Annotated in this window: 216 protein-coding genes, 2 tRNA genes and 1 pseudogene (1 of these 219 only partly in view); 128 read left to right on the plus strand and 91 right to left on the minus strand. The window is 66.8% G+C overall.

Annotated features, from left to right (window positions below; translation table 11 throughout):
• Nucleotides 1-322: 322 nt before the first annotated feature.
• Nucleotides 323-877: a DUF1629 domain-containing protein gene (locus ASD55_RS18415; protein WP_157598933.1), complete on the plus strand. Its 555-nt coding sequence runs from the start codon at nucleotides 323-325 to the stop codon at nucleotides 875-877.
• A gap of 18 nt (nucleotides 878-895) precedes the next feature.
• Here the strand turns inward: ASD55_RS18415 and ASD55_RS08770 are convergent, their stop codons facing one another.
• Complete coding sequence (locus ASD55_RS08770) at nucleotides 896-2731, minus strand: 3'-5' exonuclease (protein WP_056715210.1); 1836 nt, start codon at nucleotides 2729-2731, stop codon at nucleotides 896-898.
• 150 nt (nucleotides 2732-2881) lie between these two features.
• On the minus strand, nucleotides 2882-3811 hold the full coding sequence (locus ASD55_RS08775) for an oxygenase MpaB family protein (protein ID WP_056765411.1): 930 nt from the start codon (nucleotides 3809-3811) through the stop codon (nucleotides 2882-2884).
• Here ASD55_RS08775 and ASD55_RS18420 point away from each other — a divergent pair.
• A complete protein-coding gene (locus ASD55_RS18420) occupies nucleotides 3798-3962 on the plus strand; it encodes a hypothetical protein (protein WP_157581798.1) in 165 nt (54 codons plus the stop codon). The genes ASD55_RS08775 and ASD55_RS18420 overlap by 14 nt on opposite strands.
• Before the next feature lie 88 nt (nucleotides 3963-4050).
• Nucleotides 4051-5142 carry a 3-deoxy-7-phosphoheptulonate synthase gene (locus tag ASD55_RS08780; RefSeq protein WP_056765413.1) on the plus strand — a complete coding sequence of 364 codons (1092 nt, stop codon included), beginning with the start codon at nucleotides 4051-4053 and terminating at the stop codon, nucleotides 5140-5142.
• 8 nt (nucleotides 5143-5150) lie between these two features.
• On the opposite strand, the gene ASD55_RS08785 is transcribed toward ASD55_RS08780, so the two are convergent.
• Nucleotides 5151-5573 carry an OsmC family protein gene (locus tag ASD55_RS08785; protein ID WP_056765415.1) on the minus strand — a complete coding sequence of 141 codons (423 nt, stop codon included), beginning with the start codon at nucleotides 5571-5573 and terminating at the stop codon, nucleotides 5151-5153.
• A 144-nt stretch (nucleotides 5574-5717) separates the two neighbouring features.
• On the opposite strand from ASD55_RS08785, the gene ASD55_RS08790 reads away from it, so the two are divergent.
• The 8 genes from ASD55_RS08790 to ASD55_RS08825 all read left to right on the plus strand — a co-directional run bounded on the left by ASD55_RS08790 (nucleotide 5718) and on the right by ASD55_RS08825 (nucleotide 10358).
• Nucleotides 5718-5993, plus strand: coding sequence for a GNAT family N-acetyltransferase (locus ASD55_RS08790; RefSeq protein ID WP_056765418.1), 276 nt, complete (start codon nucleotides 5718-5720; stop codon nucleotides 5991-5993).
• Between the two features lie 22 nt (nucleotides 5994-6015).
• Nucleotides 6016-6717, plus strand: a complete 702-nt coding sequence (locus ASD55_RS08795; RefSeq protein ID WP_056766020.1) for a DUF1345 domain-containing protein — start codon at nucleotides 6016-6018, stop codon at nucleotides 6715-6717.
• An 85-nt stretch (nucleotides 6718-6802) separates the two neighbouring features.
• Complete coding sequence (locus ASD55_RS08800; protein WP_235577766.1) at nucleotides 6803-7108, plus strand: pentapeptide MXKDX repeat protein; 306 nt, start codon at nucleotides 6803-6805, stop codon at nucleotides 7106-7108.
• Nucleotides 7109-7212: 104 nt separating this feature from the next.
• On the plus strand, nucleotides 7213-8295 hold the full coding sequence (locus ASD55_RS08805; RefSeq protein ID WP_056765423.1) for a nitronate monooxygenase: 1083 nt from the start codon (nucleotides 7213-7215) through the stop codon (nucleotides 8293-8295).
• Nucleotides 8296-8403: 108 nt separating this feature from the next.
• Nucleotides 8404-8802: a ribosome silencing factor gene (gene rsfS, locus ASD55_RS08810; protein ID WP_082542717.1), complete on the plus strand. Its 399-nt coding sequence runs from the start codon at nucleotides 8404-8406 to the stop codon at nucleotides 8800-8802.
• A 12-nt stretch (nucleotides 8803-8814) separates the two neighbouring features.
• The gene (gene rlmH, locus ASD55_RS08815) at nucleotides 8815-9285 is read left to right on the plus strand and encodes a 23S rRNA (pseudouridine(1915)-N(3))-methyltransferase RlmH (protein WP_056765424.1); all 471 of its coding nucleotides are present in this window, start codon (nucleotides 8815-8817) and stop codon (nucleotides 9283-9285) included.
• A 21-nt stretch (nucleotides 9286-9306) separates the two neighbouring features.
• A complete protein-coding gene (locus ASD55_RS08820) occupies nucleotides 9307-9756 on the plus strand; it encodes a GNAT family N-acetyltransferase (RefSeq protein ID WP_056765427.1) in 450 nt (149 codons plus the stop codon).
• Nucleotides 9757-9782: 26 nt separating this feature from the next.
• Complete coding sequence (locus ASD55_RS08825) at nucleotides 9783-10358, plus strand: nucleoside triphosphate pyrophosphatase (RefSeq protein WP_056765432.1); 576 nt, start codon at nucleotides 9783-9785, stop codon at nucleotides 10356-10358.
• Here the strand turns inward: ASD55_RS08825 and ASD55_RS08830 are convergent.
• Complete coding sequence (locus tag ASD55_RS08830) at nucleotides 10342-11160, minus strand: type II CAAX endopeptidase family protein (protein WP_056715178.1); 819 nt, start codon at nucleotides 11158-11160, stop codon at nucleotides 10342-10344. The genes ASD55_RS08825 and ASD55_RS08830 overlap by 17 nt on opposite strands.
• Before the next feature lie 179 nt (nucleotides 11161-11339).
• Between ASD55_RS08830 and ASD55_RS08835 the strand changes: the two genes are divergently transcribed.
• Nucleotides 11340-12116: a class I SAM-dependent methyltransferase gene (locus ASD55_RS08835; protein WP_056765435.1), complete on the plus strand. Its 777-nt coding sequence runs from the start codon at nucleotides 11340-11342 to the stop codon at nucleotides 12114-12116.
• A gap of 2 nt (nucleotides 12117-12118) precedes the next feature.
• Here ASD55_RS08835 and ASD55_RS08840 read toward each other — a convergent pair whose 3' ends face one another.
• Nucleotides 12119-12511: an MAPEG family protein gene (locus ASD55_RS08840; protein ID WP_056765438.1), complete on the minus strand. Its 393-nt coding sequence runs from the start codon at nucleotides 12509-12511 to the stop codon at nucleotides 12119-12121.
• A 122-nt stretch (nucleotides 12512-12633) separates the two neighbouring features.
• Between ASD55_RS08840 and ASD55_RS08845 the strand changes: the two genes are divergently transcribed.
• Nucleotides 12634-13497, plus strand: coding sequence for a neutral zinc metallopeptidase (locus tag ASD55_RS08845; protein ID WP_056765449.1), 864 nt, complete (start codon nucleotides 12634-12636; stop codon nucleotides 13495-13497).
• Nucleotides 13498-13816: 319 nt separating this feature from the next.
• Nucleotides 13817-14203, plus strand: a complete 387-nt coding sequence (locus tag ASD55_RS08850; protein WP_056765452.1) for a YkgJ family cysteine cluster protein — start codon at nucleotides 13817-13819, stop codon at nucleotides 14201-14203.
• Between the two features lie 34 nt (nucleotides 14204-14237).
• Here the strand turns inward: ASD55_RS08850 and ASD55_RS08855 are convergent, their stop codons facing one another.
• Both ASD55_RS08855 and ASD55_RS08860 read right to left on the minus strand, forming a co-directional pair.
• Nucleotides 14238-15851 carry a sulfotransferase gene (locus ASD55_RS08855; RefSeq protein WP_056765455.1) on the minus strand — a complete coding sequence of 538 codons (1614 nt, stop codon included), beginning with the start codon at nucleotides 15849-15851 and terminating at the stop codon, nucleotides 14238-14240.
• An 80-nt stretch (nucleotides 15852-15931) separates the two neighbouring features.
• Entirely contained in the window at nucleotides 15932-17857 is a 1926-nt protein-coding gene (locus ASD55_RS08860; protein WP_056765458.1) for a DEAD/DEAH box helicase, read from the minus strand.
• A gap of 143 nt (nucleotides 17858-18000) precedes the next feature.
• On the opposite strand from ASD55_RS08860, the gene fghA reads away from it, so the two are divergent.
• Nucleotides 18001-18849 carry an S-formylglutathione hydrolase gene (fghA, locus tag ASD55_RS08865; RefSeq protein WP_056765467.1) on the plus strand — a complete coding sequence of 283 codons (849 nt, stop codon included), beginning with the start codon at nucleotides 18001-18003 and terminating at the stop codon, nucleotides 18847-18849.
• Nucleotides 18850-18875: 26 nt separating this feature from the next.
• Here fghA and ASD55_RS08870 read toward each other — a convergent pair whose 3' ends face one another.
• Both ASD55_RS08870 and ASD55_RS08875 read right to left on the minus strand, forming a co-directional pair.
• Nucleotides 18876-20207, minus strand: a complete 1332-nt coding sequence (locus ASD55_RS08870; RefSeq protein ID WP_056717234.1) for a DEAD/DEAH box helicase — start codon at nucleotides 20205-20207, stop codon at nucleotides 18876-18878.
• 162 nt (nucleotides 20208-20369) lie between these two features.
• Nucleotides 20370-21029, minus strand: a complete 660-nt coding sequence (locus ASD55_RS08875; protein WP_056765470.1) for a class I SAM-dependent methyltransferase — start codon at nucleotides 21027-21029, stop codon at nucleotides 20370-20372.
• Nucleotides 21030-21172: 143 nt separating this feature from the next.
• Here ASD55_RS08875 and ASD55_RS08880 point away from each other — a divergent pair, with 143 nt between their 5' ends.
• Together ASD55_RS08880 and ASD55_RS08885 are read left to right on the plus strand one after the other, a co-directional pair.
• The gene (locus ASD55_RS08880) at nucleotides 21173-22402 is read left to right on the plus strand and encodes an MFS transporter (RefSeq protein ID WP_056765473.1); all 1230 of its coding nucleotides are present in this window, start codon (nucleotides 21173-21175) and stop codon (nucleotides 22400-22402) included.
• Between the two features lie 69 nt (nucleotides 22403-22471).
• Entirely contained in the window at nucleotides 22472-22957 is a 486-nt protein-coding gene (locus ASD55_RS08885) for a peptidylprolyl isomerase (RefSeq protein WP_056765475.1), read from the plus strand.
• Between the two features lie 126 nt (nucleotides 22958-23083).
• Here the strand turns inward: ASD55_RS08885 and ASD55_RS08890 are convergent, their stop codons facing one another.
• From ASD55_RS08890 to ASD55_RS08905, 4 genes are all read right to left on the minus strand, one after another.
• The gene (locus tag ASD55_RS08890; protein WP_056765477.1) at nucleotides 23084-23584 is read right to left on the minus strand and encodes a C40 family peptidase; all 501 of its coding nucleotides are present in this window, start codon (nucleotides 23582-23584) and stop codon (nucleotides 23084-23086) included.
• Nucleotides 23585-23724: 140 nt separating this feature from the next.
• Entirely contained in the window at nucleotides 23725-25089 is a 1365-nt protein-coding gene (locus ASD55_RS08895; RefSeq protein WP_235577783.1) for a M56 family metallopeptidase, read from the minus strand.
• Nucleotides 24977-25363 carry a BlaI/MecI/CopY family transcriptional regulator gene (locus ASD55_RS08900; protein ID WP_056717228.1) on the minus strand — a complete coding sequence of 129 codons (387 nt, stop codon included), beginning with the start codon at nucleotides 25361-25363 and terminating at the stop codon, nucleotides 24977-24979. The genes ASD55_RS08895 and ASD55_RS08900 overlap by 113 nt, the downstream gene beginning before the upstream one ends.
• Nucleotides 25364-25470: 107 nt before the next feature.
• Entirely contained in the window at nucleotides 25471-26766 is a 1296-nt protein-coding gene (locus ASD55_RS08905; RefSeq protein ID WP_235577767.1) for a hypothetical protein, read from the minus strand.
• A gap of 209 nt (nucleotides 26767-26975) precedes the next feature.
• Here ASD55_RS08905 and hutG point away from each other — a divergent pair, with 209 nt between their 5' ends.
• Nucleotides 26976-27755, plus strand: coding sequence for an N-formylglutamate deformylase (hutG, locus tag ASD55_RS08910; protein ID WP_056765481.1), 780 nt, complete (start codon nucleotides 26976-26978; stop codon nucleotides 27753-27755).
• A gap of 36 nt (nucleotides 27756-27791) precedes the next feature.
• Here hutG and ASD55_RS08915 read toward each other — a convergent pair whose 3' ends face one another.
• From ASD55_RS08915 to asnS, 7 genes are all read right to left on the minus strand, one after another.
• Complete coding sequence (locus ASD55_RS08915; RefSeq protein ID WP_056765483.1) at nucleotides 27792-28223, minus strand: Rid family hydrolase; 432 nt, start codon at nucleotides 28221-28223, stop codon at nucleotides 27792-27794.
• Entirely contained in the window at nucleotides 28220-28885 is a 666-nt protein-coding gene (can, locus tag ASD55_RS08920) for a carbonate dehydratase (protein WP_056765486.1), read from the minus strand. Before can ends, ASD55_RS08915 begins: the two co-directional genes overlap by 4 nt.
• A complete protein-coding gene (locus ASD55_RS08925; RefSeq protein WP_200946133.1) occupies nucleotides 28882-30402 on the minus strand; it encodes an aldehyde dehydrogenase in 1521 nt (506 codons plus the stop codon). The genes can and ASD55_RS08925 overlap by 4 nt, the downstream gene beginning before the upstream one ends.
• A gap of 79 nt (nucleotides 30403-30481) precedes the next feature.
• The gene (locus ASD55_RS08930) at nucleotides 30482-31273 is read right to left on the minus strand and encodes an SDR family NAD(P)-dependent oxidoreductase (RefSeq protein ID WP_056766028.1); all 792 of its coding nucleotides are present in this window, start codon (nucleotides 31271-31273) and stop codon (nucleotides 30482-30484) included.
• 16 nt (nucleotides 31274-31289) lie between these two features.
• Nucleotides 31290-31604, minus strand: a complete 315-nt coding sequence (locus ASD55_RS08935) for a hypothetical protein (protein WP_056717224.1) — start codon at nucleotides 31602-31604, stop codon at nucleotides 31290-31292.
• Complete coding sequence (locus ASD55_RS08940) at nucleotides 31601-32425, minus strand: MalM family protein (protein ID WP_056717223.1); 825 nt, start codon at nucleotides 32423-32425, stop codon at nucleotides 31601-31603. The genes ASD55_RS08935 and ASD55_RS08940 overlap by 4 nt, the downstream gene beginning before the upstream one ends.
• A 14-nt stretch (nucleotides 32426-32439) precedes the next feature.
• Nucleotides 32440-33840, minus strand: coding sequence for an asparagine--tRNA ligase (gene asnS, locus ASD55_RS08945; RefSeq protein ID WP_056765493.1), 1401 nt, complete (start codon nucleotides 33838-33840; stop codon nucleotides 32440-32442).
• Nucleotides 33841-33990: 150 nt separating this feature from the next.
• Between asnS and ASD55_RS08950 the strand changes: the two genes are divergently transcribed.
• The 7 genes from ASD55_RS08950 (at nucleotide 33991) to radA (ending at nucleotide 40087) form a co-directional block, all read left to right on the plus strand.
• Entirely contained in the window at nucleotides 33991-34317 is a 327-nt protein-coding gene (locus ASD55_RS08950) for an iron-sulfur cluster assembly accessory protein (protein WP_056765495.1), read from the plus strand.
• Nucleotides 34318-34529: 212 nt separating this feature from the next.
• Nucleotides 34530-34958: a 30S ribosomal protein S6 gene (gene rpsF, locus ASD55_RS08955; RefSeq protein ID WP_007804738.1), complete on the plus strand. Its 429-nt coding sequence runs from the start codon at nucleotides 34530-34532 to the stop codon at nucleotides 34956-34958.
• A 14-nt stretch (nucleotides 34959-34972) separates the two neighbouring features.
• Nucleotides 34973-35203 carry a 30S ribosomal protein S18 gene (rpsR, locus tag ASD55_RS08960; RefSeq protein ID WP_007081973.1) on the plus strand — a complete coding sequence of 77 codons (231 nt, stop codon included), beginning with the start codon at nucleotides 34973-34975 and terminating at the stop codon, nucleotides 35201-35203.
• A gap of 144 nt (nucleotides 35204-35347) precedes the next feature.
• On the plus strand, nucleotides 35348-35797 hold the full coding sequence (gene rplI / locus ASD55_RS08965; protein ID WP_056717220.1) for a 50S ribosomal protein L9: 450 nt from the start codon (nucleotides 35348-35350) through the stop codon (nucleotides 35795-35797).
• A gap of 287 nt (nucleotides 35798-36084) precedes the next feature.
• The gene (locus tag ASD55_RS08970) at nucleotides 36085-37479 is read left to right on the plus strand and encodes a replicative DNA helicase (RefSeq protein ID WP_056717219.1); all 1395 of its coding nucleotides are present in this window, start codon (nucleotides 36085-36087) and stop codon (nucleotides 37477-37479) included.
• A gap of 19 nt (nucleotides 37480-37498) precedes the next feature.
• Nucleotides 37499-38587 carry an alanine racemase gene (alr, locus tag ASD55_RS08975; protein WP_056765497.1) on the plus strand — a complete coding sequence of 363 codons (1089 nt, stop codon included), beginning with the start codon at nucleotides 37499-37501 and terminating at the stop codon, nucleotides 38585-38587.
• Between the two features lie 114 nt (nucleotides 38588-38701).
• On the plus strand, nucleotides 38702-40087 hold the full coding sequence (gene radA / locus ASD55_RS08980) for a DNA repair protein RadA (protein WP_056765500.1): 1386 nt from the start codon (nucleotides 38702-38704) through the stop codon (nucleotides 40085-40087).
• 7 nt (nucleotides 40088-40094) lie between these two features.
• Here radA and ccsA read toward each other — a convergent pair whose 3' ends face one another.
• Complete coding sequence (gene ccsA, locus ASD55_RS08985) at nucleotides 40095-40892, minus strand: cytochrome c biogenesis protein CcsA (protein ID WP_056765502.1); 798 nt, start codon at nucleotides 40890-40892, stop codon at nucleotides 40095-40097.
• Nucleotides 40893-40987: 95 nt separating this feature from the next.
• Here ccsA and ffh point away from each other — a divergent pair, with 95 nt between their 5' ends.
• The 5 genes from ffh to rplS all read left to right on the plus strand — a co-directional run bounded on the left by ffh (nucleotide 40988) and on the right by rplS (nucleotide 44566).
• The gene (gene ffh / locus ASD55_RS08990; protein ID WP_056765511.1) at nucleotides 40988-42370 is read left to right on the plus strand and encodes a signal recognition particle protein; all 1383 of its coding nucleotides are present in this window, start codon (nucleotides 40988-40990) and stop codon (nucleotides 42368-42370) included.
• 163 nt (nucleotides 42371-42533) lie between these two features.
• On the plus strand, nucleotides 42534-42788 hold the full coding sequence (gene rpsP / locus ASD55_RS08995; RefSeq protein WP_056717214.1) for a 30S ribosomal protein S16: 255 nt from the start codon (nucleotides 42534-42536) through the stop codon (nucleotides 42786-42788).
• A 2-nt stretch (nucleotides 42789-42790) separates the two neighbouring features.
• Nucleotides 42791-43306: a ribosome maturation factor RimM gene (rimM, locus tag ASD55_RS09000; protein WP_007804751.1), complete on the plus strand. Its 516-nt coding sequence runs from the start codon at nucleotides 42791-42793 to the stop codon at nucleotides 43304-43306.
• 36 nt (nucleotides 43307-43342) lie between these two features.
• A complete protein-coding gene (trmD, locus tag ASD55_RS09005; protein WP_056717213.1) occupies nucleotides 43343-44116 on the plus strand; it encodes a tRNA (guanosine(37)-N1)-methyltransferase TrmD in 774 nt (257 codons plus the stop codon).
• A gap of 42 nt (nucleotides 44117-44158) precedes the next feature.
• The gene (gene rplS / locus ASD55_RS09010) at nucleotides 44159-44566 is read left to right on the plus strand and encodes a 50S ribosomal protein L19 (protein ID WP_056717212.1); all 408 of its coding nucleotides are present in this window, start codon (nucleotides 44159-44161) and stop codon (nucleotides 44564-44566) included.
• Between the two features lie 114 nt (nucleotides 44567-44680).
• Here the strand turns inward: rplS and ASD55_RS09015 are convergent, their stop codons facing one another.
• Both ASD55_RS09015 and epmB read right to left on the minus strand, forming a co-directional pair.
• Entirely contained in the window at nucleotides 44681-46723 is a 2043-nt protein-coding gene (locus ASD55_RS09015) for a GGDEF and EAL domain-containing protein (RefSeq protein WP_056765514.1), read from the minus strand.
• Between the two features lie 132 nt (nucleotides 46724-46855).
• A complete protein-coding gene (gene epmB / locus ASD55_RS09020; RefSeq protein WP_056765517.1) occupies nucleotides 46856-47866 on the minus strand; it encodes an EF-P beta-lysylation protein EpmB in 1011 nt (336 codons plus the stop codon).
• A gap of 88 nt (nucleotides 47867-47954) precedes the next feature.
• Between epmB and efp the strand changes: the two genes are divergently transcribed.
• The 7 genes from efp (at nucleotide 47955) to folE2 (ending at nucleotide 53650) form a co-directional block, all read left to right on the plus strand.
• Entirely contained in the window at nucleotides 47955-48533 is a 579-nt protein-coding gene (gene efp / locus ASD55_RS09025; RefSeq protein WP_007804756.1) for an elongation factor P, read from the plus strand.
• A gap of 139 nt (nucleotides 48534-48672) precedes the next feature.
• Nucleotides 48673-50004, plus strand: coding sequence for a TRZ/ATZ family hydrolase (locus tag ASD55_RS09030; protein ID WP_056765520.1), 1332 nt, complete (start codon nucleotides 48673-48675; stop codon nucleotides 50002-50004).
• A 12-nt stretch (nucleotides 50005-50016) separates the two neighbouring features.
• Nucleotides 50017-50268 (plus strand): YciI family protein, encoded by a 252-nt coding sequence (locus ASD55_RS09035; RefSeq protein WP_056765529.1) that lies wholly within the window; start codon nucleotides 50017-50019, stop codon nucleotides 50266-50268.
• Between the two features lie 90 nt (nucleotides 50269-50358).
• Nucleotides 50359-51063: a bifunctional 2-polyprenyl-6-hydroxyphenol methylase/3-demethylubiquinol 3-O-methyltransferase UbiG gene (gene ubiG / locus ASD55_RS09040; protein ID WP_056765531.1), complete on the plus strand. Its 705-nt coding sequence runs from the start codon at nucleotides 50359-50361 to the stop codon at nucleotides 51061-51063.
• Nucleotides 51060-51743, plus strand: coding sequence for a phosphoglycolate phosphatase (gene gph / locus ASD55_RS09045; RefSeq protein WP_056766030.1), 684 nt, complete (start codon nucleotides 51060-51062; stop codon nucleotides 51741-51743). Before ubiG ends, gph begins: the two co-directional genes overlap by 4 nt.
• Nucleotides 51740-52594 carry a hypothetical protein gene (locus ASD55_RS09050; RefSeq protein ID WP_056765534.1) on the plus strand — a complete coding sequence of 285 codons (855 nt, stop codon included), beginning with the start codon at nucleotides 51740-51742 and terminating at the stop codon, nucleotides 52592-52594. The genes gph and ASD55_RS09050 overlap by 4 nt, the downstream gene beginning before the upstream one ends.
• A 108-nt stretch (nucleotides 52595-52702) precedes the next feature.
• The gene (gene folE2 / locus ASD55_RS09055; protein WP_056717205.1) at nucleotides 52703-53650 is read left to right on the plus strand and encodes a GTP cyclohydrolase FolE2; all 948 of its coding nucleotides are present in this window, start codon (nucleotides 52703-52705) and stop codon (nucleotides 53648-53650) included.
• 37 nt (nucleotides 53651-53687) lie between these two features.
• Here the strand turns inward: folE2 and yidD are convergent, their stop codons facing one another.
• Nucleotides 53688-53960, minus strand: coding sequence for a membrane protein insertion efficiency factor YidD (gene yidD, locus ASD55_RS09060; protein WP_082542719.1), 273 nt, complete (start codon nucleotides 53958-53960; stop codon nucleotides 53688-53690).
• Nucleotides 53961-54075: 115 nt separating this feature from the next.
• On the opposite strand from yidD, the gene dksA reads away from it, so the two are divergent.
• Nucleotides 54076-55296, plus strand: coding sequence for an RNA polymerase-binding protein DksA (dksA, locus tag ASD55_RS18715; RefSeq protein WP_200946135.1), 1221 nt, complete (start codon nucleotides 54076-54078; stop codon nucleotides 55294-55296).
• A 174-nt stretch (nucleotides 55297-55470) separates the two neighbouring features.
• Here the strand turns inward: dksA and ASD55_RS09075 are convergent, their stop codons facing one another.
• Together ASD55_RS09075 and cysS are read right to left on the minus strand one after the other, a co-directional pair.
• Nucleotides 55471-55908, minus strand: a complete 438-nt coding sequence (locus tag ASD55_RS09075; RefSeq protein WP_056765540.1) for a SufE family protein — start codon at nucleotides 55906-55908, stop codon at nucleotides 55471-55473.
• A gap of 63 nt (nucleotides 55909-55971) precedes the next feature.
• Nucleotides 55972-57378, minus strand: coding sequence for a cysteine--tRNA ligase (cysS, locus tag ASD55_RS09080; protein WP_056765547.1), 1407 nt, complete (start codon nucleotides 57376-57378; stop codon nucleotides 55972-55974).
• A 190-nt stretch (nucleotides 57379-57568) separates the two neighbouring features.
• Here cysS and ASD55_RS09085 point away from each other — a divergent pair, with 190 nt between their 5' ends.
• The 11 genes from ASD55_RS09085 to ASD55_RS09135 all read left to right on the plus strand — a co-directional run bounded on the left by ASD55_RS09085 (nucleotide 57569) and on the right by ASD55_RS09135 (nucleotide 69218).
• Complete coding sequence (locus tag ASD55_RS09085; RefSeq protein ID WP_056765550.1) at nucleotides 57569-58108, plus strand: glycine zipper 2TM domain-containing protein; 540 nt, start codon at nucleotides 57569-57571, stop codon at nucleotides 58106-58108.
• 302 nt (nucleotides 58109-58410) lie between these two features.
• A complete protein-coding gene (locus tag ASD55_RS09090) occupies nucleotides 58411-59418 on the plus strand; it encodes an N-acetylornithine carbamoyltransferase (RefSeq protein ID WP_056717199.1) in 1008 nt (335 codons plus the stop codon).
• A 6-nt stretch (nucleotides 59419-59424) separates the two neighbouring features.
• The gene (locus tag ASD55_RS09095) at nucleotides 59425-60045 is read left to right on the plus strand and encodes an FMN-binding negative transcriptional regulator (protein WP_056717198.1); all 621 of its coding nucleotides are present in this window, start codon (nucleotides 59425-59427) and stop codon (nucleotides 60043-60045) included.
• Nucleotides 60042-60530, plus strand: a complete 489-nt coding sequence (locus ASD55_RS09100; RefSeq protein ID WP_056717197.1) for an OsmC family protein — start codon at nucleotides 60042-60044, stop codon at nucleotides 60528-60530. Before ASD55_RS09095 ends, ASD55_RS09100 begins: the two co-directional genes overlap by 4 nt.
• 68 nt (nucleotides 60531-60598) lie before the next feature.
• Nucleotides 60599-61846, plus strand: a complete 1248-nt coding sequence (locus ASD55_RS09105) for an argininosuccinate synthase (protein WP_056717196.1) — start codon at nucleotides 60599-60601, stop codon at nucleotides 61844-61846.
• Nucleotides 61843-62943 carry an acetylornithine deacetylase gene (locus ASD55_RS09110; RefSeq protein ID WP_056717195.1) on the plus strand — a complete coding sequence of 367 codons (1101 nt, stop codon included), beginning with the start codon at nucleotides 61843-61845 and terminating at the stop codon, nucleotides 62941-62943. The genes ASD55_RS09105 and ASD55_RS09110 overlap by 4 nt, the downstream gene beginning before the upstream one ends.
• The gene (locus tag ASD55_RS09115) at nucleotides 62940-64256 is read left to right on the plus strand and encodes an acetylglutamate kinase (RefSeq protein ID WP_056765554.1); all 1317 of its coding nucleotides are present in this window, start codon (nucleotides 62940-62942) and stop codon (nucleotides 64254-64256) included. Before ASD55_RS09110 ends, ASD55_RS09115 begins: the two co-directional genes overlap by 4 nt.
• A gap of 146 nt (nucleotides 64257-64402) precedes the next feature.
• Nucleotides 64403-65356, plus strand: coding sequence for an N-acetyl-gamma-glutamyl-phosphate reductase (gene argC / locus ASD55_RS09120; RefSeq protein ID WP_056765559.1), 954 nt, complete (start codon nucleotides 64403-64405; stop codon nucleotides 65354-65356).
• Between the two features lie 104 nt (nucleotides 65357-65460).
• Nucleotides 65461-66756, plus strand: a complete 1296-nt coding sequence (locus ASD55_RS09125; protein ID WP_056765561.1) for an argininosuccinate lyase — start codon at nucleotides 65461-65463, stop codon at nucleotides 66754-66756.
• A 15-nt stretch (nucleotides 66757-66771) separates the two neighbouring features.
• A complete protein-coding gene (proB, locus tag ASD55_RS09130; protein ID WP_056765567.1) occupies nucleotides 66772-67959 on the plus strand; it encodes a glutamate 5-kinase in 1188 nt (395 codons plus the stop codon).
• On the plus strand, nucleotides 67956-69218 hold the full coding sequence (locus ASD55_RS09135; RefSeq protein ID WP_056765569.1) for a glutamate-5-semialdehyde dehydrogenase: 1263 nt from the start codon (nucleotides 67956-67958) through the stop codon (nucleotides 69216-69218). The genes proB and ASD55_RS09135 overlap by 4 nt, the downstream gene beginning before the upstream one ends.
• 13 nt (nucleotides 69219-69231) lie before the next feature.
• On the opposite strand, the gene egtD is transcribed toward ASD55_RS09135, so the two are convergent.
• The 7 genes from egtD to ASD55_RS09170 form a co-directional block, all read right to left on the minus strand.
• Nucleotides 69232-70185, minus strand: coding sequence for an L-histidine N(alpha)-methyltransferase (gene egtD / locus ASD55_RS09140; RefSeq protein WP_200946137.1), 954 nt, complete (start codon nucleotides 70183-70185; stop codon nucleotides 69232-69234).
• 100 nt (nucleotides 70186-70285) lie between these two features.
• Nucleotides 70286-71251, minus strand: a complete 966-nt coding sequence (locus tag ASD55_RS09145) for a magnesium and cobalt transport protein CorA (RefSeq protein ID WP_082542721.1) — start codon at nucleotides 71249-71251, stop codon at nucleotides 70286-70288.
• A 63-nt stretch (nucleotides 71252-71314) separates the two neighbouring features.
• A complete protein-coding gene (gene msrA / locus ASD55_RS09150; protein WP_082542722.1) occupies nucleotides 71315-71827 on the minus strand; it encodes a peptide-methionine (S)-S-oxide reductase MsrA in 513 nt (170 codons plus the stop codon).
• On the minus strand, nucleotides 71824-72270 hold the full coding sequence (msrB, locus tag ASD55_RS09155) for a peptide-methionine (R)-S-oxide reductase MsrB (protein ID WP_056765573.1): 447 nt from the start codon (nucleotides 72268-72270) through the stop codon (nucleotides 71824-71826). Before msrB ends, msrA begins: the two co-directional genes overlap by 4 nt.
• A 112-nt stretch (nucleotides 72271-72382) precedes the next feature.
• Nucleotides 72383-73648, minus strand: coding sequence for a thiolase family protein (locus ASD55_RS09160; RefSeq protein WP_056765575.1), 1266 nt, complete (start codon nucleotides 73646-73648; stop codon nucleotides 72383-72385).
• Nucleotides 73649-73706: 58 nt separating this feature from the next.
• Complete coding sequence (locus tag ASD55_RS09165; protein ID WP_157598934.1) at nucleotides 73707-74156, minus strand: c-type cytochrome; 450 nt, start codon at nucleotides 74154-74156, stop codon at nucleotides 73707-73709.
• Nucleotides 74157-74166: 10 nt separating this feature from the next.
• Nucleotides 74167-74730 (minus strand): ferritin-like domain-containing protein, encoded by a 564-nt coding sequence (locus tag ASD55_RS09170; RefSeq protein WP_056765579.1) that lies wholly within the window; start codon nucleotides 74728-74730, stop codon nucleotides 74167-74169.
• 494 nt (nucleotides 74731-75224) lie between these two features.
• On the opposite strand from ASD55_RS09170, the gene ASD55_RS09175 reads away from it, so the two are divergent.
• The 8 genes from ASD55_RS09175 (at nucleotide 75225) to ASD55_RS18425 (ending at nucleotide 81061) form a co-directional block, all read left to right on the plus strand.
• Complete coding sequence (locus ASD55_RS09175) at nucleotides 75225-76142, plus strand: NADP-dependent oxidoreductase (RefSeq protein WP_056765581.1); 918 nt, start codon at nucleotides 75225-75227, stop codon at nucleotides 76140-76142.
• A 434-nt stretch (nucleotides 76143-76576) separates the two neighbouring features.
• Complete coding sequence (locus tag ASD55_RS09180; RefSeq protein WP_056765584.1) at nucleotides 76577-77518, plus strand: helix-turn-helix domain-containing protein; 942 nt, start codon at nucleotides 76577-76579, stop codon at nucleotides 77516-77518.
• A gap of 28 nt (nucleotides 77519-77546) precedes the next feature.
• Complete coding sequence (locus ASD55_RS09185) at nucleotides 77547-78068, plus strand: OsmC family protein (RefSeq protein WP_157598935.1); 522 nt, start codon at nucleotides 77547-77549, stop codon at nucleotides 78066-78068.
• Nucleotides 78069-78071: 3 nt separating this feature from the next.
• The gene (locus ASD55_RS09190) at nucleotides 78072-78701 is read left to right on the plus strand and encodes a glutathione S-transferase (protein ID WP_056765586.1); all 630 of its coding nucleotides are present in this window, start codon (nucleotides 78072-78074) and stop codon (nucleotides 78699-78701) included.
• 94 nt (nucleotides 78702-78795) lie between these two features.
• A complete protein-coding gene (locus tag ASD55_RS09195) occupies nucleotides 78796-79845 on the plus strand; it encodes a DUF1993 domain-containing protein (protein ID WP_056765587.1) in 1050 nt (349 codons plus the stop codon).
• A 208-nt stretch (nucleotides 79846-80053) separates the two neighbouring features.
• The gene (locus ASD55_RS09200; RefSeq protein WP_056765589.1) at nucleotides 80054-80437 is read left to right on the plus strand and encodes a hypothetical protein; all 384 of its coding nucleotides are present in this window, start codon (nucleotides 80054-80056) and stop codon (nucleotides 80435-80437) included.
• Between the two features lie 23 nt (nucleotides 80438-80460).
• Entirely contained in the window at nucleotides 80461-80805 is a 345-nt protein-coding gene (locus tag ASD55_RS09205) for a DNA-binding protein (RefSeq protein WP_056765591.1), read from the plus strand.
• A gap of 28 nt (nucleotides 80806-80833) precedes the next feature.
• Nucleotides 80834-81061, plus strand: coding sequence for a hypothetical protein (locus ASD55_RS18425; RefSeq protein ID WP_157598938.1), 228 nt, complete (start codon nucleotides 80834-80836; stop codon nucleotides 81059-81061).
• Between the two features lie 282 nt (nucleotides 81062-81343).
• Here the strand turns inward: ASD55_RS18425 and kynU are convergent, their stop codons facing one another.
• From kynU to ASD55_RS09240, 7 genes are all read right to left on the minus strand, one after another.
• Nucleotides 81344-82621, minus strand: a complete 1278-nt coding sequence (gene kynU, locus ASD55_RS09210) for a kynureninase (RefSeq protein ID WP_056765593.1) — start codon at nucleotides 82619-82621, stop codon at nucleotides 81344-81346.
• A 124-nt stretch (nucleotides 82622-82745) separates the two neighbouring features.
• A complete protein-coding gene (locus ASD55_RS09215; RefSeq protein ID WP_056765597.1) occupies nucleotides 82746-83264 on the minus strand; it encodes a hypothetical protein in 519 nt (172 codons plus the stop codon).
• Nucleotides 83261-84295: an amidohydrolase family protein gene (locus tag ASD55_RS09220; RefSeq protein ID WP_056765598.1), complete on the minus strand. Its 1035-nt coding sequence runs from the start codon at nucleotides 84293-84295 to the stop codon at nucleotides 83261-83263. Before ASD55_RS09220 ends, ASD55_RS09215 begins: the two co-directional genes overlap by 4 nt.
• 66 nt (nucleotides 84296-84361) lie before the next feature.
• Complete coding sequence (locus ASD55_RS09225; protein ID WP_056765599.1) at nucleotides 84362-86443, minus strand: FUSC family protein; 2082 nt, start codon at nucleotides 86441-86443, stop codon at nucleotides 84362-84364.
• Nucleotides 86444-86515: 72 nt separating this feature from the next.
• Nucleotides 86516-86869, minus strand: coding sequence for a hypothetical protein (locus tag ASD55_RS09230; protein WP_056765600.1), 354 nt, complete (start codon nucleotides 86867-86869; stop codon nucleotides 86516-86518).
• Between the two features lie 8 nt (nucleotides 86870-86877).
• Nucleotides 86878-87441, minus strand: coding sequence for an elongation factor P-like protein YeiP (yeiP, locus tag ASD55_RS09235; protein ID WP_056713934.1), 564 nt, complete (start codon nucleotides 87439-87441; stop codon nucleotides 86878-86880).
• 150 nt (nucleotides 87442-87591) lie between these two features.
• Nucleotides 87592-88359: an SDR family NAD(P)-dependent oxidoreductase gene (locus ASD55_RS09240; protein WP_056765601.1), complete on the minus strand. Its 768-nt coding sequence runs from the start codon at nucleotides 88357-88359 to the stop codon at nucleotides 87592-87594.
• A gap of 199 nt (nucleotides 88360-88558) precedes the next feature.
• Between ASD55_RS09240 and ASD55_RS09245 the strand changes: the two genes are divergently transcribed.
• Nucleotides 88559-89020, plus strand: coding sequence for an RcnB family protein (locus ASD55_RS09245; protein ID WP_056765602.1), 462 nt, complete (start codon nucleotides 88559-88561; stop codon nucleotides 89018-89020).
• 84 nt (nucleotides 89021-89104) lie between these two features.
• Here the strand turns inward: ASD55_RS09245 and ASD55_RS09250 are convergent, their stop codons facing one another.
• From ASD55_RS09250 to ASD55_RS18840, 6 genes and pseudogenes are all read right to left on the minus strand, one after another.
• Nucleotides 89105-89674 carry a GNAT family N-acetyltransferase gene (locus ASD55_RS09250; RefSeq protein ID WP_056765605.1) on the minus strand — a complete coding sequence of 190 codons (570 nt, stop codon included), beginning with the start codon at nucleotides 89672-89674 and terminating at the stop codon, nucleotides 89105-89107.
• A 13-nt stretch (nucleotides 89675-89687) separates the two neighbouring features.
• Entirely contained in the window at nucleotides 89688-90290 is a 603-nt protein-coding gene (locus tag ASD55_RS09255; RefSeq protein ID WP_056765607.1) for a YdeI/OmpD-associated family protein, read from the minus strand.
• A gap of 8 nt (nucleotides 90291-90298) precedes the next feature.
• Nucleotides 90299-90787, minus strand: coding sequence for a GNAT family N-acetyltransferase (locus tag ASD55_RS09260; protein WP_056765609.1), 489 nt, complete (start codon nucleotides 90785-90787; stop codon nucleotides 90299-90301).
• Nucleotides 90784-92097 carry an amidohydrolase family protein gene (locus ASD55_RS09265; RefSeq protein WP_056713921.1) on the minus strand — a complete coding sequence of 438 codons (1314 nt, stop codon included), beginning with the start codon at nucleotides 92095-92097 and terminating at the stop codon, nucleotides 90784-90786. The genes ASD55_RS09260 and ASD55_RS09265 overlap by 4 nt, the downstream gene beginning before the upstream one ends.
• A gap of 179 nt (nucleotides 92098-92276) precedes the next feature.
• Nucleotides 92277-93323 (minus strand): hypothetical protein, encoded by a 1047-nt coding sequence (locus ASD55_RS09270; protein ID WP_200946138.1) that lies wholly within the window; start codon nucleotides 93321-93323, stop codon nucleotides 92277-92279.
• Nucleotides 93323-93727 (minus strand): annotated as a pseudogene (locus ASD55_RS18840) (SDR family NAD(P)-dependent oxidoreductase); the annotation flags it as partial. The pseudogene ASD55_RS18840 and the gene ASD55_RS09270, both read right to left, overlap by 1 nt.
• A 19-nt stretch (nucleotides 93728-93746) precedes the next feature.
• Here ASD55_RS18840 and ASD55_RS18845 point away from each other — a divergent pair.
• Entirely contained in the window at nucleotides 93747-94154 is a 408-nt protein-coding gene (locus tag ASD55_RS18845) for a hypothetical protein (RefSeq protein WP_056765621.1), read from the plus strand.
• Between the two features lie 6 nt (nucleotides 94155-94160).
• Here the strand turns inward: ASD55_RS18845 and ASD55_RS09285 are convergent, their stop codons facing one another.
• The 3 genes from ASD55_RS09285 to ASD55_RS09295 form a co-directional block, all read right to left on the minus strand.
• The gene (locus ASD55_RS09285; RefSeq protein WP_056765623.1) at nucleotides 94161-95063 is read right to left on the minus strand and encodes a hydroxymethylglutaryl-CoA lyase; all 903 of its coding nucleotides are present in this window, start codon (nucleotides 95061-95063) and stop codon (nucleotides 94161-94163) included.
• 174 nt (nucleotides 95064-95237) lie between these two features.
• Nucleotides 95238-97226 carry an acetyl/propionyl/methylcrotonyl-CoA carboxylase subunit alpha gene (locus ASD55_RS09290; RefSeq protein WP_056765625.1) on the minus strand — a complete coding sequence of 663 codons (1989 nt, stop codon included), beginning with the start codon at nucleotides 97224-97226 and terminating at the stop codon, nucleotides 95238-95240.
• 62 nt (nucleotides 97227-97288) lie between these two features.
• On the minus strand, nucleotides 97289-98083 hold the full coding sequence (locus tag ASD55_RS09295; RefSeq protein WP_056765627.1) for an enoyl-CoA hydratase-related protein: 795 nt from the start codon (nucleotides 98081-98083) through the stop codon (nucleotides 97289-97291).
• A 118-nt stretch (nucleotides 98084-98201) separates the two neighbouring features.
• On the opposite strand from ASD55_RS09295, the gene ASD55_RS09300 reads away from it, so the two are divergent.
• The 3 genes from ASD55_RS09300 to ASD55_RS09310 are packed head-to-tail and all read left to right on the plus strand — an operon-like array spanning nucleotide 98202 to nucleotide 100595.
• On the plus strand, nucleotides 98202-98447 hold the full coding sequence (locus ASD55_RS09300) for a FeoA family protein (protein ID WP_007804835.1): 246 nt from the start codon (nucleotides 98202-98204) through the stop codon (nucleotides 98445-98447).
• Nucleotides 98444-100282: a ferrous iron transporter B gene (locus tag ASD55_RS09305; protein ID WP_056765629.1), complete on the plus strand. Its 1839-nt coding sequence runs from the start codon at nucleotides 98444-98446 to the stop codon at nucleotides 100280-100282. Before ASD55_RS09300 ends, ASD55_RS09305 begins: the two co-directional genes overlap by 4 nt.
• A gap of 10 nt (nucleotides 100283-100292) precedes the next feature.
• Nucleotides 100293-100595, plus strand: a complete 303-nt coding sequence (locus ASD55_RS09310) for a DUF6587 family protein (RefSeq protein WP_056765631.1) — start codon at nucleotides 100293-100295, stop codon at nucleotides 100593-100595.
• Between the two features lie 189 nt (nucleotides 100596-100784).
• Here the strand turns inward: ASD55_RS09310 and rpsT are convergent, their stop codons facing one another.
• Nucleotides 100785-101048 carry a 30S ribosomal protein S20 gene (rpsT, locus tag ASD55_RS09315; protein ID WP_007804840.1) on the minus strand — a complete coding sequence of 88 codons (264 nt, stop codon included), beginning with the start codon at nucleotides 101046-101048 and terminating at the stop codon, nucleotides 100785-100787.
• Nucleotides 101049-101117: 69 nt separating this feature from the next.
• The gene (locus ASD55_RS18650; RefSeq protein ID WP_162248784.1) at nucleotides 101118-101315 is read right to left on the minus strand and encodes a hypothetical protein; all 198 of its coding nucleotides are present in this window, start codon (nucleotides 101313-101315) and stop codon (nucleotides 101118-101120) included.
• Between ASD55_RS18650 and murJ the strand changes: the two genes are divergently transcribed.
• The 14 genes from murJ (at nucleotide 101269) to ASD55_RS09385 (ending at nucleotide 121624) form a co-directional block, all read left to right on the plus strand.
• Nucleotides 101269-102879: a murein biosynthesis integral membrane protein MurJ gene (gene murJ, locus ASD55_RS09320; protein WP_056765633.1), complete on the plus strand. Its 1611-nt coding sequence runs from the start codon at nucleotides 101269-101271 to the stop codon at nucleotides 102877-102879. The genes ASD55_RS18650 and murJ overlap by 47 nt on opposite strands.
• Nucleotides 102880-102928: 49 nt before the next feature.
• Nucleotides 102929-103882 (plus strand): bifunctional riboflavin kinase/FAD synthetase, encoded by a 954-nt coding sequence (locus ASD55_RS09325; RefSeq protein WP_056765635.1) that lies wholly within the window; start codon nucleotides 102929-102931, stop codon nucleotides 103880-103882.
• 90 nt (nucleotides 103883-103972) lie between these two features.
• Nucleotides 103973-106879 (plus strand): isoleucine--tRNA ligase, encoded by a 2907-nt coding sequence (gene ileS, locus ASD55_RS09330; protein WP_056765637.1) that lies wholly within the window; start codon nucleotides 103973-103975, stop codon nucleotides 106877-106879.
• 146 nt (nucleotides 106880-107025) lie between these two features.
• Entirely contained in the window at nucleotides 107026-107526 is a 501-nt protein-coding gene (lspA, locus tag ASD55_RS09335) for a signal peptidase II (RefSeq protein ID WP_056765639.1), read from the plus strand.
• 87 nt (nucleotides 107527-107613) lie between these two features.
• Nucleotides 107614-108573: a 4-hydroxy-3-methylbut-2-enyl diphosphate reductase gene (gene ispH, locus ASD55_RS09340; protein WP_056765640.1), complete on the plus strand. Its 960-nt coding sequence runs from the start codon at nucleotides 107614-107616 to the stop codon at nucleotides 108571-108573.
• An 84-nt stretch (nucleotides 108574-108657) separates the two neighbouring features.
• Nucleotides 108658-108733 (plus strand) — tRNA-Thr (locus tag ASD55_RS09345).
• Between the two features lie 184 nt (nucleotides 108734-108917).
• A complete protein-coding gene (locus tag ASD55_RS09350) occupies nucleotides 108918-109502 on the plus strand; it encodes a GspH/FimT family pseudopilin (protein ID WP_056765643.1) in 585 nt (194 codons plus the stop codon).
• Nucleotides 109433-110041, plus strand: coding sequence for a type IV pilus modification protein PilV (gene pilV, locus ASD55_RS09355; protein WP_235577769.1), 609 nt, complete (start codon nucleotides 109433-109435; stop codon nucleotides 110039-110041). Before ASD55_RS09350 ends, pilV begins: the two co-directional genes overlap by 70 nt.
• Nucleotides 110038-111087 (plus strand): prepilin-type N-terminal cleavage/methylation domain-containing protein, encoded by a 1050-nt coding sequence (locus tag ASD55_RS09360; RefSeq protein ID WP_082542726.1) that lies wholly within the window; start codon nucleotides 110038-110040, stop codon nucleotides 111085-111087. The genes pilV and ASD55_RS09360 overlap by 4 nt, the downstream gene beginning before the upstream one ends.
• A 1-nt stretch (nucleotide 111088) precedes the next feature.
• Nucleotides 111089-111703 (plus strand): PilX N-terminal domain-containing pilus assembly protein, encoded by a 615-nt coding sequence (locus tag ASD55_RS09365; RefSeq protein ID WP_235577770.1) that lies wholly within the window; start codon nucleotides 111089-111091, stop codon nucleotides 111701-111703.
• A gap of 77 nt (nucleotides 111704-111780) precedes the next feature.
• Complete coding sequence (locus ASD55_RS09370; protein WP_056765650.1) at nucleotides 111781-115695, plus strand: PilC/PilY family type IV pilus protein; 3915 nt, start codon at nucleotides 111781-111783, stop codon at nucleotides 115693-115695.
• An 11-nt stretch (nucleotides 115696-115706) separates the two neighbouring features.
• Nucleotides 115707-116213, plus strand: a complete 507-nt coding sequence (locus ASD55_RS09375; protein ID WP_082542743.1) for a type IV pilin protein — start codon at nucleotides 115707-115709, stop codon at nucleotides 116211-116213.
• Nucleotides 116214-116502: 289 nt separating this feature from the next.
• A complete protein-coding gene (locus ASD55_RS09380; protein ID WP_056765652.1) occupies nucleotides 116503-117780 on the plus strand; it encodes an RNA polymerase sigma factor in 1278 nt (425 codons plus the stop codon).
• 121 nt (nucleotides 117781-117901) lie between these two features.
• A complete protein-coding gene (locus tag ASD55_RS09385) occupies nucleotides 117902-121624 on the plus strand; it encodes a diguanylate cyclase (RefSeq protein ID WP_056765654.1) in 3723 nt (1240 codons plus the stop codon).
• 22 nt (nucleotides 121625-121646) lie between these two features.
• Here ASD55_RS09385 and ASD55_RS09390 read toward each other — a convergent pair whose 3' ends face one another.
• From ASD55_RS09390 to ASD55_RS09410, 5 genes are all read right to left on the minus strand, one after another.
• Nucleotides 121647-122291: a DUF2894 domain-containing protein gene (locus ASD55_RS09390; RefSeq protein ID WP_200946139.1), complete on the minus strand. Its 645-nt coding sequence runs from the start codon at nucleotides 122289-122291 to the stop codon at nucleotides 121647-121649.
• The gene (locus ASD55_RS09395; RefSeq protein ID WP_056718657.1) at nucleotides 122284-122922 is read right to left on the minus strand and encodes an OmpA family protein; all 639 of its coding nucleotides are present in this window, start codon (nucleotides 122920-122922) and stop codon (nucleotides 122284-122286) included. Before ASD55_RS09395 ends, ASD55_RS09390 begins: the two co-directional genes overlap by 8 nt.
• Complete coding sequence (locus tag ASD55_RS09400) at nucleotides 122919-125006, minus strand: DUF802 domain-containing protein (protein ID WP_056765658.1); 2088 nt, start codon at nucleotides 125004-125006, stop codon at nucleotides 122919-122921. The genes ASD55_RS09395 and ASD55_RS09400 overlap by 4 nt, the downstream gene beginning before the upstream one ends.
• Nucleotides 125007-125016: 10 nt before the next feature.
• On the minus strand, nucleotides 125017-125724 hold the full coding sequence (locus ASD55_RS09405; RefSeq protein ID WP_056765660.1) for a DUF3348 domain-containing protein: 708 nt from the start codon (nucleotides 125722-125724) through the stop codon (nucleotides 125017-125019).
• A 289-nt stretch (nucleotides 125725-126013) separates the two neighbouring features.
• Nucleotides 126014-126088 (minus strand) — tRNA-Val (locus ASD55_RS09410).
• A gap of 136 nt (nucleotides 126089-126224) precedes the next feature.
• Between ASD55_RS09410 and ASD55_RS09415 the strand changes: the two genes are divergently transcribed.
• On the plus strand, nucleotides 126225-126566 hold the full coding sequence (locus ASD55_RS09415) for a lipid-A-disaccharide synthase N-terminal domain-containing protein (RefSeq protein ID WP_056718660.1): 342 nt from the start codon (nucleotides 126225-126227) through the stop codon (nucleotides 126564-126566).
• A 1-nt stretch (nucleotide 126567) separates the two neighbouring features.
• Here the strand turns inward: ASD55_RS09415 and metH are convergent, their stop codons facing one another.
• The 3 genes from metH to ASD55_RS09430 all read right to left on the minus strand — a co-directional run bounded on the left by metH (nucleotide 126568) and on the right by ASD55_RS09430 (nucleotide 131508).
• Complete coding sequence (gene metH, locus ASD55_RS09420) at nucleotides 126568-129333, minus strand: methionine synthase (protein ID WP_056766038.1); 2766 nt, start codon at nucleotides 129331-129333, stop codon at nucleotides 126568-126570.
• Between the two features lie 151 nt (nucleotides 129334-129484).
• Nucleotides 129485-130561 carry a homocysteine S-methyltransferase family protein gene (locus ASD55_RS09425; RefSeq protein ID WP_056765662.1) on the minus strand — a complete coding sequence of 359 codons (1077 nt, stop codon included), beginning with the start codon at nucleotides 130559-130561 and terminating at the stop codon, nucleotides 129485-129487.
• 17 nt (nucleotides 130562-130578) lie between these two features.
• The gene (locus ASD55_RS09430; protein WP_056766040.1) at nucleotides 130579-131508 is read right to left on the minus strand and encodes a metalloregulator ArsR/SmtB family transcription factor; all 930 of its coding nucleotides are present in this window, start codon (nucleotides 131506-131508) and stop codon (nucleotides 130579-130581) included.
• A gap of 154 nt (nucleotides 131509-131662) precedes the next feature.
• Between ASD55_RS09430 and ASD55_RS09435 the strand changes: the two genes are divergently transcribed.
• On the plus strand, nucleotides 131663-132823 hold the full coding sequence (locus ASD55_RS09435) for an acyl-CoA dehydrogenase family protein (RefSeq protein WP_056718663.1): 1161 nt from the start codon (nucleotides 131663-131665) through the stop codon (nucleotides 132821-132823).
• Between the two features lie 202 nt (nucleotides 132824-133025).
• On the opposite strand, the gene ASD55_RS09440 is transcribed toward ASD55_RS09435, so the two are convergent.
• Together ASD55_RS09440 and ASD55_RS09445 are read right to left on the minus strand one after the other, a co-directional pair.
• Nucleotides 133026-136202 (minus strand): efflux RND transporter permease subunit, encoded by a 3177-nt coding sequence (locus ASD55_RS09440; RefSeq protein ID WP_056765664.1) that lies wholly within the window; start codon nucleotides 136200-136202, stop codon nucleotides 133026-133028.
• Between the two features lie 12 nt (nucleotides 136203-136214).
• Complete coding sequence (locus tag ASD55_RS09445; protein ID WP_056765666.1) at nucleotides 136215-137393, minus strand: efflux RND transporter periplasmic adaptor subunit; 1179 nt, start codon at nucleotides 137391-137393, stop codon at nucleotides 136215-136217.
• 527 nt (nucleotides 137394-137920) lie between these two features.
• Between ASD55_RS09445 and ASD55_RS09450 the strand changes: the two genes are divergently transcribed.
• The 3 genes from ASD55_RS09450 (at nucleotide 137921) to ASD55_RS09460 (ending at nucleotide 144885) form a co-directional block, all read left to right on the plus strand.
• Nucleotides 137921-142846 (plus strand): NAD-glutamate dehydrogenase domain-containing protein, encoded by a 4926-nt coding sequence (locus ASD55_RS09450; protein ID WP_056765668.1) that lies wholly within the window; start codon nucleotides 137921-137923, stop codon nucleotides 142844-142846.
• Between the two features lie 242 nt (nucleotides 142847-143088).
• Nucleotides 143089-143850 (plus strand): NAD kinase, encoded by a 762-nt coding sequence (locus tag ASD55_RS09455; RefSeq protein WP_007804890.1) that lies wholly within the window; start codon nucleotides 143089-143091, stop codon nucleotides 143848-143850.
• Nucleotides 143851-143961: 111 nt separating this feature from the next.
• Nucleotides 143962-144885: a 5'-nucleotidase gene (locus ASD55_RS09460; RefSeq protein WP_056718669.1), complete on the plus strand. Its 924-nt coding sequence runs from the start codon at nucleotides 143962-143964 to the stop codon at nucleotides 144883-144885.
• A 46-nt stretch (nucleotides 144886-144931) separates the two neighbouring features.
• Here ASD55_RS09460 and ASD55_RS09465 read toward each other — a convergent pair whose 3' ends face one another.
• The 3 genes from ASD55_RS09465 to ASD55_RS09475 all read right to left on the minus strand — a co-directional run bounded on the left by ASD55_RS09465 (nucleotide 144932) and on the right by ASD55_RS09475 (nucleotide 147500).
• Nucleotides 144932-145885 (minus strand): hypothetical protein, encoded by a 954-nt coding sequence (locus tag ASD55_RS09465; protein ID WP_056765670.1) that lies wholly within the window; start codon nucleotides 145883-145885, stop codon nucleotides 144932-144934.
• A gap of 128 nt (nucleotides 145886-146013) precedes the next feature.
• A complete protein-coding gene (locus tag ASD55_RS09470) occupies nucleotides 146014-146649 on the minus strand; it encodes a LysE family translocator (RefSeq protein ID WP_056765675.1) in 636 nt (211 codons plus the stop codon).
• Nucleotides 146646-147500: an NIPSNAP family protein gene (locus ASD55_RS09475; RefSeq protein WP_056765678.1), complete on the minus strand. Its 855-nt coding sequence runs from the start codon at nucleotides 147498-147500 to the stop codon at nucleotides 146646-146648. Before ASD55_RS09475 ends, ASD55_RS09470 begins: the two co-directional genes overlap by 4 nt.
• Before the next feature lie 93 nt (nucleotides 147501-147593).
• Between ASD55_RS09475 and ASD55_RS09480 the strand changes: the two genes are divergently transcribed.
• Entirely contained in the window at nucleotides 147594-148556 is a 963-nt protein-coding gene (locus tag ASD55_RS09480) for a YafY family protein (protein WP_056766042.1), read from the plus strand.
• Nucleotides 148557-148569: 13 nt separating this feature from the next.
• Here the strand turns inward: ASD55_RS09480 and ASD55_RS09485 are convergent, their stop codons facing one another.
• Nucleotides 148570-149445 carry a DMT family transporter gene (locus tag ASD55_RS09485; protein ID WP_056765679.1) on the minus strand — a complete coding sequence of 292 codons (876 nt, stop codon included), beginning with the start codon at nucleotides 149443-149445 and terminating at the stop codon, nucleotides 148570-148572.
• 121 nt (nucleotides 149446-149566) lie between these two features.
• On the opposite strand from ASD55_RS09485, the gene ASD55_RS09490 reads away from it, so the two are divergent.
• Genes ASD55_RS09490 through ASD55_RS09505 form a run of 4 tightly spaced genes read left to right on the plus strand, consistent with a single transcriptional unit; the run spans nucleotide 149567 to nucleotide 154115 of the window.
• On the plus strand, nucleotides 149567-150736 hold the full coding sequence (locus ASD55_RS09490) for an acyl-CoA dehydrogenase family protein (protein WP_056718674.1): 1170 nt from the start codon (nucleotides 149567-149569) through the stop codon (nucleotides 150734-150736).
• 16 nt (nucleotides 150737-150752) lie between these two features.
• Nucleotides 150753-151295 (plus strand): GNAT family N-acetyltransferase, encoded by a 543-nt coding sequence (locus tag ASD55_RS09495; protein WP_056765681.1) that lies wholly within the window; start codon nucleotides 150753-150755, stop codon nucleotides 151293-151295.
• Entirely contained in the window at nucleotides 151292-151798 is a 507-nt protein-coding gene (locus tag ASD55_RS09500; protein WP_056766043.1) for a hypothetical protein, read from the plus strand. Before ASD55_RS09495 ends, ASD55_RS09500 begins: the two co-directional genes overlap by 4 nt.
• Before the next feature lie 40 nt (nucleotides 151799-151838).
• Nucleotides 151839-154115 carry a thiamine pyrophosphate-dependent enzyme gene (locus ASD55_RS09505; RefSeq protein WP_056765683.1) on the plus strand — a complete coding sequence of 759 codons (2277 nt, stop codon included), beginning with the start codon at nucleotides 151839-151841 and terminating at the stop codon, nucleotides 154113-154115.
• A gap of 21 nt (nucleotides 154116-154136) precedes the next feature.
• Here the strand turns inward: ASD55_RS09505 and ASD55_RS09510 are convergent, their stop codons facing one another.
• The 3 genes from ASD55_RS09510 to ASD55_RS09520 all read right to left on the minus strand — a co-directional run bounded on the left by ASD55_RS09510 (nucleotide 154137) and on the right by ASD55_RS09520 (nucleotide 160458).
• A complete protein-coding gene (locus tag ASD55_RS09510; protein WP_056765684.1) occupies nucleotides 154137-155900 on the minus strand; it encodes a diguanylate cyclase in 1764 nt (587 codons plus the stop codon).
• A gap of 324 nt (nucleotides 155901-156224) precedes the next feature.
• Nucleotides 156225-159704 (minus strand): transcription-repair coupling factor, encoded by a 3480-nt coding sequence (mfd, locus tag ASD55_RS09515; protein WP_056765685.1) that lies wholly within the window; start codon nucleotides 159702-159704, stop codon nucleotides 156225-156227.
• Nucleotides 159705-159852: 148 nt separating this feature from the next.
• Entirely contained in the window at nucleotides 159853-160458 is a 606-nt protein-coding gene (locus ASD55_RS09520; RefSeq protein WP_056765688.1) for a GNAT family N-acetyltransferase, read from the minus strand.
• Nucleotides 160459-160645: 187 nt separating this feature from the next.
• Between ASD55_RS09520 and ASD55_RS09525 the strand changes: the two genes are divergently transcribed.
• From ASD55_RS09525 to ASD55_RS09535, 3 genes are all read left to right on the plus strand, one after another.
• Nucleotides 160646-161047 carry an MmcQ/YjbR family DNA-binding protein gene (locus ASD55_RS09525; protein WP_056765690.1) on the plus strand — a complete coding sequence of 134 codons (402 nt, stop codon included), beginning with the start codon at nucleotides 160646-160648 and terminating at the stop codon, nucleotides 161045-161047.
• Nucleotides 161044-161433, plus strand: a complete 390-nt coding sequence (locus ASD55_RS09530) for a VOC family protein (RefSeq protein WP_056765691.1) — start codon at nucleotides 161044-161046, stop codon at nucleotides 161431-161433. The genes ASD55_RS09525 and ASD55_RS09530 overlap by 4 nt, the downstream gene beginning before the upstream one ends.
• Before the next feature lie 100 nt (nucleotides 161434-161533).
• A complete protein-coding gene (locus ASD55_RS09535; protein ID WP_157598941.1) occupies nucleotides 161534-162862 on the plus strand; it encodes a hypothetical protein in 1329 nt (442 codons plus the stop codon).
• 31 nt (nucleotides 162863-162893) lie between these two features.
• Here the strand turns inward: ASD55_RS09535 and ASD55_RS09540 are convergent, their stop codons facing one another.
• Nucleotides 162894-163433 (minus strand): DUF2058 domain-containing protein, encoded by a 540-nt coding sequence (locus ASD55_RS09540; RefSeq protein WP_056765695.1) that lies wholly within the window; start codon nucleotides 163431-163433, stop codon nucleotides 162894-162896.
• Nucleotides 163434-163656: 223 nt separating this feature from the next.
• On the opposite strand from ASD55_RS09540, the gene ASD55_RS09545 reads away from it, so the two are divergent.
• From ASD55_RS09545 to ASD55_RS09560, 4 genes are all read left to right on the plus strand, one after another.
• On the plus strand, nucleotides 163657-164079 hold the full coding sequence (locus ASD55_RS09545) for a GntR family transcriptional regulator (RefSeq protein ID WP_056765697.1): 423 nt from the start codon (nucleotides 163657-163659) through the stop codon (nucleotides 164077-164079).
• The gene (locus ASD55_RS09550; protein WP_056765699.1) at nucleotides 164076-164960 is read left to right on the plus strand and encodes an ABC transporter ATP-binding protein; all 885 of its coding nucleotides are present in this window, start codon (nucleotides 164076-164078) and stop codon (nucleotides 164958-164960) included. Before ASD55_RS09545 ends, ASD55_RS09550 begins: the two co-directional genes overlap by 4 nt.
• A complete protein-coding gene (locus ASD55_RS09555; RefSeq protein ID WP_056765701.1) occupies nucleotides 164957-165643 on the plus strand; it encodes an ABC-2 transporter permease in 687 nt (228 codons plus the stop codon). Before ASD55_RS09550 ends, ASD55_RS09555 begins: the two co-directional genes overlap by 4 nt.
• Nucleotides 165644-165798: 155 nt before the next feature.
• On the plus strand, nucleotides 165799-166950 hold the full coding sequence (locus ASD55_RS09560; protein ID WP_056765703.1) for an acyltransferase family protein: 1152 nt from the start codon (nucleotides 165799-165801) through the stop codon (nucleotides 166948-166950).
• Nucleotides 166951-166980: 30 nt separating this feature from the next.
• Here the strand turns inward: ASD55_RS09560 and ASD55_RS09565 are convergent, their stop codons facing one another.
• The 3 genes from ASD55_RS09565 to rlmJ all read right to left on the minus strand — a co-directional run bounded on the left by ASD55_RS09565 (nucleotide 166981) and on the right by rlmJ (nucleotide 169431).
• Entirely contained in the window at nucleotides 166981-167892 is a 912-nt protein-coding gene (locus ASD55_RS09565) for a cation transporter (RefSeq protein WP_056765705.1), read from the minus strand.
• A 65-nt stretch (nucleotides 167893-167957) separates the two neighbouring features.
• Nucleotides 167958-168473: a Slp family lipoprotein gene (locus tag ASD55_RS09570; protein WP_056765707.1), complete on the minus strand. Its 516-nt coding sequence runs from the start codon at nucleotides 168471-168473 to the stop codon at nucleotides 167958-167960.
• Nucleotides 168474-168516: 43 nt separating this feature from the next.
• Nucleotides 168517-169431: a 23S rRNA (adenine(2030)-N(6))-methyltransferase RlmJ gene (rlmJ, locus tag ASD55_RS09575; protein WP_056766045.1), complete on the minus strand. Its 915-nt coding sequence runs from the start codon at nucleotides 169429-169431 to the stop codon at nucleotides 168517-168519.
• Between the two features lie 129 nt (nucleotides 169432-169560).
• On the opposite strand from rlmJ, the gene ASD55_RS09580 reads away from it, so the two are divergent.
• The 4 genes from ASD55_RS09580 to ASD55_RS09595 all read left to right on the plus strand — a co-directional run bounded on the left by ASD55_RS09580 (nucleotide 169561) and on the right by ASD55_RS09595 (nucleotide 175862).
• A complete protein-coding gene (locus ASD55_RS09580; protein WP_056765709.1) occupies nucleotides 169561-169953 on the plus strand; it encodes a hypothetical protein in 393 nt (130 codons plus the stop codon).
• A 104-nt stretch (nucleotides 169954-170057) separates the two neighbouring features.
• Nucleotides 170058-171833, plus strand: a complete 1776-nt coding sequence (locus ASD55_RS09585) for a copper resistance system multicopper oxidase (RefSeq protein ID WP_056766048.1) — start codon at nucleotides 170058-170060, stop codon at nucleotides 171831-171833.
• Nucleotides 171830-172819, plus strand: a complete 990-nt coding sequence (locus ASD55_RS09590) for a copper resistance protein B (protein WP_082542731.1) — start codon at nucleotides 171830-171832, stop codon at nucleotides 172817-172819. The genes ASD55_RS09585 and ASD55_RS09590 overlap by 4 nt, the downstream gene beginning before the upstream one ends.
• 109 nt (nucleotides 172820-172928) lie before the next feature.
• Nucleotides 172929-175862 carry a diguanylate cyclase gene (locus tag ASD55_RS09595; RefSeq protein ID WP_235577771.1) on the plus strand — a complete coding sequence of 978 codons (2934 nt, stop codon included), beginning with the start codon at nucleotides 172929-172931 and terminating at the stop codon, nucleotides 175860-175862.
• A 3-nt stretch (nucleotides 175863-175865) separates the two neighbouring features.
• Here ASD55_RS09595 and ASD55_RS09600 read toward each other — a convergent pair whose 3' ends face one another.
• The 3 genes from ASD55_RS09600 to ASD55_RS09610 all read right to left on the minus strand — a co-directional run bounded on the left by ASD55_RS09600 (nucleotide 175866) and on the right by ASD55_RS09610 (nucleotide 180075).
• Nucleotides 175866-176795 (minus strand): DMT family transporter, encoded by a 930-nt coding sequence (locus ASD55_RS09600; RefSeq protein WP_056765711.1) that lies wholly within the window; start codon nucleotides 176793-176795, stop codon nucleotides 175866-175868.
• A gap of 30 nt (nucleotides 176796-176825) precedes the next feature.
• A complete protein-coding gene (locus ASD55_RS09605; RefSeq protein ID WP_056765713.1) occupies nucleotides 176826-179009 on the minus strand; it encodes an AsmA family protein in 2184 nt (727 codons plus the stop codon).
• A gap of 130 nt (nucleotides 179010-179139) precedes the next feature.
• Nucleotides 179140-180075: a peptidylprolyl isomerase gene (locus ASD55_RS09610; RefSeq protein ID WP_056765715.1), complete on the minus strand. Its 936-nt coding sequence runs from the start codon at nucleotides 180073-180075 to the stop codon at nucleotides 179140-179142.
• A gap of 150 nt (nucleotides 180076-180225) precedes the next feature.
• Between ASD55_RS09610 and ASD55_RS09615 the strand changes: the two genes are divergently transcribed.
• Both ASD55_RS09615 and ASD55_RS09620 read left to right on the plus strand, forming a co-directional pair.
• A complete protein-coding gene (locus ASD55_RS09615) occupies nucleotides 180226-180591 on the plus strand; it encodes a PadR family transcriptional regulator (RefSeq protein ID WP_056718696.1) in 366 nt (121 codons plus the stop codon).
• On the plus strand, nucleotides 180588-181511 hold the full coding sequence (locus ASD55_RS09620) for a sensor domain-containing protein (RefSeq protein ID WP_056765717.1): 924 nt from the start codon (nucleotides 180588-180590) through the stop codon (nucleotides 181509-181511). Before ASD55_RS09615 ends, ASD55_RS09620 begins: the two co-directional genes overlap by 4 nt.
• A gap of 15 nt (nucleotides 181512-181526) precedes the next feature.
• On the opposite strand, the gene ASD55_RS09625 is transcribed toward ASD55_RS09620, so the two are convergent.
• The 3 genes from ASD55_RS09625 to ASD55_RS09635 form a co-directional block, all read right to left on the minus strand.
• Entirely contained in the window at nucleotides 181527-182729 is a 1203-nt protein-coding gene (locus ASD55_RS09625; RefSeq protein ID WP_056766055.1) for a DUF1501 domain-containing protein, read from the minus strand.
• 18 nt (nucleotides 182730-182747) lie between these two features.
• Complete coding sequence (locus ASD55_RS09630) at nucleotides 182748-184328, minus strand: DUF1800 domain-containing protein (protein ID WP_082542732.1); 1581 nt, start codon at nucleotides 184326-184328, stop codon at nucleotides 182748-182750.
• A gap of 98 nt (nucleotides 184329-184426) precedes the next feature.
• Entirely contained in the window at nucleotides 184427-184714 is a 288-nt protein-coding gene (locus ASD55_RS09635; protein WP_056765720.1) for a hypothetical protein, read from the minus strand.
• Between the two features lie 137 nt (nucleotides 184715-184851).
• Between ASD55_RS09635 and ASD55_RS09640 the strand changes: the two genes are divergently transcribed.
• On the plus strand, nucleotides 184852-185460 hold the full coding sequence (locus tag ASD55_RS09640; RefSeq protein WP_056718699.1) for a class I SAM-dependent methyltransferase: 609 nt from the start codon (nucleotides 184852-184854) through the stop codon (nucleotides 185458-185460).
• Between the two features lie 24 nt (nucleotides 185461-185484).
• Here ASD55_RS09640 and nth read toward each other — a convergent pair whose 3' ends face one another.
• A complete protein-coding gene (gene nth, locus ASD55_RS09645) occupies nucleotides 185485-186120 on the minus strand; it encodes an endonuclease III (RefSeq protein ID WP_056765722.1) in 636 nt (211 codons plus the stop codon).
• Nucleotides 186117-186737 carry an RnfABCDGE type electron transport complex subunit B gene (locus ASD55_RS09650; protein WP_056765723.1) on the minus strand — a complete coding sequence of 207 codons (621 nt, stop codon included), beginning with the start codon at nucleotides 186735-186737 and terminating at the stop codon, nucleotides 186117-186119. Before ASD55_RS09650 ends, nth begins: the two co-directional genes overlap by 4 nt.
• A 68-nt stretch (nucleotides 186738-186805) precedes the next feature.
• On the opposite strand from ASD55_RS09650, the gene ASD55_RS09655 reads away from it, so the two are divergent.
• Entirely contained in the window at nucleotides 186806-187096 is a 291-nt protein-coding gene (locus ASD55_RS09655; RefSeq protein ID WP_056765725.1) for a hypothetical protein, read from the plus strand.
• 61 nt (nucleotides 187097-187157) lie between these two features.
• On the opposite strand, the gene metG is transcribed toward ASD55_RS09655, so the two are convergent.
• Nucleotides 187158-189257 carry a methionine--tRNA ligase gene (gene metG, locus ASD55_RS09660; protein ID WP_056765727.1) on the minus strand — a complete coding sequence of 700 codons (2100 nt, stop codon included), beginning with the start codon at nucleotides 189255-189257 and terminating at the stop codon, nucleotides 187158-187160.
• A gap of 209 nt (nucleotides 189258-189466) precedes the next feature.
• Between metG and ASD55_RS09665 the strand changes: the two genes are divergently transcribed.
• The 3 genes from ASD55_RS09665 to ASD55_RS09675 are packed head-to-tail and all read left to right on the plus strand — an operon-like array spanning nucleotide 189467 to nucleotide 192096.
• Complete coding sequence (locus ASD55_RS09665; protein WP_235577772.1) at nucleotides 189467-190624, plus strand: MFS transporter; 1158 nt, start codon at nucleotides 189467-189469, stop codon at nucleotides 190622-190624.
• A gap of 25 nt (nucleotides 190625-190649) precedes the next feature.
• A complete protein-coding gene (locus tag ASD55_RS09670) occupies nucleotides 190650-191312 on the plus strand; it encodes an HAD family phosphatase (protein ID WP_056765731.1) in 663 nt (220 codons plus the stop codon).
• Nucleotides 191305-192096 carry a DeoR/GlpR family DNA-binding transcription regulator gene (locus ASD55_RS09675; RefSeq protein WP_056765734.1) on the plus strand — a complete coding sequence of 264 codons (792 nt, stop codon included), beginning with the start codon at nucleotides 191305-191307 and terminating at the stop codon, nucleotides 192094-192096. Before ASD55_RS09670 ends, ASD55_RS09675 begins: the two co-directional genes overlap by 8 nt.
• Before the next feature lie 84 nt (nucleotides 192097-192180).
• Here the strand turns inward: ASD55_RS09675 and ASD55_RS09680 are convergent, their stop codons facing one another.
• Entirely contained in the window at nucleotides 192181-192645 is a 465-nt protein-coding gene (locus ASD55_RS09680) for a DUF2147 domain-containing protein (protein ID WP_056765736.1), read from the minus strand.
• Nucleotides 192646-192834: 189 nt separating this feature from the next.
• On the opposite strand from ASD55_RS09680, the gene apbC reads away from it, so the two are divergent.
• The 4 genes from apbC (at nucleotide 192835) to ASD55_RS09700 (ending at nucleotide 195737) form a co-directional block, all read left to right on the plus strand.
• Entirely contained in the window at nucleotides 192835-193929 is a 1095-nt protein-coding gene (gene apbC, locus ASD55_RS09685; RefSeq protein ID WP_056765737.1) for an iron-sulfur cluster carrier protein ApbC, read from the plus strand.
• Nucleotides 193926-194468 (plus strand): NADPH-dependent FMN reductase, encoded by a 543-nt coding sequence (locus ASD55_RS09690; RefSeq protein ID WP_056765739.1) that lies wholly within the window; start codon nucleotides 193926-193928, stop codon nucleotides 194466-194468. The genes apbC and ASD55_RS09690 overlap by 4 nt, the downstream gene beginning before the upstream one ends.
• Nucleotides 194469-194562: 94 nt before the next feature.
• A complete protein-coding gene (gene dcd, locus ASD55_RS09695; protein ID WP_056718709.1) occupies nucleotides 194563-195129 on the plus strand; it encodes a dCTP deaminase in 567 nt (188 codons plus the stop codon).
• A gap of 113 nt (nucleotides 195130-195242) precedes the next feature.
• Nucleotides 195243-195737, plus strand: a complete 495-nt coding sequence (locus tag ASD55_RS09700; RefSeq protein WP_056719135.1) for a hypothetical protein — start codon at nucleotides 195243-195245, stop codon at nucleotides 195735-195737.
• A 123-nt stretch (nucleotides 195738-195860) separates the two neighbouring features.
• Here ASD55_RS09700 and ASD55_RS09705 read toward each other — a convergent pair whose 3' ends face one another.
• Entirely contained in the window at nucleotides 195861-196277 is a 417-nt protein-coding gene (locus ASD55_RS09705; RefSeq protein WP_056718710.1) for an HIT family protein, read from the minus strand.
• Nucleotides 196274-196945 (minus strand): dienelactone hydrolase family protein, encoded by a 672-nt coding sequence (locus tag ASD55_RS09710; RefSeq protein ID WP_056718711.1) that lies wholly within the window; start codon nucleotides 196943-196945, stop codon nucleotides 196274-196276. The genes ASD55_RS09705 and ASD55_RS09710 overlap by 4 nt, the downstream gene beginning before the upstream one ends.
• 164 nt (nucleotides 196946-197109) lie before the next feature.
• Here ASD55_RS09710 and rimO point away from each other — a divergent pair, with 164 nt between their 5' ends.
• From rimO to ASD55_RS09725, 3 genes are all read left to right on the plus strand, one after another.
• Complete coding sequence (gene rimO, locus ASD55_RS09715) at nucleotides 197110-198447, plus strand: 30S ribosomal protein S12 methylthiotransferase RimO (protein WP_056765741.1); 1338 nt, start codon at nucleotides 197110-197112, stop codon at nucleotides 198445-198447.
• 7 nt (nucleotides 198448-198454) lie between these two features.
• On the plus strand, nucleotides 198455-199264 hold the full coding sequence (locus tag ASD55_RS09720; RefSeq protein WP_056765744.1) for a DUF3025 domain-containing protein: 810 nt from the start codon (nucleotides 198455-198457) through the stop codon (nucleotides 199262-199264).
• A gap of 74 nt (nucleotides 199265-199338) precedes the next feature.
• Nucleotides 199339-200406 (plus strand): phosphate/phosphite/phosphonate ABC transporter substrate-binding protein, encoded by a 1068-nt coding sequence (locus ASD55_RS09725; protein ID WP_255357476.1) that lies wholly within the window; start codon nucleotides 199339-199341, stop codon nucleotides 200404-200406.
• Nucleotides 200407-200431: 25 nt separating this feature from the next.
• Here the strand turns inward: ASD55_RS09725 and greB are convergent, their stop codons facing one another.
• Both greB and ASD55_RS09735 read right to left on the minus strand, forming a co-directional pair.
• The gene (gene greB / locus ASD55_RS09730) at nucleotides 200432-200944 is read right to left on the minus strand and encodes a transcription elongation factor GreB (protein WP_056765746.1); all 513 of its coding nucleotides are present in this window, start codon (nucleotides 200942-200944) and stop codon (nucleotides 200432-200434) included.
• Nucleotides 200945-200957: 13 nt separating this feature from the next.
• Nucleotides 200958-202466: a helicase HerA-like domain-containing protein gene (locus ASD55_RS09735; RefSeq protein WP_056765748.1), complete on the minus strand. Its 1509-nt coding sequence runs from the start codon at nucleotides 202464-202466 to the stop codon at nucleotides 200958-200960.
• A gap of 115 nt (nucleotides 202467-202581) precedes the next feature.
• On the opposite strand from ASD55_RS09735, the gene ASD55_RS09740 reads away from it, so the two are divergent.
• Nucleotides 202582-204063 (plus strand): lytic transglycosylase domain-containing protein, encoded by a 1482-nt coding sequence (locus ASD55_RS09740; protein ID WP_056765750.1) that lies wholly within the window; start codon nucleotides 202582-202584, stop codon nucleotides 204061-204063.
• A 174-nt stretch (nucleotides 204064-204237) separates the two neighbouring features.
• Here the strand turns inward: ASD55_RS09740 and ASD55_RS09745 are convergent, their stop codons facing one another.
• Together ASD55_RS09745 and asd are read right to left on the minus strand one after the other, a co-directional pair.
• Entirely contained in the window at nucleotides 204238-204675 is a 438-nt protein-coding gene (locus ASD55_RS09745; RefSeq protein WP_056718718.1) for a hypothetical protein, read from the minus strand.
• A 177-nt stretch (nucleotides 204676-204852) separates the two neighbouring features.
• Nucleotides 204853-205698, minus strand: a complete 846-nt coding sequence (gene asd, locus ASD55_RS09750; protein ID WP_056765752.1) for an archaetidylserine decarboxylase — start codon at nucleotides 205696-205698, stop codon at nucleotides 204853-204855.
• Nucleotides 205699-205899: 201 nt separating this feature from the next.
• Between asd and prmB the strand changes: the two genes are divergently transcribed.
• The 10 genes from prmB to ASD55_RS09800 all read left to right on the plus strand — a co-directional run bounded on the left by prmB (nucleotide 205900) and on the right by ASD55_RS09800 (nucleotide 215898).
• Entirely contained in the window at nucleotides 205900-206826 is a 927-nt protein-coding gene (prmB, locus tag ASD55_RS09755; protein ID WP_056718720.1) for a 50S ribosomal protein L3 N(5)-glutamine methyltransferase, read from the plus strand.
• A gap of 3 nt (nucleotides 206827-206829) precedes the next feature.
• Nucleotides 206830-207384, plus strand: a complete 555-nt coding sequence (locus tag ASD55_RS09760) for a GNAT family protein (protein ID WP_056765754.1) — start codon at nucleotides 206830-206832, stop codon at nucleotides 207382-207384.
• 34 nt (nucleotides 207385-207418) lie between these two features.
• Nucleotides 207419-208507 carry a chorismate synthase gene (gene aroC / locus ASD55_RS09765; protein WP_056765759.1) on the plus strand — a complete coding sequence of 363 codons (1089 nt, stop codon included), beginning with the start codon at nucleotides 207419-207421 and terminating at the stop codon, nucleotides 208505-208507.
• 30 nt (nucleotides 208508-208537) lie between these two features.
• Complete coding sequence (locus ASD55_RS09770; protein ID WP_056765761.1) at nucleotides 208538-209527, plus strand: D-glycerate dehydrogenase; 990 nt, start codon at nucleotides 208538-208540, stop codon at nucleotides 209525-209527.
• Nucleotides 209528-209564: 37 nt separating this feature from the next.
• Nucleotides 209565-210596: an aspartate-semialdehyde dehydrogenase gene (locus ASD55_RS09775; RefSeq protein WP_056765762.1), complete on the plus strand. Its 1032-nt coding sequence runs from the start codon at nucleotides 209565-209567 to the stop codon at nucleotides 210594-210596.
• A gap of 1 nt (nucleotide 210597) precedes the next feature.
• Nucleotides 210598-210894: a hypothetical protein gene (locus ASD55_RS09780; RefSeq protein ID WP_056765764.1), complete on the plus strand. Its 297-nt coding sequence runs from the start codon at nucleotides 210598-210600 to the stop codon at nucleotides 210892-210894.
• Nucleotides 210895-211065: 171 nt separating this feature from the next.
• Nucleotides 211066-213396: a FimV/HubP family polar landmark protein gene (locus ASD55_RS09785; protein ID WP_056718726.1), complete on the plus strand. Its 2331-nt coding sequence runs from the start codon at nucleotides 211066-211068 to the stop codon at nucleotides 213394-213396.
• Between the two features lie 101 nt (nucleotides 213397-213497).
• Nucleotides 213498-214268 (plus strand): tRNA pseudouridine(38-40) synthase TruA, encoded by a 771-nt coding sequence (gene truA, locus ASD55_RS09790; protein ID WP_056718727.1) that lies wholly within the window; start codon nucleotides 213498-213500, stop codon nucleotides 214266-214268.
• A complete protein-coding gene (locus ASD55_RS09795) occupies nucleotides 214265-214888 on the plus strand; it encodes a phosphoribosylanthranilate isomerase (protein ID WP_056718728.1) in 624 nt (207 codons plus the stop codon). Before truA ends, ASD55_RS09795 begins: the two co-directional genes overlap by 4 nt.
• Before the next feature lie 5 nt (nucleotides 214889-214893).
• Nucleotides 214894-215898, plus strand: a complete 1005-nt coding sequence (locus ASD55_RS09800) for a cupin-like domain-containing protein (protein ID WP_056765765.1) — start codon at nucleotides 214894-214896, stop codon at nucleotides 215896-215898.
• Nucleotides 215899-215912: 14 nt separating this feature from the next.
• On the opposite strand, the gene ASD55_RS09805 is transcribed toward ASD55_RS09800, so the two are convergent.
• The gene (locus ASD55_RS09805) at nucleotides 215913-216806 is read right to left on the minus strand and encodes a LysR family transcriptional regulator (RefSeq protein ID WP_056765767.1); all 894 of its coding nucleotides are present in this window, start codon (nucleotides 216804-216806) and stop codon (nucleotides 215913-215915) included.
• Between the two features lie 126 nt (nucleotides 216807-216932).
• Between ASD55_RS09805 and trpB the strand changes: the two genes are divergently transcribed.
• The 3 genes from trpB to accD are packed head-to-tail and all read left to right on the plus strand — an operon-like array spanning nucleotide 216933 to nucleotide 219857.
• Nucleotides 216933-218144 carry a tryptophan synthase subunit beta gene (gene trpB / locus ASD55_RS09810; protein ID WP_056766060.1) on the plus strand — a complete coding sequence of 404 codons (1212 nt, stop codon included), beginning with the start codon at nucleotides 216933-216935 and terminating at the stop codon, nucleotides 218142-218144.
• On the plus strand, nucleotides 218141-218941 hold the full coding sequence (gene trpA, locus ASD55_RS09815) for a tryptophan synthase subunit alpha (RefSeq protein WP_056765777.1): 801 nt from the start codon (nucleotides 218141-218143) through the stop codon (nucleotides 218939-218941). Before trpB ends, trpA begins: the two co-directional genes overlap by 4 nt.
• A 46-nt stretch (nucleotides 218942-218987) precedes the next feature.
• On the plus strand, nucleotides 218988-219857 hold the full coding sequence (gene accD / locus ASD55_RS09820; RefSeq protein WP_056718732.1) for an acetyl-CoA carboxylase, carboxyltransferase subunit beta: 870 nt from the start codon (nucleotides 218988-218990) through the stop codon (nucleotides 219855-219857).
• Nucleotides 219858-220301: 444 nt separating this feature from the next.
• Here accD and ASD55_RS09825 read toward each other — a convergent pair whose 3' ends face one another.
• Complete coding sequence (locus ASD55_RS09825) at nucleotides 220302-220865, minus strand: phosphatase PAP2 family protein (protein ID WP_056765779.1); 564 nt, start codon at nucleotides 220863-220865, stop codon at nucleotides 220302-220304.
• Nucleotides 220834-221994 (minus strand): glycosyltransferase family 1 protein, encoded by a 1161-nt coding sequence (locus tag ASD55_RS09830; protein WP_056766062.1) that lies wholly within the window; start codon nucleotides 221992-221994, stop codon nucleotides 220834-220836. Before ASD55_RS09830 ends, ASD55_RS09825 begins: the two co-directional genes overlap by 32 nt.
• A 113-nt stretch (nucleotides 221995-222107) precedes the next feature.
• Between ASD55_RS09830 and ASD55_RS09835 the strand changes: the two genes are divergently transcribed.
• From ASD55_RS09835 to gltX, 3 genes are all read left to right on the plus strand, one after another.
• On the plus strand, nucleotides 222108-222542 hold the full coding sequence (locus ASD55_RS09835; RefSeq protein ID WP_056765781.1) for a DUF4399 domain-containing protein: 435 nt from the start codon (nucleotides 222108-222110) through the stop codon (nucleotides 222540-222542).
• Nucleotides 222543-222578: 36 nt separating this feature from the next.
• Nucleotides 222579-222902: a hypothetical protein gene (locus tag ASD55_RS18435; RefSeq protein WP_157598943.1), complete on the plus strand. Its 324-nt coding sequence runs from the start codon at nucleotides 222579-222581 to the stop codon at nucleotides 222900-222902.
• A 170-nt stretch (nucleotides 222903-223072) separates the two neighbouring features.
• Nucleotides 223073-223698, plus strand: partial view of a glutamate--tRNA ligase gene (gltX, locus tag ASD55_RS09840; protein WP_056765784.1) — the 5' end (the start) only. It continues 790 nt past the right edge of the window; only the first 626 of its 1416 coding nucleotides appear in the window; the start codon lies at nucleotides 223073-223075; its stop codon lies beyond the right edge, outside the window.

The raw sequence follows: 223698 nt of genomic DNA on the forward strand, positions 1-223698 counted from the left end.
GAAAGCGTTGGGCGGCTTGACACCTGCCGCCTACGCGAAACAGTTAAAGTGACCCCGGACTCTAAACCTTCCTGCTACTCAATGCGGGGGGACGTCGATGGCAAGCTAGTCCGGACGCAGCGCAACGAGCCGCTTCTTCCAAGGCCTGCACAGCCGAAAAGCTATCGTCGCAACACCTGTGTCGGCCTCGCTCACCTGACGGCTTGCTGCGGATCAGCATCGCCAGCCATCAGATCGCTGCCAAAGCCGTGAACCCTGTTCTCGATAGCATCAAAGCGGCGCTCATTTCAGGCATTCTTTCACTTTGATCCGGGGTTGATCCATGGCGGTTTTTGAACTGCGTAATGCCTGCGTGAGCGACCATGCCATGGTGGTTCCTGTCGACGATCATGAGTTGCTCGAAGGACGATTCTGGATCGACGGAAAGCCAAAAAACTGGATGGATCGTCCCGTGGTGGAATTTGCCGATAGCAAACGGCGCAAAAACAAGCGTCCTCCCGCGGACGTGAGTGCCATGCTCCCCGGTGCACTGGTATTGAATGAACGCGCCAGGGACGCGCTGGGTTCCTTTCTGTCCCAGTTTGGTCAAATGCTTGAGCTTGATTGCGGAGGCACTGGAGAGATTCGTTATCTCTACAATGTGACCAACGTCGTGCCATGTGTAGACATCGGTCGTTCTGAAAAGAACGACCGGGGACACGTACGGCTGGAAAGATTCAATGATTTGTTGACTCCGAGAAAAGCTGCGGTTTTCAAGGATCCGTCAACTGTAAAGACTCGGATTTACATTAATGGCGCGGGACGGGCAATTCTCGATCCCCTGATTGCTTCTGCGAAATTGACCGGCGTTGAGTGTGGAGCGCTGGAGCCCATGTGATTCGGCTCGAGTTCCATTTCATGCGACGGAGTTCAGTTGTCCCCGCACGTCATTGATCGAATCGCGGATGCGCTTGCTGAAGACCGAGTCGTCGTGGTGGATCAGCAGCAGGTGTTCGGTGGCGCGGGTCATCGCCACGTAGAGCAGGCGGGCTTCGTCGGCTTCGCTCTGGCCTTCCTTGGGCAGGCCGCCGATGCCGGGGATGATCACGAACGGGAACTCCAGGCCCTTGCTGGAGTGCATGGTGACCAGCTTCACGCTGTCCTCGACCACGAACAGCGTCTGCTTGCCGGCGTTGTCGGCCAGCCGGCTGGGGATGTCCAGGCGCTTGAGCACTTCGTGCAATTTCTCGCCTTCCCACTGGTTGCGATAGATCACCGCCATCTCCGAATACGGACGGCCGTGCGCGTGCTCGTCGCGCAGCCGCGCGATCAGCACGTCCATCTGCGCGCGGGCGGTGTCGGTGCGCACCAGCTCGGGCACGGCGCCGCGGCGGCCGGCGCTTTCGGGCGCGATCAGCGGTACGCCGTCGCCGTCGGCATCGTCGAGGCGCGCGGCCAGCAGGTCCTGGGCGAAGGCGCGCGCCACCGAGAGGATTTCCAGCGTGTTGCGGTAGTTGAGCTTGAGGATGGTGGTGCGGCCCTGGGCCTGCACGCCGAGGCTTTTCCAGCTGATCTTGCGGCGATTAGGGTTGCCGTAGATGTTCTGCGCGTCGTCGTACAACACCAGCAGCGAATTGGTGGCCGGGTCGATCATCTGCACGATCAGCTTGTACCAGTCCGGCTCGAAGTCGTGGCCTTCGTCCACCAGCACCGCGCCGTACTGGGCGCGCGGAATCTGGCCGCGGTCGACGCCGGCGATCACCGCCGGCGGCAGCGCCTCGATGAAGGCCTTGCCGCTGCCTGCCGGCAGCGGCTCGTTGTACGCCACCAACATCTTGCGGCACCACTTGTGGAAGTTGTAGACCTGCACCTTCTCGCCCAGGCCGCGTTCGCCGATCAGCTGTTCCAGCCGCGCGGCGAGCGTCCTGTTGTAGCAGAGCACCAGGATGGGTTTGGTCAGTTCTCGCGCCAACTGCATCGCGCGGAAGCCCAGGATCATCGTCTTGCCCGAACCGGCCACGCCGTGGATCACGCGGTGCTCGCCGCCCAGCGAACGCGCCAGCTGTTCCTGCTGTCCGTCCATCACCTTGATCAGGTCGGGGATTTCCAGCGGACGCACCGCCGCGTCGGTGGGACCGAACAGGCCGAACTGGCCGCTGCCGGCTTCCACGCGCAGTTCGGGGAACAGGTGCCAGCGCACGCGATCGATCTGGGGCAGGGTCATGGTCACCGGAAACACCTGCGGGAACATCGCCCACAGCCGCTCCTGGAACGCTTCGGCGTCGACCGTCTCGTACAGTTCGTCGCGGCAGATCACCAGGTGTCCGGGCAGCACCTCGCCCAGCGCGCCTTCGTCGAACTGCTTGCGGGTGATGTTGGCCAGCACCACGCCCCAGCCCCACGGCATGATCAGTTTGCCGGCGTAGCGCGAGCCTTCCGGATAACGCAGCGCCGGGTCGCGTTCCAGCACCACGCCGATCTCCAGTGCATAGGCACGCGCCTGCAGCAGCGGATTGTTCTCCTTGATCAGGCCGCGCTCGGTGACCAGGGTGAACTGGGTGCTGTCGGCGTGGCGGATGGTGTCGGCCTTCCAGTCCTTCACCTCCAGCACCAGCAGGCCTCGGCGCGGATGGAACACCACAAAATCCGGATGGCGCTGCTTCAGCCCCACCGGTACGTCGTACCACAGCAGGTAGTCGTCCTCGAGTTTCTGTTCGAGCCGCTCGGAGACGCGCTTCTCGCCGCCGGTCATCCGCGGCAGGCAGCTGTTGCGGCTGGGAATGAGTGTCGCCACGAGAACCCCTGGAAGTGCGTGCCCGCCGACGTTAGCCGATGGGGCGGGACTGTCAATCCTGGAAGGTCAGTCCGGACCCGCCAGTCCGGACCCGCCAGTGCGGGCCCGTCAATCTCGGCCGGACGGCGCGTTCCACCGGTGCAACTGCTCGGGCGGCATATCCATGCGCCGGCAGGCGCGGCTGGCGATGCCGTCGCGCAGGGCGGCGCGGAAGGCCGGCGCCATCAGCCACAGCGCGCGGGCGGCAAGGCGGGCCTGGCGCTGCTGGCGTGGCGTGCGCTCCAGCAGCGTGATGGCCCAGTCCGGCAGCAGGGCGCTGCCGGCCAGCAGGAACAGGTCGCACGACAGTCCGGCGGCCGGCACCGGCAGGCGCACCTGGCCGAGCAGGCCGAGCACCACGCGGGAACGTTCGGTATAGGCCAGCTCGGGCTGGATGCGCCGGAAATACGCGGTGACGTCCCGTTCGCTGGCGGGAACATCGCGCGCGCCCAGCGCCTCGGCGATCTGCCGCACTTCGTCGTAGTAGCGATCGGCCGCGCCCGGCGGCATCGCGATGTGGCTGTAGCTGCGGTAACCCTGCAGGAAGCAGTAGGCCTCGCTGACATGCACCCAGGTCAGCAGGTCCGGATCGTTGGCGCTGTATGGACGTCCATCCTCGCCGTGGCCGGTGATGTGGCCGTGGATCATCCGCACGTGTTCGATCAGCGCCTCGGTCTGCGCGCGGGGCGCGTAGGTGGTGCCGCCGACAAAGGCGGTGGTGCGGCGCAGCCGGCCGACCAGGTCGTCGCGGAAGTTGGAATGATCCCAGACCCCGGCCAGGGCCAGCGGATGCAGGGTCTGCAAGGTCAGCGCCGCGAGGCCCCCGGCCAGCATGCCGGGGAAGTCCGAATGCACGCGCCAGGTGGCGCTGTCCGGCCCGAACAGGCCCGGATCACCGTGCGGATGGTCGTAGTCGAGGCTGCCGGTGTCGGCGCGCGGAAAGGCGCGCAGCACCCAGTGGCGGATCGGTTGGCGGAGCACGTCGATGGGCGATGGCATGCGCCCAGTCTATCGTCTGGATGACGGGAAGTTTGATTTGGACGTCCATTGTGTTATCAATGACGCCATGCATTCCGCCACCGCCCGCCTGTTCTTCTGGTTTTACGGCTATCCGAAGCCAACGGCGGCGGCGCGGGCGCGATCGTTTTGAACTGATCGACACAACCTCACCGAACCGCCAGCCTCCCTGGCGGTTTTTTTTGGCCGCCTCCGGGGAACCCACCAGGAGAACCGCTGCCATGCACACCACCGACGACCTGCGCATCCGCGCACTCACCCGCCTCAGCACGCCGGCCGAGGTCATGCGCGACTGCGCCGCCACGGCGCCGGCGATCGCCACGGTGGAAGCGGCGCGACAGGCGCTGCACGGCATCATCGGCGGCAGTGACGACCGCCTGGCCGTGGTGATCGGGCCATGTTCGATCCATGACCCGAAAGCGGCGCTGGAGTACGCCGGGCGACTCGCGCCGCTGCGCCGTGAACTCGGCGACGCGCTGGAAATCGTGATGCGGGTGTACTTCGAGAAGCCACGCACCACGGTGGGCTGGAAGGGCCTGATCAACGACCCCGACCTGGACGGCAGCTTCCGCATCGACAAGGGCCTGCGCATCGCTCGCGTCCTGCTGCGCGACATCAACGCGCTGGGCGTGCCGGCCGGTTGCGAGTTCCTGGACATGATCACGCCGCAGTACATCGCCGACCTGGTGGCCTGGGGCGCGGTCGGCGCGCGCACCACGGAAAGCCAGGTGCATCGCGAACTGGCGTCGGGACTGTCCTGCCCGGTGGGTTTCAAGAACGGCACCGACGGCAATGTGCGGATCGCGGTGGATGCGGTGCAGGCGGCGGCCCAGCCCCACCACTTCATGGCCGTCACCAAGGACGGCCAGGCCGCGATCGCCAGCACCAGCGGCAACACCGACTGCCACGTCATCCTGCGCGGCGGCAGGCAGCCGAACTACGACGAGGCGAGCGTGGAGGCGGCCTGCGCTTCCATCGGCAAGGCCGGCTTGCCCGCCCGCGTGATGATCGACGTCAGCCATGCCAACAGTGGCAAGCTGCCGGAGAACCAGCCGAAGGTGATCGACGACCTCGCCCAGCGCATGGCCGCCGGCGAACGGCGCATCCTCGGCGTGATGGTGGAAAGCCACCTGGTCGGTGGCCGCCAGGAATTGCTTGTTGGGCAGCCGCTGCGTTACGGCCAGAGCATCACCGACGGCTGCATCGACTGGGACACCTCGGTCGGCGTGCTGACGAGGCTGGCACAGGCGGTGCGCCAGCGTCGCCAGCACGAGGCGTCCGCTGCCACGGCGGAGGCCATGGCGGCGGCCTGAGCTGCGCGTCAGAGCAGGCGCGCCTCCAGCGTGATCTTCGCATTGAGCACTTTGGATACCGGGCAACCCTGTTTGGTCTCCTCGGTGATGCGCTTGAACGCGTCCGCTTCCGCGCCGGGCACGCGAGCCTCGCAGTCGAGGTGGACGGCGGTGATCGAAAAACCGTCGCCATCCTTGTCAAGCGTCACCACGGCCCGGGTGTCGATGCTGTCGGCGGTCAGTCCGGCGTTGCCCAGGCCCAGCGACAGCGCCATCGAATAGCAGGCGGCATGCGCCGCAGCGATCAGTTCCTCCGGATTGGTGCCGGGGCCGCTCTCGAAGCGGGACTTGAATCCGTACGGCGCTTCGCGCAAGGCGGCGGTCTCGGTAGAGATCGTGCCCTGGCCATCCTTGATGCCACCGGACCAATGGGCGGATGCGGATTTCTTCATGGAATGCTCCTGCGCGGCTGTGGGGTGAAGGCCGACTGTGCGCCCCCGGCCATGTAACTGGCGCGAACGAAGTCGGTGCAGTGCTTCACGCGCGATTGCCGTTGGCGCCGTACCATCGCCGTTTGCACCCCAGCAGGAACAATCATGTCCTACGTTATCCGCCACGACCGTGCCGCCCACCGTTTCCAGACCGAGGTGGAGGGTGTGCCCTGCGTGCTCGATTACCTGCTCGCCGCGGGCGTGATGACCATCACCCATACCGGCGTGCCGGCCGAAGTGGGTGGCCGCGGGATTGCCGCGGCGCTGGTCCAGTCCGCGATGGACACGGCGCGCAGCGAGGGCTGGAAAGTCGTCCCGGCCTGCTCGTATGCTGCCGCATGGATGCAACGCCACCCCGACTACGCCGACCTGCTGGCCTGACCCTGCGCTGGTGGAGCGCGTGGTGAGCGAGGGCTCCACGCCGGATCGACCGGCCCGGCCGGGCCGGCGGGCATCGCGCGGCTGGCGCCCGTGGGCATTCGCCAGGGGGCGCCCACGAACGATCGGTTCGATGCTGGTGTTCGTGGTCGCGGTTGCCGGATTGCTGGTCAGCGGCATGCGGCTGGCCAACGCGGTACTGCTGGCCTTCGATCTCGCCGCGGTGATCTTCCTGGGCGTGATGCTTCATCTGTTCAACCGGTCCACGCCGGACACGATGCGCAGCCAGGCGCAGGCGATCGACACCGGTCGCTGGGGCGTACTGCTGGGTGGCGTACTGCTGTCGGGCGTGGTGCTGGGCGCACTGGGCATGGAACTGCACGCGGCACGCAGTGGTGGCGTCCTGGCACTGGGCGTGGGCGTGCTCAGCGTGATCCTCAGCTGGCTGTTCCTCAACGTGATGTTCGCGATCCATTACGCGCATGGCTACTACGGCGATTTCGGCAAGCAGCACGCCGGCCTGGAGTTTCCGCATACGCCCGACCCGGACTACTGGGACTTCGCCTATTTCTCGATCGTGATCGGCATGACCTTCCAGGTCTCCGACGTGCAGATCACCAGCAACTACCTGCGTCGCGTGGTGCTGATGCACAGCGTGATCGCATTCTTCTTCAACGTGTTCATCATCGCGATCACGGTGAACATCGTGGCCGGGCAGGGCGGCTGACCCGGCGGGGTAACCCGGGCGTGGGCCATGGCGAATGGAGAGGTGGAGCGGCCCGACCGCTCCATCCCTTTTCGAGGAATGACCGATGATGAATGCACGCCTTGCCCTTGCTCTTGCCGCCGCCATGACCTGCGGCCTCGCCACCAGCACCGCGTTCGCCCAGGATGCGATGGCTGCCAGCTCCAGCACCGCGATGTCGCACGACGCCATGTCGAAGGATGCGATGAAGCAGGATTCGATGAAGATGGACGCCATGAAGCACGATTCGATGAAGGCTGATTCGATGAAGCATGATTCGATGAAGCATGATTCGATGAAGCGCGATGCGATGAAGCATGACTCGATGAAGCACGGTTCGATGAAGAAGGATGCGATGAGCTCCGGCGGCTGACCGGGCGCCGCCGACGGGGCATCGCGCGGCGACGCGCCGTCGGCGGCTTCAGTTGCCGCGGGTGGCGGTGGATACTTGGCCATCTTTCCCGCAGGCCATCAGCCATGAGCGCGTCGTTCGCCAGCCGGCTCGGCATCGAGCATCCGTTGATCCAGGCACCCATGGCCGGATCGACGTCACCCGCGCTGGTTGCGGCGGTGTCGAACGCCGGCGCGCTGGGTTCGCTGGGCGCCGGTTACCTGGAACCGCAGGCGATCCTCGATCAGGCCGCGGAGATCCGTACGCTGGGCGACCGCCCATATGCGATCGGCCTGTTCGTGTTGCCGGATGAATTCGAGGCCGACATGGCGGCGGTGACGCAAGCGCGCGAACAGCTCGACGCGCTGATGATCCGCGAAGGGCTCGATGTCCGCACCGCCGTGCCCGCGCGCTGGGCGCCGCGATTCTCCGACCAGTTCGCCGCCCTGTGCGAGGCGCGTCCAGCGGTGGCCAGTTTCGCCTTCGGCGTGATCGGCCCCGCGCAGATGCGCGAGCTGCGGCAGCGCGACATCTACGTGATCGGCACCGCCACCACGGTGGCCGAGGCGCGCGCCTGGGTCGAGGCGGGCGCGAACGCGGTTTCGATGCAGGGGGCCGAGGCGGGCGGCCATCGCGGCAGCTTCCTGCATGAAGCGGAGGACGCGATGATCGGCCTGTTCGCATTGTTGCCGCTCACCGTGCGCGCGCTGGCGGCCAGCGGCCGGGAGGTGCCGGTGATCGCCGCCGGCGGCATCATGGACGGTCGCGGCATGCTGGCGGCCGAAGCGCTGGGCGCGGCGGCCAGCCAGCTGGGCACGGCCTTCCTGACCTGCCCGGAATGCCCGGCGGCTACGGCGTGGAAGCAGGATCTGCCCCGGGTCGAAGAACACCGGGTCACCACCATCCGCGGCTTCTCCGGTCGCGCCGCCCGCGGCCTGCGCAACCGTTTCGTCGAGGCGATGCCGGCGGCGGCGCAGGGCCTGCCGTACCCGATCCTCAACGCGCTCACCGCGCCGCTGCGCCGTGCCGCGGCCGCAGCAGGCCGTGGCGACCTGTTGTCCGAATGGTGCGGCCAGGCTGCTGCCCTGGTCCGTCCGCAACCTGCCGCCGAATTGGTCGCGCGGCTGATGCACGAGTACCGGCTGGCCTGCCGTTCCCTGGCGCATTGATCGGCGAACAGGGAGAGCCCTGGACGCGTTGAGGTGCCGGCGCCGGCAGGGCGGTTATACTGCGCCCGCGCCATCCTGCGCTGCGACTCCGCACCGAGGCCCATCCTCTTGAGCACTGCCCGTACCAACAAGTCCGTCACCACGGCGACCCTGCGCAAGTCGGTCATCGACGCGCTGGAAGAACTGAAAGCCAAGGACGTGCGCGAGATCGACGTCCGCGGCAAGACCTCCATCGCCGACCTGCTGGTCATCGCGTCGGGCACCTCCGCCCGCCACGTCAAGTCGATTGCCGACGAAGTGGCCAAGTTCGCCAAGAAGGCCGGCGTGATGCCGCTGGGCGTGGAAGGCGAAACCGAGGGCGAGTGGGTGCTGGTCGACCTGGGCGACGTGATCGTCCACGTCATGCTGCCGCGCATCCGCGAGTTCTATGGCCTGGAGCGGCTGTGGACGGTGGGCGACCACGGTCACGAAAGCGAGACTGGCGGCGAAGCCGCACAGGCAGGCTGAGCCGCCGCGTCGATGCGCGCGCGCCTGATCGCCGTCGGTGAACGCATGCCCGGCTGGGTGGCCGAGGGCTTTGCCGAGTACCGCAAGCGGCTTTCGCACGACCTGCCGCTGGATCTGGTTGAGCTGAAACCCGGCATCCGCGGCAAGGGCCGCGACGACGCGCGGGCGATCCAGGACGAAGGCGCGGCAATCCTTGCCGCCCTGCCGCACGACATCCATGTGGTCGCACTGGACGGTCGCGGCAAGACCTGGTCCAGCGAAGAGCTGGCTGCGCAACTGGAGAAGTGGCGCATGGCCGGGCGCGACCTGGCCTTCCTGATCGGCGGTCCCGATGGCCACGCGCCCGAGGTATTGCAGCGCGCCGACCAGCGCTGGTCGCTCGGGCCGCTCACCCTGCCGCACATGCTGGTGCGACTGGTGCTGGCCGAGCAGCTGTATCGTGCGACCACGATCATGAGCGGCCACCCCTATCATCGGGCTTGATGCTTCCTAAGGAGCGCGCGTATGTCCTTCTCCATCCGTCCGGCAACCCGTTCCGATCTCGATGCGCTGGTGCCACTGTTCGATGGCTACCGGCAGTTCTACGGCCAGCCGTCCGATCCGGCGCGCGCGCACGAGTTTCTGGCGGCGCGGCTTGCCCGGCATGAATCGCTGATCCTGCTGGCCTGCGACGAACACGGCGAAGGGCTTGGTTTCACCCAGCTGTATCCGCTGTTTTCCTCCGTGCGCACGGTGCGCACCTGGCTGCTCAACGACCTGTTCGTCAACGCGTCGGCGCGCCGACGTGGTGTGGCGGCGGCATTGCTGCGCGCGGCGGCGGATCAGGCGCGCGCGCTGGGGGCAGCCAGTCTGTCGCTGTCCACCGCGCTGGACAATGCGCCGGCACAGGCGCTGTACGAATCGCTGGGCTGGCAACGTGACTCGCAGTTCTGCGAGTACGGGCTGACACTCTGACTTTCCCCGCATCCGACGGACTTCGCATGTTGTATCTCGCCTCGCAATCGCCACGCCGCCGTCAGTTGCTGGAGCAGCTGGGCGTGACCTTTGCGGTGATCGATGTCGAGGTGCCCGAGCAGCGCGAACCGGGTGAATCGCCGCAGGACTACGTGAGCCGCGTGGCTCGCGACAAGGCCCGTGCCGGCCTGGCGGCGCTGCCCGATGCGTCGGCGTCCCGGGTGCTGGGCGCGGACACCGAAGTGGTGCTGGACGACGAGGTGTTCGGCAAGCCGCGCGATGCCGCGGATGCGGCCGCGATGCTGCAGCGGCTCTCCGGTCGCACGCATACGGTGATTTCGACGCTGTGGCTGGTCGGCGGGCAGGGCGAGTACCGGGAGGAATGCCTTTCCCTGGTGCGGTTCGGCGCGCTGGATGACGGGACGATCCAGGCTTACGTAGCCAGCGGCGAGCCGTTCGGCAAGGCCGGCGCGTATGCCATCCAGGGACGCGCGGGGGCCATGATCGAGCATCTGGCCGGCAGCTATTCCGGGGTGATGGGGCTGCCGCTGTTCGAAACGGCGCGACTGCTGCGTCGTGGCGGAGTCACCCCGTCGCCTTGACGGCGATGAACCAGCCGGCGACGGCCAGCAGATTGTTCATGCCATGCGCCAGCACGGCGGGCCAGATCGACTTCGAACCCAGGCGCAGGACCGCCAGCAGCACCGCCAGCAACAGCAGGCTCGGTACCGCATACCACTGGTAATCCAGCCCCGGCAGATGGATCAGCGCAAACGCCAGTGAACTGAACGCCACCGCCAGGCCGGCACGGCAATGCCTCATCAGGGCCGACAGCAGCACGCCGCGAAACAGCAGTTCCTCCACGACCGGGCCCACGCCGACCACCACCAGCACCAGCAGGAGGCGAGATGCCAGCGGAGTCCGCGCGCCGATCTGCTGGATGTCCTGGGTCACCGGATGGCCCTGCGCCAGCCATTGCGTCAGCAGCGAACCGATCCACGGCAGCAACAGGCCGGTGGCGATGGCCAGTGCGAAGAACCAGGCACGGCTGGGCGCGACGAAACCCAGCCCCGGCGGCTGACCCGTCGACCACCACGCGCCCCACTGCCGATGCGCCAGCCACAGGGTCAGGGGTGCGGCCGCGCCCAGCGAGACGATCGCCAACCAGGCCTGCATGCCTGGCTGGGCGAGGCTGGTGCCGACGGCAACTTCCAGGCCGGTCGCCGGGTGATCGAACATCGCGGCGAACATGGCTACCAGCGCAAACGCGAATCCGGCCAGCAATTGCAGCGCAAAGTAGCCCGCGATGATGCCTGCCGCGCCGCCCAGGCCCGGTGGCAGTCGATATTTCGTGCTGGAGGGCAGGGCGGGTGGCCGGGGTGTCTGGATACCACTGACTTCCATGCGTTGATCATGCCTGCGGGATGCGAGTGAAGGCGCGGGGCGTGCTTCGAGGTGTCACCCGCCGGACCGGTCTTCACCCGTGCCGGGAGCGTGCGTGGGCCACGGCTTGCAGCGCGGGGTCATGCCGCTACTATGCCAAACAGCAGAAGCTTGCGTCACCAGTGGCTACAGGGGGTGTGATGGCTATCGACTTCGGCAGGACGGCCGCTGACTACGCGCGCCATCGGGCAGGGTTCCCCGAGATCTTCTTCGAGCGCCTGCTTGGCGACGGCAGCGTCCATCCCGGTGACGCGGCGCTGGATCTGGGCACCGGCACCGGTACGGTGGCCCGCGGGCTGGCCTTGCGCGGCTGCGACGTCACCGGGCTGGATCACTCCGCCCCGTTGCTCGCGCAAGCCGCGGAGCTGGATCGCGCCGCAGGCGTGCAGGTGAAGCAGGTCAGGGCCCGGGTCGAGAACGCCGATTTCGCATCGGCTTCGTTCGACGTGGTGACAGCCGGGCAATGCTGGCACTGGTTCGAGCGGGCCCGCAGCGCCGCGCTGGTGCGCAAGTGGCTGCGGCCCGGTGGCCGCTTCGTGATCGCGCATTTCGACTGGGTGCCGCTCAACGGCAACATGGTGCAGGACACCGAGCGCCTGATTCTTGCCTACAACGCGGGCTGGACCATGCACAGCGGCAGTGGCTTGTATCCGGCATGGCTCAAGGACCTGGCCGAAGCCGGCTTCAACGACCTGCGCACCTGGTCGCTGGATGTGGAGGTTCCCTACAGCCACGCCGACTGGCGGGGGCGCATCCGCGCCAGTGCCGGCATCGGTGCCAGCCTGGACGAGGCGAAGGTGCAACGCTTCGATGCCGAGCTGGCCGAGATGCTGGCCAAGCGCCACGCCGGCGAGCCGATGGCGGTGCCGCATCGCCTGTGGGTGTTGAGCGGCACCGCTCCGGGTTTGCTCGACTGACTTCAGCCGACCATCATCGCGCGCGCCACGCCGATGCAGGCCATCACGAGCGCCGCGGCCCAGCCGAGCATGCTCACCAGATAACCCGGCCCGCGCTTGCTGGCGTCGCGCAGATAGGCCAGGGCATACCACACGCGGCCGACCAGCCAGACCAGGCCCGCGATGCCGGCCCATCCGGTGAAGCCGTAGTGAGCCGCCAGCCACAGCGTCGGCAGGAACATCACCGTGGCCTCCAGCGTGTTCATCTGCACCCGGTAGGCCCGCTCGAAGGCCGGGTCGCCGGTGGTCGCCGGCGCCTTGACGCTGTACTTGCCGCGGGCATGGCCAACCGCCCACATGGTGCCGAACAGCAGCAGTACGGTGAGCAGGGTAACCAGGGCGGGCAGGTGGGTCATGCTGAAATCCTCACGAAGGGTGGCCTACTTTAGCCGTGATGTCCGACGTGGCGCGATGCGCGGCAGCGCGCTATCGTCGCCAGACAGCGCCGAGGCGCACGTACCAGCACTGCGGGGGATCTATGGATTGGCGAAAGGGCGGCAGCAGCAACAACGTCGAGATCGACAGCGGTAGCGGTGGTGGCGGCCGGCGCTTCGGCGGCGGTCGTGGCATGGGCCTGGGCACCATCGTGGTGCTGGCGCTGATCGGCTGGATCTTCTTCAAGAACCCGATGGCGTTGCTGGACCAGGGCAGCATCCAGCCCGGCGCCGGCAGCCAGGCCGGCGTGCCGGCCCAGGTCGATCCCGAGCAGAAGGATTTCGTCAGCGCCGTGCTGCATTCCACCGAGCAGAGCTGGGGCGAGATCTTTCGCGAACACGGTGCCACCTATGTCGAGCCCAAGCTGCACCTGTTCAGCGGCGGCGTAAGCACGGCCTGCGGCAGCGCCAGCACGGCGGTGGGCCCGTTCTATTGCCCGGGCGACCAGAAGGTCTACCTGGACGTGGCGTTCTTCCAGCAACTGCAGGACGAACTGCATTCCTCCGGCGACTTCGCCCGCGCCTACGTGATTGCGCACGAGGTCGGCCATCACGTGCAGAAGCTGACCGGCGTGTTCGACAAGGTCGACCAGGCGCGGCGCCAGGGCGCCCCGATGGATGGCGCCGACGGCTTGTCGGTGCGACAGGAACTGCAGGCGGACTGCTACGCCGGCGTGTGGGCCAACCACAGCCAGAAGGAATTGAACTGGCTGCAGCCGGGTGACATCGAATCGGCGCTCAACGCCGCCAGCCACATCGGCGACGACACCTTGCAGCAGCAGGCGCAAGGCCGCGTGCGTCCGGACACCTTCACCCACGGCACCTCGGCCCAGCGCGTGAAGTGGTTCAAGACTGGCTTCGCCAGCGGCGACATGGCCCAGTGCAATACCTTCGCCGGAGAGCCATAAAGCAAGCAAGCGCTCGACCTTGAGGTCGAGCGCTTTCCGTCTACCTCCCCTGCAAGCAGGGGAGGGCAAGGGTGGGGTCGCTCTTGCAAGCAAGCGCTCAACTTCCGGTCGAGCGCTCTCCGTCTACCTCCCCTGCAAGCAGGGGAGGGCAAGGGTGGGGTCGCTCTTGCAAGCAAGCGCTCAACTTCCGCTCGAGCGCTTTTCGTCTACCTCCCCTGCTAGAGGGGGTCAAAGCGACGTCGCTCCCCCACTCCCCAACCGCCTTTCCGCGCACTAGAATCCGCTCCCTGCGCGCCTCGGGGCGCGCCTGGTCGGTTCGATGGATCATCCCTGTCTGCGTTGCGGTGCCTGCTGCGCGTTCTTTCGCGTGGCCTTCCATTGGTCGGAAGCGGAAGCGTTCCTCGGCGGCTGCGTGCCGCCCGAGCTGACCGAAAAACTCGATCCGCACCGGCTGGCCATGCGCGGCACCAACGCCGCGCAGATACGCTGCGTGGCGCTGCAGGGCGTGGTGGGCGAGGCCGCCCATTGCGGCATCTATCCGCAACGACCGTCGGTATGCCGCGAAGTGCAGCCGTCATGGGAGTTTGGCGCGATCAGCCCGCAATGCGACAAGGCGCGGCTGGCCCATGGCCTGGCCGTGCTGACGCCCGGAGACTGGCTCGATCCCTCCGATGCCGGCCTGCCGCCATTGCCGCAAAGTGCCTGAAGCGCTGTCGGTCGGTTTTGCCTGATCGGTGCAGTCAGCCGGCTTTCGGCAGGCCCAGGCCGAAGCGCAGCGGATCGAGCAGGGCGCCGTAATGCTCCGCGCGTGCCGTGTCGTGACGCAACGGCTGGCGTACCTGCGCCGCGCTGGCCGTGCGCACGTTGCGCGAGGCGAGATGGTAGTCGAGGCAGCCCGGGTCGAACGGCAGGTCGCAGAACGCCAGCAGCGCGCGGATCTCGTCTTCCGGTGTGGCCAGCAAGGCCTCGTAGCGCTGGATGCGGATGCGCTGCGGCTCCGCTGCCTGCCAGGCGCCCATGATCCGTTCGTAGTCGCGAACATAGGCGGCGATGTCGGTCAGCGTGCAGGCGAAGTGCGGCAACTTGTAGAACTGCTGCTTGTAGCAGGACCAGCCCGCTTCCAGCGCATCGCGGCGTGCATCGATGATCGGTGCGCCCGGCAGCATCGTGCCCAGCACGCCAGCCAGCAGCCAGTTCGACGGCAGCTTGTCGGTATGCCGGGGCTTGTGTCGGCGCCAGCGGGTGGTGAGCTCCAGATAGCGGCGGCCAAGTCGTTGCCAGTCGTCCGCGCCGGCCTCGCCGAGCCATTGCAGCAGGGGTTTCCGCCGCCGCGCGGATTCCTCGCCGAGCACCTGTTCCAGTTCGGTGAGCTCACTGGCGCCTTCCACCTCGGGATGGGCCGCAAGGATCTGCTCGAACAGGGTCGAGCCCGAGCGTGGCAAGCCCACGATGAAGATCACTTCGCGCCCGAGGCCCGCATCGATGGGCGGCGGCAGCCGCCGGGATGCCGCAAGCAGGGCTTCGGCGTGGCCGTGGAAGGCCGAGGGCTGCCACGGCCTGATCTCGCGCAGTTCGGCGTTGGCGCGATTCAGCGCGTGGAAGGCTTCCTCGTAGCGTCCCTGATCCTCGCAGACCTTGCCCAGCGCGAAGCCCATCGCGATGCGATCGGCCGAGGCGATGCCGGGCTGTCGCAAGGCGGCGCCCAGCTGTTCCCTATCCGCGTCCGACAGCGGCCGCGTCTTCATGTTTGCCAGCCCGCGCCAGGCATCGCCGCAGGCCGGATGCAGGGCCAGTGCGGCGCGGTAGCGTGCGTCGGCTTCGTCGAAGCGGCCGGCGTGGACCAGGGCATCGCCGAGCAGGATCAGCGCGGGCAGGAAATCCGCCGCCAGCGCATGCGCCTGCTGCAGCGCCTCGATCGCGGCGTCGGTGTCGCCATGCAGCTGCAGGTTTCGGCCCAGGTTGAACCACGGCATCGGCGCAGCCGGCGCCAGCGCGCAGGCTTGCCTCCAGCTGGCGAACGCCGCCTCCATGTCTCCGCGTGCCTGCTGCACACCGCCCAGGTCCGACCAGGCCAGCGCATAGTCGGGCCATTGCGCCAGCACCTGTTGCAGGCAGGCCTGCGCCTCGTCCTGGCGTTGCGCGCGGGTGTGCAGGATGGCGTACAGGCGCAAGGCCTCGGGATGTTCCGGGGCGAGTTCGAGGGTCGCGTCCAGCGCCTTGCGCGCCGGCGCTTCGGCGCCATCGCGAATGGCGCGTGCTGCCGCCTGCAACTGTTGCAAGGCCGCCGGCGGCAGGCCATCGATGCGCGGCTCGGAGCCGCTGGGCGGTTGCTGTTCGGCGTTGCGGCTGAGCATGCGGCGGGTTCGCGGTGGCGATGATCCGTCGATGTTACGTGGTCGCGCCGCCGCTTATCGAGCGGCACGACCCGAAGCGCCTACTTGCGCTTTGGCGGCTTGCCGCCGGCGGGGCGCGGCTTGAAGCCGCCGGGCTTCCTGGAACCGCCCGGCTTGTGCGACGGCGGCGCGCTGGTGCCGGTGTCGGTGCCGTCCCACTCGTGGATGCGCAACTGCTGCTGCACCACCCAGACCTTCTTCAGGTGCTCGAACACTTCCTTGGGCATGCCGTCGGGCAGGTCGATCAGGCTGTAGTGGTCGCGGATGCTGAGGCGGCCGATGTACTGGCTTTCCAGGCCAGCCTCGTTGGCGATCGCGCCCACGATGTTGCCCGGCTTCACGCCGTGCTCGTGACCCACCTCGATGCGGTAGGTGCGCTTGCCTTCCTCGGTGGCGTGCGCGCGCACCGGACGATGGCCGAATTCGCGCGGCGGCGCCTGCTCGCGTCCCGCGTGCTCATGGGTGCCGTGCTCGCGCGGGCGTTCGGCGGGCCTCGACTCGCGCGCCGGCTGGTGGCCGGCAGCGTCGCGTGCATGCGGCGGACGTCGCTCGTTGCTCGTGCGCTCGCGCGGCGCCGCGCGTTCGACCCGCTCGCGCGAGGCCGGTTCGTACTTCTCGCGCTTGGGCGGCGGCGACAGCAGCAGCGGCTGGTCGCCCTGGGCGATGCGCGCCAGCGCGGCGGCGATCTCGATCGCCGGCACGTTGTGCTCCTGCTCGTACTGCTCGATCAGTTTCTGGAATTCGCCGAGATCGCCCTGCGCCAGCATGTCGGTGATGCGCTGCTTGAACTTGCCGATGCGCACGTCGTTGACCACCTCGACCGACGGCAGCTGCATCTGCTCGATCGGCTGGCGGGTGGCGCGCTCGATCGCGCCCAGCATGCCGCGCTCGCGCGGGCTGACGAACAGGATCGCCTCGCCGCTGCGTCCCGCGCGGCCGGTGCGGCCGATGCGGTGCACGTAGCTTTCGGTGTCGTACGGGATGTCGTAATTGAACACGTGGCTGATCCGCTCCACGTCGAGGCCGCGCGCGGCCACGTCGGTGGCGACCAGGATGTCGAGCTTGCCGTCCTTGAGCTGCTGGATCACCCGCTCGCGCTGCGGCTGGGCGATGTCGCCGTTGATCGCGGCGGCGGCCAGGCCGCGCGCCTGCAGCTTGCCGGCCAGCTCCTCGGTGGCCTGCTTGGTGCGCGCGAAGATGATCATCGCGTCGAACGGCTCGGCCTCCAGGATGCGGGTCAGCGCATCGAGCTTGTGCATGCCGCTGACGAACCAGTAGCGCTGGTGGATGTTCGCCGCGGTGGTGGTGGAGGACTTGATGGTGACCTCGACCGGCTCCTTCAGATGCCGCTGGGCGATCTTGCGGATCACCGTGGGCATGGTCGCGGAGAACAGCGCGACCTGGCGCTGCGGCGGCGTCGCCTGCAGCACCTTCTCGACGTCGTCGATGAAGCCCATGCGCAGCATCTCGTCGGCTTCGTCGAGCACCAGGTATTTCAGTTCCGACAGGTCCAGCGTGCCCTTGTCCAGGTGATCGATGACCCGGCCAGGCGTGCCGACCACGACGTGCACGCCGCGCTTGAGCGAGTGCAGCTGCGGGCCGTAGCTCTGGCCGCCGTAGATCGGCAGCACCTGCAAGCCGCGCATGTGGGTGGCGTATTTCTGGAACGCCTCGGCCACCTGGATGGCCAGTTCGCGCGTGGGTGCCAGCACCAGCGCCTGCGGCTTGCCGGGCTTCAGGTCGATGCGCGAGAGGATCGGCAGCGCGAACGCGGCAGTCTTGCCGGTGCCGGTCTGCGCCTGGCCGAGCACGTCGCGCCCTTCCATCAGTGGGGGAATGGTCGCGGCCTGGATCGGCGAGGGCGACTCGTAGCCGACATCGGTCAGTGCGCGCAGGACGTCGGGATGCAGCTCAAGCGCGCCAAAGCCGGACGGGACCGGGGCGTTGTCGGAAACGGGGGATGACATGGGGGATACCTCTAAAACAGAAAGTGGTCGGGAAGGCGACGCACAAGGCGTGCATTCTACCAGTGCGGAGCGTTGTTGAAGCTGGCGCCGGTCGACTGCGGGCCCGGAAGCTGCGGCTATGCTTGGTCGACGCCTGAAGGACAATGAACATGTTTGAGACGATTTCCGAACAGCGACTGCACGGCGGTGTACAAGGTTTCTATCGCCACCACTCCGAAGCCTGCGGCGGACCGATGCGCTTCGCGGTCTACCAGCCGCCACAGGCGGCAAGCGGGCCGTGTCCGGTGCTGTATTTCCTTGCCGGGCTGACCTGTACCGAGGAAACCGCCACGATCAAGGCCGGCGCACAACGCCTGGCTGCCGAACTGGGCCTGGTGCTGGTGATGCCCGATACCAGTCCGCGCAACACCGGTTTCGAAGGCGCCACCGGCGACTGGGAGTTCGGCGAAGGCGCGGGGTTCTACCTTGATGCCACCCAGGCGCCCTGGTCGTCCCGCTTCCACATGTACAGCTACGTGGCCCGCGAACTGCCCGAACTGATCGCCGCCCGATTCCCGGTCGATGCCTCGCGCAGCGGCATTTGCGGGCATTCCATGGGTGGGCTCGGTGCGCTGGTGATCGCCTTGCGGCACCCGTCGCAGTACCGCTCGGTGTCGGCCTTCGCGCCGATCGTGGCGCCCAGCCAGGTGCCCTGGGGACACAAGGCGCTGCCGCGTTACCTTGGCGAGGACCGTACCACCTGGGCGGAATACGATCCCTGCGAACTGGTGCGGCGACAGACCTTTCCCGGCACGATCCTGATCGATCAGGGTGAATCCGATGGCTTCCTCGAAACCCAGCTGAAACCCGAGCTGTTCGACCAGGCCTGCGCCGAAGCGGACCAGCCGCTGCTGCTTCGCCGGCATGCCGGCTACGACCACAGCTACTGGTTCATCACCAGCTTCATCGACGACCACCTGCGCCACCACGCAGCGGCGCTGGGCTTGTCGTAGGGGCTCGCGAGCGGGCCCCTGCGGGTTCAGGCCTTGGCCGCAGGACGCGAGTTCGAACGGCGGCGCTGGTTGCCTGCAGCATGGTCACCGCGGCTACCCTGCGGCGCGTAGCCATTGGGTCGCGCCGCACCGGCGGGCTTGCCCTGGCGCGGCGCGCGCTGCTGCTGGCGCTGGCCACCGCCGCCCTGCTTGGGACGTGGCGCGCCGGCGTCCAGGCGCAGCGGTGCGGAGGGCTCGTAACCGGTCACTGCGGTGATCGCGATGTCCTGCTTGAGCAGCTTGCGGATGTCGAACAGCAGGCCGGACTCGTCATGGCTGACCAGCGACAGCGCCAGGCCTTCCATGCCGGCGCGCCCGGTGCGGCCGATGCGATGCACGTAATCCTCGGCCACCGACGGCAGGTCGAAGTTGATCACGATCGGCAACTGCTCGATGTCGATGCCGCGGGCGGCGATGTCGGTGGCGACCATCACGGTGACGCGGCCGCTCTTGAAGTCGCTGAGCGCACGGGTGCGGGCGTTCTGGCTCTTGTTGCCGTGGATCGCCGCGCTGCGCAGGCCGGAGGCGTTGAGGAAGGTCACCAGCTTGTCGGCGCCATGCTTGGTGCGGCTGAACACCAGGGTCTGTCGGCGGCTGTCCTGCGACAGCACGTGCAACAGCAGGTCGCGCTTGCGCGACGCGTCGACCGGATGCACCTGGTGGCTGACCAGGGTGGTGACGGTGTTCGGCGCGGAGACCGAGATCTCCTTCGGGTTGTGCATGAACTCCATCGCCAGCGTCTTGATCGCCGGCGCGAAGGTGGCCGAGAACAACAGGGTCTGGCGGCGCTTCGGCACCGACTGCAGGATGCGCTTCAAGGCCGGCAGGAAGCCCATGTCCAGCATGCGGTCGGCTTCGTCGAGGATCAGCGTTTCCACCGCGGACAGATCCAGCGTGCGCTGCTGCATGTGGTCGATCAGGCGGCCGGGGGTGGCGATGACGATGTCGACGCCGCGACGAAGCGCGTTGATCTGCGGGCCCATGCCGACGCCGCCGAAGATGGTGGTGGCGCTGATCTGGATGAACTTGCTGTAGTCACGGATGTTCTCGTGGATCTGCGCGGCCAGCTCGCGGGTCGGGGTGAGGATCAGCGCACGCGGGCGCCGGGTCATGGTCTGGCCGCTGGTGGACAGCTTCTGCAGCAGGGGCAGCGCGAACGCCGCGGTCTTGCCGGTGCCGGTCTGGGCGGCAGCAAGCAGGTCGTGACCTTCCAGCACGGACGGGATCGCCGCGGCCTGGATCGGGGTGGGCTGGGTGTAGCCGTAATCGGCAAGCGCACGCAACAACGCGGGCGCAAGGCCCAGCGAATCGAAAGACATGTAACACTCCTGAGCAACCCGGAGTGTTCATACCGTGTTGCAGACTAAGGGGAAGGGGCGACGGTGTGTCGCAACGTTCGTGGGGGCGAACGCGGAGCGGAGTATAGCCGATCCGGCAAGACCGTGCGCGCGGACCGTTCGTGAAACTGAACGGCCAGCCGATCAGGCCTGAGGTCGGTGCGCCACGATCAGGTAGCTGTTGAACGGCGTGCGCCCGCGCAAGGGCTCGATGCGCACGTCCAGCCCGAGGTCCTCCAGCGGCGCCCGCAGCTCGCTGGCGCTGGGATAGTGCTGCGGACCGCCGGGAATCCAGCCCGATGCATGCAGGAAGAACTCCTCGATGCGGGTGGCGTGAAACCGCCAGTTCCGTTCGCGCAGCACGTTGCGGATGATCAGTCGACCGGCCGGGGCAAGGTGGCGCGCGGCGGAACGCAGCAGGTCGGGCTGGCGGGAGGCGGGCAGGTAGTGCAGCACGTCCAGCACGGTGACGTCGCCCTGCACCGACGGTAGCTCGGCCGCGTCGGCGTGTTGCAGTTCCATCAGGTCTTCCAGTCCGCCGCGCTGGGCGGCGAGCCGGCCGGAGGCGATCTTGCGTGGATCGTGGTCCAGCCCGAAGTAGCGCCGCTTCCGGCCGTGGGTGTTCAGATACTGTCCGAGCAGGCCGATGCCGCAACCGATGTCCAGCAGGGGCAGCGAACTTTCGTCCAGCAGCGCCGCGGTGGCGGCGTAGACCGGGTCGCCGGCCAGCTTGCCGCGGACATAGCCGCGCTGGATGACGTTGTCATAACGGCTTGCGATGCGCTGGCGGCTGCGATGATCCATCCGGGTCCCGCGTCTGGAGAGGTCCCTGCAGCCTAAGACATCTGCGGCACGCAGGCCATGCGGGCCTGTTCCACCCGTTGGCACGTCGCCAGGCATACGATGGCGACCAGTCCACGATCCGCTCCTGACCCGGCGAGGCCACGATGTCACTGCTTGCACCCCTGCGTGAACTCGATTCCACCCAGCGCCATACCGTGCTGGCAAGTTTCCTCGGCTGGACGCTGGATGCCTTCGACTACTTCCTGCTGACCTTCGTGATCGTCACGGTGGCGAAGGAGTTCGAGGTGGCCACGACGCAGGTGATCTATGCGCTGTTCCTGACCCTGGCCGCGCGCCCGCTGGGCGCCTTGCTGTTCGGACGACTGGCCGATCGCTTCGGGCGACGCCCGATCCTGATGCTGGACGTGGTGCTGTTCTCGGTGTTCGAACTGGCCACCGCGTTCGCGACCTCGCTCACCATGTTGCTGGTGCTGCGCTTCCTGTTCGGGGTCGCGATGGGCGGCGAATGGGGCATCGGCGCGTCGCTGGCGATGGAGTCGATCCCGGCGAAGGCGCGCGGAGCCGTGTCCGGCCTGCTGCAGAGCGGTTACCCGTGCGGGTTCTTCCTGGCGGCCCTGGCGAACTGGCTGCTGGTGGATCACATCGGCTGGCGCGGGCTGTTCGTGGTCGGCGCGATTCCGGCCTTGCTGGTGCTGTACATCCGGCGCAAGGTGCCGGAATCGACGGTATGGCAGGCGGGCCAGAGCGCAGGTCGTCGCCCCGGCCTGCTCGAATCCATGGAGGGGCACTGGAAGCTGGCGATCTACCTGATGCTGCTGATGATGGCGTTCAACATGTTCAGCCACGGCTCGCAGGACCTCTATCACACCTTCGAGGAATCCAGCCTGCATCTGCCGACCGGTTCGACCGCGGCCTTCGTGCTGGTGGCCCTGCTCAACCTCGGCGCCCTGGTCGGCGGACTCTACTTCGGTGCGCTTTCGGAGCGGATCGGTCGGCGCAAGGCGATGATGATCGCGGCCCTGCTGGCGATCCCGGTGATCCCGCTGTGGATGCATGGCGGTTCGCTGATCCTGCTCGGCCTGGGTGCCTTCCTGATCCAGGTGATGGTGCAGGGCGCCTGGGGCGTGGTGCCTAGCCACCTCAATGAGCTGTCGCCGGCGTTGGTGCGGGGTACCTTGCCCGGTTTCGCCTACCAGATGGGCAACCTGCTGGCGGCAGTCACGGCAACCGCCCAGAACTGGCTGGCGCAGCGGCATGGCGGGGATTTCGCGTTCGCCATGTCGTGGTGGATGGTCGGGGTTGCCCTGCTGCTGGCGCTGCTGCTGTGGCTGGGGCCGGAGGCGCGCGGGGTAGGGCTTGCCGCCGAGCCCTGAGGCCGGTTGCCAACCGTCCGCCGGCGGGCTGCTAGAATCCCCCGTTTGATCCCATCGACGAGACGCGCAATGAAGGCTGGCAAGGACAAGGTCATCGCAATCCATTACACGCTGACCGTGGATGGCGAAAAGGTGGAAAGCTCGCATGACCGCGATGAACAGTTGTGGATACTGCTGGGCCACGGCCAGCTGATTCCGGGCCTGGAGACCGCGCTTGAAGGCCACGAAGCGGGCGACACGCTGTCGGTGGACGTGGCTCCCGCCGATGCCTACGGCGAGCGTCAGGAAGGCCAGATCCAGCGCATGTCGAAGAAATACTTCCCGCAGGCAAACCGCCTCAAGCCGGGCATGACCACCGTGCTGAGCCTCAAGGAAGGCGGCCAGCGCGCGGTGACCGTGCACAAGGTCGGCATGAGCGCGATCGATGTGGACCTGAATCACCCGATGGCCGGCAAGACCCTGCATTTCGACGTCACGGTTGGCGAAGTGCGCGACGCCACCGAAGAAGAAATCCAGCACGGCCACGCCCACGCGCCGGGCGCCGAAGCGCACTGAAAGTGCGCTTCATCAAGTAGAAGTAAAACGGCGCCCTCGGGCGCCGTTTTTCGTTCGCCCTCTCCCCTCCCAGGGGAGAGTTGGAGTGGGGTCGTCCCGGTCTACCCGAAACCCCTTCCCCCACACTCAATCCAGCACCCGCCTCCCATAAGCAAAGTGATCCCCCCAGTACGGCCCGTCGATGTCGTCCAGCCGCACCGTGCCGCCGCTGTTCGGTGCATGCACGAAGCGTCCCTTGCCCACGTACACGCCGACATGGCTGATCGCGCCGCCGATGTCGAAGAACACCAGGTCGCCGCTGGCCAGTTGGGTCATCTTGCGCACCTTCTTGCCATCCGCCGCCATCTCGTGGGAGGTGCGCGGCAGCTTGATGCCGGTGGCAGTGCGGTAGATGTAGTCGACCAGGCCGCTGCAGTCGAAACCGCCCGCCGGGGTGTTGCCACCCCAGCGATACGGCGTGCCGACCAGTCCGATCGCGCGGAACAGGATGTCGTTCGCCTCGCCGGCGCTGGCCGCCGAGGGTGCGCGCGGCGGCAGGTCGGCCAATGCGGAGTGCGAGGCCTTGTAGGCAGGTTGCGGCCGGCGTGGATTGCCGGAGCAGGCGGCCAGCGCGGCTATCGCCAACATCGGCAAGGCAAGATGCGCAGCTCGTGAGAGCGTGCGCGAGGCGACATGGCTGGCGGCGGGCTGCGTACTCACAAGACAACCTCGGCAGGGATGTGCCGAGGTTATCAATTCAATAATTCACACGCAAATCAAAAGGATTTTCAGCTTTTTGAATTTTGTTTCTCAGATTCACCCCTGTCCGGGCCGTCGGTGAGAGGGTCCAGCATGAATTTCACGGGTACGCGCGCGTAGCCTTCGATCGGCTTGCCATCCTTCATCTGCGGGTTGAAACGCCATTGCCTGGCCGCGTTGGTCGCCGCCGCGATGAGGTCGCCGGACACCGTGCTGCTGTACTGCGGATCGTAGGTGATGCTGCCCACCGTGCCGTCGGCATGAACCAGGACCTTGAGCACGACCGTGCCTTGTTCGTGGTTCTTGATCGATGCGGCCGGATACCGCGGTTGCATGTTCACGTTGTGGGCGATGTCCGAGGACGCACTCTGGTCGGATGCCGGAGTGGACTCGGCCTGCGCGACCAGCGTGCTGCCGGCCATCAGCGCCGCCAATCCGAAGTAGCCGATGCAACGGCGCAGTGCACCGGGACGATGACGCTGGATCATGATGAGTCGCTCCTTCAGTTGTGGCTCGGCGAGCCAGGGGATCAAGGCCGGCACGGGCGAGCTGGCGGCACTGTGCATGAGGACATGGGCGTAGCCGGATTCGTCCTGCGGCGCCAGGCGCAGCACGCGTGCATCGCATGCCAGTTCCTGGTCGAGCCGGAACCGCGGCAAGGCAAGCCAGGCCAGCGGGTGGAACCACAGCAGGGCCGAGGCGATTTCGGCGAGCAGGTTCCACAGCACATCGCCGCGACGCAGGTGGGCCAGTTCATGGCGCAGGATCAGTTGCCGTTCGGCGGCGCTGAAGCGCTGCATGAAATCCGCAGGCAGCAGCAGCAACGTGCGCCTTGTCGATGGCAGCAGGGCCGGGCCGGCCGGGTGCAGTCGCAGGCGAGAAGCATCGAGCGTATTCATGTCCTGCCGCAACGCCGTGAGCATGGATTCGGGCAGGCGACGGCTTTGTCGATGCAGGCGAATGACCTGCACGAGAAGCCGCAGCAGGCACACCGCGGTGCCGGCCAGCCATGCCGGGTACAGCCATGGGGCGATGGATCGCGGCTGGAACGGCGCAGCCAGACCGGTGGCTTGGTCGGGAAGCACCTGCAAGGCCGGCAGCGTGATCCAGGGGATCGGTGCCGCGGGCAGCCAGGGAAGACCGGCCAGCAATGGAGGCAGCAGCCATAGCAGGAACGCAGGGTCGGCACCGAATGCCCGGCGCAATGGGCGGCGCGCCAGCAAAACGAAAACCATGCCGATGGTCGTCAGGAGCAGGGAGCGTAGTACGGTCGCATCCATGTCAGTGCTCCTTCTTCTCGATCGCATCGAGCAGCTTGCGCAACTCGGCGATGTCTTTCGCGCCCAGTTTTTCGTGCGCGCTGAAATGCACGAGCAGCGGTGAAAGCCGGCCACCAAACACCCGGTCGAGCAGGCTGCGGCTTTCCTGCGATTGCCATTGCTCACGCGTCAACGCGGGCGAATACAGATAGCGCCGGCCGTCCTTTTGCGCGCTTGCCGCACCCTTGCCCAGCAAGCGGTTGAGCAGGGTGCGGATGGTCTTCTCGTGCCAGTCGCTGTCCTGCTGCAGTGCGGCCACGATGTCTTCGGAGCTTTGCGGCGCCTTGCGCCACAACACTTCCATCACCCGGCTTTCGGCTTCGCTGATCGGCGGGAGGGGTCGGGTCATGGCGCGTCCTGTGGATTACATTTGTAGTTCACAAAAAGACTACATATGTAATCCGAGCAGCGCAAGTGGTTCCCATGGGCCTCTTCGGACCGAAAACCCGCGACCACTCAGTGCCTTTCCACGGTGATGGTCTGTGTGGTCAAGGTCTGTCCGTTGAGGCCCCAGGCGCGTAGCCGATAGCGACCCGGGCGCAGGTACAGCTTCGACACGACATCGCCTTGCATGAAGGCGTAGCGATCGGCGGCGACCGCCGTGTCCGGTTCGTCGAAGACGTGGGCGTCGATCACGCAGGGGAACGTCACCTTGCACAGCGACGAGCGGATGGGGTAAGGCGCCCGATCGCTTTCCTGGGCCAGCCAGTCGGGGCGCAGTCTGACGATCGGGTCCGGCAGCATGAGGTGGTCGCGATCGGAACTGTGCACATTCGAGGTCGGCCGATGGAGGCCTCTTTCGCCAAAGCGGTGGGTGCCAGCGGGCAACAGCACGTTCATGTCGTATGCGTCCGGGTTGTCACTCCAGGGTTTGCCGGTTGTGCGGCTGATCAGCACGATGGGCCCTGAAGAGGGAAAGGCCCTGACCAGTTGCCGATATGCATCATCCTCGGAGGGGATCTGCTCGCGGAACCGGGTCTGATCGATGGACAGTGGCTCGATGCCACTCAATTTCTGCAGACGGGCCGCCATCGGTTGGGTATTGCCAAGACGGCCCCTTGCCTTGTCGATATGCGCATAGCCTGCATGAACCAGGACTTTTGCATGCGGGTCCCGGGCGAACGTCCTTCGGTACAGATTGTCGGCCTGCCTGGACTCCCGATCGGTCTGCGAGCTGGCATCCACGTCATAGGGGACCAGGATGTAGCCCAGGCGAATCGCCGTCCGGACGATTTCGCCGTAAGTCGGCTCATGCAGGTACTGCGTTCCGCTGTCCTCAATGGCGTAGCCGCGCTGCATCAGCTGCGTATCCTTGTCCGACAGGGCCTCGATGGCCAGGTAGTCGAAGCCGAGCGCGCGCAGGCGCGGCAGCAGGGCCAGAGTCAGCAACCGGGTGTGGGCGTCGTGATGTGCCTCGTTCACCATCACCAGGCGGCGATCCCTGGCCATGCTGGTGATGGCATCCACGGCATCTGTGGAAGTCCAGTCGGTCGGCGTCGGCAAGCTGGCATCCGCCGGAATGTGGCTCTTCAACGGAAAGTCGAACAGGGCCTCGTTGTAAAGACCCAGCTCGTTCTCGACCGACGCAAACATCTGCAGTCCCAGCTGTTGGTCCGCCTTCGGGAGTTTCGGTGTTTCTTTCAGCAGGTACATGTAGCGCGCCAGGTCGTTGGGCTGTTGCTGGGTCTCGCGGAACATCGTGCTGGCAGCCGGGCTGAAATTCTGCGCGGAGGAAGGCGCAGCCAGTGACATGGCAGTGCAAAACGTCACCGACGCGATACGGGAAGACATCCGGTTCGGCATGGCGGAACCCTCGGGGATGACCCGTTGCCAGCGTGCTCCCGAAGCCGTCGCCAGACAAGTACCCGACAGGCCCGAACGGCATCATGCCTCGATAGGGTGCAGGGTCTTTTTCCGTCCCTGGATGAAGCCCTTCCGGAAGGCTTGGGTACAATGTCCGGATGACGACCTTCAATCTGCAGCGCGGCCGCGTGCCGCTGTTGATCAGCCTGCCGCACGACGGCGCCTTCATTCCCGCCGGACTCGCGGCGCGCATGCATCCTGCCGCGCGGCGATCGCCGGATACGGACTGGCATGTGGGACGACTGTACGAACCGCTGGCGCAGGCGCTGGGCGCCAGCGTGCTGAAACCGCAGGCATCCCGTTACGTGGTTGACCTGAATCGTCCCGCCGATGGCCATGCCCTGTACCCGGGGCAGCGCGAGACCGGGCTGGTGTCGACCATCGGCTTCGATGGCGAGGCTCTCTATCGCGACGGGCTGGAACCGGACCAGGATGAAGTCCGGCGCAGGATCGACGAATACTGGCTCCCCTATCACGACGCCCTGGCACAGGAACTGGCCCGGTTGCGTACCGAGCATGGTCGGGTGGTGCTGTGGGAAGGGCATTCCATCCGCAGCCAGGTGCCCATGCTGTTCGAGGGGCGCTTGCCGGATTTCAACCTCGGCACGGCGAGCGGGGCCAGTTGCACGCCGGCCCTCCAGGAACGCCTGCAGTCCTGCCTGGCGTCGCAGTCGCGCTTCAGCTTTGCGGTCAACGGACGCTTCAAGGGCGGCTACATCACCCGCCATTACGGCGCGCCGGAGACGGGCGTGCAGGCGGTGCAACTGGAACTGGCCCAGCTCAACTACATGGACGAAGAGAGCTTTGCCTACGACGAGGCCAGGGCATCGTCGGTGCAGGAACTGATCAGGCTGTTGCTGCAGGCCTGCCTGGCCTGAGGGAACGCTTGCGCCCGGCGAGCACGCTGCTGCGGATCAGCGCGGCTCGGCGGGAAGGGCGGCCACGCACTTCAGCTCGATCGCGATCGGCGTCGGCAGGGCCACGATGCCCACCGTGGTGCGGCAGGCATCCACGCCGGCGAAGCACTCCGCATACAGCCGGTTGTAGGTCGCGAAATCGCGCTGCATGTCGGTGAGGAAGACCGTCACGTCGACCAGGTCGGTCCAGGCCGCGCCGCTGGCTTCCAGCACGGCTCGCACATTGGCGAACACCTGGCGGCATTGCGCCTCGATGTCGTAGTCGACCAGCCGGCCGTCGGCGTCGAGCACGTTGCCGGGAATCGCGTTGCTGCCCGGCTGGCGAGGGCCCACGCCGGACAGGAACAGCAGGTTGCCGACCCGCCGCGCGTGCGGATACGCGCCCACCGGCGCCGGCGCTGCGTCGGTGCGGATGCCCGCGCCGCTCATGCCGCGCCTTCCCAGCGGCGGGTCAGTTCGGTGACCGCCTCGTGATAGGCGTCGGGCAGTTGCTCGCGGCCACGCACGTCGAGACCGAGATCGTGGATATGGCCGTTGTCCAGGCCGTAGATCCACGCATGCACGGCCAGCTGCTGGCCGCGCTCCCATGCTTCGCGGACCACCGTGGTATGGCATACGTTGAGTGCCTGCTCCAGCGCGTTCAGCTCGCACAGGTGGGCATGGCGCATCGCGAATGACTGGGCCGGGTCGAGCTTGTCGGCGTGCTTCATGGCGATGTCGGTGATGTGCCGCAACCAGTTGTCGATCAGGCCCAGCCGGCTTTCCTTCAGCACCGCGCCCACGCCGCCGCAACCGTAGTGGCCCACCACCAGGATGTGTTTCACCTGCAGGACATCGACCGCGAACTGGATGGTGCTGAGCGCGTTGAGGTCGGTGTGCACCACCACGTTGGCGACATTGCGGTGCACGAAGATCTCGCCCGGCGGCAAGTCGACGATCTGGGTCGCTGGCACGCGCGAATCCGAGCAGCCGATCCACAGGTAGCGCGGCGCCTGCTGCTGCGACAACTGTTCGAAAAAGGTCGGGTCCTGCGCGGTGACCTGATCGGCCCAGCGTCGGTTGTTGGCAAGCAGGTCTTTTAATGAATTCATCGGGACTCCATGGGTTGGGCCGAAGCGTCCTGGCGAGATACGGGAGGCGCGCCATAGGCGATGCAGATGTTTTTCGGCTCGGTGAAGAAGTGCAGCGCCTCGCTGCCACCCTCGCGACCGACTCCGGATTGCTTGACGCCGCCGAACGGCGTGCGCAGGTCGCGCAACAGCCAGCAGTTGATCCAGACGATGCCGAATTCGAGCTGGCCGGCCATGCGATGCGCGCGCGACAGGTCCTGCGTCCACAGCGAGGCGGCCAGGCCGTAGCGGCTGTCGTTGGCGATCGCCAACGCCTCGGCTTCATCCTCGAAGGGAATCAGGCACACCACCGGACCGAAGATTTCCTGCTGGTTGGTTTGCGCCGCCGAAGGCAGGCCTTCGATCACCGTCGGGGCGATGAACCAGCCATCGGCGCAGCGCCCGGGCAGGGTGAGCGCGCTACCGCCGCAAAGGACCTGGCCGCCTTCGTGGCGGGCCTGTTCGATGCAGCCCAGCACCTTGTCGTAATGCGCTTGCGAAACCATTGCGCCGAGGTCGCTGTCGGCCGCATCCGGATCGCCCACGCGCAACGCCTGCACCCTGGCCAGGTAGCGCTGGCGGAAAACGTCGTAGATCGATTTCTGCACCAGCAGGCGTGAGCCGCACAGGCAGATCTCACCCTGGTTGGCAAAACCCGAGCGCACGATGGTGTCGAGGTTCGCGTCGGAAAGGTCGGCGTCGGCGAACACGATCGCCGGGTTCTTGCCGCCCATTTCCAGCGACAGCTTCTTGAATTGGGCAGCGGCGACGCCGGCGATCCGTGCGCCGGTGACCGTGCTGCCGGTAAAGGAGACGGCCTTGACCGCGGGATGTTCGACGATCGCCTGGCCCACGCCCGGGCCGCTGCCATGCACGATGTTCAGCACGCCTGCCGGAAAGCCGGCTTCGATGCTCAGTTCACCCAGCAGGGCGGCGGTGCACGGCGTGACTTCCGACGGCTTGGCCACCACCGTGTTGCCCGCGGCCAGCGCCGGTGCGATCTTCCAGGTGAACAGGTACAGCGGCAGGTTCCACGGGCTGATGCAACCGGCTACGCCCAGCGGCTGGCGCAAGGTGTAGTTGATCGCGCCGCTGCCGGGCACGCCGGTTTCCATCGCGTGCGATTCGCTGCCCCAGCCGATGATCGCCGCGGCAAAGTAGCGGAGGTTGCTGACCGCCCGGGGAATGTCGAGTCGGCGCGCCAGGCTCAGCGGCTTGCCGCTGTCGCGTGATTCCAGCGCGGCGAATTCTTCCAGGCGCGCTTCGATCAGGTCGGCCAGCCGCTGCAGGTGATGCGCGCGCTGATCGATCGGCGTGTTCGCCCATGCGGGCGCCGCGCGGCTGGCCGCTTCCACCGCGGCGGCGACGTCGCTGGCGTCCGAATCGGGACATTGCATGAAGACCGCGCCGGTGGCGGGTTCGTGCACGTCGAGCCAGGTATCGCGGAGTGGCGCCCGCAGGCGACCGTCGATCAGATTGGCTAGGCGCGGTATGGACATCCGCGCAAGTCTAGAACCAGCCGGCGGTGATTGCACCGGACGCTGGCGTATGCACGGCGTCCCCGGGCGACCTGGCGGATCAGCTCAATGCGCGGGTGCGACCGCCGTCCACGGCAATGCTGACGCCGTTGACGTAGGCGGCAGCCGGGGTGCACAGGAAGGCGATCACCGCCGCCACCTCGCTGGCCTCGCCGAAGCGCCTGGCCGGAATGGTGGCGATCAGGCCTTGGGCAATTTCGTCTTCGCTCTGGCCACTGGCCGCGGCTTTGGCGCCCAGCAGGCTGTCCAGGCGATCGGTGCGGGTGTAGCCAGGCAGCACGTTGTTGACGGTGATGCCATCGGCCGCCAGTTCGCCGGACAGGGTCTTGGCCCAGCCCGCCACCGCGGCACGCACGGTGTTGGATACGCCCAGTCCCGCGATCGGTTCCTTCACCGAGGTGGAGATCACGTTGACGATGCGGCCGTAGCCGCTGCTGCGCATGCCGGGCAGCACCGCCTGCAGCAAGGTCTGGCCGGCCAGCAGGTGCTGGCGGAACGCGGTCTCGAAAGCCGCGGTGGTTGCGCTGCTGGCCGCTCCGCCCGGGGGGCCGCCGCTGTTGTTGATCAGGATGTGCACGGCTGACGTGGTGGCAACTTCCGCGGCGGTGGCCTGCAACGCGGCGGTATCCAGCATGTCCACGCTGCGCCATTGATGCCGCTGCCCGGCGTGGTTGCACGGCAGTTGTCGGGCGAGCTGTTCCAGCCTGTCCGCCGAGCGCGCCAGCAAGGTGACGCTGGCGCCCAGGCCAGCCAGCTCGATGGCGCTGGCGCGGCCGATGCCTTGTGAGGCGCCGCAGACCAGCGCGTGGCGTCCACCCAGATCCAGTTGCATGGTCATTCTCCGTGAATCAGTGCAGCCACAGACGCATCGCCAGCGCGCCGAGCCAGCAGGCCCAACCCAGCCACTGGCTGTAGCGCCAGATCGCCTGCCAGCGGTTGATCGCCACATCGCCAAGCGCCGGCAGCGCCGGCGAGCGCAGTACCTGCTGCATGCTGGCCCAGGTACGAAAGCCCGAGAGGCGGCCACCGGCGGCATCGGTGATGACCTGCCAATGCTGCGGGTAGCGCTGGCGCAGGAGCGCGGCGACGCGGAACGGGGCCACGTACGACAGCACGAACAGGCCGACGCCGCAGGCCAGCAGGCCAAGATAGAGGATGATCATGGCGGGCTGCTGTGGCGGCTGGTGTTGTTGCTGCTGGCCCAGGGCAGGGGCAGTGCGGTACGCAAGGTGTTCAACACGCCATCGCCCTTCGCGGCCTTCTTACACACCGCATTGTCGAGCGCCTTCTCATACGTCTTGTTCATCAGGCCGACCCACAAGGTGCCATCCGGGCCGTGCGGGATGCTGAAGCTGCCGGTGGAGTTCATCTGCAGCGAGGCGGCGGTCGAGGTCGAGATCGAGGCGGGCGACTGCTCCCAGTAGGTCTTGCCGGATTGCTGCTCGGCCGAGCTGTAGACCAGCAGGTAGCGCGCCTTCGCGTTGTCGATCTTCAGGCTGCCGAACGCGCCGGTGGTTTCGTCGCTCCAGCCCATGTGTTCGCACAGGCCGATGTCTTCCGAACGCAGTGGCTGGAACGCCTCGTCCAGCAGCACCGCGGTGGGCGCGAACAGATAGCTGGCGTGCAGCCAGCGGCCGTTCAACTCCGACTTCAGCGCGACCTGGTAGGGCAGCTTCACGCCGATCGGCAGCCGGAAGGCGAGGAAGTAGCTCTGCGTGCCGTTGAGGTTGGCGACCATGCTGCCGCTGCCCAGCACGAATTTCTGCGGTTCCCACGGCAGCGTGCTGCGGTAGGAGAAATCGGCGAAGCTGCTGCAGCAGGGGCTGGCCTGCATCAGCTGCGCCTGCGCCAGCTTCAGCGCGTCGCCGGTGTTCTCCGACGGCGGGCGCAGGTTTGGCGGCAGCAGGGACTTGGCCGTGTGGCAGCCGCCCAGCAGGACGCTGAAAAACAGTGTGGCGATGAGGGCGGGGAGTCGAAGCTGCATGGCGACGGGTTTGCTCAGAATTCCGCCGTGCCGGCGGCGCGCGGGTAGGGGATGGCATCGCGGATGTTGGACAGGCCGCAGATGTAGACCAGCAGGCGCTCGAAGCCGAGGCCGAAGCCGGCATGCGGTACCGTGCCATAACGGCGCAGGTCGCGATACCAGCCGTAGCTGGCCGGGTCGAGGCCGAACTGCACCATGCGCCGATCGAGGTAGTCGAGTCGTTCCTCGCGCTGGCTACCGCCGATGATCTCGCCGATGCCCGGCGCCAGCACGTCCATCGCCGCCACGGTTTTCTCGTCGTCGTTCAGGCGCATGTAAAAAGCCTTGATCGCCTCGGGGTAGTTCATTACGACCACGGGGCGGCCGATATGTTTCTCGGCCAGGTAGCGTTCGTGCTCGGTTTGCAGGTCGATGCCCCAGGCGACCGGGTATTCGAACTTCTCGCCGGATTTCTTCAGGATCTCGATCGCGTCGGTGTAGTCGATCCGCTCGAACGGCTTGGCGATGAACGCCTCCATGCGGGTGATCGCGTCCGGCTGCACGCGTTCGGCGAAGAACGCCATGTCGTCCGGGCGCTCGTCCAGCACGGCCTTGAAGATCGCCTTGAGGAAGGCCTCGGCGCAGTCGGCATTGGCGGTGAGGTCGGCGAACGCGATCTCCGGCTCGACCATCCAGAACTCGGCCAGGTGGCGGGCCGTATTGGAGTTCTCGGCGCGGAAGGTGGGGCCAAAGGTGTAGACCTTGCTCATCGCCAGGCAGTACGCCTCGACGTTGAGCTGGCCGGATACGGTGAGGAAGGCCTCGCGGCCGAAGAAGTCCTTGCGGAAGTCGATCTTGCCGTCGGGCGTGCGCGGCAGGTTGGCCAGGTCCAGCGTGGACAGCCGGAACATGTCGCCGGCGCCCTCGGCGTCGGAGGTGGTGATGATCGGGGTGTTGATCCAGAAGAAGCCCTGCTCGGTGAGGTGGCGGTGGATGGCCGTCATCATGGTGTGGCGCACGCGGGTGATCGCGCCGAACAGGTTGGTGCGCGGGCGCAGGTGGGCGACCTCGCGCAGGAATTCCATCGAGTGTTGCTTGGGCTGGATCGGGTAGGTTTCCGGATCGTCGACCAGGCCGGTGACGATCACCTCGTCCGCCTGCAGTTCGAAGCTCTGGCCCTTGCCCTGGGACGGTACCAGGGTGCCGCTGACGATCACGCCGGCGCCGGCGGTGAGGTGTTTCACCTCGCTCTCGTAGTTGCCCAGGGTGGCCGGCACCACGGCCTGGATCGGATCGAAGCAGGAGCCGTCGGTGACGTTGACGAAGGACAGGCCGGCCTTGGAATCGCGGCGCGTGCGCACCCAGCCACGTACCGTCACCGTGCTGCCGGCGTCGAGCTTGCCGGAAAGAGCCTGCTTCACACTGACCACAGCCATCGGTTGAAACTCCTGCTGCCACGCCGCATCTGGACGTGTAATGGATGAGTGTTCCCTGCGCGCCAGCGCATGGGAGCAAACCGTCATGATAATGTAGCTGCCGCCCGTGCTGCGACTTTCCGGGTCAACTCCGAGGTTCGATCTGCCGTCATGAGCATCACCATCACTTCCGCCGCCAACGAGCGCATGCGCCACTTCCTGGCGGCCACCCCGGCCGCTGCCGGCGTGCGTTTCGGCGTCAAGCGTACCGGCTGCTCCGGCTTCGCCTATGTGGTGGACCTGGCCGAGTCGATGGGCGAGGGGGATCGGGTGGTCGAAGTAGACGGCCTGCCACTGATCGTCGACGACAAGAGTCTGGCGCTGGTCGATGGCACCGTGATCGACTTCCAGCGGCAAGGCCTGAATGCCAGCTTCGTGTTCCACAATCCGAACGCCACCGGCGCCTGCGGCTGTGGCGAGAGCTTCACGGTCAGCTGAGCCATGCCAGCAGGGGCTGCGTTTGACTGGCCGGTTCCCGCTCTGCACCCGGCGCCAGCCCTGTTTCATCAATGACTTGCGCTAGCCTCCGCCGGCACCGTACAATTCCGCTTCTGTCCGCACCCCAACAGGTGCCGGCAGGACACTTGCCTCACCGCAACGGCGGGAGGCTGCGAGGCCGCAAGGCCGCATCCACAAGGAGTCAACCCACAATGACCCTGCGTCATTACGAAGTTGTGTTCATGGTCCATCCGGACCAGAGCGAGCAGGTCCCCGCGATGCTCGAGCGCTACAAGGCGCTGATCGAGACCGACGGCGGCAAGATCCACCGTCTGGAAGACTGGGGCCGTCGTCAGCTGGCCTATCCGATCGTGAACCTGGCCAAGGCACATTACGTGCTGCTCAACATCGAAGTCAGCCAGAACGCGCTGAACGAGCTGGAGTCGGGTTTCCGCTTCAACGACGCCGTGCTGCGCCATCTGGTGGTCCGTCGTGACGAGGCCGACATCGAGCCGTCCTTCATCCTGAAGTCGAAGGAAAAGGATGACGCCAAGTCCACCCGTCGTCGCGACGACGAGGGTGATGGCGAAGGCCGCGGCGGTCGTGACGACCGCGACAACGATCGCGACAGCGACGACTGATCAGGAGCACAGCCATGTCCAAGTTTTTCCGCCGCCGCAAGTTCTGCCGCTTCACTGCCGAAGACGTGAAGGAGATCGACTACAAGGATCTCAACACCCTGCGTCAGTACGTCACCGAGAACGGCAAGATCGTGCCGAGCCGCATCACCGGCACCAAGGCGCGCTACCAGCGCCAGCTGGCCACCGCGATCAAGCGCGCCCGCTTCCTGTCGCTGCTGCCGTACACCGACAACCACGACGTCTAAGACACGTCAGGGGCGGGGAGCAGGAAACGGGGAACGTTGGCATCGCGCCAGCCTTTCCGTTCCCCGATCCCCGATCCCGGCTCTTCGGACACCCGTCCTCTGGCTGCGCCGGGCCACACCGGCGCTAACGAAAAGAGAAGCATCATGGAACTCATTCTTCTGCAGAAAGTCCGCAACCTCGGCACGCTCGGTGACAAGGTCACCGTGAAGCCGGGCTACGGTCGCAACTTCCTCCTGCCGCAGGGCAAGGCCGTTCGCGTCAACGCCGCCAACCTGGCTGCGTTCGAACAGCGTCGCGCCGAATACGAAGCCAAGGCCAACACCGCCCTGGCCGAGGCCGAGGCACGCAAGGCCAAGCTGGCCGACGCGTCGGTGACGATCACCGCGCACGCCAGTGCCGAAGGCAAGCTGTTCGGTTCGGTCGGCCCGCGTGACATCGCCGAGGCCCTGACCACCGCGGGTCACGAAGTTCACAAGAACGAAGTGATCCTGGGCGAAGGTCCGCTGCGCAACACCGGCGAATTCGACGTCGTGATCAGCCTGCATGCCGACGTCCAGACCACCGCCAAGGTGATCGTGGTCGGCGACAAGTAAATTCCGGGTCATCGGAAAGCAACCGGGCGCCGCGAGGCGCCCGTTTGTTTTTGAGGGGCAGGGAGTAGGGATGGGGATGGGCAGTAGCCAGACCGCCGTGGTTTCCTGCTCTTTCCGAATCCCCCATCCCCGCTCTCAAGCCTTATCCCCATCCATCCCCAGCTTATCCACAGACTTGTTGTCTCGACGGGCGAGACGCCGCCGCGCATGATGGTGTCGGTGTGAGCAGCCACGAAGCGTCGGTGCATTGCATGCCGCCCGTGGGGCAATTCTCCTGAGGTCAGTCCATGTCTTTCGTGCCCGAACGCAAACCTTCCTCTCCGGCCATCGAGGCGTTGCGGGTGCCGCCGCATTCCATCGATGCCGAGCAGGCGGTGCTGGGTGGCCTGATGCTGGCGCCGGACGCGCTGGACAAGGTGGCCGACCGGCTGGCCGAGGATGATTTTTATCGCAAGGATCACCGGCTGATCTGGCGTGCGATCAACGAGCTGGCCAACAAGGGCATGCCCTGCGACGCGGTGACCCTGGGCGACTGGTTCGAGAGCAACGGCCTGGCCGAGATGGTCGGCGGCGCGGGCTATCTGATCGAGCTGGCCAACAGCACGCCGAGCGCGGCCAACATCGCCGCCTACGCCGAGATCGTGCGTGAGAAGTCGGTGATGCGCCAGCTGATCGACGCCGGCACCTCGATCACCGAGGACGGCTACCGGCCCGAAGGCAAGAGCGTGCAGGAGGTGCTGGAAAGCGCCGAGCAGCGCGTGTTCCACATCGCCGAATCCGGCGCACGGGGCAAGAAGGATTCCGTCTCGATGCGCGAGGCGGTGAAGGACGCCTTCCGCCTGCTCACCGAGCGCTACGAGAACCGCGGCCAGCTCACCGGCGTCAGCACCGGCTTCACCGACCTGGATGCGCTTACCTCGGGCCTGCAGCCGTCGGACCTGATCATCGTGGCGGCGCGTCCGTCGATGGGCAAAACCGCATTCGCATTGAACATCGCCGAAGCCGCCGCGCTGGGCGGCAAGAAGGCGGTGGTGGTGTTCTCGATGGAAATGTCCTCCTCGCAGCTGGCGTTCCGCCTGATTTCGTCGGTGGGCCGCATCCACCAGCAGCACCTGCGCAACGGCACCCTGGAAGAAGAGGACTGGCCGCGCGTCTCCAACGCCATCGCACTGCTGTCCGAGGCCAAGATCTTCATCGACGACACGCCCAGCCTGTCGCCGGTGGAAATGCGTTCGCGCGCGCGCCGGCTGCATCGCGAGCATGGCGGCCTGGGCCTGATCGTGATCGATTACCTGCAGCTGATGCAGGTGCCCGGCAACAAGGAGAATCGCGCCACCGAAATTTCAGAAATTTCGCGTTCACTGAAGGGGCTTGCCAAGGAGTTGAACGTGCCGGTGATCGCCCTGTCGCAGTTGAACCGCTCGCTGGAACAGCGCGCGGACAAGCGTCCGATGATGTCCGACCTGCGCGAATCGGGCGCGATCGAACAGGACGCCGACGTGATCATGTTCATTTACCGTGACGAGTATTACAACAAGGAATCTCCGGACAAGGGCATCGCCGAGATCATCATCGGCAAGCAGCGCAACGGCCCCACTGATACCTGCAAGCTGACCTTCCTCGGCCACTACACCCAGTTCGTGAACTACGCGCCGGATTCGTTCGTCGGTTCATTCGATTGATGCTGCGCTCCCGTCCACGATGAGCCGCGCCACCGTCGCCACCATCCATCTCGGCGCCTTGCGCCACAACCTGGCGCGGCTGAAGGCGCTGGCGGCGCCGGCGCAGGTGATGGCCGTGGTCAAGGCCGATGCTTACGGGCATGGACTGGAACGAGTCGCACGTGCGCTGGACAGCGAGGCCGATGCCTTCGCCGTGGCGGCGCTCGGTGATGGCCTGCGCCTGCGCGCTGCCGGGCACCGCCAGCGCATCGTGGTGTTGTCCGGTCCGGACAGCGCCAGTGACATCGCCGAGATGCAGCGGCTTCAGCTGGATGCCGCGATCCATCATGACGCCCAGTTGCAGTGGCTGGCCGGGGCCGACGCCGCGCGCGGACGCCTGCGCGTCTGGTTGAAGGTCGACAGTGGCATGCACCGGCTCGGCTTCGCGCCCGCACGGGTGGCTGAGGTGCATGCGCAACTGGCCTCGATGACGGGTGTCGATCCGGAAATCGGCCTGCTGACCCACTTCTCCGACTCCGAAGTGTTCGGCGGCGGGCAGACAGCAGCACAAGTCGCCTGTTTCAACCAGGCCACGCAGATGTTCAGCGGCCCACGCTCGCTGTCCAATTCCGCCGCCGTGCTCGGCTGGCCCGAGGCGCGGGGTGACTGGGTGCGCACGGGCGGCCTGCTTTATGGCTTGTCCGTCGTGGAAGGCAGCAGCGGCGAAGACTTCGGCTTCCGTTCCGCGATGACGCTGTCGACGCGATTGATCGCGATCAACGCGGTCGGCAAGGGCGAGCGCATCGGCTACAACGGCACCTGGACCTGTCCCGAAGACATGCCGATCGGCGTCGCCGCCGTCGGCTACGGCGATGGTTACCCGCGCAGTGCCGCTGCGGGCACGCCGGTACTGGTCGGTGATCGACGGGTGCCGCTGATCGGTCGCGTCTCGATGGACCTGATCACCCTGGACCTCCGTACCGCGCCGGAGGCGAAGATCGGTGATCGCGTGGTGCTGTGGGGGCCGGAGCTGCCGGTGGAAATCATCGCCGCGCAATCGGCCACGATTTCCTATGACCTCACCTGCGGCATGACGCGCCGGGTGCTGTTCGTCGAAGACGAGCATTGATCGATCGGTCCGCATTCGAAGACGAAAACTGACGGCGTCGTGCGCTTTGACGTCTCGCGGTTTGCGATGGTCGCAGGCTAAGCTTCCCGCATCGTATCCCGCTGGAAAACTTTCATGGCCAAGGCCAAGACCGCCTACGTCTGCACCGAATGCGGCGCCGAGCACAGCAAGTGGCAGGGCCAATGCATCGAATGCGGGGTGTGGAACACGCTCAGTGCGATCGTGCTGGAGCCGGCCACGGCGGGCAAGTCGTCGGTGGGCGCGCAGCGTTCCAGCTATGCCGGCGCCGCAGCGGGCTCACCCAAGATCACGCCACTGACTGAAGTGATGTCGACCACCGAGGCGCGCACGCTGACCGGCATCGGCGAACTCGACCGCGTATTGGGCGGCGGACTGGTGCAGGGCTCGGTGGTGCTGATCGGCGGCGATCCCGGCATCGGCAAATCGACCCTGCTGCTGCAGGTGCTGGGCACCCTGGGCCTGCAATTGCCCAGCGTCTACGTCACCGGCGAAGAATCGCTGGCGCAGGTCGCCTCGCGCGCGCAACGCCTGGGCCTTTCGCTGGACCCCTTGCGGGCGCTGGCCGAGACCTGCATCGAACGCATCCTCGAGCAGGCGATGGCGACCCGGCCGAAGGTGCTGGTGATCGATTCGATCCAGACCATCTGGACCGAACTGCTCACCGCGGCGCCCGGCTCGGTGTCGCAGGTGCGCGAGTCCGCGGCCAAGCTCACGCGCTTCGCCAAGGAGACCGGTACCTCGGTGTTCCTGGTCGGTCACGTCACCAAGGAGGGCGGCATCGCCGGCCCTCGCGTGCTCGAGCACATGGTCGATGCGGTGCTGTACTTCGAGGGCGAATCGGGCAGCCGCTTCCGCGTGCTGCGCGCGTTCAAGAACCGCTTCGGCGCCGTCAACGAACTGGGCGTGTTCGCGATGTCGGACAAGGGCCTGCGCGAGGTGCCGAATCCGTCGGCGATCTTCCTGTCCTCGCATGCGGGACCGACCTCGGGCAGCGCGGTGATGGTCACCCGCGAAGGCACTCGGCCGCTGCTGGTCGAAGTGCAGGCGTTGGTCGACCAGTCCTCGCTGGGCAATCCGCGCCGGGTCACCCTGGGGCTGGAGCAGAACCGCCTGGCGATGCTGCTGGCGGTGCTGCATCGGCACGGTGGCGTGGCTGCGTACGACCAGGACGTGTTCGTCAACGTGGTGGGTGGCATCCGCGTGCAGGAAACCGCGGCCGATCTGCCGGTGTTGCTGGCGGTGCTGTCCAGCTTGCGCGACCGACCGTTGCCCGAACACATGGTCACCTTCGGCGAGGTGGGATTGTCTGGCGAGATCCGTCCGGTGCCGAACGGCGAGGAGCGTCTGAAGGAAGCGGCGCATCACGGCTTCAGGCGTGCCATCGTGCCGAAGGCCAACACACCGAAGAACGGCAGGGTCGGCGAAATGGAGGTGGTCGGCGTGGAGCGGCTGAGCGAGGCGATCGACGCCTGCCGGTGAGCGCGGCCTATACCGGGCGGTGCAGCACCAGCTCGAGCACCGCCTTGCTGCCGAAGAACGCCAATACCAGCACGGCCATGCCGATCAGGGTCAGGTTCACCGCGCGCGAGCCGCGCCAGCCATGCCGCCAGCGTCCGTAAAGCAACACGCCGAAGACCAGCCACGCGACGATGGACAGCACGGTCTTGTGCACCAGGTGCTGGCCGAAAAGGTTGTCGACGAACAGCACGCCGGTCAGCAGGGTCAGCGAAAGCAGCACGAAGCCGGCGCTGATCAGCCGGAACAGCAGGGTTTCGGTCAGCGTCAGCGGCGGCAATGCGCGCAACCAGCGGCCGAACTGTCGATGCCGCAACGCCCGTTCCTGGATCGCCAGCAGGATCGCCAGCACGGCGGCGATCGACAGCACGCCGAAAGCGACCAGCGCCACCGTGACATGCAGCTTGATCTGCCAGTCCATCGACTGCGGCAGGGTGGGCGGGGCCAGGAAGCTGTCCACCGCCACCAGCGCTGCGGTCAGCGGAAACACGATGACGCCCAGCGCGGCCACCGGGCGCGAGGCATTCACCAGCAAGGTCAGTGCCGACACGACGAAGGCGACCAGGGACAGTGCGGCGAAGAAATGCAGGTCCAGCGCGCCCCGGTGAATGCCGAGCAGGATGCTGGCATGCAGCAACACGGCCACCCCGGCCAGGCCAAGTGCCAACCGGTTCAGCGGCTGGCCGCTGCCCAGCAGCGGGCGGGCGAGCACCGCCGCCGCGGCGAGGTAGAGCACGATGGCGATCAGCGCAAGCAGGTGTGTGGTCATAGCCCGGCAGTGTCGCACAGCCCCTTGCCGGCTTGCATGCCAAGGCGGTCGCCGCGTCCGTTATAATCGCCCCTTTCCCGTTTGCCGGTTCCGCCATGTTCGAGTCGCTCAGCCAACGCCTTTCCACCACCGTCAACCGCCTGCGTGGTCGCGGCCGGCTGACCGAGGAAAACATCCGTGAGGCGCTGCGCGAGGTGCGCATCGCGCTGCTCGAGGCGGATGTGGCACTGCCGGTGGTGCAGGCGCTGATCCAGCGGATCAAGGTGCGCGCGGTCGGCCAGGACGTGGTCAAGAGCCTGTCGCCGGGCCAGGCGCTGATCAAGGTGGTCAGCGACGAGCTGACCGTGGTGATGGGTGCGGCCAACAGTGAGCTGAACCTGGCCCAGCAGCCCCCGGCGGTGGTCTTGATGGCCGGCCTGCAGGGTGCGGGCAAGACCACCACGGTGGCGAAGCTGGCGCGGCTGCTGACCGAGCGCAAGAAGAAAAAGGTGATGGTGGTCAGCTGCGACGTCTACCGTCCGGCCGCGATCGAGCAGTTGCGCACGCTGGCCGAGCAGGTCGGGGTGAAGTTCTTTCCGTCCGAGGCGGGCCAGGACCCGGTGGCCATCGCCAGGGCTGCGGTTGCCGCGGCGCGCCGCGAAGTGGTCGACGTGCTGATCGTCGATACCGCCGGTCGCCTGCACGTGGACGAGGCGATGATGGCCGAGATCAAGGCGCTGCACGCCGCGATCACGCCGATCGAAACCCTGTTCGTGGTCGACTCGATGACCGGCCAAGATGCCGCCAACACGGCCAAGGCGTTCAACGAGGCGCTGCCGCTGACCGGCGTGGTGCTGACCAAGACCGATGGTGATGCCCGCGGTGGCGCGGCGCTGTCGGTGCGCTATGTCACCGGCAAGCCGATCAAGTTCCTGGGTGCGGGCGAAAAGAGCGACGCGCTGGAGCCGTTCCATCCCGATCGCCTGGCCCAGCGCATCCTCGGCATGGGCGACGTGCTGTCGCTGGTCGAGGAGGTCGAGCGCAAGGTCGACCAGGACAAGGCACAGAAGCTCGCCCAGAAGGTGATGAAGGGCAAGCGCTTCGACCTGAACGACATGAAGGACCAGCTGGAGCAGATGGGCAACATGGGCGGACTGGCCGGCCTTATGGACAAGCTGCCCGGCGTGTCCGGCCTGCCGGACAGCGTCAAGTCCAAGGTCAACGACGGCGAGATGAACAAGATGATCGCGATCATCAATTCGATGACCAAGAAAGAACGCCGTCACCCCGATCTGCTGAACGGCTCGCGCCGCGCCCGCGTGGCGCGCGGCTCCGGCACCCAGCCGGCCGACGTCAACCGGGTGCTGAAGCAGTACATGCAGATGGAAAAAATGATGTCCAAGCTGTCCAAGGGCGGCACCAAGGGCCTGATGCGGCAGATGCGTGGCGCCATGAAGGGCATGGGCGGCATGGGCGGCGGTTTGCCGCCGATGCGCTGAGGGTCGCCGGACGCTCAACCGAAACCGCCTCGCGGGAATGGCGGCGTAGTGATGGGGTACTCGCGAAGCCCTTCCCTTTTCCCGAAAAACCGCTAAAATGCCCCGTTTACCGCGCACGGCTCTCGTGTGCCTGCCGCCGGTTCGGCAATTCTGGAGTTTTACCATGGTCAAGATTCGTCTTTCGCGCGGTGGCGCCAAGGGCCGTCCGTTCTACCACGTCGTCGTGACCGATCAGCGCAGCAAGCGCGACGGCCGCAACATCGAGAGCGTCGGTTATTACAACCCGGTTGCGTCGGGCAAGGACAAGCGCCTTGAGCTGAACGTCGAGCGCGTGAAGGAATGGGTTGGCAAGGGCGCCCAGCTGACCGACAAGGTCGCTGCCCTGGTCAAGGAAGCCGGCAAGCAGCAGGCTGCCTGAACGTGACGACGGCCGGTCGACGCGTCCTGATCGGGCGCATCGTCGGGCTGTATGGCGTGCAGGGCTGGCTCAAGATCGAATCCTGGGCCGAGCCGCGCATGCGGATCTTCGACTACCAGCCGTGGCTGCTCGGTGCAGCGCCCGGTGCGGAGCTGGAGATCACCGGAGCGAAGGGTCGCCTCCAGGGCAAGGGCATGGTTGCCCAGTTGCCCGGGATCGACGATCGGGAAAAGGCGGCGGCGTTGATCGGTACCGACATCCATGTCGCCCGTGAGCAGCTGCCTCCTCCGGCGAAAGACGAGTATTACTGGGTCGATCTCGAGGGACTCGAGGTCGTCACCACGCAGGATGTGCAGCTGGGGCGGGTGAGTCATCTGTTCGCCACGGGTGCCAATGATGTCGTGGTGGTCCGGGACGGTGCGCGCGAGCGCCTGATCCCCTTCATCCAGGGTTCGTATGTGCGTTCGGTGGACTTGTCCGCAGGGCGCATGGTGGTGGACTGGGATCCCGAATTCTGACGTCGCCGTTTTTTGCGGACTAAAGGGTCAAGGATCATGCGCATCGACGTCGTCAGCCTGTTTCCCGACTTCGTGCGCCAGTGTGCCGAGGTCGGTGTGGTGGGACGAGCGCAGCAGCGCAAGCTGCTTCAGGTGGAAACCTGGAACCCGCGCGACCATGCCACCGACAGGCATCGCAGCGTGGACAGCAGCTCGTATGGCGGCGGTCCGGGCATGGTGATGATGATCGAGCCCTTGCGCACGACCTTGAAGGCCATGCGCGAGGCGGCACCGGAGCCGGTGCATCTGGTTTATCTCAGTCCGCAGGGAGCGCGGCTGACGCAGGGCAGGGTGGAGGCGCTGGCGAAACTGCCGCGCATCGGCCTGCTCTGTGGGCGTTACGAAGGTGTGGACGAGCGTCTGCTGGCGCACGAGGTCGACGAGGAGCTCTCCATCGGCGATTATGTGCTGTCCGGCGGCGAGCTTGCCGCGGCGGTGATCATCGACGCGGTGGGGCGTTTGCAGGATGGCGCGTTGAATGACGCGGCATCGGCCGAGCAGGATTCATTCTCGAATGGATTGCTCGATTGCCCGCACTATGCAAAACCGGTGCAGGATGCACTGGGTTCGGTACCGGAGGTGTTGCTGTCCGGTGACCATGCGGCGATTGCCCGCTGGCGCCTCAAGCAATCGCTGGGACGGACCTGGTTGCGCCGCCCGGACTTGTTGTCACGGCATGGACTGGATGCAGCTTCCCGGGCCTTGCTGGATGAATTCCGTCGTGAACATCCCCTGCGGGGACAATCACGGCAAGACGATGCGGTCGAGTGACCGCAACATTGCTTTCGATTTAAGTGAACCGACAGGTGCGCCATGAACAAGATCATTGAACAGTTTGAGTCCGAGCAGATCACCCGCCAGCTGCCGGAATTCGGCCCCGGCGACACCGTTGTCGTGAACGTCAAGGTGAAGGAAGGCAATCGCGAGCGCGTGCAGGCTTTCGAAGGCATCGTCATCGCCCGCCGCAGCCGCGGCCTGCATTCGGCCTTCACCGTGCGCAAGATCTCGCACGGCACTGGCGTGGAGCGCGTGTTCCAGGCGCATAGCCCGGCCATCGACTCGGTGTCGGTCAAGCGCAAGGGCAAGGTCCGCGGCGCCAAGCTGTATTACCTGCGTGGTCTGGAAGGCAAGGCTGCGCGCATCAAGGAAGACGTGGCCGCCGCCGCTGCCGCCAAGGCGAGCGCCAAGGCTGCCGCCGCTGCTGCCGCCGCCGCCGAGTAATTCCGGCACTGCGCGGTTGCGCATGAAAAACCCGCGGATCGCTCCGCGGGTTTTTTATTGCCTGCCGCCTGCCGCCTGCGCATGCCCGCCGGGATGCCCCGGCGAGCGGCCGCGTCAGTCCAGTCGCTGCGGGATCTGCAGGAAGTTGCCCTGCACGAAGTCCACGCCACAGGCGAACAGCAGCGAGGTGCTGGTCGCGTCCTCGACCCATTCGGCGATCGTCTGGCGCTTCAGTTCGTGGGCCTGCTGGCAGATCTCGGTGATCTTCTTCTGGCTTTCCGGATGCTGCGGCAGGTCGGCCATGTAGCTGCGGTCGATCTTCAGATAGTCCGCATCGATGTGGTTGAGCAACTGGAACGAGTTGAGGCCTGAACCGAACTGCTCCAGTGCAAAGCGTCCGCCGATCTTCTTCCAGCCCTTGAGGAATTCCTGCGCCGGACGCAGCAAGGTCATGATCTTGCTTTCCGTCATCTCCAGCACCAACTGGCCGCGCTTCAGCCCCGCCTGGCCCAGCCGCTGGCCCAGCCACGGCAGCAGGCTTTCATCCTGCAGCGCGGCCGCCGTGAGCTTGACGAAGAAGGTGGTTTGCTGGCCCTGCTTTTCGCGTTGCTGCAGGGCCGTGATGGCCTGGTCGAGCACCCAGCGGTCGATGGCCGCGGTGAGGTTGTGCTTTTCGGCGATCGGCATGAAGAAGCCCGGCAGCACCTCGCCCTGGGGGCCGTTCATGCGCAGCAGGATTTCCGAATACTCGCCCTCGACGTCCTGCAGGCTGATCGTCTGCTGGTGATACAGCACCAGCCCCTCTCCGGTCAGCGCCTTCTGCAGCAGTTCCAGCCAGTGACGGTCCTTTTCCGCATCCGCCTTTTCGCGCGCCGCCGGGTCGTGCAGTTCCACCTGGCTGCCGCCCAGGCTCTGTGCCGTGCGCAACGCATGGCTGGCCTGGTTGAGCAGCGATTCGGCGTTGGCGTTCTTCTCGCCGAGCAGGCTGCCACCGACGCTGGCGGTGACCGTGATCGAACGGCTGCCGGCGTCGAAGATCTCGCTGCTGATGCTGTGTTGCAGCTTGGCGATCCATTCGCGGACGTCTTCGTCGGTGCGTGAATCGAGCAGCACACCCAGGGTGTGCTCGGCCAGCATGCCGGCCACGTCGTCCGCTCCCAGCAGCATGCGGATGCGGTCGGCGAAGCCGGACAGCAGCTCGTCGGCCTTGCCCAGGCCGATGCCGCTGACCAGCGAGGCCCAGTTGTCCGGCTCGATCAGCAGCAGCGACTGCCCCTTCTTGCCCTTGGCCGCGGCGGTGACCGCATCGTCCACCTGCGCCAGCATGTGCGAGCGGTTGTACAGCCCGGTGACCGGGTCGCGCTGGAGCTGCTCCATCACGGCGGGGTCGACCATCTGGCGGCGGAACACGATCTGCAGGCAGCGCTCGCCCTCGAACGTGGCCGGGGTGAATTCGACCGTGGCGTCGAAGCGGGTCTCGTCGGCGCGACGCGCGCGCAAGGTGAGCTGCGCGGGGAACTTGCCCTGGTGCGCCTGCCCCTTGAGCAAGGCCTTCATCTCGTCGGCGTTCGCCGCGTCGACCATGTCCAGTAGCGGCAAACCGAGCAGGTCGTCGAAGCTGTCGTAGCCGAAGGTGTCCAGATAGGACTGGTTGGCACGCACGTGCATGCCTTCGTGGACGTAGGCGATTGCATCGGTAGAGGAGTCGAGCAGGGCGTCGCAGCGGCGCTCGGTCTCGCGCAGCGCGGTGTGCAGCCAGCGCACCTGGCGGCGCGTCTGCAGCGCGTCGAACTCGCGCTTGAGCACGGCGATCAGCTGCTTCGGATGGTTCCGCGAGGCGACGCCGCGGGCGCCGTGCACGAACAGCTCGGCGACCAGTTCGCTTTCCATCTCGTTGACCAGGGCCAGCAGCGCGAAGTCACGCCCGTAAGCGTCCAGCACCTTCATCGCCTCGTCCAGGCTGATCGTGGTGACGGCCGGGTCGAACATCACCAGGTCCGGCTCCAGCTCGCTCACCGCCGCCTGCATCTGCTCGACATTGGTGGCGCGTGCGGGCCGCACGGCGATGCCGCTGTTGCGCAACAGGCTGATGATCTGTTCAGCCTCTTCGAGCGAGCTTTCGACGAAGAGGATCTTGATGACATATTCTTTTTTCATGGGGCGTGCTGCAGTCCGGTGATCATCGCGGGCGGTTCGGGGTTCGGACATGGCCTTCGGCCATTCGTGTTTGTAACGGATTCCGCCAGCAGCCGCCAGCAGCAAGCCGCCTAAAGGTGACGGCGGGAGGCCTCACAGGGGCCGTTTGGACGTATCGCCGCCCACTTCGCGGACCAGCCGCGGCACCAGGTAGCCGGGAAGCCTGGCGCGCAAGGCTTCCATCAACGCGAGGGCGCGGGCGTCGTTGACCTCGAAATGGGCGGCCCCCTGCACGCGGTCGAGCTGGTGCAGGTAGTACGGCAGCACGCCGGCGGCAAACATCCGCTCGGACAGGGCGGCCAGTGCGTCCACGTCGTCATTGACCCCGCGCAGCAACACCGACTGGTTGAGCAGCGTGGCGCCGGCCGCCTTCAGCCGGTCACAGGCCGCATCGACGCCGGCATCGAATTCGTTGGCGTGGTTGGCATGCAGCACCACCACCTTCTGCAGCGGCAGGGCGCCGAGCCAGCTCACGAATTCCTCGTCGATCCGCTCGGGCAGCACCACCGGCAGGCGGGTATGGATGCGCAGGCGGATCACCTGGGGCAGGGCGGCCAGACCGCGGCCCAATTCGTCCAGCTTGTGGGTGGCCAGCGCCAGCGGGTCCCCGCCGGACAGGATCAGTTCGCGAATCGACGGGTCGGCCCGGAGCCGGGCCAGCGCGTCGCGCCACTGCGAGGCGGCGGCGATCTCCTCGCCATAGGGAAAGTGACGGCGGAAGCAGTAACGACAATTCACCGCACAGCTGCCGCTGGCGATCAGCAGGGCGCGGCCGTCGTACTTGTGCAGGAAGCCCTGTCCGGCCCTGGATGCCATGTCGCCCACCGCATCGGCCGTGAAACCCTCGACCTGGTCGTGTTCGGCCCGTTGCGGCAGCACCTGCAGCAACAGGGGGTCGGTCGGATCGTTGCGGCGCATCCGCGCCACGAAGCCACGCGGAACCCGCAGGGCGAAACCGGCGTCATCCGGCGGCAGCAGATCGGTGCGGTGACCCAGGCCGACCGCCTGCAACAGCTCGCCGGGGTCGGTGATGGCGTCCCGCCACAGTTCGCGCCAGCCGGTTGCGGCGGACGATAGGCGGGAATGGGGGCTTGCGGTTATCATGTCGGGCCTTGGATCGGGCGGTGACGCCCGTGACAGACACCCATTTTAGCCGCCCCTCGGGCGAATACGACTCCGGAGCAGATAGCGCATGGCGACCCTTGGCCTCAACGACGTCAAAACGGGCAAGAAGATCCTTCACAACGGCGATCCCTGGATCATCACCGAAGCGGACTTCATCAAGCCCGGCAAGGGTCAGGCGTTCACCCGCATCCGCATCCGCAACCTGAAGGACGGCCGCACCACCGAGCAGACGCTGAAGTCCAGCGACTCGTTCGAGGAAGCCGACGCCACCGACACCGACATGCAGCTGTCCTTCATCGACGGCATCGGCAAGGACAAGGTGTGGCACTTCATGAACATGGAGACCTTCGAGATGGTGCCGGCCTCGCTGGCTGCCATGGGCGATGCGTGGAAGTGGCTGAAGGGCGAGGAGGAGTGCGTGGTCACCCTGTTCAACGGCGGCATCGTCGCGGTGCAGGCGCCGAAGTTCGTCGAGCTGAAGATCGTCGAGACCGATCCGGGCGTGCGCGGCGACACCTCGGGCGGCGGCGGCAAGCCGGCTACGCTGGAGACGGGAGCCGTTGTGCGCGTGCCGCTGTTCGTCAACCAGGATGAAGTCATCAAGGTCGATACCCGCACCGGCGAATACGACAGCCGCGTCAAGTGAGTGATGGGAGCCTCGTGCTCCCGTCGCTGGTCAAGGCGGACATGCCCACCGGCATGACCGACAAAGCGAATGGGGCGGGCGCCGCAAGGTGTGCCGCCCCATGTCGTATTCAACAGCAGCCGCTGCATGGAGCAGAACTATGAGCCAGTCCCATCCGCAACCCGTCGACCTGATCATCGAGGCACGCTGGGTGGTGCCGGTCGAGCCGCATGCGGTGGTGCTGGAGGATCACGCGGTGGCGGTCGACGGCGACCGCATCGTGGCCTTGCTGCCGATCGCTGACGCTCGCGCGGCCTATGCCCCGCGCGAGCGGGTCGAGCTGGGCGAGCACGCACTGATTCCCGGCCTGGTCAACAGCCACACGCACAATCCGATGACCTTGCTGCGTGGCCTGGCCGACGACCTGCCGCTGATGGTGTGGCTGCAGCAGCACATCTGGCCGGCCGAGGCCAAGGTGATCGGTCCGGAGTTCGTGCGTGACGGCGTCGAGCTGGCGGTGGCCGAGATGCTGCGCGGCGGCACCACCTGCGCCAACGAAAATTATTTCTTCCCCGACGTGATCGGCGCGACCTACCGCAAGCTGGGTTTTCGCGCAGTGGTCGGCCTGCCGGTGATCGAGTTTCCCACCGCCTGGGCGAAAACCCAGGACGAGTACTTCGAGCGCGCCGGCGAAGTGCACGACAGCTTCCTCGGCGACAGCCTGTTGACCACCGCGTTCGTGCCGCATGCGCCTTACACGGTGTCGGACGAAAGCTTCGAGCGCATCCGCGTGCTGGCCGACCAGCTCGACATCCCGGTCCACCTGCACACCCACGAAACCGCGCAGGAAGTGGAGGACGAAAAGGCCAAGAGCGGGCTGCGACCGTTCCAGCGCCTGCAGAAGCTGGGCCTGGTCAACGACCGGCTGGTCGCGGTGCACATGACCCAGCTGACCGAGGGCGAGATCGCCGCGTGTGCGGCCGCCGGCGTGTCGGTGGTGCACTGCCCGGAGTCGAACCTCAAGCTGGCGTCCGGCTTCTGCCCCGCCGAGAAGCTCCGCGCCGCCGGCGTCAACGTGGCGATCGGCACCGATGGCTGCGCTTCCAACAACGACCTGGACATGTTCGGCGAAATGCGTACCGCGGCCCTGCTGGCCAAGGCAGTCGCCGGCGATGCCGCCGCGTTCGATGCGGCCTTCGCGCTGCGCGCAGCCACGCTCAACGGCGCCAGGGCGATCGGACTGGAAGCGAAAATCGGCTCGATCGAGGTGGGCAAGCAGGCGGACTTCGCCGCCGTGCGGCTGAGTGACCTGGAGACCCAGCCGATGTTCCACGTGATCTCGCAGCTGGTCTATGCGACGGGCCGGCACCAGGTCAGCGACGTGTGGATTGCCGGCGTGCGCAAGCTCGCGGCGCGCGAGCTGGTGGACATGGACACCGGCGCGATCCTGGCCCGCACGCGCGCCTGGCGCGAGCGCATTGCCTCGGCTTGAGGGAGACCCTCCATGAACCGCTACCTGATCCTGTTGATGCGCCGCCCCCATCTCGACCCTGCCGTGCTGCCGCTGCATCGGGCGTATCTGGAGGGCCTGCGCGAGCAGGGGCAGGTCGAGCTTTACGGCGGCTTCGGCGACAAGTCCGGCGGCGCCTACGTGTTGTGTGCCAGCGACATGGCGCAGGCGACGGCCATCGCGCACAACGACCCGGCCCACATCAGCGGCGGATGGGACATCACCGTGCATGAATGGCTGACCTGAATCCTTGCACTTGTCCGTGAGCACAGGAATCCGGGCCGGCCACGCCGGGTCACACTCTTCAACAAACTCATTGCCATCGTGGATTCGAACATGACCACCACCAATGTCAGCCCCGAGGAAATCGCCCGTTTCGACAGCCTGGCGGCGCGCTGGTGGGACCCTGACGGCGAGTCGCGTCCGCTGCATGACCTCAACCCGGTACGCGCGGCGTACATTGCCGCGCGCGCCGACCTGCGCGATGCGAAGGTGGCCGATGTCGGCTGCGGCGGCGGCCTGCTCAGCGAAGCGCTGGCGCGCGCCGGTGCCCGGGTCACCGGCATCGACCTGGGCAGCAAGGTCATCGACGTGGCGAGGCTGCACCTGTACGAATCGAAGCTGAGCGTGGATTACCGCGTTCAGTCCTCGGCCGAACTGGCGGCAGTCGAAGCAGGAAGTTTCGACGTGGTGTGCTGCATGGAGCTGATCGAGCACGTGCCGGACCCCGAAGCCCTGGTGAACGACCTCGCCGCGATGCTGAAACCGGGTGCGCGCCTGTTCATGTCCACCATCAACCGCACCCCGGCCGCGTTCGGCGCGGCCATCATCGGGGCGGAGTACGTGATGCGCATGCTGCCGCGGGGCACCCACCATTACGCCCAGTTCCTGAAGCCGTCCGAACTGGGCCGGCTGCTGCGTCATGCCGGGCTGGAGCTGGAGGATGTTTCCGGGCTGGGCTACAACCCGCTCACGCGCAAGGCATGGCTGGGCAGGATCACCGCGGTCAACTACGTGCTGTGCGCACGCAAGCCGGCATGAGCCGCCCGCTCCCGGAAAACGTTCAAGGCGTGCTGTTCGATCTGGACGGCACCCTGCTCGACAGTGCGCCGGACCTGTACGCGACCCTGCTCGCCCAGTGTGCGGAGGAGGGCGCGGCCCCGCCGCCTTACGCACCGGTGCGCGAGGTGGTGTCGCGCGGCGCGCGCGCCGTGCTGCGCTGCGCGTTCGCCGAGCGCGGCGAGGACGGCGTGCTGGCCCTGGTGCCCCGTTACCTGGAGCTCTACCGGCAGGTCATGGCCCGGCAGACCCGCGCCTTCGAGGGCGTGGACGACTTGCTGGCGCGGATCGAGGCGCGAGGCTTGCGCTGGGGCATCGTCACCAACAAGGCGGCCTTCCTCACCGATGAACTGGTGCGACGCATCGGCTGGAGCGAGCGGGCCAGCGCCGTGGTTTCCGGCGATACCCTGCCGGTGAAGAAGCCGGATCCGGCGCCGGTGCTGCTGGCCTGCGAACGTGGGGGGCTGACGCCTGAGCGTTGCCTGTTCGTCGGCGACGATCGGCGCGACATCGAGGCCGGCGCCGCGGCCGGCCTGTACACGGTGGCGGTGAGCTGGGGATATCTCGATGGCGGCGACCCGCATGGCTGGGGCGCCGACGTGGTGCTGGACCATCCGGCCGAACTGGCAGCATTGCTGCAACTGGAATCGAGCGTCGCATGATCGAGCTGGTCGAACAGAGTGCGGTACTGCAGGGCTTCATCGACAAATGGCTGGCGGTGCAGCCGCAGCAGCGGATCGCCCTGGCGTTTGTCGACGGCCGCCGTTACCCGGGCCATGTCGCGCTGGCCGCGCTTGAACAGGAGCTGCTGGGCGCCGCCTACGGCATCCGCGAACCGCAGGTGGCCGCGGCCAAGCTCAACTGGTGGGCCGAGGAGCTGGCCGGTGCCGCGGCCAGCGGCGGCCGTCATCCGCTGAGCCAGGTGCTGTTCGACGACGAGCGGGCGCACGCCATCGCCAGCGAACTGTGGCTGGCGCCGGTCATCGCGGCCATGGCACAACTGGAGCAGGGCACGGCGGCGGATTTCACGGCGCAGATCGCCGCGGCGATGCCCCTGCATGGCGCGCTGGCTGCGTTGGAGACGGCCTGGTGGTATGGCGCGGCGGCGTCGGCCGAGCGGGCCGCGCAGGTCGCCGTGTTGAATCACCTGCTGTACGCGCTGCTGCGGCTGGATACCGATGCCGAGCGCGACCGCCTGCCGCTGCCGATGGCGCGGCTGGCGCGACATGGCCTGGATCGCACCCAGTTGCGCAGCGCCAGCGCGGCGCGGCAGCAGGCGATCCAGGCGCAACTGGAAGACCTGCTGGGCAGCTGGCGCGCGTCCACGGCCATGAATGGTCCGCTCAGCGTATTTCGCTCACTGGAGTCCCGCCACGCCAGCAAGCTGGCACGGCGCGCCGCGCGTTCCGGCGATGCGCTGGCCACGCTGCAGGCCGGTCAGTCGCGTACCGGACTGTCGACCACCTTGCAGGCGTGGCAGGCAGCACGCGCGTGGCAGCGTCAGCGGCCGTAATTCGTTCAAGACGCAGCGTTTCCCCTGCGCCACTATTGCGCCGTGGGCTGCGTGCCCCAAGATTGCTTGCTTCACCGGCGAGTTGCTTCGCCGAGATCAGGACCCGCCATGCCGAACCAGGAAAATACCGCCCGTCTGCTGCCCGACGTTGCCGTCCATGCGCAGCCCCATCTTGCCGGCGCGCTGGACTGGGTCGGCATGGCCGACATCCAGGTGCCGGTGCTGTTCGATGCCGGCGATGGCCAGCCGCAACGTGCCAGTGCGCGGGTGGGCGCCTTCGTCAACCTGAAGCGGCCCGACAAGCGCGGCATCCACATGTCGCGGCTGTACCTGCAGGTCGAGCAGGCGCTGAGCACGCAGACGCTGAGTGCCGACATGCTGCACGCGCTGCTGCGCGGCTTCCTCGATTCGCATGGCGACCTGTCCGACCGCGCCTGCCTCAGCATCCGTTTCGAACACCTGGTGCGCCGCCCAGCGCTGAAGAGCGCCAACAGCGGCTGGCGTGCCTATCCGGTCTGCATCGAAGCCAGCCTCACCGGCGACGAGTTCCTGCTCGAATTCGGCACCGAGGTGATCTACTCCTCGACCTGTCCGGCATCCGCCGCCTTGTCGCGCCAGTTGATCCAGGACCAGTTCGCCAGCGACTTCGGCGCGGATCAGCCGCTCGACCATGCCGCCGTGCTGGCCTGGCTGGGCAGCGAGAAGGGCATCGTGGCCACGCCACACGCCCAGCGCAGCGTGGCGCGTCTGCGCGTGCGTCCCGTGCCGGGTGCCGGCTTCCACCTGGTCGGCCTGATCGATGGCGTCGAGCACGCGCTGGGCACGCCGGTGCAGACGGCCGTGAAGCGCGAGGACGAGCAGGCTTTCGCGCTGGCCAACGGCGGCAACCTGATGTTTTGCGAAGACGCCGCCCGGCGCATCCAGAAGTCCCTCGATGCGGACGCCACCCTCAGCGACTTCCATATCCGCGTGGAGCACCAGGAAAGCCTGCACCCGCATGATGCGGTGGCCTATGCCAGCAAGGGCGTGGAAGGCGGCTACGGCTCCGCGCCGTAGCCAACGGCTGCGGCAGGCATCGCGCACCGTCGCCCGCTCACTGCGTGTCGACGGAATCCCCCTGATGCCGGCAGCGGGAGAAATGAAAGTGCTCGGGCACCGGATCATCGCCGCCGTCGCATAGCGGCTGGCAGCGCAGCAGCCGCCAGCCAGTCAGCAGGCTGCCGCGCCAGGGGCCGAAGCGCGTGACGGCAATCCGTGCATAATCGGAGCAGCTGGGGTGGAAACGGCAGCGCGGGCCGAGCAGGGGACTGAGCCAGCGCTTGTACAAATGCAGCAACCACAGTATGAATCGGGTCGGGATATTCACGGTGCCGGAACAGCCTGCATCGGGTAATGGTACAAGTATTCCAGAAGCAGGCTTGCTGGTGCAGGATACATGGGATATAACACCCGGCCGCCACGGCCACTAACGGTGAAGGGATATGGCGAAAACGACGCGTAGTTCGACCGCCGCGAAGGCGCAGAAAGCCAAGGCTTCGTCTGGAAGCAAGGCCGGCAAGTCGACAGTTGCAGGCAAGGGAGCGACCGTGAAGAACGCGAGCAGGACACCGGCCAAGGCGGCGTCGAAGGCCGTTGCCAAGACCAAGCCGAAGGCCGCAGCCAAACCCGCAAGCAAGCCGGCGGCAAAGAAAGTCGCGTCGAAAAAGGCGGTCAGCAAGCCCGTCGCCAAGTCACTGGCCAGCAAGTCACCAGCGAAGAAATCACCGGCGAAGAAATCCGCCCCGGTCAAGGCTCCCGCGTCGAAGAAAGTCGCCGCGAAGAAGGCTGCCGTGAAGAAGGCGCCACCCGCCAGGGTCGTCGCGAAGAAGCCTGTCGCCGGCAAGGCTGTCGCGAAGAGCGGCAAGCCTGCCGCGGGCAAGGCCCGCAGCGCCGCCAAACCAGCCAAGGTCGTCGCCAAGCCGGTCGTCGTGGCAAAGCCCGCGGCCAAGCCGGTGCCGAAGCCGGTGGCCAAGCCGGCCCCGAAAGCGACCAAGCCCGCCGAAAAGACGGTAGCAAAGCCGGCACCGGTAGCTGCCGCAAAACACGTATCCCCGGCACCCGCCAGCACCCTGTTCAAGGGCAAGGTGGCGAGTGCAACCGCCATGGTGACACCGCGCGCAGAAACCGCCGCGCACCATGCCTCTTCCTCCAAGAAACAGAAAACGTCGTCTTCAATGAATAAACTTGCTGCAAAAAAACTCGATAACGGTATTACCCAGGAAGACGGGCGATACGCACTGTCCTCCACCACCAACATCAACTTGCCCAAGGGTTACCGCCCCTCGCCTAACGAGGAGTACATGACTCCGATGCATCTGGCGTATTTCCGCAACAAGCTGCGCGACTGGCGCGACCAGCTTGTCGAGGAGTCGCGACAGACCATGGACAACCTGCGCGAGGAAGTTCGTGACGTGGGCGACGAGGCCGAGCGCGCCACCCGCGAAACCGAGAACTCGCTGGAGCTGCGCACGCGCGATCGTTACCGCAAGCTGATCTCCAAGATCGACAAGGCGCTGCGCCGGATCGAGGAAGGCAGCTACGGTTTCTGCGAAGAGACCGACGAGGAGATCGGCGTCGATCGTCTCGATGCGCGACCGATCGCCACCTTGTCGCTGGATGCGCAGGAACGCCGCGAGCACCTGCAGAAGCAGATGGGCGACTGAGGGCTGTGCTTTTGCGCTCATCCACGAGCGCAAAGATCAAACCGGCATCCATGCCGGACTCTTCAAAAAAGCCCCGCTTCGAGCGGGGCTTTTTGCGAGAAGTGAGTGGAGAGGAGTGAGAAGGCAACGGCGTCTCGCGCTCCGGCTTTTCTCTCACTTCTCACTCCTCTTTACTCACTCCTGGCTCGCCATCACCTTGGCGTATTCCTTCAGTTTCATCAGCGTGGCGGCCAGGCCGTTCGAGCGCGTCGGCGACAGATGCTTGGCCAGGCCGATGGTGCCGATGAAGGTCGGCTCGGTGGCGAGGATCTCGGCTGCCGGGCGATCGGAATAGACGCGCAGCAACAGGGCGAGCAGGCCGGACACGATCGCCGAATCGCTGAAGGCCTCGAAGTGCATGTTCAAGGCATCGCCGGAGGGCACCAGCCACACCATCGACTGGCAGCCGTGCACGCGGTAGACATCGTTCTTGTGTGCCTCGGGAAAGTCCGGCAACTGCTTGCCGAGGTCGATCAGGTACTGGTAGCGCTCGGTCCAGTCACCGAAGAAGGCGAACTCCTCGGCAATCTGCTGCTGCGCCTGTTCGGCGCCGGTGCTGGCAATGGCATTCATCCGGGCATTATCGCGCGGACCGGTGCGGAAAATGAAATCCGCCGCGCCGGCCGGTTCGATGCATCAGGCCTTGACGATGCTCCAGCGGGTACCCTGGGCGCCGTCCTCGATGGCGATGCCGAGCGCGGCCAGTTCCTCGCGAATCGCGTCGGCCCGGGCGAAATCGCGCGAGGCGCGGGCGGCGCGACGCTGTTCGAGCAGGTCCTCGACATGCGTCTCGTCGATGCTCTTCGTCCCTGAATGCTGGAACCAGGCCTGATGATCCTGGTCAAGCAGGCCAAGCGCGTTACCGGCGCCGAGAAGCGCTGATTTGATGACTGCTAGCTCCGCGCGAGCGGCCCCCTCAAAGGGCGCCGTTTCGTGTGTCAGGAGGTGCCTTGCCTGCTTTGCATACGCATTCATCGCCGCCAAGGCGATCGGCGTGTTGAGGTCGTCTTGGAGCGCCTGCTCCACGTCGATCGGAATTTCCGCCGTGACTTCGATGGGCGCCAGTTCTCTCAGCGTTCCATAAAGTCGGTCCAGCGTGCGGGTACTCTGCTCGACCAGTTCAGTCGACCAGTCCAGCGGCTGCCGATAATGCGCGCTGAGCAGTGCGTAGCGAAGGGCTTCCGCCGCGTGACGCTGCAACAAATCGTGGACCTTCTCGATGTTGCCCAGCGATTTGCTCATCTTGCTGCCACCGAAAGTCAGCATGCCGTTGTGCATCCACCAGCGTGCGAACACCTTGCCGCCGTGGGCGCAGGTGGACTGCGCCACCTCGTTCTCGTGGTGGGGAAACAGCAGGTCGACGCCACCGGCGTGGATGTCGATGGTCTCGCCCAGGTGCGCAGCGCTCATCGCCGAGCACTCGATATGCCAGCCGGGGCGACCGCGACCCCACGGGCTGTCCCAGCCCGGAAGTTCGGGTGTGGAAGGCTTCCACAGCACGAAGTCGCCCGCGTTGCGCTTGTACGGCGCCACTTCCACCCGCGCGCCGGCGATCAGTTCATCGGGATCGCGGCCGGACAGTTTGCCGTAATCGGCGAACGAGCCGACGTCGAACAGCACGTGACCCTCGGCAGCATAGGCATGGCCACCGTCGATCAGCGCTTCGATCATCGTGACGATCTGCGCGATATGGGTGGTGGCATGCGGCTCGATGTCGGGCGGCGCCACGCCGAGCCCGGCCATGTCGTCGCGGTAGGCCTGGGCGAAGCGGTTCGTGATCGCGTCGATCTGCACGCCTTGCTGCTGCGCGGCGGCGTTGATCTTGTCATCCACGTCGGTGATGTTGCGGGCATACACGACGTGGGGGTAATGCCGCCGCAGCAGGCGCACCAGCACGTCGAACACCACCGGCCCGCGGGCATTGCCGATGTGCACGTAGTTGTAGACGGTGGGGCCGCACAGGTACATCGTCACGCGCTCCGGGTCGAGCGGGGCAAACGGTTCGGTGCGACGGGTCAGGCTGTTGTAGAGCGATATCGGCATGGTGGAATCCGCGGCATGGGCCGTCCGGGCAGGGGGTTCGGCCAGCCCGGCATCTTAACAAGGTGTAAGTGGCCGAGTCGCGCCGGCTTCCCGTTGACTGATTCTAAGGGTGTATTCAGCGTGAATTTGCTGCAATGGCTGCCAGTACGCGCGCCTGCGCGAGTGGTGTTTCAGTAATTGGGAGGTCGTGATGACCAAGCTGTGGATTTCCGCGCTCGCACTTGCCCTGGTGGCGGGCGGCGTTTGTGCACAGGATGTGCGTTACGCCAACCCCAACAATGGCAACAATGACGACAACGCCCACTACGGCTGGGCCGACGTGTTGCGCGCCGACCCGGTGCAGGGCGTGACCCGCACCGAGGTGCCGCGCCAGGAATGCTATGACCAGCCGGTGGTGCGCCACGAAGGTGGCAACAGCACCGCGGGAACCGTGCTCGGCGCCGTGATCGGCGGCGTGCTGGGCAACACCGTGGGCAAGGGCGACGGACGCAAGGCCGCCACCGTGGCCGGCGCCGTGGCCGGCGGCGCGATCGGCAACCGGACCAACCGTGGCCGCGACTACGAAACCGCCCAGACCCAGTGCCGCGAGGTCAGCTCGGTCAGCGAACAGCGCCGGATCATCGGCTACGACGTGGAATACCGCTATCGCGGCGAGGTCTACACCTCGCGCCTGAGCTACGACCCCGGCGAGCGCCTGCGCGTCCGGGTACGGGTCGACCCGGCCGACTGACCCCCACCAGCAACGCCGCCAGCCTTGGCGGCGTTGCTTTTCGGGACACCCGAATTTTTTGTTGCACGGCAGCGAAATTGTCGGCATGATGCCCGACAGTCACCCGGAATCCCCATGTCCACAGCCGTCTATACCGCCACCGTACTGACCAGCGCCCGCGCGGCCGCTGGCATGACGTCGCGTGCGCGCCGACCGTTGTATGGATACTCGGCCGGGTAGGCAGTCGCACGCGTTTGACGGTGCATCGACGACGAAACCCGGCCTCTGCGCCGGGTTTTTTGTGTTTTGGATTGGAGTAAATCATGGCTCTACGGCATTTCATCACCACCCAGGATTACAGCCGCACCGAGATCGACGCGCTGCTGGAACAGGCGGCATCGTTCAAGCGTTCCCCGCGTGGCCAGCAACTGGCCGGCAAGTCGATCGCCTTGCTGTTCTTCAATCCGTCGATGCGCACCCGCACCAGCTTCGAGCTGGGTGCGTTCCAGTTGGGTGGTCACGCCATCGTGCTGGCGCCGGGCAAGGATGCGTGGCCGATCGAGTTCGAGGTGGGCAGCGTGATGGATGGCGACACCGAGGAGCACATCGCCGAGGTGGCGCGCGTGCTGAGCCGCTACGTCGACCTGATCGCGGTGCGCGCCTTCCCGAAATTCCAGGACTGGGCGGTGGATCGGCAGGACAAGGTGATCAAGGCCTTCGCCCGGTACGCCACCGTGCCGGTGATCAACATGGAGACCATCACCCACCCCTGCCAGGAGCTGGCCCACGCGCTGGCGATGAAGGAGCACCTGGGCGATCTGACCAGGAAGAAGTACGTGCTGACCTGGACCTACCACCCGAAACCGTTGAACACCGCGGTAGCGAACTCGGCGCTGTTGATCGCGACGAAGATGGGCATGGACGTGACCCTGCTGTGCCCCACGCCGGACTACGTGCTGGACGAGCGCTACATGGCGTTTGGCCGTCTGAACGCCGAGCAGAACGGCGGTTCGCTGAAGGTCAGCCACGACATCGAGGAAGCCTATGCCGGCGCCGACGTGGTCTACGCCAAGAGCTGGGGGGCGTTGCCGTTCTTCGGCCAGTGGGACAAGGAGAAGCCGATCCGCGAGGCGAACAGGCACTTCATGGTGGACGAGGCAAAGATGGCGCTGACCAACCACGGCCTGTTCAGCCACTGCCTGCCGCTGCGCCGGAACATCAAGGCCACCGACGCGGTGATGGATGCGCCGTACTGCATCGCCATCGACGAGGCCGAGAACCGCCTGCACGCGCAGAAGGCGGTGATGGCGTCGCTGATCGGGCAGGGCTGAGCCGGCATGTACACGCCGAAGCATTTCCAGGAGACGCGGAGCGAGGCCTTGCACGGGCTGATCCGGGCGTATCCGTTCGCCACCGTGGTGACCCACGGGGCCGGCGGGCTGGCGGCCAATCACTTGCCATTCGAACTGGTTGACGGTGTGTTGCATGGTCATGTTGCCCGCGGCAACGAGCTGGCGCAGCAGGACGGCGCCGAGGTGCTGCTGGTGTTCCAGGGTCTGGACGGCTACATCAGCCCGAACTGGTATCCGAGCAAACACGAGACCGGGCGCGAGGTGCCGACGTGGAACTACGCGGTGGTGCACGTGCATGGTCGCTTGAAAGTGATCGATGACGCGGCCTGGCTGCGTCGGCTGCTGGAGACACTGACCGACCACCATGAGGCGGGCCAGCCGCAGCCATGGAAGATCGGTGACGCGCCGGAAGACCACGTCGAGAAGTCGCTGCGCGCCATCGTCGGTCTCGAAATCAGCATCGACCGCATCGAAGGCAAGTTCAAGTTGAGCCAGAACCATCCCGCCCGCAATCGCGCCGGCGTGATCGCCGGCCTACGCGAGCGCGACGGCGATGGCGACGTGGAGCTGGCCGCACTGATGACCCAACAGGAGCCAACGCCGTGACTCATCAACATCACTATCGCGTCGACGTGGAGTGGACCGGAAACCTCGGCACAGGCACCGACGGCTACCGCAACTACAGCCGCGACCACACGATCCGCATCGCGGGGAAACCCGAGCTGGCCGGCTCGTCCGATCCGACCTTCCGCGGCGACGCCAGCCGGCACAACCCCGAGGACATGCTGGTCACCGCATTGTCCACCTGCCACATGCTGTCCTACCTGCACATGGTCACCGTGGCCGGCGTGGTGGTGACCGCTTACACCGACGCCGCCGAAGGCGCGATGGCCACCGAAGGTGACGGCGGGCGTTTCGTGGAAGTGGTACTGCGTCCCGTGGTGACGATCAGCGCCGCCAGCGATCCGGCCAGGGCCGAGGCCGCTCACGAAGCCGCGCACCACGCCTGCTTCATCGCCAACTCCGTGAATTTCCCGGTGCGCTGCGAGCCGCGCATCGTCGTGGAGCAGGGAATGGGGAGTCGGGAATAGGGAATCGTCAAAAACAGTCCTTCGCACTCTGCTCGTTGCGCTTCACCCATACCTTCAGGATTACCACCATGTCGAATGCTCCCACCATTCCCGATTCCCCATTCCCCATTCCCTCCAACGGAGAAGGCAAAGACATCGTCCTCGCTTTCTCCGGCGGCCTCGACACCAGCTTCTGCGTGCCCTACCTGCAGGCGCAGGGCTGGGCCGTGCATACCGTGTTTGCCGATACCGGCGGCGTGGATGCCGAGGAGCGCGCCTTCATCGAGGCCCGCGCGCAGGAACTGGGCGTGGCCAGCCACGTCACCGTCGATGGTGGTCCGGCGATCTGGGCCGGCTTCGTCAAGCCGTTCGTGTGGGCGGGCGAGGGCTACCAGGGCCAGTACCCGCTGCTGGTCTCCGACCGCTACCTGATCGTCGAGGCCGCGCTGAAGCGCGCCGCCGAACTGGGCACGAAGGCGATCGCGCATGGATGCACCGGCATGGGCAACGACCAGGTGCGTTTCGACCTGGCGGTGAAGGCGCTGGGCGACTACCAGATCGTGGCGCCGATCCGCGAGATCCAGAAGGAACACACGCAGACGCGTGCCTACGAGCAGAAGTACCTGGAGGAACGCGGCTTCGGCGTGCGCGCCAAGCAGCAGGCGTACACCATCAACGAGAACCTGCTGGGCCTGACCATGTCCGGTGGCGAGATCGACCAGTGGCAAGCGCCCGGCGCCGGCGCGGTGGGCTGGTGCAAGCCGCGCGCCGAATGGCCGTCCAAACCACTGCAGGTGAAGATCGGTTTCGTCAACGGCGAGGCGGTGACCCTGGACGGTGAGGCGATGGCTGGGCACAAAATGCTGGCGAAGCTCAACGGCCTGTTCGCCCAGTATGGCGTGGGCCGCGGCCTCTATACCGGCGACACCACGATCGGTCTGAAGGGTCGCATCATCTTCGAGGCGCCAGGTCTCGCTGCACTGCTCACCGCACACCGTGCCTTGGAAGAGGCTGTGCTCACCAAGCAGCAGAACCGCTTCAAGCCCGACGTGGCGCGCAAGTGGGTGGAGCTGGTCTACGAGGGCTTCTTCCACGACCCGCTGAAGACCGATCTGGAGGCGTTCCTGGCCTCCAGCCAGTCCACCGTTAACGGCACAGTGACGCTGGAGACGAACGGCGGCAGCGTCGGCGCGGTGGCGGTGGAGTCGAAACACATCCTCAACGCCAAGGGCGCCACCTACGCCCAGTCGGCCGACTGGGGCGTGGAGGAAGCCGAGGGCTTCATCAAGCTGTTCGGCATGAGCAGCACGCTGTGGGCTGAGGTCAATCGCGGATGAGCGCGCTGCTGGACGCCACCCTGGAGCACCTGCGGGCGCTGGTCGGGTTCGACACGCGCAATCCGCCGCGCGCGATCGACACCGGCGGCATCTTCGACTACCTGCGCGCGCAGCTTCCCGGCTTCACGGTCACGGTGACCGACTTCGGCGCCGGTGCGGTGGCGCTGCATGCGGTGCGCGGCGAGCCGAAATACCTGTTCAACGTGCATCTGGACACGGTGCCGGATTCGCCAGCGTGGACGGCCGATCCGCATGCGTTGCGGGTGACTGCCGATCGCGCGATCGGCCTCGGTGCCTGCGACATCAAGGGTGCGGCGGCCGCGTTGCTGGCGGTGGCGAATGCCAGCGATGGCGCACTGGCGTTGCTGTTTTCCACCGACGAGGAAGCGAACGACCCGCGCTGCATCGCCGGCTTCCTGCGCGATGCGCATGCCTACGAGGCGGTGATCGTGGCCGAACCGACCAGGGGCGAGGCGGTGCTGGCGCATCGCGGCATCCAGTCGGTGCTGATGCGCTTCGCGGGCCACGCCGGCCATGCTTCGGGCGAGCAGCAGCCCAGCGACAGCGCGCTGCACCAGGCGATGCGCTGGGGCAATGCGGCACTGGATTTCGTGGCGGCGCAGTCGCACGAGCGCTTCGGCGGACTCACCGGCCTGCGCTTCAACATCGGCCGGGTCGAGGGCGGCATCAAGGCGAACATGATCGCGCCCGCGGCGGAAGTGCGCTTCGGTTTCCGTGCGCTGCCGACGATGGACCCGGACCAGTTGCTCGCGCGCTTCCGCACGCTGGTCGAGCCGCAGCCGGTGGAGTTCACCGAAACCTTCCGCGGCGCCTCGCTGCCCGCCGGCGATACGGCGAACGCCGAGGCGAACCGGCTGGTCGCCCGCGATCTCGCCGACGAGCTGGGCATTCCGGTGGGCAACGCGGTGGACTTCTGGACCGAGGCGGCGCTGTTCTCCGCTGCCGGCTACACCGCCTTCGTCTACGGCCCCGGCGACATCGCCCAGGCGCACAGCGCCGACGAGTGGGTCGCGCTGGATCAGTTGCAGCATTACGCAGAGGTCATTCACCGGATCGTGGACAGCAAAATCGCATGAGCACAGGCAACCACACCCGCAAGACCATCGTGCGCCTGCTTTCGAGCATGGGCAGCGCGAAGGAAATCCAGCAATACCTCAAGCGCTTCTCCGAGGTCGACGCCAAGCGTTTCGCCGTGGTCAAGGTGGGCGGCGCGGTGTTGCGCGACGAGCTGGCCGATCTCGCCTCGTCGCTGACCTTCCTGCAGCAGGTGGGGCTGACCCCGATCGTGCTGCATGGTGCCGGCCCGCAACTGGATGAGGAGCTGGCCGCTGCCGGCATCGAGAAGCAGACGATCAACGGCCTGCGCGTGACCTCGCCGAAGGCGCTGGGCATCGTGCGCCGCGTGTTCATGCAGCAGAACCTGAAACTGGTGGAAGCGCTGCAGTCGATGGACACCCGCGCCACCGCGGTGCCGTCGGGCGTGTTCCTGGCCAGCTACCTGGATCGCGATACCTACGGCATGGTCGGCAAGGTCGACAGCATCAACCTGGCGCCGATCGAGGCCAGCCTGCGCGCGAATTCGATCCCGGTGATCGCCAGCCTCGGCGAAACCGACGAGGGGCAGATCCTCAACGTCAACGCCGACGTCGCCGCGAACGAACTGGTACGCATGCTGCAGCCGTACAAGATCGTGTTCCTCACCGGCACCGGCGGCCTGCTCGACGAGCACGGCAAGCTGATCGACTCGATCAACCTGTCCACCGAGTTCGACCACCTGATGGCGCAGCCGTGGATCAACGGCGGCATGCGCCTGAAGATCGAGCAGATCGCCGACCTGCTGGCCGATTTGCCGTTGACGTCATCGGTGTCGATCACTCGGCCGGCGGAACTGGCCAAGGAGCTGTTCACCCACAAGGGTTCCGGCACCCTGGTCCGGCGCGGCGAGAAGGTGCGGACGTTCGACTCATGGGACGACATCGACCTCGCGCGCATGCGCACGCTGATCGAATCGAGTTTCGGCCGAGCCCTGGTGCCGGATTACTTCGAGCGCACCAAGCCGCTCCGCATCTACGTCAGCGAGAACTACCGCGCCGCGATGATCCTCACCGATGAGGACGGCTTGCCGTACCTGGACAAGTTCGCCGTGCTCGACGACGCCCAGGGCGAAGGCCTGGGCCGGGCGGTGTGGCAGGTGATGCGCGAAGAGCATCCACGCTTGTTCTGGCGTTCGCGCCACGGCAACCAGGTCAACATCTTCTACTACGCCGAGTCGGACGGCTGCATCAAGCAGCCGCGCTGGAAGGTGTTCTGGTACGGCATCGACGACCTCGACACGATTTTCCGCTGCGTGGCGCATTGCGCGCAGCGCCAGCCGACACTGGTGGATTGAGCAAGACCAGCTCCCTCCCCTGCATGCAGGGGAGGGCTGGGGTGGGATCGCTCTTGATCTTGATGTGAAGATCAAAAGCCTCACCCCCTCCCGACCTCCCCCTGCTTTGCAGGGGGAGGAGAAAGCAGCATCGCAGGAGTGGATCGGTGACACACGACAAGAAAACCATCGGCATCGTCGGCGCACGGGGCCACACCGGCACCGAGCTGATCCGCCTGATCGCGGGGCATCCGGCGCTGGAACTGAGCTTTGTGTCCTCGCGCGAGCTGGATGGCCAGCGCGTCGACGCGCACGTGCCCGAGTATCGCGGCGAGCTGCGTTACAGCGCGCCGGCGCACGAGGACCTGCCGAAACTCGGCGCCGACGTGGTGATCCTGGCCTTGCCCAACGGCAAGGCGGCGGCCTGCGTGGAGGCATTCGACCAGGCCGGGGTCGATCCGATCATCCTCGACCTCTCCGCCGACTACCGCTTCGACAAGCGCTGGTATTACGGCCTGCCCGAACTCGCCCGCGACAAGTGGCGGGGCGAGCGGCGCATCAGCAACCCCGGTTGCTACGCCACCGCGATGCAGCTTTCCATCGCGCCATTGAAGGACCTGCTGGCGGCGCCACCGGTGTGCTTCGGCGTGTCTGGCTACTCCGGCGCGGGCACCACGCCGTCGGACAAGAACGATCCGGAAAAGCTGCGCGACAACCTGATGCCGTACGCGCTCACCGGCCACATGCACGAGAAGGAAGCCTCCTTCCAGCTCGGCGTGCCGGTGGAATTCATGCCGCACGTGGCGCCGCATTTTCGCGGTCTCACGGTCACCAGCAACCTCTACCTCAGCCGTCAGCTGAAGCGCGAGGAGGTGCTGCAGCGCTTCCATGCCGCTTACGCTAGCGAGAAGCTGGTGTCGGTGCTGGACGATGCGCCGTGGGTCAGCCGCGTTGCCCACCAGCACCACGCCGAGATCGGCGGCTTCGCGATGTCGACGGACGGCAAGCGGGTGGTCGTGGTGGCCACGCTGGACAACCTGCTGAAAGGCGCCGCGACGCAAGCCATGCAGAACATCAACCGCGCGATCGGCGTGGACGAATACACCGCCATTCCCATCTGACCGCCGTCATTCCCGCGTAAGCGGGAATCCAGCGACTTCACCGTGCAACGACACTGGACTCCAGCTTTCGCTGGAGTGACGAATCAAATGAGCGAGACCCGGCCATGACCCAACCCCTCTGGCAAAAATCCGGCATCCAGATCGACGCGAAGATCATGAAGTTCCTCGCCGGCGACGATGTGTTGCTCGATCGCGAGTTCTTCCTGCACGACATCACCGCCAGCAAGGCGCACGTCGAAGGCCTGGCCAACATCGGCGTGGTCAGCGCCGACGAGGCCGCGGCGCTGAAGCGCGAGCTGGATGTGTTGGCTGCGGATTTCAGCGGCGGCGCCTTCGTGCTGGACGAGCGTTACGAAGACGGCCATTCGGCGATCGAGGCACGCCTCACCGAGCGCCTGGGCGACGCTGGTCGCCGCGTGCACACCGGCCGCAGCCGCAACGACCAGATCCTGGTCGCCACGCGGCTGTGGCTGAAGGACAAGCTGGTCGCGCTGGAAATGCATTGCCGTGCCATCGCCGAAGTCTGCCTCGATCGCGCCGCGCAACCGGCCGTGCCGTTGCCGGGTTACACCCACCTGCAGCGCGCGGTGGTGTCGTCCACTGCGATGTGGTTTGCCGGCTTCGCCGAAGGCTTCATCGACAATGCCCTGCGCGCGCGGCAGACACTGGCGCTGATCGATGCCAATCCGCTCGGCACCGCCGCCGGTTACGGCGTGAACCTGAAGCTCGACCGTGAACACACCACGCAAGCGCTGGGCTTCGCCCGCATGCAGGTCAGCCCGATCTACGCCCAGCTGTCGCGCGGCAAGTTCGAGATGGCGGTGCTGGAGGCGATCGGCGGCGCGCTGCTCGACCTGCGCCGGCTGGCTTGGGACCTCTCGCTGTTCACCACCGCCGAATTCAACTTCGTGCAGCTGCCGTCCGAGTACACCACCGGCAGCTCGATCATGCCGAACAAGCGCAATCCTGACGTGATCGAGCTGCTGCGCGCGAGCTACGCCAGCGTGTCCGCCGCGCGCACCGAGATCGAGCAATTGCTGTCGCTGCCGTCCGGCTACCAGCGCGACCTGCAGTTCTCCAAGGGCTCGATCTTCCACGGCGTGCGCCACGGCCTGATGGCGCTGGAACTGGTGCCTGACTTGCTGGCGCGATTTGCCTGGAACGAAACGGCCATGCGCGCGGCGATCGAGCCGGCGATGTACGCCACCGACGTGGCGATCGAGCAGGCCGCCGCCGGCGTGCCGTTCCGCGATGCGTATCGCGCCGCGGCGGAAGCGGCTGCATCGGCGGGACAAGGGCGCACGCCGGAAGGCAGCCTCGACGCGCGTGTGTCGCCCGGCGCCGGCAACGACCTGCGGCTGGACGAATTGCACGCGCGATTGCGCGCGCTCGACGACTGACACGGAGGCGTGGGCATGGCGGCGATCGACACGAAGAGCACGCGAATCCATTTGCCCGTACAGGCTCTGCCGCCGTGGCGCCGCGCCGTGCTGAAGGTGGGTAGCAACCTGCTCGCCGCCGATGGCGGCGGCCTCACGCCGCGCTACGCCGAAGCCCTGGCGGGTTTCATCGCGGCCAGTCATGCAGCCGGTCGTGAAGTGGTGCTGGTGTCCTCCGGCGCGGTGGCAGCGGGACGGGCGCTGCTGCGGCAGCATGCGAGCGCCGGCGGTGGCCTCGCCGCGCGGCAGGCGCTGGCCGCGCTGGGCCAGGCGCCGATGATCGCGCTGTGGCAGTCGCTGTCCGCCCGGCCTGTGGCGCAGGTTCTGCTGACCCACGACGACCTGCGCAATCGGCGCCGCTACCTCAACGCACGCGCCACCCTGCGCGAGTTGCTGCAGCTCGGCGTGCTGCCGGTGGTCAACGAGAACGACACCGTCTCGGTGGACGAATTGAAACTCGGCGACAACGACAACCTCGCCGCGATCGTGGCGGCGCTGGTCGACGCCGACCTGTTGCTGATCGCCTCCGACGTCGACGCGCTGTACAGCGCCGACCCGCGCCGCGACCCGGCCGCCACGCCGATCGCGCACGTGGCCGCGCTGACGCCGCAGATCCTGGCGATGGCCGGCGACAGCGGCAGCGTGGCCGGCACCGGCGGCATGCGCACGAAACTGGAAGCCGCGACCAAGGCCGCGGCCGCGGGCATTCCCACCGTGCTGTTCAGCGGTCGCGAGGCGGCCACCGTGCAGGCGCTGCGCGACGGCCAGTTGCGCGGCACCCTGATCGCCGCGTCGTCGAGCCGGATGCAGGCACGCAAATACTGGTTGCGCCATGCGCCGACGGCCAGCGGACGGGTTCGCGTCGACGCCGGCGCGGCGCGCGCACTGGCCGGCGGTCGCGTCTCGCTGTTGCCCGGCGGCGTGCTGGATGCGCAGGGCGAGTTCCATCGCGGCGACCTGGTCGAGATCGTCGATGCCGACGGCCGCGCCATCGCACGCGGCATCAGCCAGTACGGCGCCGCCGAAGTGCGCCGACTGGCTGGCCGGCACAGCCGCGAGATCGACGGCGTGCTGGGCTACAGCTACGGCGACGAAGTGGTGCATCGCGACGACCTCATCACCATGGACAGCCCGGTTGCCCCGGGGCAGGAGATCAGCGCATGAGCACGATCAGGGAGCAGGCGCTGGCGTGTCGCGATGCCGCCCAGGTCGTCGCCGCGCTGGGCAGCGATGCGAAGCGGGCCCTGCTGCGCGGCATGGCCGACGCACTGGAAGCGCGCTCCGCCGACGTGCTGCGGGCCAATGCGCGCGACATGCAGGCCGCCGCCGACAAGGGCGTGCAGGGCGCGATGCTCGATCGCCTGCGGTTGGACGAGACGCGGGTGGCCGGCATCGCCAACGCGCTGCGCGAGGTGGCCGAGCTGCCCGATCCGGTCGGCGTGACGACCCGCCGCGAAACGCGGCCGAACGGCCTGTCGATCGAGCGCGTACGCATTCCGCTCGGCGTGATCGCGATGATCTACGAGGCGCGCCCCAACGTCACCGCCGACGCCGCTGCGCTGTGCCTGATGGCGGGCAACGCGGTGATCCTGCGCGGTGGTTCCGAGGCGATCCATTCCAACACGGCGATTGCGACTGCATTGCGGGATGCGCTGACGAAGAACGGCGTACCCGTAGCGGCGCTGACCCTGATCGAGGATCTGCGCCGCGAGGCGATGGTCGAGTTGCTGCAGCTCATCGACATCGTCGACCTGGCCATCCCGCGCGGTGGCGAAGGCCTGATCCGCTTCGTCGCCGAACACGCGCGCGTGCCGGTGATCAAGCATTACAAAGGCGTCTGTCACCTGTACGTGGACCGCGCCGCCGATCTCGATCTCGCTTTGAACCTGCTCATCGACGGCAAGACTTCACGCCCCGGCGTGTGCAATGCGCTGGAGACCCTGCTGGTCCATCGCGATGTCGCCGCCAGCTTCCTGCCGCGGGCGGTGCAGGCCTTGCGCCAACGTGGCGTCGAACTGCGCGGCGACGACGCCAGCCGCGCATGGGTGCCCGACATGCAAGCGGCGACCGACGACGACTACGCCGCCGAATTCCTCGGCCTGATCCTCGCCGTGCGCGTGGTCGACGATCTCGATGCCGCGATCGCCCACATCCGCCGCTACGGCTCCGACCACACCGAAGTCATCGCCACCGCCGACGAAGCGGCCGCGCTACGTTTCGTGCAGGCGATTCGCTCCGCCGTGGTGATGGTCAACGCCTCCTCGCGTTTCAGCGATGGTGGCGAACTGGGCCTCGGCGCCGAGATCGGCATTTCCACCACCCGCCTGCACGCCTACGGTCCGATGGGCGCCGAGGCGCTCACGGTGGAGCGCTTCGTGGTGCGCGGGGAAGGGCAGGTGCGCCATCCGCAGAGCCGGGTATAGAGCTATTCGCCCTTCAGGGCCCGACACGCCGGGGGGTGGCTTCCGCCAGCACGACACTGAAGAGTTGCTGCGCGTCGGTCCATTCCGCGACCGGTGTCCAGCCGCCGGCGCGCAACAGGACGCGGACGTCGCGCGTGCCGTACTTGATGCTGTTCTCGGTATGGATCGTTTCCCCTGCACGCATGCGGAACACGTGGTCCGCGACTTCGAAGCTCAGGTCGCGCGTTGCCAGCAGGTGCATCTCGATGCGCGCCTCGTCGTCATTCCAGATCGCGCGATGGCGAAACGCGCCGACCGGAATCGTCCCGCTCAGCTCGCGGTTGATCCGGTCGAGCAGATTCAGGTTGAACTGCGCGGTCACGCCGGCGGCATCGTCATACGCGGGAACGAGGACCTGCGGGTCCTTTATCCGGTCCACGCCGATCAGCAGCTGCGCGGCATCTCCGAGCGTGGTGGCCATCGTCCGCAGCAGGTCCACCGCCTCGGGAGCCACGAAGTTGCCGATGGTCGAGCCGGGGAAGAATCCCAGCCGCGGCGAGTGTCCCAGCCGGGGAAGCTGCATCGGCTTGGTGAAGTCGCCGACGACGGGATGTATCGGCAGGCCCGGGAACGAGCGCGAGAGTACCTGCAGGGATTCGTGGAGAAATTCCCCGGAGACGTCGATCGGTACGTACGCTTCCGGCTCGATGGCCGAGAGCAGCAAGGGCGTCTTCGTCGAAGAACCCGAACCGAATTCGATCACCACCCGGCCACGGCCCACCCTTTCGGCAATGTCCTTGGCGTGCCGTTCCAGGATGGAATGTTCCGTCCGCGTCGGGTAGTACTCCGGCAACGCCGTGATGGCTTCGAAAAGCTCGGAGCCCCGATGGTCGTACAACCATCGTGCGGGCACGACTTTCTGCCGGGCGGACAGGCCGGCGAGCACTTCGGCCAGAAAGGCCGGGTCGGCCTTGGTGGCCGTGTTCAATGCCGGATCGCGTGTTGCGCAAACAAGATTCATGTCAGTCTCGGGGCCAACGCTGGTCGACCTTCGTTAGTCAGCGGGTGATGAAACGCAAGGCAGCGGACTACGGAAGCCATCCGAGCCTGCGGAAACGCCAGTAGAGCCACACACAAATCGAGCCCATGACGCCCAGGACGACGAGATAGCCCCAGCCGGTGTGCGTCCCGGGCAGGTTGGCGAAATTCATCCCGTAGACGCCCGCGATCGCGGTGGGAACGCCGAGAATGCCCGCCCAGGCGGCGAGCTGCCGGGTGATCGCCGACTGCCGTTGTTGCTCGAGCAGGCTGCTGGCTTCCAGCGCCGTGCGGATGACATCGATGAGCCCCGTGGTCATGGCCTCGATGCGCACGAGGTTGTCCAGGACGTCCCGGAAATACGGCCGGGACGCGTCGGAAACACAAGGCACGTCGAGCGTCGCCAGCTTGTTGCATACCTCCATCATCCGGCTGATGGCATGCTGGAAGTGGATCGCTTCGCGCCGGAGCTGGAAGATGCGCGCGATCTCGGTACTGCCGAGCGAGTCGCACAGGAGCCGCTTCTCGATGAGCAGGATTTCGTCGGCGATCATCTGCACGACAGGAAAGTAGTCGTCCACGACGAGATCGAGCACCTCGTGCACCACGAACTCCGGCCCTTTCACGTTGCGTCGCGCGATCCGGTGGATGCTTTCCCGCAGCCGGTGGCCGAACGTGGTTTCCATCCGGCAGACCGTGATGACCCGCCGTTCGGCCAGAAAAATGCCCACGTCGGCATACTGGATTTCGCTGGGGCCCAGCTCCGCCGCCTTCGCGATGATGAAGGCATGATCCGCATAGAGGTCGAGCTTGGCGACCTGCGCATCGCTCATCGAGTCCTCGACGGCGAGCTCGTGCAGGCCGAACACGCGCTGGAGCGATGCGATTTCCTCGCCGCACGCATCGACCACGTCGATCCAGGCAAAAGCGCTCCCGGCCAGGCAAAGCGTCGTGCCATCCCATGGGATCCAGGTTGGCGCGCCTTGCCCGCCATGAATGGCTGCGACGATGCTCATGCTCGGTCTTCCCTCAGGCCCATGCGCCTCCTTCGATGACGCGCGATCGGAAAATCCCGACGGCTAGGCCTTCGCCTCCGCACGGCGAGGCAGCACCCAGCCCGGACGCACGAAATGGCAGGTATAGCCGTTCGGGATCCGTTCGAGGTAATCCTGATGCTCGGCTTCCGCTTCCCAGAAATCACCGGCTGGCGCGACCTCGGTCACCACCTTTCCAGGCCACAGCCCCGAAGCCTCGACGTCGGCGATGGTGTCCAGGGCCGCGGCCTTTTGTTCGTCGTTCGTGAAAAAAATGGCCGAGCGATAGCTGGTGCCGCGGTCGTTTCCCTGGCGATCGACCGTGGTCGGATCGTGGATCTGGAAAAAGAACTCGAGCAGGCGGCGGTAGGTGGTCTGCGCGGGATCGAAGTTGATCTCGATGGCCTCGGCATGGGTGCCGTGGTGGCGATAGGTGGCGTGCGGCACGTCGCCACCGGTGTAGCCGACCCGGGTCGACACGACCCCGGGGAGCTTGCGGATCAGGTCCTGCATGCCCCAGAAGCAGCCGCCGGCGAGCACAGCGCGTTCGGTAGTCACTGGATGTCCTCCACTTGATCGAGATAGGCGCCGTAGCCTTGTGCTTCCATCTCGGCGCGGGGCACGAAACGGAGCGAGGCCGAATTGATGCAGTAGCGCAAGCCGCCCTTGTCGCGAGGACCGTCGGGGAAGACGTGTCCGAGATGGCTGTCGCCGTGCGCCGAACGCACTTCGGTCCGGATCATGCCGTAGGTGGTATCGCGCAATTCGTTGACGTGTGCGGGTTCGATCGGCTTGGTGAAGCTCGGCCAGCCGCAGCCGGACTCGAACTTGTCGGACGACGCGAACAACGGCTCGCCGGATACGACGTCCACGTAGATGCCTGCTTCCTTGTTGTGGAGATACGCACCGGTTCCCGGGCGCTCCGTCGCGCTCTCCTGGGTGACACGGAATTGCTCGGGCGTCAGCTTGGCGATCACCTCAGGGTTCTTGTGGTAGTCCATCAGTCCTCCTTCGATCCTGGCTGGATCATCATCGAGTTCACCGGATAATTCGTTCGTCAGCGCTGTTCGTTACGTTGTCAGGTCGCCGACAGGGACGATCGCGGCCTGCGTATCAGACCCGTTCAAGCAAGGTCACCGTTCCCTGGCCGCCGTCGGCACAGATGCTGACGATGGCGCGCGAACCCACGGGATGCGACCACAACTCCTTCACCGCCTGGCTCAGGTCGCGTGCACCGGTCGCCCCGAACGGATGACCGATCGCGACCGATCCGCCATTGGGATTCACGCGCTCCCACGGAAAGGTCCCGAGGTCGGCCTGCACGCCGGTCTTGGTGCGCACCCAGTCGGGCCGCTCGATCGCCGCGACGTTCGCCAGCACCTGGGCCGCGAACGCCTCGTGGATTTCCCACAGGTCGATGTCTGCATAGCCGAGACCATGGCGCGCAAGCAGCCGCGGGATCGCGTAGGACGGCGCCATCAGCAGGCCTTCCGTATGGTGGTCGACTGCTGCCACCTCGTAGTCGACCAGGCGCAGATGCGGGGTGCCCTCCGGCAGTCGGGCAAGCCCGGCTTCGTTCGCGATCCAGCAGCCGGCGGCGCCGTCGGTGATCGGCGAGGAATTGCCGGCGGTCAGGCTGCCCTGGCCGCTCGTCCGGTCGAACGCGGGTTTGAGCGCCGCCAGCTTTTCGGACGAGGTATCGGCGCGCGGATTGGCATCGCGTTCGAGTTCCGGGAGCTTGATGACCAGGTCGTCGAAGAAGCCGCTGTTCCAGCCCGCCACCGCACGCTGATGGCTTTGCAGCGCCCAGTCATCCTGCGCCTGGCGACTGATCTGCCACGCCTTGGCGGTCTCCTCCATGTGGTCGCCCATGGTGCGCCCGGTAATGCGGTTGGCCCAGCCCTTGGTCGGCAACACGTAGTCCTGTGGTTTCAGCGCCTGCAGGGCGGCCAGCGCCGCGGAAGGATCGCTGCCGAACAGGTCGGTCAGCCGCTTCGACGCCTCGGCCGTCAGTGCGATCGGCGGGCGGCTCATGACTTCACCGCCACCGACCATGGCAAGGTCGATGTCCCCGCCGAGCATTCCGGCCGCCGCGAACGCGGCGGTCATGCTGGTCGAGCAGGCCAGCACGACGGAGAAAGTAGGGACGTTGGGATTGAGCCCCGCGTCGAGCCAGATTTCCCGCGCGATGTTGCTCCAGCCGAGGTTCGGGATCACCGAGCCCCACACGACCAGGTCCGGCTCGGCGCGCGCCGCCATTGCCTTCACGACCGGAACCGACAGGCTGATCGCATCGTAATTGGCAAGCGCACCGCCGCCACGCCCGAATGGCGTGCGGAGTCCGGCGGCGACGAAAACGGGTTGCGGGAAATGCTGCATGGGGAATTCCTGATGGTCGAATTTCGCGGATTTCAGGCTGCTCGTCCGACATGGTGGTTCATTGTCGTTTTCTCCAGTGCCCCGACGGGCTGGCCGTGCGCGAATCCCTCGGCGCGGGGAGCGAAACGGATTGCAGGTAGACGATGATCGAGTGGCGCACGTCTGGATCGTCCAGTTCCAGATACATCTTGCTGCCGGGCGCCATCTTCTGCGTGCCGCTCAGCCACTGGTCGAGCCTCGCGGGCGTCCAGATGCCACCGAGTTTCCTCAAGGCCGGCGAGTAGTCGTATCCCTGGACGCTGGCCACCGCCCTTCCGACGACGTTGCGGTGGCGCGGGCCGATGCGGTCCGCATCCACCGAGTGGCATCCGCCACACGTGTTCAGGTACAGCATCTGCCCGGCGGCGACATCGTTCGGCACGTTCTCTGCCCAGGCGGCCATGCACAGCAGGCTGGCAAGCAACAGGCTACCCGCCCGGATCGACGTGCGAAACAGCGACACCTTCATGCCCGACTGCTCAACCAAATACGTAAGCCGCCGCCGGAATCGGCGTTCCCGCTGCGTTGTTGAGCGTGGTCCAATGGATGGCTTCGTCGGCAGAAATCGACGCGAACAATTTCGCGAGTTTGGGATCCTTGAGCGCCGTGATCTGGCCGATATACGCACTGGCGGCACCACGCTCGAGCATGGTCGCCAGCGCAACGACATCGGTCTCGGACTTGAGGGCGCCAAGCTTGAGCTCGGCGATGTACTGGACGTCCGTCTTTGGCTCGACGGGCTTGCCGCCGGCCGTTGCGACGAGTTTCGCCAGCGAATCGCGATGCGCCTGGTGGTGGCCCATGAAGACGAGCGCAAGCTTGAGCGTTGCAGGCGAAAGCAATCCGCTCTTCCCTGCGAGGCGGTAGGCGGCGATGCCTTCATGTTCGAGGGCAAGCGCGGTCTGGATGACGCCGACGTCGTTCGAACGGACTATCGTGGTCGACATGGCCCTGCTGGCGAACAGGCTTGCGGCGCCGACGCTGAGCGTCGCAACGCCCGCTTGCGCGAGGAACTTCCGCCGATCGCCCTTTGGCTCGTTCATGGCTTTCTCCTCATGGGGTCTTTAGAGATTGGAACCCGCCACGCGCGGCTCTCGTCAAGCGCTTGCGTGCCGGTGAAGAACATCGACAGTGTGGTCGGCATGGTGGCCCGTTACCAGCGACCTTCAGTGCCTCGCGCGCAACTTTGGACGACGACGCACGACAACTGGACGAAGCCGCACGCGCACGTGCTCGAATCGGCTTGTCCGGCGGCCGACGCCACGAGAGACTATCCACCTGTCTGCTCGATGAGCTTCAGACGTGCGCCATGCATGTGCAGCACCTCGCTTCGAGCGCATCCCCTTCGTTTTGCATCGTGGATGCTGCGACAAGGTCACTGCCGAAGAGGACGTAGGCGTTGATGGTGCGGTAACGCGCCTGGGTGCACCCTCCTTCCGAACGTGGCGGAAGACTGTTCGCTCAACCTCATGCGGGTATCCGGCGTTCCCCCTCAACGTTTCCATCAATAGAGACAAATGACCGAAGAGGCATTCAAATGAAAGCGATCGTGGTGACAGATCAGGCTGCGGGAACGGCCGGGATGAAACTGGTGGATTGGCCCGAGCCGCAGGCGGCGATAAACGACGTCGTCGTCGAGATCCATGCATCGGGTTTCGTCGGGACCGAACTGACGTGGCCCTCGACCTGGGCCGATCGCCGAGACCGCGACCGGACGCCGACGATTCCCGGGCATGAATTGGCCGGTGTGGTCACTGCCCTCGGCTATGGCACGGCGGGTCTGTCGGTGGGACAGCGGGTGTTCGGCCTCGCCGACTGGCACCGCGACGGCACCCTGGCGGAATACGTGGCCATGGAGGCACGCAACCTTGCACCGCTGCCGGGCGACGTCGACTTCACGGTGGGCGCCAGCCTGCCGATTTCAGGCCTGACCGCGTGGCAGGGACTGTTCGAGCACGGTCGTCTTCGGGCTGGGCAGAGCGTCATTGCGCACGGCGCGGCCGGCGCCGTCGGATCGATGGTGACGCAGCTCGCACGTGAAGCGGGCGCCTACGTCATTGGCACCGGACGCGCCGCCGACCGTCAGAAGGCTCTCGACTTCGGTGCGAACGAATTTGTCGACCTCGAAAACGACACCCTGGAAGACGTCGGCGGAGTCGATCTGGTGTTCGATGTCATTGGCGGCGACATCCAGAAGCGGTCGGCGGGGCTGATTCGAGCCGGAGGAATTCTGGTGACCATCGTCGGACCGGCCGAGGCGCGGCCCACCGATGGCCTGGCAGTTGACTTCGTTGTCGAGGCCGATCGTGCCCAATTGAATGAGATCGTCCAGCGCGTGCGGGATGGGAGATTGCGGATGAACATTGGCAACATCGCGAGCCTCGACGATGCCGTGATCGCTTTCAATCCGACCCAGCGGGTCAGCGGGAAAACAATCATCCGCGTTCGTCCGTGAGGACTCAGGCTCCATGTAGAGGAGACGCCGGCGTCGATCATGAAACACCGATCACGCTGAGCGTAGCTTGCTTGAGCAAGCGAAGTCGGAGCGCGTCCGCCGCGCGTGCCCTTCGACTTCGGCGCTGCGCGCCTACGCTCAGGGAGATCGGGTTGGAGGGGTGGATATTCGGCATCAAGCCCATCATCCAGGAGTGAGCCATGCGCAACATCAAACATGGCCTGGCGGTGCACTTGGGAGCATCCTCTTTCCTGGCATGGCACAGGTGTCGCCTCGCGCCTTGGTTGGCGGCAGCCCGGGTAACTCGATGAAACCCACAGCATGATGGCGCTCTCATGAGAAGCTCCGATTTCGACCAATTGTTCAGACGGGATCCCGCTGTACCGGCTTCGGCCCGCCCACCAGCAGGGCTGGCGGAACGGATCCTCGATTCCATGGATGTCAGCGTCGAGGCCTTCGCCATATGCCGGATCGCCCGGGATGCAGCGCTCATCATCCCGGCCATTTCCGACCTGAAGATCATGTACGTGCTCAACGGCACCATGCATCTGTCTGTCGACGGCAACGAGTCACTGGTCTCCCCGGCGGGCAGTATCGTCCTGCTGCCCAAGAACCTGGGGCGCACACTGATGGGCCAGGAACCCGTCAAGCGGACGTACAGCGCCCAGGACGTCATCCGCATGGGGATACACAACCTCATGTATGTCGATGCTTTCGCTGGAGAAGAACATGACATCCGCGTGCTGTGCGGCCGGATCAAGATCGGCTTTGCCAGCGATTTCGATGCGTTCGACGGCCTCGTCCAGCCGATAAGCGCCAAGCCCGAAAATGATGCCTTTGTGAGAAGCGCATTCCAGACCATGCTCGACGAGAGCAGGTTCCGCACCGCCGGCTCCCAGGCTCTGGCGAACACCCTGATGAAGGCATGCCTGGTCGAGTTGCTGCGTCACGATCTCGACCGATTGCACCACCCGGGCAACTCGCCGTCGATCCTCCTGAAGCCCGGCGTGGGCCGGTCCGTCATCGCGATCTTCTCGCAACCGTCGGCGACGCACAGCGTGGCCTCGTTGGCCAGAATCGCCTGCATGAGTCGGTCCGCTTTCGCGAAGGCCTTCGTGGAAACTACCGGCGCGACACCGATCGAGTTCGTGACCCGTGCGCGCCTTGCCAAGGCCCGTGATCTGATTGTGGCAACGGAGGGGTCCATCGCATCGATCGCGACGGCCGTGGGTTTCGCCAGCCGCAGTCATTTCAGTTCGCGATTCCGCCAGCGCTACGGCGAAGATCCCACGGCATATCGCAAGCGAACCCGGCAAGACGCGGACCCGACCTCCAGTGAACCTCCGACCCCGCTCGCTGGCGATTGTCCGCCGTGACTCGCCCCGACTATTTTCGCTGGCTGCAGTGGGCCAGCCTTCGCCACATATCGAGGTGTGCATGAGCAGACATCCAGTAATCATCGAAGATACGGGGCTCGGTTTGTTTCAGGTGGAAGTGCGCGCCCAGGGAACGTCGTTTCTTTCCGACGAACCGATTTCCTCGGGCGGCATGGCTTCCGGCCCGGGGCCGTTCGACCTGCTCAGTGCCGCGCTCGGCGCCTGCACGGTCATGACCGTGAAGCTCTATGCCCGGCACAAGTCGATCGCCGTGTCCCACGTGCAGGTCATGATCACGCACCAGCGCGATCCCGAATCGCGACGCGATGTGTTCGAACGCTCGATTTTCATCGACGCAGCGGTAACCGAAGACGAGATGAAACAGCTGCTCGCCGCGGCGGATCGCTGCCCGGTGAGCCGGACGTTGGGCGCAGGCGCGGACATCGTCTCGATCCACAGTCAGACGGCGATCGCCACCGGTCGACGCGCCAGGGACGAGACTCACATGTGCGCCATGGAACAGGCCTGCGACGAACTAGCCACCGGCTGACCCATGCTCATTGTCCACCATCTAAGCCATTCGAGATCCCAGCGCATCCTCTGGCTTCTGGAAGAACTCGATGTGCCTTACGAGATCAGGTTCTACGAGCGCGAAGGCAGGAGTCATCTGGCTCCGGAGGCATTGAAGGCGATCCATCCACTGGGGAAGTCCCCGGTGATCACCGACGACGGCCGCGCCGTGGCCGAGTCGGGCGCGATCGTCGATTACATCGTCCGCCGTCACGGCGAAGGCAGACTCGCGCCGCCGCCGGACAGCTGGCTCTACGACCAGTATGTGCAGTGGCTCCACTACGCCGAAGGGTCGGCAGTACTACCCCTGATCATGAAAGGTTATGTCTCGTACCTGGGCAACATGTGGCGCCCGCTCAAGCAGCACGTCGACATCGAGCTGGATACCCATTTGCGCTACATCGACCAGAGCCTGGAGGAACGCGACTATCTCGTGGGAAACGCGTTCTCCGCCGCAGACGTGCAGATGAGTTTCATCGGTGAACTGGCGGCGATCCGCACCGACAGGAGCCGGTTCCCGAACCTCGAAGCATGGGTCCGCCGGTTTCAGCGCCGGCCGGCGTACCAGGCCGCCATCCGGCGCGGGGGGCCGTACGACCTTGGAAGCGGATGATCGACACGCGGCGCCTCCGTTTCTCTTGAACAGCAACCCATGACGCCCTGGCCCGCGACCCGAACGTTCCGGCCATCCAACAGGAGGACTTCCAATGCCCGCCAACATGTACGACTACACGATTCCCGCGCTGTTGCGAGGGCTTGGGGTCCTGCGATCGTATCTGGACAAGATGCAGGCGGCGGTGGACGCCGGGCAGTTCACCGGCGAAGCACTGCTTCAGGCGCGCCTGGCGGACGACATGCTGCCGCTCGGTCGTCAGTTCCAGATCGCCTGCGACAATGCCAAGAACGGTCCGGCCCGGTTGACTGGCCAGGAAGCGCCCTGGTTTGCCGACAACGAACAGACGATAGGGGAATACCGCCACCGGGTCGAAAAGACGATCGCGTTCTTGCGGGCGTTGACGCCTGAGGCCTTCGACGGCAGTGACGCGCGCATGATCGACCAGTCGTATCGGCGCGCGGGCGTCGCCATGGCCGGGGAAGACTATTTGCGCGCCTTGCTGCTGCCCAACTTCTACTTCCATCTGGCCGTCGCACACTCGATCTTGCGCCACCAAGGCATCCGGCTGGGCAAGAGCGATTATCTCGGCGCGTTGCCCGGCTCCCAAGCGCTGGCTTCCCCTGGGAATGCCCATCCGGTCCGATTCCTGACCCGGGCCGAAAGCCTCGAATGGCTCGCGGGACGCGGCCTGCGGGAAACGCCGGCGACTTACGAACCCGGCAACAGCCATTTCCAGTTCGATCTGCGGCCGCTACCCATAAGGCTGTCCGGACTGATCGGTTCGCTGCTGGAGGATCTCGGCGAATTCGAGGGCGGACTGTTGCTGTTGAGCGACTGGATCTGGGACGACGAATACGAAGGTGATCCAACGGCGCTGTACCGCGAAGCGCAGAAAGAAGTTCGCCCATTGAACGAAGCGCCCGGGTTGATTCTGGACAAATCGAACCGCCAGGACGCGGTGGCGCTGCTGACCCTGCTCGTGGAGCGCAAGTGGACCGGCCAATTCCATTTCGCGTCCGGCGCAACGACCTTGCGGATTGTCGAAGGCGACCGTGTGGAGGTTTACACCGCCAATCCGGAAGCGGAACGACTCGTGCAATATCGGCTCGCCGTTTCGGGCGGCGACGTACTGCCTGTCTGAAGAGCGTACGCCTCGATGCATTCCAGCGCTGTCTCCCATCGATACGTTGTTTGAAAGCAGCCATTCGCCGACAAGCTTGCGAGGAACTCCCAAGCAGGCGCAGGCTGCAAAGGGATGGAACCTTGCGATACATGGCCCGCCGCCACCGGCGCCTGCAACGGAGAGGCAGGTTCGGGCCGCCCATCAACATGCCAATCGGAACCCGACCATGAATCAGCCCACTCACGAGAGCCTCGACGAAGCCTTCGTTGCGCACCAGCGCGAGCGGTTGCTCAAGCTGCGGGCACAGCTCATCGCCGGCGGAGACGCCGCCGGTGCCGAGGAAGACACCTTGCAGATGGCTGCCGGTGACGAGCCCCAGGATGCCGTCGACGATGGCAACCGCCTCGAGCAGCAGGCCAACAACGAGGCGCTGCTGGCGCACGATCTGGAGCGGATCGCGGCCATCGATCGGGCGCTGGAGAAAATGCGCCAGCATACGTATGGCCTGTCTGACGGCAATGGAGAACCCATCGGTCGTGCGCATCTGGAAGCCGTTCCCGAGGCGATCTTCACCGTGGATGAGCTCAATGCAAAGGCGCGCCAAAGGTGAAGGGCCGACATGAGCATTCCGGGGTGACTCCGGCTGCCGTTGCCGAGGCAGCAGACATGCTGCTCGCCGCTGGCGAACGCCCGAGCCCCGACCGTGTACGGGCGTTGGTCGGCACGGGCTCGCATGACGTCATCGCCGGATTTCTGGACGTCTGGTGGGAGGACCTGGGGCGGCGCATCATCGCCCCAGCGGCCGATCCCTGGACGCCACCGCCGGAGGTCCAGCAAATCGCCGCGATGCTTTGGATACGGGCCACCGCGCACGCACGCGCCATGCTGGCTACTTCCCATGAGGAAGAACGCGAACGTTTGCTCGAAACGATTGCCCGGCTCGAAGCGAGGTTGCAGGATGCGTCTTCCGGCAACTAGCGATGAACCATCCGTCGAGACCTGCAGCATGGCCAGGAAACGCGTGGCAGTGACAGCCGATATAGCCGATCCGATCATTCGGCTCCACAAAGGGCCGGAGGTGATTTTCGATGAAGATTTCTCGGATCGCCTCGAAGGCATGCCTCCGCATCAGCGCAAGAAGTGGCTTGCAGACCGATCGATTTCGCTGCTGGATGAATACGACGACGGCGCGTTTGATACCAACGGTGAACTCGATCCCTGGGAGCCCGACTAGGGAGATGTGCCAGAGCGCCCAAACACACGACGCAGCGCATCACCACGATGCCTGTTTGATCCGAACAACATAGCTGTCCGCTGAAAGTGGCCTGCGCGGGTGTCCGGCTATGCAGAAAGCCGCAGCGTTCACAGTCCGCGGAAGAATTGCGTCCCTGGCATGACGAGGCCGCCACAGCTCGGGAGTCACCCTTGCCTCACTATCGATAACGAGCCCTGATCGCCCGGCCCCATGTCCGCTTCGGGTGGCAAGCGAGCATGGGCGATGAATGTGTCAGATCGGTCAGCCTTGACTCCACGCCCGCACCGCCTCCGCAAACGCCAGGCAATCCGCAAACCGGTTGTACAGCGGCGCGGGGGAGATGCGGATGACGTCGGGTTCGCGCCAGTCGCCGATGATGCCGTTGGCCATCAGGTATTCGAACAGGGCGCGGCCGCGCTCGCGGCCGCCGATCACGCGGATCGACAGTTGGGCGCCGCGGCGGGCGGGAGCGGCGGGCGTCACCACCTGCAGCACGTTACCGAGCCGGGTTTGCACCAGCCATTCGAGATAGCCGGTGAGCTGTAGGGATTTCTCGCGCAGCATGGCCATGCCGGCGCGGCGGAAGATATGCAGCGATACGCGCAGCGGGGCCAACGCGAGGATCGGCGGGTTGGAGAGCTGCCAGCCGTCGGCGCCCGCGGTGGGCTGGAACTCGGGGCCCATCTGGAAACGGGTGGTCTTGTCGTGGCCCCACCAGCCGGCGAAGCGCGGCAGCACGGCGGTGGCGTGGCGTTCGTGCACGAAGGCGCCGCCGACGGCGCCGGGGCCGCTGTTGAGGTATTTGTAGCTGCACCAGATCGCGAAGTCGGCGCCGCTGTCGTGCAGTTGCAGCGGCAGATTGCCGACGGCGTGGGCGAGGTCGAAGCCGACGGTGCAGCCGTGGCGGTGGCCGAGTTCGGTGATGGCCTTGAGGTCGAACGCCTGGCCGGTGCGGTATTGCACGCCGGGCAGCATCACTAGGGCGATGCGCGAGCCGTGTTCGGCCAGCGCGCGCTCGATCGCGGCGAGCGAGGTGGTGCCGTTGGCTTCGTCGGGCTGCAGTTCGATCAGCGCGGTGGCCGGGTCGAAGCCGTGGAAACGGATCTGCGATTCCACCGCGTAACGGTCGGTGGGAAACGCGCCGCCCTCGATCAGGATCGCCGGGCGCTCGGCGGTGGGGCGGTAGAAGCTGACCATCATCAGGTGCAGGTTCACGCCCAGGGTGTTCATCGCCACCACTTCGACGGGTAGCGCACCGACCACGGCAGCGAGGTCGTCGCGCACGAACTCGTGGTAGTCCATCCACGGCAGGCGGCCCTTGAAGTGGCCTTCGACACCGAGTTCGCCCCAGTAGTCCAGTTCCGCGTTGACCGCCTCGCGCACCGCGCGCGGCTGCAGGCCGAGCGAGTTGCCGCAGAAGTACACGCTTTCGTGGCCTTCGTGCGGCGGGATCAGGAATTCGTCGCGGAACGCGCGCAGCGGATCGGCGGCGTCGCGGGCGTTGGCCCAGTCGTGGGTGGCTTCGAACGTGACGGACATCGGGATTCTCTTGGAGTCGGAGCCTCCGGCTGTTTTCAGGGGAGGTCGAGCGTGTGGGGAAGATCAAAAGCGAACCCCACCCCGGCCCTCCCCTGCGTGCAGGGGAGGGAGTCAAGCGGCGGGTCTACTTCAGCTGTTCGGCGAGGGCGGCGCAACCCTTGTCGAAATCGGCTTTCCAGGCGGCGCCGGCCTGGGTTTCGCTGGGGCGCATGCAGCGCAGCTGGATGGCGTGGCCGTTCTTGAACCAGTAATGCTCGGTGTAGCTGAAGGCGGTGCCGTTTTCCTGCGCGGTGTAGATGTTGCTGTTGGGACCGGGCGGCGTGTCGGCGACCTTGTAACCGGGCAGCGCCATCGCCTTGGCGGTGGCTTCGCTGCGGTACTGGTTGAAGCTGTTGACGTCGGCGACCTGCTTCACCGTGACGGTGACGCGGGCGAGGCTGTTCTTGCCGGTGGGCGAGGGGTCGGGCACCTGGAACACGTGGGCTTCGGGGTCGCCCTGGGTTTCCATGATGCCCAGCCAGCTGTCGGGCGTGCTGAAGGTGACGGTGCCGTCGGCCATGCTGACGTCGGTGGCGTGCACGCCCGTGGCGAGCAGGGTGGCGGCGAACGCGATGGCGAGGGTGGTGCTGCGCAGGAGGTTCATGCGGATGCCTTCGAAAGGGAATCGGGAGCGAAGCGATGGAGAGGCAGGCCCAGCCATTCCAGCGCGGTGCCGTGGAACAGCCTCGCGCGGTCGGTGTCGTCCAGGCCCAGCGCCTCGATGCCGCTGCCGGGTTCCTGCTCCCCCAGCGGGAAAGGATAGTCGGTGCCCAGCATCACCTGGTGTGCACCGGTCACATCCAGCAGGTAACGCAGCGCCTGATCGTCGTGCACGCAGGAGTCGAAGTAGAAGCGCTTGAGGTATTCGCGGGGGTTGCGCGGGTTGTCGGTGGCGACCAGGTCCGGGCGCATCTTGAAGCCGTGCTCGATGCGGCCGATGGTCGAGGGGAAGCTGCCGCCGCCGTGGGCCAGCATCACGCGCAGTTTCGGCAGGCGCTCCAGCACGCCGCCGAAGGCCAGGCAGCAGGCGGCGCGCGATTGCTCGGCCGGCATGCCGACCAGCCACGGCATCCAGTATTTGGGCATGCTGGCCATGCCCATCATGTCCCACGGGTGCACCAGGATCGCCGCGCCGAGGTCGGCGGCGGCCTCGAAGAAGGGAAACAGCTCGGGCGCGTCCAGGTTCCAGTCGCCACAGTGCGAGCCGATCTGCACGCCTTGCAGGCCCAGCTCGTCGATGCAGCGCTCCAGTTCGCGGATGGCCAGGTCCGGGGCCTGCAGCGGCACCGTGCCGATGCCGGCGTAATGGCGCGGGTAGTCACGGCACAGCCCGGCCATGTGGTTGTTCAGATGGCGATGCAGTTCCAGTGCCTGGTGGCCTGGTGCCCAGTACGAGAACAGCACCGGCACGGTGGAGATTACCTGCACGTCGACGCCGAAGCGGGCGTAGTCGTCGATGCGGGTCTGCGGGTCGAAGGCCGAGTCCCAGACTTCCCGGAAGAAGCGGCTGTCCTTGTAGATGCGGTGTCGCCCGTCGGTATGGGTCATCACCGGAAAGCGGTCGTCGCCGTACTTGGCGGCCAGGTTCGGCCAGTCGCGGGGCAGGATGTGCGCGTGGGTATCGATCTTGAGCATCCGCGCAGTGTAAAACCTCTGCGCCGCGGCGTCGCGCCGCAGTGCGGAGGCGTGTGGCGGGATGGTTTACGGAGCCGGCACGCTGTCGGAGCGGTTGCGGTTCATCACGTGGGCCAGGGTGTTGATGTTGTCCACCAGGCGGTCGCTGATCCGCGCCAGCAGATCGGCGGCGACGCGGTCGTCGCTTTCCGGTACCGAACCGACCAGGGCGCGCTGCATGGCGCGCAGGTCGGGCAAGGCATCGGCCGCACGCTGTTCGCGCAGTGCGCTGGCGAGAATTTGCAGGCTGCCGGCGGCCTGTTCGACGAAGCGGCCCAGGGCCGCCTGGTCCAGGGCGGAGAGATCGTCGAGGGTGGCCTCCAGCGTCATCGCGGTGCGCGCCAGCCGGTTGCCGTTGGCGAACAGCGCGCGTGCCAGCGCCAGCAGTTCGGGCGGCGTGGCCGGTTCGGTGCGCATGCGGTCGATCGAGGCCTGCGCGTTGGTGCGGGCGGTGCGCGCCGCGGTGCGCGTGTCGCGATGGGCGGCAGTCTGCGCGGGTTGCGCCAACGCGTGCAGGTAGCTGGCGTAGGCATCCAGCATCACCGCCAGCGCAGCACGGGCGCGACCGCGCTCCCAGGTCGGCCACGCCACGTAGGCGAGCAAGGCCATGCCGCAACCCAGGGCGGTGTTGATCACCCGGTCCGACACCGCCAGGCCGGGATTGACTCCCTCGAACGACAGCAGGATCACCACGGTGCCGGTCAGCGTCGCCACCGCGATGCCGTAGTGGGCGCCGGCGAGATAGCGGAAGGCCATGCACAGCACCGCCATCAGGGCCAGGTGCGCCCACGGTTCGTCGGGCGTGATGTGCAGCAGCACCGTGGTCAGCACCAGGCCCAACACGGTGCCGAGCACGCGCAGCAGGCCGAAATTGAAAGTGGCGGCGAAGTCGGGCCGCAGCACGATCGCCGCGGTCATCGGCAGCCAGTAGCCGTGCGGCAGCTGCAGCAGGCGCGAGACCCACAAGGCGACGCTGAGGCAGACCGCCATGCGCACGGCATGCCGGAACGCCACCGAGCGCGGGGTGAGGCTGGCGCGCAAGGTGGCCAGGGCGGAGCTGCTGCGCAGGGCCGTCGGCAGGCGGGTTTCCGCCGCGCTGGCACGCAGCTCGCCGCGGCTGCCAGCCCAGTCGGCATTGCGCACGGCGGCGGCCAGCTGGCCGGCCAGCGCATGGATGTGCGCGGCCAGTCCGTCGAGCGTGCCGCCGCCATCGAGCAGCGCATGCTCGCTGGCGCGCAAGGTCTGCAGTGCACGAGCGGCCTGCTCGGGTGACTCGCCCTGTTCCAGCGCGCTGGCAATGGCCGCCAGCACCCGCGCGGCGTCGTCGCGGAACAGGCCGTGGATCGCCGGGTTGGCATGCAACTCGATCATCGCGGTGAGTTCCAGCCGGATCCGCTCGGCCAGTTCCAGCAGCACGCCGAAGGCCTCCATCGCCCGGCCATGCGCGCGGTGGCGACCCAGCAGGGTCTGCTGCAGCGTGGTCATCGCCTCGGTCAGCGCCGGCACCTCGGCATCGTCGTGGTTCTGTTGCCGGGCCAGCGCGGCAAGTCCGCTGTAGACATTGGCCAGTGCCAGACGCTCCGGCCAGTAGCGCTGCAGCGGCCATGCGGCCAGCGAAAACGAGGTCAGCAGCAGGCCACCGGCGAAGATCAGGGCGGCGCCGCCAAAGGCGTGCTCCAGCGAGGTCGGTGTGGAGGCGGTGATCACCAGCAGGATCATGCTGGTCATGCCGACCCGCGCGGTATCGGTGCCGAACACCACCAGCAACCCGCCAAAAAAGCCGCAGGCGGCCGTGGCGATCAGGATGGGCAACAGCTGGCCGCCGATCAGGAAGCCGACCAGCGCGGCGAGCCCGGCCGCCAGCGACGCCAGCAAGAGCTGGCGCATGCGCTGGCGATACGGTCCCGGCTGGTCGGAGAACATCGTGTCCAGCGCACCGGCGGCCACGCCCAGGCCGATCTGCGGATAGCCGGTGGCCATGCCCACGGCCAGCGGCAGCACCACCGCCGCGGTATTGCGCACCACCACCCGCCACGGCACGTCCGGCCGCTTGATGACGGTCAGACTTTCGATCGCATGGGCGCGTAGCGAATAACCGCTGGGGGGCATGGATATCGGGTCGCGGTGACGTCGGAAGGTTGATTCTGCACTACGCGGGCGCAGGTCGTGGCGGGCAGCCGCTCAGTCGTCCGTGCCGGCGTCCGCCGGCATGCCGTCTTCGTCGAAAGCGCCCAGCCGCTCGCTGATGCGTGGATCGTTGCGGTAGCGTTTGCGCAGTGTCTTGAGCTCGCGCGGCAATGCGTTGCAGCGCAGCTCGTCCATCCGGCGATTGACCTCGACATCGCGCGCGGAGCCATCACCGCCGAACTCGCCTGCGAAATGCAGGCAGTTTTCGCTGCGTTCGATGAACTTCGTCACCGGCCGGGGCCAGTCCGCGTTGCCGGCACTGGCGGGCAACGCGGAAGCCACCTGGATGACCAGCGCGGCGAACAGCAGGGCAAGCCTGCTGCCTGGCCCGCGCCGGTTCGTCTGCATCAGCGGACTCAGGCGCGCCCGGCGAACTCGCCGGTGAGCGTGTTCACCCATACCTTCTCGTCGTTGCTGATGTACTCGGGCACCTGCACCTCGATGCCGGTGTTGAGCTTCGCCGGCTTGTTGCGCTTGGTGGCGCTGGAGCCCTTCATTTCCGGGGCCGTGTCGACCACGGTCAGCACGATGCTGGTGGGCACCTGCAGGCCGACCGGCGCGTCGTCGATCACCTGCACGTAATAGCCTTCGGTGTCCTCGACGATGTAGCCGGCGTTGTCGCCGACCAGTTCGGGCGAGAGCAGGTACTGGGTGTAATCCTCCGCGTCCATGAAGACGAACGCGTCGCCATCCATGTACGAGAAGTTCGCCGCGCGGCGAACCAGGTCCATCTCGCGCAACTCGTCATCGGCACGCAGGCTGAGATCGAACTTGCGTGCGCCGGGGATCGAATACAGGGTGAAGCGGAAGGTGACGTTGCCGCCACGCGCGCTGGGCGAGCTGCGCTCGATGTCACGCACCTGGTAGACGGTGCCGTCGTGCTCGACCACGTTGCCTTTCTTGACGTCGGAAGCTTTCATGGGTTTGGGGCCGGGAATAGGGAATGGAGAATAGGGAATGGGAGAAGCGGAGTACGGCGGGAGATGGGACGGGCGGGGAAGCGGCTTTTTCCTATTCCCCATTCCCCATTCCCCATTCCCCATTCCCGATTCCCGATTCCCGGGCGGAGGCTACTTCGCTGCCAAGCGCACTGCGCCATCGAGCCGGATCGTCTCGCCATTGATATAGCGATTGCCCAGAATGAAGGCGACGGTGCTGGCGTATTCGTTCGGTTGGCCCAGGCGCGAGGGGAACGGGATCGAGGCGGACAGCGACTGCTGCACGGACTCGGGCATGCCGTCGACCATCGGGGTCCAGAAGATGCCCGGGGCGATCGTCGCCACGCGGATGCCGAAGCGGGCCAGTTCGCGCGCCATCGGCAGGGTCATGCCGACCACGCCGCCCTTCGATGCCGAGTAGGCGGCCTGGCCGATCTGGCCTTCGTAGGCGGCGACGGAAGCGGTGTTGATGATCACGCCGCGTTCACCGTCCTCGCCCGCCTCGTTGTTCTGCATCAGCGCGGCGCCGGCCTTGGCCACGTTGAAGCTGCCGACCAGGTTCACCATCACCGTGCCGGAGAACGTGGCCAGAGGCATCGCGCCTTCCTTGCCCAGCACGCGGCCCGCGCCTAGGATGCCGGCGCAGTTGATCACCACGTTGAGCCCGCCCATCGCGTGGTGCGCGGCGGCGACGTTGGTGGCCACGCCATCCTCGGAGGTGACGTCGGTGCGGAAGAAGCGGGCGGCGTCACCCAGTTCCTTCGCGGCGGCCTGGCCCTTGTCCTCGTTGACGTCGAACAGCGCGACCTGGCCGCCATGGGCCACGAAATGTTGCGCTACCGCATGGCCGAGGCCGGAAGCCCCGCCGGTGATGATTGCCTTGACCTGATCGAGCTGCATGGGGAATCCTTGCTACCAGTGCCGAAAAACCGCCATGGTAGCCGACCGGCGCCTGCGACTGCAGGCTGAACGCAAAACCTGTCGTGGCAGGGGATTCACGCGGCGTTGGGGTGATCCCGGCCATGTTGGCGTCGAGCCTCGGGTCGGGTCGATTGGTATCGGGCGTTCGGGGTTCATTCCATCATTGTGGGAGCAACACATGAAGAAGCTGCTGAGTCTGTCTGCCGTGTTGGGTGCGATGCTGATGCTGGCCAGTGGCTCCGTGCTGGCGCAGGATCACGGTCATGGCCGGGGTCATGGCAATGGCCATGGCCAGAACGACCAGGGTGATCGCGATCGCGGCAATGATCATGATCGGAGCCGTTACGATCATCGTGACGGCAGATACGACCATGATCGCTATGTGCGGCGTGATGGTCCTCCCGGCCATGCCTATGGCCATTACAAGAACTGGCACGATCGTGGCCGCCACGAGGGCTGGTACCACCGCGGCGGTTACCTGCCGGTGGAGTACCGTACCCGCTACGTGGTAACCGACTGGCGTCGCGACCGTCTGCGCGAACCGCCACGCGGCTATCACTGGGTGCGCAGTGACAACGGTGATTTCCTGTTGGTGGCGATCGCCACCGGTGTGATCGTCGACCTGTTGCTCAACCAGTAAGCCGACCCGGCCGTGATGAATGAAGGCGTGCCCGCCACCGCGGGCACGCCTTTTTTGTCGCGTTTAGCGCAGGGCTTCGGGGCATCAACCCCGGCTTTCCAGCAGCGATTGCAATGATGCCGGCGGCAGCTGCGGAAACGGCGTGACGGCCGCGGGAGGATTCGCCGCAGGCTGCAGCTCCTTCTGCCACACGCCCACGTCCCACCATTGCCCCAGCTTGTAACCGCACTGGCGCCAAACACCTGCGGGCGTGAAACCCATCGTCTCATGCATCGCCACGCTGACCGTCCCGGGCAGGGTGATCACGCCGACGGCCTGGGTGATGCTCTGCAGGCGCATCACATCCAGCAGCACGCTGTAGAGCTTGCGGGCGATGCCGCGGCGGTGTGCGTCGGCGCGCACGTAGATCGAGGTCTCGGCGATCCAGTCGTAGGCAGCGCGTTCGCGGAAGCGGCCGGCGTAGGCATAGGCCAGCACCTCGCCGCCTTCTTCCCAGACCAGCCACGGGTAGTGCTTGAGGCGTGCGCGAAGACGTTCGCGCATGGCGTCCACGCCGGGCAGTTCGGTTTCGAACGTGGCCACGCCGTCGCTGATCGACGGCGCGTAGATCGCGTGGATGGCGGCGGCGTCGTCGTCGCGGGCGGTGCGGATCATCGAACGGTGGTCCTCAGCATTTTTCGTATTTCCAGTTGCGCTTTTTGCCTTCGGCCAGCCACTCCAGCGTGGTGGCGAGGCGTTTCTGGCGGGTGGCGTCGGTCTTCGCCTCGGTGATCCAGTCGACGTATTCGCGCTGCGCGCCGGGGCCGAAGCTTTCGTACGTCTTGCGGGCCGCTGCGTGCTTCTTCTGCGCGAGCAGCGCAGCCATGTCGTCCGGCAGGTTTGGTGCCGGTTTCGCAGTGGCTTTCGGGCGCGCTTTTTTCACGCCGGCCTCGTTCAGTGCCATCGCCTTTTTCAAATACCTGGCGAGTTGTTTGTCCGGAGGCAGATCCTTCAGCGTCGCGAGCTTGCCGAACTGGCCCATGCCGTCCTCGTCGCTGCCGCCGGTCACTTCCTTCGACAACCAGAAGCCGAAGCTGCAGTGCTGCTTGAACGCGGCCATCATGCACATCGGTGCGGCCTTGTAGCTGAAGAACGGCACGCCCCATTTGATGCCTTCCTCCACCTCGGGGCAGGCGCTGTGCACGCGTTCGCGCAGGTGCTCGAGAATCGGCCGGGCGAACTCGGCGGATTTCGCGATATAGGCACCGATGCGCGGATCGTGGTTCGACATGGCTCACCTCACAGGTCGCGGATGAAGAAGCGGTCGCAACTGAAATGCCCGGTGCCGCCCATCGGCGCGCACAGCGCGGTGAAGCCGCTGCGCTTGTACAACGCCTGCGCTGCGTCCATGCCGGTCAGCGTTTCCAGGTAGCAGCGGCGGAAGCCGTGCGCGCGGGCTGCGTCGAGGCAGCGCTGCATCATCGCCGTGCCGGCGCCGATGCCACGCGCGGCGGGCAGGAAGTACATCTTGCGCAGTTCGCACACGTCCGGCTCGGCGTTCTGCAAGGGCGCCACGCCGCCGCCGCCGATCACCGTGCCGTCGCGCTCGACCACGAAATAGCTGCTGCGCGGTTGTGCGTAGGACTGGTACATCGCGTCCACCTCGGCGTCGTGGATCGCGAAGCCGGGGCCGTCGGCGCCGAACTCGGGCATCACGGCGCGGATGATCGCGGCCATGGCCGCGTTGTCGCTGGATTCGATGGGGCGGATCAGGAACGTGTCGGTCATGGGGTCGCTGCGGGAGTCAGATAGGGGAGGCCGGCCTTCATAACGAAAACCGGGTGCTGCAAGGCGCGAATCTGCGTGCTCGGGTCGCCGTCGAAGGCGACGAGGTCGGCCGCCAGGCCGGGTGCGATGCGACCGAAGCGCTGCGACTGACGCAGGATCTTTGCCGCCACGTCGGTGGCCGCATGCAGTGCCTGGGCCGGAGTCATGCCGTCGGCCACCATCGCCGCCGGCTCGCGCCAGTTGTCGCCGTGGCGGAACACGCCGACGTCGCTGCCGTTGCCGATCGTCACGCCCAGTTTCAGCGCAGTGCGAAACGCGTGCTCCGCTTCGCGCATGCGCTCGGTCGGTTCACTCTTGCCGGGCACGTAATGCTGGAAATATTCGGCGGTGGACACGACCGCCGTAAGCGTGGGTTCGTAGGCGGTGCCGTGCTGCTTCATCAGCTTGAAGGTGGCCTCGCTGGCGCCGTAGCCGTGTTCCACGCTGTCCACGCCGGCTTCCACCGCCATGCGCACGCCTTCGTCGCTGGCTGCGTGCACGGCCACCGGACGGCCGATCTGGTGCGCGGTGTCGACCAGCGCCTTCAGCTCGGCGGGCGTGAAGGTGGGGGCGGTGGCGCCGTCCGGGCCGACGCGGTAGTCGCCGTAGATCTTGATCCAGTCGGCGCCACGCGCGGCCTGTTCGCGCACCGCGGCCATCGCCTGGTCGACGCCACTGACTTCCTGCGCGCCGCCGGGCAGGGCGATGTCCGGACGGAAGCCGCGCGGGCCGGGGCCGTAGCTGGCGGTGGCGACGATTGCGCGGGTCGCCACGAACAGGCGCGGGCCGGGGATCAGGCCTTCGTCGATCGCGCGCTTCACCGAAACATCGGCAAAACCGGCGCCTTCGGTGCCCAGGTCGCGCAGCGTGGTGAAGCCGGCCAGCAAGGTGTCGCGCGCGTGCTTTGCCGCCAGCAGCGTGCGGTAGTCCTGTGGCTCGGTCAGCACCTGATCGTTCCACAACGTCTCGTTGTACGGATGCAGGAACAGATGCGAATGCAGGTCGATCAGGCCTGGCGTGAGGGTGGCGCCGGGCAGCTCGACACGGCGGGCGTCGGTGGGCGCGTGGATCGAGCCGGCCGGGCCAACCGCCGCGATGACGCCGTCGTGCACCAACACGGCCCAGCCGGCATGCGCGGCATCAGCATCAGCCGTCCATACGCGGTCGGGCAGCAGCAACCAGTCGCCTTTCGCGGTGGGGCCGGCGCCGTGCGCGGCCAACGGCAGGAGCAGGCACAGCAGCGAAAGCAGGATCGCGAGGCCATGGCGCATGGCGGGTTCCGGATCGGAGGCAGGGTTCCGATTCTAGCCAGTCCTGACCCCGTAGCGATGCGGATTCAGCGCAAGGAAATGCCGGGTGGCGATCCGGTGGCACGCCAGGCAGGTGTCGTTCGGCTCGCTGCGCAGGTTCAGAGTGTGGGCGGGATGATCAGTTGGACTGAACCTGCTGATCAGGACGGCAGCGTCAGCCGCCCATGCACGGCATGTTTCACCTGGAAGCTGGGCCGCGTGCCGGGGAACAGCCAGAACGGGGCGAGCTCGGAGGAGGGGAACATGTTGGGGTAGCGCGGATCGCGTTGTGACGGACCGGCGATGGTCAGTTCGGCCACCATCGAGATGTACTGGTCGACCGAATTCTCCAGCGTGTTGCCGTTGATGATGACCTCGCTGCCGATCGCCTTCGCGTACTTCGCCACGCCCCACAGCGTGGAGTGCTGCGGCGCGTAGGCGTCCACGCTGATGCCGTTCTCGCTGATCACCCACAGTCCTTCGTCGGTGTTGACCACGATCGAATGGTTGCCTTCGGTGTGGCCCGGCGTGTGCACCAGCGCGATGCCGTCGCCCAGCATCACGCTGCCGTCGAAACGGACGATCCTGTTCGCGTCGATGCCGGCCACGCCGTGCGGGCAGTACCAGTCGCGCTGGTAGGGGCTGAGGTCCTGCGCGTTCGCCCATTCGCGCTGGTGCACCAGCAGCTTCGCGTTGGGCAGCAGAGCCGGTTCTTCATCGCTGCCCAGCCAGCGACGCACATCCTGCGTGTGCAGGTGGTCGTAGGTGATGTAGTCGACGTCGGCTGGTCGCAGGCCGATCTTCTGCAACACCTCGGGGACGCTGGCGTAGCGGGTGACCACGCGGTCGACGATGAACTTCGGGGTGCGGTCCTGCAGCCGGCGAAAGAACGGTGTCTCGCCGCCACGCTCGTGGTCGGATGGCGAAACCAGCAAGGTCTTCAAGCCCTCCGGCGTGTCGTACTGCACCACGAACAGGCGGTTGTGGATGTGCAGGTATTCGTTGAGGCGCTCGGCCGAATACGCATTGCGCAGGCCGTAACGCGCGGGATAGATCAGCTTGATCAGGTCGAACGATTCGAAGTAGCGCACCTTGGGGCCGGCCAGCATGTGGCGGCGGAAATCCTGCGCGGCGACGCGGGTGTCCTCGACGCGGGCCTGCTGGCCAGGCGCGTTGCGTGCGCCATCGAAATGCGTGATCGGTTGCATCATGGCTCCTGGCGATAGTTCGGCGACGTGAAGTTGCGCTTGCCGCGGGCGCGCGCCTTGTCGAGCTGGCTGAGGAAGAAACGCGGGAAGACGTTGCTGATCTTGCCCAGCACCTCATCGCGGAACGGCAGGTAGTATTCCAGCGGACGCTTGCGCAATACCGGACCCAGGATCGCCGCGGCCACTTCGTCTGGGCTCAGTGCGCGGGCACCGGAGAAGGTCAGCGCAGCATCGTCGTCGCCGCGCTGCTGTTCCAGCATCGCGGTCCTGACCGGACCGGGGCCGAACAGGGTGACGGCGATGCCGTGCGGGCGCAGGTCGCCTGCCGCCGCGATGCTGAAGCCGCGCACCGCGAACTTGCTGGCGGCGTACATCGTGGTGCCGGGCGTGGCGTAGAGCGAGGCGCGAGCCGATGTTGATGATGTGGCCGCGCCGGCGCGGCTTCATCACGGCGGCGACGGCGTTCGTACCGTAGATCGTGCCACGCACGTTGACGTCGAGGGTGAGGTCGATGTCCTGCGTAGTCAATTCGCTGGTCTGCCCGCTGCGCAGCACGCCGGCGACGTTGATCAGGACATCCAACGCGCCACTGTCACGCTCCAGCCGGGCGACCAGGGTTGTCCAGTCGCTGGCCTTCGTCACGTCCAGCACTTCGCATTGCACCGCAGGCTGATCATGCCAGCGGGCGTGCAGCGCCTCGCCGTCGCGGTCGGCGGCGATGACGCGATGACCGAACGCGACGGCCTTCGCGGTAATCGCCGCGCCGATGCCGTTGGCGGCGCCGGTGATCAGGATCAGCATGGGGTTCCCCCGAAAGCGTGGGTCGCGTGATGCAGCTCAGGTCGTGGCGGTGCGCGCCCGCGTCACCCGGCTGGCGGTTTCCTTGTGCAGCTGCGCAGCCAGCCAGGCGCCGGTGGCTACCAGCAGGTCGAGGTCGATGCCGGTTTCCATGCCCATGCCGTGCAGCATGTAGACCACGTCTTCGCTGGCCACGTTGCCGGTCGCGCCCTTCGCGTATGGGCAGCCGCCGGTGCCGGAAACGGCGCTGTCGACCACGCGCACGCCTTCTTCCAGGCAGGCGAGAATGTTCGCCAGCGCCTGACCGTAGGTGTCGTGGAAGTGCACGGCCAGCGCCGCCATCGGCACCTCCTGCGCCACCGCATGCAGCATCGCGCGAGCCTTGGCCGGCGTGCCCACGCCGATGGTGTCGCCCAGCGAGATTTCATGGCAGCCCAGCTCATGCAGGCGCCGCGCCACGCGCACCACGTCGCTGACCGGCACCTCGCCCTGGTACGGACAGCCGAGCACGGTGGAGACATAGCCGCGCACCTGCACGCCGTCAGCCTTCGCCTGTTCCATCACCGGGATGAAACGTTCGATGGATTCATCGATCGAGGCGTTGATGTTCTTGCGGTTGAACGCTTCGGAGGCGGCGGTGAACACGGCGATTTCGGTGGCGCCGACTTCGCGCGCACGCGCGTAGCCCTGCAGGTTCGGCACCAGCACCGGATAGCTCACGCCCGGCAGCTTGCGGATGCGGGTGAACACCTCGGCGGCGTCGGCCAGTTGCGGCACCCATTTCGGGCTGACGAAGCTGGTCGCCTCGATGATCTTGAGGCCGGTGGCGGAGAGCCGGTCGATCAGCGCGATCTTCACCTCGGCCGGCAGCAGGGTCTTCTCGTTCTGCAGGCCGTCGCGGGCGCCGACTTCGACGATGCGGACGTGGTTGGAGGTGTTCATGAAAAGCTCCGGAGGACGTGATGTCCTTCTCCCCTCGGCGACTATAAGGAGTCCCCTTGTGGGTGAGAAGGTGCCCCGAAGGGGCGGATGAGGGTGCGGAGCCAGTGCGGACATTTCGCTCCGGCCGAACCCTCACCTCAACCCCTCTCCCAAGGGGAGAGGGGCTCTAAAAGCTCACTCGGCGAAGCGCACCAGTACAGCATCCGCTTCGACAAACTCGCCCTGCGTGGCGTTGATGCTTTCGATGGTGCCGGCGCGCGGTGCCTTCAAGGCCAGTTCCATCTTCATCGCTTCCATCACCAGCAGTTCCTGGCCCTGTTCGACCGTGTCGCCCGCCCTGGCTTTCACCAGCACGATGCGGCCCGGCATGGGCGCGATGATCTGGTTGCCGCCGGCGGCGTCGGTCGCTTCCCACGCGAAGGCGGCGGCGCGGCTGAAGCTGTAGCGCTGGCCGTCGCCGTCGTGCAGCAGCACGTGGGCGGCATCGACGCGCAGCGGCACCCGCTGCGATTCGTCGTCGAAGCGGGCGCTGAGGCAATCATCCAGCAGGCGTGCGCCGCGCACTTCGCAGGCGGTTTCGCCGCGGCGCAGCTGGTAGTCGCCGGCGTGGCCGTGGGCTTCGATGTCGTAGCGTTGTTCGCGCGCGGTCAGCGCCACGATGCGCTTGCCGGCGTGGCCGATGCGCCAGGCGTCGGCGCGGGCCCAGGGCGAATGGGGATCGGACGCAGCGCCGCGGATGCTGGCTTCGTCGTGGAGCAGGGCCGCGGTGGCGGCAGCGAACAGCACGGTGTCGCCCGGCACCACGTCGCCGACCAGGAACTCCTCCAGGTGGCGATCGAGATAACCGGTGTCGATGCGGCCTTCGACCACGGCGGAGTGACGCACCAGCCGTTCGAGGAAGCCGATGTTGGATTTCGGGCCGATGATCTCGCTGGCGGCCAGCGCCTCGCGCATGCGCTGCAGCGCCTTCGGGCGATCCTCGTCCCACACGATCAGCTTGGCGATCATGGGGTCGTAGAAGATCGTCACCGTGTCGCCTTCGATCACGCCGCCGTCGAGGCGCACGTGCTGCGAAGGACTCGGCAGGCGCAGGGTCTGCAGCTTGCCGGAGCCGGGCAGGAAGTTCTGGTCCGGGTCTTCCGCGTAGAGGCGGACTTCGATTGCGTGGCCGCGCGAGACCACGTCATCTTGCACGAGCGGCAGCGGCTCGCCATCGGCGATGCGCAGCTGCCACTCCACCAGGTCCACGCCGTGGGTCAGTTCGGTGACGGGGTGTTCGACCTGCAGCCGCGTGTTCATTTCCATGAAGTGGAAATCGCCCGCGGGGCCGACGATGAACTCGACCGTGCCGGCGCCCACGTAGTTCACCGCGCGCGCGGCGGCCACGGCGGCGGCGCCCATGTCGGCGCGCTTTTCCGGGGTGAGGAAGGGCGAGGGCGTTTCCTCCAGCACCTTCTGGTAGCGGCGCTGCGCGGAGCATTCGCGCTCGCCCAGGTGGATGATGTTGCCGTGGCGGTCGCCAAAGATCTGGAATTCGATGTGGCGCGGATGCTCCACGTAGCGCTCCAGCAGCATCGAGGCGTCGCCGAAGGCGGCCTGCGCCACGCGCTGCGCGGTGGCCAGCGCCTCGGGGAATTCGGCGTCCGAGCGCACGATCTGCATGCCCTTGCCACCGCCGCCGGCCGAGGGCTTGATGATCAGCGGGTAACCGACCTGATGCGCCTGTTCGGCGAGAAAGGCATTGTCCTGCTGGTCGCCGCTGTAGCCGGGCACCAGCGGCACGGCATGTTTGGCCATCAGCTGCTTGGCGGCGGCTTTCGAGCCCATCGCGTCGATGCTTTCGGGGTCGGGACCGATGAACACGATGCCGGCGTCCTTGCAGGCGCGCGAGAAGGCGGTGTTCTCCGACAGGAAGCCGTAGCCGGGGTGGATCGCCTGCGCACCGCTCTTTTTCGCGGCGTCGAGGATGGCGTCGATGCGCAGGTAGGAGTCGGCCGGCAACGGGCCGCCGATCGGCCAGGCCTCGTCGGCCAGCCGCACGTGCTGCGCGTCCTTGTCCGCCTCCGAATACACCGCGATGGTGTGGATGCCCAGCCGCCGGCAGGTGCGGATCACGCGGCAGGCGATCTCGCCGCGGTTGGCTATCAGTACACGTTCGAACATGCGAGTCCCTGGAAACGTTCGTGTCGATGCAAAGCGTCTAAAACTAGCAGATCGCGGCGCGCTTACGGTTGCGCCACCCATGCCGGCGCGCGCTTGTCGAGGAAGGCGCCGAGTCCGTGCTGGCCTTCGGGCGAGACGCGCAGGCGCGCGATCAGCGCGGCGTTCTCGGTGTCGATGCGTTCGGCTTCGGCTGGATCGGCACCACCGATGCGCAGGGCCAGCTGCTTGGCCTCGCGCTGGGCCAGCGGACCGGCCTTGGCCAGGAAATGCAGCTGGCGTTCGATCGCCTCGTCCAGTTCGCTGCCGGTCGACACCGCATGCAGCAGGCCGATCCGGTGCGCCTCGGCGGCGTCGAAAACCTCGCCGCTGACGAACAGCCGACGCGCCTCGCGCAGGCCGATCGCGGCGATCACGTAGGGCGAGATCACCGCCGGCACCAGGCCCAACTTCACTTCGGACAGCGCGAACTTGGCGGTGTCCACGCCGATCGCGATGTCGCAGCAGGCGACCAATCCTACGCCGCCGCCATACGCGGCGCCGTTGACCCGCGCGATGGTCGGCTTGGACAGGAACTGCAGGTTCCGCATCAGCCGCGCCAGGCGCAGCGAATCTTCGCGGTTTTCCTGTTCGCTGGCGCCGGCCATGCCGCGCATCCAGTTCAGGTCGGCGCCGGCGGAGAAGCAGCTGCCGTTGCCGGTCAGCACCACCGTGCGCACGGCCGGATCGGCATCGGCGGCGGCCAGCGCCTCGGTCAGCGCGGTGATCAGGGCGTCATCGAACGCGTTGTGGATCTGCGGGCGGTTCAGCGTGAGCCAGGCGACCGCGCCGCGGCGTTCGCTGAGGATGGAGTCGGTCATCAGGTCGTCCCCGCAAATAACGCGATGATAAACGTTGTCGCAGGGGTGGCCCGGGGTGCTGCAGCCGTATCGACAAAAGGACTACAATGCGAATTGTTCTTATTTGAGATTTTCGCCCGTGCGTCTGTCCGAATTGCCCAAGGGTGCCCCCGCCGTGGTCGACCGCGTGCACGATGCGCATGCGGCCGATCCGATCGCGCAGCGCTTGCGCGACCTGGGCTTTGTCGACGGCGAGCCGGTGCGGGTGGTGGCGGTGGGGCCGATGGGCGGCGATCCGGTGCTGATCCAGATCGGCTTCACCCGCTTCGCGCTGCGCAAGGCCGAGGCCAGCCGGGTCAGCGTGCGCAGCGAGGCGGCGGCATGAGCGCGTCGACCCTGCGTATTGCCCTGGTCGGCAACCCCAACTGCGGCAAGACGGCCTTGTTCAACCTGCTCACCGGTGGCCGCCAGAAGGTGGCGAACTATGCCGGCGTCACCGTGGAGCGCAAGGAAGGCCGCTTCACCGCGCCGTCCGGCCGGGTGCTGCAGATCCTGGATCTGCCGGGCACCTACAGCCTGGACGCGAACAGTCCGGACGAGATGATCACCCGCGACGTCTGCGCGGGCAATTATCCGGGCGAGGCGGTGCCGGACCTGATCGTCTGCGTGGCCGACGCCACCAACCTGCGCCTGCACCTGCGCTTCGTGCTGGAGGTGAAGCGCCTCGGCCGCCCGGTGGTGCTGGCGCTGAACATGATGGATACCGCACGCCAGCGCGGCATCGTGATCGACGTGCCCGAATTGCAGCGCCGGCTGGGCTTGCCGGTGGTCGAAACGGTTGCGGTGAAGCGCGGCGGCGCGCAGGCGCTGATCGAGCGGGTCGATGGCGAGGTTCCCGCGGCCGCACCGGTGCAGCCCGATGACGCGGCCAGCCGCGCCGACCTGCATGCGCAGGTGCGCGAACTGCTGGCGGCCACGGTGACGATGCCGCGCGCCACCGCCGCGATCGACGACACGCTGGACCGCTGGGCGCTGCATCCGGTGTTCGGCCTGGCGATCCTCGCGCTGGTGATGTTCCTGGTGTTCCAGGCGGTGTACTCGATCGGCAAGCCGATGACCGACGCGATCGCCGACGGCTTCGACTGGATGGGCGGACACGCCGCCACCCTGATGCCGGCCGGGCCGCTGCAAAGCCTGGTCACCGATGGCCTGTTCGGTGGCCTGGGAACGGTGCTGGGTTTCCTGCCGGAAATCCTGGTGCTGTTCCTGTTCATCATCGTGCTGGAGGAGTCGGGCTACCTGCCGCGCGCCGCGTTCCTGCTGGATCGGCTGATGCTGTCGGTAGGGTTGACCGGACGCTCGTTCATCCCGCTGCTGTCCAGCTTCGCCTGCGCGATCCCCGGCATCATGGGCACACGCAGCATCACCGATCCGCGCGACCGGCTCACCACCATCCTGATCGCGCCGCTGATGACGTGTTCGGCGCGACTGCCGGTATATGCGCTGCTGATCGGCGCGTTCATCCCGATCCGCTACGTGTTCGGCGTGTTCAACCTGCAGGGCGTGGTGCTGTTCGCGTTGTACCTGGCGGGCATCCTGGGCGCGATGCTGGTGGGCTGGGTGATGAAGCACATCCGCCGCGACAAGAGCGAGCACGCGCTGATGATGGAGCTGCCCTCGTACCGCGTGCCCAAGCTGCGCGACGTGGCGATCGGCCTGTACGAGCGCGGCATGATCTTCCTGAAGCGGCTGACCGGCGTGATCCTGGGCCTGACCGTGCTGATGTGGTTCCTGTCGACCTTCCCCGGCGCGCCGGAAGGCGCCACCCGGCCGGCGATCGAATACAGCTTCGCCGGTTACATCGGGCGCGGCCTGCAGTACATTTTCGCGCCGATCGGCTTCAACTGGCAGATCAGCCTGGCGCTGATCCCGGCCTTCGCCGCCCGCGAGACCGCGGTGGCGGCGCTGGCCACGGTCTACCTGGTGGGCGGCGAGGCGGCCGGCGGGCTGGGCCATGCGCTGGCCGGGCAGATCTCGCTGGCCAGCGCGCTGTCGCTGCTGGTGTGGTTCGCGTACGCGCCGCAATGCATGTCGACGCTGGCGATCATCAAGCGCGAGACCGATTCCTGGCGCAACGTGGCGATCTCGTTCGGCTACATGTTCGTGATGGCCTATACCGCGTCGTTCATCGTCTACCAGGTGGCGAGGGCGCTCACATGAGGATGCGCCCATGAGTGCCGGCCTGCTGCTGCAGTACGTGGTGATCGGCCTGGCCGTGCTGGCCAGTGTGTGGATCGTGCTGCGCAAGCTGGCCCGGAAGACCACCAACCGCTGGATGGCCGCCGCGTCCATCCACTTCAGCCAGCCCGGCCGCAGTGCCCTGGCACGGGCGTTCGGCCGCCGCCTGCAGCCAACCGAAGCCACCGGCGATTGCAGCGATGGCTGCAGCACCTGCGGCGCCTGCGGGCCGAAACCGCCGGCCGCGGCGCGTCCCGGCGAGCCGATGCCGCTGGAGTTTCGTCCGCGGCAGTGACGCGTTTGGCGTCTTGCTCCCTCCCCTGCGAGCAGGGGAGGGTTGGGGTGGGGTCGCTCTTCGCCGAAGTCAAAAGCGAACCCCCTCCCAACCTCCCCCTGCGCGCAGGGGGAGGAGCCAACACTCGGGACCGGGCACGAAAAAGCCGGCTTGCGCCGGCTTCTCGTGCAACTCGAATCGCGCCCCGGCTTACGCCAGTTCGCGGATCTTCGCGTTGAGGCGGCTCTTGTGGCGGGCGGCCTTGTTCTTGTGGATCAGGCCGCGGGCGGCGTAGCGATCCATCACCGGCTGGGCGGCGGTGAAGGCGGCAACGGCGGCTGCCTTGTCCTTGGCCTCGATGGCCTTGACGACCTTCTTCAGGGCGGTGCGGACCATGGAACGTGCGCTGATGTTGCGCAGGCGGCGCTGTTCGGACTGGCGCGCGCGCTTCTTCGCGGACTTGATGTTGGCCAAGGTAGAACTCCGGAATGCAGGGTTGAGGTTGGAAAAAGACGCCAATTATGCGGGCGATTCGCCGATGCGTCAATCATTTACGCCGCCGGAATGGGTCGGCGGGGGCGTGTCGCCATCGGGGTGTCGCCATTCTGCCATATCCGGGCTGTCATCCGGCCCGCACGGGCTGTCAGACTGTGCGCCCTGCGCGATCGGCGCCCAAGGCAGAAACCAGGCACTCATGAAGTCACCCAGCATGCTCCGCGGATTGCTCTCGTTCAGCAGCATGACGATGATTTCGCGGGTACTGGGCCTGGTGCGCGACATCTCGATGAGCCACGTGTTCGGCGCCACGGTGGCCACCGACGCCTTCGTGGTAGCGTTCCGCATCCCCAACTTCATGCGTCGGCTGTTCGCCGAAGGGTCGTTTTCCACCGCCTTCGTGCCGGTCTTCACCGAAGTGAAGGAAACCGGCAGTCACGATGACCTGAAGCGACTGATGGCGACCGTGGCCGGCACCCTGGGCGGCGTGTTGCTGGTGGTGACGGCGCTGGGACTGATCTTCGCGCCGCAGCTGGCCACCGCCTTCATCCCCGGCGCGCTGGACCAGCCGCACAAGTTCGACCTGACCACCGAGCTGGTGCGCTGGATGTTCCCGTTCCTGCTGTTCGTGTCGCTGACCGCGCTGGCCGGCGGTGCGCTGAACAGCTTCCATCGCTTCGCGATGCCGGCGCTGGCGCCGGTCATCCTCAATGTCTGCATGATCGTGGCGGCGCTGTGGATCGCGCCGCACCTGCATACGCCGATCCTGGCGATGGGCTGGGCGGTGCTGCTGGCCGGCGTGCTGCAGTTGCTGTTCCTGCTGCCGGCCCTGCGCAAGCTGGACCTGCTGGTGCTGCCGCGCTGGGGCTGGCGCCATCCGCAGGTCAGGAAAATCATGCGGCTGATGGTGCCCACGCTGTTCGGCTCGTCGGTGGCCCAGATCAACCTGCTGCTGGACACCATCGTGGTGTCGCTGCTGGTCACCGGATCGCAGACCTGGCTGTGGCAGTCGACGCGCTTCCTCGAACTGCCGCTGGGCGTGTTCGGTGTCGCGCTAGGCACGGTGATCCTGCCGTCGCTGTCGCGTCACCACGTGGGCACCGATCGGGCCGGATTTTCGAAGGCGCTGGACTGGGGGCTGCGCATCACGCTGCTGATCGCGGTGCCGGCGGCGATCGCGCTGGCGCTGCTGGCCGAGCCGCTGGTGGCCACGCTGTTCCAGAATGGCCAGTACACCGCCTTCGACACCCGCATGACCGCTGCCGCCGTGCTGGCGCTCAGCTGCGGCTTGCCGGCCTATGCGCTGGTCAAGGTGGTGCTGCCGGCGTTCTACTCGCGCCAGGACACCCGCACGCCGGTGAAGGCGGGCGTGGCGTCGCTGGTGGTCAACATGATCTTCAACGGCTTGCTGATCGCGTTGTTCTTCGAGCTGTGGGCGCCGGCATCGGTGAAGCAGGGCAGCTGGCTGGACGGCATCGCCCAGGTGCCCGGCCTGCACGTGGGACTGGCGCTGGCCAGTGCGCTGGCCAGCTACGTGAACTTCATGCTGCTGTGGCGCTGGCTCAAGCGCGCCGGCGTGTACCAGCGGCAGCCCGGCTGGGCGCGGCACTGGCTGCGGCTGAGCTCGTCCTGCCTGGCGATGGCTGCCGTGCTGCTGCTGGGGCGCTGGCTGTGGCCGGAATGGGTGCACGGCGTTTCGGTGGCCACCCGGCTGTGGCGCCTGGCCGTGCTGGTGGTCGCGGGGGCGGGCACTTATGTCGCGGTGCTGTTTGCCGGCGGCTTCCGCCTACGCGATCTGCGCGGGGCGTGAGCCGCGCCTGCGCGATTATCGGCGGGCGTCCGGCCGTTATACTCAGGCGATGATGAAACTTTCCAGGGATGTCGCGGGCCCTTGCCTGACGCCGCGCGGCAGCGTAATGGCGGTCGGTGCATTCGATGGCCTGCACCGTGGCCACCAGGCCTTGCTGGCGCAGGTGCGCGAACGTGCCCAGGCGCTTGGCTGCAGCCCGGTGGTGGTCAGCTTCGAGCCGCTGCCCCGGGCGTTCTTCTCGCCCGAACCGGTGCCGCGGCTGTCCAGCGTGCGCGAAAAACTGCGCGGCTTTGCCGCCGCCGGCATGGAGCAGGCCCTGCTGCTGCGTTTCAACCGGGCGCTGACCGCGATGTCGGCCGAGGATTTCGTGCGGCGGGTGCTGGTCGAGCGCCTGGCTGCGCGCGAGGTCTGGGTGGGTGGCGACTTCCGCTTCGGCCACAAGCGCAGCGGCGACGTGGCCTTGCTGGAGCGCATGGGCGCCGAACTGGGCTTCAGCGCCTGCACCATGCCGGTAATCCAGCTGGAGGGCGAACGCGTTTCCGCCAGCCGCGTGCGCACCCTGCTGGCCGCGGGCGATTTCGCCGGCGCCGAGCCACTGCTGGGCCGTCCGTTCGTGATCGACGGCAAGGTCGAATACGGCAACCAGCTTGGCCGCACGCTGGGCTATCCCACCGCCAACATCCACCTGCAGCAGCGGGTCAGTCCGATCCTGGGCATCTTCGCGGTGCGCGTGGGCCTGGGCGAGGGCGAATGCAGCTGGCCCGGCGTGGCCAGTCTCGGCGTGCGCCCCACGGTGAACCAGGTCAGCCAGCCACTGCTGGAAGTGCACCTGTTCGACTTCGACGGCGACCTGTACGGCCAGCGCATGGCGGTGGAGTTCGTGGCCAAACTGCGCGACGAGCAGAAGTTCGACGGGCTGGAACCGCTGAAGGCGCAGATGGCGCTGGACTCGCGCCGGGCGCGCGAGCTGCTGGGCATGAACCCGCGGCTGGTCGATGCGTGAGACGGCTTCCGGCAGGCGCAGGTATCGTTTAACTTTGACCTCTTTGTCCGCGCTGGCGGACGGCAACGCTTCCATTACGGCACCCAGGCAATGACCCACGATTACAAGAGCACGATCAACCTGCCGCAGACGGACTTTCCGATGCGCGGCGATTTGCCGAAGCGCGAGCCGGGCTGGCTGGCGGAGTGGGAGCGGGTGGGGCGCTACGCGCAGATCCAGCAGAAGACGGCGCACCGCGACAGCGTGTTCGTGCTGCATGACGGCCCGCCGTATGCGAACGGCCCGATCCACATCGGCCATGCGGTGAACAAGATCCTCAAGGACATCGTGGTCAAGTCCAAGCTGCTGGCCGGCCAGCGCGCGCCCTACGTGCCGGGCTGGGACTGCCACGGCCTGCCGATCGAGATCGCGGTGGAGAAGAAGTTCGGCAAGCCGGGCGACAAGCTCGACGCGGCGGCGTTCCGGCAGAAGTGCCGCGAATACGCCGCCGAGCAGGTCGACACCCAGCGCAACGACTTCAAGCGCCTGGGCGTGCTGGGCGACTGGGACCACCCGTACCGCTCGATGGATTTTCGCTTCGAGGCCGACATGCTGCGCGCGCTGGCGCGGATCGTTTCCAACGGCCATGTGCTGCGCGGCGCCAAGCCGGTGTACTGGTGCTTCGACTGCGCCTCGGCGCTGGCCGAGGCGGAGATCGAATACGCCGACAAGGTCTCGCCCGCCGTCGACGTCGCCTATGACGCGCTGGACGCGAAGGCGCTGGCGAAGAAGTTCGGCGTGGATGCCGGCGACGCCATCGTGGCCATCCCGATCTGGACCACCACGCCGTGGACGTTGCCGGAAAGCCAGGCGGTGTCGCTGGGCGCGGAACTCGAATATGCGTTGATCGAAGGTCCGCAGCGCGATGGCCGGCGCGTGCTGCTGGTGGTCGCCAGCGCGCTGGCCGAGAAGGCCGCCCAGCGCTACAACATCTCCCTTCCCCCGCAAACGGGGGAAGGTGCCCGAAGGGCGGATGGGGGCGCTCTTCATGTACTGGGTCACGCCGAAGGCAAGGCGCTGGAAGGCTTCAAGCTGCAGCACCCGTTCTACCCGCGCGAAGTGCCGGTGATCCTGGGCGACCACGTATCGGCCGACGACGGTACCGGCGCGGTGCACACCTCGCCCGATCACGGCGTGGAGGATTTCGTGGTGGCCCGCGAGTACGGCATCGGCCTGCTCAACTACATCGAACCGCGCGGCACCTATCGCATCGACACGCCGCAAGCGGACAGCCTCGCGCTGGGCGGCATGCACATCTGGAAGGCCAACGAGGCGCTGGTCGACCTGCTGCGCCAGCGCGGCGTGCTGCTGGCGTTCTCGAAGATCGAGCACAGTTACCCGCACTGCTGGCGGCACAAGACGCCGGTGATCTACCGCACCACGCCGCAGTGGTTCATCTCGATGGAGCAGCAGGACCTGCGCGAGACGGCGCTCACCTCGATCAAGTCCGTGCGCTGGGTGCCGGGCTGGGGCGAGGAGCGCATCGCCGGCATGGTCGCCGGGCGACCGGACTGGTGCATCTCGCGCCAGCGCACCTGGGGCGTGCCGATCGCGCTGTTCGTACACAAGGCCACGCAGGAACCGCATCCGCATTCGGTCGAATTGCTGGAGCAGGTCGCGCAGAAGGTGGAGCAGGGCGGCATCGATGCCTGGTTCACGCTGGATGCGGCCGAGCTGCTTGGCGACGACGCGCAGGATTACGAGAAAGTCACCGACGTGCTCGATGTCTGGTTCGACTCCGGCGTCACCCACTACACCGTGATCGACCAGCGTCCCGAACTGCAGCAGGGCGCGGCCACGCATTACAAGGTGATGTACCTGGAAGGCTCCGACCAGCATCGCGGCTGGTTCCAGTCGTCCCTGCTGACCTCGGCGGCGATCCACGGCCGCGCGCCGTACAACGAGGTGCTCACCCACGGTTTCGCGGTCGACGCGAACGGCCGCAAGATGTCCAAGTCCCTGGGCAACGTGGTGGCGCCGCAGAAGGTGATGGACACGCTGGGCGCCGACGTGCTGCGCCTCTGGGTGGCCTCGGCCGATTACCGCAACGAGATGACCGTCTCCGACGAGATCCTGAAGCGCGTCTCCGACAGCTACCGGCGCATCCGCAACACCGCGCGTTTTCTGCTCGGCAACCTCGACGGTTTCGATCCGGCCACGCACCTGCTGCCGGTGGCGGACAGCCTGCTGCTCGACCAGTGGGCCGTGCAGCAGGCGCATGACGTGCAGCAGGCGGTGACCGCCGCGTACGAGCGCAACGACTATCCGGACGTCATCGCGCGCATCCAGAACTTCTGCACCAACGAACTGGGCGCGTTGTACCTGGACATCACCAAGGACCGGCTCTACACCATGCCCACCGACAGCCGCGGCCGGCGCAGCGCGCAAAGCGCGATGTACCGCATCGCCGAGGCGCTGGTGCGCTGGCTGGCGCCGGTGCTGAGCTTCACCGCCGAGGAAATCTGGCAGCAATTGCCGGGCGAGCGCGGTGACAGCGTGCTGTTCGAAACCTGGTACGACGGCCTGAGCGCGGCCCAGGCTTCGCCGGAACAGCGGCGCTGGTGGACCGACCTGCTGGCGATCCGCGATGCGTCCTCGCGCGTGCTCGAAGGCATGCGCAAGGCCGAGCGGATCGGCGCGGCGCTGGAGGCGAAGCTGGTGGTCCACGCCGACGCGGCGCTTTCGACCCGCTACGCCGAAGCCGCCGACGAGCTGCGCTTCTTCTTCATCACCTCCGACTTCACCCTGGCCCCGCTCGCCCCGCGTGCGGACGACGCGGTGAAGGTGGAGCTGGATGGGGCCGAAGCCTGGGTTTCCGCCAGCGTCAGCGGCGCAGCCAAATGCGTGCGCTGCTGGCACCGCCGCGACGACGTGGGCAGCCACGCCGCGCATCCCGAGCTGTGCGACCGCTGCATCAGCAACATCGAAGGGCCGGGTGAGGATCGCCGCTGGTTCTGACCTGCGTACCACTCCCTCCCCTGCGCAGCAGGGGAGGGCTGGGGTGGGGTCGCTCCTGATCTGAATCTCGCAAGATCAAAAGCACCCCCTTCCAATCTCCCCCTGCGTTGCAGGGGGAGGAGCCATTCCCAATCGAGTTTCCGTTCATGATCAGCCAACGCAACGCACTTTCCTGGCTCTGGCTCTCCGCGCTTGTCATCGCGCTCGACCAGCTCAGCAAATGGTGGGCGCTGCACGCGCTGCAGCCGCTGGGCGTGCCGCACCCGGTGATTCCCGGTTTCCTCAACTGGACGCTGGCCTTCAACAAGGGCGCCGCCTTCAGCTTCCTGGCCAGCGGTGCGGGCTGGCAGCGCTGGTTCTTCGTGGTGCTGGCGCTGGTGATCAGCGCGGTGCTGGTGACCTGGCTGGCGCGCACACCACGCCGCGACTGGCGCACCAGCCTGCCGCTGGCGCTGATCGTGGGCGGTGCGATCGGCAACCTGATCGACCGGCTGCATGCTGCGCAGGTCACCGACTTCATCCACGTGTACTTCCGCCAGTGGGATTACCCGGTGTTCAACCTGGCCGATTGCGGCATCACGGTCGGCGCGGTGATGCTGGTCGTGTTCGGCCTGTTCGCCGGCAAGCCGGCGGACGGCGTGCGATAATTCGCCGCTGCAGCCTTTCGCATCTGCGAAGCGCACTCCTCCATCTCCCCATGCTTCGCAAGGGGAGGGACAAGGTCACGAGTTCCCATGGACATCCTGCTTGCCAACCCCCGCGGCTTCTGCGCCGGCGTCGATCGCGCCATAGCCATTGTCGAACGTGCGCTGGAATCGTACGGCGCGCCGATCTACGTGCGGCATGAAGTGGTGCACAACCGCTACGTGGTCGACAAGCTGCATGCCGACGGCGCGGTGTTCGTCGAGGAACTGCACGAAGTGCCCGATGGCGCCACGGTGATCTTCAGCGCGCACGGCGTGTCGCAGGCGGTGCGCGAGGAGGCCGATCAACGGCATCTGAAGGTGTTCGACGCCACCTGTCCGCTGGTCACCAAGGTGCACATGGAAGTGGCGCGGCTGGGTCGCATCGGTCGCAGCGTGGTGCTGATCGGCCACGCCGGGCATCCGGAAGTGGAGGGAACGATGGGGCAGTGGAACCCCGCCAACAGCGGCGAGATCCTGCTGGTCGAGTCGCTGGAAGACGTCGCCACGCTGGCGCCGGCGTTCCCGCAGCTATTGTCCTACGTCACCCAGACCACGCTGTCGGTGGATGACACCAAGGCGATCATCGAAGCCCTGCGGCTGAAGTTTCCCGACATCGAAGGGCCGCGCAAGGACGACATCTGCTACGCCACGCAGAACCGCCAGGACGCCGTGCGTCGGCTGGCCGACGCGGTCGACCTGATGCTGGTGGTCGGCTCGGTCAACAGCTCCAACTCCAACCGCTTGCGCGAGCTGGCCGAGAAGCAGGGCGTTCGTTCGTTCCTGATCGACGGCGCCGAACACATCGAGCGCACCTGGCTGGATGGCGTGAACCGCATCGGCCTCACCGCCGGCGCTTCCGCACCGGAGAAGCTGGTGCGCGACGTGATTGCCCGCCTGCAGTCGTGGGGTGCCGGCGCGGTGCGTGAGCTGGACGGCGAACCGGAAAACATCACCTTCGCCCTGCCCAAGGAACTGCGCGTGGTCGGCGACAACAGCTCCAGCCTCTGACCGGCGGTGCGTGCGGCCCGTAGGGCGCTCACCGCCCGCCGCTTGCGCCACCCTGCCGCGACAACGTAAAATCCGCGGCTCTTTGCCGGAATAGCTCAGTTGGTAGAGCGGCGCATTCGTAATGCGTAGGTCGTAGGTTCGATTCCTATTTCCGGCACCAGAACCCCAAAGGCCCGCGCAAGCGGGCCTTTGCTTTTCCGGAGCGGCCCCCGCCCGTGATCCCCGTCACCCTTTCTAGCGTGCCAGCGGCCGTTTGTCGGCCAATCCCTACCGCTGGTCGGCTGGGGGCTGGCTGGCGGTGACGGCGTGGGTACAGTGCGCTCAGGGGTATCAGGGAGAATTCCATGCAAGTCTTGTCGTGTCAGCGAGCTGTCTCGCTGGTCGCATCGCCCGGGTCGGCGCGCCGCGCGCAGCGCGGTTTCACGCTGGTCGAGCTGATGGTCACCATGACCATTGCGCTGGTGCTGATCATGATCGCGGTGCCGAGTTTCAAGAACATCATTCTCCAGAACAAACTCACCACCGCCGCCAACGAGGTCGTCGGGGCCATCAATGTCGCGCGGATGGAAGCCATCAAGCGCAATGCCAGCACCCAATTGTGCGGCAGTGCCTCCAATGGCACGGATACGCTCGGCAGTGCATGCAAACAGGCTGGCGAGGTGTATGCGCTGAGCAATGGCGTGGTCACGCAAATACGTGCTGGCACCAGCGGCATCAGGGCCCCGATCGCGTTGACCGGCAACATGATTCCGGTGCGTTTTGGTGGACAGGGGCTGGGGCACTCTCCCACCAGTACGGCGCCGTATTCCGGCCCGATCGCGGACATTTCCACTTCCTCGATCAGCACCCGCAATCATCGGTGCATCAGGATAACGGCAGGCTCGATCCTCGCCACGACCACTTCATCGGCAGCGTGCCCGACATCATGAACACTTCCTGCTCGGCCTCATCCTCGATTTTCGCGAAAGAAGCAGGTCGCATGCCCGCGCGCTTGCTCCGCAAGCGCGGGCTCCCTCCCACTGCGGCGACCCAGTCCGGCGTTGGCCTGATCGAGGTGCTGGTGGCGGTGCTGATCTTGTCGATCGGCTTTCTCGGCATCGCGGCGCTGCAGACCATGTCGCTGTCCACCAACAACAGCGCGATGGCGCGCAGCATGGCCACCGTCAGCAGTTACTCGATCCTGGATGCGATGCGGGCGGACAGCGTCAACGCGAAGAGTTCCGGCCTTCCTTACAACGGCACCGTCACCGCGAGCAGCTGTCCCACCACCACGACCACATTGGCCCAGGCCCAGCTCAAGCAATGGTGCGCACAACTCGGCAAGACTCTCGGTGAGGCAGCGACCACCACGGGCAAGATCGCGTGCGTGACTAGCGGCGAGTGCAAAGTGACCATCACCTTCGACGACAGTCGGTCGGGCAAGGGCGGCAGCAGCACCCAGCAAATCATCACCAAGGCCATCCTATGAACAAGCGCCCCCACATTAGCCCGCCATGCACCGGCAATGCGGTACGGTCGGCGAAGTTTTCAGCGGGCTTCACCCTGATCGAGCTGATGATCGCCATGGTGCTGGGCTTGATCGTCATTGCCGGCGTCACCAGCGTGTTTATTGCCACGCAGCGCTCCTATCGCACCAACCAGGCGCTGGGTGACGTGCAGGACAGTTCACGCGTGGCGTTCGAGCTGATGGCGCGCGACATCCGCGATGCTGGCCTCACCGGTTGCGGCAATTCCGGGCGGGTTGCCAATGTGTTGCAACCCAGTGCGACCAACTGGTGGGCGGATTGGGGCAACGCGGTACACGGCTACGGCGCAGGCACCGTAGCAGACCCTGCATTGACGGTCGGTACGGCCGCGGGCAACCAGCTGAAAGATACCGACTCGCTGCAATTGCTGGGGGCTGCCGACACCGGACTGAGCGTGGCTGCCACTCCCAGTTCGACGGCTGCCAATTTCAAGCTCAACGACACGACTTCGGATCTGAAGACCGGCGAAGTGATCATCGTCTGTGACCCCGACCACGCCACCATCGTGCAGATCAGCGATTACAACGACAGCAATGTCACGGTGGTGCACAACGTCGGCGGCAAGGTCAGCCCGGGCAATTGTTCCAAGGGCATGGGCTACCCCACCGTGTGCAGCACCAACGGCAACGGCTACATGTTCGGGGCCAACTCGCAGATCTTCAAACTGGCTGCGGTGGACTGGTACATCGGTACCAACCCAGTGGGTGGCAAATCGCTGTACCGCATGACCGTGGACACCACGGGGGCCGCGCCAGCAACGAGTTCCCAGGAAATGGTGCGTGACGTCACGGCGATGAACCTTCGCTATCACGTGGCCGGTGGCGCCAGTTTCGTGGATGCAGCCACCGTGGCGGCCAACTGGCCCACCGTCGACTCCGTGCAGGTCAAGCTCACGCTGGAAAGCGTCGACAAGCGCGCAGGTACCGATACCAAGGCGATCTCGCGCGACTTCACGGCCACCACCACCATTCGCAACCGGGTGCCATGAGATGAACCACAAGACTCTCGATCCCTCGGGTTCCATCAGCCGCTCGCGGCGTCAGCGCAGCGCGAGGCTCCATCCCCATGCCGCTCAAGGTGGCGTGGCCCTGGTGGTGGCGATGATCCTGCTGCTGGTGATTACCCTGGTCGGCCTGGCCGCCGTGCGCGGCACCATCATGCAGCAGAAGATGGCCGGCAACATGTACGACCGGCAATTGGCCTTCCAGAACGCCGAGGCAGCCATGCGTGCGGCGGCGGCAAGCATCCCCACCAGTCCGGGTGACATTGCGCGCAATTGCCAGACCCCGGCTGTGATCTGTCTGACCAATCCGTTCGAAGACCCGAACCTGCCCGCTGGTAGCATCAAGCCGCTCAGCACGGCCCTGTACACGGCAGACACGCTGGCCGTCGGCCAGCCGCAGTACGTGATCGAGAACATGGGCAACTTCCAGGATCCGAGCGCCAGCACCGGGTTCAACCAGAGCGCCAACTCGCACAACTATGGCGTCAATGGCGGAACCATCACCAACATCTATTACCGCGTCACTGTCCGCAGTGCCGATCCTGCGGTCGTGGGTGACCGTGCCGTGGTCGTACTGCAGGCCATGATCAAGCAGGGCTGAGCTTCCGGCCACAGGCCGACATCACAAAGGGCGCATGGGCCTTCCCATGCCGCACCATCGCCAAGAGCGGAACCGACATGAACATCACCCCCCGTCTGCACAGCAAGTCCGGCAACCTCATCGGCAGACTGCTGACCATCGGCGTATCCGTCTGGCTGCTGGGCGTCGCCTTCACGCCGGCGCTGGCTGCCACGCAGAACCCGGTAGTCGAACAGGCCCCGCTGATCATCCAGAAGCCGCTGCCGCCGAATATCGTGCTGATGCTTGATGATTCGGGGTCGATGGATTCGGATCTCATGCCGGATAGTGGGTCTCTTCCAAGCGATACGGCCGGAACGACATCCAATCCGGACTCGTACCGCATTGCTTCCAATAACGGAACCTATTACGACCCAACGATCACTTACAAAACACCACCGTATGCGACGAAGCAAAGCGATGGTTCGACCAATTACCCGGTGCCGACCAATATTGGCGCCGCCCCCAATAATGGATTCAGTGGTACCAGCACGAAAGACGTTACGTCCTACAACGGTGGGACTTACGATTATTTTACGAGTCTTCAAGTCACCACGACGACACCCTATGATCCAATTCCCGTCTATACTTATTCGTGCCCAAGTGGAGGGTCGTTGAGTACAAAGTACCCGGGTTACTGCTATAACAACGGCAATTACTACCCCGCAACTGCGACTATTTCGAGCTATTCATGCAATGGCACTGATTCGAAGAATGCTGACGGTAAATGTGTCCTGATCGGAACGGCCAATAAAAATTTCTTCACTTACGACACGGGTACGGCAACGGGAAAGCTTTCGGACGGCACGCTTGTCCGGAATTACGTCGGCAAGACCGCCGGTGACTGCGCCAGTTTGACATCGGCGACGGCCAAGGCCGTCTGCAAGGATGACGCAACAACCCAGAAAAATGTGGCAACGTGGTTTTCGTTCTACCGCACGCGAATGTTGATGGCCAAGAGCGGCGTCATGAATGCGTTTTCCGGGGTGGAGTCGAATTTTCGCGTGGGCTTCGGTTCCATTGGCGGAAGTAATGCAAGCAAGAGTTCGTTGGGAGATGACTACTACGCCTTCACCACTTCTGCGCACAACGTGACATACCAGACGGGTATCGCGCAGGTAAAACCATTTGGTGACGGTACCACCGGTACTCAAAAGAGCAGGCTATGGAGTTGGCTGGTGGGCACGACGCCTAGCAGCTGGACACCTTTGCGCGGCGCCTTGGACGCCCTAGGTAAATATTATCGTACCCAGCAGCCCTGGCTGACGTTGAATGGAGAGTCCGGGTACGTCAGCGGCACCAATACCGAACTGGCCTGCCGGCAGTCGTATACCATCCTGACCACGGATGGCTTCTGGAACGACGATGCGCCCGCCAACATCGGCAATGTGGACAACACCAAGGCCGGTCCCATTCCAAGGCCCAACAATCTGCCTACCGTTACTTACACCCCTGCCTCCCCTTATTCGGACAGCAACAGCAGTACGCTGGCCGACGTCGCCATGAAGTATTGGGTTACCGATTTGCGCACGGCCTCCAACGAGGTGCCGACCAGCAAGGAAGATCCGGCTTACTGGCAGCACATGGTTACATTCACTTTGGGCATGGGCTTTTCGCCGGTCAATATTTTGGGTGACAGCACGGCGGACAAGGACATCTTCGCCTGGGCCAATGGCGGCTCCGCCATTGCCAATTTCAAGTGGCCGACGCCTTCGAAGGACAACATAAACAATATTGCCGACCTGGAGCATGCCGCGGTCAACGGTCACGGCGGGTTTGCCTCGGCCAAGACACCGGACGAGTTCAGCAATGCCTTGAAAAAGGCACTGCAACGTGCCTCCGACCGCGTGGGTACGGGCGCCAGCCTGGCGGCCAACTCCACCCAGTTGAAGACCGGTGCGTTCGCCTACCAGGCCAACTACTACACCGGCGACTGGAAGGGCGACCTGAAGGCGATCAAGGTGGATCCCAACAACGGCACGCTGGCCACGTCGGCAGCGTGGACCGTATCCAGCGAAATGCCTGCGGCCACCGACCGGAAGATCTATACCTGCGTGACCTGCACGACCTCGTCGGCGACGGCTGTGGCGTTCAAGACCGTCACTGATCTGTCGAGTGCCCAACAGACTGCGCTGGGCAGCGACGCGACAGCGCGGCAGAGCATGCTCGACTATCTGCGCGGTGAAGGCTCGAAGGAAGTCGGCAAGACGAACGGCACCTACCGTGCCCGCACCACGCCGCTTGGCGATATCGTCGATTCGCAGCCGGTCTACGTGGGCCAGCCCGACCCGAACCAGTTTGTCGGCCAGTCGTTCACGGGGTCAGACACCTACCTTTCCCATGCCTCGACCGTTCGGAACAGCCTGATTTTCGTGGCCGCCAATGATGGCATGCTGCATGCGTTCTACACCGATGACATCCCCGCGACGGCTACCACGACCGCGATTTCCGCGGGCACCGAGGCTTTTGCGTATCTGCCGTCGGCCGTGATCACCACCAACACCAGCACGACCACGCCGGCCCGCGCCACCAGTGACCTGACCACCTTGTCGGACCCCGGTTATGGCACCACGACGGCGGTGCCGCACCAGTACTTCAACGACGGCGAGCTGACGGTGGCCGATGTGTATTTCGGCCTGGCCTGGCATACCGTAGCCGTGGGCACCACCGGCCGTGGTCTGGCCAAGGCGGTCTATGCGCTGGACGTGACAAATTCGACGCCGAAACTGCTGTGGGAGCGCTCTGCCGGTGATGGAAAGACCAATGCCGACTACATCGGTCAGATGACCGGCAAGCCGGTGATCGCCCAGACCAATGACGGCAGCTGGTCGGTCTTGATCGGCAATGGCTACAACAGCAAGAATGGATCAGCGGCGCTGCTGCAATTCGCCATCAGCGATGGCACCCTCAACGTGCACACGACCGACGACACCATCACTGGCAATGGCCTTGCAGCGCCCGCCGTGTGGATCGGCGATTTGTCCGTGGGTATCAGTACGGTGGCTTATGCCGGCGATGCCAAGGGGAACGTGTGGTCGTTTGGCCTCAACACGGCCACAGTAACCAAGGGGACGGGGCAAGACCCGGACGTCACCACCTATACCGAGACGGCCACCTCCATCGGAACCAAACTGTTCACCGCCACCGATGGCACGAACGCACAGCCGATCACGGCCGGCATGCTGGTGGGCAAGAACCCGACCACCCAGGACCTGTGGCTGTTCTTCGGCACCGGGCAGTACCTGGGCAACGGCGACCTTGCCACGAAGACGACCCAGTCCTGGTACGGATTGATCGTGAAGGCGGGACCGAGCAGCGGCAGCAAGGTCGTGACCACCAGCACGACGCGCACATCGACCACCACCCAGCTGAAGCGGCGCTCGATCATCGCGGAAACGCCGGGAACCGACGCGGTTCTGAATGACGACGGCACCATCAAGACGGCGGCGATCGCACCGGCGCGGGCAGTGACGGCGTTGCCGACTACTTCCGACATGACCGACATGTCGGGTTGGTACATGGATTTGCTGTCGCCGACCAGCACGACCGCCGATGGCAAGGTGACATACACCGCCAATCAGACCGCCCAAGGCGAGCGGATCGTCACGCCCAACCAGTTTCAGGGCAACCAGTTGCTGGCCACCACGCGCATTCCCGAAGCGGCCGACCTGTGCAATCCTTCCGGGCGCGGCTGGATCATGGCCGTCGACCCGTTCACCGGCACCAATCCGAAGTCGAGCTTCTTCGATCTCAATGGCGACGGCCAGATCAACCAGCCGGCCGACTACATCATGGTGAACGGTACAGCGGTGGCGACCAGCGGCATCGGTTTCAGTTCGCTGCCGAACAACCCGATCTTCATGGGTGGCACCATGCTGGTGAGCTTCGACAATGGCAGCGCCAGCAGCATCAAGACGTCCAGCACGTCCAATGGCTTGCAGCGCGTTTCGTGGCGCGAACTGATCGCCCAGTAAAGGACTGAATGATGAAATCGCTCTCGAATGAAGGCAGTTGTTTCTCGAATCTCGGGTCGCCGGCGACCCGAGGCCAGGATGGGTCGCGCCGCATCGGCGGCTTCACCTTGATGGAGCTGATGATCACGGTGCTGATCATCGCCATCCTCGCGGCCATCGCCTGGCCGATCTACAGCAAGTACGTGACCAAGACCCGCCGCGTGGCGGCCGAGGGTTGCCTGTCGGAGTACGCGAACTACATGGAGCGGTACTACACGACCAATCTCCGGTACGACCAGGATGCTACCAACACCAAGAATACGCTGCTGCTGGCCAATCTGGATTGTGCCGCCGCTGCGCAGACCGGGCGCTTTTACAGTTATGCGTTTCCCACTGGTGCGGCGAGTACGTCCAAGTACACGATCCAGGCCACGCCGATAGAACCTCAGAAGACCAAAGACGCAAAGTGCGGCAATCTGAAGTTGACCAACACCGGCGCGCGCACTGCCGACGGCACCGACCCGGGCTCATGCTGGTGACGAGGAACGCGACGCGCGCATGACGGCGCGTTTCACGGTTCGATAGCGCTTCAACCACCGGCCTTCCGCTGCAACAGCGGAGGGCCGGTTTCTTTTTGGGCTGTCGCCAGCCGTTTTCTCCGGGCTGCCAAGCCGGACACGAACCGTCGTTCGCGTCGCGATGCGGGGGCGGCGGACGGTGGTCCGCCCTGCGGGGTGTCGTGGGTTTGCGTGAATCCGGCATTGTTCGCCATGCGAGCGCGGCGGGATGTGTTGCGCTGGCGCCGTGGCAATGCTTTGATCGACGGTCATGAGCCAGACTGATACCCATCGCGCCATCGATACCGTGTGGCGAAGCGAATCCGCGCGGTTGATCGCGGGGCTGACCCGCATGCTGCGTGACGTGGGGTTGGCCGAGGAGCTGGCGCAGGATTCCCTGGTGACGGCGCTGGAGCAGTGGCCGCGCAGCGGTGTGCCGGAGAACCCCGGTGCGTGGCTGATGACCACGGCCAAACACCGCGCAATCGACCGCCTGCGCCGCAGCAAGCTGCTGGAGCGCAAGCATGCGCAGCTGGTGCATGAGCTGGAGCACGAGCAGGAGCACGCCCACGCGGCGGCGGAGGCGGCGCTGGATGATCCGTTCGGCGACGACCTGCTGCGGCTGATCTTCGTCGCCTGCCATCCGCTGCTGTCGATGGAGGCCCGCGTGGCGCTGACCCTGCGCCTGCTCGGCGGCCTCAGCACGGAGGAAATCGCGCGCGCCTTCCTGATTCCCGAGCCCACCATCGCGCAGCGCATCGTGCGGGCCAAGCGCAGCCTGGCCAAGGCCGAGGTGGCCTACGAGGTGCCAAGGGGCGACGAGCTGCACGAACGCCTGTCCGCCGTGCTCGGGGTGATCTACCTGATCTTCAACGAAGGCTATTCGGCCACCACCGGCGATGACTGGATGCGACCTGCGTTGTGCGATGACGCGCTGCGGTTGGGGCGCGTGCTGACCGGTCTGATGCCGCGCGAAGCCGAGGTGCACGGGTTGCTCGCGCTGATGGAAATCCAGGCCTCGCGTTCCGCCGCCCGCGTGGATGCGCAGGGCGAACCGATCCTGCTGCTGGAACAGGACCGCAACCTGTGGGATCACCTGCGTATCCGCCGGGGACTGGCTGCACTGGAGCAGGCAGGCAAGCTGGGTGGCGCCGAGGGTCCGTATGCGCTGCAGGCGGCGATTGCCGCGTGTCACGCGTGCGCCTCGACCAGCGAGCAGACGGACTGGGATGGCATCGCCGGCCTGTACGCGACGCTGGCCGAAGTGGCGCCTTCGCCCATCGTCGAGCTCAACCGGGCGGTGGCGGTGGGCATGGCGGCAGGCGCCGCCGCCGGGCTGGCGCTGGCGGATGGGCTGGTCGACGAACCGAGCCTGCAGAAGTACCACCTGCTGCAGGCCGTGCGCGGCGACCTGCTCGAACGGCTCGGCCGTCGCGGCGAGGCGCGGGAGGCGTTCGAACAGGCGGCCGCGCTGACCATGAACCGGCGCGAACGCGAGTTGATGCTCGGTCGCGCCCGCCTCTGTGCAGGCGACCCGCCACCGGCGTGAGCCGGCAACATTGCCCATCCTGCCGCTCGCCTGCACGCCGTGATGGATTCCTGCCGGCGGCCGTGCTGAAGTAGGCCGGAAGGGGAACCCTCGTCCACGCGTACGGGACACTGGCGGGCGAATGAACAACCAGGAACAGGCCCGCGCCGAACTCAGGGAACGCTTCTACCGGAGCGTGGCGGAAACCCTCGCGCTGTTGCATGCCAAGCCCGATCGCGATCGCGAAGGAGTCATGCAGACCATCGCCGGCATCCTGGCGTCGACCATGGATCTGCCGCTGGTCTGGATTGGCCGGCGCGAGTCGGCCAGCGATGCGGTCCATGTGCTGACCGCCGCCGGCCCGGCGGCGGCTTACGCGACGGCGCTCAAGCTCAGCGCGGATGCCTCCCAGCCTGGTGGTCGTGGCCCGGTGGGCATCGTGTTGCGGCAGGAGCAGGCTCGCGCCACCTCGGTCGATGCCCCGGAGTTCCGGCCGTGGCGCGAGGCGGCACAACCCTGGGGTTTCGGCTCCTGCATCGCGGCTGCGGCGAGGACGCGCGATCATGGCCAGCTGGTGCTGGTGGCCTATTCCGGCGACGGTGGCCCGAGCCTGAGCGCGGAACTGCTCGACTGGGAGCAACGGCTGGTCGATGAACTGGCCCGCTTCTGGGACCACCACATGCTGCTCCAGCGCAGCCTGCGGATGAGCCGCTACCGCGATGCGCAACGCACGATCCAGCGCGCGCTGCTGGAACAGCCCGATCCCGAGGCGGTCTACCGCACGCTGGCGCAGGCACTGGCCGGGATCGCCGGCGCGGCCGCGGTCGATGTGTTCGCCGCCGATGGCGAGGACGGCCTGTTGCGCCGGGTGGCCCTGGTCGGCTCGCTCGCCGAGGTCATGCTGGCCTTGCCGCTGCCGCCATTGCGCATGGACGCCGGCGCGGTGCCGGCACCCACGCTGGCCTTCATGCAGGGCGCGCCGGTGATCCGGCGACTGGCCGCGTCGCCGGCCGATGCCGACGTCTGCGGCGACTTGCCCGCGCATGCAGGGGCGCTGGGTTGCTGGCCGCTGTTTTCCGCGCCGAACGACACTGCCGCGATGCGGGTGCCGGCTGGCGTGTTTGCCGTGGCCACCGTCGAGCCGGATGCGTTCGACGACGAGATGTGCCGCCTGCTGGACGAGATCGCCGACGCCGCCGGGCTGGCCCTGAAGCAGCATGCCCAGCGCGACGCCCTGCTGCAGGAGCAGCAGCGGCAGACCTACCTGGCCCTGCATGACGACCTCACCGGGCTGCCCAACCGGCGCGCGCTGGATCAATACCTCGACAAGGTGCTGGAGCAGGCGCGCCGGCACTCCCGCCAGGTCGCCGTGGGCCTGCTCGACCTGGACGACCTGAAACCGATCAACGATCTTTGCGGTCACGCGGTGGGCGATCGCATCCTGATCGAGGTGGCGAGCCGTTTTCAGCAGGTGTTGCGCGCCAACGATTACGTGGCGCGCCTGGGCGGCGACGAGTTCGTGCTGGTGTTCGGCGATCTGGAGGACGAGTCCGACCTGGACGAGCTGCTCGGGCGCGTCGACGCTGCACTGCGCCGGGCGATACGTATCGACGATGCGGTGTTTTCGGTCGCTGCCAGCCTGGGCATCGCGATGTATTCCAGCCAGACGATCGCCACCGGCGAACAACTGCTGCGGCGCGCCGACCAGGCGATGTACCAGGTCAAGGCGCGCAAACGCAGCCGTTCGCGCTGGTGGGGCATGGCCTTGCCCGAAGGCCAGCGGGATCACACGGTCGAGCTGGACGTGGTCGCCGCCCCTTATGGCGATCATGCCGGCGACCTGCTGCAGGCCTGCCGGGAAATCTGGGAGCGCCAGCTGCCGGCGGTGGTGGAGCAGTTCCACGCCGGATTGCGCCTGCACGAAGGCATCGCCCGGCTGCTCGACGTGCTGCCGGCGGCCGACCTGGAAACCTTGAAGCTCCGCGTCCTGCAGCACCTGCAGTTCCTGTTGCGGCCGAACCTGGATGTGGACACCCATCGGAAGCGGGCCAGCCGGACCGGCCTATTCCACGCCGGTTGCGGACTGGAGGAGGTGTGGTTGCTGGAGGCGATCGAGCAGTTGCGCGACATACTGGCGATGCAACTGGGCGGCAGCGGCCCGAACGATCGCCGCGCACTGGCGATCCTGTTGCAGCGTCTTGGCATGGAGCGCCAATGGCAGCTGGAGAGCATGCGCGAGCTGCAGCGTCGCCGGGTGGCCCTGCTGGCCCGGGTGAATGCGCTGGCGTGGTCGGCCGAAGGCTATCTCGAACTGATCCAGGGCGTGGTCGATGCGCTGGTGTCGCATCGGGAAATCGCCGCCTGCGCGGTGGGCCGCCCCGACGCGTCGGGCGAGCTGACTTACGAGGCGGTGGCCGGTGTCGCCTTCGCCGAATACCTGCATGCACTGGGCACCGGCAAGGCCATGCCGATTCGGGTGCAGGCCGGCAGCCCGGACGGCGAGGGGCCGAGCGGGCGGGCCTGGCGCAGCGCGACCATCCAGCGCTGCACGCACTACGGCAGCGATCCGTCGATGCTCGGCTGGCGCGACATCGCGCTGAGCCTGGGCGTGGTTTCCAACGTGGCGATTCCGCTGTCGCCGGTGCCGGCGACGCCGGCCGTGCTGCTTACCCTGTACAGCCCGTATGCCGGCGGTTTCCAGGGCGAGGATCAACAAGCCTTCGTTGGCCAGATCAAGAGCGTGCTCGATCTTGCGCTGGCCCGCCTGGCGCCGCCGCGGCAGGGCACCGAGCTGCTGCCGTTCTTCGTGCGCGAGCGCTGGCGTGCGCTGGTCGCGACCGACGCGCTGCAGATGCACTACCAGCCGCTGATCCGCCTGGCCGACGGCTCGGTCGGCGAGTTCGAGGCGCTGGCGCGCCTGCGCGACGACGACGGCGAGCTGCTGTCGCCGGCGCGCTTTCTTCCCGCGCTGGGCGCCGACGATCTGCTGGCGCTGTTCGGCCAGGGCGTGCAGCAGGCGCTGGCCTGCCGCGAGGCGCTGCTGCAGGCCGGCCACCCGCTGGACATGTCGGTGAATGTGCCCGCGGCGGCGCTGGAGGACGTGCGCTATGCCGGGGTGCTCGCGGGCCTGCTGGCCGGCAGTGGCTGCCCGCCGCCGTCACTGCTGCTGGAAATACTCGAGTCGCCGATCGGCACCGAACATGACGTGGTGTTGCATGGCCCCGGCATGCAGTCGCTGCGGGCGCTGGGCATACGCCTGGTCGAGGACGATCTGGGCGCGGGCTACAGTTCGCTGATCCGCCTGCGCCAGTGGCCGTTCGACCGCATCAAGATCGATCAGGCCATCGTGTTGCAGGCGCGACAGGACCCGCTGGGCACCTTGCGCTTCATCCGCCAGCTGATCCGCATCGGGCACGACCTGCAACTGGAGGTGGTGGTCGAGGGGCTGGAATCCGCCGAGCTGTTCGAGGCCGCCGCGATCCTGGGCGCGGACTTCGGCCAGGGTTATGCGCTGGCGCGTCCGATGCCGGCCGATGCGCTGGCGAACTGGCTGGTCGGCCATCGGCATCCGCCGCGCCGGGGCGGGCCGCGAACCGGGCTCGGTGCCTTGGCTGGCGAGTTGCGCTGGGAAGAACAGTTCGTGGCGCTGCCGCCGGAGCCGGCGTTCTGGGCAAGGCATGCCGGGGGCAACTGCGATCCGGGCGAGTACCTGCACGGCGCGAACCTGGGCGCGGCGCTGAACGCGAGTCATCAGGCGATGCACGAGGCAGCCCTGGCCGGTCCGCTGGACCCGGTCTATCGCCGTCGGCGCGAGGCTTTCCTCGCCCTGCTGGTCGAACACGTGCTGGATCGGGAAGGCGGTTGAGCGGGACTTGCGCCGGCGCGCGTCATTCCGCCTGGGCGCGCTTGTTGCGGACGCGCTTCCTGTTGCCGGTGGCGCGCGCGTTTTCCGGCGCTCCGATCGCTCCGGCGTCCTTCATCTGCTCCATCCACGACAAGGCGTCGAGGTAGGCCAGGAAGTGCTGGAGATAGCCGGGCGAGAGTTCGCGCATCAGGGTGAGCGAGCGATGCACCAGGCTGCCGGAGTTGAGCGGGCCGGCGTTGGCCGGCACCTGCTCCAGCGATTGCCGCAGCTGGCCGCGGGCACGCACGCGCGTCCACAGGTTCCTGAATTCGCCCAGTGACTCCAGCACGGGCAGGGCCGCTGGCGTCGGGACGTTGCCGGTGACGGCGGAGTCGGCGCGAATCGCGGCGATTTCCTCGACCAGCCGGCCCAGCGCGCCAGGCCTGGATGGCTGGGCGAATGCCGTGGCGCCGTCGAGTGCGCCTGTCGAGTGCTCGACTTCGTTCGCATAGGCATCGACCAGGCGGGCCAGCCGTTCGTCCAGCATGCGGCGCGCCATGCCCTGCTGATTTGCCGCGTGCCGCTCCAGCGCGTCGATGAGCTGGAAGCGGACGGGGTCCAGCCGATCGGCCTGCCGCTCGCGCCACGCGTCGAGCATCGCCCGGGTTCGCGAGCAGGTGTCAGTCACGGGGCGTGGCCGGCTGCTTCGGGATCGGCGACATCTCCACGCGCCGATTGCGCGCGCGTCCGTCCTCGTCGACATTCGGACTCACCGGCTGCTGCGCGCCGAACGCGGCGGCAAACACCGCGGAAGCGGGCAGGCCATCGGCGATCAGGGCGCGCGTCACGGTCAGGGCACGCTGGGCGGACAGCTCCCAGTTGTCGGCGAACTGGCGATTGCCGCCGCTGATCGGCCGGTCGTCGGTGAAGCCGCTGACCATCAGGATTTCATGGCGCGAAGCGAGATACGCGGCGAGCGGCGCGGCCAGGCTTTTCAGCAGTTCGCGGCCCGCGGGTTGCAACTGGTCGGAGTTCAGCGCGAACAGCACGCTGCCGCGGATGCCGATGCGTCCGTTGACCAGGGTGACCCGGCCGGCGGCCAGCGGCACGGCCAGCGCCTGCTCCAGCGTGATGCGGCGTTGCGCCTCGATCTGGCGCTGGCGCACTTCCTCCTGCAACTTGCTGGACAGCTGCAGTTGCATGCCGATCACGCCCACCAGGATCAGCACGAACACGCCGAGCAACACCGACATCAGGTCGCCGAAGGCGGCCCAGATCGGCGCGCCCGTTTCCTCGATGCCATCGGTCTCCCCGCTCATGCGGTTTCGGCTCCCGCGCTGGCGGCAAGCTGCTGCATCTCGCCGATGATCTGCTTCTGCGACAGCATGCTGAGGTCGATGACTTCTCTGGCCTGCGCCACGTAATAGGCCAGCTGTTCGTCACTGCGCGCCAGCGACTTGTCCAGCGCCGCCTGGATGCCGAGCAGGCGATCCATCAGCATGTCGTTGGCCGTGCCGAAGCTGTGCACCGCACCGGCGAACATTTCGCCCAGGCTGGCCACCTCGGTTGCACTGCTGCTGACCTGGGCGGCCACCGCGCCGAGCTTGCCGGTCTCGTTTTCCACGTGCTCGGTGAAGCGGCTGCTGACCCGTTCCAGCAGGTCCGCCGAGGTGGCCACCAGTGCATCGACGGCGGTCCGCTGTTCGGTGGAAGCGTGGTTCACGGCGTCGAGCAAGGTGTCCAGCGTGGCCAGCAGGCGGCTGCGTTCCTCCAGCATGGCGTTGTCGCGGACCATGCTGTCGGACAGCTTCTGGCGCAGCTCGGCGACCACTTCGGCCGCGGCGCGAGGCGCCTCGGAGGCCGCCTGCACCAGCCGGGAAATCTCGGCGATGGTGTCGCTGGCATGGGCGCGGGTCTGCGCCGAGATGTCCTGCGCGGTGCTGGCCAGGGTGTCGCAGATCTGCTGCTGGCGGCTGGCGGTCTGCTCGCCTGCAAGCTCCCATTGCCGGCCCAGGGCGGCGGTCATCGCCGCGAGCTGCTCGGCCCACTGTGCCAGGCGCGTGCTGTCCCGCTGTTCCAGGGTCGTCTGCAGGTCGGCGTGTGACTGCTGCACGATGCGCACCAGCGACGTCGCGTGCTCCTCGAAGCTCGCTGCCGCACCGCTCATGGCCTGCTGGTTGCGTGCGACCAGGTTCTCGTTGGTGACCTGCTGCGACGACAGCGCCGTGTTCCACGCCGCCGCCGTGCTGTCCGCGGTGGCGTCCAGTCGCGCGGAGACGCTTTCGACCAGGCGGGCCGAGCGCTGCTCGAAGGTCTCGGCGAAGCGCTCCAGCGTGCGATGCAGCTCCTCGTTCAACGCACCGTTCGACTGGCGCTGCGCGTCCAGCGCATCGCGCCAGCGTTCTGCCAGCTCTTGGGTGGTCGCGGCGAGCCCGCTCGACACGCCGTCCAGCTGCTGCTGCACGGCCCGGCTCACGCTGTCATGCAGCGTCGCGGTTTCGCGCGCCAGACCCGCCATCGTGGCTTCCATCGCGGGCTGCAGCGCGGCGCCGACGGCCCTGGCGTTCGCCGCCACGCTTTCCTGCATGGCGGCCTCGATGGCAAGGGCCAGGCGTGTGTGGGTCGCCTCGGCGGTCGCGTTGAAGCTTTGCTGGCTGGCCAGCTGGCGCTCGCTGGCGGCAAGTCCCTGTTGCTCGATGGCCGTCATCATCGCCTGCAGGCGATCGACCAGCGCCGGCATCAGTTCGGTCTGTTGCTGCAGCAACTGGAACGAGGCTTCGCGCTGGTGGCTCTGCGAATGGACGCGCAGGGTCGTGGCGATCTTCGTGTCCAGCGCTTGCACCGCCTGCAGGCGCTCGCGCCGGCACAGCGCGGAAAGCAGGCCCAGCATCGCCGAACTCGCCACGCCTGCGATCGAGGTGCCGAACGCGAAACCCAGGCCCTTGACCGGTGCGGCCAGCGACTCGCGGATGGCCTGCAGGTCGGTGGCGCTTTCCAGCGCCATGCCGGTGCCGCGCAGCGTCGCCATCATGCCCAGCAAGGTACCCAGCATGCCCAGCAACACCAGCAGGCCCACCAGGTACGGCGTCAGCACCGGCACCGGCAGGGCCACGCGTCCACCCTCGATGCGCAGGCGCGTGGCGTTGCGCAGGCTCGGGTGCAGCTTCGCGAGCCAGTCAGCCAGGTGGTCCGGCGTGGCGGACAGCCCGCTGACGGCGTGCGTCAGGGTCGAGCTGGCCTGCCGATAACGATGCAATTCCAGGGCGCCGGCCAGGTAGCACGCGGCAATCAGCGCCGCGACCGCAGCGCCCGCCGGATTGGAGCCGAGATAGCCGGCGCCGATCCAGCAGACCACGGCGAGGCCTGCGCAGAACACGGCGAGGTGGAGAAAATTTCTGAACATGACTTCCCGGTTAGCAGGTGCGAAGGGCTGCAAGCAGACCCTCGACGGGTTGAAAACGAACATCCAGTTCGGCGAGCAGCACGCTCTGCCGGTCCCGGCGAAAGACCTCCAGCCAGGCGCCAGGCGAGGTCGAGGTGGCTTGCGCCGAGGCAGCCTGGTGCAGGCGGTCGAAGTGCTCCCCGAGCAGGTCGGGCACGTGGGCCAGCAGCGACTGCTCGCGCGGGCTCAGCGCCGCTTCCATGGCGGCGTCCACGGCTGCCAGTCGCGCCATCGCGGCCGACTTCCCGGCCAGCGTGTCGCGCAGGCGGCCGCGCAGCTCACCGGTGGCAGCCTGCATCGACCGCTGCAGGGACAGATGGCGCTGACGGAACATCGGGTAGTCGACGGCTTGAGATGCATCGGCTTCCCCCGCCTCGCCGCCGGCGCGCCGCGGCGGGCTGGCCGGCACGCGGTCGCCGACGATGGTGCCGGCCAATGAGCGACGTATCCGGGTGCATTCGTGCTCCTCGTTGCCGGAGTCATGTGCGCCGGAGTCGGTCGCGGAAGGCTTGCCGTCGAGCGCGGTGGACAGGGCAATCGCGTGGCTCCAGTCCAGCCACCGGCCCAGGTGGTCGGCGAGCGAGGGCGGTGAGGGCGGAACGTCGGCGCCCACCAGGTTCGCCAGCAGGCGAATGAACGTCGGGCCATGGACCGGGGGCCGTTGAGGAGCTTGCACCATGCGTTTCGCTTGAGAAAACCGCCAGTTTACATGCTGCCGGGGCCGCGGCTGTCGCCGCGATCCGTGCCGCGGCGATGGGCCAGCTGGATGTCTCGTGCGCAAACGAAAGAAGCCATCGCTGCGGATGGCTTCAGATGAATCAGGAGGTGGCGGGCGAGGCAGGGACCGTTGTGCGACACCTGCCGTGTGAAGTGCCCGTTGCTGCACGCACGTTGCGCTTTTCGTGCCACCCACTTTCGAGGTGCCCAAACGACGAAACCGGCCATGAAAGGCCGGTTTCCTGTAACGATGGTGGGCGATGCAAGGATCGAACTTGCGACACCTGCCGTGTGAAGGCAGTGCTCTACCGCTGAGCTAATCGCCCGCCGAGAACGCGCAATTTTAGGGATAGTCGCGGGGCGGGTCAATGCCTTTTGCAGCGACGACCGTCGCGACGGTCACGGGGCCTTGGGGTGGCCTTGCTAGACTTGCGCCCCTGTCTTCCGCCCAGGCGCGCCGCCGTGCTTCTTTTCAGCCCCCATTTCGATCACATCCTCCACGCGCTGCAGCAGTTCGAGCTGACGCCGTGGAAGATGGTCGGCTTCGCCGGCACCTTGCTGTTCACCAGCCGCTGGTTCGTGCAGCTCTACTACACACGCAAGTACAAGCGCGTGGTGATGCCGCTGGCGTTCTGGTGGCTGTCGGTATGCGGCAGTGTGCTGTTGCTGGCGTACTTCACCCTGGGCAAGAACGACTCGGTGGGCATCATCTCGAATTTCTTCCCGGTCTTCGTGTCGGTCTACAACCTCATCGTGCACTTGCGCCACCGCAAGCACAGCATGACCGGCGACGCGACCGCGTAAGTCACTCCGGGTCGTAGTCGAGGTTGGAGGCGAGCCAGCGCTCGGCCTCGGCCAGCGTCCAGCCCTTGCGCTTCGCGTAATCCTCGACCTGTTCCTTGCCGAGGCGGCCGACCACGAAATACTGGCTGTCCGGGTGCGAGTAGTACCAGCCGGAGACGGCGGCGGCCGGATACATCGAGAAGCCTTCGGTGAGTTCGATGCCGGTGTTCCTGGTGACGTCGAGCAGCTTGAACAGCGTGGTTTTCTCGGTGTGGTCGGGGCAGGCGGGATAGCCGGGCGCGGGGCGGATGCCCCGATATTTCTCGGCGATCAGCGCGTCGTTGTCGAGTGCCTCGTCCGCCACGAAGCCCCAGAACTCCTTGCGCACGCGCTCGTGCATGTGCTCGGCGAAGGCTTCGGCGAGGCGATCGGCCAGGGCCTTGAGGATGATCGAGGAATAGTCGTCGTAGTCGGCCAGGAAACGGTTGAGGTGTTCCTCGATGCCGATCCCCGCGGTGACCGCGAAGCCGCCGATCCAGTCGGGTTTGGCGAATTCCTTTGGCGTGATGAAATCGGCGAGGCAGAGGTTGGGGCGCTCGGGGGGTTTGTCGGCTTGCTGGCGGAGGCTGTGGAGGGTGGCCAGGGGCGTGCCCTCATCCGCCCTTCGGGCACCTTCCCCCGCTTGCGGGGGAAGGGAAGTCGAGGTGTGTCCCGTTTGCGGAGGAAGGGAAGGCGGGGCGTATACCTCGACGTCGTCGCCGACGTTGGCGGCGGGCCACAGGCCGATCACGGCGCGGGCGGTGAGCCACTTCTCGGCGATGATCTTGTCCATCATCGCCTGGGCGTCACGGAACAGTTCGCTGGCCTGGGGGCCGACGATGTCGTCGGTGAGGATGGCCGGGTAGTGGCCGGCCAGTTCCCAGGCCTGGAAGAACGGGGTCCAGTCGATGTAGTCGCGCAGCGTGGCCAGGTCGTAGTCGTCGAAGACGGTGATGCCGGGTTTGGCCGGCTGCGGCGGATCGTAGTTGGCCCAGTCGCAACGGAAGCGCTGTGCGCGGGCTTTTTCCAGCGACACCAGTTTCTTGCCGGGGCCGCGGTTGCGATGGCGTTCGCGCACGTCGGCGTAGTCGGCGCGCACCTTGGCCAGGAAGTCGTCGACCAGTTCCTTGCTGACCAGCGACTGCGCCACGCCGACCGCGCGCGAGGCGTCCTTCACCCAGACGGTACCGGCCTTGTAGTGCGGTTCGATTTTCAACGCGGTGTGCGCGCGCGAGGTGGTGGCGCCGCCGATCAGCAGCGGGATGTGGAAGTCCCGGCGCTGCATCTCGCGGGCGACCTGGCTCATCTCCTCCAGCGATGGTGTGATCAGGCCGGACAGGCCGATCATGTCGGCGTTCTCGGCGATCGCGGTTTCGAGGATCTTTTGCGCGGGCACCATCACGCCCAGGTCGATCACCTCGAAGTTGTTGCAGCGGAGCACCACGCCGACGATGTTCTTGCCGATGTCGTGCACGTCGCCCTTGACCGTGGCCATCACGATCTTGCCGTTGTTCTTGCCGGTGTCGCCGGTGCGTTCCTTTTCGGCCTCGATGTAGGGCAGCAGATAGGCCACCGCCTTCTTCATCACGCGGGCGGATTTCACCACCTGGGGCAGGAACATCTTGCCGGCGCCGAACAGGTCGCCGACCACGTTCATGCCGTCCATCAGCGGACCCTCGATCACGTCGAGCGGGCGCGTGGACAGCTGGCGGGCCTCCTCGGTGTCCTCGACCACGTACTGGTCGATGCCGTGCACCAGCGCGTGGCTGAGCCGGGCGCGCACGTCGTTCTCGCGCCAGGCCAGCGTCTCGACCTCGGCGGCGCCGCGCTTGCCCTTGTAGTTGTCGGCGATCTCCAGCAGGCGCTCGGTGGCATCCTCGCGGCGGTTCAGCACCACGTCCTCGACACGCTCGCGCAGCGGCGGGTCGATGTCGTCCATGATGGTCAGCGCGCCGGCGTTGACGATGCCCATGTCCATGCCGGCGCGGATCGCGTGGTAGAGGAACACCGAATGGATCGCCTCGCGCACGATGTTGTTGCCACGGAACGAGAACGACACGTTGGAGACGCCACCGGACACGTGGCAGTCGGGGAAGCGTTTCTTCAGCTCGCGGGTGGCCTCGATGAAATCCACCGCGTAGTTGTTGTGTTCCTCGATGCCGGTGGCGATGGCGAAGATGTTGGGGTCGAAGATGATGTCTTCGGGCGGGAAGTCGAGTTCCCTGGTGAGCAGTTCATGGGCGCGCGAACAGATCTCCACCTTGCGTTCGATGGTGTCGGCCTGGCCCTGTTCGTCGAACGCCATCACCACCGCGGCGGCGCCATACTGGCGCACCTTGCGCGCCTGTTCGAGGAACGCCGCCTCGCCTTCCTTCATCGAGATCGAGTTGACGATGCCCTTGCCTTGCAGGCAGCGCAGGCCGGCCTCGATCACCGTCCACTTCGACGAGTCGATCATGAATGGCACGCGGGCGATGTCCGGTTCGGACGAGATCAGGTTGACGAAGCGGGTCATCGCCGCCTCGGAATCGATCAGGCCCTCGTCCATGTTGATGTCGATCACCTGGGCGCCGTTGGCGACCTGCTGACGGGCGACTTCGACGGCCTCGTCGTAGCGGTCTTCCTTGATCAGCTTCTTGAACTGCGCCGAACCGGTGACGTTGGTGCGCTCGCCCACGTTGATGAACAGCAGGTCGGGGGTGACGACCAGTGGTTCGAGGCCGGAGAGGCGGGTGTGGCGAATACTCATGTGCGACGACACCATGCTGTTGCTCCCTCCCCTGCGTGCAGGGGAGGGTTGGGGAGGGGTAAGGCTTTTGACCTGGTTTTTGAGATGGAAGTCAAAAGCGTGACCCCCACCCAACCTCCCCCTGCAAGCAGGGGGAGGAGCGACGGTGCGTTCATGCGGCCTCCGCGTCGTGCGCAGGCAACGTCCTTGGCGCGCAATCGCGCACAGCTTCGGCGATCGCCTTGATGTGCGCCGGCGTCGTGCCGCAACAGCCGCCGACCAGGTTCAGCAAACCATCGCGGGCGAAGCCGCCGATCACGCTGGCCATGTGTTCGGGTGTTTCGTCGTACTCGCCGAAGGCGTTCGGCAGGCCGGCGTTGGGATGGGTGCTGACGTAGCTTTCGGCGAGGTTGGCCAGGGTCTGCACGTGCGGGCGCAAGTCCTCGGCGCCCAGCGCGCAGTTGAAGCCCACCGACAGCGGGCGCGCATGGCGCACCGAGTAGTAGAACGCTTCGGCGGTCTGGCCCGAGAGCGTGCGGCCGGAGCGGTCGGTGATGGTGCCGGAGATCATCACCGGCAGGCGCGCCCCGCGCTGGTGGAATAGTTCGGCGAGGGCGAACAGCGCGGCTTTCGCATTCAGCGTGTCGAAGATCGTCTCGACCATGATCACGTCGGCGCCGCCGTCGATCAGGCCATTGGCGGACTCGGTGTAGTTCGCCGCCAGTTCTTCGAAGGTGACGTTGCGGAAGCCGGGATCGTTGACGTCGGGGGACAACGAGGCGGTGCGGCTGGTGGGGCCGAGCACGCCGATCACGAAGCGCGGCTTGTCCGGGGTCTTCGCGGTCATCGCATCGCAGGCGGCGCGGGCGAGTTTCGCGCCTTCGAGATTCAACTCGTAGGCCAGGTGTTGCAGCTTGTAGTCGGCCTGGCTGATCCGCGTCGAATTGAAGGTATTGGTTTCGACCAGATCCGCGCCGGCTTCCAGATACGCGTCGTGCACGCCGCGGATGATGTCTGGTTTGGTCAGCGTGAGCAGGTCGCTGTTGCCCTTGAGGTCGCAGCTGCCGGCGTGGTCGTGCGCGTGGCCATCGTGTCCGTGTTCGAAGCGTTCGCCGCGGAAGCCGCTTTCGTCCAGCTCGTGTGCCTGCAGCATGGTGCCCATGCCGCCGTCGAGGATCAGGATGCGCTGGCGCAGTGCGTGCTCCAGCAAGGCGACGCGTTCGGGGTGGAGCCAGGGGAGGGTGCTCATCGAACTTCCTTGCAGGTTCAGGCAGGCTTGCGCGCCAGCAGGCTGATCACTTCGAAATGCGGCGCCTTGCGCTCGCGGCTGAGCCGGTTGCAGCTCAGGACGTCGAGCCTGGCGGCCCGGGCATAGCCGTCCAGCTGATCGCTGCTGAAGCCGAGGTTGCGGTGGTCGAACGGTTCGACCGCCTTGCCGTGGTCGTGCTTGCCCAGGGTGACGGCGAGCAGGCGGCCGCCCGGGCGCAGCAGGCGCGCAGCCTCGGCCACCGCCCTGGCCGGGTGTTCGGCATAGGTCAGCGCGTGCAGCATCAGCACCAGGTCGAAGCGCTGGTCGCCCAGCTCCAGCGCGTGCATGTCGCCCTGGATCACGCGCACGTTGGTGAAGGCCTGCAATCGCTTCGCGGCGGCTTCGACCACCCGCTCGCTGGAATCCACGCAGACGATGGAGTGCGCGTGGGGCGCCAGCAGTTCGGCGGTGATGCCGTCGCCGGAGGCGATGTCCAGCACGTCGCCGGTGCCCAGCAATTGCAGCAGCGAGCGGGCCAGCGTTTCCCAGGTGCGGCCGGGCGAGTAGTGACGCTCCATGTCGCCGGCCACGGTGTCGGCCCAGCCTTCCTCGCGGGCACGGTTGGCCAGCACGCCGGGCAGGCGGGCGGCATCCTCGCGCAGCAGGGCGTCGTCGATACTGGCGCGCAGCGAGGCGAGCAGGTCATGCTGCGCCTGATCGCCTTCGTTGTTGGCGCGGTAGTAGGCGGAGACGCCGGCGCGACGGTCGCGCACCAGTTCGGCTTCCTTCAGCTTGGCCAGGTGGGTCGATACGCGCGGCTGGGCCAGGTGCAGCACGGCAGCCAGTTCGGCCACGGTGAGTTCCTCGTGTTCAAGCAGGGCCAGCAGGCGGACCCGGGTGGGGTCGGCCAGCAGGCGCAGCACGCTCGAAGCGGTTGCCAGATCCATGATCATCCCTGTATCGCGATACAAAGATGTGTAGGCTAGGCCCCGTTGATGCAAGCGTCAAGCGCCGACGCGCCGGGTGGTTGCCGCGTCGCGCGCCCCGCCACCGGCCATCCCGGCTAAAATGTCCGGCTTTCCCCGTTGCCGGAGCTTTCCCATGGATTTCAGCTTTACCGAAGACCAGTTGTCGATCCAGTCGATCGCCCGTGATTTTGCGCAGAAGCGCATCGCACCGGTGGCCGCCGAGCTCGACGCGAAGGGCGAGTTTCCGCTGGAGAACATCCGCGAGATGGGCCAGCTCGGCCTGATGGGCATCGAGGTGCCCGAGGAGTACGGCGGCGCCGGCATGGACCCGGTGGCCTATGTGCTGGCAATGATCGAGATCGCCGCGGCCGACGCGGCCACCGCGACCATCATGTCGGTGAACAACTCGCTGTTCTGCAACGGCATCCTCAAGCATGGCAACGAGGAGCAGAAGCAGAAGTACGTGCGCGCGATCGCCACCGGCGAGGCGATCGGCGCCTACGCGCTGACCGAGCCGCAGTCCGGTTCGGACGCCTCGGCGATGCACACGCGCGCCGCGAAGAACGCCAACGGTGACTGGGTGATCAACGGCAAGAAGAGCTGGATCACCTCCGGCCCGGTGGCGCGCTACATCGTGCTGTTCGCGATCAGCACGCCCGGCATCGGCGCCAAGGGTGTGTCGGCCTTCATCGTCGACACGCAGCTGCCGGGTTTCCACGCCGGCAAGAGCGAGCCCAAGCTCGGCATCCGCGCCTCGGCCACCTGCGAGATCGAATTCACCGATTACGTGTTGCCCAAGGAGAACCTGCTCGGCGAGGAGGGCAAGGGCTTCTCGATGGCGATGGGCGTACTCGACGCCGGCCGTATCGGCATCGCCTCGCAGGCGGTGGGCATCTGCCGTGCGGCGTATGAGGCCACCTTGCAGTGGTCGCGCGACCGCAAGGCTTTCGGCGCGCCGATCGGCACGTTCCAGATGACCCAGTCCAAGATCGCCGACATGAAGTGCAAGCTCGACGCGGCCACGCTGCTGACCCTGCGCGCGGCCTGGGCCAAGGGCGAGGCGGAGAAGAACGGCGGACGCTTCGGCACCGAGGCCGCGGTGGCCAAGCTGGTCGCCTCGGAGGCGGCAATGTGGATCAGCCACCAGGCGGTGCAGATCCATGGCGGCATGGGTTACTCGAAGGAAATGCCGCTGGAGCGTTACTTCCGCGATGCGAAGATCACCGAGATCTACGAAGGCACCAGCGAGATCCAGCGGATGGTGATCGCGCGGGCGGAGACGGGCCTGCGCTGAGGGGCGAGGAGTGAGTGTGGAGGAGTGAGAAACGAGAGGAAGCCGTGTGCTGTTCATCTCTCTCCACCGCACTTTCGAATCTCCACAAGCAAAAAGCCCCAGCTTGAAGCTGGGGCTTTTTGTTCTGGTGAGTGCAAGGGGCAAGGTCGAGGCGCGAGGTTGCCTTTACTCGTTTCTCACTCCTCCACACTCACTCCTCGCCCTACTGCCCGCGACGGGGATCCGAATCGAACGACTGCATGCCGTTATGGCTCGCTGTGCCAGCCGGTGTATCGCCGTCCAGCTTGTCGCCGAGCAGGCGGCGCACCACCACGTAGAACACCGGGATCAGCAAGACGCCGAGGAAGGTGGCGAACAGCATGCCGCCGATCACGCCGGTGCCGATCGCATGGCGTGCATTGGCGCCGGCGCCGCTGGAGATGAACAGCGGGAACACGCCCAGGATGAAGGCCAGCGAGGTCATCAGGATCGGCCGCAGGCGCAGGCGGGCCGCGTCGACGGTGGCCTCGCGCAGGGTGCGTCCGGCTTTCTGCTCGGCCACCGCGAACTCCACGATCAGGATCGCGTTCTTGGCCGCCAGGCCGATCACCGTGATCAGGCCGATCTTGAAGTAGATGTCGTCGGGCAGTCCGCGCAGCAGCGAGAACACCACTGCACCGAGCAGGCCCAGCGGCACCACCAGCATCACCGACACCGGGATCGACCAGCTCTCGTACAACGCCGCCAGGGCCAGGAACACGATCACGATCGACAGCAGCATCAGCAGGGTGGCCGCGTTGCCGGACAGGATTTCCTGGTAGGACTGGCCGGTCCAGTCGAAGCCGAAGCCCTTGGGAAGATCGTTGTTGACGATCCGCTCCATCTCGCTCATGGCTTCGCCCGAGGCGTGCCCGGGCGCCGGAGAGCCGACGATCTCCACCGCCGAATAGCCGTTGTAGCGGGTCAGCGAGGGCGAAGACACCTGCCACTGGCTGCGCACCACGGTGGACAGCGGGATCATCTCCGGCGCGGCGCCGGCAGCACCCAGCGTGCTGGGGGTGAAGATGTGCTGCAGTGCCTCCGGACCCATGCGATAGGGGGCGTCGGCCTGCATGATCACCCGCTTGATGCGGCCGCCGTAGGTGAAGTCGTTGACGTAGACCGGCGCCAGCATCAGGCCGATCGCGTTGTAGATGTCACCGACCTGCAAGCCCATCGATTGCGCCTGCACGCGGTCCACGTCCAGGTGCAGCTGTGGCGAGTCTTCCAGTGCATTGGGGCGCACGCCGACCAGCGACTTGTCCTGGCTGGCCTTGCCCAGCAGCATGTTGCGGGCCTGGGTCAGCGCCTCGCGACCGGCGCCGCTGCGGTCCTGCAGGTACATGTCGAAACCGCCGAACTGGCCCAATCCCTGCACCGTCGGAATGTTGGCCACGAAGATCCGCGCGTCGTGGATCTGCTGCATGGAGCCATTGGCACGCTGGATGAACTGGGCCGCCGTGTCGTCGCGCTTGGCCCAGTCCTTGAGCTTGATGAAGGCCATGCCGGCGTTCTCGCCCGAACCGATGAAGCTGAAGCCGGTGACCTGCAGCACGCCTTCGACGGCCGGATCCTTGTTCAGGATCTCGCGCATCTGGGTCATCACCGCCGAGGTGCGCTGCTTGGTGGCGCCCGGTGGCAGCTGGATCACCGACAGCGCGTAGCCCTGGTCCTCCTCGGGCAGGAAGCTGCCGGGCAGGCGCGTGTACAGGAAGCCGCCCAGCACGGCCAGCAGCACGAACACCAGCATCCAGCGTGGCGCGTGGCGCACGGCGCCGCCGATGTGGCCGGTATAGGTGTGCGTGGTCCAGTCGAAGAGCTCGTTGAACTTGCGGAAGACGATGTTCTTCTTCTTGTGGTGCTCCGGCTGCAGGAAGCTGGCGCACAGCGCCGGCGTGAACGACAGCGCGAGGAAGGCCGAGAAACCCATCGACACCGCGATGGTCAGCGCGAACTGCTTGTAGATGATGCCCGACGCGCCCGGCTGCAGCGACGACGGCACGAACACGGCAGCCAGCACCACGGTGATCGCCACCACCGCGCCGGTGATCTGGCCCATCGCCTTGCGCGTCGCGTCCTTCGGCGACAGACCTTCCTCGGTCATGATGCGCTCGACGTTCTCGATCACCACGATCGCGTCGTCGACCACGATGCCGATCGCCAGCACCATGCCGAACAGGGTCAGCTGGTTGATGCTGAAGCCGAGCACCAGCATGCCCAGGAAGGTGCCCAGCAGGGCCACCGGGATCACCAGGGTCGGGATGATGGTGGCGCGGATGTTCTGCAGGAACAGCAGCATCACCAGGAACACCAGGATGATCGCCTCGATCAGCGTGTGCACCACCTCGTTGATCGAGATGGTGACGAAGGCGGTGCTGTCGTACGGGCTGAACCAGGTCACGCCCTGCGGGAAGCTCGGCGCCAGCTCGTCCATCTTGCCGCGCACCGCGGTGGCCACGTTGAGCGCATTGGCGCCGGGCAGCAGCTGGATCGCGAACGCACCGATCGGCTTGCCCTGGTACTGCGTGTCGAAACCGTAGCCGCCGGGACCGAAGCTGATCCGCGCCACGTCGCCCAGCTTGACGGTGGTGCCGTCGGGATCGGCGCGCAGGATGATGTCGGCGAACTGTGCGGGCGTAGTGAAGCGCCCCTCGGTGGACACCGTGGCAGTGAAGCCTTGGCCGGGCAGGGCCGGGTCCGCGCCCAGCGAACCGGCCGCGAACTGCACGTTCTGCGCCTTGATCGCCGCCAGCACCTGGGTGGCCGACAGGCTGTAACCGTGCAGCTTGTCCGGGTTCAGCCAGATCCGCATGGCGTATTCGGAGCCGAACTGCTGGGTGCTGCCGACGCCTGGCACGCGCGAGATCTGGTCGAGCACCTGCGAACCGACGATGTCGTTGAGACGGTCGCGGTCGATGTTCTTGTTGTCCGAGGTCAGCGCGACCACCATCAGGAAGCCGGCGTTGGCCTTGGCCACCACCACGCCCTGCTGGGTCACTTCGGACGGCAGTCGCGGCGTGGCCAGCGCCACCTTGTTCTGCACCTGCACCTGGGCGATGTCCGGATCGGTGCCGGACTCGAAGGTCAGCGTGATGCTGGCGCGACCGCTGGCGCTGGACGAGGAGTTGAAGTACAGCAGGTGGTCGATGCCGGTCAGTTGCTGCTCGATCACCTGGGTGACGGTTTTCTCGGTGGTTTCGGCGCTGGCGCCGGGGTAGGTCGCGCTGACCGTCACCGAGGGCGGCGCGATCGTCGGATACGACTCCACGCCCAGGTTGAGGATGGCCAGCACGCCACCCAGGGAAATCAGGATCGCCACCACCCAGGCAAAGATCGGGCGGTCAATGAAGAAACTCGGCATCGTCCGGCTCCGTTACTTGCCGCTGTGCGCGGCTGGCGGCTGGCTCGATGACGAGCTGGCGGGTTTCCACGGGCTGGCCTTGGCCGGTGCACCGGCCTTCACGTTCTGGATGCCCGACACCACCACCTGGTCGCCGGCGGCGAGGCCGTCGTTGATGACCCACTTGCCGTCGACCATGTCGGCGGTGCTGACGTCCTTGCGCACGACCTTGCCGTCGGCACCGACGGTCATCACGTAGGCGCCCACGGTGTCGCGCTGCACGGCCTGTTGCGGCACCAGGAACACCTTGTGCTGCTGACCGAGGTTCGCTTTCAGCGTCACGTACATGCCGGGCAGCAGGCTGCGTTTCGGGTTGGCCACCTTGGCACGCAGGTTGACCGAACCGGTGGACGGGTTGACCGTGGTGTCGGAGAAATCCAGCACGCCCGGCTCGGGATAGTCGCTGCCGTCGGGCAGGGTGATCTGCACGCTGGCCTTGTTCGGATCGGCCAGGGTGACGTTGCCGCTGCTCTGCGCGCGGCGCATCTGTTCCAGCGAGTCGACGCCCATGGTGAAGTTCACGTACAGCGGGTCCATCTGGTCGACGGTGGTGAGCAGGGTGGCTTCGCCGTTGCCGACCAGGGCGCCTTCGGTGACCTGCTGCTGGCCGGCGCGACCATCGATCGGCGAGGTCACGTTGGCGTAGCCCAGGTTGATGCGGGCGGTCTCGACGTTGGCGCGGGCTGCCTGCACCGCAGCGGCGGCGCTGCGTTCGGCAGCCAGCGCGTTGTCCAGGTCGGACTTCGACACATAGCCCTTCGGCGCCAGCTCGCGCACCCGCTGCGCGGTGACCTTGTTGTTGGTCCAGGTGGCCTGCGCCTGGGCCAGCGACGCCTGGGCCGCGCTCAGCGAGGCCTTCAGCGGCGCCGGATCGATCTGGAACAGCAACTGGCCCTGCTTGACGTTGGTGCCTTCCTCATAGGTGCGCTTGAGCAGCACGCCGGCCACGCGGGCGCGGACATCGGCACTGCGATAGGCGGACAGGCGCCCGACCAGATCGCGGGTCAGCGGCGAGGTCTGCGGCTGGACCTTGATCACGCCCACGTCGGGGGGCGGCATCTGCGGCGGACCCTGTTCCTTGCCCTTGCCGCAGGCGGTCAACGCCAGCAGGCCCAGGCACAACAATGGCGTGCGCAACAACGAGGAATTCATGGAAGCTCCAGAACTGGCTTGTACGGGGAGGGGGGTGCCGACGCGCGCTGCGGTGTCGTCAGAAACGGAATACCGCATCTTGAGTCACATGTCCTGTGTCAAAGGTCGCGAGCGTGCGTGCCGCGTTTCAAATCCGTCGACACGACGGGAAGCGCCGTGCGAAGCGCTTTGCCAACAAGACTATACCGGTGAGTTTACATTTTATCCGGGCCGCGAATCCAGTCATTGACAGTCGTTTCAAACTGTGGACAGCGCAGTGGGGTTCACTGCCGCGCTCATGTACGAACGAGAACCGCGTGCGGCAGTGGCCGCGATGTTGACTGGTGGCATGTGCATCGTGTGTATCGACAGGCGCATTGTTCCGCTGTGCCGCGCCAGCTGTACCAGGGCTGACGACGAGCCTCGAACATGCGCCGCAGCATGGTCGGGCGGGCGCTGCGTGGGTGGATTCGCCCAGGTGCGCGGCGTATCCTTCCAAGGCTTTTTACCCTGTTACCCACCATCGTCTCCACTGAACAGTAGATGCCATGAATGCGACCCATGCGGCGAACGATCCTTCCCTTCCGTCAGTAGTGCTTGCAGAGCTGAAAATGGGCGGTTTCTCGCCCGAACGCCTCGGTGAGGCGCAGGTTTTCTGCGAGGCTTTCTTTGCACGAGTGGGGGGCGGCGACGCGCATCTGCACACGCCCGTTCAATGGGCCGCATTGGTCGGCAGCCTGCTGGAGTTCATGCAGCAGCGGCAACGTGGCAGCGCCAGCGTGCGCGTGCTCAATCCCGTGGACGCGAATTCGGGCCGCAGCATGTTGCAGATCGTCACCGACGACATGCCGTTCCTGGTCGACACGGCCAGCATGATCGTCTCGGCGAAGTTGCAGATCCACGCCGTGATCCATCCCGTGCTGAAGGTGACCCGCGATGCCTCGGGCAAGCTGCTGTCGCTGGGCGACGCGGCCGGCGAGGGCGAGTCGCTGATGCATTTCGAGATCGACCGGGTCGCCGATGCCGCCGAACAGGAGCAGCTGACCGCCCACGTCGAGGCTGCCCTGGATGACGTGCGCGCCGCGGTCAGCGACTGGTCGGCGATGCGCGACAAGGCGCTGGCGATCGCCAACGAGCTGCCGCAGCGCAAGCTGCCGATCGATGCCGCCTCGGTGCAGGAGGCCAGCGAGTTCATGAACTGGATCGCGGCCGACAACTTCACCTTCCTGGGTTACCGCGAATACGAAGTGGCCGATGCCGAAGGCGATCGCGTGCTGCGCGCCATCGATGCGTCCGGCCTGGGCATCCTGCGCGCCAACGAGCGCTCGATGGCGCCCCGTTCGCTGCGCACGCTGGCGGCCAGCGAGTTGCCGCAGTCCGGTTCCACCGATGCGATCATCCTGACCAAGACCAATGCCCGTTCGCACGTGCACCGCGCTGGCTACATGGATTACATCGGCGTGCTGCAGTTCGGTGCCGACGGTCGCGCCGTGGCCGAGCAGCGCTTCCTGGGCCTGTTCTCCTCCAATGCCTACATGGCCCGCCCGCAGGACGTGCCGCTGGTGCGGCACAAGGTCGAGGCGGTGCTGGCGCGTTCCGGCCTCAAGCGCGATTCGTACTCGGGCAAGTCGCTGCGCCACATCCTCGAAACGCTGCCGCGCGAGGAACTGCTGCAGGGCACCGAGGACGAGCTGTTCGCCACCGCGATGGGCATCCTGGAGCTGCGCCAGCGCGCGCATACGCGGCTGTTCATGCGTCGCGACCGCTACGGCCGCTTCTTCACCTGCATGGTGTTCGTGCCGCGTGACCGCTTCAACACCTCGGTGCGTGAGCGCATCGAGGCGCTGCTGGGTTCGGCGCTGCACGCCGAGCAGATCGATTCGTCGGTGCTGATGGGCGAGGCCGCCCTGGCGCGACTGCACATCGTGCTGCGGCCGAAGATCGGCGACCAGCCGAACTACGATCTCGCCGAACTGGAAAACGGCGTCGCCGGGATCGTGCGCAACTGGCACGACGAAGTGCGCGATGCGCTGGTGGCCCAGCGCGGTGAACACGAGGGCGTGGTGCTGGCCAACCGCTACGCTCGCTCGCTGCCTGCCGGTTATGTCGAGGACGTGAGCCCGGCCGTGGCCGCGGCGGACGTGCACCAGCTGTCCCTGCTGCAGGGCGACAACGCGTTGCGCATGTCGTTCTACCACCCGCCCGAGGAACCCGAGACGCTGCGCTTCAAGGTCTACCGCTCCGGTGGCGACATCGCGCTTTCCGAAGTGCTGCCGCAGCTGGAGAACCTCGGCCTGCGCGTGCTGACCGAACATGTCTACGACATCACCGGTGAGGCTTCGCTGTCGATCCAGGACTTCGAAGTGCAGCCGGTCGGCAAGCTTACCTTTGGGGTGGAGCAGGTCGGCGCGCTGTTCGAGGATGCCTTTGAGCAGATCTGGCGCGGCCACGCCGAGAACGACGGCTTCAACCGGCTGGTGCTGGGCGCCAAGCTGAGCTGGCGGCAGGTGGCGATGCTGCGCGGTTACTGCAAGTACCTGTTGCAGACCGGCGCCACGTTCTCGCAGTCCTACATGGAGGAAACCCTCAACCGCTATCCGGCGATCGCCGGCCTGCTGGTCGAGCTGTTCCTGGCCAAGTTCGATCCGCGCCGTGAGGCGCTGTCCGCCGACGAGCTGAAGGCCGCCGGCGCAACCCTGGCCGCCGAGATGCGGGCGCTGATTCCGGCCAACGTGCAGGCCGCCCAGCCGGGCCTGATCGACGGCCTTGGCGCGGCCTTGTCGAAGCCGTGCGCCGATCAGGTGGCGATGGTGGAAAGCGCCATCCACGCGCTGCTGGAAAACGTCGCCAGCCTCGACGAAGACCGCATCCTGCGCAGCTTCGTCAACCTGATCCGTGCCACCTTGCGCACCAGCTTCTTCCAGCAATGGGAGGGCGCTTACCGCGACTACATCAGCTACAAGATTGATTCGCACAAGGTGCCCGAGCTGCCCAAGCCGGTGCCGTATCGCGAGATCTGGGTGTGCGCGCCGCGTGTCGAGGGCATCCACCTGCGCTTCGGCGCGGTGGCCCGCGGCGGCCTGCGCTGGTCGGATCGTCGCGAGGATTTCCGCACCGAGGTGCTGGGCCTGGTCAAGGCGCAGATGGTGAAGAACACGGTGATCGTGCCGGTCGGCTCCAAGGGTGGCTTCTTCGTCAAGAAGGCACCGGTGGGCGGCGACCGCGACGCGCAGCTGGCCGAGGGCATTGCCTGCTACAAGCTGTTCATCAACGGCCTGCTCGACATCACCGACAACCTGATCGAAGGCAAGGTGGTCAATCCGCATGACGTGGTGCGCCACGACGCGGACGACCCCTACCTGGTGGTGGCCGCCGACAAGGGCACGGCGACCTTCTCCGACATCGCCAACGCGATCTCGATCGAGCACGACTACTGGCTGGGCGATGCATTCGCCTCCGGCGGTTCGCACGGTTACGACCACAAGGGCATGGGCATCACCGCCAAGGGCGCGTGGGAATCGGTCAAGCGTCACTTCCGCTCGCTTGGCCGCGACAGCCAGACGCAGGACTTCACTTGCGTCGGCATCGGCGACATGTCCGGCGACGTGTTCGGCAACGGCATGCTGCTGTCCGAGCACATCCGCCTGCTGGCTGCGTTCGACCATCGCCACGTGTTCCTCGACCCGAACCCGGACGCGGCGCGCACCTTCGTCGAGCGCCAGCGCCTGTTCAAGGTGCCGCGCTCGAGCTGGGACGACTACGACAAGTCGCTGATCTCCGCCGGTGGCGGCGTGTATCCGCGCAGCGCCAAGTCGATCCCGATCTCGCCCGAAGTGCGCACGGCGCTGGGCCTGAAGCCCGACGTCGAGCAGATGGCGCCCAGCGACCTGCTCAGCGCGATCCTGAAGGCACCGGTCGACCTGCTGTGGAACGGCGGCATCGGCACCTACGTGAAGTCGTCCGCCGAGACGCATGCCGACGTGGGCGACCGCGCCAACAACGCGCTGCGCGTCAACGGTGGCGACCTGCGCTGCAAGATCGTGGGCGAGGGCGGCAACCTCGGCTTCACCCAGAAGGGCCGCATCGAGGCGGCGCAGAAGGGCGTGCTGCTGAACACCGACTTCATCGACAACTCCGCCGGCGTGGACACCTCCGACCACGAGGTGAACATCAAGATCCTGCTGAACGATGCGGTGCAGCGTGGCGAACTGAGCTTCGATGCGCGCAACACCCAGCTCGCCGCGATGACCGACGAGGTGGGCGAGCTGGTGCTGTGGGACAACTACCGGCAGAACCAGGCGATCACCCTGATGGAACACCAGTCGGTGGGCCGCATCGGTTCGATGGCGCACTTCATCCGCACGCTGGAAGCCGAAGGCACGCTGGATCGCCAGGTCGAGAACCTGCCCTCCGAAGCCGAGCTGACCGAGCGCAAGAGCCGCGGCATCGGCATGACCCGGCCGGAATTGGCGGTCCTGCTGTCGTACGACAAGCTGCGCCTGTTCCAGCAGCTGCTCGACTCCGACGTGCCGGAAGATCCGTACCTGTCGAAAGAACTGGTGCGCTACTTCCCGCTGCCGCTGCACGAAAAGTATGCCGAGCACATGCAGCGCCACCGCCTGAAGCGCGAGATCATCGCCACCTCGGTGACCAACTCGACGATCAACCGCATGGGCGCCACCTTCATGATGCGCATGCAGGAAGACACCGGCCAAGGTCCGGCGGCCATCGCCAAGGCATACACCGCCGCGCGCGAGATTCTCGACGCGCGCGCATTGTGGGCGCAGATCGAGGCGCTCGACACCAAGGTGGCCGAAGATACCCAGATCGACGCGATCAAGCAGATCTGGTCGCTGCTGCGGCACATGACGCGCTGGCTGCTCAACCGCCCGGGTGGTTCGCTGGACATCGCGGCCAACGTGGAGCGCTACCAGGCGGCGGTGTCGAACCTGCGCAATGCCTTGCCGCAGGTGCTGACGCCGACCGGCCAGGGTGACTTCGCCTGCAACCGCGAAAAATGGGAAGGCCTGGGCCTGCCCGCCGACCTGGCGCTGCGCCTGGCCCGCATGCCGGTGCTGCGTGCCGCGCTGGACATGGTCGAGGTGGCCCAGCAGAGCGGCCAGCCGGTGGACAAGGTGGCCGGCGTGTTCTATGAGCTGGGCCAGGCGCTGGACCTGGAGTGGTTGCGCGACCAGATCGAGGCCTTGCCGGTGGAGGGTCACTGGCATGCGCAGGCACGCGGCTCGCTGCTGGACGAACTCAACCACCAGCACCGGGCGCTGGCCTTGCAGGTGTTGAACCTCAGCGGCGCCAGCAAGGACGTTTCGCCGGTGCAGGCATGGCTGCAGCGCGACGACGCCACCCTGAAGTACACCCGCAGCATGCTGGCGGAAATCCTCACCCAGAACGCGGACTACCCGATCGCCTCGGTGGCGGTGCGGCGGTTGGCGCAGCTGGCGCAGGTGCCGGTTTGAGCTGCCCGCACTGAGGGTTCGGCGCGGCGTGGACCCCACCCCTTCCATCCTCTGCTAGCAGGGGAGGGTGTCCCGGCACGATCCAGCTTCGCCTCTGTTTGGCTTTGCCCCTCCCCCTGCTTGCCCCAAAGGGACTTCCTTCGGTCGCAGGGGGAGGTTGGGAGGGGGTGCTCTTTTGCGGAGAGCCACGAACTAGCCGCTCTGTCGTACTCTTGGGCTCTTTCCGCCACCTCGGGGTTTCCATGCGCCTAGCTTTCGTTGCCAGTGATGCCGGCGTCGCGCAACAGGCGCGGCGCAAGCTGGTGGAGCGTTATGGCGACGTGCCGCCGGAACAGGCCGAGCTGATCGTGGCGCTGGGTGGCGACGGTTTCATGCTGCGCACGCTGCATGACTGGCGCGAACTGGAAGTGCCGGTATACGGCATGAAGCTGGGTCGGGTCGGTTTCCTGATGAACAAGCACAAGCTCGATGGCCTGCCCGAGCGGATCGCCCGTGCCCACACGGCATCGCTGTTCCCGCTGCAGATGCAGGTCACCGACGGCGCCGGCAACGAACACGCGGCGCTGGCTTTCAATGAAGTCTCGCTGCTGCGCCAGAGCAATCAGGCGGCACACCTGGAAGTGCAGCTCAACGACATCGTCAAGCTGCCGAACCTGATCTGCGACGGCATCATGGTGGCCACGCCGGCCGGTTCCACCGCCTACAACCTCTCGGCGCACGGCCCGATCCTGCCGCTGGATGCCAACGTGCTGGCGCTCACCCCGATCAGTCCGTTCCGCCCGCGTCGCTGGCGCGGCGCGATCCTGCCCCACCGCACCGCGGTCGTTCTGCGCGTGCTCGATCCGGGCAAGCGACCCGTCAGTGCCACCGCGGACTTCCATGAAGTGCGCGACGTGCGCACCGTTTCCATCCGCCAGTCGGGTGACCAGGGCGTACGGCTGCTGTTCGACCCGGAACACAACCTGGAACAGCGCATTCTCGATGAGCAGTTCGCGGCTGAATAGGAGTGAGTGGAGAGGAGTGAGGAGTGAGAGAAGGCAAAAGCACAGACCTCGGCTCTCTCTCACTTCTCTCCACTCACTCCCCGCTCCTCGCCGATGCAGTAGATTCGCGTCATGACCCAGCCAACCATCCATGCTCCCGATTCGCCCGTCGACAACCGGCTCGTCGTGGCCATTTCCTCGCGCGCGCTGTTCGACCTTGGCGACAGCCATGCGTTGTTCGAGCGTGATGGCCTGGACGCCTACCGCGCATTCCAGATCGATCACGAGAACGAGATCCTGCAGCCCGGCGTGGCGTTTCCGCTGGTGCAGAAGCTGCTCGGCCTCAACAAGCTTGCCGGCGACGTGCCGCCGGTCGAGGTGATCCTGCTGTCGCGCAACTCCGGCGACACCGGTCTGCGCATCTTCAACGCGATCCAGCACTACGGCCTGGAAATCAGCCGTGCCGCGTTCACCAGTGGCGCGCCCACCTCCGACTACATCGCGCCGTTCAAGGCCGATCTGTTCCTTTCCGCCAACGCCGAGGACGTCGGTCGCGCGCTCGCCGCCGGGGTGGCTGCGGCCACGATCCTGCCCAGCACCGCGCCGCCGCGCGCCAGCGAACAACTGCGCATCGCGTTCGATGGCGATGCCGTGCTGTTCGGCGACGAGGGCGAGCGGGTGTCACGCGAGGAAGGTCTGGAAGCCTTCCATCGCAGCGAGACCGAGCACGCCGCCGAGCCGCTGTCGGTGGGCCCGTTCCGCGGTTTCCTCACCGCGTTGCATCGCCTGCAGGCCGCGTTTCCGGCCGAGAACTCGCCGATCCGCACCGCCCTGGTCACCGCGCGCTCCGCGCCCGCGCACAAGCGGGTGATCCTCACCCTGCGGCGCTGGGGTGTGCGCATCGACGAGGCGCTGTTCCTCGGCGGCCGCGACAAGGGGCCATTCCTCGATGCATTCGGCGCCGACATCTTCTTCGACGACTCGCCGGCCAACGTGGAATCCGCGCGCCGGCATGTGGCGACGGGACACGTACCGCACGGCGTGAGCAATCGCTGATCGGGTTCGGTACGGAAAGGCTTCCGCCGGCACGAAGCGTCTCGTTTCAATGAACGTAATTGATCGCGATGGCCGGCGTGATCGTGGTCGTCGTGCGATGGCCGGTAATCACCCGCGTGCCGAACAGCACGCCTAGGTTGGCGCTCCAGCTGTACTCGATCGCCGGCGCAAAGCCGAACGCTGCGCTGGTCCCCGAGTTTCGATGGATGCGCGCATCGCCGTAGCCGGGCAGCATCACGCCGTTCACGCTGGTGCCGTGATTGCGGCGATAGGTGACGTCCAGTGCCAACACCCAGCGTCGGCTCAGGCTGTATTCCCAAGCGGCGTTGACGAAGAACGAGTTGCCAGGCCGGGCGTTGCCGCGAAAGCCCTGGGTCGTGCCATAGACGCTTGCGTCCTCGACGTGTGCATGGCCGGAAACGGACTGCGCAACATTGAGACGCATGCGCAGGATATGGCCGTTCGCAAGCCAGAAGTAAGTCTGCGTGTTGAGCTGCAAGGTCGTGGTGCTGGCCCCGCTGCCGAGGCCATCGCCAGGCCGGTCGCCCAGCCGGTCATGCTTTCCGCTCGGCAGCGTCTGTTGCAATTGCAGCGAGATCGTCGGCAGGGAACTGCCTTCGTGGAATTCGGTGAGCCGGTATTGCGCCTGTACGCTCACGTCGCCCATTCGGACGCCCGAACTGTCGCCCGGGCCATCCAGCCGGGTGTAGCCCAGCACGGGAACCAGGCCCACCGTCAGCCGATCGGTGAGCCCATAGAGCATGTACGTCAGCGAGCCGAAACCATCCGAGTGGGGCGAGGACACGTCGTAGACATAGGGCTCGATCAGGTAATGGCCACGCGGCAGGGTTGCGGCCGAGTTCGCCAGCATCGGGCCGGTCCACCAGGCGTCGTCCAGCGACTGTCGCGCAGGGGACGCTGATTGGGCTTCGGAGGGCGCCGCCGGGTTTGCCGCGGTCTGGCCCCACGCGGCCGGCGACAGCATGATGCCGACGAGCATGCGGGACAGGGTGAAACATCGTCGTCGCGGCGATGGGGTTCTTGCCGACTTCATCTTCAAGGCGCTCCGCTTTGCTGGTCGGGCCGTACGATCCGTTGTCTGCCTCGTCACCGCCATCCGTTTCTTGCTCAGATCCGCTGCCAGCCTTCGAATCCGGTCAGCATCGCCGCGGCAATCAGCAGGCCGCCCACGCAGCGGTTCGCCAGCATGCCGGCTGCCGGCCGGCCTTGCAGCCACCGTCGTGCCCGGTCGGCCATCACGGTCACGCCGCCGTAGATGAAGAACTGGTTGATCGCGATGATCAGCCACATCAGCGTCGCCTGCAGCCAGATCAGGCCGTATTCGGGCCGCAGGAATTGCGGGAACACGGCGAGCATGAACAGGTAGGCCTTGGGGTTGAGCAGGCTGGTCAGCACGCCCTGGCGAAACGTCGCTGCGCGCGAACGCAGCGGGACGTCCGTGTGCAGGCCGAGGGAGGCCTCGCTGCGCAGCAGCGAGATGCCGATCCAGGCGATGTACAGCGCACCGGCCAGCAGCAGCGCGTTGAACGCACCCGGAACCAGCTTGATCAGCACGCTGATGCCCAGCGCCGTCATCAGCACATGGCAGACCCCGCCGGCGATGATGCCGGCCACCGCGGCGAAACCGCGGCTGCGCCCGCCGGCCAGGGTGCTGCCCATGACGAAGGCCATGTCCAGGCCCGGCAACACGATGATGCCGAAGACCAGGGCGAAGAACAGCCACAGTTGTTCGTAGTGGTTCATGGCGCGCTCTCCGCGTTCGCATCGGGCAACCAGCGCAGGCGCGAGCGCGGGGTCGGGTCCATCACCACGCGCTCCGGCGTACCGCGCAGCAGGCCGCTGGCGGCGAGCGACCGTTCGGCGGCGGCCAGCCGTGGCATCAATTGCTTGTCCAGCATGGCGTTGTCGCGGACCACGCCCAGCCACACCAGGAACGGCCCGTCACTGCGTATCGGCAGCTGCGGAAAGTTGTTCGGCACGTCCAGTGACACCAGCACGCCGGCGGGGTGCACACCTTCGACGCGGTAGGCGTCGAACGCTGCCTCGGCCTGTTTCGCGAAGGCTTCCTCGCTGCCTTTCTTCACCGCGAAGATCTGCGCGACCACGACACCCTGCGCGCCGCGTTGTTCGGTCACCGGGTCCACCGCGGGCAGCACGCTGACGCCCTGATCCGCATGCAGCGGGCGCAACAGCATCACGTTGTCGCTGTCCGGCAGGATCGCGTTGACCTTGACGCGATGTTCCTTCCACAGCGGGCCGTAGTAGAACGCGGCGTTGACGATCGGACGCGCGTTGATGTCGTGGAAGCCACGCAGCCAGGTGAAGCGGTTCGGATGCCCGCGCTCGGCGAACTGGCCGAACACCATCGCACCGAGCTGCTCGAACGCTTCCGGGAAATACGCGTCGAAGTATTTGACGAAGTGCGCCAGCTCGCCGTCGCTGGTGACGTAACGACGGAACTCGACGACCTGGTAATCCTGCAGATGCTGCACGCTTTCCATCGTGGGGACCTCGTTCGTGGCGTGTGCCGACAGGGCGGTACCGAGCGCGATGGCTGCGACGGTGCCGGACAACAGTCGTTGGACGTGGTTCATGGGGATTCCTGGCCGTGCGCCGAGTCGCGCGAGACCCACGCTAAGACACATACAGGGCAATAATCGCCCTGATTTGCCGTTACCATGGCGGCCATGGCCAAACCCACCACCCGCGTGCTGGCGGTGCTCGACCTGCTGCAGAGCCACGGTCGCATGAGCGGGCCGGAACTGGCGCGCCGGGTCGGCGTCGACGTGCGCACGCTGCGGCGCTACATCGTGGCGCTGGAAGACCTCGGCATCCCGCTCACCACCGAGCGTGGCCGCGCCGGTGCCTACATGCTGGTCGCCGGCTTCAAGTTGCCGCCGATGATGTTCACCAACGACGAGGCGGTGGCGCTGTCGGTCGGCCTGGTGGCGGCGCGGGGGCTGGGCCTGGCCGAAGCGTCACCGGCGGTGGAAAGCGTGCAGGCCAAGCTGGCGCGGGTGATGCCCGACAAGTTGAAGCGCCACGCGAATGCGATTGCCGACACGGTGAAGGTGGACTTGTTGCCGGCCTCGGGCACGCCGGGCAGCAACGCGGCGCTGATCGCGCTGGCGGGTGCGGCGCAGGCGCAGCGGCGCGTGCGGATGCATTACGAATCGGCCGCGGGCGTGCGCACCGAGCGCGAGTTCGATCCCTACGGCCTGGCCTGGCGGGCTGGTGCCTGGTACGCGCTGGGCATGTGCCACCTGCGTCATGGCCTGCGTTCGTTCCGGCTCGATCGCGTGGGCGAGGTGAGCCTGCTCGAACCGTCGTTCCGGCGGCCGCCGGGTTTCGATGCGCTGGATCAGCTGCTGCAATCCATCGGCGCGATCGCCTACGCCCACCCGATCGAGGTGCTGCTGCACACGGACCTGCAGACGGCGCGCCGGGTGTTCTCGCTTGCCTTCGGCGTGCTCGAGCCGGTCGAAGGCGGCGTGCTCCTGCGCACCAGCGCCGATGATCTCGACTGGTTCGCCCGCCAGCTGGCCGGACTGGCGTTCGACTTCGAGATCCGCACGCCCGCGAAGCTCCGTGTCGAATTGGCCCGTTGCGCGGCACGCCTGCAGCGTCTGGCCACGACAGCTGCCGGTTGAGCTGCAGCGACCCTCACACCACCCGCGTGCGCTTCCACCAGCGCGTGACCTTGTCCTCGCGCACGAAGGTGAACAGGCCGGCGCCCAGGATGATCGCGATGCCGATCGCCATCGGCCAATCCAGCGCGTCGTGGAACAGCACGTAGCCCAGCAGCACCGCCCACAGCATCTGGCTGTACTGGGTCGGCGCGACATGGTTGGCCGGCGCGCGCTGGGTGGCCAGCATCAGCAGCACCGAGGCCAGCGCGGCGAGCAGGCCGTAGCCGAGCAGGAACAGCCACTGCACCAGCCCGGGCCAGCGGAAGTCGGCCAGCATCATCAGCCCGGCGAACAGCAGCGAGCCGATCATGCCGGCGCCGTACAGGGTGATGCGTTTTTCGTGGGGGCCGGCCATGCGCAGCGCGATCATCGAGATCGCGCCCGAAAGCCCGCAGATGATCGCGGCCAGATGGCCGATGCCGAGCACCCGGAAGCCCGGTCGCAGCACCACCAGCACGCCGATGAAGCCGGCCACCACCGCCGACCAGCGGCGCCAGCCCACGTGCTCCTTCAGCACCAGCACCGACAGGATGGTGACGAAGATCGGCAGCAGGAAGATCAGCGCGAACGCCTCGGCCATCGGCAGCGCGGTGAACGCGACCACGGCGGAAATGCTGCCGATCGCGCTGGCCACCGCGCGCACCAGCCACAGGCCCTGGCGCTGCGCCCGCACCACGTCGCGCCAGCGATCGCCGCGGCCCTTGATGAAGGGCAGGGCGGTCAGCCCCAGCACCGCGCCAAAGAACACCGCCTCGTAAGGCGGCAGCGAGCCGCGCAGCAGCTTCACGAAGGCATCGCTGAGGGCGAACGCGGCGAAGGCCATGAAGCCGAGCAAGACGCCTTTGAACATGGGATTCCGGAGCGGCGGGGTGACCGGCGGGAATTGTACGCGCCGCAAGCCCGCTTTCGGTCTGCGGGGCAGGTCCGCCCGCGCTACAATGCCCGCTTTACGTGCCCTTGCCGGAGCTTCCATGGCTGTCAGTCTGAATCCGCTCGATCTGTACGATGTCCGCTCGCTGCTCACCGACGAGGAGCGCATGGTGCAGGACTCCGTCGGCCGTTTCGTCGACGAGCGCGTGTTGCCGATCATCGGCGACTGCTTCGACCAGGGCCGCTTCCCGAAGGAGCTGATCCCCGAGATCGCCGGCCTCGGCCTGCTCGGTGCCACCATCCCCGAGGAATACGGCGGCGCCGGCATGAACGGCGTCAGCTACGGCCTGATCTGCCAGGAACTGGAGCGCGGCGATTCCGGCCTGCGCAGCTTCGCCTCGGTGCAGAGCTCGCTGTGCATGTACCCGATCTTCGCCTACGGCAGCGAGGAGCAGAAGAAGCACTACCTGCCGCAGATGTCGGCCGGCGAAGTGATCGGCTGCTTCGGCCTGACCGAACCGCACGGCGGCTCCGATCCGGCCAACATGAAGACGAACGCCAGGAAGGACGGCGGCGACTGGGTCATCAACGGCGCCAAGATGTGGATCACCAACGGCAACCTGGCGCACATCGCGATCGTGTGGGCGCAGACGGACGACGGCATCCAGGGCTTCGTGGTGCCGACCGACACGGCCGGCTTCAAGGCGCAGGAAATCCACAAGAAGATGAGCCTGCGCGCCTCGGTCACCAGCGCGCTGTTCTTCGACAACGTGCGCGTGCCGGACAGCGCGCGCCTGCCCAACGTGAAGGGCCTGAAGGGCCCGCTGGGCTGCCTGACCCAGGCGCGCTATGGCATCACCTGGGGCCCGATCGGCGCGGCACAGGCCTGCCTCAAGGAAGTGCTCGACTACACGGCCGAGCGCATCCTGTTCGGCAAGCCGCTCGCCTCCAACCAGGCGGTGCAGCTGAAGATGGCCGACATGGCCAGGCGCATCACCACCGCCCAGCTGCTGTCGCTGCAGCTCGGTCGCCTGAAGGACGCCGGCAAGATGCAGCCGACCCAGGTCTCGCTGGCGAAGTGGAACAACTGCCGCATGGCCATCGACATCGCGCGCCAGTGCCGCGACATCCTGGGCGGTGCCGGCATCACCACCGAGCACGGCGCGATCCGCCACGCGCTGAACCTGGAATCGGTGATCACCTATGAAGGCACCGAGACCGTGCACGAACTGGTGGTCGGCCGCGAACTGACCGGCATCAACGCGTTCTGAAAGGGGTTTGCCGCGGATGGATTTCGATTCGCTGCGCATCGACACCGAACGCCTGATCCTGCGGCCGCCGCGGGCAGAGGATTTCGACGCCTATGCCGCCAACATGGCCGATGCCGAAGCGGCCCGCTTCATCGGCGGGCAGCAGGCGCGCGCGGTGGCATGGCGAGGTTTCCTGGCATCGGCCGGCGCGTGGACGATCCAGGGTTTCTCGATGTTTTCGGTGATCGAGAAAAGCAGCGGCCAGTGGATCGGCCGGCTCGGCCCCTGGCATCCGGAAGGCTGGCCCGGCACCGAGGTGGGTTGGGGCCTGGCCCGCAGCGCCTGGGGCAAGGGCTACGCGCTGGAAGGCTGCACCGCCGCGATCGACTGGACCTTCGACCAGCTTGGCTGGGACGAGATGATCCATTCCATCCACCCCGACAACCACGCCTCGCAGGCGCTGGCGCAGCGGCTGGGTTCGACCTGCCGCGGTCCCGGCAAGCTGCCCGCGCCGTATGAGGATTCGCCCACCGACATCTGGGCGCAGACGCGCGAGCAGTGGCGCCGGCGTCGCGGATGAGCCACCTGTCGCCCGCGCTGTACACCACCCTGGCCGAGATCGTGCCGGACCTGCACGTGCAGTGCGTCGATCCGTGGTGCGTGATCGGCAGCACCGCGGCGCTGCTGCTCGGCGTGCAGACCAGCGCGGCGGATGTGGATGTGCTGACCTCGCGGGCGGACGCGGAGCGTCTGATGGCGCACTGGGCAGCGCGCCGCGAGTCCGCGTTTGCGTCGTCCGACGACGATCGCTTCCGCTCGCATTTCGCCCGTTTCCGTTTTCCCGGCGCGCCGGTCGAAGTGATGGGCGCGCTTGAACTCCATGTCGACGAATGCTGGCAGCCCGTGCTGCCGGGAAAGCTGGTGCTGGCCGGCGTGAATGGCCTCGCCGTGCCGGTGCCGTCCGTCGACGATCAGATCCGGCTGCTTGAAAGCTTCGGTCGCGAAAAAGATGCGCCCCGCGTTGCCGCCTTGCGCGCTCTGGCCGCTCCGGTCTTCAGCGTGCCGGTCGTATCCCTCCATTGATGCCGCGTCGCGGCTGCCTGTCCACCCACACGAATTCGCCATGACCGCCATTCCGTTTGCCATCAGCGCTCGCCACAAGGGTTTCAACCGTGCCGAGGTCGTCGACCAGAACTTCATCGAGTTCGTGCAGTTGTGGAACGGCGAGGTGCGCGCCGCGCCGCGCGATGACGCCGCCGTGCTGCCGGGCAGTGCACTGGATGCGCGCGGTTTCCGCGAGCTGCTGGAATCCCAATTGATCTCGCGCCACCTCGACCTGATGGCGCGCGTGCTGCGGGTGCAGAACAAGGTGTTCTACACGATCGGTTCGTCCGGCCACGAAGGCAACGCGATGGTGGCGCGGCTGACCCGCCACACCGATCCGGCCTTCCTGCATTACCGCTCCGGCGGCTTCATGGCCGAGCGCTTCCGCAAGATCCCGGGCATGGACCCGGTGATGGATTCGGCGCTGTCGTTCGCCGCCAGCAAGGACGACCCGGCCTCCGGCGGCCGTCACAAGGTATGGGGCAGCAAGCCGTTGTGGGTGCTGCCGCAGACCTCGACGATCGCCTCGCACCTGCCCAAGGCGCTGGGCACCGCGGTGGCGATCGAGCAGGCGCGGCGGATCGGCCATCAGCTGCCGATTCCCGACGACAGCATCACGATCTGCTCGTTCGGCGACGCCTCCAGCAACCACGCCACCGCGCAGACCGCATTCAACACCGCGGCGTGGACGGCCTACCAGAAGCTGCCCGCGCCGGTGCTGTTCGTGTGCGAGGACAACGGCATCGGCATCTCGGTGAAGACGCCGTCGGGCTGGGTCGCCAACAACTACCAGCATCGCGCCAACCTCGATTACTTCTTCGCCGATGGCTTGGATCTTGCCGAAGGCTACGCCCAGGTGCAGCGCGCGGTGGAGCATTGCCGCACGATGCGCCGGCCGACCTTCCTGCACCTGAAGACCACCCGCGTGATGGGTCACGCCGGCACCGATTTCGAAATCGAGTGGCGCAGCATCGAGGAGCTTTTTGCCGTCGAGTGCTCCGACCCGCTGCTGCGTTCGGCCGGTATCGCGCTGGAGTCGGGACTGTATTCGAAGGACGACCTGCTGAACCTGTACGAGGCCACCCGCAAGCGCTGCTTCGCCGCCGCCGAGGATGCGGACTCGCGTCATCGGCTGACCTCGCTGGACGACGTGATGGCCCCGCTGGCGCCGTACACGCCGGCCGCGGTGAAGGCCGAGGCCACGCGCGCCGACTACGCCGACAAGCGGCTCGCCGTGTTCGGCGGCGAGGCGAAGCTGCCCGAGAAGCTGCCGCCGCGGCATCTGGCCATCCAGATCGGCCAGGCCCTGCACGACCTGCTGGCGAAGTATCCCGAGGCGCTGCTGTTTGGCGAGGACGTAGCGCAGAAGGGTGGTGTGTACACCGTCACCAAAGGACTCAACAAGACCTTCAAGGGCAGCCGCGTGTTCAACACGCTGCTCGATGAAACGATGATCCTGGGCCTGGCCCAGGGCTACGCCAACATGGGCATGCTGCCGCTGCCGGAGATCCAGTACCTGGCGTATTTCCACAACGCCTGCGATCAGATCCGCGGCGAGGCGGCCTCGCTGCAGTTCTTCTCCAACAACCAGTACCGCAACCCGATGGTAATGCGCGTGGCCTCGCTGGGTTACCAGAAGGGTTTCGGCGGCCACTTCCACAACGACAACTCGATCACCGCGCTGCGCGACATCCCCGGCCTGGTGGTCGGTTGCCCCAGCCGCGGCGACGACGCGGCGATGATGCTGCGCACGCTGATGGCGCTGGCGAAGGTCGATGGCCGCGTTTGCGCCTTCCTCGAACCGATCGCGCTGTACATGACCAAGGATCTGTACGAGGCCGGCGACGGCCAGTGGCAGTTCGACTATCCCGCGCCCGACCAGGCGATGACGCTGGGCGAGGGCCGTGTCTACAACGACGCGGCGAACGACCTGGTGGTGTTCACCTTCGGCAACGGCGTGCCGATGGCGTTGCGCGCCGCGCGCACGATCGAAGCGGAGCTCAAGTGGCAGGTGCGCGTGGTCGACTTGCGCTGGCTGGCGCCGCTCAACGATGCCTTCATCGCGGCGCAGGCGAAGAGCGCCAAGCGCATCCTGGTGCTGGACGAAGGCCGCAAGAGCGCGGGCGTGGGCGAGGGCGTGATCACCGCGATCGTCGAAGGCGGCTGCGGCGCCACGCCGCTGCATCGCGTGGTCGGCGCCGACACGTTCACGCCGCTGGCCGGTGCGGCGCTGCTGGTGTTGCCGGGCGAGGCCGACGTGGTGGCCGCGGCGAAGGCGCTGGCGGCAAGGTCCTGATGAACGGCGCGGCGGGTTGGCCTACTTGTCCGATTCGCGCCGTTCCACGATATGCAGGCGCCGGCCCGGAGACGGGTTGGCGCCGCGCACCTCGCCATCGTCCTGGCGATACATGCAGACCCGGTTGCGTCCCTTGAGCTTGGCGTCGTACATCGCCTGATCGGCGCGTTCGACCAGCGATTCCACGTCGTCGTCGTGGTGGCGGATGGTGACGCCGATGCTGATGCTGAGCAGCGCCTCGGCATTCACCGGAATTTCCAGGCGATGGACGCGGCGGCACAATCGGGTCGCCACGTGCATGGCCTGTTCCGGCCGGGTGTTGTCGAGCAGGGCGACGAATTCCTCGCCGCCGTAGCGGCCAAACAGGTCGCCGGGCCGCAGTTCGGCGGTCAGCGCGTTGGCCACCGCGACCAGGGCGCGGTCGCCGGTGTTGTGGCCCTGGCGGTCGTTCAGCAGCTTGAAATGATCGAGGTCCAGGAACAGCAGGGCCATCGGTCGCGTCGTGCTGGCCGACAACAGCGTGTTGACCCGTTCGGTCCAGCCGCGGCGGTTGAGCACGTCGGTCAGCGCGTCGCGGTCGGCCAGCACGCGCACCACGTCGCGGTCGTGGCGCAGGCGCAGCGCACGGTCGGCCAGTCCCAGCGACAGCACCACCGCCTCGAACGCGCCACCGGCCACGCTCGCGTCGTTGAGCCAGTCCAGTTGCGGCAGGGCGCCGTTGACCTGGGCGCTGCTCAGCGCGGTGAGCAGCAGCAGCGGCGTCCACCCGGCCAGGAAGAACCACGCCTGCCGCGAACCGCGGGCCGCCGCCACGATGGCGGCTATCAGCAACAGCGCCGCGCCGATCATCAGCAGGGGGTTCAGCAGGATCTGCGCCACGTGCACCAGCAGCGGGACCTGGCTGCTGCGCATCAGCACCAGCTGGATCATGCCCACCGCGAGTGCGGTGATCGGCACCCGCAGCAAGGGCGCGTAACGCTGCAGCTCGCAGAATCGCGTCATGAACAGCGAGGCAAACGCCACCGACAGCGCGACCGCGGCAGAGCCGACCATCACCGCCATGCCCGACAGCCACTCCCATTCCAGCGGATGGAACACGAAGCCGGTCTGGATGCCCTGGATCAGGCAGTAGCAGAGGATGTAGCCGGCGTACCAGGCATAGGTGACGTCGCGCAGCATGCCGGCAAAGCACAGGGCCATCAGCACCATCGCCAGCATCACCGCGAAGCAGGCGCTGGCGAACACCAGCCAGCGCGCGTCCTGCTGCACGTAGTCGCGCATGGGCTCGACCTGGAAACGCACCGGGGCCACCAGGGTTGCCGAGGGATCGAAGCGCAGCAGGATCGGCGTGGACGCCGCCATGCCGACGGGAACCTGCCATGCCAGCCGGCCATGACCGTGGAAGGGCGCGCTGAAGTCGTCCAGCGCCAGCGTCATCGGCACGCTCCCGGCGAATACGGTGACATTGGCCAGGGTGGGCGGATAGATCGTCAGTACGCGGCCGCTGTTGTCCCAGGGCGGTTGCGGCGCGATGACCACCCAACTGCCGGCGCCGTCATGGGGAAAGCGCTGCAGCAGCGAGGGGTCGAAACTCTTCAGCGCACCCTGGTGGTATTCCGCCATCACCGAGGCTGGCGTGTCGCCGGCGTGCACCTGGCGCCAGGCGCCATTCAGCGGTATGGCAGCGTGGGCGACCCCCAGGGTGAGCCAGAACAGGGCCGACAGCAGGGCGCGCCATGCGGGTGGCGGACGCCGTGGTATCAGAAGTGTGAGCAGCCTCTCCATCTGCCTCTCTCCGCCCTGCCGAATTCCTGCGGGATTGCACGTGCTGGATCGTGTTGCCGGAAACATGGGCGAATGGGCACCAGCGCATCCCATGCGCCGGCCGACGGGCCCCCGACCTGCCGTGCAGCATGTCCCCGGCGGGTTGACTATCCAACCTGCCGACCTTTGAGGCCAGTGTCAAGCACGCCCCGTGCCAGCGCATCGACGGCCGGCGCAAACCACGGCCTGACGGGGCCGGGGGCGCCCTGGCCCGATGGCACCCGGCACGACGTGGGCGCTGGGGCGGGTCCAGTCCGGACACTGGGCGTCAGCGATGTGGCGCCATCAGCCCGGTCGGCGCGCGCCCAGCAGCACCAGCACTTCCTGCGCGCTGCGGATGCGTTCGCTGGCGCCGGGCAGGTCGAGGATCACCTTCAGCTTGTCCTGGCCGTCCAGCTTGTACACGCGGGGCAGTTGCTGGATCAGCTTGATGATCGCCATCGGGTCGATCTCGGGTTTCTCGCGGAAGGTGATGCGACCGCCGTTGGCACCGAAATCCAGCTTGCGGATGCCCAGCGGGGTGGCCATCAGCTTCAGGCTGGCCACGGCGAACAGTTGCTTGGTGGGATCGGGCAGCAGGCCGAATCTATCGATCATCTCCACCTGGAGATCGCGCAAGTCATCCTCGCTGCGCGCGCTGGCGATGCGCTTGTACAAGGTCAGGCGGTGGTGCACGTCGCCCAGGTAATCGTCGGGGATCAATGCGGGCAGATGCAGTTCGACTTCGGTTTCGTGTTCGCTGCTCAAGTCGAAATCGGGAATCTTGCCGGACTTCAGCGCGCGCACCGCGCGGTCCAGCAGTTCGGTGTACAGACCGAAACCGATCTCCTGGATCTGGCCGGATTGCTCGTCACCAAGCAGCTCGCCGGCACCACGGATTTCCAGGTCGTGGGTGGCCAGGGTGAAGCCGGCGCCGAGTTCCTCCAGCGAGGCGAGTGCTTCCAGCCGCTTCTGCGCATCGGCGGTGATCGACTTGCGGTCGGGCACCACCAGGTACGCATACGCGCGGTGATGCGAACGGCCGACGCGACCGCGCAGCTGGTGCAGCTGGGCCAGGCCGAAGTGGTCGGCGCGGTTGATGATGATGGTGTTGGCGCTGGGGATGTCGATGCCGGTTTCGATGATCGTGGTGCACACCAGTACGTTGAAGCGCTGGCGGTGGAAATCCGCCATCACGCCTTCCAGTTCGCGCTCGGGCATCTGGCCGTGGGCGATGCGGATGCGCGCCTCGGGCACCAGCTCCTCCAGTTCGCGCACGATCCGCTCGATGCTCTGCACCTCGTTGTGCAGGAAGTACACCTGGCCGCCGCGCGACAGCTCGCGCTGCAGCGCCTCGCGGATCGTCGCCGGGTCCCACGCCGAGATGAAGGTGCGCACGGCGCTGCGATGCGCCGGCGGCGTGGCGATCAATGAAAGATCGCGCAGGCCGGCCATCGCCATGTTCAAGGTGCGCGGGATCGGCGTGGCGGTCATCGTCAGCAGGTCGACCTCGGCACGCAGTTTCTTCAGCTGCTCCTTCTGGCGCACGCCGAAACGCTGTTCCTCGTCGACGATCACCAGGCCCAGGTTCTTGAACCGGATGTCCGGCTGCAGCAGCTTGTGGGTGCCCACGATCACGTCGATCTGGCCGTCGGCGAGGCGCTTCAGCGCCTCGTTCACTTCCTTGGCCGACTTGAAGCGCGACAGCACGTCGACCCGCACCGGCCAGTCGGCGAAGCGGTCGGCGAAGTTGCGGTAGTGCTGCTGGGCGAGCAGGGTGGTCGGCACCAGCACGGCGACCTGCTTGCCGGCAGTGGCGGTGGCGAACGCGGCGCGCAGCGCGACCTCGGTCTTGCCGAAGCCCACGTCGCCGCAGATCACCCGGTCCATCGCGCGGGGCGCGGCCAGATCCTCCAGCACGGCCTCGATCGCGGTTTCCTGGTCGGGGGTTTCCTCGAACGGAAAGGTGCTGCCGAACTGTTCGACCATCTGCCGGTCGATCGGCATTGACTCGCCGCCGCGTGCCTGGCGCTGGGCGTAGATCGCCAGCAGTTCGGCGGCCACGTCGCGCACTTTTTCCGCGGCCTTCCGGCGCGCGCGTTCCCACGCATCGCCGCCCAGCGAATGCAGCGGCGCCAGTTCCGGCGCGGTGCCGGAGTAGCGGCTGACCAGGCCCAGCTGTGCGACGGGCACATAGAGCTTGTCGCCCTTGGCGTATTCGATGGTGAGGAACTCGCCATCCATGCCGCCCACGTCCATCGAGGCCAGGCCCTGGTAGCGGCCCACGCCGTGATCCACGTGCACGATCGGTGCGCCGATGGTGAGCTCGGTGAGGTCGCGGATGATGCTTTCCGGATCGCGCGCGGTGCCACGGCGGCGCTTGCGGTCGCGCTCGCTGCGCACCCGCTCGCCGTAGAGCTCGCGCTCGGTGAGCACGGCGAGCGCGGGCCTGGTCAGCGCAAAGCCCTGTTCCAGCGGCGCGATGGTGATCGCGAACTTGACTCCCTCCCCTGCTTGCAGGGGAGGGTTGGGGAGGAGAAAAGCGCCCCAGCCCTCGATGACCTCGGGTTTCAATCCCGCTGCTGCCAGCGTTTCGATCAGCGCCTCGCGTCGCCCCGCCGAATCCGCGGCGATCAGCACGCGGCCGGGATAGCTGGACAGGAAATGCCGCAGCGACGTGCCGGGTTCCTCACCCTTGCGATTGAGCGGCAGCTCCGGCGCCGGCTGGGTGCCGGTGTCGACCGCGTGCTCGTGGCTGGCTTCGACCACTTCCACCCGCAGCCGCCTGTTGAGCTGTTCGCGCAGTTTCTCAGGCGGCAGGTAGAGTTCGGCCGGCGGCAGCACCGGGCGCTCGATGTCGTGCGCGCGCTGGTCGTAGCGTTCGGCGGTCTGCGTCCAGAACTGCTCGGCCGCTTCGCCGGCGCCTTCGCCCAGCACGAACAGCGCGTCGTCGGCGAGGTAGTCGAACAGCGTGGCGGTTTGTTTGAAGAATAAAGGCAGGTAGTACTCGATGCCGCCGGGCGTGACGCCTTCCTTCATGTCCTGGTACAGCGGGCAGCGGCGCACGTCGATCGGGAAGCGTTCGCGCAGGTTGCCCCGGAATTCCTTCGCCGCTTCGTCGGTCAGAGGAAATTCGCGCGCCGGCAGCAGCTCGACCTTGTCCACCTGCTGCTGCGAGCGCTGGGTTTCCGGATCGAAGCTGCGGATCGAATCCACCTCATCGTCGAACAGCTCGATGCGATACGGCTCAGCCGTGCCCATCGGGAATACGTCGAGCAGGGCGCCGCGCACGGCGAAGTCACCGGGCTCGGCCACCTGGGGCACGTGACGGTAACCGGAGGCCTCAAGCCGGCGCTGTTCGGCGGCCAGGTCGAACTTCTGGCCCCTGGACAGCACCAGTCCGGAACCGGTGATGTGCGAGCGCGGCGCGATCCGCTGCATCAGCGTGGCGATCGGCACCACCAGCACGCCGCGTTTCACGCTGGGCAACTGGTACAAGGTGGCGATGCGCTGCGAGACGATTTCCGGGTGCGGGCTGAACACGTCGTAGGGCAGCGTTTCCCAGTCCGGGAAATGCAGCACCGGCAGGCCGCCGGCGAAGATCTTCAGCTCCGATTCGAGCGCCTGGGCGCGCTGGGTGTCGCGGGTCACCGCCACCAGCAGACCTTCGTGCGAACGTGCCGCCTCGGCGATCAGCAGGGCCCGGCCGGAGCCGTGGGGCGGTGTCCAGTAGCGGCGTTGCTTCGGGGTGGTCGGCAGGGGCGGGTGTTTGATCGGGCTGGTCATGGGGACGCGTGTGCAGGGCGCCGCCAGAAGTGCCGCGCCGGGGAAAGCGGGCAAGTGTAACGCGATGTGCCCGAGCGTCCGTGGAGCGGCTCTGATGTCTTGCGCCCTCCCCTGCAAGCAGGGGAGGGCCGGGGTGGGGTAGAGCCTTTCAGAGCTTCAGGGTGATCTGCGCCGTGCCCGGCTCGTCCGGCATCATCCGCTGGGTAAAGCCCAGCTCCCGGCACAGCTGCAGCATCGGCCGGTTTTCCAGCAGCACGTAGCCCCACAGTTCGGCGAGGCCGCGGCGGCGGCAGTCGTCGACCAGCCGCTGCATCAGCAGGGCGCCCAGGCCACGGCGGCTCCAGTTCTGTTCCACCAGCACCGAGAACTCGGCGCTGTCGGTGGCCTCGTCGACATAGATCCGCCCCACGCCGCGCATCTCGGCCGGCTGCTCGGACTCGTCCATCAGCACGCAGGCGGTTTCGAGCGCGGGGTCGATGCGGCACAGGCGCTGGGCCATCGGTGCGGGCAGCTCGGACATCGCATGCAGGAAGCGGCGGCGAATGTCTTCCGGCGACAGCCGGGTGAAGCAACGCTGCATCGCGGCCACGTCGCCGGCCTCGATCGGTCGCAGCACCAGTTCCCGCCCGTCCTGGGTGCGCACCTGCTCACCCCGCGGGGACGGCGCCACGCGGGGGCGGGCGAAGCGTTCGCTGCTGCGCGGCGGCAGTGCGGCGTAGCGGGTGGGGGCGGCGAAGTCGATGGCAGGGATCATGGCGGCTCCATACTTTTGCGTATTGTGTGCACCGCAGCATGAATTTGCAATGACGGGCGTTGCGATGGGCTGTCACATGGCTCCGCGCCATGGCATCGATCGGCCCGCGGATGGTGCAACACGGGAGATACAGACAGAAACGCCGTGGCCCCGCACAATGCGGGTCGGAATTCCCCGGAGCGATGGCATGGCCCGCAAACCCGTCCGCGGCCTCACGGCGGCCCAGCTGCAAGCGCTCTGCGGCCAGTGGCCGGGGGTCACCCGTGATACCAAATGGGGTGTCGACATGGTGTTCAGCGTGGGTGGCAAGATGTTTGCGGTGATGCCGTCCGATGGCAGCGAGGGCGGGCGGCTGTCGTTCAAGGTGGACGACGATCGTTTCCTCGCGCTCACCGATCAACCCGGCATCATTCCGGCGCCGTACCTGGCGCGGGCGCACTGGATATCGATCACCGAACCGCAGCGCTTCGCCACCGCCGAGCTGGCCGCGTACATCCTCGACGCGTACACCCTGGTCCGCGCGAAACTCACCAAAAAATTGCAGGCGGAGCTCGGGCCGCTGCCGACACTCAAGGCGGAAAAGGCATGAAACAGCATCTGGGCGCCCTGGCGCTGCTGGTCGCCGATTACGACGAAGCGATTGCCTGGTACACCCGCGCGCTGGGCTTCGAGCTGATCGAGGACACCGACATGGGCGGCGGCAAGCGCTGGGTATTGCTGGCGCCGCCGGGCTCGCACGAAACGCGCCTGCTGCTGGCGAAGGCGAACGGCGACGAACAGGCCTCGCGCATCGGCAACCAGACCGGTGGCCGCGTCTTCCTGCTGCTGCACACCGACGACTTCCAGCGCGACTGGCAGCGCATGCGCGCCGCGGGCGTGCACTTCCGCGAGGAGCCGCGCCACGAGGCCTACGGCACGGTGGCGGTGTTCGAGGATCTGTACGGCAACGGCTGGGACCTGCTGCAGCTGGCATGATCATGCTGCCGGCAGGCAGGGAGTGGCGGCGCGGGTTTCCATCGGAGGGAAGGGGATGAGGTCTTGGGTGTTCTGGCCGGCGATCATAGCCGCATGCTTCGTGTCGATCAGCCTGAGCCAGGCCGAGCCGCACAACGTGGCCCAGGTGGCGGGCGCAGCCCTGGCCTGGATCGTTACCGTGAGCCTCGGCTGGACACGCTGGGTCGGCAGGCCCGCGACATGGCTTGGACAACTGGCTGCCGCGGCCGGGGCGATCATCCTGGTCGCGCTCATCCATGACTGGCTGCCCAAGACCGACGTGTTCGTGATCTACCGGAGGAACTGCCCACCCCGGATGGGTTCGTTCTGGCCACTGTGCTTCGCTTGGCTCGGCGGGGCTGGACTGCAGACGTTTGCCCTGTGGGGCAGGCGGCTGCCCCTGAGTGGCACGGGAACCGCGCCGAGGTTGCGCGCCGTGGCGTGGTGGTCGCTGATGATCGCCTGGACGCTTGTCTGTGCCCTGGTGTTTGTACGCAACATCAATGCGGTGGCGCTCGGCGTGTCATTGCGCGGTGCTGCGGAGGTGCTGGGAATACTGTTGGGCGCGGGCGGCATTCTTGCCGGCCTCCTGTGGCTTTCGACGCGCTCCGAAAGCAAGGCGCGAAGGAAAGCCCTGGCCGACTACCAAGCGATCGGCGCGGCGACGCGGGCGGCACTGCTGGCCTTGATCGACAGCCACGCCCGCCGGGGCACGTTCAGGCTGCTGTATCGCATCGCCAGCGAAAAGGGCGATGCTCATTCGCTTGCCCGCGTAGGTGGCGAACCCCTGGCGGGGCCAGACGAGATGTGGCCCCTCGACGACGAGGGACAGCCCGGCAAATTCCTGCTCCAGTTGCCGCTTGCGGGCGTGGCGCACCCGGCCTGGAACGACCGATGGTTGACGATTTATCTGGGGCAGCACGAGTTGCTCGTCAGAAGTTATCCCGGTGCGGCGGACCTGGTTGTCACCGCTGCTCCCAACGGCGTGACGAAACTCGCCGCCCGGGCACTGGAACCGCTGGCCATGCCGATCATGGAATCCCTCGGTGACGACGATGAGCGGGGGCACGGCGCGCTGGATGGCGCATGGCTGCTGGAGACCGTTCCGGGGCTCGGGAAAAGGCTGTCCGCGCTGACCGCGCAGCCGCTGCGCGTGCTGTCGATGCTGCTGGACGGGGACGACGCCATAGCCGACTTCGCGGTGGAAAACGCCATCCTGGTGGGCGGCGAGCCCGAGTTGATCCAGGGGCCACACGAACCGCATTGCGAACTTTGCCAGGCGCCGATGCGGTTTCTTCTGCAGTTCTGCGACGTCACGGACAACGACGAGCTCGGTGACTGCGGCGTCGGCTACGTCTATGGCTGCGATGCCCACCCGGAGCATTGCCGGGCGTTCGTGGATTGCTACTGAGAAAGCCGCGGCGCCGACGGCAACAGCAGGGCTACCAGATCAGGTCGTCCGGCACTTCGAACTGCTTGTAATACTCGTCGTCGGTGTCGTTGCCGGCCGTCGTCTCCGTGCGGCCGTGGTCGAGCACGATCATCGCCGCGTCGCGTTCGCGGACCTTGTCGGCGGCCACGCGGGGCAGCAATTCGTAGCCCTCGCCGTGGCGCACGATCACCAGCGTGCCGGCGGCCAGCTGCGCGCGCAGCGGTTCGTTCACCAGCACGTCCCTGATCCGGTCGCCGTCGGTGAAGCGGTAGGCGATCTCGCCTTCGCGTTTCACCTTGTGCGCCTCGACGATCTGGCGCACCTGGGCGCGTGCCTCGTTGAGGCGCAACTGCGCATTGCGCTCGGCGGCGATGGCCCGGTCGCGCTCGGCCTTTTCCGCCTGCAGGCGCTGCGCCTCGAGCTGTTCGGCGCTGGCGGCTGCGGGCGCCTTGCCCTTGTGCTTCTTTGCCTGTTCGCGCACGACCTGCGCGGCCTTGGCCTTGTTGACCAGGCCGGCCTTGAGCAGTTGTTCCTGCAGCGGATTGCGCATGTTCGGGAGATCCCGGCTGTGCTGGGCCGGCCATTGTAGACCGCGCGGACTACCGCGCGGCCTGGCCGGATTCGGCGGCTGGCCGGGGACGGCGCCGGAGCCCGCTCGTCGCCACGCCGTCCGGCGCCTCGCCGCGCGTCCCGGATGCGCGCTGGCGGACGGCCGTTGCCGGCGGTCGGAACGGAGGCTTTACAGCGCGATATCCGGTGTGCATACTGTGTATATGAAGTATACACAGATCGACCCCGAACTGCTCCTGTCGACCAGCGACAGCACGCCGATGTACCAGCAGATCGTCAACCAGATCACCACCAAGGTGATGGCCGGCGACTGGCCGGCGGGCCAGCCGTTGCCGTCGATCCGCGAGTTGGCCAGCGCCAGCCGGGTCAGCGTGATCACGGTCAAGCGTGCCTACGCGGAACTGGGCCAGGCCGGGGTGATCGTGACGAGGCACGGCATGGGTTCGTTCGTGGCCGAGTCGCCGAACCTTTCCAACAGCCTGTTGCAGGCCGAGTTCACCCAGCACTTCGAGGCCATGCTGGCCTGCGCGCGACGGCTGGGCCTGTCGGCCGAAGACATCCGCCAATTGCTTGACGACGAACAGGCCGACTGGTCTGCCGAACCCACCAGGGGATCAACACCATGAGCACCGCCTTCGCCCTGTCCGGGGTGACCAAACGCTACGAGAACTTTGCGCTGCGGGACATCGACCTCAGCATGCCCGAGGGGCAGGTGATGGGGCTGGTGGGCGTCAATGGCGCCGGCAAGACCACCTTGCTGCGCATCCTCGGCGGCCTTGCGCTGGCCGACGCGGGCACGGTCGAAGTGCTTGGTCACGACATGCCGACGCAGCAGGTGGCCGCGAAGGCGGACCTGGGATTCGCCACGGAAGACATGCGCCTGTTCAGGACCCGCACGCTGCGCTGGCACATGGATTTCGTGCGTTCGATCTATCCGGGCTGGGACGAGGTCTACGCGGCCGAGTTGCTGCGCCGTTTCGACCTGCGCGCGGAGCAGAAGCTGGCCGGCTTCTCGCACGGGCAGCGGGTCAAGGCGCTGCTGATGCTCAATTTCGCCCGCCGGGCAAAACTGCTGCTGCTCGACGAGCCCACCACGGGCCTGGACCCGGTCGCCCGCGACGAGGTGCTGGAGGCGCTCGCCGACGTATTGCGCGACGAGGCGCGCAGCGTGCTGTTCTCCTCGCACAACACCAAGGACATCGAGCAGATGGCCGACACCATCACCTTCGTCCACAACGGCACGCTGCTCGCCTCGCGGGACAAGGAATCCTTCCTCGACGACTGGCGCCGCGTCATCTGCCACGGGTCGTGGGTGCCGGACAAGGCCGCGTGGCCGGAGATCGCCGCGGTGCGCCAGAACGGATCGATCGTGGAACTGAAGGTGCGTCAGTTCAGCGAGGGCCTGCTGCAGCGCATGCAGACGCAAGGCGCGGACATCCGCAGCGCCGATCCGATGAACCTCGAAGACATCTTCGTCACCACCGTACGCGCCGGAGGTGCGGCATGAATCGTTCCCGACTCAACTGGCCGGTGATCAGGCTGCTGGTGGCCAAGGACTGGCAACTGTTCCAGAAGCAGCTGGCGGCGTGCGTGCTAGGCGGCATCGTGGCGTTGTGCCTGATCGGCATGGCCACCGGCTGGAGTTTCTACCTGGGCTCGCTGCTGCTGATCATCATGCTGGTGTGCACCTCGTGCTTCTCGATCTCGAATTCGCTGCTGGTCGAGCGCAAGGAGCACACGCTGGCGTTCGTGATGAGCCTGCCGGTGACGCCGCTGGATTACTACCTGTCGAAGCTGGTCGGCAACCTGGTCACCTTCCTCGTGCCGTTCCTGGCGATGCTGGCCGGAACCGTGCTGGTGATCCTGTACACGCCGCTGCCGGACGGGTTGGTCGTGCTGTCCTTGCTGATCTTCGGACACGTGTTGCTGGCTTATGCCGTGTCCCTGAGCGTGGCCATGGCGGTGGAGTCCGAGGGCTGGAACATCTTCGCGATGATCGGCAGCATGCTGCTGATCAATCCCCTGATCATGCTGTTGGGGCAGATCCCGGCGATCAATGATCACGTCAAGGCCGACACGATTTATTTCGCTCCCGTCGCGGTGGCGATCCTGCTGGCCCAGGCGACGCTGAGCGTGGTGGTGCTGGCGGTGACCGGCTGGGTGCACTGCCGGAAGAAATCCTTCTACTGAGCTGATCCACCGTTCCCGCTGAGCGCAGTTCGCGCAGCGGGCGGAGTCGAAGCGCCTTCGCGTCCCTAGCCGTGCTGGAATCCGGCCAGGGAAAAGGCGGGGCGCAAGGCAAGAACCCTCTCGTGAGTCCGACAGATCCGTTCGGAGGTTTCGCCATGCACGACACCGTGCGTTTTCACTACATGGACAACCTGCGCGCGCTGGCGATGCTGGCCGGGGTGGTCTTCCACGCCGCGCTGGCCTACAGCCCGCTGCTGCACCCGTATTTCCCCACGGCCGATCGCGCGCAGTCGCCGGCCGTCGACCTGGTCATCTGGTTGCTGCACCTGTTCCGCATGCCGCTGTTCTTCGTGGTCGCCGGCTTCTTCGCCGCGATGCTGCTGAACAAGCGCGGGATGGGTGGCCTGATTCTCAATCGGCTCAGGCGCATCGGGTTGCCGCTGGTGATCTTCTGCCCGCTGGTGATCGCCGCGATGAGCTACAGCACGCTGCATGCCGCGGCGTACGTGCAGAACCCGTCGCCGGTCCTGCTGATGATCCGGCAGTTCTCGCAGATGGCGAACCCGCCAGCGCTGCCACCGGGCACCGGGCATCTGTGGTTCCTCTACTACCTGCTGTTTTTCTACGTGCTGACCTGGGTGGCCAGAAGCCTGGAGCTGGGCAAGCCGGGCAGCTTCGTGCGCGGCCTGAATCCCGCGTGGCAACTGCTGCTGTTTCCGGTGCTGCTGGTGCCGGCGCTGGCCTCGGTGAGCGCGCCGTATCCGGCACCGGAAAGCCTGTTTCCCCAGTTCTGGGCATTCGGGTTCTACGGGCCGTTCTTCGTTTTCGGCTACCTGCTGTCTGGCCACGAGGCTTTGATCGACCGGTTCCGTCGTTTCGCGCCGTGGCTGCTGCTGGCCAGCGTCGCGCTTTACGGTGCATTCCTGTATCTGCTCAAGCGCCACCTGCCCACCGCCGCGGATCCGTCCGCCAGCGTGCCCATCGCGGTGATCGAGGCGTGCATCAGCGTCTGGATGACCTGCGTGTGCCTGGTCGCCGGCCGCTCACTGCTGAACCGCAGCAACCGCCTGTTGCGCTACCTGTCCGACGCGTCGTACTGGGTCTACATCGTCCATCTGCCGATCCTGTTCGTGATCCAGTACCGGCTGATGGACATGGCGTGGGGGTGGGACGCGAAGTTCGCGATCTCCGTCGCTGCGACCTTCACGATCTGCCTGCTCAGCTACCACCTGCTGGTGCGCAAGACCGTGGTCGGCCGACTGCTCGGTGCCCGACTGCCGGTGGCGGGAACGGCCGCGGGGGCGTGACTGGCGTCGACGCCGTTCGGGCGCAACCGGTCAATCCGCGTTGTCCGGCTCGAAGAAGCTCCAGCGTATGTCGGTGAATTCCGCCTTCATCGCGGCCTCGACGGTGTTGATCGCGGCGATCAGTTCGGGGTTGCCGGCGGTGGGCTGCATCCGCGCCTTCACCGCGACCATCACGTCGGGGCCCATCTGCAGGGTGATCAGGTTCAGCACGTCGGCGACTTCGGGGCGGTTTTTCAGGAAGCCCATCAGCTCGTCGCGACGGCGGGGTTCCATGCCCTGGCCGATCAGCAGGGCCTTCACCTCGATCGCCACCAGCACCGCCACCACGATCAGCAGCAGGCCGATCGCGATGGTGCCGGCGGCGTCGAACATCAGGTTGCCGGTAAGCATGGTGGCGCCGACGGCGACGGCAGCCAGGCACAGGCCGACCAAGGCGGCCAGGTCCTCGCCGAAGATCACCAGCAGCTCGCTGGAACGGGTCTGGCGGAACCATGTCCACAGGTCCTGCCCGCCGCGGGCCTTGTTCACTTCCTCAAGGCAGCCGCGCATCGAGATGCCTTCGACGACGATGCCGAACACCAGCACGCCCAGCGCCAGCCACGGCCACTTCAGCGGTTCCGGATGGGTGAGCTTGTGCACGCCCTCGTAGATCGAGAACATGCCGCCCACGCTGAACAGCAGGATCGCGACCAGGAACGACCAGAAATACAGGGCGCGGCCCCAGCCCAGCGGGAATTCGTCCGACGGCGGCCGTTTGGTCTGGCGGATGCCGAGCAGCAGCAGGCCCTGGTTGCCGCAGTCGGCCAGCGAGTGCACGGCTTCGGCCATCATCGCGCCGGAACCAGTGACGATGGCGGCGACGAGCTTGGCCACGAAGATGGCGAAGTTGGCACCCAGTGCGAGCAGGATGGCCTTGATCGGGTTGGCGTGGCCGGAAGACATGCGGCTTCAATCCATGGAATGAGGCTGCCCAGTTTACCGGTGGCGCAGAATTTTGCGCAGGACGATCAGTGGATGCCCACGCCCACGCCCAGGCCGAAGCGGATGTTGTTGCGGCCCTTGTTCATTTCCTCGGCGGTCCACACGTGCGAGTGCATCACGCTGACCAGCGGGAACACGTAATCCGCTTCGCCGACCTTGCCGGCACGACTGCCGTCGAGCTTGCCGTCGACCGTCATCATCGCGCCGGCGGGATAGTCCAGCGGCTCCACGTAGCCCGGCATCACCGCGACGAAGCGGCCACTGCCGCTGTCGTTCGCCTTCGGCCGCTGCGAGGAGTCGAGCGGGTAGGCCAGCAGCTCGATCTCGCTGTGGTCGGCGAACACCTTGACCTGCACGATGCGGCCACCCCAGACCACCTCGTTGCCGCTGAACTTCTCGGGCGTCTGGGCCACTTCGAACGGCGCGGCGGTGACGGTGCCGGCGCTGGTCTTGTAGATCGGCGCCGGTGCGCAGGCGGCCAGCATCAGCAGGGCGGCGGGCATGGCGAGGCGGGTCAGCAGGGAAGCAGGACGGATGCGCATGGACGTGCTCCTGGAGGAAGCCGGATGGGTGGATGCACCGAGCTTAGCGGCGGCCCGGCGGCCGCGGTAGTCGCGAGGCGGGCAGGGGGCTGGGGACGTTCAGCTGGCTGCCGGCTTCATCCAGCAGCCAGTCGAGTTTCACTTCGGCCGGACGCTCCTGTGACAGCAGGCTGGCCAGCACGCGCAGTGGTTCGCGCAAGCTGTCGTCGAGGTTCCACGGCGCGTTGAGGATGACCATGCCCGAGCCGTTGAGGCGCAGCGGCGAATCGTCCGGGTGCACCAGCAATTCGGCGCGCAGGATGCGCTTGACGCCGCTGTGCTGCAGCTTGCGCAGGAACGGCTGCACCTGGCTGCGCAGCTTGATCGGATACCACACCGCATACACGCCGGTGGGCCAGCGCAGCAGGGCGGTCTTCAACGCCTGCTCGATCAGCTTGTACTCGGCCTCCTGCGCCTCGTAGGGCGGATCGATCAGCACCAGGCCGCGCTTCTCCTTCGGCGGCAGCAGCGCCTTCAGCGCCTCGTAGCCGTCGCGCTGGTGCACGTGCACCTGGGGATTGCCGCGGAACAGGTCGCGCAGCTTGGACGCTTCCTCGGTGTGCAGTTCGCACAGCTGGGCGCTGTCGTCCGGGCGCAGCAGGCGGGCGACCTGCAGCGGCGAACCGGGGTACTGCTTCAGTCCCTGCTCGTTGCCCTCGCCACCCAGGATGCTGGCCCGCCAGCGCTGCAGCAGCGCCGGCACCTTCTCGGCCGGATGCAGGCGGGAGATGCCGTCCTTGTGCTCGCCGGTCTTCTTCGCCTCGAAACCGTCCAGCGGATAGTTGCCGCTGCCGGCGTGGGTGTCGATGTAGCAGAACGGCGCGGGCTTGGCCTGCATCGCCTCGATCAGGGCGAGCAGCACGGTGTGTTTCAGGACATCGGCGAAATTGCCGGCGTGATAGGCGTGGCGGTAATTCATGGCGGTCACGGCGGGCGGGGTGGCCGAGTATAGAGCGCCCGGCGCGATGTTCCCCGTGATCGCCCGGGCAGCCCGAGCGGAGCCTGCTCCAGAGTTGAGCTCGTCCGCAGCAGTCCGTAAGCTGCCGCGATGAGTTTTCCCCGGCGCCAGCTGTCGCATTCCCGGCCCTGCCTTGCACTGGCCTGGCTGGCCTGGCTGCTCCTGCTGGTCAGCCCGCTGCAGGCTGCACCGATGGCCATGGCTGCCGGTGTTGCGCATGGTGGCCATGCGGCGATGGCGCAGCATGGCGAGCTTGCCGCCGATGCCGGGATGGCGGACGACTGCTGTGCGGCGCAACCGCTTCCGGCGGGTGATGTCGCGCAGCACGCCTGTCACTGCGCCGCATGGTGCGGCAGCGCCTTGCCGGCATGGGCGCTGCCGATGCCCGATCGCGTCGCCATGCAGACGCCGCGGGCGACGCCGCGAAGCCCGTTCATGCCACACGGCGTGCACGTGCGATTGCTGCGGCCACCCGCCGCCTGACTTTCCTGCGTGTCCCCAACCCCGGTGACGACTCGAGCTGTCGAGGCGAGCGTGCCGGGCAACCGTGACCGGCGTCGCGCGTCGACGTCGTGCTGGAGAGTTCCATGAAACCTCTTTCTTCCCGCCCCGATCTGTCGCGGCGGCGTTTCGTGCAGGGCGTCGCGCTGGGCAGCGTGGCTGCCGGCGCGGGACTGCTGCGGCCTTCCGACGCCTGGGCGCTGAACAGTCCCGGGCAACCGGTGGTGTTGAGTGGCACCGACTTCGCGCTGGACATCGTCGAGCGCAGCGTCAACTTCACCGGTGCGGCGCGGCCGGCGATCACCGTCAACGGCGGCGTGCCCGGTCCGCTGCTGCGCATGCGCGAAGGCAGCACGGTGAGCCTGCGCGTGAGCAACCGCCTGCGCGTGCCTACCTCGATCCACTGGCACGGCATCGTCCTGCCGTTCCGGATGGATGGCGTGCCCGGCCTCAGCTTCGACGGCATCGCGCCGGGCGAAAGTTTCCTCTACCGCTTCCAGCTCCGTCAGAGCGGCACCTATTGGTATCACTCGCACTCGGGTTTCCAGGAACAGAACGCGCTGTACGGCCCGCTGGTGATCGATCCGGCCGGCCCCGAGCGCCATCCGACCGACCGCGACTACGTGGTGATGCTCAACGACTGGACCGACGAGGACCCTGCGCGCATCTACGCCAAGCTCAAGAAGCAGAGTGACTACTACAACTTCGCCCAGCCAACCGCGGCGGATTTTTTCCGCGACGTGCGCGAGAAGGGGTTGTCCCGCGCGCTGTCGATGCGCCGGATGTGGAACGAGATGCGCATGAACCCGACCGACCTGGGCGACGTCTCCGGTTACACCTACACCTACCTGATGAACGGAGCGGCCCCCGCGCAGAACTGGACCGGCCTGTTCCGGCCTGGCGAGAAGTTGCGCCTGCGCTTCATCAACGGCTCGGCGTCCACGTTCTTCGACGTGCGCATACCCGGACTGAAGATGACCGTGATCGCCGCCGACGGGCAGGACGTCGAACCCGTGCCGGTCGACGAGTTCCGCATCGCGGTGGCCGAAACCTATGACGTGATCGTCGAGCCCCGGGAGGAGCGCGCATACACGGTGTTTGCCCAGTCAATCGATCGCGGCGGTTACGCGCGCGGCACGCTGGCGCCGCGTGCAGGAATGACGGCGGAACTGCCGCCGGTGGACCAGCGCGTGTGGCTGGACATGCGCGACATGATGGGCGCGATGCCGCACGCCGGGCACGGCGGTGGCCATGCCGCGATGCCCGGCATGGATCACGGCAGCATGGATCACGGCAGCATGGATCACGCCGGGATGGACCACGGCAGCATGGCCGCCGCACCTGCCGTGCACCACGCCCGCAGCGAATACGGCCCCGGCGTGGACATGCGCGTCGACACGCCGCGCAGCAACCTCGACGATCCGGGCATCGGCCTGCGCGACAATGGCCGCCGGGTGCTGACCTACGCCGACCTGCACACCGTCGGCGGTCCGATCGACGCGCGCGAGCCCGGCCGCGAGATCGAACTGCACCTGACCGGCAACATGGAGCGCTTCATGTGGTCGTTCGACGGCATCCGGTACCCCGACGCCACGCCCATCCATTTCAACACCGGCGAGCGCCTGCGCATCGTGCTGGTCAACGACACCATGATGAACCACCCGATCCACCTGCACGGCATGTGGAGCGAGCTGGAAAATCCGGATGGCCGGTTCCAGGTGCGCAAGCACACGGTCAACGTGCAGCCGGCGCAGCGGATCAGCTACGCGGTGACCGCCGACGCGCCGGGCCACTGGGCCTGGCACTGCCATCTGCTGTACCACATGGAGGCGGGGATGATGCGCGAGGTGGTGGTGTCATGACCATCCATCGTCGCGAACACTGGCTCATTCCATCGCGCTCGGCATGGCTGATCGCGCTGTTGCTGGCGCTGCCGCCCGCGGTCGAGGCGCAGAGCGCACCCGCTGCGTCGAGCAGCACGGCGCCCATGGCCATGCCGGCGATGCCCGGGATGGATCACGGCGAGATGCCGGGGATGGATCACCCTGCGGTGCCCATCGCTCCGACGGCAACCGACATGCCGGCGCTGGAGCCGCCGCCGACGCCGGGTATGCCCATGGCGCCGATGCAGGGTGGCCGCCCGCCTGCGGACGCACGCAGCGGCGATTACTCCGACGGCATCGCCGCCAGCCCGATGCACGCGATGCCCGCGCACGGACGCGCAGCGTCCGGCCTGCTGCGGATCGATCAGCTGGAGGCTTTCCACGGTGGCGAAGGCAACGGCCAGCGCTGGGAGATCCGGGGCTGGTACGGCAACGACAGCGACAAGCTGTGGCTGCGCAGCGAAGGCGTGCGCAGCGAAGGCAAGCTCGAGGACGGCGGACTGGAGCTGCTCTGGAACCACGCCACCAGCAGCTACTGGAGTCGCCAGCTGGGTGTCCGCCACGACATCGGCGACGGTCCGGCACGCAGCTGGATCGCCGTTGGCGTGCAGGGGCTCGCTCCGTACTGGTTCGAGCTGGAGGCCACCGGTTACGCCGGGGCGGGCGGGCGGACGGCCTCGCGCCTGCGCGTGGACTACGAGTTGCTGTTGACCCAGCGGCTGGTGCTGCAGCCGGAGCTGGAGGTGAACCTGTACGGCCGGCGCGATCCGCAGCGCCGCTTGGGTGAGGGCTTGTCCGACATCCAGTTCGGCCTGCGTTTGCGCTACGAGATCCGGCGGGAGTTTGCGCCCTATCTTGGAGTGAACTGGATACGTCGGGTCGGCGCGACCGCCGACTATGCACGGCACGACCAGCGGGCGGTGCGGGAGCGGCAATGGCTGGCCGGGGTACGGTTCTGGTTCTGAGATCGCGTATCGTCAGGGTAAGTCGACCCTTGTGGGCCGGTTGACGTATAACGGCATGGCACGCGTGGCGTGCCCTCGACGAACCCAACGGCAGGCGAGCTTGCAACTGATGCGACGGAGACGGACCTCACCGGGGTGGAGCCAGCGCTGCGTGCTGCTGCTGATGGCCGCGCTGCTGTCGCTGTTCGGCCTGTCCGCGTCGGCCCAGCAGCATTCGCTGACCACCTACGACCGCAAGTCGGGCCTGGAAAGCCAGGCCATCAACGTGCTGCTGCAGGACCGGCGCGGCTTCGTCTGGGCCGGCACCGAGATGGGCCTGTACCGCTTCGACGGCGGCAGCTTCGAGCGCATGGGTGCGGCGCAGGGCTTTGCCCGGGGCGAGTACGTCACCGCGATGGTGCAGAACCCGCGCATCGACCTGTTGTGGGTGGCCACCCAGTCCGGTCTGCGCGTCGGCGACGGCCTGCACTTCAGCAAGGTGGAGCCGGCGGGACAACCGCTGGTGGTCGACGTGGGCCGGCAGATGGTCGCGCTGGATGACGGACGGCTGCTGCTGGTGAAGAACGACCGGCTGATGGTGCTTTCCGGTGGTCGTGGCGGCCACGACTGGCAGTTGCGGCCGATGTTCGACGAGGCGCAGCTCGCCGCCGTGCCGCAGCTGCGCCGGATCACCGTGATCCACGCCACGCCCGGACGCCTGTGGATCGGTTGCGATGGCTCGCTGTGCAGTGTCGATGACGCGGGCAAGGTGACAGTGCACGGAGAGGCCGAGGGCGTGCCCCGCGACAGCTGGACGGGCCTGTTGCTGGACAGCCACGGCAGCCTGTGGCTGCGCGGCGTGCATCACCTGCGCACGCTGCCGGCGGGCGCCACCCGCTTCGTTCAGCGCGACCTGCCGGCGGGCGACATGGGCGTGGTGAGCGACAACGAAATCCTGGTGGAGGATGCGCAAGGGCACGTGCTGACGCCGACCAATCGCGGCCTGGCGCGCTGGGAGGGTGCGGGCTGGACCTTGATGGACAGCACCAACGGCCTGCCCGACATCGAGATCACCGCACTGCTGTTCGACCGCCAGGGCACGCTCTGGCTGGGAACCTACGGGCGCGGCATCTCGCGCTGGAACGGCTACGGACTGGTCGAGGGCTGGGGCCGCAGGCAGGGTTTCGACAGCGTGCCGAACTGGTCGATCCTGCGCTTCGATGCGCAGCACATCTGGTTCGCCAATGAGCTCGGCGGCAGCGTGCTGGCCGACGGCCAGACCCGCCTGCAGCCGTGGCCGATCCGCTTCGATCCGGCGCCGCGACAGATCCTCAGCCTTGCCCGCGCCAACGACGGCGCGATCTGGGCCGGCCTGTACGACCGCCGCGTGCTGCGCTACGACCCGGCCAGCCAGCGCACCACGCTGGCGGCCGAATTGCCCGCATTCGTGAAGTTCCTGCATTTCGATCGGCAGGACCGGCTGTGGATCGCCACCGTCAACGGCATCTACCGCATCGATCACGTCGACGCGCCGGCCGTGCGCATTCCGGCGACGCAGACCACCGACCAGCAGTGCTCGGACATCGCCGAGGCCGCCGACGGAACCTTGTGGTTTGCCTGCAACGCCGGACTGCTGCGCTTTGCCGGCGGGCAGTGGACGCGCATGGACACCGGCAGCACGAGCATCGCCTCGGGCTTCAGCGCGGTGGCGGTGGGCACCGATGGCAGCCTGTGGCTGGGCGCGAACGAGCCCGGGTTGTTCCACGCCACGGTGAGCGGCAGCCGGCTGTCGCTCACGCGCATCGTCGACACCTGGCTGGACAACACGCTGGTGTACTTCGTGCGCCGCGACCATCGGGGCTGGATCTGGGTGGGCGGCAGCGGCGGCGTGGACGTGTACGACGGCGCGCGCTGGACGCACTTGTCGCAAGCCGATGGCCTGCTGTGGGACGAGACCAGCCAGAACGGATTCTTCGAGGATCGCGATGGCTCGATCTGGATCGCCACGGCGATCGGCGCCAGCCACATCCTGCAGCCGCAGGCCATGCTGGCCTATCAGCCCGGCAAGGTCCTGATCACCTCGGTGATGCAGGGATCGGCGCCGGTGACGTCCGGCGACAGCATCCGTCTCGGCGGCCGGCACGCCGCGTTGACCGTGCACTACGCGCTGCTGGGGAAATCCTCGGGCGGCCAGCCGCGCTACCGGTATCGACTGCAGGATTCGGAGTGGATCGAAACCGGCGCGAACGTGATCAATCTCGCCGGCCTGCCGTCCGGCGACTACCGCCTCGAGATCGAGGCGATCGACGACGACCACCGGACCGTCTCGCCGCCGGCCCAATTCGATTTCGGCGTGCCGCCGCCGTGGTGGCTGAGCTGGTGGGTCGGCCTGCTGGCGGTCTCGCTGCTGGCTTTGCTGATGGCGCTCAGCTGGCGCTGGCGTTCGCGCCGCCTGCGTCGGCACAACCGCCGGCTGGAAGCGATGGTCGCCGATCGCACCGTCGAGCTCACCGAGGAGAAGCGCGAGCTGGAACGGGCCCGCGCCGAGCTGTATCACCAGGCCACCCATGACAGCCTCACCGGCATGCACAACCGGCGGGCGATCCTCGACCAGCTGGCGGCGCTGCTGGAACCGGGCCAGCGTCCGCTGCCCGGGCTCGCCGTGGGGCTGATCGATGCGGATCACTTCAAGCGCATCAACGACACCCTGGGCCACCAGGCTGGCGACGCCGCGTTGCTGGCGATCGCCCGTCACCTGCAGTTGCACGTGCGCGGTGACGACCGGCTGGGACGCTACGGTGGCGAGGAGATCCTGCTGCTGTTGCCCGGCATCGATCGCCCGCATGCCGAGCAGCGCATGCGCGACATCCAGACGGCGGTGAGCGCGGTGCCGCACCACTGGAACGGGCATGCGTTTGCGGTGACGCTCAGCATCGGCATGGTCTGGATCGGCGCCGAGGCGACTTCGGTCGAGGACCTGATCCGGCGCGCCGACGCGGCGCTGTACCAGGCCAAGAGCGGCGGTCGCGATCGCGTCGTGGTCGAGGCTGCGGGCGCCGGCTGACGGTCAGTCGATGATGTTGTGGCTTTCGGTGGTACCCAGCAGCTCGGCCTGTTCCGGCATGCGCCGGCGCCGATGCAGCAGCGGGTGCATGAACACCGCAGCCAGGATCACCGCCACGCCGGCGTAAAACCACTGATCCAGCTCGTGCTGCTCGCCCAGCAGCACGATCGCCAGCACGATCGCGTAGACCGGTTCCAGGTTGGTCACCATCTGCGTGCCGAACGCGCTCATGTGGCGCAGCGCCACCAGCGCCAGCGCGAACGGCAGCAGGGTGCAGCCGAACGACAGCGCCAGCAACAGCAGCGCGTCGTGCAGGCCCGGCAGCACGAAGGCTGGCCCGACGTGCGGCAGCAGGGGCGCCAGCAGGGCGAGGAACACGGTGCCGGTGCCCAGCTCGATGAAGGTCACCGTGAGCGGATCGCCGTGTTCGACCAGGCGCTTGTTGAGCGAACCGAAGAACGCCACGAACAGCGCCGACAGCACGCCCACCGCGATGCCCAGACGCATGTCGTGCGGCACGCCGCCCACCACCATCACCACCCCCGGCACCACCGCCACGCCGATCAGCAGTTCGCGGGCGTCGAACCTGCGCCGGGCGATCCATGGCTCGATGAAGGCCAGGAACACCGGGCCCAGCGCGATGCAGGTGGCGCCGACCGAGGCGTTCGACAGCTTGATCGCCGCGTAGAAACTGAGCCAGTGCAGCGACACCAGCACGCCGATGCCGGCGTACGCCCAGATCAGCCGCGCAGGCATCGCACGCAAGCCGCGCCAGACCCGCGGCACCAGCAGCAGCGCCAGCGTGACCAGGGCCATCCGCCACAACACCAGCGGCAGGGCCGGCAAGGTGATCAGCTTGCCCAGGATCGCGGTGAAGCCCCACAGCAACACGCAGAAGTGAATCTGCAGACGGGCCTGGCTGACGGGTTGCATGGAGGGCATCGCACGGGGAGATGCCGCATTCTAGCGCCCGCCAGCAGCCTTCCGGACGGCGGCCGGCCGCTTCTGCGACGGCATCATCCGGCCGGACTGGCGCAGCTGCTGCAGCACGGTGCGGCAGGTGTTCTCGCCGTCGTCGTCATGGCTGGGCGCGACCAAGGCGAGCAGGGCGGCGGCCGGCGCCGCGACCACGCTCAACGCCACCGCGCCGGCGCCGCGGGCGATCAGCGGGCCAGGGTGCACGCCGACGTTGGGGTTCTTCAGCGTGCCGTTGACGTACAGCGGCGAGCGCAGCGAGAACACGCGGAAGCCCTTGGTGTGGGGCGTCACGTCCAGGTCGAGTTTCTCGCTAGCCAGGTTCACTGTGCCGGTCACGTTGATCACCGCGTCGTCGGTGTCGAACACGAACAGGCGCATGTCGAACAGTCCGTCGCTGGCGGCCATGTCGGTGGCGGCGCAGTTGATCTCCACGGTCTTGTCGCCGAACAGCTTGCCGATGACGATGTTGCCCACGTTGAGGCCGGCGGTTTCCAGCAGGGTCTTGCTGATCGCGCCGTCGTTCATCAGCAGCTTCAGTTCGCCGTCCGCGCTACCGAGCAGGGCGGCGATGGAATTGCCCTGGGCGCTGAGGTCGGCGTCGCCGTTGATCTCGCCGAAGCTGGTGTGCATCGGCTCGAAGGTGGGGAACAACTGCTTGAGCTTGAGGTGGCGCGCGTTGAGTTTCAGCAGGCCGCGCATCGGCGTGCGGCTGCCGTCCAGCGTGATGTTGCTGCGCACCTTGCCGCCGGCCACGCCGAAGCTGAGCGGGTCCAGGTAGAGCGCGCCGTTGTTCATCACCAGGTGGGTGGCCAGCGAATCGATCGGCAGTGCCTCGCCATGCACGATGCGCTCGCTGCTGAAGCTCACGTCGGCGTCCATCGCCTGCCAGCGTTCGGTGCGGAACGGTGCGACCGGCAGCAGTTTGTCGGCCGGCTGGGCGGGGCGATCATCGGCGGGCGCGGCCTTCGAGCTGCCGCCGATCAGCGGCGCGAGGTCGGCGAACTGCAGCAGCTTCGAATGCAGCTTGCCGGTGAGTTTGGGGCGCTTGCCGCCGGTGACGAACAACAGGTCGCCGGACAGGTCGCTGCCGCCGACCCGACCGCGGAAATCCTGGTAGTGATAGCGGCTGCCGTTGCGGCGCAGCTCGGCGCTGAGATGGCCTTCGGTCGCGTACGGCGGGGTGTCCGGCAGGGTGACGCCGGTGAGCGGATACAGCTTGGCCATGCTGGAGCCGGAGAACCACAGCTGCACGTCCAGCGCGCCCAGGTGCAGCGGATCGGTCAGGGTGCCGACCAGCGCGATGTGGGTGTCGCCCAGGTTCACGTCGGCCTGCAGGGGGAACGGCCGACGCGCGTCCTGCAGGGCGAGCATGGCGCCGGTCTTGCCGTGACCCTTCAGCGGATTGCCCTGGTAGCTGCCCTCGGCGGTCCAGCCGAACTGGTAGGTGATCGCGTTGTCCGGCCGATGCTGCCTGTCGGCGGCTGCGTTGTTTGCGCTGTCCGGCAAAGCCTTGTTCGTGCTCTCGGGCAAAGCCTTGCCCACGGCCTTGCTGGCCTGCTCGCGGGCGTCGGCGGTCTGCTGCGCCACGATCTGGTCGTAGGGAATCGCTCCCTGCAGCGGTTCGATGGTGGCCTTGAGCCGGGTGCGGCTCGGCGCGTCGTCCAGGCTCAGATGGCCCCGGTCGAAGCCGACCGTGCCCACGTCCAGCGTCCAGCTCGACGGTTGCTCGTTCTGGGGAAAACTGAAATCCCAGCTGGCGCGGCCCTGCTTGTCGCGCTCCAGGTCCACGCTGGGCTGCACCAGTTGCAACGACGGCACCTCGATGCGATGGGCGATCAGCGGCAGCGGCGAAAGCCGGAAGCGCAGCGCCTGCAGTCGGGCGAACTGTGGTTGCTGTGCCCACGGGGGATTGGCGATGCTGATGTCGCGTGCGGTGAACTCGGGCCACGGCAGCAGCGAGGCCAGCCAGCTGCCGTTGCGGTCGCGCCGCCAGTCGACGGTGAGGTCGCCGTTGATCGCGAATGGCCGTCCGATCGCCTTGCTCACCTTGTCGCTGATGAACGGACGCATCCGGTTCCAGTCGAAGGTGGCGATCACCACGACCAGGATCAGCAGCACCGCCAGCACGACTCCCACGATCCATGCGAGGACTTTGCGGCTGCGCTTCATGCTGGTCTCCTGTCACGGGGTCGCGAAGTCCATGCATAGCCCCCCGCGTGACAAGATTTCGTGGTGAAGTCCCCGCTGGCGTCAGCGGGGATTCATCCGGGCAGCGGCCTTGAGTGCGCCCGCCCTGGCTTCAGTGCACCGGTTTGGCGTCACGCACCGGCACGGTGAGGCTGCACAGGCCGACCTTGCCCACCGGCTCGGGGTAGAACGCATTGTGGCCATGGCGACTGGCATCGATCAGGGCCGCGAAGCTGGCGCTGTCGGTGCGCAGCACCTCGATCGCCGGACGCTCCTGCGCCGGCATGTCGGCGGCCAGGCGCACCGATTCGATGCGGGTGCGTCGGGCGGGATCGGCATAGAAGCCCATCGGTTCGGGGCCGCGCTGCAGGCCGGACAGCAGGGGCATGCCTTCCAGCACGCGGCCGGCGACGGCGAGGTTGTGATCCAGTTTCCGCGCCTGGCCGATCACCGCGTACAGCGAGCTGCCGCTGCCGCTGTCCGGCGCCACGTCGCGCGCCACGCCGACCGTGCCATAGCAGTGCGCCACCCACTCCTGGCCGCTGGCCGGATCGCGGCCCACCGGAAAGCCCCCGCTGAAACCGACTTCGGGTGCGTAGACGTCGCCATCCGGCAGTGGCGTCCACGGCTGCTTCGCAGCGATCGCGCGGCTGAACTCCGGAGGCAGGGTCTTGCTGGCCTTGCCCAGCGAACGGATCTTGTCCTTGTCGCCGTTCTCGTCGTCGTTCGGATCGCCCCACTGGGTGACGAAGTTGTCCTGCACGCGGATGATCGCCAGCCCGTCGAAGTAGTGCTGGCGCACCAGGGTGCGAATGTTCGCCGCATGCAGCGGGGTGAAATCCTGGGCCAGCTCGATCACCACGCGACCCGTCGGCAGCTGCATCACCAGCAGGTTCTGCGGATCGGGCCTGCGCCATTCGGCCGGCGCGGATTTCGCCAGGATTTCCTTGGTCGTCGGCGTGGGCTTGCCCTGCTCGGCGGCGAGGGCAGGCAACGCGGTCAGACTGCTGGCCAGCGCGAGACCGGCGATGAGATGGCGACGACGCATGGCATTCCCCTTGGGTGACCGATAGGCGAGGGCTGCAACTTAGCAGAGTGCCGCGACCACTTGATCGCAGGCATGACTTCAGGCCCATGTACTAGTGTCAAGTTAATACTATGATTCACCTCAGTCTAAGCGGCAGTGCGGGTGAGCGGGATGGACGACAGCGTCAGCCAGTTGAAGAAGTTCCAGAAGGAGCTTTCCAGCGGCACCGTGTCGCTGGTGCTGCTGGCGGTGCTGGGGCAGTCGCGTCAGCCGATGTACGGCTACCAGATCGCCAAGCGGCTGGAAGAGGTGGGCGAGGGCGTGCTGGCCGGCAAGCAGAGCGCGCTGTATCCGGTGTTGCGCAATCTCGAAGCCGCCGGCCTGCTGGGCAGCGAAGTCGAGCCGTCCGTCAGCGGGCCGCCGCGCCGCTATTACCGCATCACCAAGCCGGGGCGCGAAGTCCTGCGCGAGTGGATCGCCGCGTGGAACGCCACCCGCGATTCCGTCGATAACGTCTTGCAAGGAGGGGTGTCATGAACGCGCCACGCAGCATCGCCGAGTATCTTGAACAACTGCGCGCCGCCCTGCGTGGCGCGGACCCCGCCCTGATCCAGGATGCGTTGTACGACGCCGAGGAACACCTGCGCTCGGAACTGGCCGAGCAGCCCGAGCGTGGCGAAGCGGCGATGCTGGAGCACGTGGTGGGCAGCTACGGCGCGCCGGACGAGGTGGCCGAGATCTATCGTGATCAGGAAATCCGCATCCAGCGCGCACTGCGTCCGCCGCCGCTGCCGAAGCGGCGTTCGCTGGCGGGGCGCTTCTTCGGCGTGGCGGCCGATCCGCGCACCTACGGCGCGCTGTTCTACATGCTGCTGTCGCTGGCCACGGGCATCTTCTACTTCACCTGGGCCGTCACCGGATTGTCGCTGTCGGCAGGTCTGTCGGTGCTGATCATCGGCCTGCCGTTCATCGTGCTGTTCTTCGGCAGCGTGCGCGTGCTGTCGCTGGTCGAGGGGCGCATCGTGGAGGCGATGCTGGGCATGCGCATGCCGCGGCGGCCGGTGTATCCCACCCAGGGCATGAGTCTGATGCGGCGCATCGGTCGCATGTTCACCGACGTGCACACCTGGACCACGCTCTGCTACATGTGGCTGATGCTGCCGCTGGGCATCGTGTATTTCACGCTCGCGGTGACCTTGCTCAGCGTATCCGTCGCCTTCATCGGCGCGCCGTTGGCGATGATGTTCCACAACGACTGGATGCCCGGGCTGTACGTGAACCACCAGGTTCTCGTGAACTGGGGCTTCGGCGCGCACGCGCCGGGTTGGGGCGACGCGATCGCGATGTGCGTGATCGGCATCGTGTTGCTGTTCGCCACCCTGCATCTGGCGCGCGGCCTGGGCCGTCTGCACGGCTACATCGCCAAGCACATGCTGGTGCCGCGCACGGCCGACTGAACGCGCGAACTTCGCTCATACCAATTGCAGGTCACGCGGCCGTGCCTGCGGGAAGACGCCCTGCAACTGCTTGTTCGACAGCTCCCAGGTTCGCGCCAGCAAGCCGCTCAGGACGTCGCGGTAATTGTTGAGCACCGGGTAGTCGCGGTTCTGCAGCAGGCTGGCGGCGTTCACCGCGACCTGCTCGCCGGCGATGCGACCGCCGTTGACCTTGCCGCCCAGCACCCAATGCACGGTGCCGTGGCCATGGTCGGTGCCCTTGTCGCCGTTCTCGCGGAAGGTGCGGCCGAACTCGGACAGCACCACCACGGTGGTGTTTTTCCATTCGTCGCCCAGCGCCTCGGCATAGGCGGCCAGGCCTTCGCCCAGGTTGCGCAGGTTGTTGGCCAGGCCGCCGCTGACGCTGCCCTGGTTGACGTGGGTGTCCCAGCCGCCGACGTCGACGAAGCCGAGCCGGTACTGGTCGCGCATCAGGGTGGCGATGCGCCGTGTCTCGCTGGCGAAGCTGCGGGCGCTGGGCGCGCCGCCGCTGGCCTTGACCATCTCGTTGCGCAGGTCCTCGGAGATCGATGCCGGCAGCGCGAGCCCGTCGGCGGTGGCGGCGGCCAGCGGCGTGCCCTTGTACATGTTGCCGAGGATCGCCGACTGCCGCGCATTGAAGCGGGCCTTCGGACCGGCCTTCATCGAGATGTTGGGGATGTCCTTGCCGGCGCCCTGGAAACTCAGCGGCAGGTTTTTGGTGAAGGCGATCGCTGGCACGCCGCTGAGCTGGCCGGACAATCGCGCCAGGAAGCCCGAACGGAAACTGCCCCGGTGCGCGGTGGGCTGGCCCGACTCGATATTGTTCTGGGTCTCGAAGTGGCTGCGCGACAGGTCGTCGGTGCCGGCGAACGGCACGAAGGCGAGCTGCTTGCGCTGCCACAGCGGCAGCAGCGATTCGCGCAAGACCGGATTCAGTCCCCACTGCGCATCCAGCGCGATCGCGCTGGCAGGATTGGCGGGATCGGGCCTGGCGATCGCCAAGGTGGGGCGTGATTCGTAATAGAAATCGCTGGCGTAGGGCACCAGCAGGTTGTTGCAGTCGTAGCCGCCGCGCAGGAACACCAGCAGGAAGCGCGGTGAGCTGGCGGGCGCGGCGAACAGGCTGCCGCTGAAGGACAGGGCGGGCAGGGCCGCCGCGGCGGAGGCGGCGGCCAGCAGGAATTGGCGACGGTTCATCATGGCTTTGCGGAAACCTCAGCGGTAATTGAAATCCGGCGACGACAGCAGGTAGGTATTCCATTCCGCTGCCGAAGTCGCCTTGCCCAATGCCGCCCGGGTGGCTTGCGACAGGCGCGGTTCGACCACGGCGCGGTAGAGCGGCGAGTCCAGCGCGGGCACGGCCGGGCGTGCCCGCGGCGTGGCCGGGTCCGGCTCGTCGGTGATGAACAGCTTGTTGCGGCCACTGCCGATCGCGCGGGCCACTTCGAATCGGGTCGCCATCTGGCCCGAGCCCGACCAGCTGGCGCTGTCCAGCGGCCAGCCGTCGGGCGTGACCCGGCCGAACACCGGCTCGCCCATCTGGTTGAGCCAGTTGACCAGCGGCTGCGCGTTGCTGATCGGCTGGCCGTCGTAGGCGAGCTTCATCGCGGAAACCAGGAAACGGGTGGGGTCCTTGAACTTCTTCGCCTCGCCGCCGGTCAGCTCCGGCGAATCGAACATCGTGCGCAGTACCGCGGCGATGTCGCCGTCGCTGCGCTGGAAGGTTTTCGCCATCGCTTCGATCAGGGCCGGTGGCGGCCGGTCGGCCACGAAATACTCGGCCAGCTGGCGCGAGACGAAACGGGCGCAGGCCGGCTGCCGGGTGATCAGATCCATCGCCTGCTCGATCTCGCGATAGCCGCTGCCGTGGATGCGCTGGCCGAGCAGGGTCTTGTCGCTGAAGTCGTGCCGGTCCGGATTGAACACGAACAGGCCGTCGCGCACGAAGCCCGGCCGCGTGCGGCCGAAGCGGCCGGCTCGCCGTGGTGCCGCCGGTGCGATGCCCGCGCCGGTAAGGATCAGCGCCAGTTGCTGCACGTCCTGCTGGGTGTAGCCCGAGCCGACGCCCAGGGCGTGCAGTTCCATCAGCTCACGGGCGTAGTTCTCGTTGGTCTTGCCCTTCACGTTCTTCGCGTTGTCGAGATACTCCAGCATCGCCGGGCTTTTCAGCGTGGCCAGCAGCAGGTCACGGAACTTGCCCAGCGCATGGGGCCGGATCGCGCGTTCCTCGTAGTCGGCCGCCAGCAGACGCACACGACCCTTGGCGGCATACACGCTGAAGTGGTTGAGCCAGAACCACACCAGCTGCTCCTTCAACGGGTTGCTGCCGTAGATCGCATGCAGCAGTTCGGCCTGTTGCGCCTGCTGGGCCAGTTCGCGAGCCTGCTTTTGCAGGTTCTTCTTCGCGGCGACCCTGGCGTTGCCCTCAGGCATCGACTTCAGCTGGCGCCGCGCTTCGGCCGCCTCGGCCAGCAGCTCTTCCGGCGGCGTGCTGATTGCGGGGTAGCTGGCGATCAGGTTGGCGATGGCCGGTGGCAGCGTGTCGTTGCGGCCGGCCAGTTGCGCGTCAAGCCAGCCCTGGCGGCCGAGCTGGCGGTAGCTGGCCAGGCTGGCCGAGTCGATGCCGAAAGTTGCCCGCTGCAGCCATTGCACGTCGGACGGAGCCAGCGGTCGGCCCGCGGAGTCCGGCGCATGCGCCGAGGCGGCGACAGACAGCAGCAAGGCCGCGGTGAACGGGAGCAGACGGCGATGGAGCCTGCCGTGCCGAGCTTCAAACCAGGCGGTAGAGGGTTGCATGGCGGAACCTTGGCTGGGAGGCGCTGCGCGTCACGGCACCACAGAAGGCTTCAACGCCGCGCCCGCCCAACGGATGACACGGGCGTGGTTCCCGCCGTTCAGAACTCGTCCACGAACTCGATGCCGGCGGCCGCTTCGCCGGCCGCCTCCTCGGCGCGGGCGCGCACGTCGTCCGCGACGTCGTCGTCGGGCGTGTCCACTTCGATGCGATAGATGTGGCCCTCGCTGTCGCTGACCGAGTCGCTGGAGCTGGAGTCGTCGCGCATCCCGGAGACCAGGTCGTCGATTTCCTCGACGTGCTCGATGCGGTCGAGGCCGTGCAGGGTCGCGATGACGGCATCGGCGTCGGCGCGGCTGCCGATCAGGCGGAAGCGGACCATGGGCATGGGATTCTCCTCGGGGCGGCGATGGAAGCTGGCGGCGATGCTGGCATCGGCAGCGCATGCAGAAAGTGATGCCGCATCCGGATCGGCGGGTCGGGCGGGATACCATGGACGCTGCCCACGCTTGCCCGGACCTCCGCATGACCAAGACCTACGACCGCGCCTATTTCGACAAGTGGTACCGCGACCCGCGACATTCCGTGGCGTCGGCGGCCGAACTGCGGCGCAAGGTGGCGATGGTGGTGGCGCAGGCCGAGTATTACCTGGGGCGTCCGATCCGCAACGTGCTCGACGTGGGCTGCGGCGAGGCGACCTGGCGCGCGCCGCTGCGCGCGTTGCGGCCGGGGATCACCTACCGCGGCCTGGACGCCAGCGAGTACGTGGTGGCGCGCTACGGCCGCAGCCGCAACATCGGCCTGGCCCGCTTCGGCCAGCTGGAATGCCTGCGCTTCGACGAGCGTTTCGACCTGGTCGTGTGCACCGACGTGCTGCACTACCTGAAGCCGGCGGAAATCCGCGCCGGCCTGCAAGGCATCGGCGAGATGCTCGAAGGCGTGGCCTTCCTCGAAGTGTTCACCAGTCGCGACGACGTGGCCGGCGACCACCAGGGTTTCGTCTCGCGCGCGCCGGCCTGGTACTTGCGGGAGTTCGGCGAAGTCGGCCTGCTGCCATGCGGCTCGCACTGCTATCTGGGGCCGCGGCTGGAACGGCACATCGCGGCGCTGGAGCGGGCGCAGTTGGCGGGGTGACTAGCGAGGAACGGGGCTCCTTCCTCACTCCACCGTCTTGTCCCTGTACCGGCACAAGTCACGGATCACGCAGTGCGGGCAATCGGGCTTGCGCGCCTTGCACACGTAGCGGCCATGCAGGATCAGCCAGTGATGGGCGTCCTGCTTGAACTCGGCCGGCACCACTTTCTCCAGCTTGTCCTCGACCGCACGCACGTCCTTGCCCGGCGCCAGACCGGTACGGTTGGAGACGCGGAAGATGTGCGTGTCCACCGCGATGGTCGGCACGCCGAAGGCGGTGTTGAGCACCACGTTGGCGGTCTTGCGGCCCACGCCGGGCAGCGCTTCCAGCGCCTCGCGGGTGCGCGGCACCTCGCCGTCATGCTGCTCGATCAGCAGGCGGCACAGCGCGATCACGTTCTTCGCCTTGGCGTTGAACAGGCCGATGGTGCTGATGTAGCGCTTCAGTCCTTCCTCGCCCAGGGCCATGATGGCCTGCGGCGTGTTAGCCACCGGATAGAGTTTGCGGGTGGCCTTGTTGACGCCGACGTCGGTGGCCTGCGCCGACAGCACTACCGCCACCAGCAGTTCGAACGGCGTGGTGTATGCCAGTTCGGTGGTGGGATGCGGGTCCAGTTCGCGCAGCCGCGAGAACAGCTCGATCACCTCAGCGCGCTTCACGGTTTCGACTCCTGTTGCTTCGCCCTGGCGCGGGCCAGCGCGGCCTGCACCGGGTTGACCGTTCCGGCCGCCGCTTCCACGGCAAGCTTGCGCGCCGCCAGTTCGGCCTCGCGTTCGGCGCGCTGGCGTTCGAGGCGCGATTCACGGCGCTGGAAGTGTTCGCGCGCCGCATCGGCATGGGCGACATCGATTTGCTCGGGCGGCATCGGTTCGAGCACGATGCAGTCGACCGGGCAGGCCGGCACGCACAGTTCGCAACCGGTGCAGTCGTCCGCCACCACGGTGTGCATCAGCTTCGAGGCGCCGATGATGGCGTCGACCGGGCAAGCCTGGATGCATTTGGTGCAGCCGATGCAGTCGGCCTCGACGATGCGCGCCAGCATGCGCGGATGTTCGATGCCGCAGTCGGGATCGAGTGGCAGTGCGGGGCGATCGAGCAGGGTGGCCAGTTTTTCGATGCCGGCGGTGCCGCCTGGCGGGCACCGGTTGATCGGCGCCTGGTTGCGGGCGATCGCCTCCGCATACGGCCGGCAGCCGTGGTAGCCGCATTGCTCGCATTGGGTCTGCGGCAGCACGGCGTCGATGCGGTCGGCGAGAAGGGTGACGGGATCACTCATGCGCGATGGCGGGGCGGGCGATAATCGACGCCCATTGTCCCGCAATTGCCGTCGGTTGGAGTGTTGCCATGAAATCGTCGTTTTTCGCCTCGTTGTTGCTTACCGCCGTGCTGGGTGCCGGTGGTGCGATCATGCTGACCCATGCCACCCCCGCGCAGGCGGCGTCGTCCGAAGTCCCGGGCGACACGGTGACCGTGTTCGTCGATGCCACCCTGGGTTTCCGCAAGAAGCACATGGCGAACCAACTCACCAAGTCGCACGCCGACTACGCCGCGCGCGGCTACCGTTACGTGGACATGGCACCGTACAACGAGAACGGCGACCTGGTCGGATTCTTCGTGACTTACACGAAGCAATAGCGGTTTTGGTCATTCGTTTGTAGGAGCGCACCCTGTGCGCTCCTACAACGGCGTGGTCGTGTCAGCGGACGGTGGCGCCGGGCTTCGCGCCCTGGTCGGCGTCGAGCAGGAACAGGTCGCTGCCGCCGTCACCGGCGGACAGGATCATCCCTTCGGACAGGCCGAAGCGCATCTTGCGCGGCGCCAGGTTGGCGATGAACACCACGTTGCGGCCGACCAGCTTTTCCGGCTCGGCGTAGGCCGCGCGGATGCCGGAGAAGATCTGCCGCGTGCCCAGCGGGCCGGCGTCCAGTTCGAAGCGCAGCAGCTTGTCCGAGCCCTCGACGAATTCGCACGCGCTGACCTTGCCGATGCGCAGGTCGAGCCTGGCGAAGTCGTCGATGCCGATGGTGCCGGCGTCGGCGTTCTGCGACGCCGGATTCGGTGCGGCAGGCTTGGTGTCTTCGGTCATGGGCTTCTTCTTCGGGGTTTTGGGGGCTTCGGCAGGGGCGCCGAGTGAATCCTTCGACGATTCGATCATCGCCTCGATGAGCCTGGGATCGATGCGGCCCATCAGCGTCTCGAATGCTTCGATGGTGTGATTGTGCAGGCTGCTGCGGGCGTCGTCGAAGTCGACGATGGGTGCGGCCAGGAATTTCTCGGCAGCGCCGATCGTGGCCGGCAGGATCGGCTTCAGCATGCCGGCCAGCAGCCGGAACGCGCCCAGTGCAAACGAACAGACATGGTGCAGTGCTTCGCGCTGGGCCTCGTCCTTGGCCATCGCCCATGGCGCCTTGGCGGCGATGTGGCCGTTGACGATGTCGGCCATCAGCACGAAGCGGCGGGTGACTTCGGCGAACTCGCCGCTGTCGTAGAGTTCGGCGACGCCGTCGTAGTGCTCCAGCAGGCTGTTCCACAGGGCCGCTTCCTCGGCGCCGAACTGCGCGGCCAGGCGGCCGTCGAAGAACTTGTGGACGAAGCCGGCGGTGCGGCTGGCGATATTCACCCACTTGCCGACCAGGTGCGAATTGACCCGCTCTTCGAAGGCCTTCAGGTCGAGATCCACGTCGACCGGCGTCTCGTTGAGCATGCTGGCGAAGTAGTAGCGCAGGAACTCCGGATGCAGGCCCGAATCGAGATAGGTGCGCGCCTGGATGAAGGTGCCGCGCGACTTGGACATCTTCGCGCCGTTCACCGTCAGGTAGCCGTTCACGTGCAGCGCCGTGGGCGTGCGGAAGTTCGCGCCGTGCAGCATCGCGGGCCAGAACAGGCCGTGGAAGTTGATGATGTCCTTGCCGATGAAGTGATGCATCTCGGCGTTGCTGTCGGCGGCGAGGAAGTCGTCGAACTGCAGGTCGGTCCGGTCGCACAGCGCCTTGAAGCTGGCCAGGTAGCCGACCGGCGCGTCCAGCCACACGTAGAAGAACTTGCCCGGCGCGTCGGGGATCGGAAAGCCGAAATACGGCGCGTCGCGCGAGATGTCCCAGTCCTTCAGGCCGCCGTCCAGCCATTCGCGCAGCTTCGCGGCCACGCCGCTGTTGGCCACCGGTTTGCCGCCGGTGAATGCGCCGGCGAACCAGTCGCGCAGCAGGCCCTCGAACTTTCCCAGCTCGAAGAAGTAGTGCTCCGAGTCGCGCAGCACCGGGGTGGCGCCGGACATCACCGAATAGGGATTGATCAGGTCGGTCGGTGCGTAGGTGGCGCCGCAGTTCTCGCAGTTGTCGCCGTACTGGTCCGGTGTCTTGCAGACCGGGCAGGTGCCCTTGATGTAGCGGTCCGGCAGGAACATCTGCTTTTCCGGGTCGAACAGCTGCTGGATGCTGCGCCTGGCGATGCTGCCGGCGTCGCGCAGGCGCGTGTAGATCAGCGTCGCCAGTTCGCGGTTCTCGTCCGAATGGGTGGTGTGGTAGTGGTCGAACGCCACGCCGAAGGCGGCGAAGTCCGCCTCGTGGCCCTGGCGGATGCCTTCGATGTAGTTCTCCGGCGTCATTCCGGCCTTTTCTGCCGCCAGCATGATCGGCGTGCCGTGGGCGTCGTCGGCGCAGACATAGGCCACTTCGTTGCCGCTCATTCGCTGCGCTCGCACCCAGATGTCGGCCTGGATGTAGCCCAGCAGATGGCCCATGTGCAGCGGGCCATTGGCGTAGGGCAGGGCGTTGGTGACGAGCAGGCGACGACTCATGGTGGGCGGGCACTCCGGGATGACTGCGCATTATGCCATGCAGGTCCATCCCGATCGTGCGCCGACGCACGGGTCGCGGCGGGCCCGCCGTGCTCGTGGCGATGCCGGCGCGCGCCATCCGGTCGCCGGGACAGGCATCGACTGGTTTGCATGTTTTATCTTGTTTTTATACATTTGTGCACGTTTTGAACGCACTGGAAACCATCAGCGTGTCGAGAGAGTCCTTGCAGGCCGGGCCGCAGCGTCTGCCCGGCGCCATCCGCGCCACGCGCCTGATCTTCCTGGTGTCCGGTATCGGCATGGCCAGCTGGGCGCCGATGGTGCCGTACGTGAAGGCGCGGCTGGGACTGGACGACGCGGCTCTGGGCCTGGTGCTGCTGGCTTTCGGCGGTGGTTCGATGCTGTCGATGCCGCTGGTCGGCCTGCTGACCCACCGTTACGGCAACCGCCAGGTGATCAGCGTGGCCGGGCTGCTGCTGTGCGTGGCGATTCCCGTGCTCGCGATCGTGCCGGATGTGCTGACGCTGGCCGTGACGCTGCTGTACTTCGGCGCGATGCTTGGCGCGGTGGACGTGGCGATGAATGCGCATGCGGTCGAGGTGGAGCGGCGCGACGGCCGCGCGTTGATGTCGGGCTTTCATGGGCTTTTCAGCATCGGCGGCCTGGTCGGCGCCGCGCTGATGAGCGCCTTGCTGGCGCTCGGCCTGCCGCTGGTGGTCGGTGCCCTGGCGATCGCGCTGCTGTTGATGCTGATCGTGCTCGGCCAACGTCGCGACCTGCTTGCCCGCGTGGGCGATGTGGCCAGGCAGACGGTGAAGTTCCGGCTGCCGCGCGGATTGGTGCTGCTGCTTGGCGTGTTGTGCTTCGTCAGTTTCCTGGCCGAGGGCGCCATGCTCGACTGGAGCGCGGTGCTGCTGCGTGACTTCCACGGCTTCTCCGCTGCATCCGCCGGCATCGGCTACGCGTGTTTCTCGGTGGCCATGGCTAGCGGTCGGCTGGTGGGCGACCGGGCCATCGCGCGGCTGGGTCCGGTGTGGACGGTGCGCGTCGGCGCCGGCGTGGCGGCGTTCGGGTTTCTTCTGGCTTCGATGGCGAACTGGCCGCCGGCTTCGTTGACTGGCTTCGTGCTGATCGGCCTGGGCGCCTCCAATATCGTGCCGCTGATGTTCAGTGCGGCGGGTCGCCTGCCGGGCCAGCCGCCGGCGATTTCGATCGCCACGGTGACTGCGCTGGGTTACGCCGGCCTGCTCAGCGGCCCGGCCTTGATCGGCTTCATGGCCCATGCCAGCAGTTTGCCGGCCGCGCTGGCCGTGGTCGCCGGCATGTTGCTGCTGGTCGCCGCCTCGGCGCGGATCGTGCGGCGTTGAATGACAGCTACGCGAGGATGACGACATGAGCGAGCGCACGACCCGACGTGCCGTGCCGGACACGGTGATCTTCGATCTCGGCGGCGTCCTGATCGACTGGAACCCGCGTTATCTCTATCGCCGCCTGTTCGACGACGAATCATCGATGGAGCAATTCCTGGCCGAGGTTTGCGATGGTCAGTGGAACGAGCAGCAGGATGCAGGGCGCAGCTGGGACGAAGCCATCCGGCTGCGCAGTGCGGAGTTTCCCGAACATGCGGCCCTGATCGCCGCCTACCGCACGCGCTGGGACGAGATGCTGCGAGGCCCGATGCACGACAGCGTGGCGATCCTCGAGGAACTGCGCGCGCGTGGCGTGCGCCTGTACGCCTTGACCAACTGGTCGCAGGAGACCTTTCCGCTGGCCTTCGAACGCTATGCGTTCCTGCAGGCATTCGAGGGCATCGTGGTGTCCGGGCAGGAGCGAATGATCAAGCCCGATCCGGCGATCTTCCAACTGCTGCTGAATCGTTACGGGATCGATCCGGGCCGTGCCGTGTATGTCGACGATGCCCCGCGTAATGTGGATGCGGCGGCGAAACTCGGCATGCATGCGCTGCAGTTCCGTGATGCCGCGTTGCTGCGTGGGGAACTGGTCGCGCTGGGGCTGCTCGATGGCACAGCACCGGAGGTGCGCCAGCATGGCTAAGGTGAATCCCGGCGAGATGCTGCCGCAGGAACGTCAGCAATGGATACTCGATCGACTGCGCCAGCGCGGTCGCGTGGTGGCGGTGGAGTTGGCGACGGAATTCGCGGTGTCCGAGGATTCGGTCAGGCGCGACCTGCGCGAGCTGGCGGCGCTGGGTCTGTGCAAGCGCGTCTACGGTGGTGCGTTGCCCATTTCCGCCACCGTCGCACCGCTCAAGCAGCGACGACAGGAACATGCCGGCCGCAAGCTGGCGCTCGCCCGCAAGGCAGTGGCCCTGGTGCGGCAGGGGCAGGTGCTGCTGATCGACGCCGGTTCGACCAACGCGGCAATTGCCGCCGCGCTGCCGCCGGACCTGGGGCTGACCGTGGTGACCAATGCACCGGATATCGCGCAGATCCTGCTCGAACGTGAAGGCTTCGACATCCTGCTGATCGGCGGTCGGGTCGATGCACGGATCGGTGCCGCCGTCGGCGCGCAGGCGGTGCAGGAAGTTCAGCGCGTGCGCGCCGACCTGTGCTTTCCGGGCGCCTGCGCGATAGATGCGAGCGGTGGGCTGTGGGGTTTCGACAGCGAGGAAACGTTGCTGAAGCGGGCGATGGTCGAGGCCAGTGGCGAGGTCGTCGTCGTCGCCACCAGTGACAAGCTCGGCACGGTGGCGACGCATCGGGTGGCAGCCATCGACGAAGTGCAGCATCTGGTGGTCGAACACGAGGTCGGTCGTGCGCTGCGTGCCAGCTTCACTGCCCGTGGCCTGACCGTGCATCGGGCCGACGCGCCCGCGTGAAGCAGGCTTGCTCGCCTAAAAGAAAAGCCTCATGCCAGGATCGCTGACATGAGGCTTGGCGCAGGGTGGAGCGATTGAACTGCGTCAGTTCTGGCGTTCCCAGGTCTGGCTGCGGCCGACCCAGGAGAAGCCGATGTAACCGCGCACGTTGAGCTTCTGCCCGCCGTCGAGCATCGACAACTTCACCTTGTAGACCTTGCCGGATTTCGGGTCGAGGATCTTGCCGCCATCCCAGACGTCGTCGTTGCGGTGCACGCCCCACATGATGTTCATGCCTTCGACCGGCTTGTCCTTGCGTTCGCCGTCGCACTTGCGGCACATCGCCACGGCGCCGTCGCGGGCGATGTCTTCCGGGCTGCGGTTGAGCAGCTTGACGATGTGCGCCTGCAGTTCGCCGTTGTTGTCGGTGATCTCGACGATCGACTTGGCCTGGCCGGATTCGTCGTCGATGGTCTTCCAGGTGCCGACCGGTGTGTCATTGGCTGCCATTACGGTACCGGCGCCAAACAGCAGGCTGGCGGCGATGGCCCAACGAAATGCGTGCTTCATGGTGTTCCTCCCGTACGAAAGCGTATGGATGGGAGACTGGCGAGGATGGGGGAGGCCGTCAAGCTGCATTGCGCAAATGCTTGCGGCGCCCCGCAGCGCGCCGGCCACGGCAGGTTCGCGCTGATCTGGGTCAGCCGACCGATGCCGGCGGGCTGGCATAATGGCGGCCCCGCATTCCCCCGAGCAGACATGACACAGGCGAACGAAGCCCTGGTCCGCCAGATCCTTGGCGGCCTTATCGATACCCACACCGGCGCGTCGCTGGGCGAAGCCGTGCGCGCGGTGGGCGTGGACGGCGGCAAGGTCTCGGTGGACCTGCAACTGGGCTATCCGGCGGCCGGCGCCATCGACGTCATCGTCAGCCGGGTGCGCCAGGCGCTGGAGGCCGATCCGGCGATCGAATCGGCCACCGTGTCGGTTACCAGCCGCGTCCACGTGCACAAGGTGCAAGGCACGCTGGGGCCGCTGCCGAACGTGAAGAACATCATCGTGGTCGCTTCGGGCAAGGGCGGCGTGGGCAAGTCGACAGTATCCGCCAACCTGGCGCTGGCGCTGCAGGCCGAGGGCGCCAGGGTCGGCGTGATGGACGCGGACATCTACGGCCCGAGCCAGCCGACCATGCTCGGCGTGCACGGCAAGCCGGCCTCGCCCGACGGCAAGAGCATCCTGCCGATGCAGGCGCATGGCATGCCGGTGATGTCGATCGGCTTCCTGGTGGAAGAGGACACGCCGATGATCTGGCGCGGTCCGATGGTCACCCAGGCGATGATGCAATTGCTCACCGATACGCGCTGGGAGCAGCTCGACTACCTGATCGTCGACCTGCCGCCGGGCACCGGCGACATCCAGCTCACGCTGTCGCAGAAGGTGCCGGTGGCCGGTGCGGTGATCGTCACCACGCCGCAGGACATCGCCCTGCTCGACGCGCGCAAGGCGCTCAAGATGTTCGAGAAGGTCGAGGTGCCGGTGCTGGGCGTGGTGGAGAACATGGCCACCCACGTCTGCTCGCATTGCGGCCACGAGGAAAACATCTTCGGCGAAGGCGGCGGCGAGCGCATGGCCAGCCAGTACGGCGCGGCCTATCTCGGTTCGCTGCCGCTGGACATCCGCATTCGCGAGCAGGCCGACAGCGGCAATCCCACCGTGGCGGCCATGCCCGATTCCGACCTCGCCATGCGCTATCGCGAAATCGCCCGCAACGCGGCGGGACGCTTGTCGCGCCAGCCGCGCAACAAGTCGCTGGGCCTGGGCAAGATCGTGGTGCAGGGCGCACCCACCGCATGAGGGTGGCGGCGCAGGTGTTGTGCCTTTCCGGCAGCCTGCGCCGCGTGTCGTCGAACTCGGCGGCGCTTGAAGCGGCGTATCGATTGGCGCCATCGACGCTGGAGCTGCTGCTCTACAAGGGGCTCGGTGAACTGCCGCTGTTCAATCCCGATGCGGAGACCGATCCGCTGCCGTCCGCGGTCGCCGAATTGCGCGAAGCGGTGGACTCGGCCGATGCCTTGCTGATCGCCTGTCCCGAGTACGCGCACGGCGTGCCCGGTGCGTTCAAGAACCTGCTGGACTGGCTGGTCGGCAGCCCGGACTTCCCCGGCAAGCCAGTGTTGCTGCTGAACACTGCGGCGCGTGGTTCGTATCACGCGCAGGAGGCGCTGGCCGAGATCCTCACCACCATGTCCGCGCAACTGCTGGCGGCCCGGCCGGTGATGGTGGCCTTGCCTGGCGCCGGTTGCTCGGTGACGCAGGTGCTGGAAAATGCCGATCGCTGCGCCGAATTGCAGGTGGCGCTGCGGCTGTTGGTGGAAGCGTTGGCGGCGCATTGACGGGCTTCGGCTGGCGCCGCGATGCCCTGACCGTGTATTTTTGCCGACTGCGCCCCGGCCGTTCCGGGCTGCCAAGCCAACCAGCGGAGACAGTGTGAGCATCAAACCCGACAAGTGGATCCGCCGCATGGCCGAGAGTCACGGCATGATCGAGCCGTTCGAGCCGGGCCAGGTGAAGCTGCGCGACGGCAGCAAGCTGATTTCCTACGGCACGTCGAGCTATGGCTACGACGTGCGCTGCGCCCGCGAGTTCAAGATCTTCACCAACATCAACTCCACCATCGTCGACCCGAAGTCGTTCGATCCGACCAGCTTCGTCGACGTCGAGGCGGACGTGTGCATCATCCCGCCGAATTCGTTCGCGCTGGCGCGCACGGTGGAATACTTCCGCATCCCGCGCAAGGTGCTGACGATCTGCTTGGGCAAGAGCACGTATGCGCGCTGCGGCATCATCGTCAACGTGACGCCGCTGGAGCCGGAGTGGGAGGGCCACGTGACGCTGGAATTCTCCAACACCACGCCGCTGCCCGCAAAAATCTACGCCAACGAAGGCGTGGCGCAGATGCTGTTCCTCGAATCCGACGAGGAATGCGAAACCAGCTACAAGGACCGCGGCGGCAAGTACCAGGGCCAGCAGGGCGTGACCTTGCCGCGTACCTGAATGCCGTGACCGGACGGGCCCCCTGGGCACGTCAGTCGTCGCAGTCCGCGCTACACTTCCATCGATCCCGTCGTTTGATGGCTTCCATGTCCGATTGCTTCCAGGAGACCCGCATGATCCGTTTTTCCACGATGCTTAAGCGAGCTGCGGCCGCGCTCATGCTGGGCGGCGTGCTGGTGCTCGCCGGTTGCCACTCCGGCAGCACCAAAAGCGACGTAAGCACCGCTTCGATGAAGGGGCAGTTCGACGCCACCATCGAGTCCTACAAGGATGGCCAGTTCCTGCTGGATGGCGCCGTGCTCTCCGCACTCGACATGGGCAGCCACTTTGCCTATCTGAAGGATCAGGGGAAGCTGCCAAAAACCGTTCTGCTGCTGCCCAGCGACGATGCGAAGATCCGCAAGCGGCACCTGGAATACATGGCGCGCATGCAGATGGACTACGGCTTCACCGTGTTCTACGACAACAAGGGCACGCTGACCAAGATCAATCCGGTCGATACCAAGGCTCGTGAGCTGGAAGACCATCATGCACCGTCGGCTCTGCCCGACGAGCAGAAAGGCAAGTCGGCCAGCAGCGGCGGCTTCGATCCGGAGAATCAGCACTGATCGCATGCTGGTCGCCCGTGGCGGACGCGCAGTTGCATTGACGACGGCGAAGTTCGATCTGCGGCATGAACTCCATGAAGAAGGGCCGCAGCGCGCTGCGGCCCTTTCTTTTGACAGGCCGGGTCAGTTGGCGAGTGCGCCCTGCAGCGCGGCAATCAGCTGCTCGCGTTGCGCGGCGGCGTAGGCCATCGCGCTGCCATTTCCCCACACCGGCCCCGGCCAGGCGGCGTCACCGTCGCGACGCCCGACCACGTGCACATGCAGTTGCCGCACGATATTGCCCAGGGCACCCAGGTTGAGCTTGTCGAACGGTGCCGCGGCACGAAGCGCAGCACCAGCGCGGCCCACCTCCTGCCACAGCAGGGTCTGCTCGTGACTGCCGAGGTCGCCGACCTCGACCAGGCCGGTTCGACGTGGCACCAGGATCAGCCACGGATAGCGCGCGTCATTCATCAGCAAAACGTCGCACAAGGACAGTGAGGCCACCGGGCAGGTATCGGCTGCCAGTCGCGGGTCGAGGATGAAGCCCGCCTCGCTCATGCTGCGCCGGCCAGATGCTGGTCGAAGAAGGCCAGCGTGCGCTGCAGTGCGAGCCGGGCGCTGGCCTCGTGGTAGCTCGGGCTGCCATCGCGGTTGAACGCGTGATCGGCGGGGTAGGTGAAGGTGTCCATTTGCGGCAACGCCTCGCGATGTTTCGCCACCGCTTCGGGCGTGATGCTGTGGTCTTTCTCGCCGAAGTGGAACATCACCGGCGCCTTCGGTATTTCGTGCAGGAACGGCAGGTTGCGCGCGCCGTAATAGCTCACGGACGGCAGCCCCAGACGCAGTGCGGCGAGCAGCGCGACGGTGCCGCCCCAGCAATAGCCGACCGTGCCGATCCTGCCGGCCGAGCTGATCGATTCGGCGGCGCTGGCCACGTCCTCGAGCGCGCGCTCGAGCCCCAGTTCCGCCACCAGCTGTTTGCCGCGATTCGCGCCGACCATGTCATAGGGCAATTCGACGCCGCTTTCCAGCCGGTCGAAGAACGCGGGTGCGATCGCGGTATAGCCGTAGTCGGCGAAGCGGTCGGCCAGGTCACGGATGTGCGCGGTGACGCCGAAGATTTCCTGGATCACCACGATGCCGCCCTTCGGCGTGCCCGCCGGTTGGGCCAGGTAGGCGCCGATGCACTGCGTGCCGGAGGTGGGAATGTTGATGGACTGGCCCATGATGCGGCTCCTGCGGGGGAGTGACGATTCTAGGCATTGTGGGGAACGGGAAACAGGGAAACGGGGAACAACAGCAAACGCAAAAGCGGCGCGCTCTGCCGCTCCCCATTCCCCATTCCCGTATAATCGCCTGTTACCCCACAGCTTTTCACGGTAACCCGGCCATGTCCCAGGCTTCGCACAAGATCGGTTTCGTCAGCCTCGGCTGCCCCAAGGCGCTGGTCGATTCCGAGCGCATCCTTACCCAGTTGAAGGTCGAGGGTTACCAGATCGTGCCCAGCTACAACGAGGCCGACGCGGTGGTGGTGAATACCTGTGGCTTCATCGACGCGGCGGTGCAGGAGTCGCTGGATTCGATCGGCACGGCGCTCAACGAGAACGGCAAGGTCATCGTTACCGGTTGCCTGGGCAAGCGCGAGGCGCTGATCCGCGAGGCGTATCCGGACGTGCTGTCGGTCAGCGGCCCGCAGGACTACGCCAGCGTGATGACGGCGGTGCACAAGGCGCTGCCGCCAGTGCGCAACAAGTTCATCGACATCGTGCCGGACACGGGCGTGAAGCTGACCCCGAAGCACTATGCCTACCTGAAGATTTCCGAAGGCTGCAATCACCGCTGCAGCTTCTGCATCATTCCCTCGATGCGCGGCAACCTGGTCTCGCGCCCGGTCGACGAGGTGCTGCTGGAGGCCGAACGCCTGGTCAAGGGCGGCGTGAAGGAATTGCTGGTGATCTCGCAGGACACCAGCGCCTACGGCGTGGACCTGAAATACGCCGAGCGCGAGTGGCGCGGCAAGGCGTATCGCACGCGCATGACCGAGCTGTGCGAAGGCCTGTCGGAACTTGGCGTGTGGGCACGCCTGCACTATGTCTATCCGTACCCGCACGTGGACGAGGTGATGCCGCTGATGGCCGCCGGCCAGCTGCTGCCGTACCTGGACATCCCGTTCCAGCACGCCAGCCCGCGCATCCTGAAACTGATGAAGCGCCCGGGCAACATCGACCGGACGCTGGAGCGCATCCAGAACTGGCGCAGGCAGGTACCGGACCTGACCATCCGCAGCACCTTCATCGTCGGCTTCCCCGGCGAGACCGAGGCGGAGTTCGAGGAGTTGCTGGACTTCCTGCGCGAGGCAGAGCTCGATCGCGTGGGGGCGTTCGCCTATTCGCCGGTCGATGGCGCGAAGGCGAACGAGCTGCCCGACCCGGTCTCCGAGGAGCTGAAGGAAGACCGGCTGGAACAGTTCATGGCGGTGCAGGCGGAAATCTCCGCCGCGAAACTGCAGCGCAAGATCGGCCGCACGATCAAGGTGCTGGTCGACGAGGCCGGCGCCGGTGGTGCGGTGGCGCGTTCGGCCGCCGATGCGCCGGAGATCGACGGCAGCGTGCTGATCGCCGACGGCCAAGCGCTGCGTCCGGGCCAGTTCGTCGAGGTGGTGGTGGAGTCGGCCAGCGAGCACGACCTGCACGCACGGCTGGCCCATCCGCAGCTCAAGGTCGTCTAGTACCGCCATGCGCTACGTCGCGCCGGCTCGCGACTGCGTCGATTCGTCGGTGTTCGCGCGGATGCCACTGGCGGCCTGGCGCGAATGGGCCGATCTGCTCGAAGGCGCGCGCTGGCCAACGATCGACGCGTTGAACCGATACTGGCCGCACGACAGCCGCCCGCGATTCGTGGCGCAAACCCCCGCCTTGCTGGACGACGGCCTGCATTACGAACAGCGCATCGCCGAGCGTGGCCAGATCGCCACCCGTGAAGGCAACTGGCACGACCTTCTCAACGCGCTGGTCTGGCTTCGTCATGCCGGCCTGAAACAGGCGCTCAACGATCGCCAGGTTGTCGAGATCGCACGGATGGGGCCCAAGCGTCGTTCGCGCGCCCAATATGCGTTGACCCACTTCGACGAGGGCGGCGTCATGGTGGGCACCAGCGATCGCTCGCTGCTGGAGCTGTGGGATACCCATGACTGGCACGGCCTGTTCTGGCGCAGGCGGCAGGCCTGGCTGGACGGAACGATCCGTCTGGAGTTGTTCGGTCATGCCCTGCTGGAGCTGGCGTTGAACCCGGGCAAGCTGCTGGTGGCCAAGGCGCTGGTGTTTCATGCCGACGCCGGGAGCGATCTGGCGGCGCCGTGCGCCACGGCCATCCGCTCCGGCCGGCTGTTGAATGATCCGCTCGAACTGCGGCCGCTGCCATTGTCCGGACTGCCGGGCTGGGGTGAGCACAACGCCGATGAAGCCTTCCATCTGACCACGCCCTGCTATCAGCCGCGTCGCGCGGGGCGCAATTATCCGCCGCCCTTCGTGGCGGGCCAGGCCTGAGCCCACGCCTTGCCCCGCCGGCCGATCACGACTATATACAGTGCATCGGGACACGGCTCGGGGGGGGCAAGGTATTGGCCATCGCAAGCGCTTGGTGGTGCCATCGGCGGGGCAGACGCTGGTTCATATCACTGGTCGTGGCGCTGTGCATGGCGCTGTTCGGCATCGGCCCTGCGGCGGCGGCGAAGGTGCCTGCTCCCGCGGAGACACCGATCCGTTTCGGCATCCTGCCGATCGGCAGCGCAGCCGAGTCCCTCGAGCAATGGCGTCCCCTGCTGGATGACGTCAGCAGGCGACTGCACCGCGAGGTGGTCACGGTCTCGGTGGGCAGTTATGCCAGCCTGTCCAGTGCGATCGCCGGACAGCGGGTCGACGTCGCGTTCCTGTCCGGCCGGCTGGCCGTCGAGGCGGTGACCCGGCAGAACATGCAGGTGTTCGCGCAGTTCCAGCGCGGCGACGGTGCGCGAGGCAACGTGGCCACCCTGGTGGTGCGCGACGACAGCCCGATCCGCAACCTCGACGACCTGCTTGCCACGCCCGGTCAGGGCTGGCGTTACGCCCGCAGCGAGCACCTGTCGGTGACCGGCTACATCGCCCCCGAGGCCTATGTCTTCGCGCCGAAGGGACTCAACTCGGACACCTTTTTCGCCAGCGTGCGGGTGGGCGATCACCAGAGCAACCTGCTGGCCGTGGTCAACCGCGAGGCGGACGTGACCAGCAGCAACAACCCCGACATGGACCTGTTTCGCCGCAACTTTCCCCGCGAAGCGGCCCAGCTCAGGGTGATCTGGCGTTCGCAGCTGATTCCCTCCGGCGTGCTGGTGATCCGCGACGGCATGTCCCGGCGGTTGCGCCAGAAACTGACCGCGATCCTGCTCGACTACGGCAAGTCGCGCGGCGAGGCGGGCGAGCGGGAGCGCGCCGCGCTGGCGCGCATTCCGGATCTCGGCGGCTTCGTGGCGGTGGACAGTCGTGTGCTGACGCCGTTTGTCGACATGCAGTACACGCTGTTGCGGCAACAGGCCAGCCACGGTCAATGGGTCAGCCCGCAAGCCCTGCAGAATCGACTGGCGAAGATCGAGCAGGAACATCGGCAGGCCTTGCGGTTGCTGTCGCCGCATGGGGATGCGGACGGCAAATAGGCAGGCGAGTCATCCGGATTGCCGTTCAGGCCCCGTCGTCGGCGTAACTCACGGCGACGATCGCGAACTCCGTGGGGCCACCAGGAAGCTCCGCCACGAATTCGTCCTCGACGCGCCGTTTCAGCACTGCCCGCGCCAGCGGCGAATCGATGCTGATGAAGCCACGCCGTGCATCGGTCTCGTCCGGGCCGACGATGCGGTAGCGGACGATCTCGCCGGTGTCGGTATTCTCCAGCTCGATGTGCGCGCCAAAGAACACCGCACGGCGATCGGCCGGCGCGCCTTCGGCCACCTTCAGCGCGGGAATGCGCTTGCTGAGATAGCGCGCCCGGCGATCGATTTCGCCGAGCTGCTTCTTGCGATAGGTGTACTCGGCATTCTCCGAGCGGTCACCCTCGGCCGCCGCGGCGGCCAGCGCCTTGACCACCTCCGGACGGCGCACGTGCCACAGATGATCGAGTTCGGCCTTGAGCCGCTCGAAGCCCTCGCGGGTGATGATCGCGGTGGAGCCGGGTGAGGGTGGTCGCCAGCGGCTCACGCAGCAACGCGCCTCAACGCTTGCCGCCGAAAATGCCGCCCAGCACGCCGCGCAGGATCTGCCGGCCGAGCTGGCTGCCCGCGGTGCGCACCATCTGCTTGCCCATCGTCTCGATCATGCCCTGGCGGCGCTTGGTGCCGAACAGGGCGTCGTGCACCGCGCCGCCCCAGCCGCTTTCCGCTTCCTTCGCGGCGCCCTTGGCCGGCGCATCGGCCGCCACGGTGGCGGCATCGGCGGCCTTTTCCTCGGCGCGCCTGGCCAGCATCTCGGCGGCCGATTCGCGATTGACGGCGGTGTCGTATTTCGCGCCCACCGGCGAGCGCTGGCGGATGGTGCCGCGCTCGGCGTCGGTGATCGCGCCGATGCGGCAGCACGGCGTGGTCACCAGCACCTGTTCCACCGGCGTGGGCACGCCGCCATTGGCCAGAGTGGAAGCCAGCGCCTCGCCCACGGCCAGCTTGGTGATGGCCTCGGTGACGTCGAGCTTCGGGTTGACGACGAAGGTTTCCGCCGCCGCCTTGACCGCCTTCTGGTCGCGCGGGGTGAATGCGCGCAGCGCGTGCTGGATGCGGTTGCCGAGCTGGCCGAGGATGTCGCCGGGCACGTCGTCCGGATTCTGCGAGCAGAAGTACACGCCCACGCCCTTGGAGCGGATCAGCCGCACCACCTGTTCCACCCGCTGCAGCAACGCCGGCGAGGCGTCGTCGAACAGCAGATGTGCCTCGTCGAAGAAGAACACCATCTTCGGCTGGTCGAGGTCGCCCACTTCGGGCAACTGCTCGAACAGCTCGGACAGCAGCCACAGCAGGAAGGTGGAGTACAGCCGCGGCTTCATGATCAGCTGATCGGCGGCCAGCACGTTGATGATGCCGCGGCCGCTCATGTCCTGGCGCATCAGGTCGGCCAGTTCCAGCGCCGGTTCGCCGAAGAACTGGTCGGCGCCGTCACTCTCGAGTTTCAGCAGCGCGCGCTGGATCGCCGCGATGCTCTGCGTGCTGATCAGGCCGTATTGGGTGGACAGCGCCTTGGCGTTTTCGGCGGCGTAGGTGAGCAGCGCGCGCAGGTCGGCCAGGTCCAGCAGCAGCCAGCCCTGGTCGTCGGCGGCCTTGAACACCACTTCGAGCACGCCTTCCTGGGTGTCGTTCAATTCCAGCACGCGGCCGAGCAGGGTGGGGCCCATCTCGCTGACCGTGGCGCGCACCGGATGGCCGAGCTTGCCGTAGATGTCCCAGAACACCACCGGGTTCGCCTGCGCTTTCCAGTCGGTGAGCTTGAGCCTGGCCAGCCGCGCCTTGAGCTTGTCGCCCGGCTCGCCGGCGGCCATCGCCAGGCCTGCCAGGTCACCCTTGGCGTCGGCCAGGAAACACGGCACGCCGAGGCGCGAGAAGCCCTCGGCCAGCACCATCAGCGAGACGGATTTTCCGGTGCCGGTGGCGCCGGCGATCATGCCATGGCGGTTGCCGTAGTGCGGGTCCAGGTTGACGCTGGTGCTGTCGTTGCGGCCGATCAGGATCTCGGTCATGGCGTTCCATCCGGTGGTGTTTGCGTGATTGTAGCCAGAGCGTCGCGTGGCGGCGTGCGTTGAGTCGAGTCCCCGCGCCCGCTATGGTGGGCGTTTTCCGGGGGTGGTGTTTCTGATGTTGTCGTGTTCGGTGATGCGTTCCATCCGCCTGGCGTCGATCGCCGTGGCGGCCAGTCTTCTCGGTGCCTGTGCCAGCGGCCCGGCAAAACCTTCGGCCCAGGTCGGTGCGCTGTATGGCGAACTCGACGTCGCCAGCAAGGGTTACGAAACCGCCTTGCAGCAATCGCGCGAGGGCGACCTGCAGGCCTCGCAGGCGACCCTGACCCGGTCGCTGGATCGCCTGAAGGATGCATCGGCGCGCTGCGGGAATACTGCAGGCTGTGATCCGCAGCGCTTCTTCTCGACCTTTGATCACCTGCTGCGCCTGAAAGACGGCGATTTCGGCGGCGCGCAGGACCTGGACAGCGATGTCGATCCCGCGCAGGCGGCGCAGGCCATTGCCGGCAAGACCGGCGCGGCCAGCCTGCCGCAGGCCCAGCGCAGCGTGACCTTGCTGCATGGCCAGAAGCTTTCGCAGCTGATCGCGATGAACGGCCCGGTCAAGGCCGCGCTGGAGATGTGGCTGACCCAGTGGCGGCCGCAATTGATGGACGCGTACGTCAACTATCAATACATGCGCTACCAGATGTGGCCGGCCTACGAGAAGGCGGACCTGCCCGAGGCGCTGCTGTTCGGCATCATGGCCAAGGAATCCGGCGGCAAGGTCCACGCGGTCTCGCGTTCGGGTGCGGCAGGCCCGTTGCAGTTCATGTACGCCACCGGCATGCGCTTCGGCCTGGTCAGCGACGACGGCTTCGACACCCGCTTCGATCCGGCGGCCTCGGCGCGTGCCAATGCCGAGTACATGAACGAGCAGCTGCGGATCTTCAACGACAACCTCGAACTGACCATCGCCGCCTACAACGGCGGCGAAGGCCGCATCCGGCGGCTGGTCGGCGACGACACCTCGGTGAGTTTCTACGATCCGCGGATCTACAACGAGCTGTCGCAGGAGACCCGCGACTACGTGCCCGCGGTGCTGGCCGCGGCCTGGCTGTTCCAGCATCCGGACAGCTATAACCTGCGCTTCCCCCGACTCGACGTCGTGCCCGGCACGATCACCCTGAAGCGGCCTGCGTCGCTGTCGGAGCTGACCGTCTGCCTCGGTTCGGCGGGTGGCATGAGCGACGGCTGGTTCCGCACGCTGCGCAACCTCAATCCCCGGCTCGATCCTCAGGTGAGCCAGCCGGCCGGCACCGTGTTGCAGTTGCCGAAAGTCCTGGAGCGGTCCTACGCCTCGCGTTGCGTCGAGGGTCCGTGGCCGATCCTGGCCAGCGACCTGCACAAGGCGGTCATCCCGGTGGTCGCCACACCGATGGCCAAGGCGCCGGCGAAGAGCCGGGGCACGAAGAACTATCGGGTGCGCCGCGGCGATACGCTGATCAGCATCGTGCGCAAGCTGCAGTGTTCGAGCGTGCAGGAGATTGCCGAGATGAATGGCATCCGCCACCAGCATCTGCGCATCGGTCAGCAGCTGAAGTTGCCGGTCTGTCGCTGAGGGGTTGTGATTTTTTCAACCTCGAAGTCCGGCCAGGGATGGCCGGACGCGGATCGGGCACGCAAGTGCCTGATTCGCGTGAGCGAGTCCGGGCGTGTACCGGACTCGCGATAGAAGAAAACCACAGGATCGTGGTTTTCTTCACAGGCGTTGAGCGGCGCGACCGGCAGCCGTTCAGGCGACGGCGGTCTGCTGCATCCAGCTGTCGACCGTGTTGCCCTGGCTCTGCGCTTCCTTCAGTTCGCGCAGCAGCTGCATCAGCTGGCGGTACTGCGGCTGCAGGCTCGCGTGGGGCGAGTTCTTGGTCTCGTGGTAGGCCACGGCCAGCCACAGCGCGATGCCGCGCATCGCGACTTCGGCATTGCCCGAACGGGCGCGCTCGTAGCCGGCTTCGGTGCCCTGGCCCCAGGGCAGGTAGCGCGCTTCGGGGGCGGTGCCGTGCAGGTGCGGGAAATCGCTGCGTGACGCCTGGCCGATTTCGCGCAGGGTGAGGGTGCTGAGGCGCTCATGGCTGCGCTTGGGCAGCGCCCGGACAATGCGTTCGATGTCGCGGAATTGGCGGCCAAGCTGGCGCGCGCGCATCATCACAAGGAATGGCGTCAATATTTGCATGAGATCCCCTCGGCGCTTGAATTCAACCGTGCCCCCTGCGCACGACTCCGGCGCGGAGTGTAGCGGGTCAAACCGGTCAATTGCGCGCAGGACGTCACATACTGACGTGTCGCGTCAGGTCGGCCGGCCGCGCCGGCGACTTTCCGGCGGGGTCGACCCTCCGCCAGCCGGGCTGCTTCAGCCCGGGCGGTGGCCCAGCCGCTGGCCGACCTGCACCGCCTGCTGCGGCGCGAGCGGATCCAGCTCGGCCATGCCTTCGGGTAACAGCATGATCACGGTGGAACCCATGTTGAAGCGCGCCATCTCGGCGAAGCGCTCCAGGGTGATGTTCTGGCCGGCGAAGGACTTGCGCCTGATCGACGAGGCGTAGGGCGGAATCACCAAGCCGTCCCACACGGTGGCCACCGACGAGACCAGGATCGCGCCCACCATCACCACCACGAACGGCCCGTGCTCGCCATCGAAGTGGCAGACCAGCCGCTCGTTGCGGGCGAACAGGCGGGGGATTGCGGCCACCGCGAACGGTGCCACGCTGAAGATCCGGCCAGGCACATGCACGGTTTCGCGCAGCGTGCCCTGCAGCGGCATGTGCACCCGGTGGTAGTCGCGGGGCGACAGGTAGACGGTGACGAAGCGGCCGTTGTGGAAGGGGGCTGCCGCGGCCTCGTCGCCGCCGAGCAGTTCGGCGGCGGTGTATTCCTGCCCCTTGGCCTGGAAGATGCGCCCCTCGACGATGGCGCCGGACTGGCTGATGCGGCCGTCGGCAGGCGAGACCAGGGCGGCCGGATCGGCGTCGGCACGGCGTGCGTCCGGGCGCAGCTTGCGGGTGAAGAACGCATTGAAGTGCTGGTAGGCCAGCGGGTCGGGCTGCGCCGCCTCGGCCATGTTCACCTGGTAATTGCGCACGATGGTGGTGATCAGCCAGTTCTTCCACGGCGCGAAGGTCCAGCGCGTGGCCCAGTAGACCAGGCGCGACAGGAAGCGGTGGGGCAGGGCGTACTGGAGGAATACTTTGAAAGTCATCCGCCCAGTATAGAGGGATACCGGCGCCGTTCACCCCGGGCGCAGGCTTGCAGGTGGAACGATCGGCCACGCGTGGTGATGCCCTCGACTCCGCTGCGCCACGCCCGGGGCGAACGGTTGAGGCTACTGCCGAACCGAGGGCCAGCCGGCCCCGCTCCTGGCCGTATAATGCCCGGCCCCTCGCCGCACCCATGGATCGCCGTGACCGCCGAACTTGCCACCATCATCGACTTCATCCGTTATGGCGCCAGTCGCTTTTCGGCCGCCGGGCTGACCTTCGGCCACAGCCACGACAACCCGATCGACGAGGCCACCCACCTGGTGCTGGCCAGCCTGCATCTGCCGCCGGATATCCCGCCTGCCTACGGCGCGGGTCGGCTCACGGCCGAGGAGCGGGCGAACGTGCTGGCGCTGATCGAGCGCCGCGTGGGCGAGCGCCTGCCGGTGGCCTACCTGGTCGGCGAAACCTGGTTCGCCGGCCTGAAGTTCAAGAGCGACCGTCGCGCCCTGGTGCCGCGTTCGCCGATCGCCGAACTGATCGAGTCGGGCTTCGCGCCATGGCTGGACGAGCGCCACATCGAGCGGGCCCTGGACCTGTGCACCGGCTCGGGCTGCATCGGCATCGCGATGGCCGAGTACAACCCGGAGTGGCGGGTCGACATCGTCGACATCAGCGACGAGGCGCTGTCGCTGGCGCGCGAGAACATCGTGTTCCAGCACGTCGAGGACCGGGTCGAGGCGATCCGCTCCGACCTGTTCGCGGGCGTGGCGGGGCGTCAATACGACCTGATCGTGTCCAATCCGCCTTATGTCACCGAGGATGAGTACGCCGCGCTGCCGGGCGAATACGCGCACGAGCCGAAGCTGGGCCTCACCTCCGGCATCGACGGCCTGGACCTGTGCCTGCGCATGCTGGACGAGGCGGCCGACTACCTCACCGAGGACGGCCTGCTGATCGTCGAGGTGGGCGAGAGCGAGCACGCGCTGGCCGCGCTGCTGCCCGAAGTGCCGTTCATCTGGATCGAGTTCAAGGTCGGCCAGATGGGCGTGTTCGCGCTGGAGCGGCGCGATCTCGTCGAGCATGCCGACGCCATCAAGGCCGCGGCTGCCGCGCGCCGCCCGGGCTGAACGATGGAGCTGGTCACCGCGCGACTGCGGATCGACGCGCTGCGACCAGCCGACGCGCAAGCCCTGTTTGCCTGCCGCGCCGATCCGCGGGTGGCGCTTTATCAGGGCTGGTGCCCGGCCGATCTCGCCGCGACCGGCGAGTTCATCGCGGCGCAGCCGGCGTCGCCTGCGCATGGCTGGTTCCAGCGCGCGATCCGCTTGCGCGAAGACGGCGCCCTGGTCGGCGACCTGGGCGTGTGCCTGCCCGAGGATTCGCGGGATTCGGTCGAGTTCGGCGTCAGCCTTGCCCCGGCCTGCCAGGGGCTGGGCTACGCCAGCGAGGCCGTGCGGGCGCTGCTGGCCTTCGTCTTCGGCGAACTTGGCCGCCATCGCGTCCATGCCTCGGTCGATCCGCGCAATCTGGCCAGCCTGGCCATGCTGCGGGCGTCGGGCATGCGTCAGGAGGCGCATCACCGCGAAAGCCTCTGGTTCAGGGGCGAATGGGTCGATGACGTGATTTTCGCCATGCTCGACCACGAGTGGCGCGCGCGGCAGGCAGGCGAAGCCCATCACGGTTAAGCTGTGCCGGTTTCCCTGTGGACGTCCAAACCCCGTGTCCAGCAACGCGTTCGGCAAACTGTTAACCGTTACCACTTTCGGCGAGAGCCACGGGCCGGCGATCGGCTGCGTGATCGACGGCTGCCCGCCGGGGCTGGCGATCGGCGCTGACGAATTCCGCACCGACCTCGATCGCCGCGCCACCGGCCGCAGCCGCTACACCTCGCAGCGGCACGAGGCGGACGAGGTGGAAATTCTTTCCGGCGTGTACCAGGGCAAGACCACCGGCACGCCGATCGCGCTGCTGATTCGCAACACCGACCAGCGCAGCAAGGACTACGGCGAGATCGAACAGACCTTCCGCCCCGGTCATGCCGACTACACCTACTGGCAGAAATACGGCATCCGCGACCCCCGCGGCGGTGGGCGGTCCTCGGCCCGCGAGACCACCATGCGGGTGGCCGCCGCGGTGATCGCCAAGAAGTGGCTGGCCGAGCGTCATGGCGTGCGCGTGCGCGGCCACCTGGCGCAGATCGGCGAGATCCGGCCCGCCGCCTTCGACTGGGATGCGGTGGAGCAGAACCCGTTCTTCTGGCCGGATGCGGCCCAGGTGCCGGCGCTGGAGGACTACATCAACGCGCTGCGCAAGTCCGGCGATTCGGTGGGTGCCCGCGTCGACGTGGTCGCCGATGGCGTGCCGCCGGGCTGGGGTGAACCGATCTACGGCAAGCTCGACGGCGACCTGGCCAGTGCGCTGATGTCGATCAACGCGGTCAAGGGCGTGGAGATCGGCGACGGTTTCGCCGCCGTCGCCCAGCGCGGCAGCGAGCATCGCGACGAGATGCATTTGGACGGCTTTACGTCCAATCATGCCGGCGGTATTCTCGGCGGCATCAGCAGCGGTCAGCCGGTCACCGCCTCGATCGTGCTGAAACCCACCTCCAGCATCCTGATTCCCGGCCACAGCCTGAACCTGGCCGGCGAACCGGTGGACGTGGTCACCAAGGGGCGACACGATCCCTGCGTCGGCATCCGCGCCACGCCCATCGCCGAGGCGATGATGGCGCTGGTGCTGATGGACCACGCGTTGCGCCACCGGGCGCAATGCGGCGACGTGGGTGCGGTCGCGCCGCGCATCGCCTGACCTTCAACCGCAGCATCCGGAATCACGCCGATGACCGACAAGCCGCGCGTCTGGGTTTCCCGGCCCACCTTTCCGGGGATCATTGCCCGGCTGGAGCCGCATTTCCAGGTGACCGTCGAGGCGGAGGAGCGCAAGTTCAGCCAGTCGGAACTTGCGGCTCGGCTGGCCGGCCAGGACGCGGTGATCGTCGGGCTCAAGGATCGCATCGGCGCGGCGGAGATCGGCGCGGCGGAGCGCCTGCGCATCGTGGCCAACCTGGGCGTGGGCTACGACAACATCGACCTGGACGCCATGAGCGCCGCCGGCATCGCGGTGTCGAACACCGCCGACGTGCTCAACGAAAGCGTGGCCGACTACACCTGGGCCCTGTTGCTCGGTGCCGCGCGCCGGATGAGTGCCGCCGAGCGCTGGCTGCGCGCCGGACACTGGCAGGCCACCGAATTCAAGGCCTGGCTTGGCACCGATGTGCGCGGGCGCACGCTCGGCATCCTGGGCATGGGTCGCATCGGGCAGGCGATCGCGCGGCGCGCACTCGGGTTCGGCATGCCGGTGATCTACCACAACCGCACGCCCCTGCCCGAGGCGGACGAGCGGGGCTGCAACGCGCGTCATGTCGACAAGCAGCAACTGCTGCGCGAATCCGACTTCCTGGTGCTGGCGCTGCCGCTGACCACGCAGACCCGCCATGCCGTGGGCGCGGCCGAACTGGCGCAGATGAAGCCGACCGCGATGCTGATCAATATCGCCCGCGGCGGCATCGTCGACGATGCAGCGCTGGCCACGGCGTTGCGCGAACGCCGCCTGGCCGGTGCGGCGCTGGATGTTTTCGAGGGCGAGCCGAAGGTTCATCCGGGCCTGCTCACGCTCGACAACGTGGTGCTCAGCCCGCATATCGCCAGCGCCACCACCGAAACCCGCCGCGCGATGACCTCGGTGGCGGTGGACAATGTGCTGGCGATGTTCGGCCACGGTCCGCAGGCCGGGCGTCCGCCCAATATCCTCAACCCGAACGTGCTGTGAGCGGCACGGTATTCCTATTCCGAGAGCAAGCCACCCCATGAGTCAGAAGAGCAGTTACAAGGTCGCCATGGTCGGCGCCACCGGTGCAGTCGGCGAGACCGTGCTGGCGATCCTCGCCGAGCGCGATTTCCCGGTCAGCGAGCTGGTGCCGCTGGCCAGCGAGCGTTCGGCTGGCGGCAAGGTCAGCTTCGCGGGCCGGGACATCACCGTGCAGTTGCTGGACACCTACGATTTCGAAGGCGTCGACATCGCGTTCTTCTCCGCGGGCGGCTCGGTCAGCCGCGAGCACGCGCCGCGGGCGGCGGCAGCCGGTGCGGTGGTGATCGACAACACCTCCGAGTTCCGCTACCAGGACGACATTCCGCTGGTGATCAGCGAGGTCAACCCGCACGCGATCGCCCAGTACACCAGCCGCGGCATCATCGCCAACCCGAACTGCTCGACCATGCAGATGCTGGTGGCGCTGGCGCCGATCCATCGAGCGGTGCAGATCGAGCGGATCAACGTGGCCACCTACCAGTCGGTTTCCGGCGCCGGCCGCAGCGGGATGGAGGAGCTGGGGCGGGAAACCGCGGCCCTGCTGAACTTCCAAAGCGTGGAGCCGGGCAAGAAATTCCCGGCCCAGATCGCGTTCAATGTCATCCCGCAGATCGACGACTTCCAGCCCAACGGCTACACCAAGGAGGAAATGAAGCTGGTGTGGGAGACCCGCAAGATCCTGGAGGACGAGTCGATCCAGGTGAATCCGACCGCGGTGCGGGTACCGGTGTTCTATGGCCATTCCGAGGCCGTGCACATCGAGACCAGCGAAAAGATCACTGCCGAGCAGGCCCGCGAACTGCTGCGCCAGGCGCCGGGTGTGGTGCTGGTGGACGAGCGCAAGCCGGGTGGCTATCCGACCCCGGTGGGCGAGGCGGCCGGCGCGGACGGGGTCTTCGTGGGACGGGTGCGCGAAGACATCTCGCACGACCGCGGGCTGGACCTGTGGATCGTGTCGGACAATATCCGCAAGGGCGCGGCGCTCAATGCGGTACAGATCGCCGAGTTGTTGATCGAGGACTATCTCTGAAATGCGTTTGATCCAGGTATTTGCATTGGCTTGTTTTGTGTCGGCAGGGGCAGCCTGGGCGACAGCCCCGGCGCAGGCAGGGCCGGGGGCCGCTGCTGCCGCCCGGGACGGGGCCAGCGCGCAGCGGAAGGTGGCGCGCAGCGAGGCCGAGGTCAAGCGCCTGAAACGCGACGTGCAGCGCCGGGAATCGGACAGCAAACGGGCTGGCGAGCGCCTGCAGGAGCAGGACAAGACGATCGCCGAGCTGCAGAAGCAGCTGCAGGAATTGCAATCCGGCCAGTCCGGCGGGCAGCATTGAAAGGCGATGCCGGGGTGAGAACACACCGCAGCAATGTATCGCAAGTATTCGTCGCGCCTATTGTTGATTGGCCTTCATGTAACTAAAGTGGCACCTCGATTGGGGTCGTGGTCGTCAATCGCGGCAACGCCAACCTAGAGAGTTGCGTCAGGATCGTTCGGGGGAACACGCATGAATCGTTCGTTGAAATTGTCGGTGCTGATCGCGCTGGCGCTGGGCACCAGCCAGGTGATGGCCATGGATCTGGGTCAGATCCAGGTCAAGTCGGCGCTGGGCCAACCGCTGCTGGCCGAGATCCCGCTGCATTCGGACAATCCGGCGGAGCTGCAGAATCTCAGTGTCCAGCTGGCTTCCAGCGAGGAATTCGCACGCGCCGGCATCGTGGGCGGACGCACCTCGATCCCGCTGCACTTCAGCGTGGCCAACGCTGGCGGCGCCCATCCGGTGATCCGCATCACCAGCAGTACGCCGGTGGATGACCCCTTCCTCGACCTGCTGCTTGAGGTGAACGGCAAGGCGGGCAAGAGCGTGCGCGAGTACGCGATCCTGCTCGACCCGCCGAATGCCGCCGCGAAGGCCCCGGTGGCGGCGACTCCCGCGCCCGTCCGCCCTGCGTCGCACCCGAAGGCAGCTGCCGCACCCGTCGCCGCAGCGCCGAAGGCGACCGCGCCGGCCCCCGTGACAAGGCCGGCCGCGCCGGTGGCCAGCAACGGCCAGCTCGGTCCGGTCGAGCGCGGCCAGACCCTGTCCGGCATCGCGCGCAACGTGGCTCCGTCCGGGGTCGACGTGCAGCAGATGATGCTGGCGCTCAAGCAGGCCAACCCTGACGCGTTCTACCGCGACAACATCAATGCATTGAAGAGTGGCGTGGTGCTGCGCGTGCCGACCTCGGCCGAGGCGCAGGCGATGTCCATCGCCGCCGCTGCCGCCGAAGTCCGTCGCCAGAACAGCGACTGGCGCGCCGGCGTGCCGGGCAAGCCCACCATCGTGGCCGATGCCGCCACCAGCGGGTCGACCTCCAGTGCCTCCACCGGCGCTGCCGGCAACGGCGACCGGCTCGCACTGGTGCCGGCCAGGCAGGGCAGTGGTGCCGGAACCCAGGGCGCGGGCTCGAGCGACAAGTCCACCGCCAGCCTCCGCCAGGATCTGCTGCGGAGCCAGGAAAGCCTGGCCAGCCTGCAGCAGCAGAGTACGGACCTGAAGACCCGGCTGAAGGACTTGGGCGACATCAACAGCAAGAACGAACGACTGCTGTCGCTGAAGGACAACGAGATCGCCGAGCTGCAGGCCAAGCTGGCCGCCGCGAGGAAGAGCGCCGGCATGCCGGCGGTTGCCGCCAGTGCGGCCAGGGTGACGGCTGCTCCGGCACCCGCCGTGCCCGCGCCGGTTGCGAAGACCGAGCTTGAGGCGGCCCATGCCAGCACGGCCATGACGCCGGCTGCAACAAACACGCCCGCGCTGGCATCCACCGCGCCCAGTGCCCCGGTTTCCTCCGCCACCACGGTGACCACGCCGCTGGCGGACTCGGCTGCAGTCAAGCCGGTCGAACCGGTCAAGCCGGCAGTGACCAAGCCGGTCGCGCCGGCTCCTGCGCCGGTCGAGGAGCAGCCGTGGTACATGCAGACCTGGGCGTGGGCTGCCGGTGCCGGCGCGATCGTGCTGCTGATCCTGCTGGCGATGCTGGGCCGTCGCCGCAAGCCGGCTGCCGCGGCAGCCAAGTCGTCCACATCGCTGGCCGACCGTTTCGGATCCGTGCCCGGCGCTGCCGACCAGGATCTGCTGGGCGACGACGTCGACCAGGAAGAGTTGCTCGACCAGTTGGCCGAGCATCCGGATGACATCGGCCTGCACCTGGAACTGGTCACGCTGTATTACTCGCGCCGCGACGTCGATCATTTCGAGGCCGCCGCCGAGGCGATGCACGCCCACATCACCGACCCGCAGCAGGACGAGTGGCAGGACGTGCTGCACATGGGCGAGGACCTGGTGCCCGGCCACCCGCTGTTCGACCACCACGAAGCGTCCGCCGCGCCCGACGAGGCCGACGCACGCGGCGAGTTCAACATCGATGACTACGCGGACGCGAGCGACGCGCCCACGGTGGTGTCCTCGATGCCGCCGCTGCCCGGCGCCGGCCCGAAGAAGGTCAGCGAGTACAACTTCAACTTCGATCTGACCCATCCCGCGGCAGCGCCGCCAGCGCGCCCGGAAGCGGCGGCGGAAGACGTCACGGTGGTGGCGCCCCGCACTCCCGCGGCACCGGCGGAGCCGGCATCGGACTGGAATTTCGAGGAGGCCGAGCGCGCCCCGGCGAGCCACGACGATGGCCAGGATCTGGGCGAATTCAACGACGATCCGGTGGACACCAAGCTCGACCTGGCGCGTGCCTATGTCGACATGGGCGACGCCGAAGGCGCCCGCGCCATGTTGGGCGAGGTGATGAAGGAAGGCAGCCAGATGCAGCGTGACGTGGCCAAGCGGCTGCTGGACAGCCTGCACTGAGTTTCCTGCTTCGTCTGGATGATATCGGGCCGGCCTAGCCGGCCCGATGTCGTTTTGGCCTGCTAATCTTCGACGTTTCCCCCTCAGGTTCTGCACGATCCATGCGTATCGCTCTGGGCATCGAGTACGACGGCACCGACTTCTGCGGCTGGCAGCGGCTGAAGCAGGATGTCAGCGTGCAGGGCGCGCTGGAGCGCGCGCTGTCGATGGTGGCCGCGCATCCGGTCGAGGTCAGCTGCGCCGGTCGCACCGATGCGGGCGTGCATGGCCGCTGCCAGGTCGTGCATTTCGATACCGACGCCAGCCGCGACATGCGTGGCTGGGTGCTGGGCAGCTGCTCCAACCTGCCGAACAGCGTGGCCGTGCTGTGGGCGCAGCCGGTGCCGGACAGTTTTCACGCGCGTTACGCCGCGCGCAGCCGGCGCTACCGCTATCACCTGCTGAACCGGCCGGTGCGTGCGGCGCTGGATGCGCGCTATGTCACCTGGGAGCGCCTGCCGCTGGACGCCGAGCGCATGCACGTCGCTGCCCAGGCCCTGCTGGGCGAGCATGATTTCAGCGCATTCCGCGCCTTGTCCTGCCAGGCGGCGCACCCGCGGCGAAGCGTGCTGGCGGTGAGCGTGCGGCGCGAGGGCGAACAGCTGTTCGTTGAGATCGAGGCGAATGCCTTCCTGCATCACATGGTGCGCAACATCGTCGGCTCGCTGCTGCCGATCGGCCGCGGCGAACAGCCGGTCGAGTGGATGGGCGAACTGCTGGCCGGTCGTGACCGCCAGGTGGCCGGTCCCACGGCGCCGGCTTCGGGCTTGACCTTCATCGGTCCACGCTACGAGCGTCACTGGCATCTGCCGGACGAGGTCAGCCAGCCATGACCCGGATCAAGTGCTGCGGCATGACCCGGGTCGACGACGCCGTGCTCGCCGCACGGCTGGGTGTCGATGCGATCGGGCTGGTGTTCACCGCGCGCAGCCGACGCCAGGTCGGCCTGCGTCAGGCCCGCGACATCGTCGAGTCGCTGCCGCCTTTCGTGGCGACCGTGGCCTTGTTCATGGACGACGAGGTGAGCCTGGTGGAACAGGTGCTGGAGCAGGTGCGGCCAGCGCTGCTGCAGTTCCACGGAGAGGAAACCGACCCCTGGTGCGCGCAGTTTGGCCATCCATTCCTGAAGGCGCTGGCGATGGGCGAGGGCGCTGCCGGTCTGTCGCGCCGGCACGATTACCCGCATGCCGCCGGCCTGCTGCTGGATGGCCATGCCCGTGGCGAGGCCGGTGGCAGCGGCAAGACGTTCGACTGGTCGCTGCTGGCGGAAGTGCGCGAGAAGCCGCTGATCGTTGCTGGCGGGCTGGACCCGGGCAACGTGGCGGAGGCCGTGCGCATGGCGCGACCGTGGGCGGTGGACGTGGCCAGTGGCGTGGAATCCGCGCCCGGCATCAAGGACCCGGCGCGGCTGGAAGCCTTCGTTCGCGCGGTGCGCGCGGTCGACGCGGAGTAGGCCGCATGCCGACTGCGATCGAGGAATATGGCCAGCGCGGCCAGCCACTCGAACTGGACGATCTGGTCGGCGGCGAGCGGCCGCGGGTGATCCGCGGACTGTGTCGCGACTGGCCGCTGGTGGGCTGGGCGCGGCAATCGGATACAGCGTTCGCGCAAGGTCTTGCCGCATGGGACAACGGCAGTGACGTCGACGCCTTGCTGATGGCGCCGGCCGAGGGCGGCGTGATCGGCTACAACAGCGCCTTCGACGGTTTCAACTATCAGCATCACCGGGTCTCGGTCACCCAGGTGCTGCAGCGGCTGGCCGCCTGCAGCCGACTGCCCGACCCGCCCGGTCTGGCCTTGCAGAGTGCCTTGATCGCCGAGTGCTTGCCGGGTTTTCTCGAACACCATGCACTGGCCTTCCTCGACCCGCAGATCCAGCCGCGCCTGTGGATCGGCAATCGCGTCACCACCCCGGCGCATTTCGACGAGTACGCCAACATCGCCTGCGTGGTCGGCGGCAGTCGGCGCTTTACCCTGTTTCCCACCGATCAGGTGCACAACCTCTACATCGGGCCGCTGGATTTCGCGCCCACCGGTGCGGCGATCAGCATGGCCCGGCTGGACCAGGTCGATGATCCGCGTTTCCCGCGCTTGCGCGACGCGCTGACCCATGCGCAGGTGGCCGAACTGCAGCCGGGCGACGCGATCTACATCCCGCCGCTGTGGTGGCATCACGTGGAGTCGTTGCAGCCGCTCAACGCGCTGGTGAATTACTGGTGGATTCCCGGCAGCGGCCGTGGCCGCGCCATGCCGACGGCGCTGGATGGCCTGCTTCACGCCATCCTCAGCTTCAAGTCGCTGGACCCGGCCGATCGCGCGGCGTGGCGCACGCTGCTTGAGCATTACGTGTTCGGAGAAGAAGACCCCGCAGCACACATTCCCGCATCGGCGCGCGGCGTGCTGGGGCCGCTGACGCCAGCGCGGGCCGAGCAGCTGAAAGAGATGATCCGCCGCTATTTGTGACGTGTCGCCGCGGCTCAGCCGCCGGCCAGTTCCTGGCGCAGCCACCGGGCCAGTGCGACGGCGCGACGATCGCCGGAGCGCTGCGGCGTGGCCAGGATCCAGTGGCCCGTGGTGGGCTGGAATCCCCACGGCGCCAGCAGGCGCCCGGTCGCCAGATCGTCGGCCACCAGCGGCGCCGGCGCGATCGCCACGCCCAGCCCGGCGATGGCTGCTTCCAGCAGATGGTAGAGGTGCGGAAAGCCCGCGCCGCCGGGCGGGCGCGAGGGCGGCAGATCCATGCAACGCAGCCAGTCCGGCCAGGCCTGCGGACGCGAGGTCGTGTGCAGTACCGGCTCGTCGAGCAGGCAGCCGGGCGGCTGCCCCTGCAGTCGCGGCCAGCCGCCGTAGCGCGGGCTGACCACCGGGCCGATCCGTTCCGGCGCCAGCGTGTCGACCTGCCAGCCCGTGGGCCAGGGCGGCGCCGACAACAGCAGCAAGGCGTCCAGCCTGCCCAGTTCCGCCGTCGGCGATGACTCCTGTGCCGACAGATGCAGGCGCAACCCGGGCAGGTCGTGCGCCAGCCGATCCAGCCGCGGGATCAGCCAGCGCGCCAGCAGGCTGCTGGCGCAACCGAGCACGAACGGCGCCTGCGCGTTGTGCTCGCGCAGGGCGGCCCAGCTGTCGCGCAATTGTTCGAAGGCGAGGCCGGCGCCGGTGTGCAGTTGTTCGCCCGCAGCGGTCAGCACCAGTCCACGGCCCTGGCGTGAAAACAGCGGTCGGCCCAGCGCTTCGTCGAGCAGGCGCAGTTGCCGGCTGACCGCGCCATGGGTGACGTGCAGTTCCGCCGCGGCCCGGCCCACGCTGTGCAGTCGCGCCACCGCCTCGAAGGCGCGCAAGGCATTCAACGGTGGCAGTTCGCGCCCTGACATGATTGAGTTTTCCTGAGGTATGGAGGCGATCTTATCGCTTTTCCGCGCGGTCACGACTGCGATAATCTGCGGGACATTCCCGATCCGATGATCGGGATCTTCAGTTTTTCGCACAGGAATCCCGCCATGCCCCCGATCCAGGACTATCACCGCTGGCCCGACGAGCACGGTCGCTTCGGCGACTACGGTGGCAGCTATGTCGCCGAGACGCTGATGGCGCCGCTGGCCGAGCTGGCCGAGGCCTACGAGCGCCTGCGCCAGGATGCGGGCTTCCTCGCCGAACTGGACCGCGACCTGCAGCACTACGTGGGGCGGCCCAGTCCGGTCTATCACGCCGAGCGGCTGTCGCAGCATGTCGGGGGCGCACGCATCCTGCTCAAGCGCGAGGACCTGAACCACACCGGCGCGCACAAGATCAACAACACCGTCGGCCAGGCGCTGGTGGCCCGGCACATGGGCAAGCGGCGGATCATCGCCGAGACCGGGGCCGGCCAGCATGGCGTGGCCAGCGCCACCGTGGCCGCGCGCCTGGGCATGCAGTGCGTGGTCTACATGGGCGCGGTGGACATCGAGCGGCAGAAGATCAACGTCTACCGGATGAAGCTGCTGGGCGCCGAGGTGGTGCCGGTGACGTCCGGTTCGAAGACGCTGAAGGACGCTTTGAACGAGGCGATGCGCGACTGGGTCACCAACGTGGCCGACACCTTCTACATCATCGGCACGGTGGCCGGCCCGCATCCGTATCCGAAGATGGTGCGCGACTTCAACGCCATCGTGGGCCGCGAGACGCGGGCCCAGGTGCTGGCGCAGTACGGCCGCCTGCCTGACGTGCTCACCGCCTGTGTGGGCGGCGGCTCGAATGCGATCGGCCTGTTCCACGCCTTCCTCAACGACGCCGGTGTGCGCATCGTCGGCGCCGAGGCGGCAGGCGAGGGCATCGCCACCGGTCACCACGCCGCTTCGCTGGCTGCGGGTCGCCCCGGCGTGCTGCACGGCAACCGCACCTATGTGCTGTGCGACGACAACGGCCAGATCACCGAGACGCACTCGATCTCGGCCGGGCTCGACTATCCGGGCGTTGGCCCGGAGCACGCATTCCTAAAGGACGCCGGGCGCGCCGAGTATGTCGGCGTGACGGACGACGAAGCGATGGAGGCATTCCACCTGCTGGCCCGCACCGAAGGCATCCTGGCAGCGCTGGAATCCAGCCATGCGGTCGCCCAGGCGATGAAGCTGGCGCGCGAGCTGCCGAAGGACGGCATCGTGCTGTGCAACCTCTCCGGTCGTGGCGACAAGGACGTGCACACGATCGCCGCGCGCGAAGGAGTCGAGGTATGAGCCGCATCGATCGCCGCTTCGCCAAACTCAAGGCCGCCGGCCGCACCGGGCTGATCCCGTTCGTCACCGCCGGTGATCCCGCGCCCGGGCACATGGTTGCCCTGATGCATGCGCTGGCCGATGCCGGCGCCGACCTGATCGAACTGGGCGTGCCGTTCTCCGATCCGATGGCCGACGGTCCGGTGATCCAGCACGCCAGCGAGCGGGCGATCGCCCAAGGGGTCGGACTGAAGGAAGTGCTAGGTTGGGTCGGCGAGTTTCGCCGACGCGATGCATACACGCCGATCGTGCTGATGGGCTATCTGAATCCGGTCGAGATCCATGGCTACGCGCGCTTCGCGCAGGAGGCCGTGGCGGCCGGCGTCGATGGCGTGCTGCTGGTCGATTGCCCGCTGGAGGAATCGGCCGTGCTGCAGCCGCTGCGCGACGCCGGATTGCAGCAGATCCTGCTGGCCGCGCCCACCACCGCACCCTCGCGTATGGCGCAGCTGTGCGGTTCGGCCGAGGGTTTCCTGTACTATGTCTCGTTCGCCGGCATCACCGGTGCGGCACACTTGAGCACCGGCGATATCGCCGCACGCGTGGCGGACATCCGCACCCGGGCGAAGGCGCCGGTGGCGGTGGGCTTCGGCATCCGCGATGCGGCAAGCGCGAAGGCGATTGCCGGTTTCGCCGATGCGGTGGTGATCGGCAGTGCGCTGGTCGAGCGGTTGTCGGGTGCCACCGACGCGGGGGAAATCACCGCCCGTGCGCAAGGTTTCCTGCAGCCGATCCGTGCGGCGCTGGATGCACACTGAAACGGTCGCCTGGCCGTTTCGGGTCAGGAACGTTTGAGGTGTTGCGATGAATTGGCTGCAGAAGATCATGAACCCGCGGACCCGTCCGCAGGGAACCAACGGCGGCAAGGGTTCGGTGCCCGAGGGTGTGTGGGAGAAGTGCGGTGGTTGCGGCACCGTGCTGTACAAGCCGGAACTGGAGCGCAACCTGATGGTGTGCCCCAAGTGCGGCCATCACCACTACATCAGCGCGCGGATGCGGCTGGACGCGCTGCTCGACGACGGCTCGGCGCAGGAACTGTGGGCCAGCCTCGAGCCCACCGATCCGCTGAAATTCCGCGACTCCAAGAAGTACCGCGACCGCATCACCTCGACCCAGAAGAAGACCGGCGAGAAGGATGCGATGGTCGCCATGAGCGGCAAGCTCAAGGGCCGGCCGTTGATGGCGGTGGCCTTCGAGTTCGCCTACATGGGTGGCTCGATGGGTTCGGTGGTCGGCGAGAAATTCGCCCGCGCCGCCGAGCGCGCGCTGGCCGACAAGAGCGCCCTGGTGTGCTTCTCCGCCACCGGCGGCGCGCGCATGCAGGAAGCGCTGTTCTCGCTGATGCAGATGGCCAAGACCTCGGCGGCGCTGGCGCGCCTGCGCGATGCCGGCGTGCCCTACATCAGCGTGCTGACCAACCCGACCACCGGCGGCGTCTCCGCCAGCCTGGCGATGCTCGGCGACATCAACATCGGCGAGCCGAAGGCGCTGATCGGTTTCGCCGGTCCGCGGGTGATCGAGCAGACCGTGCGCGAGACCTTGCCGGAAGGTTTCCAGCGTTCGGAGTTCCTGCTCGACCACGGCGCGATCGACATGATCATCGACCGCCGCGAGATGCGCGACAAGCTGGCCGACCTGTTCGGCATCCTGACCCGGGCCGATCGCGCCGCCTGAGTCGAGGCATTCGGTTGGTCATGAGTGATGCCGCCTTCGGGCGGCATCGTCGTATCCGCCGCAGGTTTTTCCACAGCGGCTGTGGAAGTGTTGCGGCAAACCCTGTGGACAAGCGCGATTCCCCACTTGCCGATCAGTGACTTGCTACGCGCTGGTCACGAACTGTCCAGATCGCGGTGACCGGTTTCGCGCGTTCGCCGCATGCGTGCGACGCCAAGTTTTCCACAGCTGGTGTGGGTGTCTTCTGTACAAGCCTGTGGACAATCGTCGTTCGCCTTTTGCCGGCAGACACTTGGCTCACTTTGTCGATTTCTTGAGCGGTCGCGCGAAGTTCTCCACAGCGATTGTGGAGCGTGCCGGGTAAAGCCTGTGGACAAGTAGGCTATCTGTCTGAGCACAAAGGAACTCGCTACGGCGTGCGCAGAAGCTGCACAGCGAGCCGGCTCAGATCGTCATCGGCCACAGCCAGATCGATGCGCCACCCACGCCGCCGCCAAGCGCGATGGCGGCGAGCACGTCACTGGGATAGTGCAGCCCCAGGACCACTCGCGAAACTCCCACCAGCGTGGTGAAGCCCAGCAGCAAGGGTGCCAGCTGCGGATACCAGGCGAGTGCCACCACGGTGAAGCCCGCGGCCTGCATGGTGTGCCCGGAAGGGAAACTGAATTCATCCAGCGGCGGCATGCGGGCGATGACGCCGGGGCAGGCGCGGTAGGGGCGGGGTCGCCGGGTCCAGCGCTTGAGCACGCGGTACAGCAGCAGGGCCGTCAGGCCGGTGAGTGCCATGTGCAAGGCCGCGGACAGGCCGCGCTGACCACCAAGCATGGCCAGTGCAAGCATCAGCGTGTACCAGAACACGCCGTCGCCGAGCCGGCTGACGATGCCGAAGAGCATGCCCACCATGCGCCGTCCGCCCCAGTGGTTGGCGATTACGCAGACGCGGCCATCCAGTGCGAAACGCGGCCCGGGCAGGAGATCAGAAGTGGGCAGTGACGGCGGCGTGCTCATGCAGGTTCTCCTCGGCCATCTCGCGCAGCAGGGTTTCGAAATCGCGAATCACCGCTTCCGGTGAAAGTCCGGCCACGCTGGCGCGGGCAGCGCGGCCCATGTGGCGGATCAGGGCGGGGTTGCCGGCGAGCCGCACCGTGGCATCGATGAAACCCTGCGCATCGCCGGATTCGATGCCATAGCCGTTGATGCCGTGGTCGAGATGTTCGCGCGCCGCGCCTTGCGCATAGGCAACCACCGGCAGGCCGGCGGCGAGAGCCTCGATGATCACGTTGCCGAAGGTTTCGCTGAGGCTGGGGAACGGAAACAGGTCGGCGCTGGCCACGTGACGTGCCAGCGCCTCACCGCGCTGCATCCCGGCGAAGATGAAGTCCGGGTGCGCCGCCTGCAGTGCGGCCCGCGCGGGACCATCGCCGACCCAGACATAGCGCGCCTGCGGCTGTCGCTGGCGGATCGCGCCGAAGGCCTCGATCGCCAGCCCGAGATTCTTTTCCGCAGCGATGCGTCCCACGTAAAGCACCACGGGTGTGGCGGCGTCGACGCCCCAGCTGGCGCGCAAGGCGTCGTCGCGCCGACCCGGATGGAAGAGCTGCGTGTCCACGGCGCGGCGCAGCACGCGTGCGTTGGTGATGCCCATGGTGCGCAACTCCCGTGCGAGTGTGTCGGTCGGCACCAGCGTGGTGGCGGTGCGCAGGTGAAAGCGGCGCAGGTAGCCGCGCAGCAGCGGCGCGAGCAAGCCCACGCCGTAGTGGCTGGCGTAGTGATCGAAGCGGGTGTGGAAACCACTGCACAGCGGAATATCCAGTTGCCTGGCGGCACATGCCGCCGACCAGCCAAGCGGACCTTCGGTGGCGACATAGACCACGTCGGGCCGTTGCCATGTCCATTGCCGCTGCAACGCACGTCCGGCCGGCCAGCCGAAGCGCAAGCCCGGATAGCGGGGCAGGGAGGCGCCGCGCAGCTCGATCATGTCGATGCCGGGTTCAGCGCGGGATGGTTGTGGCTGGCGCGGCCGCACCAGCTGGATCTCATGCCCGCGGGCGGCGAGACCGCTGGCGAAGCCATGCACGGTCAGCGCGACACCGTTGATCTCGGGTGGATAGGTCTCACTGACAATCCCGATGCGCATGACCATGTCCGTGCCGGTTTGCCACAGCATCGCCGCGTGGCGTTGCGACGGCATGGCGGACGCATGACGTCGCGCTTACACTGAAGCCTGTTTTCTTCCGCTGGAGACCGACGATGAAACGCATCCTGCTTGCCCTGGCGCTGACGGGACTGACCGCCACCGCGATCGCCGCCGAGGCTCCCGGCCTGCCCACCACGGCCGCGCCGGCCGGTGCCGAGGTCTACATCATCTCGCCCAGCGATGGCGCCACCGTGGGTCAGGAAATCACCGTGCGTTTCGGCCTGAAGGGCATGGGCGTGGCACCGGCCGGCATCGGCAAGGAGCACACCGGCCACCACCATCTGCTGGTCGACGTGAAGGATCTGCCCGCCGCGGGCCAGCCGATCCCGGCCGACGCGAACCACATCCACTTCGGCGGCGGCCAGACCCAGACCACGCTGAAGCTCGCGCCGGGAACGCATACGCTGCAACTGGAGCTGGGCGACCAGCATCACGTGCCGTTCGAGCCGGCGCTGGTGTCGAAAAGGATCACGGTTCACGTGAAATGACCGGTTCTGCCCTCGTCGTTCCGTTCGGAGGTCGCCATGAAACAACTCTTGTTCGTTTTCGCCTTGAGTGCGCCGTGCGTTTCGATGGCTGCGGGTGTTCCGGCACAGACGCCCCCGGCGCAATCCGGGGCTGTCGCCAAGCCGGCCAAGTCGCCCAGCCACCGGCCCTTGATCGACGTGAAGTTCGTGCTGGTACGAGCTCCGCCGGAAGAGAACGACGCTCCGCAGCTTGATTTCGGCAACGACAAACCCGCCATCGTGCCCTTGCCGTCGTCAGGCTGGGACACCGTACCTCTAGGTGCGGATCGCACCAATCCCAATGCTTACTGGTGCCGCAACTGGGGGTGCCGCTCGCATTGAATGATGGGTGTGGCAGCCGACGCCAGCAGTCGTTGCGGTCGTTTACGATAGCCGCAGGATGGATCATGTACAGGGTCATGGCGGCGGATGACGGGTAGCGTGAAAGCGGCCGTCGGCTTGTTCGCGTTGATCGGCTAAAATCTGTCGTTCCGCGCCTTCCGAAGATATCCATGACCGTACGCACCCGCTTCGCCCCCAGCCCCACCGGTTTCCTGCACATCGGCGGTGCGCGCACTGCGCTGTATTGCTGGCTCGAATCGCGCCGTCGCGGCGGTGAATTCATCCTGCGCATCGAGGATACTGATCGCGAGCGGTCCACCGACGAGGCGGTTCAGGCGATTCTCGACGCCATGCACTGGCTGGATCTGGACGCCGACGAGGGCCCGTTCTACCAGACCCGGCGGCTGCAGCGTTACAAGGAAGTTGCCGACCAACTGCTCGCTGCCGGCCACGCCTACTACGCCTACGAGAGCAAGGCCGAGATCGAGGCAATGCGCGAGGCCGCGATGGCGGCGGGCGAGAAGCCCCGCTACAACGGTCACTACCGCGACCACAACGAGCCCGGCTTTCATGAGGCCCGTCGAGAAGATCCCAACCGGGTGATCCGCTTCCGCAATCCGCACGAGGGTTCGGTGGTGTTCGAGGACAAGGTGAAGGGCCGCATCGAGTGGGCCAACACCGAGCTGGACGATCTGGTGATCTTCCGCTCCGACGGCTGGCCGACTTACAACTTCGCCGTGGTGGTCGACGACATCGACATGGGCATCACCGAGGTGATCCGCGGCGACGACCACGT

The organism is Rhodanobacter sp. Root561 (genome assembly GCF_001427365.1).
Lineage (GTDB): Bacteria > Pseudomonadota > Gammaproteobacteria > Xanthomonadales > Rhodanobacteraceae > Rhodanobacter.

Excerpts from the sequence above, each read along its gene's own strand:
- ASD55_RS18415 (WP_157598933.1), top strand. The coding sequence starts at position 323 with ATGGCGGTTTTTGAACTGCGTAATGCCTGCGTGAGCGACCATGCCATG.
- ASD55_RS08770 (WP_056715210.1), bottom strand. The coding sequence starts at position 2,731 with ATGACCGGCGGCGAGAAGCGCGTCTCCGAGCGGCTCGAACAGAAACTC.
- ASD55_RS18420 (WP_157581798.1), top strand. The coding sequence starts at position 3,798 with ATGGGCGATGGCATGCGCCCAGTCTATCGTCTGGATGACGGGAAGTTT.
- ASD55_RS08775 (WP_056765411.1), bottom strand. The coding sequence starts at position 3,811 with ATGCCATCGCCCATCGACGTGCTCCGCCAACCGATCCGCCACTGGGTG.
- ASD55_RS08780 (WP_056765413.1), top strand. The coding sequence starts at position 4,051 with ATGCACACCACCGACGACCTGCGCATCCGCGCACTCACCCGCCTCAGC.
- ASD55_RS08785 (WP_056765415.1), bottom strand. The coding sequence starts at position 5,573 with ATGAAGAAATCCGCATCCGCCCATTGGTCCGGTGGCATCAAGGATGGC.
- ASD55_RS08790 (WP_056765418.1), top strand. The coding sequence starts at position 5,718 with ATGTCCTACGTTATCCGCCACGACCGTGCCGCCCACCGTTTCCAGACC.
- ASD55_RS08800 (WP_235577766.1), top strand. The coding sequence starts at position 6,803 with ATGATGAATGCACGCCTTGCCCTTGCTCTTGCCGCCGCCATGACCTGC.
- ASD55_RS08805 (WP_056765423.1), top strand. The coding sequence starts at position 7,213 with ATGAGCGCGTCGTTCGCCAGCCGGCTCGGCATCGAGCATCCGTTGATC.
- rlmH (WP_056765424.1), top strand. The coding sequence starts at position 8,815 with ATGCGCGCGCGCCTGATCGCCGTCGGTGAACGCATGCCCGGCTGGGTG.
- ASD55_RS08820 (WP_056765427.1), top strand. The coding sequence starts at position 9,307 with ATGTCCTTCTCCATCCGTCCGGCAACCCGTTCCGATCTCGATGCGCTG.
- ASD55_RS08825 (WP_056765432.1), top strand. The coding sequence starts at position 9,783 with ATGTTGTATCTCGCCTCGCAATCGCCACGCCGCCGTCAGTTGCTGGAG.
- ASD55_RS08830 (WP_056715178.1), bottom strand. The coding sequence starts at position 11,160 with ATGGAAGTCAGTGGTATCCAGACACCCCGGCCACCCGCCCTGCCCTCC.
- ASD55_RS08835 (WP_056765435.1), top strand. The coding sequence starts at position 11,340 with ATGGCTATCGACTTCGGCAGGACGGCCGCTGACTACGCGCGCCATCGG.
- ASD55_RS08840 (WP_056765438.1), bottom strand. The coding sequence starts at position 12,511 with ATGACCCACCTGCCCGCCCTGGTTACCCTGCTCACCGTACTGCTGCTG.
- ASD55_RS08845 (WP_056765449.1), top strand. The coding sequence starts at position 12,634 with ATGGATTGGCGAAAGGGCGGCAGCAGCAACAACGTCGAGATCGACAGC.
- ASD55_RS08850 (WP_056765452.1), top strand. The coding sequence starts at position 13,817 with ATGGATCATCCCTGTCTGCGTTGCGGTGCCTGCTGCGCGTTCTTTCGC.
- ASD55_RS08855 (WP_056765455.1), bottom strand. The coding sequence starts at position 15,851 with ATGCTCAGCCGCAACGCCGAACAGCAACCGCCCAGCGGCTCCGAGCCG.
- ASD55_RS08860 (WP_056765458.1), bottom strand. The coding sequence starts at position 17,857 with ATGTCATCCCCCGTTTCCGACAACGCCCCGGTCCCGTCCGGCTTTGGC.
- fghA (WP_056765467.1), top strand. The coding sequence starts at position 18,001 with ATGAACATGTTTGAGACGATTTCCGAACAGCGACTGCACGGCGGTGTA.
- ASD55_RS08870 (WP_056717234.1), bottom strand. The coding sequence starts at position 20,207 with ATGTCTTTCGATTCGCTGGGCCTTGCGCCCGCGTTGTTGCGTGCGCTT.
- ASD55_RS08875 (WP_056765470.1), bottom strand. The coding sequence starts at position 21,029 with ATGGATCATCGCAGCCGCCAGCGCATCGCAAGCCGTTATGACAACGTC.
- ASD55_RS08880 (WP_056765473.1), top strand. The coding sequence starts at position 21,173 with ATGTCACTGCTTGCACCCCTGCGTGAACTCGATTCCACCCAGCGCCAT.
- ASD55_RS08885 (WP_056765475.1), top strand. The coding sequence starts at position 22,472 with ATGAAGGCTGGCAAGGACAAGGTCATCGCAATCCATTACACGCTGACC.
- ASD55_RS08890 (WP_056765477.1), bottom strand. The coding sequence starts at position 23,584 with ATGTTGGCGATAGCCGCGCTGGCCGCCTGCTCCGGCAATCCACGCCGG.
- ASD55_RS08900 (WP_056717228.1), bottom strand. The coding sequence starts at position 25,363 with ATGACCCGACCCCTCCCGCCGATCAGCGAAGCCGAAAGCCGGGTGATG.
- ASD55_RS08905 (WP_235577767.1), bottom strand. The coding sequence starts at position 26,766 with ATGTCACTGGCTGCGCCTTCCTCCGCGCAGAATTTCAGCCCGGCTGCC.
- hutG (WP_056765481.1), top strand. The coding sequence starts at position 26,976 with ATGACGACCTTCAATCTGCAGCGCGGCCGCGTGCCGCTGTTGATCAGC.
- ASD55_RS08915 (WP_056765483.1), bottom strand. The coding sequence starts at position 28,223 with ATGAGCGGCGCGGGCATCCGCACCGACGCAGCGCCGGCGCCGGTGGGC.
- can (WP_056765486.1), bottom strand. The coding sequence starts at position 28,885 with ATGAATTCATTAAAAGACCTGCTTGCCAACAACCGACGCTGGGCCGAT.
- ASD55_RS08925 (WP_200946133.1), bottom strand. The coding sequence starts at position 30,402 with ATGTCCATACCGCGCCTAGCCAATCTGATCGACGGTCGCCTGCGGGCG.
- ASD55_RS08930 (WP_056766028.1), bottom strand. The coding sequence starts at position 31,273 with ATGCAACTGGATCTGGGTGGACGCCACGCGCTGGTCTGCGGCGCCTCA.
- ASD55_RS08935 (WP_056717224.1), bottom strand. The coding sequence starts at position 31,604 with ATGATCATCCTCTATCTTGGCCTGCTGGCCTGCGGCGTCGGCCTGTTC.
- ASD55_RS08940 (WP_056717223.1), bottom strand. The coding sequence starts at position 32,425 with ATGCAGCTTCGACTCCCCGCCCTCATCGCCACACTGTTTTTCAGCGTC.
- asnS (WP_056765493.1), bottom strand. The coding sequence starts at position 33,840 with ATGGCTGTGGTCAGTGTGAAGCAGGCTCTTTCCGGCAAGCTCGACGCC.
- ASD55_RS08950 (WP_056765495.1), top strand. The coding sequence starts at position 33,991 with ATGAGCATCACCATCACTTCCGCCGCCAACGAGCGCATGCGCCACTTC.
- rpsF (WP_007804738.1), top strand. The coding sequence starts at position 34,530 with ATGACCCTGCGTCATTACGAAGTTGTGTTCATGGTCCATCCGGACCAG.
- rpsR (WP_007081973.1), top strand. The coding sequence starts at position 34,973 with ATGTCCAAGTTTTTCCGCCGCCGCAAGTTCTGCCGCTTCACTGCCGAA.
- rplI (WP_056717220.1), top strand. The coding sequence starts at position 35,348 with ATGGAACTCATTCTTCTGCAGAAAGTCCGCAACCTCGGCACGCTCGGT.
- ASD55_RS08970 (WP_056717219.1), top strand. The coding sequence starts at position 36,085 with ATGTCTTTCGTGCCCGAACGCAAACCTTCCTCTCCGGCCATCGAGGCG.
- alr (WP_056765497.1), top strand. The coding sequence starts at position 37,499 with ATGAGCCGCGCCACCGTCGCCACCATCCATCTCGGCGCCTTGCGCCAC.
- radA (WP_056765500.1), top strand. The coding sequence starts at position 38,702 with ATGGCCAAGGCCAAGACCGCCTACGTCTGCACCGAATGCGGCGCCGAG.
- ccsA (WP_056765502.1), bottom strand. The coding sequence starts at position 40,892 with ATGACCACACACCTGCTTGCGCTGATCGCCATCGTGCTCTACCTCGCC.
- ffh (WP_056765511.1), top strand. The coding sequence starts at position 40,988 with ATGTTCGAGTCGCTCAGCCAACGCCTTTCCACCACCGTCAACCGCCTG.
- rpsP (WP_056717214.1), top strand. The coding sequence starts at position 42,534 with ATGGTCAAGATTCGTCTTTCGCGCGGTGGCGCCAAGGGCCGTCCGTTC.
- trmD (WP_056717213.1), top strand. The coding sequence starts at position 43,343 with ATGCGCATCGACGTCGTCAGCCTGTTTCCCGACTTCGTGCGCCAGTGT.
- rplS (WP_056717212.1), top strand. The coding sequence starts at position 44,159 with ATGAACAAGATCATTGAACAGTTTGAGTCCGAGCAGATCACCCGCCAG.
- ASD55_RS09015 (WP_056765514.1), bottom strand. The coding sequence starts at position 46,723 with ATGAAAAAAGAATATGTCATCAAGATCCTCTTCGTCGAAAGCTCGCTC.
- epmB (WP_056765517.1), bottom strand. The coding sequence starts at position 47,866 with ATGATAACCGCAAGCCCCCATTCCCGCCTATCGTCCGCCGCAACCGGC.
- efp (WP_007804756.1), top strand. The coding sequence starts at position 47,955 with ATGGCGACCCTTGGCCTCAACGACGTCAAAACGGGCAAGAAGATCCTT.
- ASD55_RS09030 (WP_056765520.1), top strand. The coding sequence starts at position 48,673 with ATGAGCCAGTCCCATCCGCAACCCGTCGACCTGATCATCGAGGCACGC.
- ASD55_RS09035 (WP_056765529.1), top strand. The coding sequence starts at position 50,017 with ATGAACCGCTACCTGATCCTGTTGATGCGCCGCCCCCATCTCGACCCT.
- ubiG (WP_056765531.1), top strand. The coding sequence starts at position 50,359 with ATGACCACCACCAATGTCAGCCCCGAGGAAATCGCCCGTTTCGACAGC.
- gph (WP_056766030.1), top strand. The coding sequence starts at position 51,060 with ATGAGCCGCCCGCTCCCGGAAAACGTTCAAGGCGTGCTGTTCGATCTG.
- ASD55_RS09050 (WP_056765534.1), top strand. The coding sequence starts at position 51,740 with ATGATCGAGCTGGTCGAACAGAGTGCGGTACTGCAGGGCTTCATCGAC.
- folE2 (WP_056717205.1), top strand. The coding sequence starts at position 52,703 with ATGCCGAACCAGGAAAATACCGCCCGTCTGCTGCCCGACGTTGCCGTC.
- dksA (WP_200946135.1), top strand. The coding sequence starts at position 54,076 with ATGGCGAAAACGACGCGTAGTTCGACCGCCGCGAAGGCGCAGAAAGCC.
- ASD55_RS09075 (WP_056765540.1), bottom strand. The coding sequence starts at position 55,908 with ATGAATGCCATTGCCAGCACCGGCGCCGAACAGGCGCAGCAGCAGATT.
- cysS (WP_056765547.1), bottom strand. The coding sequence starts at position 57,378 with ATGCCGATATCGCTCTACAACAGCCTGACCCGTCGCACCGAACCGTTT.
- ASD55_RS09085 (WP_056765550.1), top strand. The coding sequence starts at position 57,569 with ATGACCAAGCTGTGGATTTCCGCGCTCGCACTTGCCCTGGTGGCGGGC.
- ASD55_RS09090 (WP_056717199.1), top strand. The coding sequence starts at position 58,411 with ATGGCTCTACGGCATTTCATCACCACCCAGGATTACAGCCGCACCGAG.
- ASD55_RS09095 (WP_056717198.1), top strand. The coding sequence starts at position 59,425 with ATGTACACGCCGAAGCATTTCCAGGAGACGCGGAGCGAGGCCTTGCAC.
- ASD55_RS09105 (WP_056717196.1), top strand. The coding sequence starts at position 60,599 with ATGTCGAATGCTCCCACCATTCCCGATTCCCCATTCCCCATTCCCTCC.
- ASD55_RS09110 (WP_056717195.1), top strand. The coding sequence starts at position 61,843 with ATGAGCGCGCTGCTGGACGCCACCCTGGAGCACCTGCGGGCGCTGGTC.
- ASD55_RS09115 (WP_056765554.1), top strand. The coding sequence starts at position 62,940 with ATGAGCACAGGCAACCACACCCGCAAGACCATCGTGCGCCTGCTTTCG.
- ASD55_RS09125 (WP_056765561.1), top strand. The coding sequence starts at position 65,461 with ATGACCCAACCCCTCTGGCAAAAATCCGGCATCCAGATCGACGCGAAG.
- proB (WP_056765567.1), top strand. The coding sequence starts at position 66,772 with ATGGCGGCGATCGACACGAAGAGCACGCGAATCCATTTGCCCGTACAG.
- ASD55_RS09135 (WP_056765569.1), top strand. The coding sequence starts at position 67,956 with ATGAGCACGATCAGGGAGCAGGCGCTGGCGTGTCGCGATGCCGCCCAG.
- ASD55_RS09145 (WP_082542721.1), bottom strand. The coding sequence starts at position 71,251 with ATGAGCATCGTCGCAGCCATTCATGGCGGGCAAGGCGCGCCAACCTGG.
- msrB (WP_056765573.1), bottom strand. The coding sequence starts at position 72,270 with ATGGACTACCACAAGAACCCTGAGGTGATCGCCAAGCTGACGCCCGAG.
- ASD55_RS09160 (WP_056765575.1), bottom strand. The coding sequence starts at position 73,648 with ATGCAGCATTTCCCGCAACCCGTTTTCGTCGCCGCCGGACTCCGCACG.
- ASD55_RS09165 (WP_157598934.1), bottom strand. The coding sequence starts at position 74,156 with ATGAAGGTGTCGCTGTTTCGCACGTCGATCCGGGCGGGTAGCCTGTTG.
- ASD55_RS09170 (WP_056765579.1), bottom strand. The coding sequence starts at position 74,730 with ATGAACGAGCCAAAGGGCGATCGGCGGAAGTTCCTCGCGCAAGCGGGC.
- ASD55_RS09175 (WP_056765581.1), top strand. The coding sequence starts at position 75,225 with ATGAAAGCGATCGTGGTGACAGATCAGGCTGCGGGAACGGCCGGGATG.
- ASD55_RS09180 (WP_056765584.1), top strand. The coding sequence starts at position 76,577 with ATGGATGTCAGCGTCGAGGCCTTCGCCATATGCCGGATCGCCCGGGAT.
- ASD55_RS09190 (WP_056765586.1), top strand. The coding sequence starts at position 78,072 with ATGCTCATTGTCCACCATCTAAGCCATTCGAGATCCCAGCGCATCCTC.
- ASD55_RS09195 (WP_056765587.1), top strand. The coding sequence starts at position 78,796 with ATGCCCGCCAACATGTACGACTACACGATTCCCGCGCTGTTGCGAGGG.
- ASD55_RS09200 (WP_056765589.1), top strand. The coding sequence starts at position 80,054 with ATGAATCAGCCCACTCACGAGAGCCTCGACGAAGCCTTCGTTGCGCAC.
- ASD55_RS18425 (WP_157598938.1), top strand. The coding sequence starts at position 80,834 with ATGGCCAGGAAACGCGTGGCAGTGACAGCCGATATAGCCGATCCGATC.
- kynU (WP_056765593.1), bottom strand. The coding sequence starts at position 82,621 with ATGTCCGTCACGTTCGAAGCCACCCACGACTGGGCCAACGCCCGCGAC.
- ASD55_RS09215 (WP_056765597.1), bottom strand. The coding sequence starts at position 83,264 with ATGAACCTCCTGCGCAGCACCACCCTCGCCATCGCGTTCGCCGCCACC.
- ASD55_RS09220 (WP_056765598.1), bottom strand. The coding sequence starts at position 84,295 with ATGCTCAAGATCGATACCCACGCGCACATCCTGCCCCGCGACTGGCCG.
- ASD55_RS09225 (WP_056765599.1), bottom strand. The coding sequence starts at position 86,443 with ATGCCCCCCAGCGGTTATTCGCTACGCGCCCATGCGATCGAAAGTCTG.
- ASD55_RS09230 (WP_056765600.1), bottom strand. The coding sequence starts at position 86,869 with ATGCAGACGAACCGGCGCGGGCCAGGCAGCAGGCTTGCCCTGCTGTTC.
- yeiP (WP_056713934.1), bottom strand. The coding sequence starts at position 87,441 with ATGAAAGCTTCCGACGTCAAGAAAGGCAACGTGGTCGAGCACGACGGC.
- ASD55_RS09240 (WP_056765601.1), bottom strand. The coding sequence starts at position 88,359 with ATGCAGCTCGATCAGGTCAAGGCAATCATCACCGGCGGGGCTTCCGGC.
- ASD55_RS09245 (WP_056765602.1), top strand. The coding sequence starts at position 88,559 with ATGAAGAAGCTGCTGAGTCTGTCTGCCGTGTTGGGTGCGATGCTGATG.
- ASD55_RS09250 (WP_056765605.1), bottom strand. The coding sequence starts at position 89,674 with ATGATCCGCACCGCCCGCGACGACGACGCCGCCGCCATCCACGCGATC.
- ASD55_RS09255 (WP_056765607.1), bottom strand. The coding sequence starts at position 90,290 with ATGTCGAACCACGATCCGCGCATCGGTGCCTATATCGCGAAATCCGCC.
- ASD55_RS09260 (WP_056765609.1), bottom strand. The coding sequence starts at position 90,787 with ATGACCGACACGTTCCTGATCCGCCCCATCGAATCCAGCGACAACGCG.
- ASD55_RS09265 (WP_056713921.1), bottom strand. The coding sequence starts at position 92,097 with ATGCGCCATGGCCTCGCGATCCTGCTTTCGCTGCTGTGCCTGCTCCTG.
- ASD55_RS09270 (WP_200946138.1), bottom strand. The coding sequence starts at position 93,323 with ATGCAACCGATCACGCATTTCGATGGCGCACGCAACGCGCCTGGCCAG.
- ASD55_RS09285 (WP_056765623.1), bottom strand. The coding sequence starts at position 95,063 with ATGAACACCTCCAACCACGTCCGCATCGTCGAAGTCGGCGCCCGCGAC.
- ASD55_RS09290 (WP_056765625.1), bottom strand. The coding sequence starts at position 97,226 with ATGTTCGAACGTGTACTGATAGCCAACCGCGGCGAGATCGCCTGCCGC.
- ASD55_RS09295 (WP_056765627.1), bottom strand. The coding sequence starts at position 98,083 with ATGACCGACTCCATCCTCAGCGAACGCCGCGGCGCGGTCGCCTGGCTC.
- ASD55_RS09305 (WP_056765629.1), top strand. The coding sequence starts at position 98,444 with ATGAGCGCGTCGACCCTGCGTATTGCCCTGGTCGGCAACCCCAACTGC.
- ASD55_RS09310 (WP_056765631.1), top strand. The coding sequence starts at position 100,293 with ATGAGTGCCGGCCTGCTGCTGCAGTACGTGGTGATCGGCCTGGCCGTG.
- murJ (WP_056765633.1), top strand. The coding sequence starts at position 101,269 with ATGAAGTCACCCAGCATGCTCCGCGGATTGCTCTCGTTCAGCAGCATG.
- ASD55_RS18650 (WP_162248784.1), bottom strand. The coding sequence starts at position 101,315 with ATGCTGCTGAACGAGAGCAATCCGCGGAGCATGCTGGGTGACTTCATG.
- ASD55_RS09325 (WP_056765635.1), top strand. The coding sequence starts at position 102,929 with ATGATGAAACTTTCCAGGGATGTCGCGGGCCCTTGCCTGACGCCGCGC.
- ileS (WP_056765637.1), top strand. The coding sequence starts at position 103,973 with ATGACCCACGATTACAAGAGCACGATCAACCTGCCGCAGACGGACTTT.
- lspA (WP_056765639.1), top strand. The coding sequence starts at position 107,026 with ATGATCAGCCAACGCAACGCACTTTCCTGGCTCTGGCTCTCCGCGCTT.
- ispH (WP_056765640.1), top strand. The coding sequence starts at position 107,614 with ATGGACATCCTGCTTGCCAACCCCCGCGGCTTCTGCGCCGGCGTCGAT.
- ASD55_RS09350 (WP_056765643.1), top strand. The coding sequence starts at position 108,918 with ATGCAAGTCTTGTCGTGTCAGCGAGCTGTCTCGCTGGTCGCATCGCCC.
- ASD55_RS09360 (WP_082542726.1), top strand. The coding sequence starts at position 110,038 with ATGAACAAGCGCCCCCACATTAGCCCGCCATGCACCGGCAATGCGGTA.
- ASD55_RS09365 (WP_235577770.1), top strand. The coding sequence starts at position 111,089 with ATGAACCACAAGACTCTCGATCCCTCGGGTTCCATCAGCCGCTCGCGG.
- ASD55_RS09370 (WP_056765650.1), top strand. The coding sequence starts at position 111,781 with ATGAACATCACCCCCCGTCTGCACAGCAAGTCCGGCAACCTCATCGGC.
- ASD55_RS09375 (WP_082542743.1), top strand. The coding sequence starts at position 115,707 with ATGAAATCGCTCTCGAATGAAGGCAGTTGTTTCTCGAATCTCGGGTCG.
- ASD55_RS09380 (WP_056765652.1), top strand. The coding sequence starts at position 116,503 with ATGAGCCAGACTGATACCCATCGCGCCATCGATACCGTGTGGCGAAGC.
- ASD55_RS09385 (WP_056765654.1), top strand. The coding sequence starts at position 117,902 with ATGAACAACCAGGAACAGGCCCGCGCCGAACTCAGGGAACGCTTCTAC.
- ASD55_RS09395 (WP_056718657.1), bottom strand. The coding sequence starts at position 122,922 with ATGAGCGGGGAGACCGATGGCATCGAGGAAACGGGCGCGCCGATCTGG.
- ASD55_RS09400 (WP_056765658.1), bottom strand. The coding sequence starts at position 125,006 with ATGTTCAGAAATTTTCTCCACCTCGCCGTGTTCTGCGCAGGCCTCGCC.
- ASD55_RS09405 (WP_056765660.1), bottom strand. The coding sequence starts at position 125,724 with ATGGTGCAAGCTCCTCAACGGCCCCCGGTCCATGGCCCGACGTTCATT.
- metH (WP_056766038.1), bottom strand. The coding sequence starts at position 129,333 with ATGAGTATTCGCCACACCCGCCTCTCCGGCCTCGAACCACTGGTCGTC.
- ASD55_RS09425 (WP_056765662.1), bottom strand. The coding sequence starts at position 130,561 with ATGAGCACCCTCCCCTGGCTCCACCCCGAACGCGTCGCCTTGCTGGAG.
- ASD55_RS09430 (WP_056766040.1), bottom strand. The coding sequence starts at position 131,508 with ATGGATCTGGCAACCGCTTCGAGCGTGCTGCGCCTGCTGGCCGACCCC.
- ASD55_RS09435 (WP_056718663.1), top strand. The coding sequence starts at position 131,663 with ATGGATTTCAGCTTTACCGAAGACCAGTTGTCGATCCAGTCGATCGCC.
- ASD55_RS09440 (WP_056765664.1), bottom strand. The coding sequence starts at position 136,202 with ATGCCGAGTTTCTTCATTGACCGCCCGATCTTTGCCTGGGTGGTGGCG.
- ASD55_RS09445 (WP_056765666.1), bottom strand. The coding sequence starts at position 137,393 with ATGAATTCCTCGTTGTTGCGCACGCCATTGTTGTGCCTGGGCCTGCTG.
- ASD55_RS09450 (WP_056765668.1), top strand. The coding sequence starts at position 137,921 with ATGAATGCGACCCATGCGGCGAACGATCCTTCCCTTCCGTCAGTAGTG.
- ASD55_RS09455 (WP_007804890.1), top strand. The coding sequence starts at position 143,089 with ATGCGCCTAGCTTTCGTTGCCAGTGATGCCGGCGTCGCGCAACAGGCG.
- ASD55_RS09460 (WP_056718669.1), top strand. The coding sequence starts at position 143,962 with ATGACCCAGCCAACCATCCATGCTCCCGATTCGCCCGTCGACAACCGG.
- ASD55_RS09465 (WP_056765670.1), bottom strand. The coding sequence starts at position 145,885 with ATGCTCGTCGGCATCATGCTGTCGCCGGCCGCGTGGGGCCAGACCGCG.
- ASD55_RS09470 (WP_056765675.1), bottom strand. The coding sequence starts at position 146,649 with ATGAACCACTACGAACAACTGTGGCTGTTCTTCGCCCTGGTCTTCGGC.
- ASD55_RS09475 (WP_056765678.1), bottom strand. The coding sequence starts at position 147,500 with ATGAACCACGTCCAACGACTGTTGTCCGGCACCGTCGCAGCCATCGCG.
- ASD55_RS09480 (WP_056766042.1), top strand. The coding sequence starts at position 147,594 with ATGGCCAAACCCACCACCCGCGTGCTGGCGGTGCTCGACCTGCTGCAG.
- ASD55_RS09485 (WP_056765679.1), bottom strand. The coding sequence starts at position 149,445 with ATGTTCAAAGGCGTCTTGCTCGGCTTCATGGCCTTCGCCGCGTTCGCC.
- ASD55_RS09490 (WP_056718674.1), top strand. The coding sequence starts at position 149,567 with ATGGCTGTCAGTCTGAATCCGCTCGATCTGTACGATGTCCGCTCGCTG.
- ASD55_RS09495 (WP_056765681.1), top strand. The coding sequence starts at position 150,753 with ATGGATTTCGATTCGCTGCGCATCGACACCGAACGCCTGATCCTGCGG.
- ASD55_RS09500 (WP_056766043.1), top strand. The coding sequence starts at position 151,292 with ATGAGCCACCTGTCGCCCGCGCTGTACACCACCCTGGCCGAGATCGTG.
- ASD55_RS09505 (WP_056765683.1), top strand. The coding sequence starts at position 151,839 with ATGACCGCCATTCCGTTTGCCATCAGCGCTCGCCACAAGGGTTTCAAC.
- ASD55_RS09510 (WP_056765684.1), bottom strand. The coding sequence starts at position 155,900 with ATGGAGAGGCTGCTCACACTTCTGATACCACGGCGTCCGCCACCCGCA.
- mfd (WP_056765685.1), bottom strand. The coding sequence starts at position 159,704 with ATGACCAGCCCGATCAAACACCCGCCCCTGCCGACCACCCCGAAGCAA.
- ASD55_RS09520 (WP_056765688.1), bottom strand. The coding sequence starts at position 160,458 with ATGATCCCTGCCATCGACTTCGCCGCCCCCACCCGCTACGCCGCACTG.
- ASD55_RS09525 (WP_056765690.1), top strand. The coding sequence starts at position 160,646 with ATGGCCCGCAAACCCGTCCGCGGCCTCACGGCGGCCCAGCTGCAAGCG.
- ASD55_RS09530 (WP_056765691.1), top strand. The coding sequence starts at position 161,044 with ATGAAACAGCATCTGGGCGCCCTGGCGCTGCTGGTCGCCGATTACGAC.
- ASD55_RS09540 (WP_056765695.1), bottom strand. The coding sequence starts at position 163,433 with ATGCGCAATCCGCTGCAGGAACAACTGCTCAAGGCCGGCCTGGTCAAC.
- ASD55_RS09545 (WP_056765697.1), top strand. The coding sequence starts at position 163,657 with ATGAAGTATACACAGATCGACCCCGAACTGCTCCTGTCGACCAGCGAC.
- ASD55_RS09550 (WP_056765699.1), top strand. The coding sequence starts at position 164,076 with ATGAGCACCGCCTTCGCCCTGTCCGGGGTGACCAAACGCTACGAGAAC.
- ASD55_RS09555 (WP_056765701.1), top strand. The coding sequence starts at position 164,957 with ATGAATCGTTCCCGACTCAACTGGCCGGTGATCAGGCTGCTGGTGGCC.
- ASD55_RS09560 (WP_056765703.1), top strand. The coding sequence starts at position 165,799 with ATGCACGACACCGTGCGTTTTCACTACATGGACAACCTGCGCGCGCTG.
- ASD55_RS09565 (WP_056765705.1), bottom strand. The coding sequence starts at position 167,892 with ATGTCTTCCGGCCACGCCAACCCGATCAAGGCCATCCTGCTCGCACTG.
- ASD55_RS09570 (WP_056765707.1), bottom strand. The coding sequence starts at position 168,473 with ATGCGCATCCGTCCTGCTTCCCTGCTGACCCGCCTCGCCATGCCCGCC.
- rlmJ (WP_056766045.1), bottom strand. The coding sequence starts at position 169,431 with ATGAATTACCGCCACGCCTATCACGCCGGCAATTTCGCCGATGTCCTG.
- ASD55_RS09580 (WP_056765709.1), top strand. The coding sequence starts at position 169,561 with ATGAGTTTTCCCCGGCGCCAGCTGTCGCATTCCCGGCCCTGCCTTGCA.
- ASD55_RS09585 (WP_056766048.1), top strand. The coding sequence starts at position 170,058 with ATGAAACCTCTTTCTTCCCGCCCCGATCTGTCGCGGCGGCGTTTCGTG.
- ASD55_RS09590 (WP_082542731.1), top strand. The coding sequence starts at position 171,830 with ATGACCATCCATCGTCGCGAACACTGGCTCATTCCATCGCGCTCGGCA.
- ASD55_RS09595 (WP_235577771.1), top strand. The coding sequence starts at position 172,929 with ATGCGACGGAGACGGACCTCACCGGGGTGGAGCCAGCGCTGCGTGCTG.
- ASD55_RS09600 (WP_056765711.1), bottom strand. The coding sequence starts at position 176,795 with ATGCAACCCGTCAGCCAGGCCCGTCTGCAGATTCACTTCTGCGTGTTG.
- ASD55_RS09605 (WP_056765713.1), bottom strand. The coding sequence starts at position 179,009 with ATGAAGCGCAGCCGCAAAGTCCTCGCATGGATCGTGGGAGTCGTGCTG.
- ASD55_RS09610 (WP_056765715.1), bottom strand. The coding sequence starts at position 180,075 with ATGCGTCGTCGCCATCTCATCGCCGGTCTCGCGCTGGCCAGCAGTCTG.
- ASD55_RS09615 (WP_056718696.1), top strand. The coding sequence starts at position 180,226 with ATGGACGACAGCGTCAGCCAGTTGAAGAAGTTCCAGAAGGAGCTTTCC.
- ASD55_RS09620 (WP_056765717.1), top strand. The coding sequence starts at position 180,588 with ATGAACGCGCCACGCAGCATCGCCGAGTATCTTGAACAACTGCGCGCC.
- ASD55_RS09625 (WP_056766055.1), bottom strand. The coding sequence starts at position 182,729 with ATGAACCGTCGCCAATTCCTGCTGGCCGCCGCCTCCGCCGCGGCGGCC.
- ASD55_RS09630 (WP_082542732.1), bottom strand. The coding sequence starts at position 184,328 with ATGCAACCCTCTACCGCCTGGTTTGAAGCTCGGCACGGCAGGCTCCAT.
- ASD55_RS09635 (WP_056765720.1), bottom strand. The coding sequence starts at position 184,714 with ATGCCCATGGTCCGCTTCCGCCTGATCGGCAGCCGCGCCGACGCCGAT.
- ASD55_RS09640 (WP_056718699.1), top strand. The coding sequence starts at position 184,852 with ATGACCAAGACCTACGACCGCGCCTATTTCGACAAGTGGTACCGCGAC.
- ASD55_RS09650 (WP_056765723.1), bottom strand. The coding sequence starts at position 186,737 with ATGAGTGATCCCGTCACCCTTCTCGCCGACCGCATCGACGCCGTGCTG.
- ASD55_RS09655 (WP_056765725.1), top strand. The coding sequence starts at position 186,806 with ATGAAATCGTCGTTTTTCGCCTCGTTGTTGCTTACCGCCGTGCTGGGT.
- metG (WP_056765727.1), bottom strand. The coding sequence starts at position 189,257 with ATGAGTCGTCGCCTGCTCGTCACCAACGCCCTGCCCTACGCCAATGGC.
- ASD55_RS09670 (WP_056765731.1), top strand. The coding sequence starts at position 190,650 with ATGAGCGAGCGCACGACCCGACGTGCCGTGCCGGACACGGTGATCTTC.
- ASD55_RS09675 (WP_056765734.1), top strand. The coding sequence starts at position 191,305 with ATGGCTAAGGTGAATCCCGGCGAGATGCTGCCGCAGGAACGTCAGCAA.
- ASD55_RS09680 (WP_056765736.1), bottom strand. The coding sequence starts at position 192,645 with ATGAAGCACGCATTTCGTTGGGCCATCGCCGCCAGCCTGCTGTTTGGC.
- apbC (WP_056765737.1), top strand. The coding sequence starts at position 192,835 with ATGACACAGGCGAACGAAGCCCTGGTCCGCCAGATCCTTGGCGGCCTT.
- ASD55_RS09690 (WP_056765739.1), top strand. The coding sequence starts at position 193,926 with ATGAGGGTGGCGGCGCAGGTGTTGTGCCTTTCCGGCAGCCTGCGCCGC.
- ASD55_RS09700 (WP_056719135.1), top strand. The coding sequence starts at position 195,243 with ATGATCCGTTTTTCCACGATGCTTAAGCGAGCTGCGGCCGCGCTCATG.
- ASD55_RS09705 (WP_056718710.1), bottom strand. The coding sequence starts at position 196,277 with ATGAGCGAGGCGGGCTTCATCCTCGACCCGCGACTGGCAGCCGATACC.
- ASD55_RS09710 (WP_056718711.1), bottom strand. The coding sequence starts at position 196,945 with ATGGGCCAGTCCATCAACATTCCCACCTCCGGCACGCAGTGCATCGGC.
- rimO (WP_056765741.1), top strand. The coding sequence starts at position 197,110 with ATGTCCCAGGCTTCGCACAAGATCGGTTTCGTCAGCCTCGGCTGCCCC.
- ASD55_RS09720 (WP_056765744.1), top strand. The coding sequence starts at position 198,455 with ATGCGCTACGTCGCGCCGGCTCGCGACTGCGTCGATTCGTCGGTGTTC.
- ASD55_RS09735 (WP_056765748.1), bottom strand. The coding sequence starts at position 202,466 with ATGACCGAGATCCTGATCGGCCGCAACGACAGCACCAGCGTCAACCTG.
- ASD55_RS09740 (WP_056765750.1), top strand. The coding sequence starts at position 202,582 with ATGTTGTCGTGTTCGGTGATGCGTTCCATCCGCCTGGCGTCGATCGCC.
- ASD55_RS09745 (WP_056718718.1), bottom strand. The coding sequence starts at position 204,675 with ATGCAAATATTGACGCCATTCCTTGTGATGATGCGCGCGCGCCAGCTT.
- asd (WP_056765752.1), bottom strand. The coding sequence starts at position 205,698 with ATGACTTTCAAAGTATTCCTCCAGTACGCCCTGCCCCACCGCTTCCTG.
- ASD55_RS09760 (WP_056765754.1), top strand. The coding sequence starts at position 206,830 with ATGGAGCTGGTCACCGCGCGACTGCGGATCGACGCGCTGCGACCAGCC.
- ASD55_RS09770 (WP_056765761.1), top strand. The coding sequence starts at position 208,538 with ATGACCGACAAGCCGCGCGTCTGGGTTTCCCGGCCCACCTTTCCGGGG.
- ASD55_RS09775 (WP_056765762.1), top strand. The coding sequence starts at position 209,565 with ATGAGTCAGAAGAGCAGTTACAAGGTCGCCATGGTCGGCGCCACCGGT.
- ASD55_RS09780 (WP_056765764.1), top strand. The coding sequence starts at position 210,598 with ATGCGTTTGATCCAGGTATTTGCATTGGCTTGTTTTGTGTCGGCAGGG.
- ASD55_RS09785 (WP_056718726.1), top strand. The coding sequence starts at position 211,066 with ATGAATCGTTCGTTGAAATTGTCGGTGCTGATCGCGCTGGCGCTGGGC.
- truA (WP_056718727.1), top strand. The coding sequence starts at position 213,498 with ATGCGTATCGCTCTGGGCATCGAGTACGACGGCACCGACTTCTGCGGC.
- ASD55_RS09795 (WP_056718728.1), top strand. The coding sequence starts at position 214,265 with ATGACCCGGATCAAGTGCTGCGGCATGACCCGGGTCGACGACGCCGTG.
- ASD55_RS09800 (WP_056765765.1), top strand. The coding sequence starts at position 214,894 with ATGCCGACTGCGATCGAGGAATATGGCCAGCGCGGCCAGCCACTCGAA.
- ASD55_RS09805 (WP_056765767.1), bottom strand. The coding sequence starts at position 216,806 with ATGTCAGGGCGCGAACTGCCACCGTTGAATGCCTTGCGCGCCTTCGAG.
- trpB (WP_056766060.1), top strand. The coding sequence starts at position 216,933 with ATGCCCCCGATCCAGGACTATCACCGCTGGCCCGACGAGCACGGTCGC.
- trpA (WP_056765777.1), top strand. The coding sequence starts at position 218,141 with ATGAGCCGCATCGATCGCCGCTTCGCCAAACTCAAGGCCGCCGGCCGC.
- accD (WP_056718732.1), top strand. The coding sequence starts at position 218,988 with ATGAATTGGCTGCAGAAGATCATGAACCCGCGGACCCGTCCGCAGGGA.
- ASD55_RS09825 (WP_056765779.1), bottom strand. The coding sequence starts at position 220,865 with ATGAGCACGCCGCCGTCACTGCCCACTTCTGATCTCCTGCCCGGGCCG.
- ASD55_RS09830 (WP_056766062.1), bottom strand. The coding sequence starts at position 221,994 with ATGCGCATCGGGATTGTCAGTGAGACCTATCCACCCGAGATCAACGGT.
- ASD55_RS09835 (WP_056765781.1), top strand. The coding sequence starts at position 222,108 with ATGAAACGCATCCTGCTTGCCCTGGCGCTGACGGGACTGACCGCCACC.
- ASD55_RS18435 (WP_157598943.1), top strand. The coding sequence starts at position 222,579 with ATGAAACAACTCTTGTTCGTTTTCGCCTTGAGTGCGCCGTGCGTTTCG.